At 36.3% G+C, this 230686-nt stretch carries 241 protein-coding genes, 2 tRNA genes, 1 other RNA gene, 5 pseudogenes, 1 riboswitch and 4 other annotated features (2 of these 254 cut by a window edge); of the genes and pseudogenes, 203 read left to right on the top strand and 46 right to left on the bottom strand.

The features are described 5' to 3' along the window. From ACZ5R4_RS04920 to ACZ5R4_RS04900, 5 genes are all read left to right on the top strand, one after another. Positions 1-445: the 3' portion of an XTP/dITP diphosphatase gene (locus ACZ5R4_RS04920; protein ID WP_109983977.1), read on the top strand. It extends 146 nt beyond the left edge of the window; only the last 445 of its 591 coding nucleotides appear in the window; its start codon lies beyond the left edge, outside the window; its stop codon occupies positions 443-445. A 31-nt stretch (positions 446-476) separates the two neighbouring features. Further along, positions 477-998, top strand: a complete 522-nt coding sequence (locus ACZ5R4_RS04915) for a metallophosphoesterase family protein (protein ID WP_054787852.1) — start codon at positions 477-479, stop codon at positions 996-998. A 325-nt stretch (positions 999-1323) separates the two neighbouring features. After that, a tRNA-Gly gene (locus tag ACZ5R4_RS04910) sits at positions 1324-1397 on the top strand. A 1-nt stretch (position 1398) separates the two neighbouring features. Continuing rightward, positions 1399-1472 (top strand) — tRNA-Arg (locus ACZ5R4_RS04905). A gap of 202 nt (positions 1473-1674) precedes the next feature. Next, the gene (locus ACZ5R4_RS04900; RefSeq protein ID WP_054787851.1) at positions 1675-2112 is read left to right on the top strand and encodes a GNAT family N-acetyltransferase; all 438 of its coding nucleotides are present in this window, start codon (positions 1675-1677) and stop codon (positions 2110-2112) included. Between the two features lie 313 nt (positions 2113-2425). Here ACZ5R4_RS04900 and ACZ5R4_RS04895 read toward each other — a convergent pair whose 3' ends face one another. Beyond that, complete coding sequence (locus ACZ5R4_RS04895) at positions 2426-2584, bottom strand: SRPBCC family protein (RefSeq protein WP_342767730.1); 159 nt, start codon at positions 2582-2584, stop codon at positions 2426-2428. 613 nt (positions 2585-3197) lie between these two features. On the opposite strand from ACZ5R4_RS04895, the gene ACZ5R4_RS04890 reads away from it, so the two are divergent. Both ACZ5R4_RS04890 and ACZ5R4_RS04885 read left to right on the top strand, forming a co-directional pair. Then, complete coding sequence (locus ACZ5R4_RS04890) at positions 3198-3926, top strand: sulfite exporter TauE/SafE family protein (protein ID WP_054859084.1); 729 nt, start codon at positions 3198-3200, stop codon at positions 3924-3926. Between the two features lie 196 nt (positions 3927-4122). Beyond that, positions 4123-5103: a hypothetical protein gene (locus ACZ5R4_RS04885; protein WP_277678285.1), complete on the top strand. Its 981-nt coding sequence runs from the start codon at positions 4123-4125 to the stop codon at positions 5101-5103. A gap of 43 nt (positions 5104-5146) precedes the next feature. Here the strand turns inward: ACZ5R4_RS04885 and ACZ5R4_RS04880 are convergent, their stop codons facing one another. Then, a complete protein-coding gene (locus tag ACZ5R4_RS04880; RefSeq protein ID WP_054859086.1) occupies positions 5147-5593 on the bottom strand; it encodes a hypothetical protein in 447 nt (148 codons plus the stop codon). 81 nt (positions 5594-5674) lie between these two features. Between ACZ5R4_RS04880 and ACZ5R4_RS04875 the strand changes: the two genes are divergently transcribed. The 7 genes from ACZ5R4_RS04875 to yihA all read left to right on the top strand — a co-directional run bounded on the left by ACZ5R4_RS04875 (position 5675) and on the right by yihA (position 14245). Beyond that, a complete protein-coding gene (locus ACZ5R4_RS04875; RefSeq protein ID WP_464368142.1) occupies positions 5675-6313 on the top strand; it encodes a chloramphenicol phosphotransferase CPT family protein in 639 nt (212 codons plus the stop codon). Then, positions 6300-7013, top strand: coding sequence for a class I SAM-dependent methyltransferase (locus tag ACZ5R4_RS04870; protein ID WP_109983980.1), 714 nt, complete (start codon positions 6300-6302; stop codon positions 7011-7013). The genes ACZ5R4_RS04875 and ACZ5R4_RS04870 overlap by 14 nt, the downstream gene beginning before the upstream one ends. Position 7014: 1 nt before the next feature. After that, entirely contained in the window at positions 7015-7596 is a 582-nt protein-coding gene (locus ACZ5R4_RS04865) for a histidine phosphatase family protein (RefSeq protein ID WP_109983981.1), read from the top strand. A 319-nt stretch (positions 7597-7915) separates the two neighbouring features. Beyond that, positions 7916-9202, top strand: coding sequence for a trigger factor (gene tig, locus ACZ5R4_RS04860; protein ID WP_054859088.1), 1287 nt, complete (start codon positions 7916-7918; stop codon positions 9200-9202). A gap of 451 nt (positions 9203-9653) precedes the next feature. Then, positions 9654-10928: an ATP-dependent protease ATP-binding subunit ClpX gene (gene clpX / locus ACZ5R4_RS04855; RefSeq protein WP_109983983.1), complete on the top strand. Its 1275-nt coding sequence runs from the start codon at positions 9654-9656 to the stop codon at positions 10926-10928. 415 nt (positions 10929-11343) lie between these two features. Continuing rightward, positions 11344-13677: an endopeptidase La gene (lon, locus tag ACZ5R4_RS04850; protein ID WP_109983984.1), complete on the top strand. Its 2334-nt coding sequence runs from the start codon at positions 11344-11346 to the stop codon at positions 13675-13677. Next, entirely contained in the window at positions 13664-14245 is a 582-nt protein-coding gene (yihA, locus tag ACZ5R4_RS04845; RefSeq protein ID WP_109983985.1) for a ribosome biogenesis GTP-binding protein YihA/YsxC, read from the top strand. Before lon ends, yihA begins: the two co-directional genes overlap by 14 nt. A 142-nt stretch (positions 14246-14387) precedes the next feature. Here yihA and ACZ5R4_RS04840 read toward each other — a convergent pair whose 3' ends face one another. Then, the gene (locus ACZ5R4_RS04840) at positions 14388-14867 is read right to left on the bottom strand and encodes a LiaI-LiaF-like domain-containing protein (protein WP_109983986.1); all 480 of its coding nucleotides are present in this window, start codon (positions 14865-14867) and stop codon (positions 14388-14390) included. A gap of 233 nt (positions 14868-15100) precedes the next feature. Here ACZ5R4_RS04840 and hemA point away from each other — a divergent pair, with 233 nt between their 5' ends. From hemA to ACZ5R4_RS04800, 8 genes are all read left to right on the top strand, one after another. Next, positions 15101-16462, top strand: coding sequence for a glutamyl-tRNA reductase (gene hemA, locus ACZ5R4_RS04835; RefSeq protein WP_109983987.1), 1362 nt, complete (start codon positions 15101-15103; stop codon positions 16460-16462). Between the two features lie 17 nt (positions 16463-16479). After that, a complete protein-coding gene (locus ACZ5R4_RS04830) occupies positions 16480-17298 on the top strand; it encodes a cytochrome C assembly family protein (protein WP_109983988.1) in 819 nt (272 codons plus the stop codon). A 24-nt stretch (positions 17299-17322) separates the two neighbouring features. After that, on the top strand, positions 17323-18258 hold the full coding sequence (hemC, locus tag ACZ5R4_RS04825; RefSeq protein WP_054787844.1) for a hydroxymethylbilane synthase: 936 nt from the start codon (positions 17323-17325) through the stop codon (positions 18256-18258). Next, complete coding sequence (locus ACZ5R4_RS04820; protein ID WP_054859091.1) at positions 18255-19037, top strand: uroporphyrinogen-III synthase; 783 nt, start codon at positions 18255-18257, stop codon at positions 19035-19037. Before hemC ends, ACZ5R4_RS04820 begins: the two co-directional genes overlap by 4 nt. Next, complete coding sequence (hemB, locus tag ACZ5R4_RS04815; protein WP_054859092.1) at positions 19034-20017, top strand: porphobilinogen synthase; 984 nt, start codon at positions 19034-19036, stop codon at positions 20015-20017. Before ACZ5R4_RS04820 ends, hemB begins: the two co-directional genes overlap by 4 nt. 24 nt (positions 20018-20041) lie before the next feature. Then, positions 20042-21325: a glutamate-1-semialdehyde 2,1-aminomutase gene (gene hemL / locus ACZ5R4_RS04810; protein ID WP_054859093.1), complete on the top strand. Its 1284-nt coding sequence runs from the start codon at positions 20042-20044 to the stop codon at positions 21323-21325. 217 nt (positions 21326-21542) lie between these two features. Further along, the gene (locus tag ACZ5R4_RS04805) at positions 21543-22541 is read left to right on the top strand and encodes a LysM peptidoglycan-binding domain-containing protein (protein ID WP_054859094.1); all 999 of its coding nucleotides are present in this window, start codon (positions 21543-21545) and stop codon (positions 22539-22541) included. A gap of 155 nt (positions 22542-22696) precedes the next feature. Further along, positions 22697-23704 (top strand): phosphotransferase, encoded by a 1008-nt coding sequence (locus ACZ5R4_RS04800; RefSeq protein WP_054859095.1) that lies wholly within the window; start codon positions 22697-22699, stop codon positions 23702-23704. On the opposite strand, the gene ACZ5R4_RS04795 is transcribed toward ACZ5R4_RS04800, so the two are convergent. Then, positions 23701-23889, bottom strand: a complete 189-nt coding sequence (locus ACZ5R4_RS04795) for a hypothetical protein (protein WP_109983993.1) — start codon at positions 23887-23889, stop codon at positions 23701-23703. The genes ACZ5R4_RS04800 and ACZ5R4_RS04795 overlap by 4 nt on opposite strands. Before the next feature lie 627 nt (positions 23890-24516). Next, positions 24517-24604: riboswitch (cyclic di-GMP riboswitch) on the top strand. A gap of 32 nt (positions 24605-24636) precedes the next feature. Between ACZ5R4_RS04795 and ACZ5R4_RS04790 the strand changes: the two genes are divergently transcribed. The 5 genes from ACZ5R4_RS04790 to ACZ5R4_RS04770 all read left to right on the top strand — a co-directional run bounded on the left by ACZ5R4_RS04790 (position 24637) and on the right by ACZ5R4_RS04770 (position 31025). Next, positions 24637-24771, top strand: a complete 135-nt coding sequence (locus tag ACZ5R4_RS04790; RefSeq protein ID WP_277678278.1) for a hypothetical protein — start codon at positions 24637-24639, stop codon at positions 24769-24771. A gap of 361 nt (positions 24772-25132) precedes the next feature. Next, positions 25133-26347 carry an NAD(P)/FAD-dependent oxidoreductase gene (locus tag ACZ5R4_RS04785; RefSeq protein WP_109983994.1) on the top strand — a complete coding sequence of 405 codons (1215 nt, stop codon included), beginning with the start codon at positions 25133-25135 and terminating at the stop codon, positions 26345-26347. 213 nt (positions 26348-26560) lie between these two features. Beyond that, on the top strand, positions 26561-27199 hold the full coding sequence (locus ACZ5R4_RS04780) for an ABC transporter ATP-binding protein (RefSeq protein ID WP_109983995.1): 639 nt from the start codon (positions 26561-26563) through the stop codon (positions 27197-27199). After that, the gene (locus ACZ5R4_RS04775; protein WP_464368141.1) at positions 27196-27975 is read left to right on the top strand and encodes an ABC transporter permease; all 780 of its coding nucleotides are present in this window, start codon (positions 27196-27198) and stop codon (positions 27973-27975) included. Before ACZ5R4_RS04780 ends, ACZ5R4_RS04775 begins: the two co-directional genes overlap by 4 nt. A 105-nt stretch (positions 27976-28080) precedes the next feature. Next, positions 28081-28310: a binding site (T-box leader), on the top strand. 66 nt (positions 28311-28376) lie between these two features. Beyond that, complete coding sequence (locus ACZ5R4_RS04770) at positions 28377-31025, top strand: valine--tRNA ligase (protein ID WP_464368140.1); 2649 nt, start codon at positions 28377-28379, stop codon at positions 31023-31025. 106 nt (positions 31026-31131) lie between these two features. On the opposite strand, the gene ACZ5R4_RS04765 is transcribed toward ACZ5R4_RS04770, so the two are convergent. Next, a complete protein-coding gene (locus ACZ5R4_RS04765) occupies positions 31132-32019 on the bottom strand; it encodes an ATP-grasp domain-containing protein (protein ID WP_464368139.1) in 888 nt (295 codons plus the stop codon). 104 nt (positions 32020-32123) lie between these two features. Between ACZ5R4_RS04765 and ACZ5R4_RS04760 the strand changes: the two genes are divergently transcribed. The 5 genes and pseudogenes from ACZ5R4_RS04760 to radC form a co-directional block, all read left to right on the top strand. Beyond that, positions 32124-33368 carry a bifunctional folylpolyglutamate synthase/dihydrofolate synthase gene (locus ACZ5R4_RS04760; RefSeq protein WP_464368138.1) on the top strand — a complete coding sequence of 415 codons (1245 nt, stop codon included), beginning with the start codon at positions 32124-32126 and terminating at the stop codon, positions 33366-33368. 132 nt (positions 33369-33500) lie between these two features. Next, positions 33501-33899, top strand: a complete 399-nt coding sequence (locus ACZ5R4_RS04755; RefSeq protein WP_054787832.1) for a hypothetical protein — start codon at positions 33501-33503, stop codon at positions 33897-33899. Further along, complete coding sequence (locus ACZ5R4_RS04750) at positions 33900-34652, top strand: prepilin peptidase (RefSeq protein ID WP_277678272.1); 753 nt, start codon at positions 33900-33902, stop codon at positions 34650-34652. It begins immediately after the preceding gene. A gap of 217 nt (positions 34653-34869) precedes the next feature. Next, positions 34870-35718, top strand: coding sequence for a hypothetical protein (locus tag ACZ5R4_RS04745; RefSeq protein WP_464368137.1), 849 nt, complete (start codon positions 34870-34872; stop codon positions 35716-35718). A 142-nt stretch (positions 35719-35860) separates the two neighbouring features. Next, positions 35861-36337: pseudogene (radC, locus tag ACZ5R4_RS04740) on the top strand (RadC family protein); the annotation flags it as partial. Between the two features lie 73 nt (positions 36338-36410). Here the strand turns inward: radC and ACZ5R4_RS04735 are convergent. Further along, positions 36411-37553: a tyrosine-type recombinase/integrase gene (locus ACZ5R4_RS04735; RefSeq protein ID WP_464368136.1), complete on the bottom strand. Its 1143-nt coding sequence runs from the start codon at positions 37551-37553 to the stop codon at positions 36411-36413. Between the two features lie 72 nt (positions 37554-37625). Next, a complete protein-coding gene (locus ACZ5R4_RS04730) occupies positions 37626-38234 on the bottom strand; it encodes a LexA family protein (protein ID WP_464368135.1) in 609 nt (202 codons plus the stop codon). A gap of 158 nt (positions 38235-38392) precedes the next feature. Here ACZ5R4_RS04730 and ACZ5R4_RS04725 point away from each other — a divergent pair, with 158 nt between their 5' ends. The 18 genes from ACZ5R4_RS04725 to ACZ5R4_RS04640 all read left to right on the top strand — a co-directional run bounded on the left by ACZ5R4_RS04725 (position 38393) and on the right by ACZ5R4_RS04640 (position 48072). Beyond that, complete coding sequence (locus ACZ5R4_RS04725) at positions 38393-38626, top strand: helix-turn-helix domain-containing protein (protein WP_464368134.1); 234 nt, start codon at positions 38393-38395, stop codon at positions 38624-38626. 14 nt (positions 38627-38640) lie between these two features. After that, the gene (locus ACZ5R4_RS04720) at positions 38641-38820 is read left to right on the top strand and encodes a helix-turn-helix transcriptional regulator (RefSeq protein WP_109984007.1); all 180 of its coding nucleotides are present in this window, start codon (positions 38641-38643) and stop codon (positions 38818-38820) included. 12 nt (positions 38821-38832) lie between these two features. Further along, positions 38833-39057, top strand: a complete 225-nt coding sequence (locus tag ACZ5R4_RS04715; protein ID WP_464368133.1) for a hypothetical protein — start codon at positions 38833-38835, stop codon at positions 39055-39057. A gap of 126 nt (positions 39058-39183) precedes the next feature. Continuing rightward, positions 39184-39438 (top strand): hypothetical protein, encoded by a 255-nt coding sequence (locus ACZ5R4_RS04710; RefSeq protein WP_054859111.1) that lies wholly within the window; start codon positions 39184-39186, stop codon positions 39436-39438. Next, positions 39438-39707 carry a hypothetical protein gene (locus tag ACZ5R4_RS04705; RefSeq protein WP_054859112.1) on the top strand — a complete coding sequence of 90 codons (270 nt, stop codon included), beginning with the start codon at positions 39438-39440 and terminating at the stop codon, positions 39705-39707. Before ACZ5R4_RS04710 ends, ACZ5R4_RS04705 begins: the two co-directional genes overlap by 1 nt. A 264-nt stretch (positions 39708-39971) precedes the next feature. Next, positions 39972-40364: a replication terminator protein gene (locus tag ACZ5R4_RS04700; RefSeq protein WP_464368132.1), complete on the top strand. Its 393-nt coding sequence runs from the start codon at positions 39972-39974 to the stop codon at positions 40362-40364. After that, positions 40364-41080, top strand: coding sequence for a hypothetical protein (locus ACZ5R4_RS04695; RefSeq protein WP_054859113.1), 717 nt, complete (start codon positions 40364-40366; stop codon positions 41078-41080). Before ACZ5R4_RS04700 ends, ACZ5R4_RS04695 begins: the two co-directional genes overlap by 1 nt. A 46-nt stretch (positions 41081-41126) precedes the next feature. Continuing rightward, positions 41127-41897: a phage antirepressor KilAC domain-containing protein gene (locus ACZ5R4_RS04690; protein WP_054859114.1), complete on the top strand. Its 771-nt coding sequence runs from the start codon at positions 41127-41129 to the stop codon at positions 41895-41897. A 78-nt stretch (positions 41898-41975) separates the two neighbouring features. After that, the gene (locus tag ACZ5R4_RS04685; RefSeq protein ID WP_464368131.1) at positions 41976-43037 is read left to right on the top strand and encodes a DnaD domain protein; all 1062 of its coding nucleotides are present in this window, start codon (positions 41976-41978) and stop codon (positions 43035-43037) included. Positions 43038-43049: 12 nt separating this feature from the next. Continuing rightward, positions 43050-43376, top strand: a complete 327-nt coding sequence (locus tag ACZ5R4_RS04680; RefSeq protein ID WP_054859117.1) for an HNH endonuclease — start codon at positions 43050-43052, stop codon at positions 43374-43376. Between the two features lie 11 nt (positions 43377-43387). After that, the gene (locus ACZ5R4_RS04675) at positions 43388-44179 is read left to right on the top strand and encodes a DNA adenine methylase (RefSeq protein WP_464368130.1); all 792 of its coding nucleotides are present in this window, start codon (positions 43388-43390) and stop codon (positions 44177-44179) included. A 15-nt stretch (positions 44180-44194) separates the two neighbouring features. Further along, entirely contained in the window at positions 44195-44809 is a 615-nt protein-coding gene (locus ACZ5R4_RS04670) for a hypothetical protein (RefSeq protein WP_054859118.1), read from the top strand. Continuing rightward, a complete protein-coding gene (ssb, locus tag ACZ5R4_RS04665) occupies positions 44799-45272 on the top strand; it encodes a single-stranded DNA-binding protein (RefSeq protein WP_054859119.1) in 474 nt (157 codons plus the stop codon). The genes ACZ5R4_RS04670 and ssb overlap by 11 nt, the downstream gene beginning before the upstream one ends. Before the next feature lie 26 nt (positions 45273-45298). Continuing rightward, positions 45299-45994 (top strand): sigma-70 family RNA polymerase sigma factor, encoded by a 696-nt coding sequence (locus tag ACZ5R4_RS04660; protein ID WP_054859120.1) that lies wholly within the window; start codon positions 45299-45301, stop codon positions 45992-45994. Between the two features lie 237 nt (positions 45995-46231). Further along, positions 46232-47017 (top strand): DNA-methyltransferase, encoded by a 786-nt coding sequence (locus tag ACZ5R4_RS04655; RefSeq protein ID WP_464368129.1) that lies wholly within the window; start codon positions 46232-46234, stop codon positions 47015-47017. Further along, on the top strand, positions 47010-47156 hold the full coding sequence (locus ACZ5R4_RS04650) for a hypothetical protein (protein ID WP_347833970.1): 147 nt from the start codon (positions 47010-47012) through the stop codon (positions 47154-47156). Before ACZ5R4_RS04655 ends, ACZ5R4_RS04650 begins: the two co-directional genes overlap by 8 nt. Beyond that, entirely contained in the window at positions 47128-47532 is a 405-nt protein-coding gene (locus ACZ5R4_RS04645; RefSeq protein WP_347833972.1) for a hypothetical protein, read from the top strand. The genes ACZ5R4_RS04650 and ACZ5R4_RS04645 overlap by 29 nt, the downstream gene beginning before the upstream one ends. A 15-nt stretch (positions 47533-47547) precedes the next feature. After that, positions 47548-48072, top strand: a complete 525-nt coding sequence (locus ACZ5R4_RS04640; protein WP_464368128.1) for a hypothetical protein — start codon at positions 47548-47550, stop codon at positions 48070-48072. 122 nt (positions 48073-48194) lie between these two features. On the opposite strand, the gene ACZ5R4_RS04635 is transcribed toward ACZ5R4_RS04640, so the two are convergent. Beyond that, positions 48195-48383: a hypothetical protein gene (locus ACZ5R4_RS04635; RefSeq protein ID WP_054859123.1), complete on the bottom strand. Its 189-nt coding sequence runs from the start codon at positions 48381-48383 to the stop codon at positions 48195-48197. A gap of 450 nt (positions 48384-48833) precedes the next feature. Here ACZ5R4_RS04635 and ACZ5R4_RS04630 point away from each other — a divergent pair, with 450 nt between their 5' ends. Then, a complete protein-coding gene (locus tag ACZ5R4_RS04630; protein ID WP_464368127.1) occupies positions 48834-49652 on the top strand; it encodes a DUF6414 family protein in 819 nt (272 codons plus the stop codon). Positions 49653-49678: 26 nt separating this feature from the next. Next, positions 49679-50074, top strand: coding sequence for a hypothetical protein (locus ACZ5R4_RS04625; protein ID WP_054859125.1), 396 nt, complete (start codon positions 49679-49681; stop codon positions 50072-50074). Between the two features lie 197 nt (positions 50075-50271). Here ACZ5R4_RS04625 and ACZ5R4_RS04620 read toward each other — a convergent pair whose 3' ends face one another. Continuing rightward, a complete protein-coding gene (locus ACZ5R4_RS04620) occupies positions 50272-51513 on the bottom strand; it encodes an IS110 family RNA-guided transposase (RefSeq protein WP_464368469.1) in 1242 nt (413 codons plus the stop codon). A gap of 376 nt (positions 51514-51889) precedes the next feature. Between ACZ5R4_RS04620 and ACZ5R4_RS04615 the strand changes: the two genes are divergently transcribed. The 30 genes and pseudogenes from ACZ5R4_RS04615 to ACZ5R4_RS04470 all read left to right on the top strand — a co-directional run bounded on the left by ACZ5R4_RS04615 (position 51890) and on the right by ACZ5R4_RS04470 (position 77167). Next, entirely contained in the window at positions 51890-52435 is a 546-nt protein-coding gene (locus ACZ5R4_RS04615) for a hypothetical protein (protein WP_054859127.1), read from the top strand. Further along, complete coding sequence (locus ACZ5R4_RS04610) at positions 52422-52772, top strand: HNH endonuclease (RefSeq protein ID WP_054859128.1); 351 nt, start codon at positions 52422-52424, stop codon at positions 52770-52772. Before ACZ5R4_RS04615 ends, ACZ5R4_RS04610 begins: the two co-directional genes overlap by 14 nt. A gap of 6 nt (positions 52773-52778) precedes the next feature. Then, positions 52779-52961, top strand: coding sequence for a hypothetical protein (locus ACZ5R4_RS04605; RefSeq protein WP_054859129.1), 183 nt, complete (start codon positions 52779-52781; stop codon positions 52959-52961). Between the two features lie 161 nt (positions 52962-53122). After that, positions 53123-53281 (top strand): annotated as a pseudogene (locus tag ACZ5R4_RS04600) (helix-turn-helix domain-containing protein); the annotation flags it as partial. A 27-nt stretch (positions 53282-53308) separates the two neighbouring features. Next, positions 53309-53635, top strand: a complete 327-nt coding sequence (locus ACZ5R4_RS04595; protein ID WP_054859678.1) for a hypothetical protein — start codon at positions 53309-53311, stop codon at positions 53633-53635. 3 nt (positions 53636-53638) lie between these two features. Further along, a complete protein-coding gene (locus ACZ5R4_RS04590) occupies positions 53639-55324 on the top strand; it encodes a terminase large subunit domain-containing protein (protein ID WP_464368126.1) in 1686 nt (561 codons plus the stop codon). An 18-nt stretch (positions 55325-55342) separates the two neighbouring features. Beyond that, positions 55343-56473: a phage portal protein gene (locus ACZ5R4_RS04585; RefSeq protein ID WP_464368125.1), complete on the top strand. Its 1131-nt coding sequence runs from the start codon at positions 55343-55345 to the stop codon at positions 56471-56473. A gap of 5 nt (positions 56474-56478) precedes the next feature. Beyond that, on the top strand, positions 56479-57231 hold the full coding sequence (locus ACZ5R4_RS04580; protein ID WP_464368124.1) for a head maturation protease, ClpP-related: 753 nt from the start codon (positions 56479-56481) through the stop codon (positions 57229-57231). Between the two features lie 26 nt (positions 57232-57257). Beyond that, positions 57258-58451: a phage major capsid protein gene (locus ACZ5R4_RS04575; RefSeq protein WP_464368123.1), complete on the top strand. Its 1194-nt coding sequence runs from the start codon at positions 57258-57260 to the stop codon at positions 58449-58451. A gap of 13 nt (positions 58452-58464) precedes the next feature. Beyond that, positions 58465-58794 carry a hypothetical protein gene (locus ACZ5R4_RS04570; protein WP_054859131.1) on the top strand — a complete coding sequence of 110 codons (330 nt, stop codon included), beginning with the start codon at positions 58465-58467 and terminating at the stop codon, positions 58792-58794. Between the two features lie 2 nt (positions 58795-58796). Then, positions 58797-59165: a head-tail adaptor protein gene (locus tag ACZ5R4_RS04565; RefSeq protein ID WP_464368122.1), complete on the top strand. Its 369-nt coding sequence runs from the start codon at positions 58797-58799 to the stop codon at positions 59163-59165. Further along, a complete protein-coding gene (locus ACZ5R4_RS04560) occupies positions 59162-59554 on the top strand; it encodes a hypothetical protein (RefSeq protein WP_054859132.1) in 393 nt (130 codons plus the stop codon). The genes ACZ5R4_RS04565 and ACZ5R4_RS04560 overlap by 4 nt, the downstream gene beginning before the upstream one ends. Then, complete coding sequence (locus ACZ5R4_RS04555; protein ID WP_464368121.1) at positions 59554-59937, top strand: hypothetical protein; 384 nt, start codon at positions 59554-59556, stop codon at positions 59935-59937. The genes ACZ5R4_RS04560 and ACZ5R4_RS04555 overlap by 1 nt, the downstream gene beginning before the upstream one ends. 11 nt (positions 59938-59948) lie before the next feature. Then, positions 59949-60572: a major tail protein gene (locus ACZ5R4_RS04550; RefSeq protein WP_464368120.1), complete on the top strand. Its 624-nt coding sequence runs from the start codon at positions 59949-59951 to the stop codon at positions 60570-60572. A 75-nt stretch (positions 60573-60647) separates the two neighbouring features. Then, on the top strand, positions 60648-61613 hold the full coding sequence (locus tag ACZ5R4_RS04545) for a hypothetical protein (protein WP_464368119.1): 966 nt from the start codon (positions 60648-60650) through the stop codon (positions 61611-61613). 76 nt (positions 61614-61689) lie between these two features. Continuing rightward, entirely contained in the window at positions 61690-62004 is a 315-nt protein-coding gene (locus tag ACZ5R4_RS04540; protein ID WP_464368118.1) for a hypothetical protein, read from the top strand. A gap of 62 nt (positions 62005-62066) precedes the next feature. After that, positions 62067-62429 carry a phage tail assembly chaperone G gene (gpG, locus tag ACZ5R4_RS04535; protein WP_054859136.1) on the top strand — a complete coding sequence of 121 codons (363 nt, stop codon included), beginning with the start codon at positions 62067-62069 and terminating at the stop codon, positions 62427-62429. A 17-nt stretch (positions 62430-62446) separates the two neighbouring features. Further along, complete coding sequence (gene gpGT / locus ACZ5R4_RS04530) at positions 62447-62614, top strand: phage tail assembly chaperone GT (protein ID WP_464368468.1); 168 nt, start codon at positions 62447-62449, stop codon at positions 62612-62614. A gap of 18 nt (positions 62615-62632) precedes the next feature. Next, the gene (locus ACZ5R4_RS04525) at positions 62633-66190 is read left to right on the top strand and encodes a phage tail tape measure protein (protein ID WP_464368117.1); all 3558 of its coding nucleotides are present in this window, start codon (positions 62633-62635) and stop codon (positions 66188-66190) included. After that, positions 66180-67610 (top strand): distal tail protein Dit, encoded by a 1431-nt coding sequence (locus ACZ5R4_RS04520; RefSeq protein WP_464368116.1) that lies wholly within the window; start codon positions 66180-66182, stop codon positions 67608-67610. Before ACZ5R4_RS04525 ends, ACZ5R4_RS04520 begins: the two co-directional genes overlap by 11 nt. Positions 67611-67640: 30 nt before the next feature. Then, entirely contained in the window at positions 67641-71435 is a 3795-nt protein-coding gene (locus ACZ5R4_RS04515) for a phage tail spike protein (RefSeq protein ID WP_464368115.1), read from the top strand. 5 nt (positions 71436-71440) lie between these two features. Continuing rightward, entirely contained in the window at positions 71441-71749 is a 309-nt protein-coding gene (locus ACZ5R4_RS04510) for a hypothetical protein (protein ID WP_464368114.1), read from the top strand. Further along, complete coding sequence (locus tag ACZ5R4_RS04505; RefSeq protein ID WP_464368113.1) at positions 71750-71887, top strand: CD1375 family protein; 138 nt, start codon at positions 71750-71752, stop codon at positions 71885-71887. A gap of 299 nt (positions 71888-72186) precedes the next feature. Next, positions 72187-72315, top strand: coding sequence for a hypothetical protein (locus tag ACZ5R4_RS04500; RefSeq protein ID WP_347833990.1), 129 nt, complete (start codon positions 72187-72189; stop codon positions 72313-72315). A gap of 137 nt (positions 72316-72452) precedes the next feature. Beyond that, entirely contained in the window at positions 72453-73376 is a 924-nt protein-coding gene (locus tag ACZ5R4_RS04495) for a Kiwa anti-phage protein KwaB-like domain-containing protein (RefSeq protein ID WP_464368112.1), read from the top strand. Positions 73377-73400: 24 nt separating this feature from the next. Further along, positions 73401-73973, top strand: coding sequence for a hypothetical protein (locus ACZ5R4_RS04490; RefSeq protein ID WP_054859149.1), 573 nt, complete (start codon positions 73401-73403; stop codon positions 73971-73973). 217 nt (positions 73974-74190) lie between these two features. Continuing rightward, positions 74191-74613 (top strand): phage holin family protein, encoded by a 423-nt coding sequence (locus tag ACZ5R4_RS04485; protein WP_054859150.1) that lies wholly within the window; start codon positions 74191-74193, stop codon positions 74611-74613. After that, a complete protein-coding gene (locus ACZ5R4_RS04480) occupies positions 74613-74741 on the top strand; it encodes a hypothetical protein (protein ID WP_347833992.1) in 129 nt (42 codons plus the stop codon). Before ACZ5R4_RS04485 ends, ACZ5R4_RS04480 begins: the two co-directional genes overlap by 1 nt. Beyond that, positions 74734-75516 carry an N-acetylmuramoyl-L-alanine amidase family protein gene (locus ACZ5R4_RS04475; RefSeq protein WP_464368111.1) on the top strand — a complete coding sequence of 261 codons (783 nt, stop codon included), beginning with the start codon at positions 74734-74736 and terminating at the stop codon, positions 75514-75516. The genes ACZ5R4_RS04480 and ACZ5R4_RS04475 overlap by 8 nt, the downstream gene beginning before the upstream one ends. A gap of 142 nt (positions 75517-75658) precedes the next feature. Next, positions 75659-77167, top strand: coding sequence for a peptidoglycan DD-metalloendopeptidase family protein (locus ACZ5R4_RS04470; protein WP_464368110.1), 1509 nt, complete (start codon positions 75659-75661; stop codon positions 77165-77167). 112 nt (positions 77168-77279) lie between these two features. Here ACZ5R4_RS04470 and ACZ5R4_RS04465 read toward each other — a convergent pair whose 3' ends face one another. Together ACZ5R4_RS04465 and ACZ5R4_RS04460 are read right to left on the bottom strand one after the other, a co-directional pair. Then, positions 77280-78410, bottom strand: coding sequence for a Swt1 family HEPN domain-containing protein (locus ACZ5R4_RS04465; RefSeq protein WP_464368109.1), 1131 nt, complete (start codon positions 78408-78410; stop codon positions 77280-77282). A 106-nt stretch (positions 78411-78516) separates the two neighbouring features. Then, a complete protein-coding gene (locus ACZ5R4_RS04460; RefSeq protein ID WP_347833996.1) occupies positions 78517-78687 on the bottom strand; it encodes a DNA-binding protein in 171 nt (56 codons plus the stop codon). 215 nt (positions 78688-78902) lie between these two features. Here ACZ5R4_RS04460 and ACZ5R4_RS04455 point away from each other — a divergent pair, with 215 nt between their 5' ends. Further along, on the top strand, positions 78903-79820 hold the full coding sequence (locus ACZ5R4_RS04455; RefSeq protein WP_464368108.1) for a peptidoglycan DD-metalloendopeptidase family protein: 918 nt from the start codon (positions 78903-78905) through the stop codon (positions 79818-79820). Between the two features lie 51 nt (positions 79821-79871). On the opposite strand, the gene ACZ5R4_RS04450 is transcribed toward ACZ5R4_RS04455, so the two are convergent. Further along, complete coding sequence (locus ACZ5R4_RS04450; protein ID WP_464368107.1) at positions 79872-80267, bottom strand: hypothetical protein; 396 nt, start codon at positions 80265-80267, stop codon at positions 79872-79874. Between the two features lie 24 nt (positions 80268-80291). Then, a complete protein-coding gene (locus ACZ5R4_RS04445) occupies positions 80292-80597 on the bottom strand; it encodes a hypothetical protein (protein WP_464368106.1) in 306 nt (101 codons plus the stop codon). Between the two features lie 335 nt (positions 80598-80932). On the opposite strand from ACZ5R4_RS04445, the gene ACZ5R4_RS04440 reads away from it, so the two are divergent. The 20 genes and pseudogenes from ACZ5R4_RS04440 (at position 80933) to ACZ5R4_RS04345 (ending at position 96288) form a co-directional block, all read left to right on the top strand. Next, complete coding sequence (locus tag ACZ5R4_RS04440; protein ID WP_054859158.1) at positions 80933-81259, top strand: hypothetical protein; 327 nt, start codon at positions 80933-80935, stop codon at positions 81257-81259. A 154-nt stretch (positions 81260-81413) separates the two neighbouring features. Next, positions 81414-81533 (top strand): annotated as a pseudogene (locus ACZ5R4_RS04435) (JAB domain-containing protein); the annotation flags it as partial. Positions 81534-82057: 524 nt separating this feature from the next. After that, positions 82058-83374, top strand: a complete 1317-nt coding sequence (locus ACZ5R4_RS04430) for a group II intron reverse transcriptase/maturase (protein ID WP_464368105.1) — start codon at positions 82058-82060, stop codon at positions 83372-83374. A 168-nt stretch (positions 83375-83542) separates the two neighbouring features. Beyond that, positions 83543-83683, top strand: a pseudogene (locus tag ACZ5R4_RS04425) (JAB domain-containing protein); the annotation flags it as partial. A 200-nt stretch (positions 83684-83883) separates the two neighbouring features. After that, complete coding sequence (locus ACZ5R4_RS04420) at positions 83884-84924, top strand: rod shape-determining protein (RefSeq protein ID WP_109984051.1); 1041 nt, start codon at positions 83884-83886, stop codon at positions 84922-84924. 12 nt (positions 84925-84936) lie between these two features. After that, positions 84937-85809, top strand: a complete 873-nt coding sequence (mreC, locus tag ACZ5R4_RS04415) for a rod shape-determining protein MreC (protein ID WP_109984052.1) — start codon at positions 84937-84939, stop codon at positions 85807-85809. Further along, the gene (gene mreD / locus ACZ5R4_RS04410; RefSeq protein ID WP_109984053.1) at positions 85806-86351 is read left to right on the top strand and encodes a rod shape-determining protein MreD; all 546 of its coding nucleotides are present in this window, start codon (positions 85806-85808) and stop codon (positions 86349-86351) included. Before mreC ends, mreD begins: the two co-directional genes overlap by 4 nt. 38 nt (positions 86352-86389) lie before the next feature. After that, positions 86390-87073 carry a septum site-determining protein MinC gene (gene minC, locus ACZ5R4_RS04405; protein ID WP_109984054.1) on the top strand — a complete coding sequence of 228 codons (684 nt, stop codon included), beginning with the start codon at positions 86390-86392 and terminating at the stop codon, positions 87071-87073. Then, on the top strand, positions 87066-87860 hold the full coding sequence (gene minD, locus ACZ5R4_RS04400; RefSeq protein ID WP_109984055.1) for a septum site-determining protein MinD: 795 nt from the start codon (positions 87066-87068) through the stop codon (positions 87858-87860). The genes minC and minD overlap by 8 nt, the downstream gene beginning before the upstream one ends. 148 nt (positions 87861-88008) lie before the next feature. Next, positions 88009-88782 carry a M23 family metallopeptidase gene (locus ACZ5R4_RS04395; protein ID WP_054859164.1) on the top strand — a complete coding sequence of 258 codons (774 nt, stop codon included), beginning with the start codon at positions 88009-88011 and terminating at the stop codon, positions 88780-88782. Beyond that, positions 88772-89623 carry a site-2 protease family protein gene (locus ACZ5R4_RS04390; RefSeq protein ID WP_277678942.1) on the top strand — a complete coding sequence of 284 codons (852 nt, stop codon included), beginning with the start codon at positions 88772-88774 and terminating at the stop codon, positions 89621-89623. The genes ACZ5R4_RS04395 and ACZ5R4_RS04390 overlap by 11 nt, the downstream gene beginning before the upstream one ends. Before the next feature lie 14 nt (positions 89624-89637). Beyond that, entirely contained in the window at positions 89638-91071 is a 1434-nt protein-coding gene (locus tag ACZ5R4_RS04385; RefSeq protein ID WP_464368104.1) for a ribonuclease E/G, read from the top strand. 35 nt (positions 91072-91106) lie between these two features. After that, positions 91107-91181 (top strand) — a sequence feature (ribosomal protein L21 leader region). Between the two features lie 14 nt (positions 91182-91195). Continuing rightward, positions 91196-91504 (top strand): 50S ribosomal protein L21, encoded by a 309-nt coding sequence (gene rplU, locus ACZ5R4_RS04380; RefSeq protein ID WP_054787817.1) that lies wholly within the window; start codon positions 91196-91198, stop codon positions 91502-91504. Between the two features lie 12 nt (positions 91505-91516). Then, positions 91517-91840, top strand: a complete 324-nt coding sequence (locus ACZ5R4_RS04375) for a ribosomal-processing cysteine protease Prp (protein WP_054787816.1) — start codon at positions 91517-91519, stop codon at positions 91838-91840. 15 nt (positions 91841-91855) lie between these two features. After that, positions 91856-92134 carry a 50S ribosomal protein L27 gene (rpmA, locus tag ACZ5R4_RS04370; protein ID WP_054859168.1) on the top strand — a complete coding sequence of 93 codons (279 nt, stop codon included), beginning with the start codon at positions 91856-91858 and terminating at the stop codon, positions 92132-92134. A 282-nt stretch (positions 92135-92416) separates the two neighbouring features. After that, the gene (locus ACZ5R4_RS04365) at positions 92417-92932 is read left to right on the top strand and encodes a Spo0B domain-containing protein (protein ID WP_054859169.1); all 516 of its coding nucleotides are present in this window, start codon (positions 92417-92419) and stop codon (positions 92930-92932) included. Positions 92933-92952: 20 nt separating this feature from the next. After that, positions 92953-94233: a GTPase ObgE gene (obgE, locus tag ACZ5R4_RS04360; RefSeq protein WP_109984059.1), complete on the top strand. Its 1281-nt coding sequence runs from the start codon at positions 92953-92955 to the stop codon at positions 94231-94233. A 47-nt stretch (positions 94234-94280) separates the two neighbouring features. Further along, positions 94281-94733: an ACT domain-containing protein gene (locus ACZ5R4_RS04355; protein WP_054859171.1), complete on the top strand. Its 453-nt coding sequence runs from the start codon at positions 94281-94283 to the stop codon at positions 94731-94733. A gap of 19 nt (positions 94734-94752) precedes the next feature. Further along, positions 94753-95634: a prephenate dehydratase gene (gene pheA / locus ACZ5R4_RS04350; RefSeq protein ID WP_054787813.1), complete on the top strand. Its 882-nt coding sequence runs from the start codon at positions 94753-94755 to the stop codon at positions 95632-95634. Positions 95635-95715: 81 nt separating this feature from the next. Beyond that, positions 95716-96288, top strand: a complete 573-nt coding sequence (locus ACZ5R4_RS04345; RefSeq protein WP_277678943.1) for a DUF6241 domain-containing protein — start codon at positions 95716-95718, stop codon at positions 96286-96288. 67 nt (positions 96289-96355) lie between these two features. On the opposite strand, the gene ACZ5R4_RS04340 is transcribed toward ACZ5R4_RS04345, so the two are convergent. Next, on the bottom strand, positions 96356-96886 hold the full coding sequence (locus ACZ5R4_RS04340) for a transcription repressor NadR (RefSeq protein WP_109984061.1): 531 nt from the start codon (positions 96884-96886) through the stop codon (positions 96356-96358). Positions 96887-96891: 5 nt separating this feature from the next. Next, positions 96892-98037 carry an IscS subfamily cysteine desulfurase gene (locus ACZ5R4_RS04335; RefSeq protein WP_464368103.1) on the bottom strand — a complete coding sequence of 382 codons (1146 nt, stop codon included), beginning with the start codon at positions 98035-98037 and terminating at the stop codon, positions 96892-96894. A gap of 104 nt (positions 98038-98141) precedes the next feature. Between ACZ5R4_RS04335 and nadB the strand changes: the two genes are divergently transcribed. The 12 genes from nadB to yajC all read left to right on the top strand — a co-directional run bounded on the left by nadB (position 98142) and on the right by yajC (position 108975). After that, on the top strand, positions 98142-99719 hold the full coding sequence (nadB, locus tag ACZ5R4_RS04330) for an L-aspartate oxidase (RefSeq protein ID WP_464368102.1): 1578 nt from the start codon (positions 98142-98144) through the stop codon (positions 99717-99719). Between the two features lie 8 nt (positions 99720-99727). Then, positions 99728-100564 carry a carboxylating nicotinate-nucleotide diphosphorylase gene (gene nadC / locus ACZ5R4_RS04325; protein ID WP_464368101.1) on the top strand — a complete coding sequence of 279 codons (837 nt, stop codon included), beginning with the start codon at positions 99728-99730 and terminating at the stop codon, positions 100562-100564. A gap of 2 nt (positions 100565-100566) precedes the next feature. Further along, positions 100567-101664 (top strand): quinolinate synthase NadA, encoded by a 1098-nt coding sequence (gene nadA, locus ACZ5R4_RS04320; protein ID WP_109984065.1) that lies wholly within the window; start codon positions 100567-100569, stop codon positions 101662-101664. Between the two features lie 155 nt (positions 101665-101819). Continuing rightward, positions 101820-102815 (top strand): SafA/ExsA family spore coat assembly protein, encoded by a 996-nt coding sequence (gene safA, locus ACZ5R4_RS04315; protein WP_464368100.1) that lies wholly within the window; start codon positions 101820-101822, stop codon positions 102813-102815. Between the two features lie 244 nt (positions 102816-103059). Continuing rightward, the gene (locus ACZ5R4_RS04310) at positions 103060-103809 is read left to right on the top strand and encodes a YebC/PmpR family DNA-binding transcriptional regulator (protein WP_054859180.1); all 750 of its coding nucleotides are present in this window, start codon (positions 103060-103062) and stop codon (positions 103807-103809) included. A 147-nt stretch (positions 103810-103956) separates the two neighbouring features. Further along, entirely contained in the window at positions 103957-104490 is a 534-nt protein-coding gene (locus ACZ5R4_RS04305) for a BofC C-terminal domain-containing protein (RefSeq protein WP_054787805.1), read from the top strand. A 171-nt stretch (positions 104491-104661) separates the two neighbouring features. After that, positions 104662-105261: a Holliday junction branch migration protein RuvA gene (gene ruvA / locus ACZ5R4_RS04300; protein WP_109984068.1), complete on the top strand. Its 600-nt coding sequence runs from the start codon at positions 104662-104664 to the stop codon at positions 105259-105261. Between the two features lie 15 nt (positions 105262-105276). Further along, positions 105277-106278: a Holliday junction branch migration DNA helicase RuvB gene (gene ruvB / locus ACZ5R4_RS04295; RefSeq protein ID WP_109984069.1), complete on the top strand. Its 1002-nt coding sequence runs from the start codon at positions 105277-105279 to the stop codon at positions 106276-106278. Beyond that, positions 106275-106475 (top strand): DUF2905 domain-containing protein, encoded by a 201-nt coding sequence (locus tag ACZ5R4_RS04290; protein ID WP_054787803.1) that lies wholly within the window; start codon positions 106275-106277, stop codon positions 106473-106475. The genes ruvB and ACZ5R4_RS04290 overlap by 4 nt, the downstream gene beginning before the upstream one ends. A gap of 30 nt (positions 106476-106505) precedes the next feature. Beyond that, entirely contained in the window at positions 106506-107534 is a 1029-nt protein-coding gene (gene queA / locus ACZ5R4_RS04285; protein WP_109984070.1) for a tRNA preQ1(34) S-adenosylmethionine ribosyltransferase-isomerase QueA, read from the top strand. Between the two features lie 17 nt (positions 107535-107551). Beyond that, on the top strand, positions 107552-108691 hold the full coding sequence (gene tgt, locus ACZ5R4_RS04280; RefSeq protein WP_109984071.1) for a tRNA guanosine(34) transglycosylase Tgt: 1140 nt from the start codon (positions 107552-107554) through the stop codon (positions 108689-108691). 23 nt (positions 108692-108714) lie between these two features. Continuing rightward, complete coding sequence (gene yajC / locus ACZ5R4_RS04275; protein ID WP_054787802.1) at positions 108715-108975, top strand: preprotein translocase subunit YajC; 261 nt, start codon at positions 108715-108717, stop codon at positions 108973-108975. An 85-nt stretch (positions 108976-109060) separates the two neighbouring features. On the opposite strand, the gene ACZ5R4_RS04270 is transcribed toward yajC, so the two are convergent. Further along, positions 109061-109444, bottom strand: a complete 384-nt coding sequence (locus ACZ5R4_RS04270) for a TIGR04086 family membrane protein (protein ID WP_109984072.1) — start codon at positions 109442-109444, stop codon at positions 109061-109063. A 130-nt stretch (positions 109445-109574) separates the two neighbouring features. On the opposite strand from ACZ5R4_RS04270, the gene ACZ5R4_RS04265 reads away from it, so the two are divergent. Both ACZ5R4_RS04265 and ACZ5R4_RS04260 read left to right on the top strand, forming a co-directional pair. After that, positions 109575-110876: an ArsB/NhaD family transporter gene (locus tag ACZ5R4_RS04265; protein ID WP_109984073.1), complete on the top strand. Its 1302-nt coding sequence runs from the start codon at positions 109575-109577 to the stop codon at positions 110874-110876. Positions 110877-110935: 59 nt separating this feature from the next. Continuing rightward, positions 110936-111610, top strand: a complete 675-nt coding sequence (locus tag ACZ5R4_RS04260) for a DUF421 domain-containing protein (protein ID WP_425454572.1) — start codon at positions 110936-110938, stop codon at positions 111608-111610. Between the two features lie 16 nt (positions 111611-111626). Here the strand turns inward: ACZ5R4_RS04260 and spoVB are convergent, their stop codons facing one another. Next, complete coding sequence (spoVB, locus tag ACZ5R4_RS04255; RefSeq protein ID WP_109984074.1) at positions 111627-113165, bottom strand: stage V sporulation protein B; 1539 nt, start codon at positions 113163-113165, stop codon at positions 111627-111629. A gap of 144 nt (positions 113166-113309) precedes the next feature. Here spoVB and ACZ5R4_RS04250 point away from each other — a divergent pair, with 144 nt between their 5' ends. The 7 genes from ACZ5R4_RS04250 (at position 113310) to dtd (ending at position 122205) form a co-directional block, all read left to right on the top strand. After that, the gene (locus ACZ5R4_RS04250) at positions 113310-113594 is read left to right on the top strand and encodes a post-transcriptional regulator (protein WP_054859183.1); all 285 of its coding nucleotides are present in this window, start codon (positions 113310-113312) and stop codon (positions 113592-113594) included. 33 nt (positions 113595-113627) lie between these two features. After that, a complete protein-coding gene (gene secDF, locus ACZ5R4_RS04245; RefSeq protein ID WP_109984075.1) occupies positions 113628-115886 on the top strand; it encodes a protein translocase subunit SecDF in 2259 nt (752 codons plus the stop codon). A 154-nt stretch (positions 115887-116040) separates the two neighbouring features. Continuing rightward, positions 116041-116352 carry a lipopolysaccharide assembly protein LapA domain-containing protein gene (locus ACZ5R4_RS04240; RefSeq protein WP_054787800.1) on the top strand — a complete coding sequence of 104 codons (312 nt, stop codon included), beginning with the start codon at positions 116041-116043 and terminating at the stop codon, positions 116350-116352. A 118-nt stretch (positions 116353-116470) separates the two neighbouring features. Continuing rightward, positions 116471-118804: a single-stranded-DNA-specific exonuclease RecJ gene (gene recJ, locus ACZ5R4_RS04235; protein ID WP_464368099.1), complete on the top strand. Its 2334-nt coding sequence runs from the start codon at positions 116471-116473 to the stop codon at positions 118802-118804. Then, positions 118794-119306 carry an adenine phosphoribosyltransferase gene (locus ACZ5R4_RS04230; RefSeq protein ID WP_054787799.1) on the top strand — a complete coding sequence of 171 codons (513 nt, stop codon included), beginning with the start codon at positions 118794-118796 and terminating at the stop codon, positions 119304-119306. The genes recJ and ACZ5R4_RS04230 overlap by 11 nt, the downstream gene beginning before the upstream one ends. Before the next feature lie 233 nt (positions 119307-119539). Continuing rightward, positions 119540-121741 carry a RelA/SpoT family protein gene (locus ACZ5R4_RS04225; RefSeq protein WP_464368098.1) on the top strand — a complete coding sequence of 734 codons (2202 nt, stop codon included), beginning with the start codon at positions 119540-119542 and terminating at the stop codon, positions 121739-121741. Positions 121742-121755: 14 nt separating this feature from the next. Next, entirely contained in the window at positions 121756-122205 is a 450-nt protein-coding gene (gene dtd / locus ACZ5R4_RS04220; RefSeq protein WP_277679751.1) for a D-aminoacyl-tRNA deacylase, read from the top strand. 70 nt (positions 122206-122275) lie between these two features. Here the strand turns inward: dtd and ACZ5R4_RS04215 are convergent, their stop codons facing one another. After that, on the bottom strand, positions 122276-123178 hold the full coding sequence (locus tag ACZ5R4_RS04215) for an N-acetylmuramoyl-L-alanine amidase (RefSeq protein WP_464368097.1): 903 nt from the start codon (positions 123176-123178) through the stop codon (positions 122276-122278). Between the two features lie 83 nt (positions 123179-123261). On the opposite strand from ACZ5R4_RS04215, the gene ACZ5R4_RS04210 reads away from it, so the two are divergent. The 4 genes from ACZ5R4_RS04210 to ssrS all read left to right on the top strand — a co-directional run bounded on the left by ACZ5R4_RS04210 (position 123262) and on the right by ssrS (position 127095). Further along, a complete protein-coding gene (locus ACZ5R4_RS04210; protein ID WP_347834012.1) occupies positions 123262-123435 on the top strand; it encodes a hypothetical protein in 174 nt (57 codons plus the stop codon). Positions 123436-123486: 51 nt separating this feature from the next. Further along, positions 123487-123710 (top strand) — a binding site (T-box leader). Positions 123711-123787: 77 nt separating this feature from the next. Then, on the top strand, positions 123788-125050 hold the full coding sequence (gene hisS / locus ACZ5R4_RS04205; RefSeq protein ID WP_109984081.1) for a histidine--tRNA ligase: 1263 nt from the start codon (positions 123788-123790) through the stop codon (positions 125048-125050). A gap of 12 nt (positions 125051-125062) precedes the next feature. Then, positions 125063-126820 (top strand): aspartate--tRNA ligase, encoded by a 1758-nt coding sequence (gene aspS / locus ACZ5R4_RS04200; RefSeq protein WP_464368096.1) that lies wholly within the window; start codon positions 125063-125065, stop codon positions 126818-126820. 79 nt (positions 126821-126899) lie between these two features. Beyond that, positions 126900-127095: non-coding RNA, 6S RNA (ssrS, locus tag ACZ5R4_RS04195), on the top strand. A gap of 126 nt (positions 127096-127221) precedes the next feature. Here the strand turns inward: ssrS and ACZ5R4_RS04190 are convergent. Continuing rightward, on the bottom strand, positions 127222-127926 hold the full coding sequence (locus ACZ5R4_RS04190) for an RsfA family transcriptional regulator (RefSeq protein WP_277679314.1): 705 nt from the start codon (positions 127924-127926) through the stop codon (positions 127222-127224). A 125-nt stretch (positions 127927-128051) separates the two neighbouring features. After that, positions 128052-129317, bottom strand: a complete 1266-nt coding sequence (locus ACZ5R4_RS04185; RefSeq protein WP_464368095.1) for a replication-associated recombination protein A — start codon at positions 129315-129317, stop codon at positions 128052-128054. Between the two features lie 266 nt (positions 129318-129583). Between ACZ5R4_RS04185 and cymR the strand changes: the two genes are divergently transcribed. The 15 genes from cymR to greA all read left to right on the top strand — a co-directional run bounded on the left by cymR (position 129584) and on the right by greA (position 144889). Further along, a complete protein-coding gene (gene cymR, locus ACZ5R4_RS04180) occupies positions 129584-130003 on the top strand; it encodes a cysteine metabolism transcriptional regulator CymR (protein ID WP_109984085.1) in 420 nt (139 codons plus the stop codon). A gap of 20 nt (positions 130004-130023) precedes the next feature. Beyond that, positions 130024-131166: a cysteine desulfurase family protein gene (locus ACZ5R4_RS04175; RefSeq protein WP_464368094.1), complete on the top strand. Its 1143-nt coding sequence runs from the start codon at positions 130024-130026 to the stop codon at positions 131164-131166. A 16-nt stretch (positions 131167-131182) separates the two neighbouring features. Beyond that, positions 131183-132292: a tRNA 2-thiouridine(34) synthase MnmA gene (mnmA, locus tag ACZ5R4_RS04170; RefSeq protein ID WP_277679316.1), complete on the top strand. Its 1110-nt coding sequence runs from the start codon at positions 131183-131185 to the stop codon at positions 132290-132292. Between the two features lie 185 nt (positions 132293-132477). Beyond that, positions 132478-133146, top strand: a complete 669-nt coding sequence (locus tag ACZ5R4_RS04165) for a tetratricopeptide repeat protein (protein WP_347403262.1) — start codon at positions 132478-132480, stop codon at positions 133144-133146. A 17-nt stretch (positions 133147-133163) separates the two neighbouring features. After that, complete coding sequence (gene recD2, locus ACZ5R4_RS04160; protein ID WP_464368093.1) at positions 133164-135554, top strand: SF1B family DNA helicase RecD2; 2391 nt, start codon at positions 133164-133166, stop codon at positions 135552-135554. Positions 135555-135999: 445 nt separating this feature from the next. Beyond that, positions 136000-136224, top strand: a complete 225-nt coding sequence (locus ACZ5R4_RS04155; RefSeq protein WP_245902316.1) for a hypothetical protein — start codon at positions 136000-136002, stop codon at positions 136222-136224. A gap of 5 nt (positions 136225-136229) precedes the next feature. Then, the gene (locus ACZ5R4_RS04150; protein ID WP_109984587.1) at positions 136230-137303 is read left to right on the top strand and encodes an AI-2E family transporter; all 1074 of its coding nucleotides are present in this window, start codon (positions 136230-136232) and stop codon (positions 137301-137303) included. Positions 137304-137342: 39 nt separating this feature from the next. Further along, positions 137343-137550, top strand: a binding site (T-box leader). A 51-nt stretch (positions 137551-137601) separates the two neighbouring features. Continuing rightward, positions 137602-140235 (top strand): alanine--tRNA ligase, encoded by a 2634-nt coding sequence (gene alaS / locus ACZ5R4_RS04145; RefSeq protein ID WP_109984088.1) that lies wholly within the window; start codon positions 137602-137604, stop codon positions 140233-140235. 75 nt (positions 140236-140310) lie between these two features. Continuing rightward, on the top strand, positions 140311-140580 hold the full coding sequence (locus ACZ5R4_RS04140; RefSeq protein ID WP_054787786.1) for an IreB family regulatory phosphoprotein: 270 nt from the start codon (positions 140311-140313) through the stop codon (positions 140578-140580). Then, positions 140573-140989 carry a Holliday junction resolvase RuvX gene (gene ruvX / locus ACZ5R4_RS04135; protein ID WP_054787785.1) on the top strand — a complete coding sequence of 139 codons (417 nt, stop codon included), beginning with the start codon at positions 140573-140575 and terminating at the stop codon, positions 140987-140989. The genes ACZ5R4_RS04140 and ruvX overlap by 8 nt, the downstream gene beginning before the upstream one ends. Positions 140990-141006: 17 nt before the next feature. Then, positions 141007-141294 carry a DUF1292 domain-containing protein gene (locus tag ACZ5R4_RS04130; RefSeq protein ID WP_054859195.1) on the top strand — a complete coding sequence of 96 codons (288 nt, stop codon included), beginning with the start codon at positions 141007-141009 and terminating at the stop codon, positions 141292-141294. A 271-nt stretch (positions 141295-141565) separates the two neighbouring features. After that, a complete protein-coding gene (gene mltG / locus ACZ5R4_RS04125; RefSeq protein WP_109984089.1) occupies positions 141566-142720 on the top strand; it encodes an endolytic transglycosylase MltG in 1155 nt (384 codons plus the stop codon). A gap of 86 nt (positions 142721-142806) precedes the next feature. Further along, positions 142807-143460, top strand: coding sequence for an O-methyltransferase (locus ACZ5R4_RS04120; protein ID WP_054859196.1), 654 nt, complete (start codon positions 142807-142809; stop codon positions 143458-143460). A 5-nt stretch (positions 143461-143465) separates the two neighbouring features. Beyond that, the gene (gene udk, locus ACZ5R4_RS04115) at positions 143466-144095 is read left to right on the top strand and encodes a uridine kinase (RefSeq protein WP_054859197.1); all 630 of its coding nucleotides are present in this window, start codon (positions 143466-143468) and stop codon (positions 144093-144095) included. Positions 144096-144412: 317 nt separating this feature from the next. Continuing rightward, complete coding sequence (greA, locus tag ACZ5R4_RS04110; protein WP_054859198.1) at positions 144413-144889, top strand: transcription elongation factor GreA; 477 nt, start codon at positions 144413-144415, stop codon at positions 144887-144889. Between the two features lie 54 nt (positions 144890-144943). On the opposite strand, the gene ACZ5R4_RS04105 is transcribed toward greA, so the two are convergent. Then, entirely contained in the window at positions 144944-145198 is a 255-nt protein-coding gene (locus ACZ5R4_RS04105; protein WP_245902300.1) for a hypothetical protein, read from the bottom strand. Positions 145199-145441: 243 nt separating this feature from the next. Beyond that, the gene (locus ACZ5R4_RS04100) at positions 145442-145597 is read right to left on the bottom strand and encodes a hypothetical protein (protein ID WP_181397473.1); all 156 of its coding nucleotides are present in this window, start codon (positions 145595-145597) and stop codon (positions 145442-145444) included. 496 nt (positions 145598-146093) lie between these two features. Here ACZ5R4_RS04100 and ACZ5R4_RS04095 point away from each other — a divergent pair, with 496 nt between their 5' ends. The 8 genes from ACZ5R4_RS04095 (at position 146094) to mtnN (ending at position 154993) form a co-directional block, all read left to right on the top strand. Continuing rightward, entirely contained in the window at positions 146094-147239 is a 1146-nt protein-coding gene (locus ACZ5R4_RS04095) for a VanZ family protein (protein ID WP_109984091.1), read from the top strand. A gap of 578 nt (positions 147240-147817) precedes the next feature. Beyond that, positions 147818-148573, top strand: a complete 756-nt coding sequence (locus ACZ5R4_RS04090) for an ABC transporter ATP-binding protein (protein ID WP_054859199.1) — start codon at positions 147818-147820, stop codon at positions 148571-148573. Continuing rightward, the gene (locus tag ACZ5R4_RS04085; RefSeq protein WP_109984092.1) at positions 148574-150487 is read left to right on the top strand and encodes an FtsX-like permease family protein; all 1914 of its coding nucleotides are present in this window, start codon (positions 148574-148576) and stop codon (positions 150485-150487) included. Between the two features lie 19 nt (positions 150488-150506). Beyond that, complete coding sequence (locus ACZ5R4_RS04080) at positions 150507-150866, top strand: YxeA family protein (RefSeq protein WP_109984093.1); 360 nt, start codon at positions 150507-150509, stop codon at positions 150864-150866. Positions 150867-151127: 261 nt separating this feature from the next. After that, the gene (locus tag ACZ5R4_RS04075; protein ID WP_464368092.1) at positions 151128-151841 is read left to right on the top strand and encodes a response regulator transcription factor; all 714 of its coding nucleotides are present in this window, start codon (positions 151128-151130) and stop codon (positions 151839-151841) included. After that, positions 151842-153248 (top strand): sensor histidine kinase, encoded by a 1407-nt coding sequence (locus ACZ5R4_RS04070; RefSeq protein ID WP_464368091.1) that lies wholly within the window; start codon positions 151842-151844, stop codon positions 153246-153248. Between the two features lie 366 nt (positions 153249-153614). After that, the gene (locus tag ACZ5R4_RS04065; RefSeq protein ID WP_464368090.1) at positions 153615-154271 is read left to right on the top strand and encodes a YrrS family protein; all 657 of its coding nucleotides are present in this window, start codon (positions 153615-153617) and stop codon (positions 154269-154271) included. A 29-nt stretch (positions 154272-154300) separates the two neighbouring features. Continuing rightward, entirely contained in the window at positions 154301-154993 is a 693-nt protein-coding gene (gene mtnN, locus ACZ5R4_RS04060; RefSeq protein WP_109984589.1) for a 5'-methylthioadenosine/S-adenosylhomocysteine nucleosidase, read from the top strand. A gap of 49 nt (positions 154994-155042) precedes the next feature. Here mtnN and sigK read toward each other — a convergent pair whose 3' ends face one another. Further along, on the bottom strand, positions 155043-155744 hold the full coding sequence (gene sigK / locus ACZ5R4_RS04055; RefSeq protein WP_054859204.1) for an RNA polymerase sporulation sigma factor SigK: 702 nt from the start codon (positions 155742-155744) through the stop codon (positions 155043-155045). A gap of 231 nt (positions 155745-155975) precedes the next feature. Here sigK and ACZ5R4_RS04050 point away from each other — a divergent pair, with 231 nt between their 5' ends. The 9 genes from ACZ5R4_RS04050 to nagZ all read left to right on the top strand — a co-directional run bounded on the left by ACZ5R4_RS04050 (position 155976) and on the right by nagZ (position 162312). Continuing rightward, positions 155976-156671 (top strand): response regulator transcription factor, encoded by a 696-nt coding sequence (locus ACZ5R4_RS04050; protein ID WP_109984590.1) that lies wholly within the window; start codon positions 155976-155978, stop codon positions 156669-156671. 3 nt (positions 156672-156674) lie between these two features. Beyond that, entirely contained in the window at positions 156675-157610 is a 936-nt protein-coding gene (locus ACZ5R4_RS04045; RefSeq protein WP_464368089.1) for a sensor histidine kinase, read from the top strand. 149 nt (positions 157611-157759) lie between these two features. Beyond that, positions 157760-158683 carry an ATP-binding cassette domain-containing protein gene (locus ACZ5R4_RS04040; protein WP_054859205.1) on the top strand — a complete coding sequence of 308 codons (924 nt, stop codon included), beginning with the start codon at positions 157760-157762 and terminating at the stop codon, positions 158681-158683. Continuing rightward, the gene (locus ACZ5R4_RS04035) at positions 158676-159350 is read left to right on the top strand and encodes an ABC transporter permease (RefSeq protein WP_464368088.1); all 675 of its coding nucleotides are present in this window, start codon (positions 158676-158678) and stop codon (positions 159348-159350) included. Before ACZ5R4_RS04040 ends, ACZ5R4_RS04035 begins: the two co-directional genes overlap by 8 nt. 21 nt (positions 159351-159371) lie before the next feature. After that, a complete protein-coding gene (locus tag ACZ5R4_RS04030) occupies positions 159372-159722 on the top strand; it encodes a DoxX family protein (protein ID WP_054787779.1) in 351 nt (116 codons plus the stop codon). Positions 159723-159779: 57 nt separating this feature from the next. Next, positions 159780-160076 carry an antibiotic biosynthesis monooxygenase gene (locus ACZ5R4_RS04025; protein ID WP_054787778.1) on the top strand — a complete coding sequence of 99 codons (297 nt, stop codon included), beginning with the start codon at positions 159780-159782 and terminating at the stop codon, positions 160074-160076. 66 nt (positions 160077-160142) lie between these two features. After that, a complete protein-coding gene (locus ACZ5R4_RS04020) occupies positions 160143-160646 on the top strand; it encodes a DinB family protein (RefSeq protein ID WP_054859206.1) in 504 nt (167 codons plus the stop codon). Between the two features lie 151 nt (positions 160647-160797). Next, entirely contained in the window at positions 160798-161007 is a 210-nt protein-coding gene (locus ACZ5R4_RS04015; protein ID WP_054787777.1) for a hypothetical protein, read from the top strand. A gap of 72 nt (positions 161008-161079) precedes the next feature. Next, complete coding sequence (gene nagZ, locus ACZ5R4_RS04010) at positions 161080-162312, top strand: beta-N-acetylhexosaminidase (protein WP_464368087.1); 1233 nt, start codon at positions 161080-161082, stop codon at positions 162310-162312. A gap of 35 nt (positions 162313-162347) precedes the next feature. On the opposite strand, the gene mnhG is transcribed toward nagZ, so the two are convergent. From mnhG to sda, 7 genes are all read right to left on the bottom strand, one after another. Further along, the gene (mnhG, locus tag ACZ5R4_RS04005; protein WP_054859209.1) at positions 162348-162722 is read right to left on the bottom strand and encodes a monovalent cation/H(+) antiporter subunit G; all 375 of its coding nucleotides are present in this window, start codon (positions 162720-162722) and stop codon (positions 162348-162350) included. Next, a complete protein-coding gene (locus ACZ5R4_RS04000; RefSeq protein ID WP_054787773.1) occupies positions 162703-163017 on the bottom strand; it encodes a Na(+)/H(+) antiporter subunit F1 in 315 nt (104 codons plus the stop codon). The genes mnhG and ACZ5R4_RS04000 overlap by 20 nt, the downstream gene beginning before the upstream one ends. Then, entirely contained in the window at positions 163014-163490 is a 477-nt protein-coding gene (locus tag ACZ5R4_RS03995; protein WP_109984101.1) for a Na+/H+ antiporter subunit E, read from the bottom strand. Before ACZ5R4_RS03995 ends, ACZ5R4_RS04000 begins: the two co-directional genes overlap by 4 nt. A 6-nt stretch (positions 163491-163496) precedes the next feature. After that, positions 163497-164978, bottom strand: coding sequence for a Na+/H+ antiporter subunit D (locus ACZ5R4_RS03990; RefSeq protein ID WP_109984591.1), 1482 nt, complete (start codon positions 164976-164978; stop codon positions 163497-163499). Continuing rightward, positions 164971-165312, bottom strand: a complete 342-nt coding sequence (locus ACZ5R4_RS03985) for a Na(+)/H(+) antiporter subunit C (RefSeq protein ID WP_054787772.1) — start codon at positions 165310-165312, stop codon at positions 164971-164973. The genes ACZ5R4_RS03990 and ACZ5R4_RS03985 overlap by 8 nt, the downstream gene beginning before the upstream one ends. Continuing rightward, entirely contained in the window at positions 165313-167646 is a 2334-nt protein-coding gene (locus tag ACZ5R4_RS03980; protein ID WP_109984102.1) for a Na+/H+ antiporter subunit A, read from the bottom strand. A gap of 330 nt (positions 167647-167976) precedes the next feature. Continuing rightward, complete coding sequence (gene sda, locus ACZ5R4_RS03975) at positions 167977-168114, bottom strand: sporulation histidine kinase inhibitor Sda (protein WP_109984103.1); 138 nt, start codon at positions 168112-168114, stop codon at positions 167977-167979. Between the two features lie 526 nt (positions 168115-168640). Here sda and ACZ5R4_RS03970 point away from each other — a divergent pair. From ACZ5R4_RS03970 to ACZ5R4_RS03920, 11 genes are all read left to right on the top strand, one after another. Continuing rightward, positions 168641-169156 carry a YqeG family HAD IIIA-type phosphatase gene (locus tag ACZ5R4_RS03970; protein ID WP_109984104.1) on the top strand — a complete coding sequence of 172 codons (516 nt, stop codon included), beginning with the start codon at positions 168641-168643 and terminating at the stop codon, positions 169154-169156. 2 nt (positions 169157-169158) lie between these two features. Continuing rightward, positions 169159-170259, top strand: a complete 1101-nt coding sequence (gene yqeH, locus ACZ5R4_RS03965) for a ribosome biogenesis GTPase YqeH (protein ID WP_109984105.1) — start codon at positions 169159-169161, stop codon at positions 170257-170259. Positions 170260-170280: 21 nt separating this feature from the next. Beyond that, positions 170281-171120 (top strand): shikimate dehydrogenase, encoded by an 840-nt coding sequence (gene aroE / locus ACZ5R4_RS03960; RefSeq protein WP_109984106.1) that lies wholly within the window; start codon positions 170281-170283, stop codon positions 171118-171120. A gap of 1 nt (position 171121) precedes the next feature. Then, complete coding sequence (gene yhbY / locus ACZ5R4_RS03955; RefSeq protein ID WP_054787771.1) at positions 171122-171415, top strand: ribosome assembly RNA-binding protein YhbY; 294 nt, start codon at positions 171122-171124, stop codon at positions 171413-171415. 15 nt (positions 171416-171430) lie between these two features. After that, a complete protein-coding gene (locus ACZ5R4_RS03950) occupies positions 171431-171997 on the top strand; it encodes a nicotinate-nucleotide adenylyltransferase (protein ID WP_109984107.1) in 567 nt (188 codons plus the stop codon). A 51-nt stretch (positions 171998-172048) separates the two neighbouring features. Next, on the top strand, positions 172049-172627 hold the full coding sequence (gene yqeK / locus ACZ5R4_RS03945; protein WP_054859215.1) for a bis(5'-nucleosyl)-tetraphosphatase (symmetrical) YqeK: 579 nt from the start codon (positions 172049-172051) through the stop codon (positions 172625-172627). Continuing rightward, positions 172620-172964, top strand: coding sequence for a ribosome silencing factor (gene rsfS / locus ACZ5R4_RS03940; protein ID WP_054787768.1), 345 nt, complete (start codon positions 172620-172622; stop codon positions 172962-172964). Before yqeK ends, rsfS begins: the two co-directional genes overlap by 8 nt. Position 172965: 1 nt before the next feature. Next, positions 172966-173715 carry a class I SAM-dependent DNA methyltransferase gene (locus tag ACZ5R4_RS03935; protein WP_054859217.1) on the top strand — a complete coding sequence of 250 codons (750 nt, stop codon included), beginning with the start codon at positions 172966-172968 and terminating at the stop codon, positions 173713-173715. 235 nt (positions 173716-173950) lie between these two features. Beyond that, the gene (locus tag ACZ5R4_RS03930) at positions 173951-174445 is read left to right on the top strand and encodes a helix-turn-helix transcriptional regulator (protein ID WP_109984108.1); all 495 of its coding nucleotides are present in this window, start codon (positions 173951-173953) and stop codon (positions 174443-174445) included. Further along, entirely contained in the window at positions 174373-174897 is a 525-nt protein-coding gene (locus tag ACZ5R4_RS03925; protein WP_464368467.1) for a helix-turn-helix transcriptional regulator, read from the top strand. Before ACZ5R4_RS03930 ends, ACZ5R4_RS03925 begins: the two co-directional genes overlap by 73 nt. A gap of 71 nt (positions 174898-174968) precedes the next feature. Next, positions 174969-175964: an LLM class flavin-dependent oxidoreductase gene (locus ACZ5R4_RS03920; RefSeq protein WP_109984110.1), complete on the top strand. Its 996-nt coding sequence runs from the start codon at positions 174969-174971 to the stop codon at positions 175962-175964. Between the two features lie 13 nt (positions 175965-175977). On the opposite strand, the gene ACZ5R4_RS03915 is transcribed toward ACZ5R4_RS03920, so the two are convergent. Next, positions 175978-176517 (bottom strand): TetR/AcrR family transcriptional regulator, encoded by a 540-nt coding sequence (locus tag ACZ5R4_RS03915; protein WP_464368086.1) that lies wholly within the window; start codon positions 176515-176517, stop codon positions 175978-175980. Positions 176518-176753: 236 nt separating this feature from the next. On the opposite strand from ACZ5R4_RS03915, the gene ACZ5R4_RS03910 reads away from it, so the two are divergent. From ACZ5R4_RS03910 to ACZ5R4_RS03895, 4 genes are all read left to right on the top strand, one after another. Further along, positions 176754-178760, top strand: coding sequence for an efflux RND transporter permease subunit (locus ACZ5R4_RS03910; RefSeq protein ID WP_277678442.1), 2007 nt, complete (start codon positions 176754-176756; stop codon positions 178758-178760). Between the two features lie 26 nt (positions 178761-178786). After that, complete coding sequence (locus ACZ5R4_RS03905; RefSeq protein ID WP_464368085.1) at positions 178787-180541, top strand: YhgE/Pip domain-containing protein; 1755 nt, start codon at positions 178787-178789, stop codon at positions 180539-180541. Positions 180542-180725: 184 nt separating this feature from the next. Then, a complete protein-coding gene (locus ACZ5R4_RS03900; protein WP_054859220.1) occupies positions 180726-181145 on the top strand; it encodes a hypothetical protein in 420 nt (139 codons plus the stop codon). A gap of 87 nt (positions 181146-181232) precedes the next feature. Continuing rightward, a complete protein-coding gene (locus ACZ5R4_RS03895) occupies positions 181233-182033 on the top strand; it encodes an SDR family NAD(P)-dependent oxidoreductase (protein WP_277678431.1) in 801 nt (266 codons plus the stop codon). Positions 182034-182045: 12 nt separating this feature from the next. Here ACZ5R4_RS03895 and ACZ5R4_RS03890 read toward each other — a convergent pair whose 3' ends face one another. After that, positions 182046-182693, bottom strand: a complete 648-nt coding sequence (locus ACZ5R4_RS03890; protein ID WP_054859221.1) for a PD-(D/E)XK nuclease family transposase — start codon at positions 182691-182693, stop codon at positions 182046-182048. Positions 182694-182930: 237 nt separating this feature from the next. Between ACZ5R4_RS03890 and ACZ5R4_RS03885 the strand changes: the two genes are divergently transcribed. Further along, on the top strand, positions 182931-183383 hold the full coding sequence (locus ACZ5R4_RS03885) for a nucleoside deaminase (RefSeq protein WP_054859222.1): 453 nt from the start codon (positions 182931-182933) through the stop codon (positions 183381-183383). A gap of 98 nt (positions 183384-183481) precedes the next feature. Continuing rightward, positions 183482-184348, top strand: coding sequence for a patatin-like phospholipase family protein (locus tag ACZ5R4_RS03880; RefSeq protein ID WP_109984116.1), 867 nt, complete (start codon positions 183482-183484; stop codon positions 184346-184348). A 119-nt stretch (positions 184349-184467) separates the two neighbouring features. Here the strand turns inward: ACZ5R4_RS03880 and ACZ5R4_RS03875 are convergent, their stop codons facing one another. Next, positions 184468-185622, bottom strand: a complete 1155-nt coding sequence (locus tag ACZ5R4_RS03875; protein ID WP_109984117.1) for an MFS transporter — start codon at positions 185620-185622, stop codon at positions 184468-184470. Positions 185623-185801: 179 nt separating this feature from the next. Between ACZ5R4_RS03875 and ACZ5R4_RS03870 the strand changes: the two genes are divergently transcribed. The 3 genes from ACZ5R4_RS03870 to ACZ5R4_RS03860 are packed head-to-tail and all read left to right on the top strand — an operon-like array spanning position 185802 to position 187839. Further along, positions 185802-186653, top strand: a complete 852-nt coding sequence (locus ACZ5R4_RS03870) for a patatin-like phospholipase family protein (protein ID WP_109984118.1) — start codon at positions 185802-185804, stop codon at positions 186651-186653. 10 nt (positions 186654-186663) lie between these two features. Beyond that, complete coding sequence (locus ACZ5R4_RS03865; RefSeq protein ID WP_109984119.1) at positions 186664-187383, top strand: HAD family hydrolase; 720 nt, start codon at positions 186664-186666, stop codon at positions 187381-187383. A gap of 39 nt (positions 187384-187422) precedes the next feature. Beyond that, a complete protein-coding gene (locus ACZ5R4_RS03860; protein WP_054859226.1) occupies positions 187423-187839 on the top strand; it encodes a hypothetical protein in 417 nt (138 codons plus the stop codon). 14 nt (positions 187840-187853) lie between these two features. Here ACZ5R4_RS03860 and ACZ5R4_RS03855 read toward each other — a convergent pair whose 3' ends face one another. Continuing rightward, the gene (locus ACZ5R4_RS03855) at positions 187854-188909 is read right to left on the bottom strand and encodes a DUF2515 family protein (protein ID WP_054859227.1); all 1056 of its coding nucleotides are present in this window, start codon (positions 188907-188909) and stop codon (positions 187854-187856) included. A 150-nt stretch (positions 188910-189059) separates the two neighbouring features. Between ACZ5R4_RS03855 and ACZ5R4_RS03850 the strand changes: the two genes are divergently transcribed. Then, positions 189060-191726 (top strand): DEAD/DEAH box helicase family protein, encoded by a 2667-nt coding sequence (locus tag ACZ5R4_RS03850; RefSeq protein ID WP_464368084.1) that lies wholly within the window; start codon positions 189060-189062, stop codon positions 191724-191726. A 61-nt stretch (positions 191727-191787) separates the two neighbouring features. On the opposite strand, the gene ACZ5R4_RS03845 is transcribed toward ACZ5R4_RS03850, so the two are convergent. Continuing rightward, on the bottom strand, positions 191788-193434 hold the full coding sequence (locus tag ACZ5R4_RS03845) for a methyl-accepting chemotaxis protein (protein ID WP_054859232.1): 1647 nt from the start codon (positions 193432-193434) through the stop codon (positions 191788-191790). Between the two features lie 17 nt (positions 193435-193451). Then, the gene (locus ACZ5R4_RS03840) at positions 193452-194429 is read right to left on the bottom strand and encodes a BMP family lipoprotein (protein WP_109984123.1); all 978 of its coding nucleotides are present in this window, start codon (positions 194427-194429) and stop codon (positions 193452-193454) included. 413 nt (positions 194430-194842) lie between these two features. Between ACZ5R4_RS03840 and ACZ5R4_RS03835 the strand changes: the two genes are divergently transcribed. The 4 genes from ACZ5R4_RS03835 to ACZ5R4_RS03820 all read left to right on the top strand — a co-directional run bounded on the left by ACZ5R4_RS03835 (position 194843) and on the right by ACZ5R4_RS03820 (position 198788). After that, positions 194843-195526 (top strand): RluA family pseudouridine synthase, encoded by a 684-nt coding sequence (locus tag ACZ5R4_RS03835; RefSeq protein ID WP_109984124.1) that lies wholly within the window; start codon positions 194843-194845, stop codon positions 195524-195526. A gap of 195 nt (positions 195527-195721) precedes the next feature. After that, a complete protein-coding gene (locus ACZ5R4_RS03830; RefSeq protein WP_219987224.1) occupies positions 195722-195817 on the top strand; it encodes a putative holin-like toxin in 96 nt (31 codons plus the stop codon). A gap of 481 nt (positions 195818-196298) precedes the next feature. Next, entirely contained in the window at positions 196299-197462 is a 1164-nt protein-coding gene (locus ACZ5R4_RS03825) for an HD-GYP domain-containing protein (RefSeq protein ID WP_109984126.1), read from the top strand. Positions 197463-197612: 150 nt separating this feature from the next. Then, the gene (locus tag ACZ5R4_RS03820) at positions 197613-198788 is read left to right on the top strand and encodes a hypothetical protein (RefSeq protein WP_054859235.1); all 1176 of its coding nucleotides are present in this window, start codon (positions 197613-197615) and stop codon (positions 198786-198788) included. Positions 198789-198833: 45 nt separating this feature from the next. On the opposite strand, the gene ACZ5R4_RS03815 is transcribed toward ACZ5R4_RS03820, so the two are convergent. From ACZ5R4_RS03815 to ACZ5R4_RS03795, 5 genes are all read right to left on the bottom strand, one after another. Continuing rightward, positions 198834-199166, bottom strand: a complete 333-nt coding sequence (locus ACZ5R4_RS03815; protein WP_054859236.1) for a thioredoxin domain-containing protein — start codon at positions 199164-199166, stop codon at positions 198834-198836. Positions 199167-199259: 93 nt separating this feature from the next. After that, positions 199260-200117, bottom strand: a complete 858-nt coding sequence (locus tag ACZ5R4_RS03810) for a LiaF transmembrane domain-containing protein (RefSeq protein ID WP_109984129.1) — start codon at positions 200115-200117, stop codon at positions 199260-199262. After that, complete coding sequence (locus tag ACZ5R4_RS03805; protein ID WP_464368083.1) at positions 200117-201202, bottom strand: hypothetical protein; 1086 nt, start codon at positions 201200-201202, stop codon at positions 200117-200119. Before ACZ5R4_RS03805 ends, ACZ5R4_RS03810 begins: the two co-directional genes overlap by 1 nt. Beyond that, entirely contained in the window at positions 201202-201630 is a 429-nt protein-coding gene (locus ACZ5R4_RS03800) for a hypothetical protein (protein WP_464368082.1), read from the bottom strand. The genes ACZ5R4_RS03805 and ACZ5R4_RS03800 overlap by 1 nt, the downstream gene beginning before the upstream one ends. Beyond that, positions 201630-202151, bottom strand: a complete 522-nt coding sequence (locus ACZ5R4_RS03795) for an RNA polymerase sigma factor (protein ID WP_277678441.1) — start codon at positions 202149-202151, stop codon at positions 201630-201632. Before ACZ5R4_RS03795 ends, ACZ5R4_RS03800 begins: the two co-directional genes overlap by 1 nt. Positions 202152-202321: 170 nt before the next feature. Here ACZ5R4_RS03795 and ACZ5R4_RS03790 point away from each other — a divergent pair, with 170 nt between their 5' ends. Beyond that, a complete protein-coding gene (locus tag ACZ5R4_RS03790; RefSeq protein ID WP_464368081.1) occupies positions 202322-203125 on the top strand; it encodes a metallophosphoesterase in 804 nt (267 codons plus the stop codon). 142 nt (positions 203126-203267) lie between these two features. Beyond that, positions 203268-209165: a lamin tail domain-containing protein gene (locus tag ACZ5R4_RS03785; RefSeq protein ID WP_464368080.1), complete on the top strand. Its 5898-nt coding sequence runs from the start codon at positions 203268-203270 to the stop codon at positions 209163-209165. Positions 209166-209231: 66 nt separating this feature from the next. Here ACZ5R4_RS03785 and ACZ5R4_RS03780 read toward each other — a convergent pair whose 3' ends face one another. Both ACZ5R4_RS03780 and ligD read right to left on the bottom strand, forming a co-directional pair. Further along, positions 209232-209600 (bottom strand): hypothetical protein, encoded by a 369-nt coding sequence (locus ACZ5R4_RS03780; RefSeq protein WP_464368079.1) that lies wholly within the window; start codon positions 209598-209600, stop codon positions 209232-209234. Positions 209601-209760: 160 nt separating this feature from the next. Continuing rightward, complete coding sequence (gene ligD, locus ACZ5R4_RS03775; RefSeq protein WP_464368466.1) at positions 209761-211518, bottom strand: DNA ligase D; 1758 nt, start codon at positions 211516-211518, stop codon at positions 209761-209763. A 92-nt stretch (positions 211519-211610) separates the two neighbouring features. On the opposite strand from ligD, the gene ku reads away from it, so the two are divergent. After that, the gene (ku, locus tag ACZ5R4_RS03770) at positions 211611-212453 is read left to right on the top strand and encodes a non-homologous end joining protein Ku (protein ID WP_109984137.1); all 843 of its coding nucleotides are present in this window, start codon (positions 211611-211613) and stop codon (positions 212451-212453) included. An 18-nt stretch (positions 212454-212471) separates the two neighbouring features. Then, entirely contained in the window at positions 212472-212651 is a 180-nt protein-coding gene (locus ACZ5R4_RS03765; RefSeq protein WP_054859251.1) for an H-type small acid-soluble spore protein, read from the top strand. A 93-nt stretch (positions 212652-212744) separates the two neighbouring features. On the opposite strand, the gene comER is transcribed toward ACZ5R4_RS03765, so the two are convergent. Next, positions 212745-213569, bottom strand: a complete 825-nt coding sequence (gene comER / locus ACZ5R4_RS03760) for a late competence protein ComER (RefSeq protein WP_109984138.1) — start codon at positions 213567-213569, stop codon at positions 212745-212747. Positions 213570-213674: 105 nt separating this feature from the next. Here comER and ACZ5R4_RS03755 point away from each other — a divergent pair, with 105 nt between their 5' ends. From ACZ5R4_RS03755 to ACZ5R4_RS03745, 3 genes and pseudogenes are all read left to right on the top strand, one after another. Then, positions 213675-214265, top strand: coding sequence for a helix-hairpin-helix domain-containing protein (locus tag ACZ5R4_RS03755; RefSeq protein WP_277678420.1), 591 nt, complete (start codon positions 213675-213677; stop codon positions 214263-214265). Between the two features lie 73 nt (positions 214266-214338). Further along, positions 214339-214782, top strand: a pseudogene (locus tag ACZ5R4_RS03750) (ComE operon protein 2); the annotation flags it as partial. Between the two features lie 39 nt (positions 214783-214821). Then, positions 214822-217113, top strand: a complete 2292-nt coding sequence (locus tag ACZ5R4_RS03745) for a DNA internalization-related competence protein ComEC/Rec2 (protein ID WP_464368078.1) — start codon at positions 214822-214824, stop codon at positions 217111-217113. Between the two features lie 154 nt (positions 217114-217267). Here ACZ5R4_RS03745 and ACZ5R4_RS03740 read toward each other — a convergent pair whose 3' ends face one another. Continuing rightward, positions 217268-217402 (bottom strand): YqzM family protein, encoded by a 135-nt coding sequence (locus ACZ5R4_RS03740; RefSeq protein ID WP_109984142.1) that lies wholly within the window; start codon positions 217400-217402, stop codon positions 217268-217270. Between the two features lie 429 nt (positions 217403-217831). Between ACZ5R4_RS03740 and holA the strand changes: the two genes are divergently transcribed. Next, positions 217832-218872: a DNA polymerase III subunit delta gene (holA, locus tag ACZ5R4_RS03735; RefSeq protein ID WP_109984143.1), complete on the top strand. Its 1041-nt coding sequence runs from the start codon at positions 217832-217834 to the stop codon at positions 218870-218872. Between the two features lie 58 nt (positions 218873-218930). Here the strand turns inward: holA and rpsT are convergent, their stop codons facing one another. Further along, a complete protein-coding gene (rpsT, locus tag ACZ5R4_RS03730; RefSeq protein WP_109984144.1) occupies positions 218931-219197 on the bottom strand; it encodes a 30S ribosomal protein S20 in 267 nt (88 codons plus the stop codon). A gap of 172 nt (positions 219198-219369) precedes the next feature. On the opposite strand from rpsT, the gene gpr reads away from it, so the two are divergent. The 10 genes from gpr to prmA all read left to right on the top strand — a co-directional run. Next, the gene (gene gpr / locus ACZ5R4_RS03725) at positions 219370-220461 is read left to right on the top strand and encodes a GPR endopeptidase (protein ID WP_109984145.1); all 1092 of its coding nucleotides are present in this window, start codon (positions 219370-219372) and stop codon (positions 220459-220461) included. 122 nt (positions 220462-220583) lie between these two features. Next, positions 220584-221765 (top strand): stage II sporulation protein P, encoded by a 1182-nt coding sequence (spoIIP, locus tag ACZ5R4_RS03720; protein ID WP_109984146.1) that lies wholly within the window; start codon positions 220584-220586, stop codon positions 221763-221765. Positions 221766-221839: 74 nt separating this feature from the next. After that, positions 221840-222085 (top strand): hypothetical protein, encoded by a 246-nt coding sequence (locus ACZ5R4_RS03715; RefSeq protein ID WP_277678972.1) that lies wholly within the window; start codon positions 221840-221842, stop codon positions 222083-222085. A 92-nt stretch (positions 222086-222177) separates the two neighbouring features. After that, positions 222178-223992 carry a translation elongation factor 4 gene (gene lepA / locus ACZ5R4_RS03710; protein ID WP_464368077.1) on the top strand — a complete coding sequence of 605 codons (1815 nt, stop codon included), beginning with the start codon at positions 222178-222180 and terminating at the stop codon, positions 223990-223992. A gap of 60 nt (positions 223993-224052) precedes the next feature. Beyond that, a complete protein-coding gene (gene hemW, locus ACZ5R4_RS03705) occupies positions 224053-225210 on the top strand; it encodes a radical SAM family heme chaperone HemW (RefSeq protein WP_109984148.1) in 1158 nt (385 codons plus the stop codon). A gap of 77 nt (positions 225211-225287) precedes the next feature. After that, the gene (gene hrcA / locus ACZ5R4_RS03700) at positions 225288-226310 is read left to right on the top strand and encodes a heat-inducible transcriptional repressor HrcA (protein WP_109984149.1); all 1023 of its coding nucleotides are present in this window, start codon (positions 225288-225290) and stop codon (positions 226308-226310) included. A 129-nt stretch (positions 226311-226439) separates the two neighbouring features. Next, a complete protein-coding gene (gene grpE / locus ACZ5R4_RS03695) occupies positions 226440-227021 on the top strand; it encodes a nucleotide exchange factor GrpE (protein WP_054859258.1) in 582 nt (193 codons plus the stop codon). Positions 227022-227050: 29 nt separating this feature from the next. Continuing rightward, a complete protein-coding gene (gene dnaK / locus ACZ5R4_RS03690; RefSeq protein WP_109984150.1) occupies positions 227051-228883 on the top strand; it encodes a molecular chaperone DnaK in 1833 nt (610 codons plus the stop codon). Between the two features lie 230 nt (positions 228884-229113). Next, positions 229114-230235 carry a molecular chaperone DnaJ gene (dnaJ, locus tag ACZ5R4_RS03685; RefSeq protein ID WP_054787731.1) on the top strand — a complete coding sequence of 374 codons (1122 nt, stop codon included), beginning with the start codon at positions 229114-229116 and terminating at the stop codon, positions 230233-230235. A 47-nt stretch (positions 230236-230282) separates the two neighbouring features. Next, positions 230283-230686: the 5' end (the start) of a 50S ribosomal protein L11 methyltransferase gene (gene prmA, locus ACZ5R4_RS03680; protein WP_277678974.1), read on the top strand. The gene runs 547 nt beyond the window's last position; the window shows 404 of its 951 coding nt (coding positions 1-404); its start codon is at positions 230283-230285; its stop codon lies off the right edge, out of view.

Genomic DNA, 230686 nt, shown 5'->3' with positions numbered 1-230686 from the left:
AAACGCAGCGATTAAGGCAGAAGCTATCTCGAATAAGTTCGGTGTTACTGTCATTGCAGATGATTCTGGACTAGTTGTGGATGCATTAAATGGTGCACCAGGAGTATATTCTGCTAGGTATGCAGGTGAGGATAAAGATGATCAAGCAAATATAGAGAAAGTACTGTCCGAATTACAAGGTACTTCAGAAGAAAACCGAACCGCACGATTTGTTTGTGTTTTAGCCGTGTCACAGCCAGCCAAAGAGACCTTCTTTACACGTGGAGAATGTGAGGGGACCATCGGTTATCAAGTAAAGGGTGAGCACGGTTTTGGATATGATCCTATTTTTTATCCCCTAAATAGTAGGAGAACGATGGCTGAGATGAGACCAGAAGAAAAAAATCAAATAAGTCACCGAAAAAAAGCGTTAGACCAGTTAAAGAAGTGGGTAGAACAATTATAGATACTGATATGTGTTGCAAGGGGATGAAATTATGTTAAAGGTACTAATAATAAGTGATAGTCATGGCTGGGAAGAGGAAGTAATGGAAATAAAACAGCGTCACCAGCACGAGGTTGATGCCATGATTCATTGTGGTGATTCAGAACTATCACATGATAGTAGGGAACTGGAAGGGATACATACAGTGCAAGGAAACATGGACTTTGATAGTAAGCTACCTGAAGAGCTCTCTTTTGAGGTTGGTAAATTTCATTTTTTCGTAGCACATGGCCATTTACACCAAATAAAGACAACATTAATGCCCATTTCCTATCGTGCCGATGAGGAAGGTGCCAATATTGTTTGTTTTGGTCATTCTCACATTCCTGGAGTAGAGAAGGTCGAGAATAAGCTTTTTATAAATCCTGGTAGCATTAGATTACCACGAACTTCACACCCAGGTTCCTATGTGCTTTTATCTGCAGATGAGGCTCTAAAGGAGATATCAGTGAATTTTTATACAAAAGATGGAGATGAAATTTCAGCTTTAGCTTATCAGACATCCTTGGCATAGTCAGATCAACAGGGTAACTCCCTGTTGATCAAAAAATAAGAAAGAATCCAAAGAAAGTGTTGACTTTTATCGGCAATGTTTATATAATATTACTTGTCCGCTAAAAAGTCGGATACTTACATAACTTTTCAAATGAATCAGATCTTACTTAAAACAGAAGAATAAATGCGGGTGTAGTTTAGTGGTAAAACCTCAGCCACGAGCAATGCATCCACCGAGTAACCGGCGAGTTGCTCCGAAGCATCCATCATCATTGGTTAAGCTAGAAGATGCAGGAGCATGATGGGCGTCATATACAATTTTATAATACTATTAATAATAATGCGCGGGTGTAGTTTAGTGGTAAAACCTCAGCCTTCCAAGCTGATGTCGAGGGTTCGATTCCCTTCACCCGCTCCATGTCCCAGTAGCTCAGCAGGATAGAGCAACAGCCTTCTAAGCTGTGGGTCGGGAGTTCGAATCTCTCCTGGGACGTTACCACGTAAGAATAAGTAAGAAAATAAAAATGCGAAAACCGCTGTAAATGTTGTTATATCAATGTTTATAGCGGTTTTTTCTTAAAATAAAAAGTACCAAAAGAACATAATAATTTGGGGCTCTATACTGAATGTGGTGCTGAAAAAAGGTTATTAACGGGCAATGGGCTTATAGATATTGGGAGAGGAGAACTCCATTTATGGAAATTAGAAAACCTAATGATTCGGAATATAAAAAGATTTTATCACTTGCACCACAAGCATTATTCGATGGTACATTAGGCGAGGCAAATCCGTCAGATGAAAAAGTCAAACAACTTGTTGAACCATTATTGAAGAAAGGAAGCTATTATTTGATAGCAACTGAAGGCAATAATCTAATGGGTTGGATTCTTATAGGAACAAGTAAAGACCAATTTACTGAAAAGATATGTGGATTTATTTATGAATTATATGTGTTAGATGAATTTAGGGGAAATGGAATTTCAAAACAATTGATGGAAACTGGTATCGACCATTTTAAACAAGATGGATATTCAGAGGTTCGTTTAAGTGTATATGCAGGAAATCAAGCGAATAAACTTTATGAAAAATTAGGATTCAAAAATAGAACCATTACAATGAGTATGACCATTTAAAACAAACAACTTTATGAATAACTAATAGAGTGGTTTATTGAGGATTGGAGAACACAAGATGGTTTTCGACCATTTTATCGAAAAAATCAATATTAAAAAAAGTCACAGCGATAAATACTGAATTAGGATTATAAAATAACTATATTATGAATTGCAGTAAACAGCTTGTTAATCTAAAAAAGGAGGCACTGTATGGGTGCTCCAGAAGAAAATAATGAGACAGATTATAAGTTTCGTATTTAGTAAAAAAGAATATTACCGTGCAAGACTTCTAACAGTTAGTTAGAATAATCAATATATTTTCTGAAATTGTCTACAATTGCTTGCCATCCTTTTTTGGCATTGCGATTTCATTAGTGTCCTCTGCTTCAAAAGCTTCCGTAATCCTAGTCTCGTTTTCATGGTCAATAAAAGTTACAGTATCTTTTCGTCCATCATCAAGAGTAAATCCGATAATTTCATTTTTTCTCAATTCAGCTTAAACCCCACTAATATCAAAACCCAAACTCCCGTCTTTGGCTTCCATTCTGGTAACGCATTTTCCTCCAACCCTTAAATCATTTTCGGCGTTTGGTGCATGCTAATCATCAGTAGCAAAATACCACTTTGTTATGTGCTCTGGCTTCGTTCAATACTCCTACACTTTCCAATAGGAGCATGAACTGTCGTTTCAACTGTCATCGTTACTGGTTTATTTGTTCCCATTCCAAGACCTCCTATTATTAATTCAAACTTACTGTGCTTATCGTAGCAAATAATTGGTTGTAGATTTCTTCTAGATTGCTTTGATTTTAGATTTAATTTTTTGCACATATGGCTGAAAAGAAAGCTTCAAGATATGCTATTAAACAACATTATCCTTCATTATTTGGTAAAAAGTTTACGTTCTTATTATAGTGAATAGCTGCATCCGTATTAATATAGTTGAAACAAGGTTAAGTAGATGTTTTCTTTATGCTATAGTAGAATAATCTAATGCTTTAAATAATTATAAAATTTCTTCAAAGTGATTTGACGGGAGCTCGAATCTTTTCTAGGTTTATTAAAAAGATTTACTTACAACATTACTGCTAGGAGGAGACTCTTTGGATGCTTTGTTTATTTTTATGGTAATTATTTTGGTAGCATCGATTCTACAAACGAGCACTGGTTTTGGTTTTTCCATTATGGCAACCCCTTTTTTATTGTACTTATTTCGGCCACAAGAAGCGATCCAAATCAATATTATTTTATCTTTAATTATCTCTTTAGCTTTAATGTGGAAAATTAGAAGTGAAGTCGATTTCCAACTTTTTAAAAGATTTACACTAGGAAGTTTGTTTGGTATTCCACTTGGAATCGTGATTTTTTTAATCATGAACCTGAGCATTTTTAAATTAAGTGTAAGTTGCCTACTTTTGTTCTTAACCTTATTATTAATAGTAAAATTTAAAATCAAAGCAACACCATTTAGAGATTATATTATTGGGGGGTTATCAGGAGTTTTAACCACAAGTATTGGAATGCCAGGACCACCATTATTACTTTATTTTACAGGGACAGCTACAAAAAAAGAAAAATTAAGAGCTACAACACTTGCTTTTTACTTATTCATATATTTCGTTAGTCTTCTAACTCAAATTACTTTTGCTGGGACTAGCAAATTAATATGGGAATCAAGCTTATTTGTGATACCTGTCGTTATACTTGGACTGCTTTTAGGTAATTATTTATTCACTCTATTTACAGAGAAGATATTTCGAATAACTACATATATTCTACTTTGTAGTTCAGGGCTATACCTTCTTTTGGATAGTATAATTGACTTGTTTTGAAATAATTTTTATTGGGAATATATAGCTAAACATTTATATGAGAGCTTCTATTATGGCAAACTGTTAGCCATCAAATTTTTTCTATACCGATAGTGTAAAAAATGTGAGCTTGTTCAAACTAATATCAAAGCTAACAAAACTTGTTACTTAACCCGATACACCATATAATAGAAGTAACCGAAAGGTAGGTGAAAGGATGAAAGAGGAAAATCTTATAATATTTCCAAAGTGGAAGGACGATCTTGAAGGCAAAGCAAAATCAGCCATGCAAGAAAATGATTACAAAAAAGCTTATGATTACTTTCACCAGTTAACAGAAAACGGCGTTCACTCACATGAAGTACTCACAGGAAAACTGATTTGTATGATGGAATTGAATATGGATGAAGAAGTTGAGTCGTTGTGTGAACAATTAATTGCTGAGAAGGACGACTATTACGCATCTTATGTACATATTTACGCAACCTTATTATTTCAAGCAAGTAAATATAAAGAAGTAATGTACTTAATTGAAAATGCCCTCGATGAAGGGATCATAACCGAAGCAATGGAAGAACAATTAAAGCAAATGTATCAATTAAGTAAAGAACTACAGCAACAAGAGGACAAGAAATCCTATCAAGAAGTGCTAAAAGTATTAAATGAGGCCATTGACGCAAAAAACGATAGGCAACAATGGTATATGATTAAAAGGCTAGTGTCATTGAATATTCGTGAAGATATTCCACTTCTTAGGGAAATGTTAGTAACAAGTGATATCCATCCCGTAGTCAAAACAGCAATTTTAGAATTTTATCGAAAAGCCGATATAACCGATCATATCGAAATAGAAAAATTTCAGGTCAAAGATACCATTCCAATACATAACGCAACCATTTTTAATTTACAAAAATTCTATGATGGAGTGTACCAGTACTTAGAAGAGATCGAACAGAATGAACCAACAAATTTTCAAATGATCCAATTTATTCTTGAACGTTTTACTTATGTATATGTCCCTTTTTTACCACAAGAAGAAAATTATCAGTTGCTTGCGGAAGCATTAGAATACTATGTGGATAGAAGCTTAGAAGTTTTTGATGCTCAGTCTGTGCTACAGGGGGAACGAATGAAGGAAGAATACATAAAAATGATTGATTTATCTGAAGCGCTATATGGTTCCATCTTAGATGTATAAAAATGATTGATGCTTGTCAAAACAGTTCGACAAGCATCAATCGTTATATAGTTAATCCTTTCTTTTTTGCGTCCTCATCCAACAGACTTCCAATCGCTAGTCCTAGTCCTACACCAATTGGAATACCTAAAGCAAGATTATCGAATAAAAGTAACCCAAATACTACACCTAAACTTGTTCCAAGAGGCATATAAAGAGACAAATAATATCCTTTTTTCACTATTTTATGCTTTTTTGTTAAATGAGAAGTAATTTTCTTAACGAGGGAATGATAAGCGTTTATTGCTTCAGTTTGTTTTTCGCCTTCCTCGTCGCTTATTTTATCCAATGTTTTCTCGAATGCTATTAAATAATTTTGACAATGGTCACAAGTTTCAGAAAGTTGGTCCATTTTCTCCAGAATTTTTATATCTTTATCTGTCTGAAAGGTTTTTGCTTGCGTTAATTCTTCTAGTTGTTTAAGTGATGCTTTAGCAAAGGGATTTTTCATGAAATCTACCTCCAAATGTCTATATATAGTATACGATTTATAAATGGGTTAGGTTTCAAAAAAATGAAGAGGAGGAAGTGTATGACTAGTGAGCATGAATTAGGTAAGATAGTAATCCTTAATGGTCCGCCTCGATCTGGTAAGTCTACGATGGCTACTAAAATCCAGGAGCAATTGGGCGGTATTTGGATGAATTTCGGAGTCGACCAAATGATGAATATGACTCCAAAGCAATATCAGCCGGGAATTGGATTAAGGCCTGGTGGAGAGAGACCTGATTTAGAGCCAATTGTAGAAAAAATGTATCTATCTTTGTACCATTCTATTGCTAGCTTTAGTCGAACTGGCTTGAATGTTGTGGTTGATGTAGGTCATCATAATTTTTATCGGAAGCCACTAAACCTACTTCCTAGATGTATGAAAATCCTAGAAAATCATCCTGTTGCTTTCGTAGGAGTTTTTTGTCAAATGGATGAGCTTATGAATAGAAGAATCAAAACATGGGGTAAGGGATATGATGAAAACGGCGAAGTACCTGAGCCAGTAGAGAAGTGGCAAAAGTTTGTTCACGAGCCTGGGATATATGATTTAGAAATTAATACATCTATTTTGAATCCAGATGAAAGTGTTGCCAAAATTCAAAATATGCTAAGTCGTCAAACATTCGGTGTAGCAAAACAAGAGATTATTAACGGAGGGAGTAAGCTTGGACAATATTAAGGTTATCCGTGAACAGGAGAGGAAATATCATGATGAATGTTATGAAAGCTATCAATTATTTGAACAAGGGTCCTGGTTACATAAGCCTGTAAAATCTTTAATGGATCTAATACCGCTTTTGGAAGACAAGGAGAACTTGAAAATTTTAGATTTAGGTGCAGGTGTAGGGAGAAACAGTATACCAATCGCAAAAGCTCTAAAGAAAAATGGAGTGAAAGTGGTTTGTGTCGATTTACTAGATTCTGCTATCAATCACTTGAGAAATAATAGTAAACAACATGATGTTGAACAGGAAATTATTCCGGTAAAAGCCGACATCGATAATTATAAAATCTTTCAAGATACTTATGATCTTATCCTAGCTGTTTCTAGTTTAGAGCACATAAGTAATGAACCCATGCTAGACCAAGTTCTTGATCATGTGGCGGAGGGAACGAAAATCGGTGGAATAAATGGGATCATTATAAATTCAGAAGTAAAAGAAATTGATCGTGAGACTGGCAAAAAGCTTGAAGCATTTATTGAACTGAATCTTTCTACCAAAGAAATAATCGAAAAGCTTAAAAAGCATTTTCATGATTGGAAATGGCTCAAACAAATAGTGAGACCACAGGAATATCTCATCAAAAGAGAAGAAAGAGAGGTTATATTAAAAACAAAGGCAATTACATTTATCGCAAGGAAAGAAAGGGGTAATTGAGATGACTTCCGTTTGTTTAGTAAGACATGGGGAAACAGATTGGAATGCACAGGGGAAATTACAGGGAAAAACAGATATACCACTAAATCAGAATGGAATCAAGCAAGCAGAAGAATGCCGAAGTTATTTACAAGAATTTGATTGGGATCTTATTATTTCAAGTCCATTAAAACGGGCTAAGTCAACAGCGGAGATTATTAATCAAGGTTTGAATATCGAACATATTGTGATGGCAGAGTTCTCGGAACGATCGTTTGGAGACGCAGAAGGAATGACGTTCGAAGAGAGGAATAATCGTTATCCTGACAGTAAGTATCCAAACATAGAATCCCGTAATGCTTTAAATAAACGAGTTATGGTAGGAATTGATCATATAATTGAACGATATGCTGGAAAAAAGATATTGTTAGTGGCACATGGTGGAGTGATTAATACTATTTTATCCATGTTCTCAGAAGGTGAGATCGGAGCAGGTAAAACAAGGCTTCTAAATGCTTGCATAAGTAATATTGAATACATTCAAGAAAAATGGCAAATCCATGATTATAATCAAGTGAATCATTTGACGCCAAATAATAATTAAAGAAACATTAATATAGTCGAACTGGGTAGTCGAAAAAGCGGATTACTTCTTCAACTACACGTGAAACTCCTAATTACTTGTCTATAGTCATCACTTTCGGAACGGTAACTGTATGTTCTAATAATATGGAAATTGTCCCCCTAGGGACAGGGAGAATAGCAGTGGCCATTTCATTGCAAAAATCATGCGCATTATTATTATTGAAAGAAAATGCAATTATGTTATAATAAGATGGTTGCGATTTGCGTTCGGTCTATTATATGATGGTATATTGAATGAACGTCAAATATACAGATTTATTTGTTGGAGGGAAATTTACATGACAGCTAAATGGGAGAAACAAGAAGGTAATGTCGGTGTATTAACTGTCGAAGTTGATGCAGATAAATTTGATAGTGCCTTAGATCAAGCTTTTAAAAAGGTTGTAAAACAAGTACAAGTCCCTGGTTTCCGTAAAGGGAAAATGCCTAGAGGTTTATTTGAGAAACGCTTTGGTGTCGAATCTCTTTATCAAGATGCAGTAGATATTATCTTACCTGGTGAATATACAAATGCGATCGAAGAAACTGGAATCGAGCCTGTGGATCAACCAGAAGTAGATATCGAGCAGATTGAAAAAGGGAAAAACCTTATTTTTACAGCTAAAGTAACAGTAAAGCCAGAAGTTGAACTAGGAGATTATAAAGGCCTAGAAGTAGAGGAAGAAAGTACAGAAATTACAGATGAAGATGTCGAAAATGATTTAAAACAGCAACAAGAACAGCAAGCAGAACTAGTTGTTAAAGAAGAAGGTACAGTCGAAGACGGTGACACAGCTGTTATTGACTTTGAAGGTTTTGTTGATGGTGAAGCATTTGAGGGTGGTAAAGGCGAAAATCATTCTCTTGAAATCGGATCTGGTTCTTTCATACCAGGTTTTGAAGAGCAACTAGTTGGTAAAAAAGCAGGTGAGGATGTAGAAGTACAGGTTACTTTCCCAGAAGAATATCATGCAGAAGACCTTGCTGGAAAAGAAGCAACTTTCAAAGTGAAAATTCATGAAATTAAGGCTAAAGAATTACCTGAGCTTGATGATGAATTTGCTAAAGATGTAGATGACGAAGTGGAATCTCTTGATGAGTTAAAAGAGAAGACTAAGAAACGTCTACAGGAGCAAAAAGAAAATGAAGTGGAAAACAATAAAAGGGAAGCATTAATTCAACAAGCTTCTGATAATGCAGAAGTTGAAATTCCAGAAGCTATGGTCAACTCTGAATTAGATCGTATGCTTCAAGAATTTGAACAAAGATTACAAATGCAAGGCATGACACTAGATATGTACTTCCAATTCTCTGGTCAAGACGAAGATGCGTTAAAAGAGCAAATGAAAGAAGATGCTGAAAAACGTGTGAAAACGAACTTAACCCTTGAAGCTATAGCGAATGCAGAGAATGTAGAAGTAACGGAAGAAGATATTGAAAAAGAGTTAGAATCTATGGCTTCTATGTACAATATGGAATTAGACCAAATCAAACAAGCACTTGGTGGAAATACACAAGGACTAAAAGACGATTTGAAATTCAAAAAAGCGATTGATGTACTTGTGGAAAATAGTAAGACAAAATAATATAACATAGAAAAACTCGGCATTCGCCTCGTTTAATAGCGAGTTCCAAGTTTTTCTTATACTATTCACAAATAAAAATCTTATAATTTCTGATAGTATAGATAAAAACAGAAAACAAGGTGCGAAGTCGCGCCTTGTTTTCTCTCCATTATAAGGAATTTACTTTTTGTGATATACATAACGACTTTTTTACATATACTATAGACAATACTTCATCACCATACATAAGAACTTACGGTTTGTAATCAGTAAGAATAACTGGTACGATTGAACGGCATATAAATATGGTATGTATATTAGAAGGTCTCCGCTCCCATATTAATGGGCAAGGGATCAGCTAGAAAGTGTTTTACTTTTTAATTTGCTTACAATTTGATATGATTGGCTAAAGTAATTAAAAACTTTGCATTTCAGGAAAGAAATGATATTTTTTGGATAAGGGGTGAAGGGCATGTATAAGTTTAATGAAGAAAAAGGTCAATTAAAGTGCTCATTCTGTGGGAAAAGTCAAGACCAGGTTCGTAAGCTTGTCGCAGGACCAGGTGTTTATATATGTGATGAATGTATCGAATTATGTACGGAAATTGTAGAGGAAGAATTAGGGGTAGATGAAGAAGTTGAATATAAGGACATTCCGAAGCCTCAAGAGATTTGTGATATTTTAGATGATTATGTAATCGGGCAGGAGAAAGCAAAAAAGAATTTATCCGTAGCTGTCTATAATCATTATAAACGTATTAATTCTCCGAAATCGAAAGATGATGTGGAATTAGCTAAAAGTAATATTGCGATGATTGGACCAACAGGTAGTGGTAAAACATTACTTGCTCAAACATTGGCCCGTATTTTAAATGTTCCGTTTGCTATTGCTGACGCTACTTCTCTTACGGAGGCAGGCTATGTTGGGGAAGATGTAGAGAATATTTTACTAAAACTGATTCAAGCTGCAGATTACGATGTGGAAAAGGCAGAAAAAGGCATTATTTACATTGATGAGATTGATAAAGTGGCGCGTAAGTCAGAAAATCCATCCATTACTCGAGATGTGTCTGGAGAAGGTGTACAGCAGGCATTACTTAAGATTTTGGAAGGTACGGTGGCTAGTGTCCCACCTCAAGGTGGTAGAAAGCATCCACATCAAGAATTTATTCAGATTGATACGACCAATATTTTATTCATATGTGGTGGCGCATTTGATGGGATTGAACAAATTATCAAACGTCGTCTAGGCAAGAAAGTTATCGGCTTCGGAGCAGATGCTGATAATCAAGAATTAGATAAAGCTACACTTCTATCGAAGGTTCTTCCAGAGGATTTATTACGTTTTGGATTAATTCCAGAATTTATAGGACGTCTTCCGGTTATTGGAAGCTTAGAACCATTAGATGAAGCTGCATTAGTAGAAATCCTGACCAAACCAAAAAATGCATTAGTAAAACAATATAATAAGCTGTTTGAAATCGACGGTGTAGAATTAGAGTTTGAAGAAGGTGCCTTAGAAGAAGTAGCGAAGAAAGCTATTGAACGTAAGACGGGGGCACGTGGATTACGCTCTATATTAGAAGGGATCATGCTAGAAGTGATGTTTGATCTCCCTTCACGTGATGATATTAAGAAATGCGTCATCACAAAGGAGACAGTAGCTAATGAAGGTAATCCGAAGCTCATTCACGAAGACGGTTCTGTAATTGATCAAGATAAGCAATCACCAAAGGAAAGTGCATAGTAGGAAACAAAAATCCCTTGTCTCAGTGAACAAGGGATTTTTGTTTGAGCATAAGTTCCTGGAAGATAGGAAAAACTATCTCAGACAAGATAATTTTATTTTATAAGTTAGAGAAAATTTCTACACAGCAGAAGTTCGACGTAACTGAAATTTTAAGCTACCAACTATAAGCAAAACTAGGCATTCTCTAAAGGTGAGTGAATGCAAGTTTTTCTAATAGAAAATAAGAACGATTATTTTTATGGAGGATATACATAAAGATTTACAAAAACCCTTATTTTCTTTAAACTAAGTACAATAGAGAGGTTGAACTAGGGAAAGATAACGATAGAGGGACAAGCTATTGCTAACAATATTGGCATACAAGCTAACATTACTCTTAATCGACATCTAGTAATTTTGACGGAGGTGCCAAATGACAGAGAAGAACTTTTTACATATACCTTTATTACCACTAAGGGGATTAATTGTATTTCCTAGCATGGTTATTCATTTGGATGTTGGCCGAGAGAAATCGATTCAATCATTAGAAAAGGCAATGATGAATGATCAGAAAATTCTTTTAGCCGCCCAAAAGGAAAGTGCCATAGACGAACCTAAGAAAGATGATATATATACTATTGGTACAGTAGCAAAAGTAAATCAAATGTTAAAGTTACCTAATGGAACCATGCGTGTCCTAGTAGAAGGACTTTATCGTGCTAAAATTGAATCTTTTATTCAAGAGGAAAAACAATTCTTTGTTGAAATTGTAAAACTTGAGGACGTCCATGTTGATCCAGTAGAAGAGGATGCATTCATGCGTACACTACTCGAACAATTTGAACATTACACCCGAATTTCGAAAAAAATTAGTAAAGAAACGTTGGCAACAGTACTCGATATTGAAGAGCCAGCGCAATTTTCAGATATGGTTGCATCCCATATAACCCTAAAAATGTCTGATAAACAGCTCCTTTTAGAAACTGTTGGTGTAAAAGAACGTTTAAAAAAATTATTAGATATTATCTCTAATGAGAAGGAAGTATTGGAATTAGAGCGAAAAATCGGGCAACGTGTCAAAAAATCTATGGAAGATACGCAAAAGGAATATTATTTACGAGAACAAATGAAAGCTATTCAGAAGGAGCTCGGCGACAAGGATGGGAAAACTGGTGAAATTGCTAATTTAAAAAAGCAGCTCGAGGAAAAGGAGTTACCAGATAGAGTGGAAAAGGTAGCACTTAAAGAGTTAGATCGTTATGAACGAATTCCTCAAAGCTCAGCAGAAAGTTCGGTTATCCGTACGTATATTGAATGGATTCTCGCACTTCCCTGGAACGAAGAAACGGAAGACAATTTAGAAATTAATAATGCTGAAAAAATATTAGATGAGGATCATTATGGTTTAGAAAAGGTAAAGGAAAGAGTGCTCGAGTATTTAGCTGTTCAACAGCTGACGAATTCATTAAAAGGTCCCATTTTATGTCTTGTAGGCCCACCAGGAGTAGGAAAAACCTCTTTAGCTCGTTCCATTGCGCGAGCGATTGATCGTCATTTTGTTCGAATTTCTTTAGGTGGTGTGCGTGACGAGGCTGAAATTCGTGGGCATAGAAGAACATATGTCGGTGCAATGCCAGGTAGAATTATTCAAGGAATGAAAAAAGCCAATACGATTAATCCGGTCTTTTTATTAGACGAAATTGATAAAATGTCTAATGATTTTCGAGGCGACCCTTCTGCTGCGATGCTAGAAGTATTAGATCCAGAACAAAATCATACGTTTAGTGATCATTACCTAGAAGAAACCTACGATCTGTCTAAGGTTATGTTTATTGCAACAGCAAATAACCTATCGACAATACCACGACCATTATTAGATCGAATGGAGATTATCTCCATAGCTGGATATACGGAGCTAGAGAAAATGTATATAGCAAAAGAACATTTATTGCCAAAACAAATCAAAGAGAATGGTCTGAAAAAAGGCAATATCCAACTAAGAGATGATGCTTTGCTTAAGTTGATTCGCTTATATACGAGAGAAGCAGGAGTCCGTGGATTAGAACGGCAATTGGCATCAGTTTGCCGCAAAGCTGCTAAGATTATTGTGTCAAAGAAAAAACAGCGGGTTATTGTGACAGGAAAGCAGCTTGAGGGTATTTTGGGAAAACCGAAATTCCGATATGGATTAATGGAAGTAGAGGATCAAGTAGGTGCTGCAACAGGTCTTGCCTATACTTCTGCTGGTGGCGATATTTTGTCAATAGAGGTTAGCCTTTCAGAAGGAAAAGGAAAACTAACGTTAACTGGTAAGCTTGGTGACGTTATGAAGGAATCTGCACAAGCGGCATTTAGCTATATTCGTTCAAAGGCAGATGAGTTAAATATTGATCCGAAATTCCATGAGAAAAAAGATATTCATATCCATGTTCCAGAGGGGGCAACTCCAAAGGATGGACCTTCAGCAGGTATTACGATGGCGACTGCGTTAGTTTCTGCATTGACTGGAAGAGCGGTGCGTAAAGAGGTAGGAATGACAGGAGAAATCACGTTAAGAGGTAGAGTATTACCAATTGGTGGTCTCAAGGAAAAATCTTTAAGTGCTCATCGTGCAGGTATCAAAACGATTATTATTCCGAAGGATAATGAGAAGGATTTAGAGGACATACCAGAAAGTGTTCGTCAGGAACTTACTTTTATTCCAGTAGACCATCTTGATACAGTGCTTGAATATGCACTACTGGAGGGGAACAATGAAGGTAAATAAAGCAGAAATAGTCATCAGTGCCGTTTCACCAAAACAATATCCACAGGATCGACTGTCTGAAATTGCATTGGCAGGGAGGTCAAATGTTGGAAAATCATCCTTTATTAATCGCTTAATTCATCGTAAAAATTTAGCTAGAACTTCTTCCAAGCCAGGGAAAACTCAAACATTAAACTTTTATCGGATTAACGAGAAGTTTTATTTCGTAGATGTACCAGGCTATGGTTATGCAAAGGTTTCGAAAAAAGAACGTGAAAAATGGGGCAAAATGATGGAGGAATATTTTGCCCTTAGAGATACATTGAAGTTAGCTACTTTAATTATAGATATCAGACATAAGCCTACTGATGATGATGTAATGATGTATGAATTTTTAAAACATTACCAGCTTCCAGTTCTAGTGGTTGCTACAAAGTTAGATAAGATTCCAAAAAACAAAAAAAGTGCTCACCTCGAGCAGGTGATTCAAACACTAGACTTAGATCCAGAAGACACGGTGATCCCTTTTTCTTCAGAAACGGGTGAAGGTAAAGAAGATGTCTGGCATTACCTTGAACAATATCTATAACTATAGATAGATAAGGAGTTTCTTCATTGATAAAGTTTCAAATAACGCTAAATAATGCGTGTGGGACATAATTATAATAGCGTACATAAAAAAGACGAACGTTATCAAATCGTTCGTCTTTTTCTTTTGATTATACGGCGATTTATTTTTTCCTCCATAGCATATAAATACCGATAGTAATTAATAATAATGGCCAAAATCTTTCGATAAACACCATACCTTCATGAATCCAGCTAAACCAACTCGGCTTATTGTCCACATACACGGCAAATACCGCAATGGCTAATAGAATTAAACCAGGTAAAAGCCCTGTTTTTGTTTTAAAATATCGGATAAGAAACGCGATCGAAATAATAAAAGGATAAACGCCCCAGTGGTCAATCCAAAACGGATAGTGATTCAAACCATGGAAGTGAATTCCAAGGCCTAATAATATGACACCTGGTACCACACTACTAAAATCCTTTGCTCGAAAGGAATAAATTAGGAAAGCAGCTCCAAGTAATATGAGTAAGGTTGGCCAAGAATAAAAATCAGTAAGGATAGGTAATTTTAGTTCTCTTAATAAAAAGAAAATACCTATTCCAATAAACAAATATGCAACTAAGCCATTCTTTTTCAACTAAATCGCTCCTAGATTAAAATAATTATTAATTTAGATTAATTTCTTGCTTATATGTCTTGGTTATGTTAAAGTACTATTGACAAAAGAGATGAATGGAACAAACAAAGTATATTTTAACATACTTTATTCTAACACTGTTCATAATTTCATCACGATTTAATAAAAAATTCATGTTATACTAACAATATGTGTATAGGTGTTTGTTTTTCTTTTTTTGGGGGTAGATGAATGTGCATATTTTAACAGCAGGGATAAATTATAAAACAGCTCCTGTTGAAGTGCGCGAAATGCTAGCTTTTCGTGAAGAGCAACTTGTAGAAGCAATGACAGAATTAAAGGGACGTAAAAGCATTTTGGAAAATGTAATTATTTCTACATGTAATCGGACGGAAATCTATGCAGTCGTTGATCAACTTCATACAGGGCGACATTTCATTAAACAATTTCTAGCAGATTGGTTCGATTTGGATAAGGAGTCTTTTACTCCACACTTGGTTTTTTATGAAAATGAAGCAGCAGTGGAACATTTATTTCGACTTAGCTGTGGCTTAGAATCGATGATTATGGGAGAGACACAGATTCTTGGCCAAGTGAAACAGATGTTTCTAAAAGCTCAAGAAGTTGAAATGACTGGTACCATTCTAAACGAAGTATTTAAACAAGCTATTACCATTGGAAAGCGAAGTCAAAGGGAAACCAATATTAATGATAATGCTGTTTCTGTTAGCTATGCTGCGGTAGAGTTGGCGAAGAAAATATTCTCCGATCTTACAGATAAACGTGTGGTTATCATAGGTGCAGGTAAAATGGGAGAGCTAGCAGCCAAAAATATTTATGGATCAGGTGTTAAGCAAGTAACGGTTGTGAACCGGACGATTGAAAAGGCAACTCAGCTTGCAGAGCAGTTTGATGGCGTTGCAAAGCCGACTAGTCAATTAAATGACATTCTATTAGATGCTGATATTGTGATTAGTTCAACAGGATCCAATGATTTTATCATTTCAAAAGAGGCGTACCAACAAATTGAAAAGAGAAGAAAGGGACGTCCGTTATTCTTAGTGGATATTGCCGTTCCTCGTGATTTAGATCCAGATCTTGCTCAATTAGATAATGTCTTTTTATATGATATCGATGATTTACAAAATGTTGTAGATGCTAATCTCGAAGCGAGAAAAGAAGCTGCTGAGGAGATTGAAATATGGATTGAAGAAGAGATAATCGCTTTCCGTACATGGCTACAAACGCTTGGAGTTGTTCCTATTATTACAGCATTGCGAGAGCAAGCACTTACTATTCAGAAGGATACAATGCAAAGCATTGAGCGAAAAATGCCAAATTTAACTGATAGAGAGAGAAAAGTGTTAAATAAACATACAAAAAGTATTGTGAATCAAATGTTAAAACAGCCAATACTTCAAGCGAAAGAATTAGCAGGACAGAAAAACTCAGAAGAAGCACTTGCCTTATTTACGAAAATATTTAATCTAGAAGAGAAAGTGATTCCTAAGACAGAACAAGAAGAAAAGGTAATTTCATTTGATAAAAATAATGAAAAGTCATACCAAAAATTACAAAATGTTTCTACACATTAAAAGGATGGTATTCCTTTATGTTTCCAGAAAGATTTATTCAAGAGGGCATGTTGCTCGCTTATGGAATTAGTGTCATTTTTTATTTTATAGATTTTTTGTATCACAACCAGAAAGCGAATCGGATTGCTTTCTGGTTCCTTGCGATGGTTTGGGTTATTCAAACCATCTTTTTGTTACAGGAAGTGATTCGCACATCATCGCTCCCTATTGGGACATTCAATGATGGATTATATACCTATGTGTGGATTATTGTTACTTTCTCATTAGTTGTACACCGATATTTTCATCTTGATTTATTTATGTTTTTTATAAGTGTCTTCGGCTTTTTGGTTATGGTTATTCATACAATAAGATCATTGCAAATCGTCGATTCATCTCAAATTCCAAGCATGTTAAACGAATTGCTTTATGCCCATATCGTTTTAGCGTTAATAGCCTATGGACTATTTACGGTATCGTTTATCATTGCCCTACTCTATTTTACTCAATACCGTTTACTAAAATGGAAAAAAGGTTATAAATGGTTAAAGAGATTAAGTGACCTAGAAGGACTTGAAAAAAAGTCGTTTCAATTAATTGTACTTTCTGAACCATTACTATTGTTGTCGATCATTTTAGGGGTCGTTTGGGCTTACAAGACCGGAACGGAATTCTATTGGGGGGATAGCAAGACCATTGGTTCCATTTTAGTTTTTTTGATCTATGCGCTATATTTATATATGCGTACAAAAGGAAACTATCGAGGGAAAAATATATTATTCGTCAACATAGTTTCTTTTTTACTACTATTAGTAAACTTTTTCTTGTTTACTACTTTATCTAACTTTCATATTTAATGACAGAAAAGAGGTTGTAATAAAATGCGAAAAATAGTCGTAGGATCTAGACGTAGTAATCTTGCTTTGACTCAATCTGAATGGGTCATTGATCAATTGAAAAAATATACTGGGGATCAATTTTCATTTGAAATAAAGAAAATTGTAACAAAAGGGGACCAAATTTTAAACGTGACTTTATCCAAGGTCGGTGGAAAAGGCCTTTTCGTAAAAGAGATTGAAAAAGCAATGTATGATCATGAAATTGATTTCGCTGTTCATAGTATGAAGGATATGCCAGCAGTTATGCCAGAGGGGCTTATTATAGGATCCATTCCTATGCGAGAAGATCATCGAGATGCGTTTATATCAAATGACCATATTCGATTAGAAGATCTCCCAGCTGGTTCTATAGTGGGAACAAGTAGTCTTCGAAGAGGATCACAAATATTAGCAGAACGTCCTGATCTAGAAATTAAATGGATAAGAGGAAATATTGAGACAAGATTGAGAAAATTAAAGGAAGAGAATTTTGATGCTATCATCCTAGCAGCGGCAGGCTTAAAGAGAATGGGGTGGGGAGAAGAGATGGTTACCCAATTCTTGGAGCCAGAAGTATGTGTGCCCGCAGTAGGACAAGGTGCTCTTGCCATTGAATGTCGGGAGGATGATCAGGAACTTATTGAATTATTGAAAAAAATAAATCATTCCTATACAGAAAAAACGGTAACAGCAGAAAGAACTTTTCTTCATTTACTGAATGGTGGATGTCAAGTCCCTATTGGTGGATATGCTTATCTAGACAACGATGAGGTTAATCTAACCGCTTTAGTAGCAAGTAGTGATGGCAAAACAGTTCTAAAAGAAGTGGTAACAGGAATTGATCCAGTTGAAGTAGGTAAAGAAGCTGCAGAGAGATTAAAGGCAAAGGGTGCTCAACAACTAGTAGATGAAGCGATAGAAAAGAATGAAAAGGAATGAGCAAACCACTTAAAGGTAAAAAGCTTTTAATTACAAGAGAGGAGAAACAAGCTCAGCCATTAGTTGAGCTTGTTCAACACGCTGGTGCAGAACCATTTCTAGCACCTTTACTTCAGTTTCAGCCGATATACTCTAAAAACAATGAACAAGCTCTTAAAAAGATACAAGAACAGGTTGACTGGCTATTTTTTACAAGTGCTAATACCGTTTATTTTTTTGAAGCTTACCGAAAACAATTAGGTTTAACCTTTAGTCAGAAAATAGCTGCCGTCGGGGTGAAAACTAGTCACGCTCTTATGGAATATGGATATACTGTTCATTTTCAACCATCCATTTATAGTGGTGCGGTGATGGTCCCAGAATTTATTAATAAATTCGGAAAAGAACAAAAGATAGCATTGATCGGTGGAGAAAGTGCGAGAGATGAAATCCCGGATTTACTACAAAAAAATCACGTTTCCTTTCAACAGGTGGCTATTTATCGTACAATGAAAAATGATGCGGGAAGAAAAAAGTTAAGGTATGCTTTAAAGCAGGAAATGGATGCATGTTTATTTACGAGTCCCTCAACTGTAAAGACTTTTATCGAATTTGCTGATGCTTATTACTTAGAAAAGACGAAAAAGGAAACACTTGCTGTTGCCATTGGACTTACAACAGCAACAGAGCTAAAGAAACAAGGATTCCAACATGTTATTTATCCACAGAAATATACGATTGAGGCGATGGTAGAGCAATTAGTTGCTTACCTCCAAAACGAAAGGACGAAAAAAGAATGACTATGAACGAATTTGACCGCCATAGAAGATTACGTAAATCTGCTACGTTAAGATCATTAGTAAGAGAAACGAAGTTAAATACATCTGATCTAGTATATCCCTTGTTTATCGTAGAAGGTGAAACAATAAAGAGTGAAGTAAGCTCGATGCCTGGTGTATTTCAAATTTCGTTAGATTATTTAGATGAAGAAATAGATGAACTTCTTACGCTTGGCATACCAGCTGTTCTCTTATTTGGAATTCCAAAGGAGAAGGATGAAGTTGGCTCTGGAGCTTATGATCCACATGGTATCGTGCAGAAAGCCATTCGCCAAATTAAACAAAAAACAGATAAATTATTAGTGATAGCAGACACCTGTTTATGTGAATATACTTCTCACGGTCATTGTGGTGTCATTCATGATCATGATGTAGATAACGATAAGTCATTGCCGTTACATGTAAAAACAGCCGTAACTCAGGCAGAAGCAGGAGCGGACATTATTGCACCATCTAACATGATGGACGGTTTTGTAACAGAGATACGAAAAGGCTTAGATGAGGCAGGTTTCTGTGAGATACCTATTATGTCGTATGCTGTGAAATATGCCTCCGCATTCTATGGCCCATTTCGTGATGCAGCAGATAGTACTCCACAATTTGGCGACCGAAAAACCTATCAGATGGATCCTGCCAATCGTCTTGAGGCGATGCGTGAAGCACAATCAGATATAGAAGAAGGAGCGGATTTTATTATCGTAAAACCGGCTTTGTCCTATATGGATATTATTCGGGAAATGAGAAATGCCCATCCCGTTCCTGTCGTGGCTTATAATGTTAGTGGAGAGTATTCTATGATTAAGGCTGCTAGTTTAAATGGCTGGATAGATGAAAAAGCGGTTGTCATAGAAAAATTAACAAGTATGAAAAGAGCAGGGGCAGATATTATCATTACGTATTTTGCAAAAGATGTTGCAGAATGGTTACAAGAAAAATCCTAATAGAGATGAAAGGGGATCCTCATTATGCTACAAAATCAAAAATCAGTAGATGCTTACAAAGAAGCAGTAGATTTAATGCCTGGTGGTGTAAATTCTCCTGTTAGAGCTTTTAAATCAGTGGGAATGAATCCGATTTTTATGGATCACGGTAAAGGTTCCAAAATTTATGACATTGATGGAAATGAATATATTGATTATGTTCTAAGCTGGGGTCCATTAATACTAGGACATGCTCATGAAGGTGTTGTTCAAAAATTAAAGGAGGTAGCAGAGAAAGGAACTAGCTTTGGTGCTCCAACACTGTTAGAAAATGAATTAGCTCAGTTAGTAATTGATCGCGTTCCATCTATCGAGATGGTTCGAATGGTTAATTCTGGAACAGAAGCTACCATGAGTGCATTACGATTAGCACGAGGCTATACAGGGCGTAATATTATTTTGAAATTTGAAGGTAATTACCATGGCCATGGAGATTCTTTATTAATAAAAGCAGGTTCTGGTGTGGCAACCTTAGGCTTACCAGATAGTCCAGGAGTGCCTGAAAGTGTTGCCAAACATACCATTACAGTCCCTTATAATGATATAGAAAGTCTGAAATATGCCTTCAATGAATTTGGAAAGGACATAGCGGCAGTGATTGTAGAGCCAGTGTCGGGTAATATGGGAGTCGTTCCACCGAAAGGCGATTTCCTTCAAGAATTGAGAAAAATAACAACAGAAAATGGCAGTCTATTAATTTTTGATGAGGTCATGACAGGATTTCGTGTCGGATTTCATTGTGCACAGGGATACTTTGGTGTGACACCTGATTTAACCTGTTTAGGAAAGGTTATTGGTGGAGGGCTACCGGTAGGTGCATATGGTGGAAAGCGTGACATAATGGAGTCCGTTGCACCTGTTGGAGATATTTATCAGGCAGGTACTCTTTCAGGGAACCCACTTGCTATGACAGCTGGCCTCGAAACATTAAAGGCAATGGATAAGGATGCCTATAAAGCAATTAATCAGAAGGTCGACCGGCTTGTGACAGGTTACAAGGAAGCTGCGGAGAAATATAAGCTTAATCTTCAAATTAATCGAGCTGGCTCTATGGTAGGCGTGTTTTTTGCTGATCAACAAGTTGTTGATTATGCTACTTCTTCTCGTTCAGATCTCGATCAATTTGCAAGCTATTATCGTACAATGGCAGAAGAGGGAATCTTCCTACCACCTTCCCAATTCGAAGGTTTGTTCCTTTCCACTGCACATACCGATGAAGACATAGAAAAAACTATTCAAGCTGCTGAAAAAGCATTTTCTAAATTATAACGATTATATGAAGAGTTGTTTTAAAAAAGGTGCCTTATCGAGGGAGGGCCACTTACTTTAGAACAACTCTTTTTCATGGTTATCTTTACTTGGATGGACGTTTAGGGAAATTCAAGATATAAAAGATCAATCAACTTCTTCATAATCTCGATTCCTTCTTCATATATTTTAAGAGAGATAGCTAGTTCGCTAATCGTATATGGAAGGGGGAACCGAGTTGGGTGAGGTATTTACATTCAATATTAATGAGAAAATCTCATTTCAAGATCAACCTTTAATGAAGGAAATGTTAGGTATTGGGCTAGAGCCTGTTATCTCTATTCAGGAATTAGGGGAAAGCTTGTCTGTTCGTGGAGTGATGGAACTAAAAGGTGAATACATTCAGACAGATCAACAAGAGGTTAGAGCGGAGGAACTAGAATATCAAGGTAACAAGGTAGAACGGGTGGAGCCAATTTCAGATGAGACTTGCGAATTTTTTCACAAATTTATAATGGATATAACGATTCCGATGGAAAGAATTGCTTCCATGGAGGATGTTGCAGTGGAGGTAGACCATTTTGATTATGTGTTGAATTCACCAGGGTCGATAAATGTGGAAGCTGTTCTGGCGATTCATGGTTTAACAGAAGAAGCTGTGATTGTTGAAAGGGACCCAGAGGAAGAGTTAGTTAGATATGACGCTGAAGCGGAGTCGGACCATTCATTACGTGAAGAGGAGCAATTTCAGTTCACCGTTAATCAAGAAGCAAACCTTCAACAGGAAGAAGACAATGTCATTCCATTGACAGAGAGTAGTGAAACAACTTCTGAGAGTGAGGAACCTGTGATGGAACGTGAAGAAGTTCATGAGGAAAATGTTTGGGAAGAAAGTCATCGTGAAGAAGTGGAGCAAGAAGAGGTAGTTGATGAATATGAAGTGGAAGATGAACAATCATTAGAGGACGACGAAAGAGAAGAAGAGAAGATACATGTTCAAGGTAGATCAGAAGGCGTGGATGATACTTCTTATCTGTTAAATATTTTCTCGGAAGAAGAGGAAGCTACTAGCTATTCAAAATTGAAATTATATATTGTACAGCCAGAGGACCAAATGCATACTATTGCCGAGCGATATGATGTCTCTCCACGACAGATCATGCGAACGAATCATTTAGAAGATGAAGATGTTACCTCCGGACAACTCATTTATATTCCAATTACTTCAGATGAATAACGATAAAAATCCCTTGGTCATTTTGAAGCAAGGGATTTTTTTACTATAAGAATAATATTTTATTAAAGATATTTGTAAAACTTCGGCTCCCACTATGGGACGAGGCAGATACTTTCGTTTTCCTAACATTTATTAATGATGAGGAGTGTATGTAAGTGATAGATCTTCAACCCGTTCTTGATGCATATCAAATAATACCAACTAAAGTGGAAAAAGTGACAGATCGTGTTTTTAAAATTCATACAAATTATCGGATTTACGCATTAAAACATACTTCTTTATCTGATCAACAGCTTGGTCACTGGCAGGCGGTACATCATTTTCTCGATCAACGAAAGGTGCTTGGGTTTCTTCCTGTTTTTTTCACTGTAGCAGGAGATCCTTTTGTTACAAATCAACAATCCATTTTTTATCTGATGCCTTGGGTAGAATCATTTCCACATGAGCGACCAACAGATGAGTGGACATCCTTTTTTCATGCATTGGGAAAATTACATGCTAGTACATTGCAGTTGATTGAATTAGATCAGCAAAAACAAAATCAAGCAGAGTACCAAGCATATTTCCATAGTGAAATGAAACGAAATAGTGATGAGCTACTACAATATATTCGTTTATTTGAAGCAAAACGTTTTATGTCACCAGTTGAATTACAAGCTTGCATGTATTATCGGGATATGGAATGGGTATTAGAAGAAACGGAGAAATGGCAGCAAGTATATCTTGATGCTCTAGAAAAATCGGATAAGACCAGTATTGTGTTATGTCATGGGAACCTAGACCCTACCCACTATATCATGACAAACAATCAAACATATTTCTTGAACTGGGAGCATGCTCAGATGGCTTCACCTGTACATGATCTTATCAGTTTTTTATTATTTAACTTTCAATACCATGATTGTCAGATAAACAAATTAAAGGAAGGACTTCGCATTTATTTTCAATATATTCCATTTGGCGATCTGGAAAAAAGTCAACTAGCATTACAATTATTATCTATGGAAAAATATATGCATTGCTTAAAAGCTCACAACACCCCGAATAAACAAACAGTTATATATGAATCGATTCGATTTGAGAAGGAATATCGTAAGCTCTTGTTCTCGATTCAGCTTTCAGAAGACCTATTTTCGACGATCCAGCAGGTGGAGATGGATTAGATCCATTCCAAATGGAAGGCAATTAAAATACAAAGTAAAATACCTAGAAGGAGTACATCGAATGTCGTGGGGATAAATATTGTACGAATACCTTGGAAAATTACAATCGGAACAATGCAACGCTGACAAACAATGATACATTCTCGTGCCCATGGAGGTAACTTATATCGATAATATCGTCCCATATTCTCACCTCACTAGATTAGTCTTATCATTATATGCACGGATTCCAATAAAAGTGAGGGAATTAGCAACTTTTATCACGATTCTTTGTGCTATTCTAATTAGTCGAAGCTGATTTGGCTAGCAACGAACGTAAAATAGCAAATAAATTCTTTCAAAAAACAGTTTTTTTTGCAGGATTTTGCCAATTTTTATAGAATATATATAAGATAGTTCCTCTACTTAGGCAAAAGAGATTGTTGAATAGCTAGGGGTGTACAATTTTAATATTGGTAATGAATATAAATAGAAAACCAATATTGGAGACATCATCGTGTCCGTTATCATGATTATGTTACACATGAGAAGCAAATAGTATATAGGTCAATAAAGTGAGAGTTCCATTCGTGTTTTTTCAACCTTCACTGATGGGTTAGTACTGGTATAAAGAGAGTGGAGAACAAAGTATCCAATTGTTCCGAATGTCCTTAGTCTACTTTAGATACTATTATCTTTAAGCTGAGACATAAAGAAAATCGAGGAGAGACTTTTGGTTAAATCAGGCCTACTCGATAGTTTGGATGCTAGTGAATTCTCACTTTATTAGAAATTATCATTTTGTAGTAGAAGTACTATTTACTATTAATTATCTCAGAAAAAGGCAAACCTATCGTAAGGTAGGGACGCAAAGTTACAGATCCTAAAGCACAACTGCAAACGGATGGCTGTGCTGCCTGGAATACAGATTTGTATTTTAGGAGGAATTAGAATTGAATAGCAAGGGATTAAACATGGATTACGAGTGGGTTTACTTATTGTTAAAAGCAAAAGAGCAAGGATATACGATAACCGAAATAAAGGCATTTATTGATAGAGAAAAAAAGAAAAATGTGCATGATTCATGATGGTGATATGATTTAATTGATCAGAAATACGGACACTTTACTCATAGACTATTCTGGGCTACGGCTCAAATAGTCTCTTTTTTACATTTGGAAATTATAAAATTTTTGCAGGAAGAAATGCGACAAAGCGAGAATTTTGAAGACTAAAGTATAAGAAAAGTTTAACGCATCCGCTAAAGGGACATGCGAATGCGAGTTTTTCTAATATCGATCAAGTAATGAAACCTTGGACATAATTAGACGTTATTTTTTCCATTTGTTATACTAAGTTTAGATAATTGGTAAATGATACATATAAATTGAATTAGTAACACAATCTATATTTGTTATCATTTAATTTATTGGAGAAGGGATGAATTTTATGTCGACAACGACACCACATATTGTGGTATTAGGTGCAGGCTATGCAGGTATGATGACAACGAAAAGATTGATCCAACAACTAGCTCCACATGAGGCACAGATCACTCTTGTAAACAAGCACAACTATCATTATCAAACAACCTGGTTACATGAAGTGGCAGCAGGAACAATAGATGTCAATCGTTCACGTATTATGATTTCTGATGTGATTAACACAAAACGAGTTCATCTTGTCCAAGATACGGTTGAACGGATAAAAGCGGATGAAAAAAAGGTTCTATTGCAAAATGGCGAACTTGATTATGATTACTTAGTGATTGGATTAGGATTTGAAAAAGCGACATTTGGCATTCCTGGAATGGATGAGCATGCTTTTTCTATACAGTCTGTGGATACAAGCCGTATGATCCGTGATCATATTGAATATCAATTTTCTAGATATAAAACAGAAGATAACCCTAGTGATGATATATTAACGATCATCGTTGGCGGAGCCGGCTTTACTGGAATAGAATTTGTCGGGGAATTAGCCGAACGTATTCCGGTACTATGCAAGAAATATGATATTCCCCGTAAAAAAGTGAAAATCATTAATATTGAAGCAACTCCTACTATATTGCCAAATTTTGATGAAGAATTGTTAGAATATGCACAACGCTCCCTTAAAGCTAGAGGAGTCCAATTTAGGCTAGGAACCATGATTAAGGAAGTAAAAAAAGATGCGGTCATTGTTGGAGACGATATGGAAGAAATCAAAGCCGGAACCTTTGTATGGACTGGTGGAGTACAGGCAAATCGCATTGTCGGGGAATCAGGCTTTGAGTTAACAAAAGGAAAAGTCAATGTGGATACGATGTTAAGAGCACCGGGACATGATGATGTCTTTATTCTTGGAGATTGCGCATGGGTGATGAACAAGGATACCGGTCGTCCGTATCCACCAACTGCTCAAATTGCGATTCAAGAAGCAGATGTTTGTGCTCATAATATTAAAACAATGATTCAAGGTGGTACATTACGAGAATTCACCTTTGATGATAAGGGAACGGTTGCTTCACTTGGTGGATCAGAAGCGATGGGTACAGTATTCGATGGTCATAAACTTTATGGATTACAAGCGAAAGTAATGAAGCATGTGATAGATGACCGCTATTTATTTTTACTTGGAGGTCCTGGATTAGTATTGAAAAAAGGAAAGTTCCGACCATTTTAGTAAGGAGGTAGAAGTGATGAAAAACACTTTATTCTATACATTGCTAACTATTATTGCAACGATTTTTTATGTTCTTGTTTCCAGAAAATTAGAGGATAAAAGAGATTTTCGTTAGTATAAATTTGCGGGAGTAGGTGTTGCACGTAGACATCTACTCCCTTACATTTTTTTGCACCATTGCAGCATACTAAATGTTTAAAGGAGGTGTGTCCATTGTTTATGCTTAATAACGTAGTATTCCGAGATATTTTACATATTGATAAGCTAGAAATTCCTGATCGTAAAGTAATCTGTCTATTTGGGGAGAGTGGTAGTGGAAAGTCTACTTTATTAAAAATGTTAAATGGATTATTGACCCATGATCATGGGGAGATCTTGTTTCAGAACCAATCGATACTAGAATATAACCCAATAGAGCTTAGAAGAAAAGTGGTGATGTTGGGACAAGATCCTATTATGTTTGAGGGGACGGTTCGAGATAATTTATTGATTGGACTGGATTTTTCTGAGCGTGAAAGGGTAGAGGATGCGAAGCTGCTCAATTTGTTAAAAGAGCTGGAATTAAGTAAATCATTGGATGATGAAGCAGATAAATTATCAGGTGGTGAGAAGCAAAGAGTTGCGTTTGCGAGAATCTTATTAATGGATGCTGTCATCTACCTTTTGGATGAGCCAACCTCAGCACTCGATGAAGGGACCGAACACAAAGTAATGGATTTTATGATACATCGTGTACAACAAGATCAATTAACCGCTATATTCGTTACCCATTCAAAAGAGGTAGCAGAACAATATGCAGATCAAATCATCTACATGGAGGATATAAATAAGAAGGAGGTGATTTCATCATGAATAAGATGATGGATATCAATCTTTGGCAATTGATTTCTGCTTATATTTTCATGGTTCTATTACTTGTTATTGTTCGTTGGCGTAGGATTCCTCGAGAAAAGGAAATTGTTATTGCGACATTTAGAATGACAATCCAGCTCGTGCTTGTGGGCTATGTTCTCGTTTTTATATTCGAAAATGAGAACTGGATCTATTCTATTCTGGTTCTAATGTTAATGGAGATTTTTGCAGTTTATAATATTTATAAGCGTACTAAAATGCCTCTTACAAAAAATCTGAAGAAGATTATTGCGATTGCTATGATTGTTGGTACACTCTTCTCGTTTTTATATTTTGATTTTATTGTTGTACAATTTTCACCATGGTATGATCCCCGTTATTTCATTCCAATTGCTGGAATGTTAATAGGTAATTCAATGACGGGTATTACATTAGGCGTAAGTGCTCTTTTAGAAGGCTTTCGTTCACGAAAAAAAGAAATTGAGGCAGCTTTAATGCTTGGAGCAACACCAAGTAAAGCTTCCAAAAGAATGGTGAACAATGCCTTTGATTCAGCAATCTTGCCGACAATAAACAATATGGTTGGGATGGGTATTGTTTTTTTACCTGGAATGATGACAGGGGTCATTTTATCTGGGGCAAGCCCGTTAGATGCGATCAAATACCAGATTGCGATAATGCTCGGTATTACAGGTAGCGTTTCTTTGTCAGTAATTATCTTCCTATATTTCGGATTTAAAACCTTTTTTAACAAAAGGGCACAGCTTGAATTATAAAATATTTTTACTCCCTCACCTATGTACTGTGATAATTATCCTTGACGAAATGACGCTTTTTTGGATAAAATAACATATAATATATGACACCATTATTTGATGGAGTTAAATGTGATGATGAGGAAGAGTATTTCATGCTTATCGTACAAGAGAGGAAAGTCCATTGGCTGAAAGATTTTCTCGATAAAAGGTGAAAGAAGGTAGCCTCTGATGCAGCTCTACTGAACGAGTAGTAGGTAAAGCCGGGTGAACCGTTATCTCTTTAAGAAGTTGTATAGGCTTATTGCTTATAAACAAAGGTGGTACCGCGGAAATCAAACCTTTTCGTCCTTTTTACTAGGATGAAAAGGTTTTTTTGATTCCTATATCATAGAAACTGGAAATAACAAGGAGGAAATTATATGGCTGATCAACAGGAAGTGAATTTACCACCAAAGTATGATCCCACTACAGTAGAAAAAGGTCGTTATCAATATTGGGTGGATGGTAAATTCTTTGAGGCTGAAAGAAATCCAAAGAAAGACCCATTTACGATTGTCATCCCACCACCAAACGTTACAGGAAAACTACACATTGGTCATGCTTGGGATACCACATTACAGGATATTATTACAAGGATAAAGCGTATGCAAGGATATGATGTTCTATATTTACCTGGAATGGACCATGCTGGAATTGCTACACAAGCAAAGGTAGAGGAGAAGCTTCGTGAAGAAGGAGTTAGTCGCTATGATCTAGGGCGTGAGAAGTTCTTAGAAAAGGCATGGGATTGGAAGGAAGAATATGCAAGCTTTATCCGAGAGCAGTGGTCGAAACTGGGATTAGGACTTGATTATTCCCGTGAACGATTTACTCTTGATCAAGGCTTATCAGATGCAGTAAAAGAAGTGTTTGTTAAGTTGTATGAGAAGGATTTAATTTATCGTGGAGAGTATATCATTAACTGGGACCCACAGACAAAGACCGCTCTTTCAGATATTGAAGTTATCTATAAAGATGTCCAAGGCTATTTCTATCATATGAGATATCCACTAGCTGATGGTTCAGGACATATTGAAATTGCCACAACTCGTCCTGAGACAATGCTTGGAGATACAGCTGTAGCCGTTCATCCAGAAGATGAGCGATACAAGCATTTAATTGGTAAAAAAGTTAAGCTTCCGATCGTTGGACGCGAAATAGAAATCGTTGCAGATGATTATGTGGATAGGGAATTTGGTTCCGGTGCTGTAAAAATCACGCCCGCCCATGATCCGAATGATTTTGAGATCGGAAATCGTCATAATCTTGCACGTATTTTGGTTATGAATGAAGATGGGACGATGAACGAAAATGCTGGTAAATATCAAGGAATGGATCGCTTTGAATGCCGGAAGCAGATTGTTAATGACCTTCAGGAGCAGGGGGTATTATTTGAAATAGAAGAACATATGCATTCAGTTGGGCATTCTGAACGAAGTGGTGCCGTTGTGGAACCTTACCTTTCAACACAATGGTTTGTGAATATGCAGCCATTAGCAGATGCAGCACTAGAATTACAAAAGAACAGTGATGAAAAAGTCCACTTTGTCCCAGCTCGTTTTGAAAAAACCTATTTAAGATGGATGGAAAATATTCGTGATTGGTGTATTTCTCGACAATTATGGTGGGGCCACCGGATTCCTGCTTGGTATCATAAGGAGACTGGAGAGGTCTACGTAGGGAAAAAAGCACCTGAAGATATCGAGAATTGGGAACAAGACACAGATGTGTTAGATACTTGGTTCTCATCTGCATTATGGCCTTTCTCTACATTAAATTGGCCAGATACAGAGGATGAGGATTTCAAGCATTTCTTTCCAACTAATGCTCTAGTAACAGGGTATGATATCATATTTTTCTGGGTAGCTCGTATGATTTTTCAATCGAAGGAATTTACCAATGAACGTCCTTTTAAGGATGTACTCATTCACGGTCTTGTAAGGGATGCGGAAGGAAGAAAAATGAGTAAGTCATTAGGAAATGGAGTCGATCCAATGGAAGTGATCGAGAAGTATGGTGCTGATTCACTTCGATATTTCCTTTCCACTGGCTCAAGTCCTGGGCAGGATTTGCGCTTCCAATGGGAAAAGGTAGAATCTACTTGGAACTTTGTCAATAAAATTTGGAACGCATCACGGTTTGCTTTAATGAATATGAATGGATTAAAATTTGAGGAAATTGACTTAACAGGGAAAAAGTCTGTTGCGGATCAATGGATTCTCACACGCCTAAATGAAACGATAGAGCAAGTTACTCGTCATGTTGACAAATATGACTTTGGAGAAGCAGGTCGTTACTTATATAATTTCATTTGGGATGACTTCTGTGATTGGTATATTGAAATGGCTAAACTACCATTATACGGGGATGATGAAGCGGCAAAATTAACGACGCGATCTATTTTGGCCCATGTTTTAGACCAAACCATGAGAATGCTTCATCCATTTATGCCATTTGTCACAGAAGAAATTTGGCAACAATTACCTCACGAAGGAGAGTCTATTGTTCGTGCATCATGGCCAGTAGCTCAACAGGAGCTTTCTAACCATGAGGCATCTGACATCATGCAACAGCTTGTAGCGATAATTCGATCTGTACGTAATATTCGTGCAGAGGTTGATACACCTTTATCCAAAGAGATTCCGATTTATATTCAAGCAAATGATCCAGAAGGAAAAGCAAATATGGAAGAGAATCGTGTGTATCTTGATCGTTTCTGTAACCCTAGTGAGCTTGTGATTGACACTACGGTGGAAGTGCCTGAAAAAGGAATGTCTGCTGTCGTAACAGGTGCGGAGATTTTCTTACCATTAGAAGGGCTGATCGATATTGATAAGGAATTAGCTCGCTTGCAAGCAGAGTTGGAAAAGCTTGATAAGGAAGTAGAGCGTGTCGATAAGAAGCTTTCCAACGAAGGATTTGTCAAAAAGGCACCAGAACAAGTTGTAGAAGCAGAAAAGGCAAAGCAACAAGATTATATGGAGAAAAGAGAAAAAGTCAAATCACGAATGAATGAATTAAAAGGCTAAGGTATTAGAGAAGCATGGAGTTTGGAACTCCATGCTTTTTGTCTCTAACAATGAAATTCGTCACATTAAAAGTAGTCTTCTTTGATTTAAAGCAAGTTTTCTGACTTTATAGTGCTGGTAAAATAACCTTTTGTAAAATTTTTTCTGCGACATTGATACCTGTATAGGTTAAAATATTAGCAACATGTGCATTCGTATTGACCTCACAGACAATTGGACGGTCCCCTTTACCAAATAATAAATCAACACCCGCAAAATCGGCCCCAACAGCGTGAACGGCATTGATGGCTAACTGGATTTCTTCTTCTGATGGGCTATATGCCTCGATTCGGCTTCCCTGGTATACATTTGCACGGAAATCCTCCTGAGAGGTTCGCTTTAATGCAGCAACAAACCTTCCGCCAACGATAAATACTCGGATATCCTTCCCGTAACTTGATTTGATATATTCCTGCATTACAAAAGGCTTGTCATATATTTTTTTTACAATATCCATATACTCTTTTTCATGGTGAACAAGATAGACTTGCTCACCAAAAGAACCAAACCCTTCTTTTACAACAAAGGGATAGTTCAGCGATGAAGCAATTTGTAAATAATGCTCGAAGTGGAGTAGCTTTGCACCAGTGAATACTTTTGGGGCGATTAACGTTTTTGGTATCGTAACATGATGTTCTGCGAGCTTTTGGTACATAATAACTTTGTTATCACATCTTTCGATACAGTTGGCGTTATTATATACAGGTATTCCAGCATACTCTAATTGACGTGCTAGCGCAATATCTTTATCATGGAAAATAACAAAGCTTGGCTTTGATAAACCATTCAATGCGTGAATGTCATGCCCATTTGCATCGACAGAATTAACCACTGCATCATTTGCTACTAGTTCAATTGATATATCGTATTGGGCTGCAGCTTGTTGAATGGCCTTTGGAAATTGTAAAAAAGCATGACTCGCCATGTGCCCATTATAAATGACCCATCCTTCCATCTTTCATCACTCCCCGCTATATCTTCTAATAGTTATAATACAAGGTATACTAAAAAAATGAAACAAGGAAAGTGTGAAATACAATGTTATTATCTTTTCATGAAGTGAACGAATACTTAGAATCTCGTAGGACACTTGGTATTAAACCAGGGCTGGAAAGACTGGATTATTTATTAGCAAAAACCGATCATCCTGAGAGAAAAATAAAGACTATACATCTAGCAGGTACAAATGGAAAAGGTTCTACCTTAACCTTTATTCAAGAAGTATTAATAGCGAATGGTTATCGTGTGGGCTCATTCGTATCACCAGGTTTTCCAACCGTAAGAGATCATATATTGTGGAACCACAAGCCAATAAGTGAGAAAGTTTTTCTTGAGCTTCTTAATCAATTAGTCCCTACGATAGAAGAAATGGATCAAAAAGATATGGCTCCAACAGAATACGAGATTTTAATGGTAATCTGCTTATTGTTTTTCATTAATAGGGTGGACATCGCCCTAATAGAGACAGGTATGGGTGGGAAAGAGGATATTACAAATCGGGTTATTCCCATCCTTACAATCATTACTTCGATCTCTTTTGATCATACCGCTTTTTTGGGGAATACTCTAGCTTCCATTGCTTCTCACAAGGCTGGCATCATTAAGAAGAATACACCAGTTATCTTAGGCAGATTACCAGAAGAGGCACATCAGGTTGTGATAGATAAAGCAAAACAAGAGAGAGCGCCAATGTATATTCTTGGGGCAGATTTTAATATCCATGATAGTCACTCAGATTGGGAACATCAGTCTTTTTTGTTTCAATATAAACAAATAAAATGGTTGATAGAAATCACTATGCAGGGCATTCATCAGATGGAGAATGCAGCAAATGCCATGATGGCAATAGAGTGTTTAAAAGAGCAAGGCTGGACTATCAATGAAGAGTCCGTTCGAAACGGGATGAAGCATGCAAGGATTTCAAATCGAATGGAAGTTGTTGCGAAAAACCCAATAACTATTGTAGATGGAGCACATAATATGGCTAGTATAAAGGCATTAAGAAGAACAATAGAAGTGCTTTATCCCAATAAAAAGGTTTATCTCTTATTTAGTGCTTTCAGGGATAAGGAGGTAAATGAAATGCTTAAATATTTAGACGAAATGGCGACAAGGCTTGTTGTTACTTCCTTTGAGCATTCACGTGCCTTAAAAAGCAAGGATCTATACGCGGAATGGGATTACATACCTAATGCAAAGAAAGCGTATGAAGTGGTCAAAAACACTATACAAAAAGGGGACCTGCTATTGATAACAGGCTCATTGCATTTTGTGGAACAGATGAAACGAATTATTAAACAATAATGTTCCCTTTTCGGCAACGTTTGACAAGTAATGATTATTTAGTAAAATAAGATTATAAAACCGGACTTTTTATCATATTTTATTAGGTATTTAATACTAACGGCAACTCGGAAAAGGGAGCGATTTTAGCTAATGAAATTATTACCAAGGCAACTCAGATTTGGGCTGATGGAATGGTTAGCCATTCTAACAATCATCAGTATGCTTACCTTCCTTTCCTTTCCTATTCTGAGTAATGTAATGCATCAAGAGCAAGAAAAGGATGCTAATGTAAAATTAATGGAAAATGCAGCAAGGCTTGCTTATATTTATGCAAAAGCTGACCCAGAAGAGTCAAAAGAGGCTGTTTGGGTGTTTGACGGTGAAAAGAATGCTACCGAGGTAACCCCAAAGGAATTAATCCATTATCACTATTTGTCTTTAGACAAAGTCCCTCCAGGAAGTCTAATCTTCGATAATGGGAGATTCTATTATGATCCGAACGGAACACCTGGTGTAGAAACGATAATTGAAGAAGGGGGGTCTTCCTAGTTGGAGCACAATGTCGTATTTTTCTTTTTTATCACTGGTTTAGTATTTGGTTCTTTTTATAATGTTGTTGGCTTGCGAGTCCCTCATGGAAAAATGTTTTCCTCTTCAAGATCTGCATGCCCTTCCTGTCATCATATTCTTTCCTGGAAGGAACTCGTGCCTCTGTTATCTTTTTTCTATCAAAAGGGAAAATGTAAGCATTGTGGCAAAGCTATTTCTCCTTTATATCCCATCATAGAATTATTTACCGCTGTAGGATTTGCCTTCTGTTGTCTTTTTATTAACTCTCCATTAGAAATAGGTATAGGTCTTTTGCTTGTTAGTATGCTAGCAATTGTTTTCGTTTCTGATCATACCTATATGATTATTCCAAACCAAGTTCTTCTCTTTTTTCTCCCACTATTTATCATTTACCGAATCATTGTTCCAACTAATCCATGGTGGCTCTCTGTATTAGGAGGAATTGCTGGATTTGGATTGATTGCTATCATTATTCTGCTTAGTAAAGGTGGAATGGGGGCAGGAGATATGAAATTATTTTCCGTAATAGGATACTTAGTTGGTTTCCCTCACGTGTTTTTAACACTTTTTGTGGCCACCATATATGGGCTTGTCTTTTTTTTACTTCAGAAGTTGCTACACAAAGGGGAATCACCCCTAATCCCATTTGGTCCTTCGATTATTCTAGCAGGAGGGACAGTCTTTTTTTATGGAAGTACTTTATTGGATTGGTATTTCTCTCTATACTATTAAAAATCTACTTCCATATTATGAACTGTTTCAGCATCTGCTGACATCGTAATTTGTTGGTTGGACGCGATAGCATGGATTGGATCGAAGGAAGGGCGAAGAAATTCTGTCATTCTGTCTTTTTTTCGGGAAAGTTTTATTTTTCTTCTGACAAAACTCGTCTTACATCTTACTAATATTATGGTAGGGTGATAGAAAAGCACGGAAACGAGGGATTTGAATGAGAGAAAATAAAGGCATATCTATTCAAATAAACCAGCCTAAGAAAAAAATAGAACGTAAGCTGGAGGCGGAGAGTAAGCTCTTAGACGAAGACAAGCCATACTATAATGAACATGTAAGTAGTCCTCCACATTATTCAAGCATGAAGAAAAGACAAAACGGATTCTGGAAAAAATATCGTTCATTTATATATTCTTCGTTAACAGCTGTTCTAATTGGTACATTTCTTGGCTTTATCATGCTCAAAATATTTGTAGATATTGATCCAGAAGAAATGGCTTCTGATCAAACAGAGCAAGCCGTAAGTACGACAAAGGAGCAAACGAAAAATGCCACTGAAGCCAATACGACTACTAGTACATTCGAAGGTGTTCCAATTACTGGCTATGTTGTTCAAGCAGGAGTATTCAGCTCTGAAACTACGGCAAAGGAATTATTGGATCAATTGAACAACGCTAGCATCCCCTCCATGATTTGGCAGAGAGATGATAACTACCATGTATTTGTCGGGGTTCATGCAACAACAGATGGTTCTAAGCAATTTGCTGAAGAGGATCATTTAGAGAATTGGGAAGTTTATGCTGGTAAGGAGTGGACAACAGAGCCTGTTCAATTATCAGTGGATACAGCTGAAGCGGAATGGATGAAAGAATTTGACACCATTTTAAAAGAGTTAATAACTAATCCTACTAATGTAACACAATTAGAGCAATGGTTAGCGAAAAGCCCAGAGGAATTATCCCAAGCATTAGCTCCATTAATTGATAAAGTAAAGGCATACACAGCGAAGGCGGAAATGGTTGATTTATTAAAAATTTGGTATCAGTATGTGAACCTATCCAAATAATATGAAATGTAAGGGGAAATAATCATTTGTTGTTGGTATTCCTTTTTAGAAAAGTAGATTTGAGCAGTTTGTATTAGCCTCCATAGATCGGTAAAATACAAAGACAAACAGCAATTATTGGCTGTTTGAGAGGGGGGCTATGATGGAAAGTGGAATTGTTAAAATGAAAGAAGTGCCAAAGCAAGATCGTCCAAGAGAACGGTTAATCGAATATGGCCCAGGAAACTTGTCTAATCAAGAACTAATGGCGATCTTATTTGGTACTGGCACTAGAAAGGAGAATGTCTATCAGTTAGCAGAACGAGTACTTAAACATTTTGAGGGGATTGGAATGCTAAGAGAAGTCACCATAGAGGAATTAATAAAGGTAAAAGGTATTGGTCAAGCAAAGGGGGTTGTTTTACTAGCTGCAGTGGAGTTAGGAAAACGAATCCAACATTTTCAAGAAAAAGATCGTTATGTTATCAGAAGCCCCGAGGATGGGGCGAATTTTCTGATGGAGGAAATGTGTGCACTTAAACAAGAGCATTTTGTCGCCATTTTCCTTAACACAAAAAACCAAGTCATCCACCGACAAACTATCTTCATTGGAAGCCTCAATGCCTCGATTGTTCACCCTTACTTCATGCGTATTGACAGATCAATGTTTTTGAGGGGTTAAAGAGTGAAAGTGACGAAAAAGTGACCAACGTCTAAAATAATTGTTCGAACACATTAGCACTTTCTTTATGCTGATCTTCTTCTAGATGGGAATAGAGATCAAGCGTAATTCCTATATTCGCATGTCCTAAGCGTTCTTGAATGACTTTAAAGTTAATACCCTTCTTAACCATCAAAGACGCACAGGAATGCCTTAATTGATGAAATGAGATATGTTTCAAGTCATATCGTTTTTTTATTTTATCCCACTCATTCCTCATTGTGTTTAAGTGTGTTGGATACCCGTCTTCTCTAACAAGTAATAAGTTAATCATATCGCCTTTCTCATCATATATTCCTTTCCATAGATTACCCATTTGCATCCGTCTTGCTTTAAATTGAAGATGGTATTTGTCCAATTCATCCATAAAGTCTTTTGGGAAATAAACTGTACGGGGTTTTTTATTTTTAACCGGTGCAAGGTAAAATTGTTTTTTGTTTTTATCATATCTTAACTGTTTATCAATATAGATCGAATTGTTTTCGTAATCGATCGATTCTTCTCTTATACCTAATATTTCTCCTCTTCTCAATCCACCAATAGCAGCTAACTTTATCATGATACGATGTTTTGGATAACAATCCTCAAGTACTTTAAATAAATTATTTAATTCATCTTCATTGTAATAATCTACTTTCCTTTTTTCTCGTTTCGGTTCTTTTATTCCGGATGTGGGATTTATATTGATAACATCCCATTCAAAAGCTCTAGCGAAAATACTCTTAATTAAGAGATACTTATTAGGAATAAGTGGCTTGTTTTCAGCTTGTTCTTCTGCTAAATATTCTACAATATGATATTTCTTGATATCTTTCAATTTCATCTCTCCAAAGTATTCTAATACGCCACAATGATTTAATAAATACTCATATGCTTCTTTACTGGTCAATGTCAAATTTGGCTCTACATGATTTTTCATCCATCTATCAACAAAACTAGAAAACTTGATCTTATCGATAGGTTCGTCCTTTTCGTTAAAACATTTGATTTCAAAGTCACGAATCTTCTTATTAAGATCCCGTTCACTAGTTGCGGTTATCGTTTTTGTTCTTCTTTTCCGTTTACCACGTTCATCATAGCCAAGTTCAACATAGATTTTAAACTTTCCAAAACCTAAATCTTCATAACTTGCCATCTTATCACCTCTCAATTTAAAAAAAGAGGCAGGGGATCAGCCTGCCTATTAAATTAGTTAGCGCTAAGTAATTTAAAATTGTGTAATAGCTTTTTTAAGTTTTCCTATGATACGAATGTTCTTATCCGTGCTAGGATTAAAATGAATTGGTTTATAATTAGGGTTCTCACTTACTAAAGTGAAGGACCCATTTTCTCTATATACTCTTTTTAATACACATTCATTTTCCACAACTACTGCAGCGATTTCACCGTTTTCAACTTCTTCTGTTCTTTGAATAAGCAAAAGGTCACCTTCATGTATTTTTGCTCCAATCATACTATCTCCTTGTGCAGTTAGATAAAAATACAATCCTTTATCTACCCAATCTTTAGGAGAAGTAACATACCCCTCCTTTTCTTCAAAAATTACAGCCCCATCACCGCAAGAAATACTACCGTATAGTGGAACATCCACAACATCATTTGAAATTTCTTCTCCATATAATAATGAAACATCTACGTCCAACGCTTTTGCTATTTGTTCTAATCTATCATGGGAAACTTTTATCATTCCCTTTTCATACTTTCTAATTGTGGATTTGCCAACGCCAATTTTTTTGCCAAGTTGCTCTAATGTTTCACCAGAAGCCTTTCTATAATAATTAATTCTCTTACCTAGTTCCTTATAAAAATTATCCATATTAAGCATTCACCTCCTGACTGCTAATTCATTATATATCTTTTAAGACACTTTTTCAACAGTATTAATAATAAAAGTATCTTTATAGTATTGACTTATCCCAATAAGGGGTGTATATTATAAGTGTCCTATAAAGACACGAAGTGAGGTGAAACGACATGGACATTAAAATAACTCCAAAAGGGCTAAGAGTATCAAACTGTTTAAATCAAGAAGAAGTAGCCGAACACTTAGGAATTTCAATAACTCAATACAGAAGAAAAGAAAATGGAAAGGTTCGTTTTTATGCTGATGAAATCTATAAGTTATCACAGTTGTATGATGTCCCTGTGAATATTTTTTTTACTGAAAAAGTGTCCTTTGGGGACACTGGCGATAAGACTATTATTTAAAAGGCGGGAATGGGATGAGAAACGTAAGAGGGGCAAAAGCCCTGTCTGAATATCTTGAATCTATTGGAACACCTATAAGCGAATCAACGATTTTTTCTTTACTTAGACAAGGTAAAATTCCTCACCTAAGACCATCTCCAAGGATATTGATTTTTAATTTAGATGCGATAGATGAATGGTTAGGCATTAAATAAAGGAGTGGAAAAATGGCAAACAAATTAGAAGTAGCATCTCATCTAACTGATGATGAACACAGCATTTTATTGAATGTATATCACAAGCACATGAAAGCAATGGGGGAGGAAGAAAGAAAACAATATGCTTTAGGCAATATCAAGAAAGTAAAGGGAAATGTCCAGGAGCAATGTTTGGAAGTCTATTTTAAAAACGGTGAATGGTTTAAATACTTTGCTAATGGGACTTGGGGGTGACAAGCATGATGTGGATTATAGTTAGTTTTGTAACTGTAGCAATAGCAACCATTATTTTTAGCGTTTGGTGTGGAATGAAGGCTTCACAAATTGCAGAAATGCATAAACAGGATTGGGGTGCTTAAGTTGCCTTTCACCGATCATTTTAAAAAAGAGGACAAGTCTACAGCCTTAACATTTCGAGCTGAAATTCGTAAATATTTTTATTTGTCAATGGAGTGCCTAGATAAGGGTGAGTTGGAGAAATCAGAAAATTATTTTAATCATGCTATGAATTTATTAGGCGAACTTAGATGGATGTCTCTCCAGAAAGTAACCATTGATAGGGCTAATCAAGAATTAACTGATCATGCATTACAAATGAGAAAGGATTGGTATTAATGACTAAAGAGGTACTCCACCTTAGTAACTTAATGCAAAAATTGCAAAATGCAACGCAATCAGATGTTGAAGTATTCGAGGATGAATATGTAGACAGTTTGAATCAGCGTATAGCATTTGTGAAGGATGCAGTGTTTGATTTGGAAAACGAACTTAAGAAACGAGGTTTGTATAAATGTTTTCATCCAGTAAGTGAAAACGAAGCGGTTGAAGTTGGTGCAACAGATGAAGTGATTACCATTTGCCATGAATGTGGAGCAGAGGTATAGCATGTGGCTCAAATTGTGGTATGGAGGATGGTTTATAGTAGCAGTATTATTCTTATACTTTTGCATCGTTTATGCACTTTAAAAAAGACCCGCGCAACATAACGCGAGTCGTATCCCACAAAAATTATAACATGGACAGGCTCTGAATGGTAGTCCTGTCTTAGTGGTCGCAAGTAATAGCATTCCCCCTTTTCTATCTATCGTTCCGCTTGTGGCCACTAAGATGCGACTAGCATCCATTACATATTGAATCGAGGTGAAAACATGTCTCAATCTATGGTTGATTTAAATGACTTTGCGAATGGTGCATTAGCGGAGCGGTTTAATTATGAGCTGCAAAAGATTTTAGAAAACATAGCTGACCCAAATACAGACCACAAAGTAAAAAGAAAGATGAACATTAATCTTACTTTAGAAACCAATGAAGATAGAGAGTTGTCAAATGTAAGCATTCAGGTTAAATCTACACCAGCTCCACGTAAAAATATCGGATCCGCCATTATCATCGATCGTGACGAAAGCGGAAAAATTGTAGGAGCTGAATTGAAATCAGGTATTAAAGGACAAACATTCTTTGATACAGAGGATAACCAAGTGAAAGACGATAAAGGCGGAGTAATTGATTTCCGCAAACAAAAAGAGGGAGGAACTAAATAATGATTAGAGAAGCAATTGAATACATTGTCCGTCTTGGAAATAGAGAAACATTTACGGAGAATGGCCAAACGTATGTTACTGGAGATGTTCGCCTGTTAAAAGAACCGCTACCTGCAGAAATTAAAGTAAGCACCCTTTCAGCACTTGTAAAGTACGCAAAATCTGTATTTGATGGAGAAGAAAAATTTCTCATTCACATTGTTAGTCCTACAAAAGTTCGCTTATTGTCTTCGTTAAATTTAGATGCTGAAAGATCTACATGGGTGGAATCAAATGCATTATTACCAGATATTCCATATGGAAGGTATCTAGATATGGAAGAATTCAATATCCTATTACAATCCGCTTTCTTAGATAACGATACAAGGAAAATTCTTTTGAAAGTAGTCGGTAATGTAAAAGATGAAGATGTGAAAAATTATGGAGATGACGGAGTCTCTCAAACGGTTACCGCAAAAACTGGTGTTGCACAGGTAGCGGATGTGGTCGTACCTAATCCAGTGGAACTTGCGCCATTTAGAACCTTTGTGGATCTCGATCAACCGGAGTCTGATTTTGTATTCAGAATGAGAAAAGGCCCTTCAGGACCAGCTGGAGCATTATTCGAAGTGGATGGTGGAATGTGGAGACTGGATGCAATAGCTTTAATTAGAAACTATTTATCTGAAAATCTAGCAGAAGAAATCGAAGCAGGTAATATTCATATTTTATCTTAATGGATAGCGGTTATTCCGTTATCCCTTTTGAAAGGAGCATCCAAGAATGAATGAACTAACAAAGGTTTTTGACGGATACGAATTAACGATAGTCGAAACAAATGGAGAACCATTCTTTTTACTTAAAGATGTGTGTGAAATTCTAGAACTTCATAATCCAAGACAAGTAAAGACAAGGCTTGAGGATGACGTCATTTCAAATTACCCCATCCAAGATTCACTTGGAAGAACGCAGCAAGCCACATTTGTAAATGAAGATGGATTATACGATGTCATCTTAGATAGTCGCAAGCCAGAAGCAAGAAAGTTTCGCAAGTGGATTACTAAGGATGTACTGCCATCCATTCGCAAAACAGGTACGTACGAAATGGGTAATGCATCTTATACTGTCGAGGATCCAATTAAACGAGCGGAACGTTGGATTGAGGAACAGAAAGAAAAATTGATGCTTGAGCAACGTGTGAAAGAATATGAGCCGAAAGTTAACTATGTAGATAAAATACTAGAATCCAAGGATGCAGTAAATATTACTCAAATAGCAAAGGATTATGGCATCAGTGGTCAAAAATTGAATCAAATCTTACATGAAGAAAGAGTACAGTACAAAATGAATGGTCAGTGGTTGCTTTATGGGAAGCATCAACAGGAAGGTTATACGAAGTCTAAAACGACAGAGTATAGGAGAAACGACGGATCCACTGGTACAAAGCTACACACCAGGTGGACCCAAAAAGGCAGATTATTCATTCATGAGATTCTTAAAAAGAGGGGTATTCATCCTCTTTTAGAAAGAAGTCAAATAAATAATGTAGGGTGATGTTGCAGCATCTCCCTACTCTAATCTATGTCCTTATTTTAACCATATGTCAGAAAATAAACAAGTGAGGGAAAAGAAATGGCTAAATTTCGTATGATACACACTGAATTTTGGAATGATCCACGAGTAGTAGAGGAATTCACTCCAGAGGATAAATTGTTTTATTTATATTTGTTAACCAACTCCAAGACAACGCAAATCGGAATCTATCAAATTACCAAAAAACAAATGGCTTTTGATATGGGATATTCGATAGAAACCGTTAATTCTCTAGTAGACCGATTTGAGAAACACCACGAGATAATTGTGTACAATCCGGACACAAGAGAGATAGCCATTAAAAATTGGGGCAAATACAACTTTAATCGAGGAGGAAAGCCGGTACTTGATTGTGTGACCTCTGAATTAAAAGAAGTGAAAGACAAAAATCTCATTCAATTAGTAGCAGAACGAATCGAGAAGAAGGAAATTAGAGCCATTTACGATTCGTATAACGACACGTCAGACGATACGTCAAGCGACACGTCTAACGATACGGATAACGAATCGCAAGGCAATAAAAAGCAAGAATCCCATGATAGCAATAGTTCTTACGATACGTCAGACGACTCGTCCACGATAAGGGGACAAGAAAAAGAAGAAGAAGAAGAAAAAGAAGAAGAAAAAGAAGAACAACAACAAAAAGAATTATATGGTGGTGGTCTTCGTGATGAAGAATTTGGTGAGGTGGTCCATTTTTATAAAAACAACCTACAAATTGGAGTATCCGAAACCAGTTTCAATATGGAATTAATTCAACAGTTTTTCAATGAATGGGGTAGTGAATTACTTTTAGCTGCCATGAAGTTAGCAGCACAGAAAGAAGCAAAAGGAACCGCTTATGTGGAAGCTGTATTAAAACGCTGGAAAGAATACGGTGTAAAAAATGTGGAGGATGCTCGAGCCTATCAACGACAATTAAGGAAAAAATCACCCTATTATCCAAATAATCCAAAGCAAGATATTAAACCAGATTGGTATGACAAGCATAAACAAGAGACGCAAGAAAGCAAGCAAGAGTTGTCTGATGCGGAAAAAGAAAAAGCAGCTGCCGAAGCGGATAAGATGCTACAAGAATACTTAGCAGAACAAACTTCATGAGGGTGATACGGCATGACCAAACTAGGTGAGTATCTACCGTACTCCAAAGAACAACAGCTAGGCAAAAAGCGAACGAAGAAAAGCAGAAATTTTAGTCCGAAAGTAAAGCGTGAAATATTTGAGCGGGACCAATGGAGATGTGTAAGGTGTGGGTCTCATTATCTTGAAAAAGTTCCTCACCATATCACCTTTAAGTCACAAGGCGGAACAGGTGAAAAACGAAATGGAGCAACAGTTTGCATTGATTGTCACAGATCTGCTCATAGACAAGATGAAGTAAGAAGATGGTTTGAAAAGTGGCGAGATAAGTATCTCGATCAGAATGGAGATTTGATCTAGGAGGTGGAATATTGAAAAGAATATTAAATTATCCGGGTAGTAAATGGAGCATGGCACAGTGGATTATTGATCATATGCCCAAGCATGAAGTATACCTGGAACCTTATTTTGGATCAGGGGCAGTGTTTTTTAATAAATCTCGAGTCAAGATAGAAACGATTAATGATATTGATAGTCGTATTGTGAATCTATTTAAAGTGATTAGAGATCATCCAGATGAATTAGCTAGATTAGTAACATTCACCCCATTATCTAGAGAAGAATATAAAGCAAGTTATGAAGTTAGTCCGGATCCTTTAGAAGATGCTAGAAGATTTCTAGTTAGGTGCTGGCAAGCAATAGGAGCGAAAACTTCTGACATAACTGGTTGGCGTTCATCGATATCTGTAAACAGTCCAAATAATACAAAACAGTGGGATGCGGTACCTTCAATCATTTCAGAAGTAGCAGTAAGGTTAAAAGATGCTCTCCAGTTAATCCAGCGATATAACAGACCTAACGTTTTAATCTATGCTGATCCACCTTATATCTTGTCAACGCGTTCGAATAGACATTATGCTCATGAAATGAATGATCAGGACCATATAGACTTACTCGAGGTATTAACTGATCACGAAGGACCTGTTTTGCTTTCGGGATATCAGAATGATTTATACAAGAACTTATTAAAAGGCTGGCATTTAGAAGTGAGAACGGTATTAGCAGAAGCTGGAGCTAAGAAGCAAGAAACACTATGGATGAATCCATTAGCAGCGGAACAAATGAGTCAGTTTAATTTATTTGATAATGCGGATTTAATTTAGAGAGGGGCGTTAGGAATGAAAGAAATCGAAGAAATGGAGCAAGAAATAAAAGACAAATGGTTTAATAACCACAAAGCAGAAATCACTAAGCGTGATGATATAACAATTCTTGATTGGAGAGAACCAGGAACGGTTATTTATTCAGTTCGTTATATATTTTGTGGTTCAAGATTGTATATTTCCGGCGATATTGGAGATGCGATTTTTAATCTAACTTGGATAGCAACTCCGGAAAGTTTTAAAGGCATCGAACTTAGCTACTTCCTAAGCAAACTATCTTGTCATTCGAGAGAACGATGGTATTTTGATGAACGTAAAGCCATGGATGATTTAAAAGAATGGTATGAAGAAGATAGTTTTGACGCAGGGGAAAAATCACGCAAAGAAATATTAGAAATATACAGCAATGTTAAGAAAATAATAAAATCTGTTAGTACGCCTAAAGAATTTGAAATGGAGCTAGTTAATTACTATATGGACAACTCTTTTTATTATTATGATAGCGAAGATTTCTCATTCATATCTGATTTCGGTAAGAAACTTCCGATGTGTTATGTTGCGTATCTTCTTGGGATTAAATTAGCAAATGAGCAATTAAATGCTCAGAAAGAGGTTTCAAATGCTAAATAGAGTAGTACTAGCAGGAAGATTAACTAAAGACCCAAATTTACGCTACACACCAAATGGAGTAGCGGTTGCTAATTTTACCATAGCGGTAAATAGACCTTTCACCAATCAAAATAATGAACGTGAAGCGGATTTTATTAATTGTGTGGTATGGAGAAGACCTGCTGAGAATCTAGCAAACTTTATGAGTAAAGGCAACTTAATTGGAGTAGATGGACGGATTCAAACAAGAAATTATGATAACCAAGAAGGTAATCGAGTTTTTATAACAGAGGTACTAGCAGAATCTGTTCAATTTCTCGAATCCAAAAGCGGAACCGCTAACCAATCTAGCAATCCATCTCCAAACAATAGTCAAAATCAATCTAACCAAAATCAACCGAATAAACCATCAAATAATAACAGCAACCCATTCGATGGTGAAGCAGAACCTATTGATATTTCGGATGACGATTTACCCTTTTGACCAGCAACGAGAAAGGAGCGAGTGAGGTGAAAACAAAATTAATAGATGGCGAATACGTAACCATTGAAGATATCATCCAAAAACATCAACGCTATGTCCATAAACAGGCAAACCGCTATAGCACGGAAGCATCTTTTTATGGCATGACAAAAGATGATCTCTATCAAGCAGGTTGTATTGGATTGATAAAAGCATTCGAAAAATATAAAGAGTCAAAAAAGAATAAATTTATCTCCTTTGCATCGCAATACATCACAGGTTATATCAAGCGAGAGATTTCAAAAAGTAATCACCTGATCCGCTTACCGCAAAATATATATGACCTTATATTCAAGATTAAAGCGGAAGGTTGGGAGGAGAAGCGAGCTGAATATATTGCGGAAAAAATGAATCTCACTATTACAAGAGTCCAAACTGCTCTAATCTACATGAATTATTTTATCGGATCGACAGAGAAAAAAATCAGCAAAGACGAAAACAAGGATATGACTGTATTAGATATTGTCACTACTGGTGAGGATTTTGTAGAAGATTTAGCAATAAGAGAGTTTATCAATCAATTAGATGATCGGGAAAGAACGGTACTAATGATGCTGTTATCAGGCTACCGTATAACAAAAATTGGCCCATTGTTAGGGAAAAGTAGAAGCTATGGATATATTGTAATGCAAGTAGTGAAGGAAAAATACCACCATTATTTTCAACCTACTGTTGCTTTATAAGGAGTGGAGATTTTGAAGCTATATGTACTTGAACGTTATGTGCAAAATTTAGATGGTGAATGGCTCCAGGAGATTGTAACTTACAAAAGCAAGCCAATAATATTTAGTTATATTGTATGGCTATGAGATAGTACAAGCATTAAAAATAGAGGCCCGATAAGCTCAGGCCTCTCATGATTAAGGAAAACATATGTTCCCCTTAAGATTTATTATATCACTTCGAGAGGGGAAAAGGAAATGAAAATAAAACAAAACACCATTTATCACATGGACTGCTTGGAAGGAATGAAACATATACCAGATAAAACGGTGGATATGATTTTATGCGATTTGCCTTATGGTACCACCGCGTGCAAATGGGATGAGATTATTCCTTTTGATTTGTTGTGGGAGCAATATAAAAGAGTTATTAAAGATAATGGGGCCATTGTTCTAACCGCTAGTCAACCATTTACGACAAAGTTAATAGCCAGCAATATGAGTTGGTTCCGATATGAGTGGATCTGGAAGAAAGGTAAACATACAACGGGTTTTCAAAATGCAAAGCGGATGCCATTAAAAAATCACGAAAACATTTGTGTCTTTTATAAAAAATCACCTACCTATCATCCACAAGGGTTGGTACCGCTTCTAAAAGTTAGAAAGTCTAAAAGAAAAAATGTAGGTGGTATATTCAAAGAAGGTGATAAAAGCCTAATGAAAGAATACACAACTACCCATACCAATTATCCTAAATCTATTTTAGATTTTTCAAGAGATAGTAAAACATTTCATCCAACCCAGAAGCCTTTAACATTATTTGAATATCTTATAAAAACATACACAAACAGAGGTGATGTAGTTTTGGATAATTGCATGGGAAGCTTTACAACCGCTTTAGCATGCGATAATACACAACGAAATTGGATTGGGTTTGAGCTTGAACAAGAATATTGTGCTTATGGGATCGATCGAATCAATAAAAATAGAGAAGTTTTGGGTATCGAAAAATTAAAGGGTATTAGGAGTTGTCAGGATGAGTGAAAACAAACGAGATTCAATCATTCAGCAATTGAGCCTGGTAAGCGGATATAGCGAAAAGTATTTTCATAATTTAACAGACCGTGAATTAAGAAAAGAAATGGAGCGGTACTATGGCAAAAACGATGGAAGAGAAGATTGATGAAAACCTGAAAGAATTTAAAAGGTACCAGCTGCAGTTAAAACAAATAGCGGATGAGGACATTGTCACAAGAATAAATGTACTTGCTAAGCAACTAGTGTTTATTGGTCGCTTAGCAAGCATCTTCTCCGAACATAGCAAACAATTATACGCCTATCGCAAACAAGTATATACGGAAGCGTATTTAGCTGCAAAAAAGCATAAATCGATTATGGCTGAAAAAGCGGTTATTGAGATTAGAAAACAAGAAACAGAAGCATATGGTAATGCAAAGAAATGGAATACAGCCTTTATCACAACAAAAGAAGAGATAAATGCTCTCAAGTATAAAATAAAAATCAATTTAGCGGATGGTAGCAACTACACTAATTATTAGATTGTGAGGGGTTTTATGTACATCACAGAAAAACAACTGAGATTAATCACTGAGGTGGCATCTCAAGAGGCAATTAAAGCTTTTAGGGAAGATGAATCGAAGCGTCAAAAAGAGAAACACGATCGTCGATTGCGAAATATCAGGCTATTGTTAAAAAACTACAGAGCGCTTGTGTTACATGCAGAGAAGCTAAAAAAGGAAATAGATGATTTTGAGGAAACATCTATCCATCGATTGGATGTCTATACAATCAGTTTGGAATCTATTGAATCTATTATGAAAAGCCAAAAAAAGACTATCGCCATTATAGAATTCATCAATGACAAAATTGAAGCATATAAAAGATCATGCAGTTCAGGAGAGTTAAAATATTTCCGTGTTTTAGAAATGAAATATATTTCACCTAAAAAATACACTAATCAAGAAATAGCAGATCGAGAAAATGTTGACAGAACTACGGTGGGTCGATATTTAGATAAAGCTGTTAATGATTTACTTGTTATCATTTTTGGGGTAGAGGCTTTGCATTTTGAAAATTAAATTGCACAAAAACAGCACACACATGCAACATTTTATATGTTAAGATGATATTGAGTAAAACTATACTAAAGGTAAAAAAGGCATCTCTGTAAAAGGTGAGTGCCTTTTTTGTTTTAGATGTTTTAGTGAATTGTATTACCCAATGCTGTTCTTGCTGATTCAATACCGATTTGTACATCATCTCCAATTTTAGAAAATTCGGTTGCAAGGCTATCTTTGACAAGTAAGCCGTCTAAAGGTTCTATTGAAATTGGCTTGACTGATGTGAGTCCGGATAATTCTTTAGTAATGTCTATATTTTGTAAGTTCAATTTTGTTACCGCACAGGTTTTTTACCCTGTGCTTCTTTATGTTTCCATAAAGTTCAGCATATATTATCATCCGAGAGGGATGCCGGACGCTCTTGGATGGTTTATTGTTTGTCCTACTCACCATCTATGCGTTGCACCTTCTGAATTACATTAAGGACTTCATTCAGCTTGGCTCATGGTTGCCATATCTATATAGACTTAGGGTTTCCGTGAATTCATCCGGTTTAACAACTATAAATTACTTTATAGAGGGGCAACATTATTTAAACTTAAAACATCTAATAATTACTAATTCTACACAAACAATCAAATTCCTTCTTTTTATTGCATAAAAATTCGTCTTTGCATAGTACATTCGACATACATTGTAAAAATACTGCAAAAATAAGCAGGAATATTTACCCTTTATGTCGAAGTTAGAAATTAATTAAAAAATAAAGGAGGATGACAATGTTCATACCTAATGTATACTGGTGCAATGAAGAGAAAACTAAACAATATTTAGAAATGATAGTCGACGATCTCTTGACCGAATTCGAAATCACCAAACAAGAAGGTAAAGGTAAATCTGTTGAATTAGGTGGGGAAGCAAATAAGGTGATTGCAAAATATAAACGAAATGAAGAAGGAAATCTTACAATTCAAGGGCAAGTGAAGAGATCTAATGTTGCCCTTTTTAAAGATCTATATACAATTTTAAATGAAAGAAACATGGTTCAAAGGCTAATTGGATTCGATGAGGATATATGGAATCAATTGTCACATGGTGAATTTGTAGAAATTGATGGTGAATTTGCTCAGTCTCCAGCTGAATTAATACTGTCCTCAGTTCTGGATATGTTTGAAGAGTATAAGGGATATTTTGAATTAGGAAGCAGTGAAAAAGAAATTGAGAAAAATGAGATGGTTGCTTCATTCATTAAGTTAAATAAAGTAACTGTAATTATTAATCCATTTATTGATGAAAAAGAGTTGAAGTTCTTTTCTTCATTAGAGACGAAACATTTTATAGAAGATCGATATGATTTAGAAGGAGACTTCTCTTTGTTCGGTAAAGTTAAGAAGATTTACAAACCGCATCAAAAGATCGACCTTATAAAACTACTACCTGGAAGAATGAAAATGAATAAAAATCAGCTTCTATCATTTTTGCCTCAATTGAATAGCAATGATGACATTAGTTTTGACGTGGGTGAAATTAATGAAGATTCATTTGAATTAAATGGCCCTTGTATTGAAATTGCACCAATAGCTATTTACCAAAGATAATTTAATAGAAGGAGGAAAATGATTGTATGGAACATGAAATGAAGTTAGCTTTAGGAAGAATCATTGGTAATCTTTATAAAATTCAAAGAGAACAAGGTGTGAATGTTTCTGAAGCAAAAGTGTTTGGATTGTTAAATGGTTTTCAAGAAGAAATTGACAATGAATTAGACAATCTAGAATTCTATAGTAATGAAAAAATTAACTTAGTATGTGATGAATTAGATCCTTATTATAAGCATAAAAAAAAGTTAGATGAAATGCCAGACTATTTGCAATTCAGAATGGCAATAGAGAATAAATATGGTATAAAACAATACGATCTTAATTTAATCCTAAAATATTTAAGATCAAAAGATCGATATAATAGAGAGATAGACCGATTAGGAAATTTCAAACTTACTTCATATGACATTGAACAGTAATAAATAGTACCAAGTAGACATCTCATAGCGAGGTGTCTTTTTATTATGCAAAAAAGACCTGCGGTAATATGTCAAGATACAAAATAAAAAAGATTTAGATATCAAGGTGCAATTTTGTTAAAAAAGGCAATAGGAAACTAGACCATTAATCAAATGTAAATTAATGGTAATTACACAAGGGTTGTAGAAGCTACTTTCTAAGCTTCATGTTTCACGCTCCCTTGTGGCGTGTAGATTTGATGGTTGCGTAGTAGCGCATCCACCAAACGCACTAATTTTCTAGCGGTTAAGACGAGTGCTCTTTTATGTTGGTGTTTCGGTACTTCACGGTATTTCTTCTCGTAATAAGCTTGGTATTCAGGTACATGCCTTCTCACCGAGTTGGCGGCTTCAACAAGGTAATAACGCAAATACTGATTCCCGTTACGAGATAAGGAAGTATCATCTGCCGTAAACCTGCCTGATTGGTGTTTTCGCCAGTATAGTCCTGCATATTTGGCTATTTTGGCCTCTGCTTCAAATCGTTCAATCTGACCGATTTCTGCGATGATACCAGCAGCGAATACAGGTCCAATTCCGGGTGTGGATTGCAGGGTATTGGGTAAGCCAGCCATGATTTTAGTGATCGCTTTATCGATTTGCTTGATTTGTGCCTTCATGGTGCGAATCAGCTCAATAATAGTGCCCAAGATGAGATCAATCGAGTCTTCCACTACCTTATCCAAACGATAGGAAGAACGTACTGCTTTTTGAATGGACTTGGCCACTTTTTCAGGGTCGTGAAAACCATTTTTACCTTTGGTTTGGAGGTAATCAGCTAGGTCTTCGATCGACATCTGAGCGAGTTCTTCCAGGCTATATTTTTCAAAGAATAAGTCCATCATAGCTTGTCCAAACACGGAAGATTCGACGTTTTCTTGAAACGTATTACACTTATAACTCAAGTGTTGAAGAAAATGTTGCTTTTCTTTGGTCATCTGATGTACGAGTTGGTAGCGAGAGCGTGTCAACTGTTGTAGGGCAACGTATTGACTCTCTTTGACCACCGACATCGATAAACGACCAAATCGTAAATAATCGGCAATCACAAATGCATCAATCTCGTCGGTCTTGTCCATGTCTGGATAACTCTTTTTGAAGTTGGCAATCTGTTTTGGATTCATCACAAATACTTGTGCACCAAGCTTACGGAGCTCTTCATCCTGATGAAAAAACATCGCTGGATGAAAACTGTACACGGAAGTGGATTCTAAGCCAATCTTTAATACTTCCACAGATTGTCCATCCATGGTACGAAAAATAGCTTCACGTAAAGCAGTAGCACCAGGTAAATCATTCGACACGGTGAAGGAAGATAACTTTACACCTTCACTATCTAACAAACAAACCTTGATATCAAAAGAACTAACATCTAATCCGACAAATAATGCATGGGGAATTCCCCTCCTTTCTAAATTAGAATCATTGGAACTTAGCTTGGACGCCTCGGGATATCCCTAGTGTGAACGCCGATCAACAACCTCGTGTATCAGTACTATCTCTGTATCGAAAGCCGCCTTGGAGCTACTACCATCCAAGTTCGAGGGACAGAGTGCACAGCCTGCGAGTAGGAAGGTCTGCACGTACACTGGGAAACAGTCTTTAAATGTGGTTAGCCACAGGAGATGACAGAATTGTCCCAAATGATCCTTAAGACCATTATCTAGGAACATCACAAGACGTCCAAGTGTTTTTTGAAATTTATTGCAGGTCAAATGAGGAAAATAGTGAGTCCAACAGATGGGCTTAAATATAATATACGAGGAGATGGATAGAATGAAGAACGGATTTTTCTCTAAAGAAGCTATAAAGTATTTACAATCAAAGTATCCTCAAGTAACGGAATCAATGTTTAATGGATTGCTAAATATGTTTGGATTAGAAACTATTAACAAATTATCTGATAGTACTACCTGTATGCAGGTTGCTGAAACAAGACATCTTCTTAAAATCCCAGAGCAAATTTCTAATGCGTTAGGTATAGCAAGTGAAATTAATTTTCTAGATACAATAAGTGCAATATGTTATGTGCCTGAAAAGAGTATCGATGCAGTAGACGCTCTAACCTATGCTTATGAACACATGACTGATCATAAGAACAAACCATTACTCACTATTGAACTGCAGGACGAAACTTCTGTTCCAAAGGTGTTTTATAAAGGGAAAGAAGTTACCCACAAACAAAACGTGTTTCTTGAATGGAATACAGATACAGAGATTATGGGAGGATTAACTTATTCCATTGAACATGCTGACTTAGATAAAGGTTATCCAGTCACCAATCGTATTGAACGCAAGGTGAAAGGTCATGCCTGTAACTGAATACAAAACAAGAGAACAAAAGCGTAAGTTCTACGACAGTAAATCTTGGAAGATATTACGTGAGAAAATAAAACAGCGTGATAATTATGAATGCCAGGAATGTAAACGACAAGGACGAGTAACCATAGATACAAATGAGTACAGTGATTCCGCTAAGCGTAAGAAGATTATGCTGGTGGTCGATCATATCAAAGAGATTGAAGACTATCCAGAGCTTGCGTTGGACGAGGATAACTTAGAAACACTGTGTGTTAACTGCCATAACAAGAAGCATGGAAGGTATGTTGATTACTCGAAGTGGAGAAAGAAACCTAAATGGGATGATGAATGGTGGTGATTATACTTGCTTCAACAACGAATTAGATTCTCAACAGAATGTAAACATTGTGGAGTTAAAACAGATGAATTTTGGCTATGGGAACATGAGGTGAAAGATAAATATATTTGTGGGAATTGCCAGTTTCAAGAAGTTGTTTTAACTGGCGTAAAAGAAACACATGGAATTGATCCTTTAAAACCTAATTAAATAGACCCCCCGCCTAAAAAGTTTTGCGATTTTTACGATCGGGGGCACCGGTGAAGGGGGCTCGATTCTGCAATTGCAACACATTCTTGTACCCCCTCCCCCCTGTAGGTGTGTGTAGAAAGAAGGTGATTAATTTGGATAAACAAAAAGTTGGTTCTCGAATGCGGGAAAAACGAAAAGAAAAAAATTTAACACAAGTGGATATAGCAAAGCTGGCGGGTATTTCCACCAATTATTATGCTAGTCTGGAACAAGGTAGAAATTCACCAAGCTTGGAAGTTTTAACAAAGATTGCTAAGGCACTAGATGTATCTTTACTTTATCTATTAAACGATAGAATTGATGATATGGAAAGTCGAGTGGCTTCGGAAGTGAACAGATTACAAGACCTGTTTAAAAACATCCCGAAAGACCAGCTGAATGTCGTTGAAGGATTAATCACTCAAGCTGCACGACTCCGAATTTTATTAGATGACAACTGGAAAGATATTTTAGAAAATGGAGAGTATGAGAAATTCAAGCAAAGTGAAAATCAAATGCCATATGATCGCAAGCGTCCTATCGTTGAAAATTACGATAATCGAGATAAAACCTATCAGTCCATTATTAAACAATTAACAGAACTGTTGCCACAACCCAAGCAAGATAGGAAATCAAAGTTGCTAGGACGATAGCCTATGCTCCACAATAAATATGTTGAAAATTATATTAAAAAATGGAAGTGTGGCAAACTCCTATTAAATATAAAAAGAATACAGTTAATCGGATTGATTGAAAAACATATTTTACCTAGGGATGATCTTTACTATTTTGATGAAGAGCAAATTGAAAACTATATTGAATTTAGTGAAACATGGTATTTCGAGTTAGATGAATGGGAAAAATTCATAGCCCCATTCATTTTTTTATTTCGAAAAGAAGATGATGAAGTTGTCTTTGATGAGTTTGTTATCAACATGGGACGAGGTGGAGGGAAGAATGGTTTCATCTCCACATTAGCTAATTACTTTATAAGCGAACTTCACGGAATCGATTATTATGACGTGTCTATTGTGGCAAACTCAGAGAAACAAGCAAAGAGAAGTTTTCAGGAATGTTTTCGCACCATCAAGAAAAAAGGCAATGAAGTCTTAGAAGAAGAATTCGAAGCTTATAAAAGTAGCATTACAGGCTTAACTACACAGTCTGTTTTTGAATATAAAACGAGTAACGCTAGTTCCCAAGACGGCGGTCGTGAAGGTGCTGTCATTTATGATGAGTACCATGAGATGGAAGACACAGAGATAGTTGACGTGTTTTCTGGAGGTCTCGGTAAAGTAGATTGTGGGAGACAATTTTTTATTGGAACGAAAGGTTTTGTCCGAGAAGGCTATTTCGATATTAAATATCGGGAATGTGAAGATATTCTAAACAGCTTAATCGAGTTTAAAGGCATTTTTCCATACATTTGTGAGTTAGATGAATTGGATGAAATGGACGACCCTTCAAAATGGGCGAAAGCAAATCCAGCATTACAAGAGCCTTTGAATAAACGAGGAAAACGGCTGTTCAATACAGTAATGAAAGAATATACCAGACTAGCTCGTAATCCTTCAGGGCGTGCAGCCTTTGTTACAAAACGTATGAATTTTATAGAAGACAACATGGAAAACTCTGTCGCTTCTCGTGAAGAAATCATGGCCACGAATCGACCGTTTTTCGAGCTGGACACAAAGCCTGTGGGGTCATTGGATTTTGGGAGTGTGAGAGATTTTGCGACTTGTGGACTGCTGTTTAAAAAAGGGGACGAATATGCTTTTAAATCCTTTACATTTGCCATTAAACATTTTTGTGATGTTCACTATGGCTATTCCAATACAGCGAATGATTTTGGAACAGAGAAAAAAGCGCCTATAAAAAAATGGGAAAAAGACGGTCTGATGAAAGTCATCGACGAGCCGTCTTTAAATCCAATGCATATAGTTAATTGGTTTGTTGATATGAGAGAAAAATATGGTGTCGAAAAGATCATTGCCGATAATTACAAGTTAGATATATTACGTCCCTTGCTAGAAGCGGAAGGTTTTGAAGTTGACCCTATACGACGACCTTCTAGTATCCATCCTTTGCTTGCCCCACGTGTAGAAGATGGGTTCGCAAACCATAAGTTTATTTTCGGAGACAACCCATTGATGCGTTGGTTCACTAACAATGTTTATGTTAAGGAAACTTCAGATGGAAAGAAATTCTTGAAGAAAGAAGAAGTGAAACGTAAAACAGATGGGTTCCAGGCATTCATTCATGCATTGTATAGAGCAGGTGATTTAGAGGATGAAGTCGATTTAAACAATTCTTTGGATGCACTTGAAGCGCTAAACTTCTAAAGGAGGTGAGGAGAAAAGGTGGGATGGCTAGATAAAGTATTGAGACGAAATAGCGAGCTTGAATCAATGTTTGATCTGGATTTAATCGACGAAACAAATCACCGAGCATACTTAAAACAATTAGCTTTGGAAACTAATATTAATTTTATCGGTCGGACTATAAGCCAGTCTGATTTTAGAATAATGAAAGATGGGAAACGTCAAATGGACGACTGGCATTACTTATTAAACGTTAGACCGAATACGGATCAAACAGCTGCAGACTTTTGGCAGGATTTTATCTATAAGCTAATTGACGAAAATGAAGTTCTGGTAATTTTGACAGACAACAATGATCTATTGATTGCAGACGACTTTGACAGAGTGGAATATGCAGTTTATCCGGATGTTTTTCAGAACGTTACCGTAAAAGATTATACTTTCATACGAACATTTCAGATGGATGAAGTTATTCACCTCACGTATAACAATGAAAAATTAACTAAATTCATGAATGGTATGTTCCAAGATTTTGGTGACTTGTTTAGTCGAATGATAGAAATTAGTATGAGAAATCATCAAATTCGAGGGACAGTTGATGTAGAAACTAGTCAGAAGTTAGATAAGGAAAGTCAAAACAAATTGCAAGAATTCATCGATAAATTATTTGCTTCTTTCAGAAAAAACACGGTTGCGCTTGTACCCAAACTAAAAGGTTTTGGATATAACGAAGTATCTAAAGGCGACAGCAAAGGGCAGTCAATTGAGGAAATAACGAAGCTCAAGAGGACGTTGGTCGATAATGTTGCGAATATACTTGGTATTCCTACTGCCTTGGTGCATGGGGATTTATCAGAATATGAAACAAGTTTAAAAGCTTATATAAAGTTTTGCATCGGTCCATTGATCAAAAAAATATCAGATGAATTAAATGCAAAGCTGGTTGAAAAAGCGGATTACTTAAAAGGTGACAGAATCGAGGTGAGGGGAGTGATCGAGAAAAGTGTTATTGAAAATGCAGAAGCAGTAGACAAGCTTGTTGCCAGTGGTGCTTATACACGTAATGAAGTACGTGAGAAGTTTGGTGATGAACGTTCAGATGATCCAGAACTTGATAAATTTGTCATCACTAAAAACTATGAATCTATTGAAGAAGGTGAGAACTCGTGAGTTTAATGACCAAAGAAACGTTCTTTCAATCATTTAAAAATCAGAAATATGTTGAGCAGCTTAAAAAGATTCCACAGAATTTCAAAGTAAAGCATGATGAAGAAAAAAGTCTTACGGAAATCACCATTTATGGGATCATTGGTGACTCTTGGTTTTCCGATTCGTTTTCAGCAAGCGATATCGATCGCGCTTTGAATGCTGCAGGGGACAAGGATATTATCATTAATTTAAATAGTCCTGGTGGCGATGCATTTGATGGAATTTCCATTTATAATCGTTTAAAACGCCATAATGGAAAAGTCACTATAAATGTTGACGGATGGGCTTGTTCTGCTGCATCCGTTATTGCCATGGCAGCGGATGATTTGTACATGGGGTTAGGTTCTATGATGATGATCCATGAGGCAAGTAGTATTGTCTGGGGAAGCAAAACAGATATGAGAAAAGAAGCTGAAGTATTAGACGAACTAGAAGAAGGCATCATCGATATTTACATGACAAAATCAAGAGAAAGTCGAGAGGAAATACGAGAAAAGGTGGATGCTGAGACTTGGTTTAGTGCTAAAAAAGCGGTGGAAATTGGTTTTGCTGATGAAGCGGATGATCATGATGAGTCAAGTGAAGAAGAAACTCCAACTAATACCGTGCTAAACAGTGAACAAAAACAGGAAATAATCACTGAACTAAAGAGTATTTTAAATCTAAATAACCAACAAACGAAAGCGCCGGTAAATAACAAACCGAAGCGCTTTTTATAATGAAAAAAATTAGGGAGGAATAAAGCATGACAATTAAATTAAAAGGTAAAATGGAAAACTTTGAAGCGAAGAAAAAAGCGTATATGGAAGTGGTGAAAAACGAGGAATCCACACCTGAGCAACATGAGACTGCTTTTAATGAAATGTTTACAGCTTTACAAAATGACTTAACTGAGAAAATTTCTGCTGAAGCTCGAAATGAAGTGCATGATGCCCAGATATTAGCTGCTCGTGGTCAAAACGTTCTGACTTCAAAAGAACGCAAATTTTTTAATGAGGTTGTGGAGTTTGGTGGGTTTGATGAAGATTCTATCTTACCAATAACTACACAAGAAAGAGTATTTGAGGACTTACTTAAAGCTCATCCATTGTTGGAAGCAATTGGATTACAAGACTTAGGAGCAGTCACTCGCTTCATTAAATCAGATCCTACAAAAGCATATGCTTGGGGAGCATTGTTTGGTGAAATTAAAGGACAGGTTGGTGCAGCATTCCGAGAAGAACAAATTGGACAATTGAAACTAACAGCATTTGCGGTCATTCCTAAAGACATGTTGGAGCTGGGACCAGAGTATGTAGAACGCTATGTTCGTACTCTATTAGTTGAGTCTTACTCCGTAGGGCTAGAATATGGTTTAGTAAACGGTCGTGGGCCATCTCAAAACGAACCGATTGGTCTAATGAAAAACGTTTCTGAAAATGGAGCAGTTACCACAAAAACTTCATCTGGTACATTAACTTTCGCTCCTTCTGAAAAAGGGGAAGTTGTAGCAGGTGAATTGCACGATGTAATCCAAGCCTTGTCTACGGATGCAAAAGGGAAGGCACGCAAGGTGCTTAATAAAATTGTGATGGTTGTTAATCCAACGGATGCTATTAGTGTACAAGCTAGAAATACCATCCAAACTGCTAATGGTCAATGGGTAACATCACTTCCTTACAACATTAAAACAGTTGAATCAGAAGAAATACCTTCTAAGAAAGCACTTTTCTTTGTACAAGGGAAATATCTTGCTGCAGTAGCTGGTGGTTACAAAACAAATAAATTTGACCAAACATTGGCGATTGAAGATGCCATGCTTTACACTATCAAGCAGTTTGCAAATGGGAAGCCAGAAGATAATAAAACGGCTTTACTTTACGATTTAAACATTTCTTTCAACGGTGGCGGTACCACCACCACAACTAGCTCTACAACAAGTACAACCACTAGCGCATAATGAGGTGATGTGATTGCAAGAAATCACACAGGAAATTGTAGAAGAATATAAAGAACGAAATCACATAACTCACAATGAGGACGACAATTTAAAAAGATTGTTGTCCTTTTCTGTTTCTGCTATAAGGAGTAGTTGCGGTGAGTTTGATATCTACGGAACTACGGATATCGATAATAGTGCAAAGGAATTGGTGTTCGAGCGTACTCGATATGCGTACAATGATGCGGCCGAGTTTTTTGAAGATAATTTCCTTAGTGAAATAACGGGATTAGCATTAGACATTGAAATGAAGCGTATGGAAAATGCGACTACCACCACAACGACAACAACAGGAGGTGGTTAAAGGTGCAACCATTTAAATACAAACCACCTCGTGTACATTCGGGTGAATTACGTACGCCTATATCCTTTTACAAGTATGTACCTAAAAAGGGACCCGAGCCAGGGGAAGTAGAAGAAAAACTCCTTTATAATGCTTGGGCAAAAATCGATGAAGTGTGGATGAAAGATTTGGAACTTGCCAAGTCGAATGGCACATTGTCAGACATCACCATCACCATACGAGATCCATTACAGGAATATATACCGACTGATAAGCACTATATCTCAATCGATCATCCTCAGTATAAAGGCAATCGATATAACGTGAAGCATGTTCAACCAGATCCGCAGAACAATCGATTTATTAACGTAATAGCGAGGTTGGTTACATGAGCGTGAAAGTAAAAGGATTACCAAAACTATTGGCCCAACTTGAACAAAAACTTGGTCAGCAGGCTTTGCAACGAATCAGCGACAAAGCTTTAATAGAGGCTGCCAATGAATTTGTGAAAGTTTTAAAACAAGAGTTCGAGAAATTTAAAGATACAGGAGCTAGTATTGAGGAGATTACCATTACAGGACCTTATTGGGAAAATGGTGTCCGAACGATTAAAGTGCATTGGCGTGGACCAGATGGTCGGTATCGGATCATACACCTTAATGAGTGGGGAACCATTAACAATCCTAATCCAGCTGGTAAAGGTGCTATCGCAAGAGCTTTGAAAATTAGTGAGAAGGCATATGGTGATGCTGTGAAAAAAGCATTGAAGGGTGGTCTGTAATGGATATTTTAGATGAAATTTATAAAGCTTTAATTGCTGATGCTTATATTAAAGAGCAAACCTTTGGTCGCATCAAGTTTTATGAATATCCGGAAACAGGGGATGTTGATAACCCCTATATCGTGATTGACCCTATCGATACACCGACACCTAGCCAGTACGCAGATGACCAATGGATAAAGCTAGATTTCTTACTGCAGATTGATAGTTGGAGTCATGATAGGAAATTAACCGAATCAATTGCTGATAAGGTTCGTGATGTTATGTGGGATACATTCGGTTTTGCTCAACGTGCAGGACCAAAAGAATATGATCAAGGTGTTTTCCGTGATGCCAGGAGGTATCGCGGTTCTTTGTATAGAGAAGATTTTAAAAAATTATAGGAGTGATAAGAATGGCAGAAGAAAAAAATTATCGTGCTTCCACTGGTGTGGATGAGTTTTTCTATGGGGTTGTTGGAAACGGGATAGCAGCTGATGCTTTAGAACGTGTGAAGTTTTTACAGACAATCACTGTCGAAATGCCTCAAGAAATTGTTAGAGCTTATGGGGACAATAAAACAGCAGAATTAGCAGTATCGAGTGGAAATGTTGCCGTTACATCTGCATTCCACAAAATACCGATTGAGGATAAACAAAAATTACTAGGGTGGGAAGTGGTAGAAGGCTTAACTGCAACAGGAAGCCAAGATAACCCACCATATGTTGCTGTGGTATTTGCCAAGACATATGAAGATGGTTCTAAAGAATATGTTGGTTTACCAAAAGGGATGTTTACTCGTCCATCAGTGACTGGCAATACAAAAGGGGAGAGTACCGAGTTTTCTAGTGAAGAAATTGCTGCACAATTTATGGATCGTGAAGTAGTTGGGTTTGAGGAAGAAAAATCTGTAATCTTTGCCTATGATCCGAAAGGAGAGACGACTAACAGGGATGCATTATTTCAAAAGGTATTCGGCCAAGCTTACCCAACAACGACCACTACTAGCACGACGACATCAACCACAGTCGGAGCTTAATAGAGGATGAAATATCTACTTTGTCAGCCTGCTATATTACGTTTCAAGTGGGAACTAGAAGTGTGCATTACTAGGTTGCAAAAATTAGGGATACAAGACATTATCCTCTTGTTTACGCAAGGGGATGATGGTATTCCTGAATATTTCAAGGATATGTGTTGTGAAGTGCATGTTTATCAAGATAATCGAACAGATAAGTCCTATATTCCGTCCGTCAAACCCTATTTATGGATGAAATATCTAGAAGAAGATTCATCTAGAGAAAACGGATCTTATTTTTATTTAGACAGCGACGTGTTGTTGAGAGAAATTCCAAAAGTGAGACCGACCAAAAAAATGTGGTATGCATCGGATTGCACAGGTTACATTGGTAATCAATATATCGATAGCAAAGGAGAACGTTTGCTAGAAGATATGTGTAGGGCGATTGGAATAGATCATCTATTCATTAGAAAAAAAGATCCAGTTGGTGGCGCACAATGGGCGATTAAAAATCCAACTTATGATTACTGGAAAAAGGTTTATGATGATTCTAATACGCTTTATCGACTACTTAGTAATTCCAATACCGATATTCAAAAATGGACTGCGGAGATGTGGGCGCAATTATGGAATGTGTATCATTTTGGCGTAGATGTTAAAGTGCCTGAGGAAATGAACTTTTCTTGGCCAACAGATCCAGTGGAAAGATATTATGAAACAAAAATTTTCCATAATGCTGGTGTAGTGGATGATCATCAATCTTTATTTTTTAAAGGGAAATATGTGAATCATACACCGTTTGAAGATGACCTATCATATGTTAACCAGGAGAAAGCATCGATAAAATACGTTGAAGCGATTGAGGAGGTAATACAATTGGCTAAAGCTAAATATGAAGTGATTGAAGGTTTTCATGATTTAGAAGAGGACAAAGATTATTTTGTTGGCGATCGATTTCCGAAACCGGCTAATAAAAAAACCAAACAAGAAAGACTGGATGCATTAGCTTCCTCTAACAATAAAGCAGGCAGACCATTAATTAAAAAGATTGAAGAGTAGGGTATTACATCCTGCTCTTTATTTTATTGCAGGAATAGGAATTGAAGTGATTTGAATTGATGTGGAGTGATGTGAAATGTTAATACAGCAAGATGGTTCGGGGATGTGGGCAAAAACAAAATATAGTGACATCGACCCGTTGCATAAAGGACCAACAAAACGAAGCGATTGGGCATTAGCTTGGATTTTAAGTAATGGTTATGCCGTTATGGAAAGTTATGCTATTAACGAAGTAATGAATGTGATTAGGGCATTAAGAGAGTTAGGGGTGGAATACACCATGAAAACTATTGATGGCCAACAATTACAAGTTGCTAACGACAAAAAGTGGCGTAGCATGTATTACGAGTTTACAACTGTCTTATTTGAAGATGATCGTAAGTTTGATTAAATAACACTTACTTTCCATTCCTGCACTAAAATAATGAGAACTAATTTAGGAGGATATAGAACATGGCAAATTTGAAACGAAACATGCTAGAACTTGTGAAAAATCCGGAAGGAGTATTAAAAGGTGACGAACCGGAAATTGAAAAAGTCTGGACACCAGCTTTCATCCCTTTACGTGTAGCGAGAAACGCGATCGAAGTGTGGCATGAAGTGGAAACAGATAAGACCATGTCGGAAGCAGATAAGTTTGATAAAATCGCAGACTTTGTGGCCAATGAAGTATTTGCCGGAAAAATCACAACCGATGACATCTACAATCGTCTCCATGCTCCAGGTGGGCAAGACGTATTAAAACAACAACTTATCTTCGTGGCACAGGGACAACAAAGCGATGATACAAAAAACTACTTGGCGAAGAAAAATTAACGGATGAGGATTTTTCTATCGCCAAGCAAGCGGAGTATTTAGATAAACTCGTCCTTAGATTAACCCAGCAAGGGAAGGATATCAACGAAGTATTAGATATGCCCATTCATTACGTTGTTCAGCTGATGAAAGATAAAAATAAACCACGAGAAGAAAAGTCGCTTATTGCTGCTTTTGGTGGTTAAGAAGGGAGGAAAATAAACATGGCTGAAAGAATCGAAGGTCTCTCCATTGAACTAGATTTAGAGACGATGAAGGTCAACTCCGGTCTAAAGGATTTAAAATCCCAATTGACCGTTGTGAACTCCGAAATGAAAGCCAATATGTCTGCTTTTGATCGAAGTGATAAGTCTATTGAAAAATACGAAACTAGACTCCAAGGTTTGAATAAGAAGCTCGAACTCCAAAAATCTATTGTAGAGAGTGCTCGAAAAACCTATGACAAAATGGTCAAGGAACATGGGGAAGGATCCAAAGAAGCGCAAAAGGCAGCCAAAGAATATAACAATCAATCGGCATCCTTGCAAAACTTACAGCGTTATATCGGGCGAGTAGAAGATGATCTCGCACAGCTGAGAGAAGAACAGCGGATCGCTAACTCTAATTGGACAAAGATGGGGAATCAATTAGACAAAGCCGGCAACAAAATGAAAGCCTTTGGTGACAAAGTGTCCAGTGTGGGTAATGCTATGTCAACCACTGTCACCCCAGCTGTCTTAGGGATGGGTACAGCTGCAGGATTAGCTGCATCAAGCTACGAGGATTCCGCAGTAAGAATCCAAAATTCCTTGGGTCTAACTGCAGAAGAAGCTAAGGAATTAACAGATATTTCTCGCAATATCTATAAAAATGGATTTGGCGAAAGTGCTGACCAAATTGATCATGCTTTATTACAAGTCAAACAAAACATAAGAGACCTGAATAAGGAAGATTTAGAGAGCATTACAGAAAAAGCTTTCCTCTTAGCGGAAACCTTTGAATCCGATGTGAACGAGGTCACCAGAGCCGGCAATAATCTCATGAAAGGTTTTGGTATTGAAGCAGAGGAAGCTTTCGATCTGATGGCTAGAGGGGCACAAAATGGACTTAATTTTAGTAATGAAATGTTTGACAACCTAAGTGAGTACTCCACTCTATTTGGAAGTATGGGCTTCAGTGCAGAAGAGTATTTTGAATTGTTATCGAACGGTATGGAAGCTGGGGCATACAACCTAGATTACATTAACGATGTAATGAAAGAATTCCAAATCCGTGTAAAAGACGGTTCTGATACCACAAAAGATGCCATGGGGCGACTTTCCAAAGATACGCAAAAGGTTTGGAAGGAGTTTTTGAAAGGCAATAAAACCGTCAAAGATGTATCAAATGCCATCCTAAAAGAACTCGAAGGCATGGACGACCAAGTCAAAGCGAATGAAATTGGAGTGGAACTCTACGGTACGAAATGGGAAGACCTCGAAGCCGAGGCTATGTACTCGCTTGGAGGTATCGGTGACGGTTTAGGAGATGTCGAGGGTGCCATGGATGACATGACCAAGAATGCGGAAAAGTCCATTTCTCGGCAATGGAAATCTACTTGGCGGGAAGCAAAGTCCGTATTACTTCCCGTTGGCGAAACGCTTCTTGATTTTACAAAAGAAGTACTTCCTGATGTCCAAGAAGGCGTAGAAGATGTAACTGAATGGTTTTCCGAACTTGACGAAGAAGGTAGAAAAAACATTGTCATGCTGGGTGGTATTGCTGCAGCTGCAGGACCTGTTTTATCCATAGTTGGTGGTCTTAGCACAGGTATTGGCGGATTGATGAAGATAACTGGTGGATTATCCAAAGTTATAGGTGTTGCAGGCGGAAAAGGATTGCTTGGGCGTATAGGTCTCATGGGTATTACTGGTGGACCTGTTGGTTTGGCTATTGCTGGTGTTACAACTTTAGGTGGTGTAGTCTATACCCTTCATAAAATTTCGCAAAAGTCTAATGAAGAAATTTTAAATTCTATTCAAGCAAGAAAAGAAGAGATTGAATCATTAGACGGATTGATTAATCAGTATGAAACATTAAAAGAAAAGAATAAGCTATCCACCGATGAAATGTTGCGATATATGGATATCGCTACCGAACTAAAGGATGCCAAAACAGAAGAAACAATTAGAAAATTAAAAGATGAACAAGCAGAATTACTTAAAAAGTCCACTCTAACTAACAAGGAAATGAAAGACTTCCTAAAATTAAACGATGGAATAGTCGACAAGACTCCTACCACAGTGCAAGCTATTTCAGAGCAAGGGAATGCTTATGTAGGTGTTCTAGATAAGGTGAAAGAATTAAATCAAGCTGAGAGAGAACGATTAACAGCTGATACTTATCAAGCTTTAACAAGCGGACTAGAAGAACAAAAGAAAAATTTAGAAGAACAACGAGAAATCCAAAGTGAAATCAAAAACCTAGAAGGTGAAAGATCTTTAGTTTTACAAGACTTTTTAGGAATTAGTGACCAAACAAGGGAAAAGGATCAAGAGATTGCTAATATTAAAAGTCAAATCAAATTAGCTGATGAAGAAGAGGCAATAAGATTAAGTGAAAAATTAGTCAAATTGGAAGATGAAAAGGCTGGTCTAGATGCTATACGGGAGAAACATGATCAAGAAATTGGCAAATTAGACGTTAAGCTAGAAAAGAAGCAAGAATCACTAAACAAAAATAAAAAGGAAATTGAGGATTTTGAAAGAATCGCTGGGGAATATGAGGCCTTAATTCTAAGTCAAGTAGGACTTAATAGTGAAAGAGGAAAAGGTCTTGAGGTCTTAGATCAAGAAATTGGAAAACATATAAAAATTAGAAATGGCTTAAAAGATCAAAAAGATGCAGGAGAGTTGACAACCCAAGAATACAACAAGCGAGTACGAGAGGCGCAAAATGAGATCGATAAATTGCGAGGTGCAAAAGGAGCCTTAGAAGATGTCAATAAGGTAGCGGGCTTAGATGTATATAGTAAGAGAATAACTGGTGCACATAAAGAAGGATTAAAAATAGATGAAGTAAAAAGAAAAGCTAATATCACCAATAATATTCTAGGTGAAGATATTGATAAAGATGTTAATGTTGATGACCATGGTACTGCTGACAAGGTGCATGATGAGGCTACCAAAAAAGGAAAGAAGAACGTTGATGTGAGTCTAACAAGACAAAATAGCATTTGGGATATAGTCCCTAATGTTATTGATGTTGGCGTTAATTTTATTAGTAAAACACTAGGATTTGCTGATGGTACTGATTCACACCCGGGCGGTGTATCTTGGTTAGGGGAAGAAGGTCCAGAGTTAGTAAAACACGGAAACAAATGGGCGATGGCTGACTTTGGTTTATATAACGTACCAAAAGGTGCCCAAGTATTTACCAATGATGAAACCAATAAAATGGTCACATCCTTATTTGAAGTGCCGAAGTATGCTGTAGGTATAAGCCCAATCGGTGAAGCAGACAGAATCGTAAATACTTTAAGAAATAATCCGTTTAATAAGCTATTAGCTTTACTAGGGAAGCAAAGTGAAGCCTCTAGTCAAACTACTAGATCCACTACTGCTGTGGATTATACAAGAAATTTGTTAAATGCAACCTTAGAACAAAACAGGTTACTTGCTGAAATATTGGCAAAGGACACCAATCCTATCATAGATGCTCGATCACTAGGAAAAGGACTAGAGCCTGTTATATCAGAAGTACAAAATAGAAAACAGAAGGTGAGGGAGAAATTTGGCGTATGAATCGATAACATTTAACGGAATTAGAAAAGACTGGCTATATATTGAGCGTGGCCGAAAAAACCCTCCCTTTGCTGCTAGAAGAAGAAATTTATTAACCGTTCCTGGTTATCCAGGAGGCTATTTAAGATCTACGGAAATTCAGCCATTACCGATAGAACAACCAGTAGGCTTTCGAATTAAGGACGATGCGGATGCGTTGGCAAAAAAGGATGAATTAGCGGAATGGCTTTTGACAGAAAAACCAGTACCGTTAGAATTTGATGATGAACCTGGTCGTATTTATTATGCCGTGGTGCAGAATACCCTAGATGACTTTGAAAAGATGGCTGTATTACGGAGTGGTACGATTCAATTTTTATGCCCGGATCCATATGCTTATGGTCCGGAAATACAATTTACCGCACCATCTGATTACTTTAGCATTACGAATAACGGCACTGCAGAAGCAGAACCAATCTTTGAGTTTGAGGTAAAAGAGCCAGTAACATTTGCTTTGATTCAGAATCAATTTAATGAATACAACATGATTGGAAGACCTATCAACGAAGGAGATATACCTGTTAAACCATACGATAGAATTGCAAACCTAACTCTTGGAACTAAAAATGGTTGGTCAGATTTAACAGCTGGACAGGTACTATCTGGTGGTATTGTTGGTGGCCAAATGACAACGACTGGCGCTTCCTTTGAAGCAGAAACTTTCGGAACTAACCCTAACGGATGGGTTGGTCCAGCTGTTAAAAGATCGTTTAGTGAAACGTTGCAGAACTTTGCGATAGACATTGCTGTTACAAGCCGTAACACGCAAGGAATCACTGGTAAGTTACAAGCCTTATTATTAGATGCTGCAGATAATGAAATAGCTACAATGACATTGATTGATGGAACCATAGGGGTGCCGAGGAATAGTGCAGTATTTACCGTTGGTAACGAAACGATTATGAACGAGGCGGGAGAAAACGATCGTTCTTATAATAACGAGACTGTGCATTTAAATTTGAGTAGGAATGGCCGATCCATCGTAGCTTACGCATACAAAGAAAGTGGCGGAATTAGAACTGGGAGGGTTAGAAGAACTTTCCGTGACGAACGACTGGAACATCAAGCACCTATTGCATCCATTATCTTGTATATTGCCAAATATAAAAATAATGATCCGTATCCAATGTCATTTAATCGATTAATTGCGGATAAAAATTATTTACCATCAGAACTGGAAATACCATATATTGCACAACCAGGTGACATTATTACCTTTGATCATACCAATAACGGTCAAATTTATATCAATGGGGAACCGTATGAAGATACCATCTTAGGTGCAGATTATTTCAATCTTAAAAAAGGGATTAATGAATTAATGGTTATGCCTACGGAAGCATTGATTACTAGTGGTAAATATCGTGAGCGAAACGGTTAATCGGTTATAGCTAAGAATCGAGGTGGAAAAATGAGTAAAATGTTTATTGCAAATGGTCAAAATGACGAAAGTCTAGGGCATATAAGATACAGAAATGTTCTATCCAATAGCCATAAAAAATCGCTAGAAGATGGTAGTGAGACGTTTGATTTTGTCACTCATGCCGATAAGCCATACTCCCAATATATCGAAGGGAATAATCGAATCATCATCCCAGGAGAGGATGGTGATTTTTTAGAATTTACCATCTATGAAGTACAAGAAAGTCGTATTGATAGGCAATTAGAAGTTTATACGATTGCAAGTTATGCAGGATTGACAACTGCTAAGGTCATCGATCCTCATACAACAGATGCATTATCAGCTGCAGCTCATGCACAATTAGCGTTAGCAGGTACGGAAGTACAAGTTGGCACTGTTGATTTTAAAGGTACTAGAACATTGAAGTTTGATAAGCATACCTATCCATACGCTTATCTGAGGAAAATAGCTTCTGAATTTGACTTAGAATTAAACTTCCGTATCGAACATGATAATGGAAAAATAATCGCTCGCTATGCAGATTTAATCGATAAAATTGGACAGTGGCGAGGGAGAAGAGTCGAATTTGGTAAAGACTTAATGGGCTTACGTCGTATCGAAAATACTGAGAATATAGTGACTGCACTTAAAGTTATTGGACCTGTTCAAGAAGATGGTACCCGATTAGAAGTACTGGTTGAAGACCAAGATGCATTGAAAAGATGGGGAAGAGAGGATCCTGATACTGGACAGTTACACCCTATCATTAAAGAGTATGAGCCACAAATGGCATTAGAGGCTAACGTAAATGAATCTAGGTTGAAAGAACTTGGTGAAGCCGAACTAGCTAAACGAGTGAATGCTATCGTTTCTTATGAAGGCACCATTGCTGATCTTGAAAAAGTGCCAGGACTAGAAAATAAGAAAATCCGTTTTGGTGATACGATACAAATTAAAGATACCAGTTATGAACCTGCGTTGTACTTAGAAGCACGTGTTTACTTCCAAGATAGAGATATCAAAGATCGAGCACAAAAGCAGGTACGACTGGGTGATTTTATTGAGTATACAGAAGAAGAAGTGAATGCCATTTGGAAAAGCTTGCAAGATCAGATAAAAAAGATCGCAAATAGTACAGAACCTAGAAAAGTAATAGCAACCCAACCGCCGGAAAACAAAGAAGCCATTTGGGTAGATACTAGTAATCCGGATAATGTTATATGGAAAATATGGAGTGAATCTGAACAGAAGTGGAAAGCAGGACCAAGTGGACCACAAGGGCCGAGAGGATTACAGGGGATCCAAGGTCCAGAAGGGGAACAGGGTATACCGGGAGAGCCTGGGGAAGATGGACAATCATCTTATACCCATATTGCTTATGCCGATGACGAACAAGGGAGTGGCTTTTCGCAACAACCAGAAGGGAAAGCGTATATTGGCATGTATACCGATCACACTTCTGCAGATAGCACGAATCCAAGTGACTATAAATGGTCATTGATTAAAGGAGCTGACGGAGCACAAGGTGTCCCGGGTCCAAAAGGTGATGACGGACGTACGCCATACTTTCATACTGCTTGGGCAAACAATGCTACAGGTACAAGTGGATTTTCCACTACGGATTCAACGGACAAGCTATACATTGGAACGTACACGGATTTTAATGCTGCAGATAGCACAGATCCTAGCCAATATAACTGGACAAAAATCAAAGGGGAAAAAGGTGATAAGGGAGATCAAGGCCCTCAAGGTGTACAGGGACCAGCCGGTGAAGATGGGGAACCTACGTATATTTGGATTCGATATGCGGATGATGATCAAGGGAATGGTATGTCACAGTACCCAGATGGTAAACGTTATTTAGGTTTAGCCCCTAATAAATCCACACCTAACGAGAGTGACAATCCCAATGATTACGTGTGGAGTCCTCTTTACGATAATGTGCAGATTGATGTGAAAAATCTACTTATTGGTACGAAGGATAAAGTAGATGGTTTCGCAAATAAAGTCACACACAACGGTCTAACATACGGTTTATTTGGTTATGGTTGGTCGTTTTCATTTACAGTTGATTTGAAGGCAGGAGAAACTTATACAGTAAGTGTTCCGGTTTTCAATCCAAGTGAAACAGATACTTCGCAGGCAAGAATAGTTAGAGGACAGGAATTAGGGAATTATCTTGAACTAGTACAGCCACGAAAAGCTACAACCATAACCAACACCTTTACACCAACACAGGATGAAGAAGGAGCAACTATTAGGTTTTTAGTGAACGGTAGTCAATATCCAGCCTTAGGATGGTACTATCCTATGCTTCAAAAAGGCAATATTGACACCGGTTGGACACCAGCGCTAGAAGATGTACAAACAGAAATTGATTCAGCAAAGGAAACAGCAAGTACTGCTAAGACAACTGCAGATGGAAAGAACACGGTTATCTACTCTGCTTCTCAACCGTCAACTGCCGGACGTAAAGTAAATGATGTTTGGTTTGATACGAATGACGGTTATAAAATGTATCGGTTCGATGGTTCGAAATGGGTTGCAGCACAATTTGGAGAAAATGCGATTGTCGCCCATTCTATTACAGCCAATCATATTAAGTCATTACTAGGGCTGAATGTCAATGATCAATTTATCGTTGATGCAAATGGTAATGTTAAATTCGCTGGTAACTTGGAAGGCGCATCGGGTACATTCGGACAAGTTTCCGTTAAAAATGGTGATTTTTTATTAGAAGACGATGTATCGAATGATAAAACAACGGTACGAGAAAATTCCAACATGATTAGTGATCACAGTTTTGAATATGTAATGCCTGATGCGGTAGTGACACCTATAGGGAACTTAGCTAATGTCTATTCTGTCAGAACAGATTGGTTAGGTGGACAGGCTTATAATTGGTGGAATAATACAAAACCTGAGCATGCTAGAGTGATGGTTTCCATGAATATGGGTACCAATACTCTTCATGGTCAAAGATCAACAGTATTACGCCCCTTAGATTATGGGATTTGGGAACAAATCGTAGACATACCAAGGCAATTATCTAATACCCAAGCATTAAGTTTGTCCGCGTATGTTGCTCCTTATGAAGAGACCACCTTCAGTGTCACCGTTTCTATGAGATTGCAGTTATTAAATAGTAATGGTGTTTGGTTGGAAGACTTAGCGAATGAATCTTTTGTCCTTGATCATACCAATAAATATGATTGGCAACGAATTAGTGTCACGTATAAAGGGAATATCAGTAATCCAGATTACAAAATCAGAATCAGGTTATTTTTACTTGGTTCCTCCCAAACAGCATTTTGCTTGTGCGACGGCGTGCAGTTGGTGCCTTTTGAGTATCCTGCCTTTTATTATCCGGAAACAGCTTTATACCGTTTCACAAATGGGTACGACACAGCAACTGAGCTTACAACTGAAATGCTATCCGTTGGTAACTATGCATCCATCGTCAATATGTACGCCGGTAGAATAGAGCCGCTTTACCATAACTTTGTCTCGCTATTCAACGGTTGGAGTAATTATGGGAATAGTACTCAACCCGCACGTGCAACCAAAACATCTGATTGGATGGTTTATCTTAGTGGGGTGATTCAGGATGGCTTAGTCGGAAATTACACAGCATTTGTCTTACCAGAAGGGCTTAGACCTATTAACATTGAATTTTTCAAAACAAGCACCGCAAATGGTGGCAGTGCGGATATATGGATTTATCCAAACGGGGATGTCCGTGTTCGATACGCTGATAGCAATAGTTGGGTATCGTTGTCAGGTATTAGTTTCTTTGCGGGGTGATATGGATGAGAAAAGAAGTATTTGAAGTAGACGGACAAGGCTTCATCATAGAAAACTATCCGTATTCGGAAAAAGAAATCCAGAATGCCATAGACAATGGTAAATCAATTATAACTAAAGGTTGGCAAGATCTGCGCTTATTTAAGCCCAAATGGGATTTTGAAACGGAACAATGGATAGAAGGTTTAACGTCTGAAGAAATAGCCGAGAGAGAAGCTTTAATAGCAGAACAACAATCAGTCTTACCTGATCAAGATTTAAATGCTATTGCTTTGATGGAATTAGCTTCAACCGTATATGAAGGGGGTGAGTGAATGTTGGCCATGCTATTTGCTACTTATATCATCAAAGGCTTATGGACTTATGAGAAAGTACCAGCCGAATTACAACCTGATGTCAAAGCTATCTTAATAGCAGAAGGAAGGGACAATTTAATCTTAGGAAGAAAGTAAAGGATAAATTTCGCGCCGAATGAGGCGTATTTTTTATTCTAAATAACAACTCCTATAAAGCCGATATAGCCAATGAGAGGGATTTAGTGGAAGCATTACAGTTACAGTTAACGATTTAGCTATACAACTTGTTTATCTCAGTATATGGATATTGGTGTTTATGGGAATAATGGCGATTATATTAAGGTTGTTTCAGAGAATAATAAAAATCCATCGTGAGATAAGAAGTTTTTTACTTACTCTTTCTGGATTAGGAGCATTTTATGTTTGGATTCAAATAACGTTTATGTAGGTTTTTTATGCAGGATTTCCCTCCTTACTGTCGAATTATGACGTATGAAGTCAATCAATCTATTGATCCAGTTGGCATAAAGAAGAAAACAATCGAAGAAATAAGTACAAAAAGAGCGATTTTAATCAGTAAATAATAATAAGTTATAAAAAGTGAGAAGGGATCTTTTTAATATCATTTTGGACATTTCATGAAAATTTTTAGGTTTTTATGAGTAGATATATTGAACTATTAGTTCCCTTCCTTTAAAATTTTATACAAGGAGGGATAAAAATGGATGTAAATGATATAATTGACAAAATCACAGAAAGAGATCCAGAAAACTCACATGTTAGACTATATTTTACTAATAAGAGGCAATCAGGGCGGTACATATCTTATTCTCCGAATGTAGCACCAGAGTTACAAGAGAAATTAATAGATATGATTTTAGATACATTACTTGATCACGAAGATACGCCACAAATGCCTTTTAGCCCTATTGGTAGTAGAGAAGGATATATCGAAACTTATTCAACATCAAATGTGAATGCGTTTAACGATATTTTGCAAAGTATTGATGAAGAGCGTGTTGAGAGGAGAAGTCCTGAGGGTAGGGAAATTAGTGGTCTCAATTTTTATTGTTTGAGAATAGACGTAGACGAGGAAAATGGGGATATTTATGTGTTTAGAAGAGTTAACAAATTTAATAAGTTAACTAAAAAAGGTTTTTTTGGAAGCTTTACAGCTGGAGATTTTAATCAGATCGATTCAGAAATAGTAGGGATAGATAACAATATAGATCTAATCGTCTATAATGGAGAAATTCTTATATTGAACCATATTGGTCTAGAAAGAGTTTTTTCAATTAGTTCACAATATCAAGAAAAAGCAACAGAAACATTAAATATGGTTGAACGATCTGAACGAATAGAGAACTTCGAGAGATTTAGGGAAGATGCCTTAAATGATAAAAGAATAACTCGTATTTTAACAAAGATTTTGATGGAGGAAGAAAGAATAGAATTAGTGTTTGAGAATTTTGATAACGTAATTCGTTGTATTGAGATCTTTGAGCTTCCAATTGAAATTATTGAAGAAAATACTAAACTTGTATACGAAGAAAAGAGTCAATTACTTGATTTTACTAGAGTTATAAGGGACTCTTTTTATAGAAGTATAATCGGAGAACGTGAAGGTGTTGACGATAGCCTTTAAGTTTTTGTATCAGGAGGGTATGTTATGGTTACAGTATATTATAGGATTGGATTATATGTATCATCTTTTTTCCCTCTTTATGTGCTATTAATATTAGATAACATAAAATACTTAATTGAATTAGATAAATTTAAAAGATTAATTACATTTAAATCTTTATTACCATCACTATTCTTTACATGTTTAATAATACTTTCATTGATATCAATTTTTTCTGTGATAGTTTTGAAGAAAATATCCCATAATGAGAGATATTCTTTTAATGATGTAAAAAGAACCCAAGATAACCTCCTAAGTTACGTTGTAACATATCTTGTACCAATCTTATCAATAAAAATAGCTGATTTAAGCAGTCTTCTGGTTAATCTAGGGTTATTCTCGTTATTAGGTTTTATTTATGTGAAAAATAGTTTAGTTTATCTTAATCCATTATTCTTGTTTTTTAGATATAACATTTTTATTTCTGGCGAAGATAAGATTATTATTTCTAATTACAATATAAATCAGTTAAAAATTTTGGAAAACGAGAAACTGAATGTAAGAAAGCTTAATTATAATATTTTTCTAATAAGAAAAAATGAGAATGATAAAATCTGAACCTTACTTTAGAAGAATACCATCCTTTCTAAACCATAGCGAAATAGAGACAATCCGGAAAATTGATAAGGTAACTATATATAGATGATACTTTTAGCATCCTTTTTAGGATGCTATTTTTATGTCGGAAAACCAGGAGGCGTAAACAAGAAAAAGAATTTTTAAAATTCATAAAGGGGGTCTTACTTAATATGAAATTTAAGGAGATGAAAAGAAGATGGGAGATGTTAATTTGAGTTATTTAGAAGCAGCGCATTTTTATTTGTTTGGTGGGGTTAAGTTTTTGCATTTGTTATTACTATTAATGGCATTGGATATTGTAACTGGCATCTTTAAGGCATGGAAAAATGATAATCTTTGGAGTAGAAAGTCATTATTTGGTTATGCTCGGAAGCTGCTTGTACTTGTAGTTATAATAGTAGCCAATGTCATAGATCAAATACTCGGGTTAAATGGTGCAGTCACTTATGCGACTGTGCTTTTTTATATTGCCAATGAAGGATTGAGTATAATGGAAAACCTTGCAGAAGTAGATGTATTGGTACCACCTAGTTTAGCTGAGAAATTAAAAAATATTGAATCAGGTAATTCGGTAGCAAAAGAAATCAAAGAAGAATTTAGCGATAAGGAGGAAAAATGATGGATAAGCAAACAACTGAATGTGTTTATTGTGGGAAAGAAATAGAATGGAAATCCGAATTATTTTCAGATGGAAGCCATGGCGAGCCTGTTTGTGATGAGTGCAAGGAGGTAGAAACTAATGGTTAAAATCTACATTGATCCAGGTCACGGTGGAATGGATCCTGGTGCAGTTGCCAATGGATTGCGAGAAAAAGACCTGACATTGAAAATATCGCTTAAAATCAGAAACCTCCTAAATCAATACAAGGGGGTTTCTGTTCGTCTATCACGTACAACAGATAAAACATTATCTCTTAGACAACGTACCAATGATGCAAATAAATGGTGTGCAGATTATCTTTTGTCTGTTCATATCAACGCGGGTAGCGGAACTGGCTACGAGGATTTTATTTATAGTGAATTGTCTAGTAACTCCGACACTGCTAAAAAGCGAGACTTTATGCATGAAGAGATCAACAAACAAATCAATATGCCTAACCGAGGTAAGAAAAAAGCTAATTTCCATATGGTGCGAGAATCCAATATGCCAGCCATCCTAACTGAAAATGGTTTTATCGATGCAGCTAATGATGCAGCAAGATTAAAAACGGATGCTTTTTTAAATGATATCGCACAAGGCCATGTAGATGGATTGGTTAGAATATTTAATCTTAGAAAGAAGGAGAGCACACCTATGTCAACTTCTAGTACTAGCGATTCAGTTTTAATTGAAACAGGTGGGTTATCGGTAGACATGGCATCAGAAGTATTGGGATATTGCATAAGCAAGAATTGGTCTTGTACCATCCATTATGATGGCGATAATAACCCAAGAGCTACGGTAGGGAAACTTAATACGAAATGGAGACGAGAATTCGAAAACTGGCTTAAAGACCAAGGTTGGTATTACAAACTAATTTAAGGGGTATATACTAGGGCACCGAATAGGTGTCCTATATTCAATTAATACCATGACTTTTTTGCTAGATTTTAAAAAATTTCTGTAAAAAAGGAAGGAGATAGAGGAAATTATGTAGAATTATCTATTTTAAAGGAGGATTTACATGAAAAGAATATTTTATTTTTTATTATTAGTATTGGTATTAAGTTTTGTTATACCAAAAGGCTTAAGTGCAGCTGAAGAAGAACTCTATATTCCTCATTCATTTACTGCTTATGAAAAACCATCGTTTACATCCAAAGAGGTGGCACAATATTCTTCTACAAGTGTTAGAATCATAGATAAACAAGGAAGTTATTGGTATAAAGTTTACACAAGTAAGGGCGAAAAATGGGTCTATTATAATCCAAACTTGAAAAACAAAACAATTGATTATCGGTTTAATGCCTTTAAAGGTCCGTCGTTTAATTCTACTAGAGTCTCCAGCTTCTCACCTACTACAGTAACTGTTATTGGGAAACATGAAGACTGGTATCAAATACAAACGGGAAGTTTTGGTAATGTGTGGGTGTATGACGGTAGACTGAAAATCCCACATAGATTTGCTGCATATGATACGTATTCATTTACTTCTACTAAAGTTGCAGAATACAGTTCTACAACACTTAGAGTTTTGGATAAGGAAGGAAGCTATTGGTATCAGGTTATTACAAGCAAAGGCAACAAATGGGTATATTACAATCCAAATCTAGAAAAAACTATGTCATTTGATTATAAATTTTACACCTATGAACAACCTTCCTTTGGATCAAAGAAAGTTAAAAGTTTTGATCAGGATTATGTAAATGTTGTTGCTCAGGATAATAATTGGTACCAAATTGCAACTGGAAATTATGGATTGGTATGGGTATACACTGGTAAATTAAAAGTCCCTCACTCATTTAATACCTATGAAGAAGCTTCGTTTACGTCTGAAAAAGTTGCTGAGTATAGTGCTACTACAGTACGAATTATAGACAAAAAAGGTAGTTATTGGTACTTAATTTATACAAGTAAAGGAAGCAGATGGGTGTATTACAATCCAAACTTAAAAAACTTAACTATTGATTATCGGTTTGATACATATGAAGGACCATCTTTTTCATCTAAGAGAGTATCAAGCTTTTCCCCTAACACAGTTAATGTAATTGGAAAACATGGGGACTGGTACTTAATTACAACAGGTAATTTTGGAAACGTATGGGTATTCTATGATGGAACAGGTCCAGGTTCAGATCCAACGGAGTTAAAAGTTCCGTTAGAAGGTAGCTATACAATTACCAGTAGATATGGTATAAGAGTGAGTGGTTTCCATTTTGGTATTGATCTTGTTCAGGATGGTACCGCCAAAATATTAGCGTCTGCAGCAGGAACTATTAAACGAGCTAACTATTCTAGTAGTTATGGATATGTCGTCTATGTTTATCACTCTAGTTTAGACCTTACAACAGTTTATGCTCATATGCGTAGTAATCTACAAGTCTCGCTAGGTCAAACAGTAAGACAAGGGCAACTACTAGGATACATGGGTAACACAGGTGATAGCTATGGACAACATCTACATTTTGAGGTTCATGATGGTGATTGGACCTATCATGGAGGTTTAAATCCAGAAAATTATATAGATTTTTAGATTTAAACAAAAAGGAGCACCGTAGAAAAGTGCTCCTTCATTCATCATATTATTTGCTTATAATAAAGTATACTTCAATAGTCTGTTCTTTCTCAAAAGGATATATGTTTATTTAATCATTCTCATCATCAGTCTCTTCATTAATCGATTCGTCAATCTCCCCATGTTCATTTTTCAGAATTCCTTTAAGTAAATTCTGGATGCGTTCTGCAGGATTTATAATATTTTTTTGGAGTTGCTTCATACTATTATTCATCTTATTAATTGTCTCTATATGCGGTAGTTGTAAGCTAGAGGCCAATTCACTAATGTGTTTAATTGTTTGAATAATAGTTTCTCGGTCATGACTTTTTAGTATTTTCATTTCAGCTTCATTAATCTTAGGAATTATGTAATTAAGTTCCTCTTTCAAGTTCCTATAATTTCTATCAGTGAAAGTTTTATTGTGAGCTATTTTATTTCTGAGATCTCTTATTTTTTGCATTCTTTTTTCAGCATTTTCAATTGTCGCATATTTTGATATTTGCTTATCCCACAATGAAATGGGTTTATTTTCTAAAATTATTGAAATTAGTTCTTCTTTCGTTAGAAATTCAATTTTTTGTAACTCAAATACCATGTAATAATTCTCAACATTAATATTTAATCTTTGATCAAATAAAATACTCTCAAAATCCGAAAGATCGAGTTCCTCTAATGCTAACTCTAAACGTTCCCTTTTATTCCCTTTTATATCTTTATCTAATGAATCTTTTAACTTTTCAGTCCAGGTATCTTTGTATGCAGGAATGAATATTGCTGTAATCAATGCTCGAATGCTCCGTTCATACAAAGCTAATTTACTATATAACCTCTTAGTATAATAAATTGACAATGAATCTTTAATTAATATCATATTAAATTTATCTTCCTTGGCCCTTTTTATATCATTAATTAATTTGGAAAAAGCATATGCTGCTCGTTCTTTATTGTTAGTATATTTAAGAGTCATAGTGACTCTATATACAGTTTCATCAAATTTTACTTTATGACAAGAATATAAAAACTCATAATCTATTTTATTATAGTTATAAATAAAACCTTTCTGTCGGCTATCAACATTTATAATAATTTTCTGAAAGACTTTAGGATCAGTTTCAGTTTTGGGGGTTTCTGTATTTTTCATAAAGACATCCTTAATAAACTGGTCAGGATCTAATTTTTCACTTCCGAAAAAATAATAAATATTCTCAAATTGTTTCATTTTTGCACCTCTTCATAAAAAGGATATAAAATATTTGTAAATAAATTCTACATTACCCGACAAAATTCCTGCAAAAATAAAAAATAAGAGCACTTTACGGTGCTCCTTATTCATCATATGGTCTGTATTTTTCTTTTAACGCAGCAGATTCTTCTTTTCTTTTAAGAATGTCCTCTTTTAAAAAGAGTTTATCACGTTTAACGACCTTAACAGGCGTGATTTTTCCTCTTTTGTCTAGTGAATTTAAATTCTGCTTGGTCACTTCTAATAATTCCAATGCTTCTGAGGTTGTAAGAATATCAATTTGAACTAATTGAACGAAATCTTCCCTAGACTTGCTATCATAATTTATTTACTCACCACGTTCCAATTCCTCTTTCCCTTTGCAAATAAACTAATAAATGTAGAATTAATTAAATTTTCATATACAAATAGCAGGAAATAAAGGATATTTGTAGAAATATATACAATAACAAAAGGGGGGAAAGATTAATGAAGAAAATTGCTAAATTATTGCTAGGAATTGTTGTTCTGTTTAGTATGTTTACATGGTTACCAACTAACAACACTATAGTTGCAAGCAATTTTGTATGGCCACTTGATGGTAGTTATATAATCAGTAGGGGTATATCATCTTCACATAACGGACTAGATATTGTAAAAAGTGGGACTGTACCAATTAAAGCAAGTGCATCTGGTAAAGTTATTTATTCTAAATATCATAGTAGTTCAACTGCTGGGGACTACGGAAACCTTGTTGCCATTCAACACTCAATAAACGGTACCACATTTATAACGAAGTATGCACATATGAGAAATGGATTGAAAGTTTCTGTTGGGCAGAATGTGAGCCAAGGAACAGTTTTAGGTTACATGGGTAGTACAGGAGATTCAACTGGACAGCATCTACACTTTGAAATTTTAAAAGGGACAACTAATATGTGGGCTGCGAGCAGCCATAGAGTTGATCCACTTGATTATTTAGGAAAGAGTAATAACTCAACTCCAAAGCCGAATTTAGATGACTGGTCTAAGTTCCCAACCATTGGATATAAAAATTACTCTGGTAGAGAGGTTTATGTCGAGCTTTTACAAGGAATGTTACATGGTTCAGGTTATAGTAGTATAGTTGGGTCAATTACTGGTAAATATAATTCAAATACTAAAAAGGCTGTTATACAATTCCAAAAAGACCATGGTTTGACAGCTGATGGTATTGTAGGTAAAAGAACTTGGCAGAAATTTGATAACTATATAGATAGAAGAAGTAGTTACAGAGTTAATTGGAATCATCCAGCGAGACCTTATGAAATTGTTTTTTTTAGTACATCAGATAAAATCAAATGGAAATTCTGGTATACAGACACAGAAAAATGGGGAAATGAGGAATTCACATTTTGGATAGACTAATAAATGAAAACATTATCGAAGAATCCACTCATTCAATGAGTGGATTTCTTATTAGCAATGATAGGAAGGGCTATACTTTCCTTTCCCCTTTTCCCCACCGCCAATCAACTCATTTAAAATATCCCTTACCTTCGTTTTAATAGCGGGATTAAAATATCTCCGTATCTCTTCTTTATCTTTACAAAAAAATGTATATTCTGTAAAGGTACCGTCTTTATCCGTTTGAATAACTTTTAAGCCTTCTTTATACATATGTTGCTTCAATGATCGTCTTTCTGCAGTAGCCTTCACTTCTAATCGATGGAGTAGTTCCAGGTATGGCTCATTAATTTTAAAGGGGGAATGTTTCTCTAATCGCTTGATATCTGATTGTATAACCTGTATGGCCATAGAAAGAAATAAGAATCTGGATCCTATTTTTAATTCATGCTCGCCGATGTATCTCATAAATATCACCTCTATTTATCAAGATCAATGCGCGAAACGCAGAATACTTTCCGATTTCTCTCTAATTATCACTACTTCTCTAGGAGTAATAGTGATTTCGACATCTGTAATATCCAATTTTAAAAATTTTTCTGTTGCATAAAACCAATCTGCTTCTGATACTGGTCTTCCTAAGTTTGAAATACTTACCACGTTGTAATCTTCTCGAAAGGTATGGATATAGCGAACTGGTCCTTTCTCGTAAATCTTAACTTCGCATCCTTCAGGCATAGCTTGTTTAACTAAAGAAACATCGTTTTTACATAAATCAGTAACATCTAGTAATTTCATAAGTCATCCTCCTATAATAAGAACATTTGTTCTCATTATAAACTAACGTGATTAATTTATGCAATAATAAAAATTTATCATTTATATTAAAGGTATAAAAAGTCCTGCCGAATATAATATATATGGGCTTAGGAGGTATTGTGTGTGAATGAACATCGACAGCAAGATGAGATTACCAAAGAAGATGTTGATAAATTGATAAATGAATTAGACCTATTAATCTCAGATGATGAAAATAAGTCGAAACGAGATTGATCTCGGAGTGCTTAACATAAAGCAGGTGTTTTTTCTTATATCTTATTGTAGAATATTGTAAGAGAGGGGGAATATAGTTAATGAATAAGATAGCTATTGTTATAAAGGTGATTGGCGTATTAGCGCTGATTGGTGGTATTATAGTAGGGTTCAACTTATATGAAACACCCTTGGAAGGCTATGATTATTTGACTGAGAAAGATTATAGTGTATTATTTACTTGGATTGCGTATGGCATAATTATTTGTTTTATATTTCTAGGATTTGGTGAAATAATTACTCTGTTACAAAAGTCATTAAATGAACAAGAGCGTCAAACTAAACAATTGTATGATATGCATAATGCAATGGATGATGATGATTCTTTATTAGGTAAGGATTATTTTAATAAAGCACCTACTGAATAGGTGCTTTTTAAGTGACTAAAAAAGTGACCAACCCATTAATTTATGGTCACTTTTAATAATTTTAAACAAACTAAGTTATAGCTTGAATTGCGCAAAACGTTGGTAAATCAACTTTTTTAAATCAAGATAAATCAAACTGTAGTTCGGATAATGAAATGCCTCGATTGTTCACCCCCGTGAAATCTACCGCGAAGCTATTAAAAGATCTGCAGCATCCGTAATTTGTGCACATAATCACCCTTCTGGTGTGCGCCTGCAAGGTGTTTCATTTTAGTGATTATGAAAAATAATCTAGAACTCTCTACAATGTTCTATGGTCAGCATCTAACCTCGAGGGGAAACCCAAAATAGGAAAAAAAGCCTGATGTGAAAAGGAGAAAAGACGATAAAGCTATCTAAATCGAGTGAGTTCTTCAGACCAAGTGATATATGGTAAAAGCTAAACTGCTTGAATCCTAGACGAATGAGCGTAGGGTGCGCCATTGTTAATGATAGCTAACAGACAATGTGGAGAGAATATAGACATATTGCCAGAGTGCCTATCATAGTAGAGTCTGTCCTTCAATCCTTGGTACAAGGAAACCGTCAAAAGGGATACCTAACTATCACGTTCTAGATGAAAACATAATGCAGGGATTGCCTAAGTGCAAGTGCCACTGTGGCTATTCAACTCATCGGTTGACGAATATTGCATAGGGTAACGGAGTCTTCATACTACTCTACGTTTGCTTGTAATGAGTTTAGCATGGGGAAGGAAGACAGGTTGATTTTAACGTCTGTAAGGAAGGAGTCATGAATATGGCAAAAGATCCATTTCATCAATTGGACGTTATACGGAAAGCTTCTCAAAAAGGAAGAGTCATTACAGATTGTTACAGGCTAATGTATAGAAGGGAACTATGGATCAAAGCTTATTTTAGATTATTTCCAGAGATGAAGCAACCAAGTCAGGAAGGAAATCTAACTAAAAGGCTTGAGGGAATAATAACATTACTTCGAACAGGAAATTATCGATTCAAAAACTTGTGCAACACTCATACGAAAAAAATAAAGAAGGATTATACTAACGATTATTTAGTACAAGAAGTTATCTGCATAATTTTGGACAAAGTATTTGCACCAATGGGGAGAGCTTATGGATATAGTAAACATCACTCCGAACATAAAGTATTAACCCATATTCAGCACTCATGGAAGGGATTGACTTGGTGTGTGCATGGTAATGTTGGCAATGTTAGGTGTCATCTTAATCAAACGTCATTGATTAACTATATTTCTAAGAGAATAAGGGATCAACGTTTCGTGAATCTTATTCAGCAAGCTTTAATAGCTGTTACAAGGCAAGATTCTAGGGATATTCATGGTAAAAGACAACAGACCTCCCTGCCATTATTACTTGAAGATATCTATCTTGATAGGTTTGATTACCTTATGGAGAAGCAATGGAAGTATGTCATTAAGGAATTTGACCAACCAGGTGATGGGTTTACCCCTCAATTACAGTATATCCGTTATCAGAATAGCTTTTTAATTGGTGTTAGAGCTTCAAAGAAATGTGTCAGAATGATAAAACAAGGGGTAATAAATCTTCTAGAGCATGAGTTCTATTTGGAATGGAAGAAAGTCGATATTACACATATGACACGCCCAATTCCCTTTCTTGACTATGAATTTTGTAAGGTTAAACAGAAATATTTCCATCAAACTAAGGGAAATGATTTACCAATCCAAGAGAGTACAAAATCTTATGTGATACAATTATATATTTCGAAAAAAATGGTAAATCAGATGGCTTTCCAATATGGATATGGCGATATAACTAGCTTTCAAGCAACTCCTCGAAAGAAGCTTCTACATTATACAGAAGCTAAAATCCTCCATATTTATAATACGGAATTAATTCGCATAACCAACTATTATAAACTTGCAATGAATGGACACTATCTTAGGCCATTATATTATTTGGCAAAAGCTAGTTTTATTAAAACGATTGCGATGAAACGAAAGACTTCGTACAGGAAAGAAGTAAAAAGAATGAGCAGACGTAAGCAGGGGGGATTGGGTTTAATCACCAGTCATACAAAGGATCAAAAAAACATTTCATCACTTTTTTAGATAAAAGATTCCATAAATCCCATTTGAGTAGACTTGTTGTAACAAAGAAGAAGCTAATTCCTTATCAACTGGCGAGCCGTATACGCTGAAAGGTGTACGTACGGTTCTGAGGGGGAGAATTGGAAACCTACTTTGGAAACATGGCAAGGCGCCTGTTCTCTACCCTACGATCCAGCACCATCTCAGGAAGATATTCATGTAACGAAACGATTAGTAGAAAGCGGAAAGATGATCGGTATTGAAATGCTTGACCATTTAATAATTGGTGATCGTAGGTTTATTTCCTTAAAAGAAAAAGGGTACTTGTAACACTATCTATTTTTAAAAAAATTGAGTATAATAGAATAACAAGCTATAATTAACGCCTTGTACAAGATATTGCTTGTATTAAGGCGTTTATTATTGCATTATATGGAATAGAGCATATTTTAAAATCTTGATTACATAGCAATTAATGCTTAAAATATGAACAATAAGCTTGAATATTTTGGTTGAGAGGAAGAAATAACTTGGGATTTTTTAATTTTTCACAGGATTTAGGAATAGATTTAGGAACAGCCAATACATTAGTTTTTATTAAGGGAAAAGGTGTTGTAGTACGTGAGCCATCGGTTGTAGCAGTGAATAAAACGACTGGTGATATCGAGGCAGTTGGTAGTGAAGCTAAAAATATGCTTGGAAGAACCCCTGGTAACATTTCCGTTGTTCGAACAATGAAGGATGGAGTTATTGCTGATTATGATACAACTGCTACGATGATGAAGCATTATATTAATTTAGCACAAAAAAACCGTTCTGCGTTTGCTAGAAAGCCTAATGTTATGGTCTGTGTCCCTTCAGGTATTACGATGGTGGAAGAAAGAGCCGTGATAGATGCTACGAAGCAAGCAGGTGCTAAAGATGCATTGCCAATAGCAGAACCTTTTGCTGCGGCAATTGGAGCGGGACTACCTGTCTGGGAGCCAACAGGAAGTATGATTGTCGATATTGGAGGAGGAACAACAGAGGTTGCCGTTATCTCATTAGGAGGCATTGTTACAAGCAAATCAATCCGTGTCGCAGGAGATGATATGGATGAAGCGATCATTCAGTATATTAAACGTACGTATAATTTAATGATAGGGGAGCGTTCTGCGGAATCAATCAAAATGGACATTGGGTCAGCGAAGCCTTCTGATCAAGAGGATGAGATGGATATTCGAGGCAGAGACCTTCTAACAGGTCTGCCAAAAACTATCACCATTACAGCCTCTGAGATTTCAACAGCGCTAAAAGACACAGTTGATGCCATAGTGGAATCAGTGAAGAATACGCTAGAATTAACTCCTCCAGAATTGTCAGCAGATGTAATGGACCGAGGAATCGTACTCTCTGGAGGAGGAGCATTATTACGTGGGATCGATGAGGTCATAAGTGATGAAACAAAAATGCCGACATTTGTTGCAGAAGAACCTCTCGATAGTGTGGCGATTGGTACAGGTAAAGCATTAGAATATATTGACCAATTCCGTACGCAGCCGAAAATCTCTTCTCAACGGTCATTTGATTAAGAAGGTGTTACCATGTTCTTTTTTAAAAAAAAGCAAATGTTTATCCTTCTAATCTCATTGATTCTTATTGTAGGTATTATTGGTTTCTCACTGAGAGACCGTAGTAATCTAACCATGGTTGAGGACTTTATCCATGATAGTGTTGGTTGGCTGCAGCGAGTGGTTAATGCACCGGTGGATTTCACTACATCCGTTGTAGCGAATATGAAGGATATACGAAATGTATACAAAGAAAATACGATTCTTAAATCTCGACTAGAGGAACTGAGACAATTAGAGTATGAAAATCAGGAATTAACCAAAGAAATTGGAGAACTAGAAAAAATACTTGGGAAGAAAGAATCTGATTTCCTGCAGAATTTTACTACAATCCAAGCATCCATTATTTCTCGTAGTAAGGATAATTGGTTTAAGCAGGTGACAATTAATAAAGGCACCGAGGATGGGGTAGAACCCAATATGGCTGTCATTACAGGGGAAGGAATGATAGGAAAGGTTCATGCCAGCTCCCCTTTTACTTCAACTGTATTATTACTAACAGGCTTTGACAGATCAAATCGAATTTCTGTAAATGTGAACCAAGAGGAAAAGACAGAGGATCTATCAGGTTTTATCGTAGGATATGATGACGAAAAGAACCTACTATTGTTAGAAATGAATGAAGATGACCAAGGCTTAAAAAAAGGACAAACGGTCTTTTCATCCGGTGAAGGCGGCGTATTCCCGAAAGGATTAGAAATAGGAGAACTAGTAGAGGTTAATGATGATCGATATGGTCTAACAAAAATTGGCTATGTTAAGCCATCAGCCAATTTAAATGAAGTAAACCATGTTATGGTGATTGACCGTGCTATGGCAACAAGTGATGAGGAGGGTGAATCATGATTCGCCTTATTCCTTTTCTACTTGCCTTTCTATCTTTATTTCTCGTTATGATAGAAGGGTCGATTTCCCAAATGATGGCGAGAATTCCGTTCCTACCGAATGATTGGTTTATTGTTTCACATTTTCTCCTCCTTTTCTTGATCTATGTAACGATATTTTTTGAACAAAAAAATACATACTATGCTTTTTCCTTTGCGATAGTGCTCGGCGCAACAGTTGATATATTATATACCTCTCTCATTGGGGTTTATCTGTTCGTTTATGCAACAGCTATTTATCTGGTTCGAAATATGATGAAATGGCTTCATGCTAATTTTTTTGTCGCCATGCTAATGGTTATCCTTGGTGTACTTATTGCTGATATATTCGCTTATTTCCTGTACAGTATCATCCAAATTCATGATATGAGTTGGAGTGTCTATTTGTCTTATCGCTTATTACCAACATTAGTCTGGAATTTTATATTTGGAATTCTATTCTATCTTCTATTTAAGAAAATGCTTGAAAAGTGGGCATATATTAAGTTTGAACGAAAAGAGTAGTAGAATGGGAACAGGCTAGATTAAGGGGTTGAAATATTGTGGCAGCAAATCGTTATATTACGATAAAAGGAACGAGAGATGGTCTCACGCTTTTCATGAATGATCAGTGTGCCTTTGATGACCTACTTCAAGAGCTTGAAAATATTATCTCAACAAAACATTTAGTAGAAGATGAACAATCCATCCGAATTAAAATAAAGTTAGGTAACCGCTATTTAGATGATCAGCAGGAAGAAAAGCTTCGTGAGCTGATTGATAAGCAGAATACGTTTATTATTGAACAAATTGAGTCCGATGTTATCTTAAAAGAGACTGCTTTACAATGGAAAGAAGAGACGGAAATAGAATTACACAATAAAATAGTAAGATCTGGCCAAATCCTAAAGGTTACTGGTGATTTATTATTAGTTGGTGATGTGAATCCTGGAGGAAAAGTAATGGCATCTGGAAATATTTTTATTGTGGGGCATCTAAGAGGTATTGCTCATGCAGGAGTTCACGGAAATGATAAAGCAGTCATCGCTGCTTCCTATATGGCTCCAAGTCAATTAAGAATTGCTGATATCATTAGCCGACCTCCGGATCAAGAGAAGGATGGTGTTCACATGGAGTGTGGCTTTATTGATTCTACAGGAAAGCAAATTATCATGGATCGAATTAATGTTCTAGCAAAAAATCGTTTTGATCTTAATGCTTTTGAAAGGAGAATAATAAATGGGTGAAGCTATCGTTATCACATCTGGAAAAGGTGGAGTTGGAAAGACAACCACAACCGCAAACCTAGGGACCTCTCTAGCACTATTGGATAAGAAAGTATGTTTAATTGACACAGATATTGGACTCAGGAATTTAGATGTTGTGATTGGTTTAGAGAATCGTATTATCTATGATATTATTGATGTCGTAGAAAAACGCTGTAAAATATCACAAGCATTAATTAAGGACAAGCGATTTGATTGCTTATATTTATTACCAGCAGCACAAACTAGCGATAAGACAGCCTTAACCCCGGAGGCTATGAAATCTATCATTGATGATTTAAAGCCAGATTATGATTACATTTTGATTGATTGTCCTGCAGGAATCGAACAAGGATATAAAAATGCAGTTTCGGGAGCAGATAAAGCTTTAGTGGTAACTACACCAGAGAAATCAAGTGTTCGTGATGCGGATAGGATTATCGGCCTCTTGGAACAAGAGGATATTGAACCACCTAATTTAGTGATTAACCGTATTAGAACCCATATGGTGAAAAATGGGGATATGCTAGATGTTGATGAAATTATGCAAATTTTGTCTATTGATTTAATTGGAATTGTGGCAGACGATGATGATGTAATCAAAGCATCGAATCATGGTGAACCAATCGCGTTCCAGCCTAATACAAAAGCATCCATTGCTTATCGAAACATTGCTAGACGAATTTTAGGTGAATCGATTCCACTTCAATCACTAGATGAAAAATTAACCTTTATCGAAAAAATTAAAAAAGTTTTTGGAAAGAATTAAGTATTGCCTAACCGTATGATTCAATGATTAAAATCATGGATTCGTGCGGTTTTTCTATAGTTTTCAAAAAAGTTTGAATTACGATATTCATAATCCGATAGCTTGTCACATATATTGAGAAACAAATGGGATAAAGGATTGTGAGGATATGAAAAAAAACAACAATTTAGCCAAGATCAGAAATAATATTAATCAAAGGAAGCTACAACGAAAAAAAGGAACAGTCGTGACAAGGGATAAAACTAATCCTTTGGCCATAAGAAAGATGGAGGTGGAGGATGAAGAACGACATGGCTTTTATCCAACAACATCCAGCTACTCGAATGATTCTAACAATACACCTTTCTTTCGATTTTTTTTACTTAGAAGTGTCATAGCAGCAACTATCTTCTTTTTAACTGCTTTATCCATGACAGCAGATGTGAAATGGTTAGAAAAACCAAAGCAATGGACAAGCTATGCATTATCGGAGGAGTTTCCTTTTGCCTCTGTTAATGCTTGGTATCAAGCAAAATTTGGGGCACCACTTGCTTTAGAGAATAATCTGGAGGAAGATAGCGAGGAGTTAGCTGTCTTACCGGTTTACGGTCAAGTCAATCAATCTTTTCGTGAGAACGGAAAAGGTATTAGAATCACTGCAGACAATGAAACAGAGGTAGTTGCAGTAAAGGGAGGTACAGTACTGTTTGCTGGTAATGATCGTGAAACAGGAAAAACGGTTATTATTCAACATCCAGACCGTACGGAAACGATATATGGATCTTTGACGAGTATTGACGTCCATTCTTACCAATCTGTGAAAGGAAATCAAAAAATTGGCACCTACGAACCGTCGGAGGAAAATGAATCAATGTATTTTGCAGTGAAGAAAAATCAACAATTTCTTGATCCTGTTCAGGTGATACAAGTTGATGAACAGTAGAAGATGGATACCTCCTATCCATGTTCACCCAATTGTTTTCTTTTTCTTAGCTGTTTCCATTTTGACTGGGATGCTGACAGAACTTCTTATTATCTTTTTAATTGTTCTATTTCATGAAATGGGTCATTATCTTTGTGCTAGGATGTTTAACTGGCGTATTCGTCGTATTTATTTATGGTTTTTTGGTGGGGTGATGGAGACAGAAGAGTACGGGACAAGACCGATATGGGAAGAGTGGTTAGTCACGATAGCTGGCCCCTTTCAACACCTCCTTATCTTTTTGATTATACATTTTATCCATTTTTTACCTTTGATCCCAGAAAGTACACTCACACTCGCTTATCAATATAATCTATTCATCTTGTTAGGAAACCTATTACCTATATTGCCTTTAGATGGTGGAAGAATGGTGCAGTTAATGGGAGATCATTTATTGCCATATCAAGCTTCTCATATGTTTTCGATTGTGGTATCGGTTGTTACTATAGGATTGGGACTTATTATTACTTATTCCACTGGTATACTATCTCTTAGCCTTTTGTTGCTTTTTATTTTTTTATTATTGGAAAATCGATTAGAATGGAAGAATAGGTATTACAGATGGTTACGTTTTTTATTATATCGTCATAGTAGTCCCATTTCTTTTACAAAAAATGTTTATTTAGCCGTAGATGAGAGAAAGAGGCTGATGGATGTATTCCCACATTTTTATCGAAATCGATATCATTTTATTGGGTTAAAGGGCCATCATGAGAGAGTATTTATTTCTGAGTCGGAATGTCTCTCCCTCTATTTTGAACAAAAAGCTCATCAGCTAACAATTGGTGACATAGTACGTTAAGGAAGAGGTTACATATGAATAAGCTCTATTTTCATACAAGATTATCAGAAAAAATCGGCATCCTCATGCAGGATGATAAAATAAAGGATATAACAATAGATCGCCCGACAGATGCTTGTCGGGTCGGTTCCATTTTTCTAGGGAAAATTCGTAATGTAGACCATTCAATCGAGGCGGCATTTGTTGATATTGGAGCAGATCAGGTCGGCTTTTTACCAAAAAGCGAGTATCCTTTCGATCAATCGATAGTAGAAGGATCTGCTATCATTGTACAGATCGTAAAGGAACCATATCAAAACAAAGGAGCAAAGCTGACGGCTAATATTACGATTGGTGGCTCCAATATAGTTTTTCTCCCTTATGGAGATTATTTGGCTTTCTCCAAAAAGCTTGATGGAGATACTCGAAAACGAATGGAAAATGTATTGAAACCACAATTACGTAAAAAAGAGGGTCTAATCATTCGTACGAATAGTGCCAAAAAGACGGATAGCGAATTAATTCATGAATTGGAACAATTAAGGGCATCCTTTCAGGAGCTTCTTCATTCGACCAAAAATAAAAAGGCACCTATTGTTTTGTATCGTGATCAATTGATACCAAGTCACATGTTAAATCAATATCAGAGTTATCCAATTGATAGGATATATTTCGATGAGCTCATAAAGATGAAGGAAATGATGACTCGCTATCCTCATGATAAAGATAAAATGGAGTATTTACCTTCCCTTCCGTTGCTAGAAGGAGCGACCATTGATCAAATACTGAAGCAACTAACATCACCAGTCGTTCAAATGAAGGAGGGTATTGTACTCACCATTGAACAGACAGAGGGATTGACAGTGATAGATATTGATAGCAGTCAATACCGTAGCAGACAAAATAAACAGGCCACTTTATTTCAAATAAATCAAAAAGCTGTACCAGCCATTGCAGCAGAAATTAATAAACGGAACATATCTGGAATTATTTTGATAGACTTTTTGAAAATGAAAAGAAAAGACGAGCAAGAAAAAATCCATCAGTCATTAAAAAGGGCATTCGCTCAATATCCTGTTCGGACGGAAGTGATGGGATTTACCAAGCTTGGACTACTAGAAATGACAAGAAAAAGAGAAAATGTTAGTCTATTACAACAATTAACGAATAAGTCATCAATAGTAGCTTGGGAGTACAATCTTGAATCCATTTGTTACCAGTTGGAACGAGAATTATATCAATTGAATCGCACCAACGCAGAAGTGGTCTTGTTAAAAGGAAACCCATCATTACTCGACCTTTTTCAAAAATATTCAAGTGCTATATTAGAGAAGCAGATTCAGCTAAATATATTTATAATAAAGGATTCAACCATAAAAGGCTATGATATTCTTCGCTCTGGAAGCAACCAGCTAATGGATGAATATATAGTGCAGCATCCCGATTTAACCATTGACAAAATTCTATAGAATATGGTATGATCGTTTCGTTGTCTTTGTAGCACCTGTTGCTACAACCGCGCAGAACAGGTTTAGTAAGCTCCATTTAGAGCACCTGTATGGCGAGTCTTAGTTATATGAGGAGGTGCATATTGTGTACGCAATTATTGAAACTGGTGGTAAACAAGTTAAAGTAGAAGAAGGTCAAGTAATTTACGTAGAGAAGTTAGCTGCTGAAGCTGGTGAAACGGTAACTTTTGACAAGGTACTTGCCGTAGGTGGAGATGAAGCTAAATTCGGCACTCCATTTGTGGACGGTGCTTCTGTAACTGCGAAAGTGGAGAAGCAAGGTCGTCAAAAGAAAATTACTGTGATCAAGTTCAAACCAAAGAAAAACTATTCACGCAAGCAAGGTCACCGTCAACCATACACAAAATTGACGATTGAAAAAATCAATGCATAAGGATCTTTCCTAATGATTGAAGTGACAATTAAGCGTAAAGCAGGTCATATAAAGTCTTTTATGATAAAAGGGCATGCTGGAAGTGGACCTTATGGGCATGATTTAGTTTGTGCCGCTGTATCGGCCATTTCCATTGGTGCTGTTAATGCGGTTTTATCACTATGTGAAATGGATCTATTAATTGACCAAGCCGGCGATGAAGGCGGATTTCTTGAGGTAACCATACCTGATAATCAAGAGGACGAGAATGCTTCTCTGTTATTCGAAGGAATGCTTGTATCTCTCGAAACCGTGGAGCAGGATTATGGACAATTTATATCCATCTCTGAAAAATAAGGAGGTGCAACCGATATGTTACGTCTAGATCTACAATTTTTCGCATCTAAAAAAGGTGTAGGTAGTACAAAAAACGGTCGTGATTCTGAATCTAAACGTTTAGGTGCTAAACGTGCGGACGGTCAGTTTGTTTCAGGTGGTTCTATTCTATATCGCCAACGTGGAACAAAAATTTACCCAGGTGTAAATGTTGGACGTGGTGGAGATGATACACTATATGCAAAAACAGATGGTGTAGTTAAATTCGAACGCTACGGCCGTGATCGTAAAAAAGTAAGTGTATACCCTGCATAATAAAAGGAAGGCTCTGATCTTAGGATTAGAGCCTTTTTTGTACGTTAGGAAAGTATAAAATCTTTACACAGCAGAAGTTCGACGTAGTGGAGATTTTAAGGTACCAAGTATAAGAAAAACTAGGCATTCTCCAAAAGACGAGCGAATGCGTAGTTTTTCTAATATTTGAACGACCAGACGATGATATTTTTAGGCTGAGTCCTTAACCAGCTTCCTATCCTTGCTTTCGCTTTTCTTTTATAACTATGCTATAATTTGCTTATTGTATATGGGGTGAGCGCGATGAAAGATTCGGAAGTGGTTGAGCTTTTGCGACATTATCGTCATGATAGCTTAAATGATTTACAATTAGTTAATGGATATTTACAATTGGGTAAACTAGATAAGGTAGAAGCCAAAATGAAGGAAATGGTGGAAAAAGCAGCAGAAGAACGTAAATTAGACCATCTCAACCTTCCAAAGTCTATGTTATGGATTTTACAAAAAAATTGGTTCACGAATAATTTAAATCTAACTTATAAAATCCATGTAGAGTACAATGTAGAAGCATCTGATACCCTCCTATGTGATGAGTTAGAAACTCTTTTTGTATTACTTGAAGATTCACAGAAAGAATATCAGGAGTATCATGCAACAATCAATTTTTACGATATAAAATCTAACTCTTTACAAGTAATCATTCAAGTGTCTGGTGATTGGCATCATGTAGCTAGTTTACCGAGTAAAATCAAACAGTTACCATTTATTATGTCTGTAGAGATCGTGAAGAACGAGATAATCATCAAGTGGATAGTATAAATTAAAGTAGGTGTTGCAATATGTTTGTTGATCAGGTCAAGGTCTATGTAAAAGCAGGTGACGGTGGAAATGGAATTGTAGCCTTTCGTCGGGAAATATATGTTCCAATGGGTGGACCAGCTGGTGGAGATGGTGGAGATGGTGGTGACATCATTTTTGAGGTGGACGAAGGCTTGAATACCCTGATGGATTTTCGTTATCAAAAGCATTTTAAGGCGAGACGTGGCGAAAATGGAATGGGTAAAGGGATGCATGGTAAAAATGCAGAACCATTAGTGTTAAGTGTGCCACCAGGAACGACAGTAAGAGATGTAAGAACAGGTGTTGTGATAGCAGATTTAATAGAACATAAGCAAAGAGCTGTAATAGCAAAGGGTGGACGCGGTGGACGTGGAAATATTCGCTTTGCAACTGCAAAAAACCCAGCACCAGAAATTGCTGAAAATGGCGAGCCCGGTGTGGAGCGCGATATCCAAATTGAATTAAAGTTAATAGCAGACGTTGGCTTAGTTGGTTTTCCAAGTGTAGGTAAATCAACATTGCTTTCTGTAGTGAGTGCGGCAAAACCTAAAATTGCTGATTATCATTTTACTACATTATCCCCTAATCTAGGTGTTGTCGATACAGCGGATCAGAGGAGCTTTGTTTTAGCGGATTTACCGGGCTTAATTGAAGGAGCTCATGAAGGTGTCGGTCTTGGTCATCAATTTCTTCGTCATGTAGAAAGAACGAGAGTCATTTTACATGTAATTGATATGGCTGGTACTGAAGGTAGAGACCCATATCAAGATTACAAGACAATCAATCAAGAGCTTGAACAATATGATCCTACATTACTTGAACGCCCACAGATTATTGCAGCAAATAAAATGGATCTACCTGAAGCAGAAGATCAACTAGCCCTATTTAAGGAACAATTAGAAGAGGATTATCCAGTTTTCCCAATCTCGACTGTGACAAAGGAAGGAATCCGTGAACTCCTTTTTGCAGTAGCCAATAAATTGGATGAAATCCCAAAAAATTATCAGCCCATTGAAGAAAAAGAGGATCGAGTTATTTATCGATTTGAAAAAGAGGACAAAGGGTTTCAAATTACAAGAGACCCTGATGGAGCATATGTTTTGTTAGGTGAAAAGATTGAAAAATTGTTTAAGATGACGGATATGACACGTGAAGAATCGATTCAACGTTTCTCGAGACAACTCAGAGGCATGGGGGTTGATGAAGCATTGCGTCAACGAGGCGCAGAAGACGGTGATACAGTTCGTTTACTTGATTATGAATTTGAGTTTATGGAATAATAGACAAGATATATGCTGTACGGTCTAGTACAAAGGGGAATGAACGGATGGCTTCGAAAAAAGAAAAATTTTATTTAGTTCGCGAAGATTTTTTGCCAGAAGGAATGAAAAAGACCTTAGAGGCAAAGAAGCTGTTAGAAGTCAAGAAAGTGGATTCCATCCATGAAGCAACTAAAAGTGTAGGACTATCTAGAAGCGTTTTTTATAAATATCGGGATGCAGTTTTTCCTTTTCAGCATATGGTGAAGGAGCAGATGATTACGTTATTTTTTCATTTAGAAGACCAAACTGGTGCATTATCCCATCTGTTATCGATCGTTGCAGGTGCAGGCTGTAACATTTTAACGATTCATCAAACCATACCGATTCAAGGAAAGGCAAATGTAACATTATCCTTGAACACGAATGGAATGATAAGAGAGCTTGATGAGCTTATCCATGACTTAAAACAACAGGAATTTGTAAATCAGGTAGAAATATTAAGTTCAGGTGTTTCATAATATAGGAGGAGCAGTTTTCATGGCAACAACTATCGGGTATTTAGGACCTAAGGGAACTTTTTCTAAAATCGCAGTAGACTCCATGTTTAATGGAGAAATCAAAAAAGGATACAAGACAATTCCAGCATGTATTGATGCAATAGAGAAAAACGAAGTCTCATATGCAGTTGTCCCTTTAGAAAATACGATTGAAGGGACAGTCAACCTCACGTTAGATAATATTATACAAACAGAAAATATTAAAATCGTTAGTGAAGTCATTGTTCCGATAAGGCAGCATATCATGGTACATCCTAGCAATGTGGCTAAATGGAAAGAAGTAACGGCAATTTATTCTCATCCACATGCAATTGCGCAATGTCACAGGTTCTTGCGTAATCAATTCTCTCATCTAGAGGCACAGTCCATGACTTCTACAGGTGCCGCTGCGGAGTATGTTAGTAATCATCCAAAGGAAATTAGTGCAGCGATTGCTAATCATTTAGCAGCAAAGGAATATGGGCTTTCCATCGTAGAAAAGGATATCCATGATTTTGAAAATAACCATACACGTTTTATTGTTCTTCATAAGCAAGAAACAGCTCTTACTTCCAATAAGCTTGAAGAAAAAGGTTATAAAACAACGATAACAGTTGCATTACCTTCTGACAGGCCAGGTGCGTTACATCAAGTTTTATCTGCATTTGCTTGGAGAAATTTAAATCTCTCCAAAATAGAATCAAGACCGATGAAAACAGGATTAGGTAATTATTATTTCTTAATTGATATAGAACAAAAGATGGATAACGTACTCATACCAAATGCCATTGCTGAAATAGAGTCGTTAGGATGTACAGTAAATGTATTAGGTAGTTACCCATACTATTTGCATAGCGGAAACGGAGTAACACTTGCTGTTTAATAAGCAAGTGTTTTTCTATGTGAAATATTCTTCTAAAGGATCGAGTATATTGTTATAATAGGACCAAGGAGGTATGTTAAATTGTGGAATTCTATCTTTAAATGGACACTGGGAATCCTACTTACCGGCTTAGTTGTTATTATCGTATTTTTTACAGTATTAATTTATATGGATTTTAGTGATTCTAAAGAAGTAGTAAAATCGGATGAAACAAAGGATGATAACACTTCAGAACAACAAGAAGAGAAAGAAATTGTAGAATTATCTGATGAGAAATTTAAAAATAAGGAAGATACAGACAAGTTGAATCCGTTTGGAGATCCATATGAACTGGACCAATTAACAGATGCTTATGTACAAGATTATATTCATCAAATGGCTCATCAGAAAGTCATTGCAAATGAAAAATGGGGTTTCTATCGAATAACAGATGAACGAATCAGCTGGTTATTAGAAGGAGTTCAATCCAGTGATTTAAACCATAAGCAAACATATTTGAATATTTTAAATCAATGGCAACAAGGTAATTTTGCTGAAGCGGATGTCCATCATAATACTATTTGGGAGCTTCAGGGAGGTACGATTGGAAAAGCTACAGGTGTATATTCTCAAGAAGAAGAACAAGCCTTTTTGGAAAGCTACGAGAATCAGTAATTATATAGCTACGTAGTAAAAAAAGCTCCATTTCCCCAGGGGAAGGAGCTTATTAATTTTTGTCAACTTAATGGACGATATAACCTTTTTCTTTTAATGCTTGATAGGCCCCTTCTAACTTCCATTCCTGATCGGCGGTTATCGTGTGGTTGTGTACACCATCTGTTAGCTCTAGGAGATAGGGAGCTTTCTTTTCTGCTATTTTTTCAATAAATTGATCCACTTCCGCTCTGTTACTTATCATAAGTGATGCTTCTAAATCTCCGTAGATTGGATGTTCAATCACTACATTTTTAACCATTGCTCCATGGTCCACAATGGTATATAACTCATCTCTGGTTTGGTCAGGGCGATGATTACATGCTATCACTTTTTCAGTTCTGTTGCGATTATCTTGAGCTTGTACATACAAATAGCCATTACTTGTTGCCATGATCGGGTGATTCTGTGCCTTCAGTAAGGTGATGTCTTGGACAATCACTTGTCGACTTACATTCGCCCGATCTGCTAATGCTGAGCCAGTAGTTGGCCTATCTGCTTGGCGAAGCCATTGGAGAATCTGTTTTCGACGATCTTCTCCGATTAATTTTTTACTCATAGTACTTATACCTCCACGAATTTTTCCCCTATTTGTTTTGATACACGGATAATCATCTCAAGGTCTTCCTCTGTTGTTAGATGGCTAAAGGAAAATCGAATAAAACGTCTTCCTTCTTCCTCATCCTGAATAAACGGTTGAATCGATCTTGGTATACCAGATTGACCTAACCCACACGCACTACCTGTAGAGATGGCAATTTCGAAACGATTGTATTCTAACATTAAATAATCACCTTGTGTATGATCTGATATACAGCCTACAATACTTGGACAATGCATCGATTCTCCTACGAAAATGGGTGTTAATCCTGTTTTGTTATGGCGAATCTGGTCGATAAAGGTGTGTTGAATATTTTTTAAGTAATAAAAATGTTGATCTAGATGATGATTCATTTCTTCAACTGCCGTGACGAAAGCCGCAATGCTAGCAACATCTACTGTTCCAGGACGAATGCCTTTCTCATGGTTTGTAGAAATTGGATGTGGCTTGAGAAAAATGTTTGGATGAAAATAAACAGCTCCCACCCCTTTTGGGCCGTAAATCTTATGACTGGATATCGAGATAGCATCAACAGGTAATTGCCTAAGATCTATCTTTATTTTACCAAAAGATTGAACAAAATCACTATGAAAAGCGATATTCCTTGTTCTTAACAGTTTCCCGATTTCTTCAATAGGTTGTTGAATCCCTGTCTCACTATTGACGTGTTGTATGGAAACAAGGCAAGTATTAGATTGAATTGATCGAGCTAACTCATTCATATCAATGCTTCCATTGTTTGGACAGGCTAGAAACGTAACATCAATCATCTCGCTTCTATCCATTTGCTTTAAATAATAATAAATAGAACTATGCTCGACCGTCGAAGTAATGATATGCTTTTTCTCGTGTGGAGGAGCAGATCGAAGAATCGTATCAATAGCCAAAATATTACTCTCGGTTCCACCACTTGTAAAAAATAGTCTACTAGCATCTACTCCTAGACTTCGTGCTAAAATATTTCGTGCTTGCTCTAAAATGTCCTGTGCTTTTGAACCAATGTCATGTAAGCTGCTAGCATTTCCATAATATTTTCTAGCAACTGTTTGATACATAGTTAATGCTTGTTCCGACATCGGTGTTGTTGCTGCATAATCACAATAAATCAAGTTTTAATCTCCCCTATAGAAAAATTTAATCCAAAAAAGTCTTGCCTTCTATCACATTATATGTAAATATATCTGTAAAGACAACTGTAAAGCAAGGTGGAATTATGACAAAACAAAGAGTGATAATAGTTGGAGCAGGGTTAGCGGCATTTGTACTAGCAGACAGACTTTATAAAGAAAAAGAGGTTGTCATTATTACAAAAGAGTCAATCCAACAGAATAATTCACTTAAAGCACAAGGTGGAGTTGCGGCGGCAATCGATACCAATGATTCAGCAGAAATTCATCGTCAAGATACAATGAAGGCAGGTGTTCAGTATAATGATCCCTCAGCAGTTGAGGTACTAACAAAAGAGGGGACAGAACGGATAAAGGAGTGGATTCATGCAGGTTTCCCATTTGACAAAGACCAATATGGAAAAATACTTTTAGGAAGAGAAGGAGCTCATCAAAAACGCCGAATACTTCATGTGGGTGGTGACCAGTCAGGAAAATACTTAGTAAGCTATCTACAGGAAAAGCTGAGAAAAAATATCATGATCATTGAAAATGAAATGGCTGTCGAATGTATCATGTGGGAGGGGAGATGTAAGGGAATAAACACGATAGACAATCGTGATCACTACCACTCCTATTATTGCGACCATCTCATTTTAGCAACAGGTGGTTGTGGTGCATTGTTTGAAACAACCTCCAATGATCGGACAGTTACAGGAGATGGTATAGCTATTGCTTATAAGGCGGGGGCTAGGATTGAAGATATCGAGTTCATTCAATTTCATCCAACTATGTTAAAGCAAAATTCGAAGGGTCATCACTTTCTAATCTCAGAAGCAGTACGTGGGGAAGGGGCGATTCTAGTTGACCAAAACGATATTCCTTTCATGGCGAAATATCACAAAGATTTAGATCTTGCGCCTAGAGATGTCGTTACAAGAGCAATGGTTACAGAAGAGGGACTAGGAAATCAGGTTTATTTAAAAATTGATATGATTGAACATTTTAGTGAACGCTTTCCACAAATTAGCTCATTATGTGAAGAGATGAACATAAACTGGAAAAGTGGTTATATTCCTGTCATACCAGGTGCGCACTTTTTAATGGGAGGTATTCAAACAAACTTAAAGGGGGAAACCACTGTCCCTGGGCTGTATGCCGTTGGAGAGACTGCATCTACTCGTGTGCATGGGGCAAACAGACTTGCGAGTAACTCACTATTAGAGTGTATAGTGTTTGCCAATCGGCTAGCAGATTGGTTAATAAAGAAAGAAGAAACCACGTCAATCATTCAAGCATCCCGTTCCTATAATCCGAGTACAAGAGAATGTATTGATTTACCGACAATCGCAGAGATACAGGCTAAAATGATGAAATATGTAGGGATAGAGCGTGAAGAAAAAGGGCTCAAGAAAATATTAGAATGGCTCCGTTCTTACCAAGTTCACCATATCTCTTCTATCACAGATAAATTTTATTCTAAAAAACAAATAGAACAGCTTCATATGACGACGGTTGCTTGGTTGATCGCATCATCAGCCATCGAACGAAAGGAAAGCAGAGGAGCACATTATCGATCAGACTATCCTAGTAAAAATGATGGGCAATGGGGAAATCGTAGAATTATCCGTACATTTCAACAAAAAGCAAATATAAATGTGTCAAATCAAGCTATTGAAAGGTGATTATGCTAATGAATAAATGGAGTTTAAGGAAGAAATTAGAGGATTTTCTGGAGGAGGATATCGGTAGTGGCGATCCATCAACAGCGTTTTTATTTGACAATGGTCAAATAAAACGAGGGGCTTTTATAGCAAAGGAAGGAGGCATTTTCGCAGGATCCGATATATTATTGGAGGCCTATCATCTTCTAGATTCTGAAATTAAGGTTGAATGTTGGAAGGAAGATGGCGAGCCGTTAGATCGTGGGGACACCATTGCGACCATCACAGGTAATCCGATTGCTTTATTGTCTGGGGAGAGAGTCATCCTTAATCTTATTCAACGAATGTGTGGCATTGCGACTATTACGAATAAAGTTGTACATGAATTGAATAATCCAGCTATTCAAGTATGTGATACTCGAAAAACTACACCAGGATTAAGAATGCTGGAAAAATATGCCGTTACCTGTGGTGGTGGGGTGAATCATCGCTTTGGTCTTTATGATGGCGTGATGATCAAGGATAATCATATTGTTGCAGCTGGTTCGATTAAAAAAGCAATTAAACAAGTTAGAGAGAAGCTTGGACATATGATGAAAATTGAAGTAGAAGTGGAAACAGAACGCCAGCTTGAAGAGGCAATTTTAGCTAAGCCCGATATTATTATGCTCGATAATATGGAACCAGCTTTGATTAAAACGCTTATTGGTAAAATACCAAAGTCTATCCTTACCGAAGCCTCTGGAAATATAACGATTGATAATATACGTTCCTATTACGATACAGGCGTTGATTATATTTCGTTAGGATTTATAACGCAATCTGCAAAGGCATTAGATATTAGTTTCCAAATGGAGGAGGAATAAGCTTGAGTATAGCAACACTGTTTACGGAGAACCAATTACCAGAAGAATATAAACAATTATCATCAGAGGAAATGGAAGAAAGAATTAAACAAATAAAAAAAAGACTTGGAAACGATTTATTTATTCCAGGGCATCACTATCAAAAGGATGAAGTGATTCAGTTTGCTGATGCGACTGGTGATTCTTTGCAACTAGCTCAAATTTCAGCCAAACAAGCTGCAACGAATATCGTGTTTTGTGGAGTTCATTTTATGGCAGAGACAGCAGACATCCTAACAGAGGAGAATCAACAGGTACTGTTACCAGATATGCGAGCTGGCTGCTCGATGGCAGATATGGCAGATGATGTCCAAACAAAGGAAGCGTGGGAGACATTGCAGGGAATTTTTGGTGATACGATTTTACCTTTAACATATGTCAACTCTACTGCTGCAATCAAAGCTTTTGTGGGAAAGCATGATGGTGCTACTGTTACTTCATCAAATGCGAGAAAAATGGTGAGATGGGCATTAACGCAAAAGGAAAGGTTATTGTTTTTACCAGATCAGCATTTAGGTAGGAATACGGCTTATGATCTGGGTATCCCACTTGATGAAATGGCAGTATGGGACCCCATTAATCGAAAGCTTGAATTCAGAGGAGAAGTAGGTAGAATTCGAGTTATTCTCTGGAAAGGACATTGCTCCGTCCATGAGAACTTTACCATAAAAAATATTGAAAATGTTCGAAAGAATCACCCCAATATGAACATAATTGTACATCCAGAATGTAAGCATGAGGTCGTTCAATTATCTGATCTAGCAGGTTCGACAAAATATATAATTGAAACAATCGAGATGGCAGAGGCTGGAACGGAATGGGCAATTGGAACAGAGATGAACCTCGTCAATCGAATTATTCAACAACATCCTGATAAAAAAATTATTTCCTTAAACCCATATATGTGTCCATGTCTTACGATGAATCGAATTGACTTACCACATTTGTTATGGTCATTAGAGCAGATAGAAAAAGAGAATTCTCAAAATCAAATTAAAGTAGATAAGCAAATTGCAAAAGAAGCAAAGAAAGCTCTTAATCGTATGCTTATCCTTTCATAAAATGATTATGAATATAGTAGATATCTTGTATTTTTTGCAAGATATCTTTTTCATTTCATTCAACATTTTAGGCTAATTGCATATGTTGTTAAAGAAGACCGAAAGCTCGAGATAAACGCCTATTTATACTTAATAATGGGAAAGGAGTATTAGCATTGAAAATTCACGTTGTGCAAGAAAATGAAACTCTTTGGAAGATTGCGCAAAAATACGGGGTGGATTTTGAAGAATTGATAGCAGCTAACCAGCAAATATCGAATCCTGATATGATCATGCCTGGAATGAAAATAAAAGTCCCTACAACTGGGGATAAAAAGCAGCAAACTGCCCCGTCAAAAAAGGATAAGCAAGAAGTAAAACCAGCTCCTCAGCCACAAAATCAAATTTTACCGGAGATTAAAGAGGATGAGGAACAGAAATGGGAGCCATTAAAAAAGGAGATGCCTTCATTGCCAATTCATTTTAATAAGCAACAACCTGCACCGAAGGAGAAACAACAGCCATTAATGCCAGTACAACCAACACCAGGTCCTGATGTGGACTTGAAATGGACACAATTTAATAAAGATGTGATGGAAACAAATATTAATCAATTTCTACCTGTCAAAGATCAATTGGCAGGAGCACAGGAAATGCCCAAACCAGAAATGCAGCAACCGATGATGCCACCACATCATCATCACATGCCAATGCCACATCATCCTTGTCATGCCCCATGTGTTTCTCAAGATGGAATTCCTTACGGTTTTGGTAACATGGGCCCAATGCAAAATCATCCGTTTCCTGATCATTTTGGCGGGCAAGTTATGGGACAACAGACACAAATGCCTGCCTCCAATCAGCAAACATGGCAACCAAACAATGGTATGAATCAAGGTCAATGGGGACAATGGGAACAACAAATGCCTCACTGGCAACCAATGCAACAACCTAATATGCAACAAGGACAAATGCCACAACAAGACCAGGTTATGTCAGAACAGCAAATGATGCCGATGTATGGCATGCCAAATAATCAGCAAATGTCCCCACAATATGGTATGCCCCAACCAATGATGCCACAATACGGTCAAAATACACCTCATTATCCGCAAGCTCAGCCTTACGGATATCATAAGAAGGATTGTGGCTGTGGGAACCGAGAGGGATAATTTTTCAAAGGTGATTCTAAAGGAATCACCTTTTTACTATTCCTTCCAACTATAATACGCATACTTTATGAAAAACTTTGATGGATGTCACCCTTTATCTAAAGCATTAGTGAATTTGTTTGACCTGTTCTTATCATAATAATGTATTATCTTAGGCAGCGAGTGTTTTCATATCTTGATTCGTATGATAAAGTAAAAAAGGAAAGTTTATTTGACTGCTGATAGATTACAAGGGGTGAAAGACATGGCAGGACATTCTAAATGGAAGAATATACAGCGCAGAAAAAATGCACAAGATGCGAAGCGCGGAAAGATCTTTATGAAGCATGCAAAGGATATCTACCTTGCTGCAAAACAGGGTGGTGGAGATCCAGACATGAACCCATCTTTAAGACTTGCTGTAGATAAGGCGAAGGCGGATAATATGCCGAATGATAATATTGATCGTGCGATTAAAAAAGCAACAGGTGCATTAGATGGTGCAAATTATGAAGAGCTAATCTATGAAGGTTATGGTCCTGGAGGTACTGCTGTCATGGTAGAGGTACTAACAGATAATCGTAATCGTACAGCCTCAGAGCTACGACATGCCTTTAGTCGAAATGGTGGTAATCTAGGCGAGAATGGCTGTGTCGCATTTATGTTTAATCGAAAGGGCTATATTGTAATAGAGCAAAGCACAACAGATGCTGATGAAGATACAATAATGCTTGAAGCAATAGAAGCTGGAGCGGAAGAAATGGAAGCAAGTGATGGCGCATTTGAAATATACACAGATCCAGAAGAATTTGGATCTGTAAAAAATTCCTTAGAGGAGAGTGGATTCACTCTCGAAACAGCTGAAGTTACGATGATTCCAGAAACTTTATCCGAGGTTGACGAAGCAGCAGCTGAGAAAATGGTGAAGCTTGTGAATATGTTGGAAGATATGGAGGATGTTCAGGAAGTCTATCATAACTTAGATGCTGATGAGGATATAATGGCACAACTCTAAAAATCAGGTACTTACCTGGTTTTTTATTATGGAGAAAAATATGGAAAGTGCATCGCCGAATGAATGAAGCTTTTTCTCGAGTATGTGGTTAAAATTACTAATAGTTGGACATTCTAATAGTAACCTAGTTTGAATGGAGGATGGAAAATGAGTAAACTATGGTTATCATTGAATGTTCTAGTATTAGTTATGATAGGGTGTTATTTTATCTTTGAAAGGAACGATCCAATGGAAGAAATGGAAACATCCCCAGTAGTAGCGAAAGAGCCACATACAATAGAGCTTAAATTAGAGAAAAAATATATAGATGGAAAAACGGAAGTCGAAGAAACAACAACCAAGATTTCATCGATGGAGGATTTTTGGTCACAGTACCAGCAATGGACATTGGTAGAACAAAAACAGGGATATATACATTTTAAGCAAGATGTAGATGATATTTCTCCCTATTTAAAGACATATGGTTATTTCGGAATTGATGATGGGGTGTTGACGATTTTCGAGGGCATTCCTGTTCATGAAGAAGTCATTCAATCCTTTTATCATATTGATACAAATGAGCTAGAAAGTCACTTGCTTGAGGATTTAGAGGACGGTATCAAGATCAAAACAAAAGAAGATTATCAACAAGTGATTGAAACCTTCCGTACCTATCAAATATCTGAACCTGTAAATAGTTGAGCGATCCTAGATCGTTCAACTATTTTGACTTTCCAGAGCCTTATGAGTCCTTTTGTACTAAATTCATCAATCATGTATGATAGATATAGAGAAGATTTCTTGCTTGTAACTAGGCAATGAGCTATGATATATACGAACATATGATTGACAAAAGATAAGGTGGCAGACAAAATGATTGCATATATTAGGGGAATTATCGACGAAATAACTGAACAAGCAGTACTAATAGAAACAAATGGTATCGGATATGAAGTAATATGTCCTAACCCATTGCAGTTTCAAGCAATGCTCGGGCAGAAGGAAAAGATTTATACTTATCACCACGTCAGGGAAGATGCCCAAACTTTGTATGGCTTTCAAGAGCCAGAGGAAAAGCAATTATTCGCAAAGATATTAAATGTTTCAGGTATTGGGCCAAAAGGGGCGCTGGCTGTTCTAGCCTCTACTTCTGTTATGGATTTCGTAATGGCTATTGAGCAGGAAAATGAGAAATTCCTTACGAGTTTCCCCGGTGTAGGGAAGAAAACGGCAAGACAAATGATTTTAGACTTAAAGGGTAAATTACCTTTTGAATATCATGTAGAGAAACAGGAATCAACAACGACACAAAAAGATATGGATCCTGCGTTAAATGAAGCAATCGAAGCATTGAAGGCACTAGGCTATTCAGATAAAGAAATTAATCAGATTAAACCACGATTAAAGGAAGAAAAACAGACTGAACCAGATGGCTACATCCGCAAGGGACTTGCCTTAATGATGAAGCAGTAGAAAGGGAGATAGCAAATGGACGATAGAATCATCTCCGGAGAAATACAGGAGCAAGAGGCATTGGAAGAGCTTAGTCTCCGGCCAAAGCTATTAAAACAATATATTGGTCAACATAAAGCAAAAGAAAATTTAGCGATTTTCATTGAAGCAGCGAAAATGCGTAACGAACCTTTAGACCATGTTTTACTATATGGACCACCTGGGCTCGGGAAAACAACGATGGCACAAATTATCGCAAATGAGATGGGTGTTCAATTTAAATCAACATCAGGTCCTGCAATAGAACGTTCCGGCGATTTGGCGGCAATCTTGTCATCCCTCGAAGTAGGCGATGTATTATTCATTGATGAAATTCATCGATTGCCTCGCGCAGTGGAAGAAATCTTATATCCAGCTATGGAGGATTTTTGTTTGGATATCGTCATTGGAACAGGTCCAAGCGCACGTTCTGTTCAATTAGATCTTCCACCATTTACTTTAATTGGTGCTACTACCAGAGCAGGGCTGCTCACTGCCCCACTAAGAGACCGATTTGGTGTCCTAAGCCGCCTAGAGTTTTACGAAATGGTGGATTTATGCGCAATTGTGGAAAGAACAGCTGATATTTTTGAGGTCAAAATTGATAAACAAGCGGCATTAGAGGTTGCGCGTCGATCTCGAGGAACTCCTAGAATTGCAAATAGACTATTAAAGAGAGTTCGCGATATTTCTCAGGTTACTGGAGAAACTTCGATTTCAAAAGAGACAACACAGCGGGCACTGAAAATGCTACAAGTTGATGATGCCGGATTAGACCAAATCGATCATAAGCTATTACTTGCTATGATTGAGAGCTTCCAAGGAGGACCAGTAGGACTAGACACGATTGCAGCAACAATTGGGGAAGAATCGCAAACTATTGAAGATGTTTATGAACCATTCTTGCTACAGCAAGGGTTTTTACAGCGTACACCTAGGGGGCGTTTGGTAACACCGAAGGCCTACCTTCACTTTAATATGGAGGTGCCTCATACTTGACGGATATTGGCAAAATCTTTATTGTAATAGGAGTTATTCTCATTATAGTAGGGTTATTGTGGGGATTTGTCGGGAAATTACCAGGTGATATTAGTTTTAAAAAGGGGAATATTTCCTTTCATTTTCCAATTATGACATCTATCGTTGTCAGCATTATCCTAAGTCTGATATTTTACTTAATAGGACGATTTAAATAAAAGGTTAGATTTACTAAGAGGAGTCACGAAATGAAGATTGATGATTTTGATTTTGAATTACCAGAAAAGTTGATTGCACAAACACCATTAAAAGACCGTTCAAGCTCACGATTAATGGTATTAAACAGAGAAATGCGCACCATTTCCCACCATCACTTTTATGATGTATTAGATTTTTTGGAAAAGGGCGATTGCCTTGTACTGAATGATACAAAGGTGTTACCAGCACGGTTATTTGGTACAAAAAAAGATACTGGAGCAAAAGTGGAAGTATTACTCCTTACCCAAATGGAACAGGATGACTGGGAGGTATTAGTCAAACCCGCTCGCAAAATCCAAATAGGTACAGAAATTAGTTTTGGTGATGGAAAGCTTCGAGCGATTTGTGTTGATACTAAAGAGCATGGTGGCCGCATTCTTCGGTTTCGTTATCAAGGAATTTTTTATGAAGTATTAGATGAGTTAGGGGAAATGCCGCTTCCACCTTATATTAAAGAACAGCTGGAGGAGAAAGATCGCTATCAGACGGTCTTTGCTAGGGAGCAAGGGTCTGCCGCGGCTCCAACAGCAGGCTTACACTTTACTGATGAATTATTGGAAGAAATAAAGCAAAAAGGTGTGGAGATTGCCTTTATTACATTGCATGTTGGCTTAGGAACTTTTCGACCTGTAAGTGTGGAGGATGTTACGACACATGAAATGCATGCAGAATTCTATCAAATGACAAGTGAAACAGCAGAGCAGCTTAATAAAGTAAAAAAACGCGGTGGTCGTATTATATCAGTAGGTACTACTTCAACGAGAACACTTGAAACGATCGCAAGAGATACGGGTGGAAATTTTGAGGAGCGAAATGGCTGGACAGATATCTTTATCTATCCACCATATCAATTTCAAGCAATAGATGGATTAATTACAAATTTCCATTTGCCAAAATCTACTTTAATCATGCTAGTAAGTGCCTTAGCTGATCGCGAATTTATATTGGAAGCTTACAACCAAGCAGTAAAAGAAAAGTACCGATTCTTTAGCTTTGGGGACGCAATGTTAATTATTTAAATGAAGGGATTATATACATGAGTGCAATTACATATGAACATATTAAAACATGTAAACAAACTGGTGCAAGGCTAGGTAGAGTTCATACTCCACACGGATCTTTTGATACTCCTGCATTTATGCCAGTTGGGACATTAGCAACCGTAAAAACGATGAGCCCAGAGGAATTAAAAGAGATGGGAGCAAATATAATTTTATCAAACACTTATCATTTATGGCTGAGACCTGGTCATGACATTGTTAAGGAAGCTGGCGGTCTCCATTCCTTTATGAATTGGAATGGTGCAATACTAACAGATTCTGGTGGCTTTCAAGTGTTTAGTTTAAGTGATTTGCGTAAAATCGAGGAGGAAGGAGTACATTTTCGTAATCATCTAAATGGAGAGAAGCTCTTCCTTTCTCCAGAGAAAGCGATGCAAATTCAAAATGCACTCGGTTCAGATATTATGATGGCATTTGATGAATGTCCACCATATCCTGCAGAGCATGATTATATGAAAAAATCGGTCGAAAGAACTAGTAGGTGGGCAGAACGTTGCTTAGAGGCTCATGAGAGAAAAGATGTACAAGGTTTATTCGGTATAGTACAAGGTGGAGAATATGAAGATTTAAGACGATTAAGTGCGCGTGATTTAACCTCCCTTGATTTTCCTGGCTATGCCATCGGTGGTTTATCTGTGGGAGAACCGAAAGATGTGATGAATAGGGTGCTAGAATTTACAACACCATTGCTACCATCTAGCAAACCGCGCTATTTGATGGGAGTTGGTTCTCCTGATTCGTTAATAGATGGAGCAATACGTGGGATCGATATGTTTGATTGTGTCCTGCCTACTAGAATTGCACGTAATGGTACATGTATGACATCAGAAGGTCGATTAGTTGTAAGAAATGCTAAGTATGCACGTGATTTCAATCCGATCGATCCGAATTGTGATTGTCATACCTGTCAAAATTACACACGTGCATACATTCGACATCTTGTGAAGGCAAATGAAACTTTCGGTTTCAGACTTACTACTTATCATAATCTATATTTTCTGTTAAAATTAATGGAACAAGTCCGTGAAGCGATCAAGCAAGACCGACTTGGAGATTTCAGAGAAGAATTCTTTGAACAATATGGTTTTAATAAACCGAACGCAAAAAACTTTTAAGTGGAAAGGGGGAATATTAGACAATGGAAGGATTATTGACATTTGCACCATTGATACTAATGATTGTGATTTTCTATTTTCTTTTGATTCGTCCACAACAAAAGAAACAGAAACAGGTACGCCAAATGCAGTCTGATTTGAAAAAGGGAGACAAAATTGTCACAATTGGTGGTTTCCATGGGACAGTACATGCATTAGATGAAGATACAGTGATCATAATTACGAATGAAGGTACGAAACTTACATATGATCGTTCAGCAATTCGTGATGTCGTATCAAGCTAAATAAGACAAGCACTCTCTTTTTGGGAGTGCTTGTTTTTAGCTTGTGAAAAAACGTAGAACTAAAGTCACTTTCAGGTGTATCTTCCTATGAATTTGTTTGCTCGTCTTCCCCCGAGAGATTTACTCCAACAATTGCTCCTATGATGGCTAATAATAAATAGGTCGTATGATGAACCATTTCCACAATAGTAAACACAGAATCTAGTCCTAAATACCGATAGCAAAAAACAAATAGTGTAAATAAAAGACTTGTAATTGCACCAACGAGAATTCCTTTATTCTTCGCTTTTAGCCCTGCAATAAATCCCCCGGTAAACAAGGCTAAAAAACTAATCAGCAGTGTAACTAGCTCCATCGTTGATTCGCCAAATGAAGTAAAGCGAAGTAATAATGCTAGTATGAGGCTTGCGACAAATAGAACAATAAAGATACCTATCCAACCAAACAAAACACTTACAAAAGTTTTCATTTATCTTCCCTCCTCGTAATTCCATTTAATCATTATTTATGCATGTCCAGTTGAATTTAGAATAGTTTAGGCTTGTACGAATATAAATGATTAATATAGGTTTGTAAGTAATAGTTGGAGGTGTCATTGGTTGGGAGTAACTTTTGCAATTGTTATTTTTATTGTTAGCTATATTTTTATTATGTCAGAAAAAATAAACCGAGCGGTCGTCGCACTAGCGGGGGGACTTTTATTACTTTTAACAGATGTCTATCATTGGGAGGATGCCATTACGCGATATATTGACTGGAACACAGTTGCATTATTATTTGCGATGATGGTACTTGTATCGATCACAAAAAAAACGGGAGTATTTTCTTTTGTAGCGATATGGCTAGCAAAGCTTGTTAAAGGAAAGCCAATCCCATTATTAATTGGAATTGCCATCTTAACAGCAGTAGGCTCCGCTTTTTTAGATAATGTTACAACCGTTTTATTGTTTGTTCCTGTTATTCTAACATTAACAGATCTATTGAAGCTTCCGTCCTTTCCATATCTTCTCACGATTATTATTACTGCTAATATTGGGGGAACTGCTACGTTAATCGGTGATCCGCCAAATATTATGATTGGCCAAGCGGTACCACAATTGAATTTTGTTTCTTTTTTACAGCACACAGGACCTATTGCGATTCTCTTATTTGTGATTGTTTTAATGATTTTATGTCTACTTTTTAGAAAATCATTACAAAAAGAAGAACTAACAAATCCCAAGCAATTAATGACTATGAACGAATCTGATTATTTGATCAAAGGTCCGTTGCTCTATCAATCATTGTTAATCCTGTTATTAACTATTATTGGCTTTATGCTCCATCCAGTCCTACAAGTCGATTTGACGATTATTGCCCTTACTGGTGCGATTATGCTGTTATTGCTTAGTGAAAAACAATTGGAGACAGAAAAGGTATTTGAACAGGTCGAGTGGGTAACCCTATTTTTCTTCATTGGTCTTTTTATGCTCGTTGGAGGATTAGAGGAAGTTGGAGTAATTGATGAGCTCGCACGCTCTATCATGTGGATGACAGAAGGGGATATGGCCAAAACATCTCTTCTTTTACTATGGACATCCGGATTATTCTCTGGAATTGTCGATAATATTCCATTTGTTGCTGCGATGATCCCAGTCATTCAAGAATTTGAATCCTATGGAATGGCTAACCTAGACCCGTTATGGTGGTCATTAGCATTAGGTGCATGCCTTGGAGGTAACGCAACCCTTATCGGTGCTTCCGCAAATGTAGTCGTAGCTGGACTTGCAGAAGCAAGTAACAATAAAATAGCCTTCGTGAAATTTATGCTCTATGGGATTCCGATAGTGATTTTATGTTTAATTATCACAACCATCTATGTCTATTTTCGTTATTTACTACCATTTCAACAGCCATTATAGAATAAAGACGTTTTTAATGGATACCCTAAGTTACATCATGAAGATGAGGATGTGACATAGTGTCCATAGAAGAGATCATGATGCTTATTGGTCGAACTTTATTTTATTATCTAGTAGTAGTTATTATTTTCCGTTTAATGGGAAAAAGAGAAATAGGGGAGCTAAGTTTATTAGATATTGTTGTCTACATTATGATTGCAGAAATTGCTGTACTTACAATCGATGATCTCAGCTTATTTTTTGGTTATGGTTTAATTCCAATGGCTATCCTATTAGGTATTCAGCGTTTAACCGCATGGATCTCACTGAAAAGTCCACTATTTCGTGCTTGGTTTGAAGGCAGGCCTGCTATAATAATTTCACAAGGAAAAATTGATGAATATGAAATGAAGAAAAATCGCTTTAATTTCGATGATTTACTGCAACAGTTACGTGAGAATGGGATTGAGAGCATTAATAAGGTCTCTTATGCTATTCTTGAGCCATCTGGTAAACTTTCGATCATTGAAAAAAAGCAGACAGATACATTGTTTAGTGAAAAAATAAATGGACTTGTACTTCCGTTAATTGTGGATGGAAAGATACAGAAGGATGCACTGAAACAAATTGGGAAGGATTCATCCTGGCTAGAAGATCAATTAAAAAAACGGGACTATCATGATCTAGATATGATTTCGTTTTGTTCCATCGATACGAATAAAGAATGGTATATAGATAAAAAAAATGAAAAATAGCACTCACTATGAAGTGCTATTTTTTTCGCAATTGTCGTATTTCCTCCAGACTGATAAACTTGAGGTTAAATAAAAGTAGAATATAAAAGCATAATAAGATGACCGCAATGACAAAGAATGTAACCATCTGGTGTAATTGGAATGAAAACAAATGGGAAAGTAACCAGCCTAGCCATGAGGTTAAACCAACCAAAACAATCATTTTAAATAGCATTACTAGCGGAATACGAAAACGAATGGTTCGGAACAGGGCAAATAAGTGAAGAATGGTTCCAATTACCACTCCAACACACATCGCAATAGCTGCACCATAGATACCAAACATTGGATTGGAAGTTAGGACGATTAAAACAATAAATTTAACCATCATAGCAATAATATTGTTCCACATTGCTTGCTTTGCTAGATCTAACGCTTGTAATGTGGCGTTTAAAGGAAATTGAATATACATAAATAAAAAGCATGGAGCCATAATTTTTAGAAAAAGGCTGGCATTATTGGTACCATACATATAGGTTAGGATCGCATCAGCAAATAAAGTTAAAATGACGGTAGCAATCGCCCCTGATGCAAAGGATAATCTAACCGCTTGATGGATGCGGTAATGTATTAATTTTTTGTGATTATGGGCATCTGCTTCACTAATATTCGGAACAAGGGCAACGGCTAACGAGTGGGTAATAAAAGTTGGTAAGTATAGTAATGGGATCGCATAACCGGTAAGTGCCCCATAAAGACTTGTCGCTACAGCTGTTTGGAACCCTGCAATGGCTAAGCTTTGCGATACGAGAATCGGCTCTAAAAAGTTTCCAATCGATCCGACCATTCGACTTGCCGTACTTGGCAATGCAATGGATAGTAGTCCGTTAAGTGTTTCTCTACCCGACTTAATATATTGCCAGAGATTCTGTCTTAGTTTAATTCGTTTTTTAAGCTTGAACATATGAAGCATTAGGAACAATGAAACAATCTCCCCTATAATTACGGCAAGCATAGCACCAGCAGCGGCAAATTCTAATCCATAAGGTGCAAGGAATTGAACAAGAATCATAATAAAAATGATCCTCACAATTTGTTCTAATACTTGAGCATAACTTTGTGGCTTCATATTTTGTCTACCTTGAAAATAACCACGAATGACAGCGGAGACTGCGCTAATTGGAATGATAGGGATAATCGCAAGCATTGGATAATACACTCTTGCATCGGTTAATAAATTCTCCGCAATATATGGAATAATGATATACATAAGTATAGAAGAAAAAATACTTAGAGTAATGGTAATACTTAGTGATATGACGAGAATTTGTTTAATTTTTTTAAAATCCTTGCGGGCGTCTGCTTCAGCGACTCGTTTGGAGATAGCAATAGGTAAACCAATCTGAGATATGGTGTACATGAGGAAAAGTGTGGGTAAGGCCATATTATATAACCCAATCCCTTCTTCCCCCATTATACGTGCCATTACAATTCGATTAATAAAACCGAGAAATCTGGTAATCATTCCTGCTATAATTAATATAATTGTTCCTTTTAAAAAATTTTGCTTGGTCACTTTGCTCGACCTACCTTCTCAAATGGAAAATTTTCATATACAATAATTTATATGCATGAGGAGAGGACAAGCATGACGATTTTCTTAAAAATGTATATAATGGAATAAGTATCTGTCAGATGGAAAGAGGATGGAGGGTTCCTAATGTGTGTGAGTAAACAGGTATCAGCTTGGAAACAGGATTTACAAGGAGTGTTAGAAAGTAAGGTCCACGAATTTCATATGCTTGAATATCACAAGACAACGAAGGATGATATATGGAATTGCCTAACGGAAAAAGTGTGGAAAGGAGATCCTGAAAAGAAATTATTTGAGGCTGTTCAAGATGTCCTTCATTTAAATGCGAATACATATATGAGTTATTTAACGATGCAATCATTTAAAGATACTAATTTACAGGAATCCATTAAAGCACTATTTGGAGAATAAGTTGTGTGTTGAATTTGTAGGGAGGCTTTACATATGATAAAAAAAGGAAGAATTGTTGCATTTTTTCTTATCGTCATTATTTTAGGTGCAACAATTGGTACGACATCTTCTAATGTTGCAAGCAAAATCAATCTAGGTCTTGATTTACAAGGAGGATTTGAGGTTCTATATGAAGTCAAGCCAATCGATAAAAGTCAGGAGGTTACACCAGAATTGCTAGAATCCACTGTTAGGATTCTTTCTGAACGTGTCAATGCACTAGGGGTAAGTGAACCTAGCTTTAATATTGAAGAACCAAATCGGATTCGCGTTCAATTAGCAGGTGTAAAGGACCAGGAGGAAGCTCGTGAACTTCTTGCAACACAAGCAGAATTATCATTCCGCGACGTGAATGATAAGGAATATCTTGATGGTTCTGACATTGTAGAAGGTAGTGCAAAACAAGATTTCGATCAAACAACAAATGAGCCAATCGTAACCGTCCAATTTAAAAATAAAGACCTATTTGGCGATGTCACCCAAGAAATTTATAACAACCCTGATTTAGAAAATCGAGTGGTTATTTGGATGGACTATGAAGATGGAGATTCCTATCAAACAGAAAAAACAAAGTCAGATCCAAAATTTATCTCTGCACCGGGCTTTAGTGAAGTATTAAGGACAACGGATATTCAAATTACAGGTAACTTTACGGTAGAATCTGCACAACGTCTTGCCGATGTATTGAATGCTGGATCTTTACCAGTAGATTTAGAAGAGGAATACTCTACTTCGGTGGGTGCACAATTTGGACAACAAGCATTAGATAAGACAATACTAGCAAGTCTCTTAGGTGTTTCACTTATCTTCATCTATATGATTGCTTATTACCGATTCCCTGGTATTATTGCGACGATTACATTGAGCATCTACATTTACTTAGTTTTACTAGTATTCCAATTAATGAATGGTGTTTTAACATTACCAGGTATTGCAGCACTTGTCTTAGGTGTTGGGATGGCAGTTGATGCGAATATCATTACGTATGAACGAATTAAAGAGGAACTTAAGCAAGGTAAAACAATCAAGACTGCTTTTAAGGCAGGAAATCAGCATTCTTTATCCACTATTTTTGATGCGAATATAACTACGATGATCGCAGCAGCCGTTTTGTTTATCTTTGGGACAAGCTCTGTAAAAGGGTTTGCTACATTACTATTAGTAAGTATTGTGCTTAGCTTTGTCACAGCGGTGTTTGGTTCACGATTGTTCCTAAGCTTTTGGGTAAATAGTAATTTCTTAAACAAACGTCCCGGCTGGTTTGGAGTGAAGAAGGATCAAATCCAAGATATTAACAGTAAAGAAGAAGTGCAAGCAAAGGTGTTTGGCCGTCAGTTTGATTTTGTTAAGCATCGCAAGAAATTTTTTACGGTTTCCCTAGCATTGGTCGTGATAGGAATTATATGCTTAGCTGTCTTCCGTTTGAATGTCGGAATTGATTTCACGTCAGGGTCTAGAATCGAAGTATTAGCCGATCAATCCTTAACTACAGAGGAAATGGAATCCCATTATGAAGCATTAGACCTTAATCCCGCAGGTCCTATCGTACTTTCTGGAGACAATCAAAACATCGCTGTAGCCAAATTTGATAAGGAGTTGTCCAAAGATAAAGTAGCAGAAATTCGTAGCTATTTTGAAGAGAAATACGGAAGCTCCCCAACGATTAATACCGTTTCTCCAGTTGTTGGGAAAGAGTTAGCGAAAAATGCTGTTTTAGCCGTATTGTATGCATCGGTTGGGATTATTATATACATTACCATCCGTTTTGAGTTTTACTCTGCGGTTACGGCTATTCTTGCTTTACTACATGATGCCTTTTTCATCTTGACATTCTTTAGTATAACCCGACTAGACTTTGACATCACCATCATTGCTGCAATTTTAACGATTGTTGGTTACTCCATTAATGATACGATCGTGACCTTTGACAGAATTCGAGAAAACTTAAAAAAGAAAAAGCGTGTGCGTTCATTCGGAGAACTTGCCCACATTGTGAATAAGAGTTTAATGGAAACCTTGACGAGAAGTATTAATACTGTTCTGACAGTCATTTTTGCTGCAGTCATGTTATTAATCTTTGGTGCGTCTTCGATAACTAATTTCTCGTTTGCATTGGTAATAGGTTTATTTGCAGGTACGTATTCCTCTTTATTCATTGCAGCACAGCTTTGGTTAGTGTGGAGAGGAAAATCGATCAAGGAAAAACCAATTGTATACAAGGAGAAGAAGTATAACGACAAGCCACAAGTTTAACATTGAGTAAATCTCTTATAATAATCTCTCCTATAATAGATAGCCTATTACAGGAGGGATTTTTAAATTCTAAAATCAAATGGCAAAAATCGACATAGGAAAGTTATTCCTTTATAATGAGGATAAGAAAATTCAACAATGAGGAGGCTTACAAATGAAAGGCCAAACCTATATCATCGTGACCGTGGTATTTGCACTCATTATCGCTATTTTTGCAGTGATCAATGTAGAACCAGTTGAAGTGAATTATTTATTCGGTACAGGTAGGGCGCCATTAATATTAATCATTCTTATTTCCGTATTGATGGGAGTGGTTGTAACAGCTACAGTTGGATTATTTCGATTAAGAAGGGCGAATAAGGAAATCAAAAGACTGAGATCAGAACTAAGTGGAGAGAACCTAGATCCCTCTACTGAATTCACTGCAACCAATTCGCTCGATTCTGGAGAAAAGGATAGACAATAAGAGGAGTTCATGTTTCTGGGCATATGGATAACTGAATAATGAAAATAAGACAGTTGGAATAATTCTGTTTGCTACCCTTGATACACTTTTGTATAATAAGTGAGTCAGGGGTGAATTTATGTTAGCAAGTCAATCAAATTGGATTTTTACATATAAAGACGACGAAAATGCCCGTTATAGTGATATAGAAAATCTACCATATTCCACTATCGTAAAGCAGTTACTATGGCAACGAGGACTAAAGTCTGAAAAGGAAATCCATGACTTTTTACAACCAAATCTTGAAAACCTTCATGATCCGAGCTTGTTCTCTACCATTGAGTCAGCAGTAAACCGAGTAGAGAAAGCGATAGAACTAGGGGAAAGCATATTAGTTTACGGTGATTATGATGCAGATGGTGTCACCTCTACTACTGTAATGGTGGAGGCATTAAGAGAAAAAGGTGCCATGTGTGATTACTATATACCGAATCGTTTTACAGAAGGCTATGGTCCAAATAAAGCGGCATTCCAAGAGATTCACAGACAAGGCTTTCAGCTTATTATAACAGTAGATAATGGTATTGCAGGAACAGAGGAAATCGCTTATGCGAATGAATTAGGTATGGATGTAATTATTACAGACCATCACGAGGTACAGGAAGAATTACCAGATGCGCTAGCTATTATCCACCCAAAATGTGCAGAAGACTATCCATTCAAGGAATTGGCAGGAGTTGGTGTTGCTTTTAAATTTGCTACACAGTTACTCGGATATTTTCCAAAGAAATTTCTTGATTTAGTCGCTATAGGCACTATCGCTGATTTAGTACCTTTAGTAGGAGAAAATCGAGTTCTTGTATCATATGGATTAAAGGAAATGGCCACAACAGAACGAATTGGGCTACAAGCTTTAAAAAAGCAATGTTCTATTGATGGACAGGTGACAGAAGAGGATATTGGATTTCGAATTGGTCCAAGACTAAATGCAGTGGGTCGTTTACAGGATGCAAATATTGCGGTGGATCTACTATTAGCAACAGATCAAGAAGAAGCAGAGGAGCTAGTCCAATATGTACAGGAGTTGAATAAAGAGCGCCAAAAGATTGTCGCAAATATCGCAGAAGAAGCCATTGAGTTATTAGAGCAATCGGGTAATACCGAAGAAATGGATGTATTAGTCGTAGCCAAGGAAGGATGGAATCAAGGCGTGCTTGGTATCGTTGCTTCTAGACTCGTACAAACCTATCATCGACCTGCAATAGTGTTAGCTATTGATCCAGAATTAGAAACCGCTAAAGGGTCTGCACGAAGTATTGAAGGCTTTGACTTATTTAAAAATGGGATGAAACATAAGGATTTATTTACCCATTTCGGTGGACACGCTCAGGCTGCAGGGATGACACTCCCTAGAAAAAATATCGAGCCATTAAGAAAAGCGCTCGATCAACAAGCTAAAACTATCCTAACAGAAGAAGATTTTAAACCACAGCTGAAAATTGATGCGACAATACCATTAAAGGATATTGATATTGCGGTAATCAAAGAACTGGAACAGCTCGCGCCATTTGGAATGAATAATCCTAAGCCGAATTTTCATATCGAAGCAACCCCAATTGAACTAAGGCAGATTGGGGCAACTAAAAATCATTTAAAGGTCAAATTGGAGCAAGCTGGTACAGTAATGGATGGGATCGGCTTTGGCTTAGGAGCTTTTTTTCATCAACTTTCTAAGGAGTCGAAGCTTGAGGCGGTTGTTGAACTTCAAATAAATGAATGGAATGGAATTCGCAAACCACAGGTATTTCTTAAGGATCTAGCAGTATCCGAGTGGCAGCTATTTGACTACCGTGGACAGCAATCATGGTTAAAGCATATTGACCCTACTTGTTCGGATCAATATTTTGTTTACTTTAAAGAAAATCTATATCAAGATGTTATCGATGCGGTAGAAGCTAGGCAAGTGATAGAAGAGAAAAAAACCGTAAATGCCTTGTACTTACTTGATTTACCAAATACATTAGAAGAATTAACCTTCCTTTTGCAAAAGGTGGAGTCTAGTAGAATTTACGCTTGTTTTCAGGCTAGAGAAAGCTCCTATTTTACTACTTTGCCAACGAGAGAGGAGTTTAAATGGCTGTATCAATTAATTTTACAGCGCCAATTTTTTGATTATAAAGTCGATGCTCCTAAGCTGGCAAGCTATAAAGGTTGGAAGCTAGAAAAAATAAAATTTATGTTCCAAGTTTTCCACGAGCTTAACTTTGTGACGAGAGAAGGTGGTCGTATTATACCGACACAAAGTCCAGAAAAAAAAGATTTAACGGCATCTTCTTTATATCAAAGTCTTCAAGAGCAAAGGAAAGTAGAAGAAACTTTATATTTATCATCCTATCCGCAACTGAAAGCCTGGATAGATCAACAATTAAACACTGGTGCAGTGCCAGAGGAGGAAATGGTTTATGGATTATAAAAAGTATATAACAGTAGTCGAGGATTGGCCGAAGGAGGGTGTTCGATTCAAGGATATTACAACACTTATGGACAACGGACCTGCCTTTAAGTCAGCAGTTAATGAAATCGTAGAATATGCGAAATCGAAACAAATTGATTTAGTAGTAGGCCCAGAGGCACGTGGATTCATTGTCGGTTGCCCGGTGTCCTATGCATTAGAAGTTGGATTTGCACCAGTTAGAAAAGAAGGAAAGCTTCCGCGTGAAGTAATAAAGGTCGATTATGGCTTAGAATATGGAAAGAATATACTTACGATTCATAAAGACGCTATAAAGCCAGGTCAAAGAGTGCTAATTACCGACGATTTACTCGCAACTGGTGGTACGATTGAAGCGACGATTAAGTTGGTAGAGGAACTCGGTGGTATAGTGGTCGGCTGTGCATTCTTAATTGAGTTAACTTATTTAGATGGACGTGACAAATTAGATGGCTATGATGTTTTAACTTTAATGGAATATTAATTAAAAAAGTGCTCTTCGGAGTGCTTTTTTGTACAATAAATGAATAATAATTCAACTAATTTTTTATCTCAGGAAGAAGCTTGTCGAGTTTTGTAAGAAAATTTAAGGAAAATTACTGTTTTTTTTGGTACACTATATAAAACAAACTTTTTAAAGAACATTGAACCATTTTCTCTTAGAAGCAACAACGCATACAATGTGGAAGTAGTAGTTTTAAGAATAAAGGTGATTACATGGCAAAGGACAAAATATTAACGCCTGATGAAATATTTGAACAAGCCGAAAGTTATTTAAACGACGAAGATATTCGGTTTATCAGAGAGGCTTATCAATATGCAGAAAAGGCACATGAAGGACAGTTTCGTAAGTCTGGTGAACCTTATATTATTCATCCAGTTCAGGTTGCAGGCATCTTAATTGATCTCAAATTAGACCCTGAAACAATAGCTGGTGGTTTTTTGCATGATGTGGTAGAAGACACATCGGTAACAGTTGAAGATCTAGAAAAAGATTTTAATGAAGAGGTTGCCATGCTTGTAGATGGGGTGACAAAGCTAGGAAAAATTAAATATATGTCCAAAGCTGCGCAACAAGCGGAAAATCATCGCAAAATGTTCATTGCGATGGCAAAGGATATACGCGTGATCTTGATTAAGCTTGCGGATAGATTGCATAATATGCGGACATTAAAGCATTTACCGACAGAAAAGCAGCGCCGTATTTCCAATGAAACTTTAGAAATCTTTGCGCCGCTTGCCCATCGTCTCGGTATTTCCACCATTAAATGGGAGCTTGAGGATACAGCATTACGTTACTTAAATCCTCAGCAATATTACCGAATTGTTCATTTAATGAAACAAAAGCGTGAAGAAAGAGAAAACTATATCCAAGAAGTGATGGATGAAGTAAAAAAACAACTAGATGAAGTGAATATCTATGCAGAATTTTCCGGTCGTCCGAAACATTTGTATAGCATTTATCGTAAAATGATGATACAAAAAAAACAATTTAATGAAATATACGATTTATTAGCGGTAAGAATCATTGTGAACAGCATCAAGGATTGTTATGCCGTCCTTGGTATCATTCATACATGTTGGAAGCCGATGCCAGGAAGGTTTAAGGATTATATTGCCATGCCGAAGCCTAATCTATATCAATCCTTACACACAACCGTAATTGGACCAAAGGGTGCACCTTTAGAAGTACAAATACGAACAAAAGAAATGCATGAAATCGCCGAGTTCGGGATTGCTGCACATTGGGCATACAAAGAAGGGAAAAGGTTAAAGCAAAATCAGCATTCCAATGAAGATAAGCTAGCATGGTTTAGGGAAATTTTAGAATGGCAAAACGATGCACATGATGCGGAAGAGTTTATGGAATCATTAAAGGTAGATTTATTCTCTGACATGGTATATGTATTCACTCCAAAGGGAGAAGTAATTGAATTACCGCGAGGATCTGTGCCAATTGATTTTGCTTATAAAATTCATACAGAGGTAGGAAATCATACGATCGGTGCTAAAATTAACGGTAAAATGGAGCCATTAGACTATCGGTTGAAAAATGGTGACATTGTAGAGATTATGACATCCAAGCACTCTTATGGACCATCACAGGATTGGCTAAAAGTGACGCAAACATCACAAGCTAAGAATAAAATTAAGCAATTTTTCAAGAAACAACGTCGTGATGAAAATGTGACGAAAGGGCGAGAGCTTGTAGAGCAAGAGATTAAGGCGGCTGGTTTTGAACCAAAAGATGTCATGACAGAAGAGAATATTACATTGGCAATGGAAAAGTTCAGCTTTACTTCTGAAGAGGATATGTTTGCAGCAGTTGGCTATCACGGAATTACAGCAGCACAAATTGTGACAAGAATGACAGAGAAGCTCCGAGAGCATGATGAAAACCAGAATATTGAAGAAACGATTGAAAAGGTAAACGCAAGTGGTGAAACAATTAAGAAGAAATCAAAACGAGATTCTGGGGTGAAAGTTGAAGGCGTGGAAAACATGCTAATAAGACTTTCCAAGTGCTGTAATCCCGTACCCGGAGATGAGATAATTGGCTATATAACCAAAGGTCGAGGTGTATCCGTCCACCGTAAAGATTGTCCTAATGTGAATACAGATGAGGCAAAGGATCGATTAATTTATGTAGAATGGGAAAATGAGGAGTCTGAATCAAAATCTTATCATGTAGATTTAGAAATCTCAGGTTATGACAGAAGAGGTTTGCTTAATGATGTCCTTCAGGTAATTAATGAATCAAAGACAAACATTATTGCCGTTAATGGACGATCTGACCGTAACAAGATTGCTGTCATTCATGTGACTATTTTGATACACAATATTGGTCATCTTCGTAGAATAGTGGATCGCTTAAAACAGATCGGGGATGTCTATACAGTGGAAAGAACGATTCAATAAGGTAGGTTAGCACGATGAAAGTAATATTGCAAAGAGCAAAAGATGCTGAAGTTACCGTAAAAAATGCTTCAGTTGGTAAAATAGAGAATGGTTTTGTTGCATTGGTGGGGATCACTCACGGGGACACAGAAGAGGACTTGGAGTATCTTGTCAACAAAACGATACATTTAAGAATCTTTGAGGATAATCAAGGGAAGATGAACCTCTCATTAAAGGATATTGGTGGCAGTATCTTATCGATTTCTCAATTCACCTTATACGCTGATTGCCGCAAAGGAAGAAGACCAAATTTTATGCAAGCAGCTAAGCCAGATCAAGCAGAAAAGCTATATGAACAATGGAACCGAAAACTACGCAATAATGGAATAACGGTCGAAACAGGTGCTTTTGGCGAAATGATGAACGTAAGTTTTACAAATGTAGGTCCTGTAACAATTATCCTCGATTCAGCAGAACGTAAATAAAAGATCAAAACCCTTCAATAGAAAACAAACTATTGGAGGGTTTGCTATTGTCTGAGAATGGTAATAACGATCATTTGTTGAAATAATCATACAAGCCCATTATAATTCCTCTACTCATGGATTCTAAGAAAACATTTGATCTAAGATGACTTTCTTCTTCTCGATTGGAGAGAAATCCCAATTCTAGAAGTAAGGATGGACGGTGATTCATTCGTAACACCTGCAAATCCTCTTGAACTACTCCACGATCATTCATCCCAGTTTGTGAAAGGATGCCTTTGTGTACATATTTAGCCAACGATTGATCCGTGTCACTATAATAGTAAGTCCCCACACCTTTAACGTCCGGTAGCTCAGGAGTACTATTATAATGAAGACTCAAAAAAACATCTGGAAACTTAGAACCTGAATAAGTGGTACGGCTTGTAAGAGAAACATAGTAGTTTTTGTTTCTGGTAAGATATACCTTTGCTCCATGAGCTTCCAGCATTTCTTTTAGGACAAACGATGTTTTTAACGTGTAGTTACTTTCATAGCCACAACTTGCTCCAATCGCTCCAACATCAATTCCTCCATGACCTGGGTCAATCACGATTATCTTACCATTTAAATCAGAAACTGAAGAATGAAAATCCTTTATTTCTGATGTTGTAGGGGAGGCTTGAGTAGTCGTTGTGCTTTTTTCATTCTCTTCGGATTCCTGCATTTCCTTTTCAACAATTTGAGCATAATCTTTATGTATCCAACCATTTTCAGTAGCAAGTTCAATTTTAATCCATTCGTCTACTTCTTCAATAATACGATAAGTATCAGGTGGATTAACCTGTGCAATGACTTCATATTCTGTTCCTGGCCCATTACGCACATTTAGATTTTCTCCCTCAATTTGCGCTTGTTTTGCATAAAGATAACATGACATGGAAAAAATAATGATCGAACTAATAAAAAGCATAAATAATAGCTTTTTCTTCACAAACGGTACGCTCCTTTGTCTTTTCTCGTTTATATTTTAACGAAAAATAGATGGAAATAAAAGTGAAAAAGGAAGAGGATTTCATGAGAACCAATTTTAAACAAAATCTTATACTGTCCTCAAGTAGTGTAAATACAAGGAAAATACATGGTTATACAGATTATGTTGCCAATGATAATAAGTTTAATATCGCTCAAGCGGCGAATATTACCATTCATTCAACACAAAAATGGAAGAAAAGCACTCATCAATCTTGACAAAAGTCTTTTCCAACGATTATGATAGAAACAATTCCATAATATGATACGATGAAAGCATGTGAAGGAAATAGTAGCTGATGTCAACGGTAGAAAAGAGAGAGAATTCCTATGGCTGAAAGAATTCTTACTAACCGTCTTTAGTGAATGACATTCTGGAGGCTTTATACTGAATGAAGTAGGTATAAACGTAGGCAGGCGTTAACTGTTTGAGTGGGAGTAATATGGATTACTTCAACTAGGGTGGCAACACGGGTATAACTCTCGTCCCTTTTTTGGGATGAGAGTTTTTCTAATTCTCCAGATTGAAAAGAAAAAGCTAATTACAGAATATTAAATAGGGGGAAATGCTATGAAAGCACCTAGAGGAACACAGGATTTATTACCTGGTGTTTCAGATAAGTGGCAATATGTCGAAGGTAAATTGAAGGAATTAAGTAATCTCTATCAATATAAAGAGATTCGAACTCCAATATTCGAGCATACCGAATTATTTGAGCGAGGTGTCGGTGATACAACCGATATTGTCCAAAAAGAGATGTATACCTTTACGGATAAGGGAGATCGCAGTATTACATTAAGACCTGAAGGAACTGCATCTGTAGTAAGAGCGTTTGTTCAGCACAAGCTATTTGGAAGTCCAAGCCAACCTACTAAGCTTTTTTATATCGGACCAATGTTTCGCTATGAACGTCCTCAGCAAGGAAGAATGCGACAATTTGTCCAATATGGAGTAGAGGCATTAGGTAGTGCGGATCCAGCAATTGATGCAGAGGTAATATCTCTTGCAATGAATGCCTATCAATCACTTGGTTTAAAGTCGTTGAAGCTTGTCATTAATAGCTTAGGAGATCAGGAAAGCAGAGAAAATCACCGTCAAGCATTGATCGATCATTTCACACCAGTGAAGGAAGAGCTTTGCTCGGATTGTCAAACAAGACTGGAGCAAAATCCGCTTCGAGTGCTTGATTGTAAGAAGGATCGTGATCATGAAGCAATGGCAACAGCTCCGTCTATCTTAGACTATTTAAATGAGGAGTCCAGTCAATATTTTGAAAAGGTTCAAGCATATTTGGATGCCATGAACATTTCCTATATTGTGGATAAAAATCTAGTTCGAGGTTTAGATTATTATAATCACACTGCCTTTGAAATAATGAGTGATGCACAAGGATTTGGTGCTATAACGACCTTATCTGGCGGGGGACGCTATAATGGATTAGTTCAAGAGCTTGGCGGACCGGAAACACCTGGAATAGGTTTTGCTATGAGTATTGAACGTCTACTTATGGCTTTAGAAGCAGAAGGTGTCGATTTACCGATCGATGAGCGATTAGATTGCTATGTTATCTCGATCGGAGATGAAGCTAATATAAAAGCAGCATCCATTGTGAATAAATTACGAGAATCAGGTATTCAAGTCGACAAGGATTATCAAGGTAAAAAAATGAAAGCACAATTTAAAGCAGCAGATCGTTTACAAGCAAAATTCGTCCTCGTTCTGGGTGAGGATGAGTTAGCAAATAATCAAATTGCGGTGAAAAATATGGATTCTGGTGAGCAAGATACCATCGAATTAGAGCAATTAAACGGATATTTACAAAGATTGTTGTAAGGGGGACTATAGATGAAAAATCGTACATTAGCTGGTACATTATCAAAAAAAGATGAAAAAAAAGAAGTTGTGTTAAAAGGTTGGGTACAAAAGCGAAGGGACTTAGGTGAAATTATTTTCATTGATCTTCGTGACCGCTCAGGTGTTGTTCAAACCGTTTTTAATGCGGAAATTTCAAAAGAGGCGTTGGTCATTGCAGATAGTGTGAGAAGTGAGTATGTCGTTGAAATAAAAGGGGAAGTAGTTGAAAGGGATGAAGATACAATCAATCCTAAAATTGCTACAGGAGAGATTGAAGTCCTTGTAAGTGAAATAAAAATACTAAACGCTTCATTGAACCCACCATTTTCCTTAACTGATGATATCGATGTTTCTGAGGATATTCGATTAAAATACCGTTATTTAGATTTGCGCCGTGAAGTAATGCAAGAAACCTTCAAACTACGTCATAAGGCAACACAGTCTATTCGTGCTTTTTTAAATGATGAGTCATTTTTAGAAATGGAAACACCTATGTTAACGAAAAGTACACCAGAAGGGGCACGTGATTATTTAGTACCGAGTCGTGTTCATGAAGGGTATTTTTATGCATTACCGCAATCTCCACAGATTTTTAAACAGCTTTTAATGGTGGCCGGATTTGAGAAATATTATCAATTTGCTCGATGCTTCCGTGATGAGGATTTAAGAGCGGATCGTCAACCAGAGTTTACGCAAATTGATATCGAAACATCGTTTATGTCGATGGATGATATCTTGGATATGACAGAAAGAATGATGAAGAAAGTCATGGAAGAAGTTAAGGGTATAGATGTGCAAACACCATTTTTGCGCATGCCGTATGATGAAGCAATGGAGCGATTTGGATCAGATAAACCAGATGTTCGTTTTGGTATGGAGTTAGTGAGTTTATCAGACGTTGTAAAAGAGTCTAGCTTTAAAGTTTTCCGCGAAGCAGTGGAAAACGGAGGTAAAGTTAGTGGTCTGAATCTGAAAGGAAAAGCTGACCAATATTCTCGTAAAGATTTAGACAATATGACAGACTTTGCTAAAATCTATGGAGCAAAGGGTCTAGCTTGGTTAAAAGTGGAGGAAGAGGGATTAGTAGGCCCCATTGCAAAGTTCTTCTCAGAAGAAGAACAAAACCAATTCCGCTCCTTGCTTGAAGCGGAAGCAGGAGACCTATTATTCTTTGTAGCAGATAAGAAGCAGGTTGTATTCGATACTTTAGGTGCTTTACGTCTGAAGCTTGCGAAGGAGCATCATCTGATTGACGAAAGCAAATATGAATTTTTATGGATTACAGATTGGCCGTTGCTAGAGTATGATGAAGAGGCGGGTCGCTACCATGCAGCTCATCATCCGTTTACCATGCCAATGGAATCTGATTTAGATAAGTTAGATACAGATCCAGGTGCGGTACGTGCACAGGCTTATGATTTAGTGTTAAATGGATATGAGCTTGGTGGAGGTTCTTTACGTATTTATCAAAGAGAGATGCAAAACCAAATGTTTGAAAAGCTAGGCTTTACCAAAGAAGAAGCGGAAGCACAGTTTGGATTCTTATTGGATGCATTAGAGTATGGAGCACCACCACATGGGGGAATTGCGTTTGGCTTCGATCGTTTTATCATGCTGCTTGCCGGTCGCACAAATCTACGAGATACGATTTTATTCCCAAAAACAGCATCAGCCCAGGATCCGATGACGGAAGCTCCAAGTCCAGTAGATATCAAGCAACTGAATGAATTGCATCTAAAATTAAACTAAATGGAGTCGACATTGTAAAGAAATTGTAAACTTGAAAATCAAGTGAAAATATGCTATGATTTATTTACAAAATGATAAACAAATCCTGATGTGTTCGTCGGATCAATGACGTTTTGACCGAACACCATTAACATCGGGAGCCCAGTGTTCCTACATGGTGTGCAAGCCACTTTACTTAGGAAGCGAATGTGGAAGTATGAAGTGTAGGACAGGGCACCCACCTGCCTTGAGCGGGATCAAAACTTCATCACTACGACGGCACAATTGGGATTTCGATACATACACGGAACACATCTGAGGAAGGTGTGTTTTTTTGTTCTATTTAGGTGAAATTTAAAAAAAGACTACTTTGATCTTTTTCTGGCTAAAAATAGCAAAAAACTGAGCAAAAGCTCAGTTTTTTATTTTGCGACCTGTTCAAGATTTCCGTTCTTATCCATGCGGAATTTAGGTACGGGTCGTGGTTGTTCTTCATCAAAGACTACCATTTTTCTGGCGCGTTCTACAATCTGCATAAAAGCCTGATAGTCTTCATGCATTGTTTGTAATTCTTGTTCTAATTCTTGTACTCTTTTTCGGTGAGTTTCTAGCTGTGTTTGAAGTTGTTCTTTTTCTTGAATTAATCTTTCCATATTAGACTGGGAATATTTCATTTGTTGCTGTTCTTTCTTAAGGAATTGCAAATAGCGTATGACTTGACTCAAATCTAAGGAAGATTGAGGGGCCACATCTTGCATAGCAGGCTTGGTTTCTTCTTTTTTCCAATTCCAAATAAAGGAATCCTCTTGTGAACTTTTATCAAATACCTCTTCTTCCTCTGGTAAATGAAGATTAGTAGTTGTTGTAGTAGTATTTTGCTCTTTGTTTGCGAGAGCCCTTTTTCGATCTTTTCGTTGTTTTTTTGCAATTTGAACCGCTTGTTCATAGCTTTGGCGAACTTCAGCATTCCATCTGAATCCACAAGCAGCTGATGTACGGTTTAACTTGTCCCCTACTTCATCGAATGCTTTTAATTGTGTGCTCCCTTCCCTAATATGACGTAGCACAGTCTCTGCTAGTAGCAAATCATCCTCATGAGACCATGCATCCTGACGTACTTTGGCCATTTCCTTCACTCCTTGTTTTTCTAATCAATAATTTTTGTGATAGATTATATAGATCTAAACTAGATTCATAATCGTACGTGTTTGAGCTTATTCCTTATTGTGACCAGAAAAACAAGATTTAAACATTACTTTTTTAAATTATCATAAATTTGCTTAATATTTTTTTCGAATTTACCAGTTTCTTTTGGATGATAATATTGCTTATGTTTGATTTTGTGAGGTAGATATTGTTGCTTCACCCACCCAGCATCATAAGCATGAGGATACTTATAATCAAGTCCTCTACCAAGTGCCTTTGCTCCTTGGTAATGTGCATCCTTTAAGTGTGCAGGTACCTCCCCAGTATCGCCTTTTCTAATATCAGATAAGGCGGCATCAATCGCCATGATCGCACTATTGGATTTAGGTGAAAGACATAGCTCTATAATTGCTGCAGATAGTGGAATTCTTGCTTCAGGAAATCCTACTCTCTCAGCAGATTCAATTGCAGAGAGTGTATGTGGGCCTGCCTGTGGATTTGCTAGTCCAATATCTTCATAGGCACATACGAGCATTCTCCTTGCAATACTATCCAAATCCCCGGCTTCGATAAGCCTTGCTAAATAATGGAGGGCTGCATCTACATCACTTCCACGAATAGATTTCTGAAAGGCTGATAAAACATCATAATGTGCATCCCCGCCTTTATCATGAGAGAAGCTTTTCTTTTGCATGGACGCCTCTGCATTAGCTAAGTTGATTACAATCTTACCTTCTTCATTTTTCGGTGTAGAGTAGGCAGCAAGTTCTAATCCGTTTAATGCTGCTCTTAAATCACCATTTGCTGCATTTGCAAAATGTTCTTTTGCATCTTGTAGGAGGGAAATAGGGAGGGCTCCTAGCCCGTTTGTTGTATCGTGAATAGCTCGCTCTAAAGCTTCTAAAATATCCTCTTGCTCTAAAGGATAGAGTTCAAAAATATGAGATCTACTTCTAATAGCAGGGTTAATCGAATGATACGGATTGCTTGTAGTACAACCAATTAACGTGATTAGATTAGACTCAACGTGTGGAAGCAAGAAGTCTTGTTTGGCTTTATCCAAGCGATGCACCTCATCAAGTATGACGACAAGTTGACCAGACATTTTCGCTTCTTCTACCGCAATTTGCATATCCTTTTTCTTATCAATCGCAGCGTTCAATAATTTATAGCGTAGGCTGAGGCTGTTTGCAATTCCAATTGCCATAGATGTTTTGCCTGTCCCTGGTGGACCGTATAATACCATAGAATGAAGTCTATTTGCCTCTACCATTCTTCTGATCATTTTACCCTCGCCAACAAGATGTTTTTGTCCGATTACATCATCAATATGTTGAGGACGCATGCGAAATGCTAAAGGTTTACCTGACATTAAGATCACTTCCTTATTAGAAATGGAGTTATTTAACACTATTTATGAGATAGAGTATTTGTATTATAAATATTACGCTTGACTTTTTTATCCTTTTTCTATATAATTATAGAATTTGCAAATAGATTATATTATTGGCATTCCCTTAAGCTTTTCCATAATCATTCTGCAATAAATCTATCATTCATGCTATAATAGCAACTAATGACAAACTTTTCTAGACATAAGATAAATTTGATGGAGATATTTTAAAATGAGGTGTATGTATGAAAATCTCGACAAAAGGTAGATATGGATTAACCATTATGATCGAATTAGCAAAACAAAATGGCAATGGACCCATTTCTCTAAAATCGATTGCCAAAGAAAATAATTTATCAGAGCATTATTTAGAGCAATTAGTAGCTCCATTAAGAAATGCCAGCCTTGTGAAAAGTGTTCGTGGAGCTTATGGAGGTTATGTGCTTGCAAAGGAACCAGATGATATTACTGCAGGGGATATTATACGTATATTAGAAGGTCCGATTACCCCTGTAGAGGGCATAGAAAATGAAGAGCCAGCAAAGCAAGAACTGTGGATTCGAATCCGTGATGCGGTCAAAGAAGTATTGGATACCACCACGTTACAGGATCTCTCCAACTATGGAGAGCAAGGAACACAGGACCCTTACATGTTCTATATTTAAGAGAGAAAGGCTGACAACGAATGAATGCAATTTATTTGGACCATGCAGCAACATCTCCTATGCACCCAAAGGTTATTGAGGAAATGACAAAATGCATGCATGATCAATATGGAAATCCTTCGAGTGTTCACTCCTTTGGTCGAAAATCGAGACAAATACTTGATCGAGCTCGACTCGTAGCAGCTCAATCTATTGGAGCTAATGAGAAGGATATTGTCTTTACAAGTGGTGGAACAGAAGCAGATAACCTTGCCATTCTAGGTGTGGCAAATGAATCGACAAAAGGGAAGCACATCATTACAACCAAAATAGAGCATCATGCGGTATTGCACACTACTGAATATCTAGAAAAACATGGATATCGCGTAACCTATTTGGATGTAGATGAAGATGGTTTAGTCAGTGTGGAAGAGTTAAAAAGAGCTTTAACAGATGATACGATTCTAGTCACAGTAATGATGGTAAATAATGAAACAGGTGTTATTCAGCCAATTAGAGAAATTGGTGAAATGCTGAGAGATCATCCTGCTGTATTCCATTCAGATGCTGTACAAGCATATGGAATGCTACCAATTAATGTACAAGAATTAGGGGTAGACCTTTTAACTGTCTCCTCCCATAAAATTAATGGACCAAAAGGGTTAGGATTCTTATATTCACATCCTAATGTTCGATTAAATCCACGACAATTCGGAGGAGAACAGGAACGGAAGCGGCGTCCAGGCACAGAAAATGTAGCAGGTATTGCAGGATTTACCGAAGCAATTAAGCTTGCACAAGCAGAAAGGGAACTAAGGTATGAAATGTACCTTCATTATAATCAGACATTCATCCATGTCTTAAAAGAAGAAGGCGTACATTTCGAAATAAATGGGAACGATAGTCCTAGAGTACCTACTATAACAAACATTAGCTTTCCAGGTACAAATGTGGAACAATTGCTAACCAATTTTGATCTAAGTGGAGTTGCTGCATCAAGTGGAAGTGCATGTACAGCAGGTTCAGTTGAGCCATCTCATGTATTAAGTGCAATGTTTACCGAAAATAGTGCCTGTACAACGAACTCCATACGCTTTAGTTTTGGGCTTGCCAATAATGAAGAAAATATTTTAGAAGCAGCAAGACGTGTTGCTCAAATTGTCAAAAGGTTAACAACAAACTAAAAATGAGGTGATACAGATGAAAAGACCTGAAGACACACGTGTAGTTGTAGGAATGAGTGGTGGGGTGGATTCTTCTGTTACAGCACTATTATTGAAACAACAAGGCTATGATGTTGTTGGAATATTTATGAAAAACTGGGATGATACCGACGAGACAGGCTTTTGTACCGCAACTGAAGACTTCGATGATGTCGTTCGTGTATGTAACCAATTAGACATTCCATATTATGCAGTCAATTTTGAAAAACAATATTGGGATAAAGTCTTCACTTACTTTTTGGATGAATATAAAGCTGGGAGAACGCCAAATCCGGATGTGATGTGTAATAAAGAAATTAAGTTTAAAGCCTTTTTAGAGCATGCATTATCACTAGGCGCTGATTATGTGGCAACTGGCCATTATGCACAAATACGCCGCATTGGTGACAGAGTAGAAATGCTTCGAGGAGTAGATGATAACAAAGATCAAACCTACTTCTTAAATCAATTGTCAGAAGAAGTATTAGAGAAAGTAATGTTCCCATTAGGACATCTACCAAAATCCGAAGTGCGTCGCATTGCCACTGAAAATGGCTTGGCAACAGCCACCAAAAAAGATAGTACCGGTATTTGTTTTATCGGTGAGCGCAATTTCAAGGAATTTTTAAGTGAATATTTACCAGCACAGCCAGGTAAAATCATGACTTTATCGGGAGAAGTAAAAGGTGAGCATGATGGCTTAATGTATTATACCATCGGTCAAAGACAAGGCCTTGGTATTGGGGGGCCAGGTGGCCCGTGGTTTGTTGTCGGTAAAAACCTTCAGGAAAATGTTCTATATGTTGGAGCAGACTACCATAATGATGCCCTCTATTCTGATGGGTTATTGGCTACAGATCTAAATTGGATTAATGAGGCACCTATAGAAGCCTTCCATTGTACGGCAAAATTCCGCTATCGCCAAAAGGATAGTGGAGTGACTGTCTACCCGAATACCGATGGAACAGTAAAAGTCGTTTTTGATGACAGTGAAAGAGCGATTACGCCAGGCCAAGCAGTTGTCTTCTATCAAAATGAAGTCTGTTTAGGTGGGGGAACCATTAACGAAATCATCAAAAATGATAAATTTTTGGATTATGTAGGATAGTTTTTCGAGAAAATGCTTTAGTAATAAGTACTATAAGAAAGTGCGTATATTGATACAAATTTTAAGTATCAGTATACGCCTTTTTGTTTGTATATATTAATAAGAATGATCAAATTATCAGTATGAACTCCCCTCTCTTTGTTTTTTCATTAAAATCAAGTAAAATAGGTGCATGGAGGTTTTAAATGATGAAAGAAATGGACCAAGGAATACAATATATGAAAGAAGGTAAGCTTGAAGAAGCGGCCAAGTACTTTACAGAAGCAATAGAACAAAACCCAAACGACCCAATACATTATATAAATTTTGGAAACTTACTTTTACATATGAAAGACTATGGGCGTGCCCAGAAGTTTTATCAAAAGGCGACTCAATTAGATGAAGAAGCAGCCACCGCTTTTTATGGCTTAGGCAACGTTTATTTTGAACAAGATGAATTTAATGACGCGAGAGTCAATTTTCAAAAGGCATTAACATTAGGACTTGATGAAGCGGATGTCTATTTTATGCTTGGATTGTCTTGTTTATATGATGAGAAATTCAAGCATGCGTTACCATACTTACAACGAGCCACCGAATTAAATGGAGAGGATGCAGATGTCTGGTTCCAATATGGTCTTGCCCTGGCCCAAACAGAACAATTAACCAATGCAAAAGAAGTTTTTATAAAAGTATTAGAGCTTGAAACAAATCATAGTGATGCCCACTATAATTTAGGGGTTATTAGCTTGTTTAATGAGAACATCCAAGAGGCGTTAGCACACTTTACTAGAGCGCTCGAAATTCAGCCTGAACATATTCTTGCGGCTAACGGGAAGAATCAAATCGAAAAAATGCTTGCAGATAATGAGTGAATAAAGGGGTATAGGCAATGTCAACAGATCCAATTGTTGAACAAAAAAATTTTATAAAAGGGGAAATGATCCATACCATATTCGAAAATAAACAAGAGCATTTTTCGATAGCAAAGATCAAAGTATTGGAAACAAATCAAGAGCTTTCTGAAAAAGAGATTGTTGTAAAAGGGTATTTTCGAAGATTAGATCCAGGAGAAACGTATGAATTTTATGGAAGAATGGTTGAGCATAAACGATTTGGACGACAATTTCAAGTGGATAGCTACCAACGATTTCTGCCTGAATCAAAGGAAGGTGTCATTGCTTATTTATCTAGTGATTTATTTCCCGGTATTGGTAAAAAAACAGCAGAAAGAATAGTAACGGTATTAGGAGAAGCGGCCTTATCCAAAATTTTAAATGACCAATCTGTATTGGAACAGGTCAATGGATTACCTAAAGACAAACAAGAGAAAATATATCAAATATTACATGAAAACCAGGGTTTTGAGCATATAGTAATAGAATTATCTAAATATGGTTTCGGATTAAAAATGGCACAAAAAATGTACAGCGCCTATCGTGAGAAGACATTGGAGTATCTCATCGAAAATCCTTATTTATTTGTGTTTGAAGTGGAAGGTTTCGGCTTTTTAAGAGCAGATCAAATTGCCCGTCAAAATGGGATTACAGTAGACCATCCAACAAGACTACAGGCAGCTTGTATCTTTGTATTACAAAATAGTATACAGGATGGAAATGTCTATTTGCCTATGGATGTTTTACTTGGTGAAATGGATCAACTTCTTCAAGGGGAAGAAAATAATATAGAAGCAGAGAAGTTGACTGCTGAAATTGTGGAACTAAATAAGAAAAAAGAAATTATTGTGACAGATAAAAAGGCATATTTGCCTTCACTTTATTATTCTGAAACAGGATTTTGTGCGCAAGTGAAGCGAATTGCGGACAAGAGCCAAGAAAAGGCTTTTACCGATGCAGAGCTTTTGAAAATAGTTGGAGATATTGAAGAAAAAGAAACCATAAGCTACGGAAAAGAACAATACGAGGCAATAGAAACAGCCTTGTCGGAAAAAATAATGATTTTAACAGGTGGTCCAGGGACAGGGAAAACAACAGTAATCAAGGGTATTATTAATGCTTATGCTCAGATACATGACTTTTCAATTGATAAGGCCGATTATGATGACAGTGAGGAATACCCTTTTATACTTACTGCACCGACTGGAAGAGCAGCAAAAAGACTTAAGGAATCCACTGGCATAGAGAGTATGACTATTCATCGATTACTAGGCTGGGATGGACATGAAACTTTCGATAAGGATGAAAACAATCGAATTACAGGGAAAATAATTGTCATCGATGAGTTTTCGATGGTAGACATATGGCTTGCTTATCAATTGTTCCGAGCTATACCTAGTGATATGCAAGTCTTGATTGTCGGTGATGAAGATCAATTACCATCTGTTGGACCTGGTCAAGTTTTGGCAGATTTATTGGCAAGTAAAGTAGTAAAGTCCATTCAGCTAACAGAAGTATATCGCCAAAAGGAAGGGTCAAAAATAATCCAGCTTGCTCACGAGATTAAAAATGGTCAGGTGGAGAAAGAAACGCTTGTGAAAGCTAATGATTTTAATTTTTTTAAATGTTCTGATTATCAGGTTGTCGATATTGTGAAGCAAATAGTGAAAAAGGCACACGATAAAGGTGTCGATCTACGACAAATTCAAGTGCTTGCACCAATGTATCGATCAAAGGCAGGAATCCATCGATTAAACGAAGAACTACAAAAAGTGTTAAATCCTTCCGTGCCTGGTAGAAGAGAAATGCGTTTTGGAGAGACGGTTTTCCGAAAAGGAGATAAAGTGATCCAGCTCGTTAATCAGCCCGAGGATGGAGTTTTCAATGGGGATATTGGAGAGGTAGTAGCCATTTTTGAAAAGGATGAAAATATGGAGCAAGAGGAACAAGTAGTGGTGGCCTTTGAAGACCGAGAGGTTCCTTATGCTAAAACAGATTTAATGAATTTAATGCATGCTTATTGTACGTCAATTCATAAATCTCAAGGGAGCGAGTTTGCTATTGTTATACTTCCAATTATTAGGGGGTATAACCGAATGCTTCGAAAAAACTTAATTTATACAGCTATCACTCGTGCTAAGCAATCGCTTGTCATTTGCGGAGATGAGGATGCATTTTTAAAAGGGGTGCTAACAGAGGATACCAATCAACGCTACTCTTCCTTAGTGGAGTTTTTACAAGAACTTTTTGGCATGGAGAAGAAGGAAGAGCTTAAGGAAATAGAAAGTGACGATGAAACAGCTACTGAAAAGACAGCAGATGAGTTGCTATTACAGGTGAAGGTTGGCCAAGAGGATTTTTCGCCTTATGATTTTATGGAAGATTAAATGAAGATTTATTGGACATTAGCTGTGCTACTTATTCTAATAGTTTCACTAATTAACAGGTTTCCGAGGTGGCGGTTGTTTTGAACAATATATCACAGTTGCATGCTGTACAAATCTTTATTAAGTACTGATTTGAGATGAGGACTAGCGAAAATGGTACTTATTACAGTTTTAAGTACCAATTTGAGATGAGGACTAGCGAAAATGGTACTTATTACAGTTTTAAGTACTAATTTGAGATGAGGACTAGCGAAAATGGCTCTTATGGCAGCCCCACTGTTAGAGCTTTTCCATACAGGCGTTTGGCATAACAAGTATCAATCATAAAACCTTCACTCACTCATTGAATACATTGTTTCCACAATAGAAAAAAAGTACGGCAAAAGATCATTTCTTTCATTTATCCATCCTTATGATGTGTATAAAAATCCTTATTATGGAAAGGATGTATGGTAAAAACGTAAGAAATGAGGGAACTTTGGTGATTTGCCCAAACTGCAGAAGCAAGGATATTGGAATTATTGGGACTAACCAGTATTATTGCTGGAATTGTTATATAGAGCTATCAATACAAAATGATCTCCTTCACCTTCACGAAGTAGAAATGGATGGTTCCTTAAGCTCTTTAGATGACCTTTTTTCCGATGAGGAAAGAAGAGTAGAGAGGTAATGATGATGAAGAATCAAGCAAAAAAGGTTCGCATTGCGCTTCAGTTAATCATCCTTTGCCTTGCCGTACTCTTTTTCTATCTATTAATCATTTTATTCCCATTTTATAAAAGCTTATTGCTCATGTTTTTTCAAATTATCCTACCTTTTCTCATAGCGGGTTTGATAGCATATTTATTGCACCCAGTTGTTGAGAAGATTCATCAATACAATATTCCACGAACAATCGCTATATTACTAATTTATTTATTCTTCTTTCTAATAGCTGGTCTAGGAATCTATTTCTATTTTCCGACGATCGTAAGACAATTAAATGAGTTCAGACTGAACATTCCACAATTAATCGAGTCCTATCAGACCTTTTTATATAGTATTTATGATCAAACATCATTTTTGCCAGAAGGCTTTCATGATAAATTAGATGAATTTTTTCTTAACATAGAGAATAGGCTTGGCAATATCTTCACAGCGATAATGGATAATATTCCAATGGTTTTTGATGTGTTTGTCATGATTGCCGTAATCCCCATTTTGTCTTTTTATTTTTTAAAGGATTACAGCCGTTTGGAAAAAGGGGTACTCAAGCTAATACCTACTAGATATCATGCCTTTACAAAAAGATTAGCAAATGAAATGGAAGAGAGTTTAGGTCAATATATTCGAGGGCAAATTTTAGTTTGCTTCTTAGTCGGCTTTATTGCCTACTTATTATTAAAATGGATTGGAATGGAATATTCCATCCTACTCGGGGTTATTATTGGTTTAACCAACTTCATTCCATATTTTGGTCCAATTATTGGTGCCATTCCTGCACTTTTAATCGCCTTTACGATTTCGACTAAAATGGTGTTATTCGTATTGCTTGTCATTTTAGCTGTTCAGCTTACAGAAGGGAATCTGCTTTCTCCTTTTATTGTTGGTAAAAGTATTCGCATCCATCCTGTTTATATCATTCTTGCATTATTTATTGCAGCAAAAGTGGGAGGAGTGATTGGAATGATCCTAGCCGTTCCTTTATTAGCAATCGGGAGAGTGGCGGTCCCGCTTATTTACCGACAGATGAAACAAATTGACAGATAGCCATTTTTTCAATATAATATCCTAGCGAAGTCATATAACGGAAAAACGATGAAAAACATGAGTAGGTAGCTAACATTTCTAGAGAGGAATTTCCTTGGCTGGAAGAAATTCTAATGCACTGGTTACTGAAGCTAGTTTGAAGTGCAGTTTAATCACTGCCGGTGGTATCCACGTTACGGATCGAAAGATGATAGCTTTGGAATAAAGCTATAATTAGGGTGGTACCGCGGAAACTCTCGTCCCTTTGCTTTATAGCAGGGATGGGAGTTTTTTTACTATAAAACGGAGGTATAATAAAATGAAACAATTATCATCTGCACAGGTTCGTAAAATGTTTTTGGATTTCTTTAAAGAAAAGGGTCATGAAATAGAACCAAGTGCCTCATTAGTACCAAAGGATGACCCAACACTACTATGGATTAACAGTGGTGTAGCTACATTGAAAAAATACTTTGATGGACGTGTTATCCCAGAAAATCCTAGAATTACAAATGCACAAAAATCAATTAGAACAAATGATATTACAAACGTCGGTTATACAGCGAGACATCACACCTTTTTTGAAATGCTTGGTAATTTTTCCATTGGTGATTATTTTAAAGAGGAAGCGATTGATTTTGCGTGGGAGTTCTTAACAGGAGACAAATGGATTGGATTTGATAGTGAAAAGCTATCGGTTACAGTCCACCCCGAGGATGAAGAAGCTTACAAGCTTTGGCGAGATAAGATCGGTTTACCAGAAGAACGAATTATACGAATTGAAGAGAACTTTTGGGATATTGGGGAAGGACCAAGTGGACCAAATACGGAGATTTTTTATGATCGTGGGGAGGAATATGGCAATGATCTGAGTGATCCTGAGCTATACCCTGGTGGAGAAAATGAGCGCTATCTAGAAATTTGGAACCTTGTTTTTTCTCAATTTAACCATAACCCAGATGATAGCTACACACCTCTTCCGAAGAAAAACATTGATACCGGTATGGGACTTGAACGTTTAGTAAGTGTTATTCAAGGAACAAGAACAAATTTTGAAACAGATTTATTCTTACCGATTATACAAGCTACTGAAAAAATGGCAAACACAAAATATCAGACAAAAGCTGAATCAGATGTTGCCTTTAAAGTGATTGCAGACCATATTAGAACAGTCACTTTTGCCGTGAGTGATGGTGCACTTCCTTCTAATGAAGGTAGAGGATATGTACTAAGACGGTTATTACGTCGTGCAGTACGGTATGCGAAACAAATTGGAATTGAAAAGCCTTTTATGTTCAAACTTGTACCAACTGTAGCAACAATAATGGAAGCATTCTATCCAGAGGTGAAGGCAAAGGAAGCCTTTATTCAAAATGTTGTTCAAACAGAGGAAGAAAGATTCCATGAAACCTTACAAGAAGGTTTACAGATTTTAAATACCATTGTTAAACGTGAAAAAGAAGAGAATAGTAGTATATTTCCAGGGGAAGAAGTTTTCCGATTATATGATACCTATGGCTTTCCAAAAGAATTAACAGAGGAATATGTCGCTGAAGCTGGGTTTACAATAGATGAAGAAGGTTTTGAAAAAGAGATGGAAAAACAACGCGACAGAGCTCGAAATGCTAGACAAAAGGTTGATTCAATGCAGATTCAAGATGGTGTCCTAGCTAGCATAGATGCGAATAGTACGTTCATTGGATATGACCAATTACGAATTGATACGACTGTTTCAGCGATCGTGGCAGAAAAAGAAACCGTTTCTTCTATTCAGGATGGTCAAGAAGCTTATTTAATCCTAGCAGAGACGCCATTTTATGCAGAAAGTGGTGGACAAATAGCAGATAAAGGTTTGATCTTTAGCAAAAATGGAGAGGCTGAAGTACTGGATGTCCAAAAAGCACCGAATGGACAAAATCTGCATCGGATTCTAGTGAAAAAAGGGACCGTTTCTACGAATGAACAAGTAACGGCTCGTGTAGATGAATCATCACGTCAGTTTATTATAAAGAACCATACGGCAACCCATTTATTGCACCAAGCATTAAAGGATGTATTAGGAACACATGTTAATCAAGCGGGCTCTCTAGTCACTAGTAATCGTCTTCGCTTTGACTTTTCCCACTTTGGCGCTATAACCGAAGAAGAAATTGTAGAAATTGAGCAGCTCGTCAATGAAAAAATATGGGCATCCATTCCAGTAATGATTAGCAATAAAAAATTAGCGGAAGCAAAAGAGATGGGTGCGATGGCATTATTTGGTGAAAAATATGGGGAGATCGTACGTGTTGTTCAAATTGGTGACTATAGTATCGAATTATGTGGTGGATGCCATGTACAAAATTCTGCTGAGATTGGCCTATTTAAAATTGTTTCAGAATCTGGTATAGGTGCTGGAACGAGAAGAATAGAAGCTGTAACTGCCAAAAGTGCCTACCAATTTGTTAATGGAAAGCACCAATTATTAAAAACAGTTGCTTCTAAATTGAAAACGAAGGAAGAGCAAGTTACTGAACGGATTGAACATCTATTTAAAGAAATGAAGGATCAAGCGAAGGAAATGGATTCACTCAGTAAGAAACTGTCTCAACTTGAAGCATCTTCCATTCTAGAAGATGTAAAAGAAATAAATGGAGTTAAAGTTTTAGCCAAACAAGTGGATGTCTCTGATATGAACCAGCTCCGTCAAATGGTTGATGATATGAAGCAAAAATTAAAATCTGCGATTATTTTATTAGCAACTGTTCAAAATAATAAGGTTCAATTAGCTGCAGGGGTGACCAAAGATTTAGTCCAACAATATCACGCTGGTAATCTAATCAAAGAAACGGCTAAAATATGTGGTGGCGGCGGTGGTGGCCGTCCAGATATGGCACAAGCTGGTGGAAAAGACCCAAGCAAGATTCAAGAAGCATTACAATATGTAGAAAAATATGCAGAAAAGAAAGGCTAAGTTTGGTAATTTTCTATTATAAAAGGTATAATAGGGACACAATAGAGTAAATTAGTATCGTTTGGGGGTGCTTCCATGGATGGAATGGATAAAACAATGAAATTTAATTTTGCTGAAGAACCCGTTGAGAAGGATGTTAGCGAAGTACTTTTATTAGTACATGAAGCATTAGAGGAAAAAGGTTATCATCCAATAAATCAAATTGTTGGTTATTTACTATCAGGTGATCCAGCATATATTCCCCGTCATAAGGATGCACGAAATTTGATTAGGAGAATTGAGCGTGATGAAATATTGGAAGAATTAGTCCAATATTATATTAGCTCGAATAAGCATAATGGGTAAAATTCTAGGGTTAGATGTGGGCTCGAAAACAGTAGGAGTCGCAATAAGCGATGGTTTGGGCTGGACAGCTCAAGGCTTAACGACCCTACAGTGGCAAGAACCTGTTTTCGAGTCTGTAAAAAGCGAATTAGCTACAATTATTCAAGATCATGAAGTAGAAAAGGTTGTCATTGGTTTACCCAAAAACATGAATGGCACAATTGGTCCTCGAGGTGAGGCATCACAAGAGTTCGCCAAATTTGTCGAAAACCATTTTTCACTGCCGGCTATATTATGGGACGAACGTCTTACAACCATGGCGGCGGAAAAAGTTCTACTTGAAGCAGATATTAGTCGGAAAAAGCGCAAGAAGGTCATCGACAAAATGGCTGCAGTAATGATATTACAAGGTTATTTAGATAGTAAGTAAAAAAGGAGGTCATTTGAGTGCCACTAGAAGAAAAGGAACGTATCATTATTCCTGACGAAAATGGTGAAGAACATTTATTCGAAGTGCTTTTTACATTTGATGTGGATGAAACCGCACAATCTTATGTAGCAGTAGTACCTGCTGAACAAAAAGAAGATGAAGAGGTAGAAGTATTTGCCTTTCGTTATGAAGAAAAACAAAATGACGATGACTTAGCACTTTATCACATTGAATCAGATGAAGAGTGGGATATGGTAGAAGAAGTGCTCAATACCATTGCAGAAAATGAAGATTTACAAGAATAGTGAAAGCTGGCTAGTGTCATCTAGCCAGCTTTTTTATACGTAAAGTATAAATTTTTTTTGCAGGAAGTAAAGCGATGAAGCAAAAATTTTGATGTCCAAAGTATCCGAATGGAATTTTTAGAGGAAATACCATTGAAGCTATTGTAAACCAGATACGTGTGTAAATGAGTAAAAGAATTAAAAATTTACTAATACTCCCAAATTTCGATAGGTTCAGTTTTCCTTTGCTGAATTTTGTAGTATAATATATCGGGTGAGAGGGGGATTCCTTATGGGGAAAGAGACCGATGAAACCAATCTAAAGAAAAATAACAAACCTACATATAAAGAAATTGCTCAACAGCGAGGGAAAGAAGCTAGTGTGGCGAGAAAGATATTCTTGATCATTTTTCTTGTACTATTATTCATCATTATTGTAGGTGGATTTCTAGGATATAAATATGTCAAAAATGGCCTGACACCTGTTGATCCTAGTAATAAGGAAACGATAAATGTTACGATTCCACTCGGGTCAAGCACCTCCAATATTGCTTCCATCTTAGAAGAGAATGGGATTATTGCTAATAGCTTAATCTACCGATTCTATGTCAAATTTAACAATGCCTCTGACTTTCAAGCTGGTGATTATGCATTATCACCTTCGATGACATTAGAGGAGGTTACAGAGGAGCTTCAAACAGGTTCTGTTACCCAGGCAGGAGCCGTACGTGTCACCATACCTGAAGGACGTAACATAGAGGAAATAGCGGAGACTTATGAAAAAACAGCAAAGATAGATAAAGACGCCTTTTTAGAAAAGATGTCAGATAAAGCTTATATACAAGAGCTAATAAAACAGTATCCTGATATTTTGACAGAAGATATTTTGCAAGAGGATATTCGTTACCCGCTAGAGGGATATTTGTTTCCGGCAACTTATCAGTTTGCCGAAGAGAAACCAAGTATTGAAAAAGTGGTTACAAGCATGCTGAATAAGACGAAAGAGGTATTTATGCCTTACCTAGAACAGATTAAAGGCATGGAGCAATTTAATATGCACGATATTTTCACTTTTGCATCATTAGTAGAGGAAGAGGCACCAAACAATGAGGATCGTCGACTCATTTCTGGAGTTTTTTATAATCGAATAGATGAAGGCATGCGACTCCAAACAGATCCAACGGTAATTTATGCACATGGTGAACATATTTCAAGATTAACGTATGATCACTACGAGATTGAATCACCCTATAATACGTATACAGTAACAGGCTTACCGATTGGTCCTATTGCTAATTTCGGTGTTAGCTCTCTACAAGCTGTCTTAGAGCCACAAGACTCCAATTATTTATATTTCTTGGCAGATCAAGAAGGAAATGTACATTATTCTACAACCTATGAGGAACATCAGACACTAGAAGAAAAATATATTCACTCACAAGATTAAACGTGGATGGAAGCAGGGGAGAACATTATCCCTGCTTTTCCATTGCAAACTCTACTATACAATATCGCTCGGGGAGGAGCCTATAAGTGATTCAACCAGTCATTACCGATTATTTAAAAGGCTTAAAAAAGGACAAGCCAGAATGGACAACAATATTGGAATTAGAAGCCCAAAATGACCATGTTCCTATAATGGACCAAATTAGCATGGATTTTCTAGTTCAACTACTTCGTATAAAAAATGCCAAAAAGATATTAGAGATTGGTACAGCGATTGGTTATTCTGCATTACAAATGAGTCAAGTCTCAAATGAAATACAGGTTGTTACGGTCGAAAGAGATGTAAACATGTTTGAGCGTGCATTGTCAAACATAGAAAAATTAAAGAAACAAAAGCAGATCCATCCGATTTTTGGGGATGCTTTAAAAGTACAACAAGAAGTGGAAGAAAGAGCGCCATATGATCTTCTTTTTATTGATGCCGCTAAAGGACAATATCAGAAGTTTTTTGAACTATATGAGCCAATGCTTAAAGAGGATGGTTTAATTGTTACCGATAATGTGCTATTTCGTGGACTTGTCGCAGATAGTACAGATGCCTCGAAAAGATTACAAAAGCTTTCGGAGAAAATTGATCAATATAATCAATGGCTAATCCATCATCCAGATTACGTAACCACGATCGTACCTATTGGAGATGGAGTGGCCTTAAGTGTACCAAAACGGAACATAGGAGTGTAAACAACATGGAAAGAAAGAAGCCCGTTATTATTGGTGTTGCAGGGGGCTCCGGCTCCGGAAAAACCTCTGTTACAAAATCCATTCAAAATCGTTTTATCGATCAATCTGTTCTTGTTATTGAGCAAGACTTTTACTATAAAGATCAGTCGCATATGGAATTGGAAGAGAGGTTACAAACAAATTATGACCATCCATTAGCATTTGATCATGACCTACTAATTGAACATATCCAAGCACTGGTGAATCATCAACCAATCGATAAACCAATTTACGATTATAAGCTTCACACAAGGTCTGACGAAACGGAAAAGGTTGAACCAAAGGATGTTATCATAATTGAAGGTATTTTAATATTAGATGATCCCAGATTAGTCGATTTGATGGATATTAAAGTATTTGTCGATACAGATGCGGATTTACGTATTATCCGTCGTCTATTACGCGATATTAATGAGAGAGGCCGCTCTATTGATTCCGTCATTCATCAATATTTAGAAACCGTAAGGCCTGCACACTTGCAGTTTATTGAGCCGACTAAACGCTATGCAGATATTATTATTCCTGAAGGCGGCCAGAACATGGTTGCGATTGACTTATTAGCTACAAAAGTAGAGACGATTTTAGCCAAAAAATAATTTTAGATCCGTCAATAATAGAAAACTATTGAAAAATAATCCGAAATCTGCCATAGTAGTGGTTAGTATAATATTTTATCACGATGAGCAACTCTCAGTTAGCTTCAAAAGATGCCACAAATATCTTTATTTGTGGTATAATCTTTATTTACATGATACTACCAGCTAAAAGGATGTCTCGAAGTATAGCACCATTTACATACCAAACGAATTTCTGAGCTGTAAAAAATGGTGATAAATAAATGAATTTTTCATACAAATAAAGAGATATTCTCACAATCAATCAGTTAGTAATTGGAATGAAGGAGTGTAGGAACATGCCAGAAGAAAAAAGCTATTATATGACAGACGAAGGAAAAGTAAAATTAGAACAAGAACTGGAATATTTAAAAACAGAAAGAAGACAAGAAGTTGTAGAAAGAATTAAAATTGCAAGAGGATTTGGAGATCTCTCAGAGAATTCGGAATATGATGCGGCTAAGGATGAACAAGCATTTGTTGAATCACGTATCGCACAAATTGAGAATATGATCCGTAATGCTGTAATTATTGAAAATGATACCGATAATCCTGATATAGTTTCCCTTGGAAAAACCGTTACCTTTCAAGAACTGCCAGATGGTGAAGAGGAGAGCTACACCATTGTCGGAAGTGCCGAGGCAGATCCTTTTGAAGGAAAGATATCCAATGATTCACCAATAGCCAAAAGTCTTTTAGGACATTCTATTGGAGAGGAATTGACCGTACCTACACCAGCTGGTGACATGCAAGTGAAAATCTTAAATGTAGAATAAATAAAATGGATACCCTTTAAGTGGGTATCCATTTCTATTATGTATATTCTGCATTTACATATTTAAATGAACGGATGATGGACATGTTACTTCATGAAAAGGGAAGGTGGTTTTCAGTCTTTCTTCAATGAACCCCTCTTTGTTTGTTTCTAAAATAAACTGAAAGATAATTTCTTCTGATATGGAGTGAAATTCTAGCGTAATACCATTGAAAAAATAGATACATAATAACTTTTTTTCTTTGTCATAGCTAATGGAGTCAAAGGAATTTAATTCCCATAATTGACGATTAAAAGTTGTAGTTTTCATCAAAATCACACTCCTAACCCTTTCTTAATATAATATATTCCATATTTATGGACAAAATCCTGCTCATATGACAAAAAAAGAAAAAATTCGTTACAAATAACCTCAGAGGAGCCATATTTAATTACAACCACCACGCTGAGTGTTAAATATACTATGAATAGTGTCTACCGATTTTTTACTTCTATTAATTACTACACCCTCTTTCATATCATTATTTCTATAACTAACTGTTTCTCCATATACTTATTTATCGTCTTTTTCATTGTACACATCATTGTTTTCTTCTGATAAAAATGTCAAATCCTCATGATTTAGTTTTAAAGGAAAGTCAAATTCAGAATAAGCCATTACTACTCTTTTTAAAGGTGCTACTTCACTTTTGACGAAAACGCCATTCATAGAAGAACCTCCTTGGATTGTATAATTCATATTTTAAATACTAAAGGGTAAAGTAACAATATAGTTAACCTAGATGCTTTAAATATAATTAATATATCTTTTTATTCATAATAAATAAGTTTCCCCTTATAGACAGTGGATATCCAAGTGTGTTTTGGCTGGATGTTTTAAAATGGGCATGTTAAAAGAATGTAAAAACCAGCTTTCAAGCTGGTGAGTTGCATCCCTACAGGGGATTGTTGATCTTTTTAAGAAAATGCAATGGAAAGACTTATACCAAGATAAATGTTTAATAATGAGATTTATGGGTATATGTTTATTGATATTTTCCAATATCTCTTTAAACGGAAGAGAATCAAGGGTTATGAACCTTCCTTGATTCTCTTTTGTTTGTCAATTAAGTTTAACAATGTTAGGGCGCCTTTTTAGAATTTCCTTATCCTTATTCAAAAAAGATCAAATAAGCTCAGTATTCATTTATCAAAGAGGTGTACACATGTCAACATATATCATACCAATACAAACAGCATTTCTTATATTTCTCTTGTTATCCATATTCCTTACTATCCCTTGGCTGATCTATGTTTATCGAAAATTTGGTTACTTAAGTATTTGGGCTTCAATTGTTGCCTTTTCGTTTGTTTTTTATATGTTATCTGCTTTGTTTTTGGTGCTCTTACCTTTACCAGATACCCGAGATACGTGTGCAATGCAAACCACTGATACAGTACATTATTCACTTATTCCGTTTTACTTTATAGCGGATATCATCATGAGTAGTGAAATTGTTTGGACGCAACCATCAACCTATGCTCACGTATTGAAGCAGAGCGCATTTTTGCAAGCAGCATTCAATGTCCTATTGTTACTGCCATTTGGAGTCTATCTAAGGTACTTTTTACAGAAGAAACAATACTGGAAGCGCGCATTAGGTTTAGGATTTATCTTGTCACTTTTTTATGAGATTACCCAAGTAACTGGAATTTACGGAATTTACAATTGTTCTTATCGCATATTTGATGTAGATGATCTTATCCTAAATAGTACTGGTGCATTATTAGGTTTCCTTATTGCTCCAGTTATACTTGCTTTATTTCCTTCACGAATGAGCCTTTTAGTTAAAGCGGATCAAAAACTCAATAGTCAAGTTGTACCGCCACTTTCGCAATTGTTAGCTGTATTCATAGATTATCTATTAATTCTACTCAGTTGGAATTTGACAATAGGGCTTTTTACATCCAATGAATTGATTGAATTGATTTATAAAACAGCAGGATTTATTATATTTTACTTTGGTTTACCTCTTTTATGGGGTGGAAAAACAGTAGGAACGAATATTATGCGATTTAAACTTACCGATTTAGATGGCAATGTACCTAAATGGCAGCTTATGTTTAATAGACTATTTTCACTTTATTTACCATGGGTGACATCAGCATTTATTAATGTATTAGATGGCATGGAAATTGATATGGACTCACATCTATATGCTTACCATATCTTGATCACTGTGGCTGTATTTGTATTCTTCAGTATATTGTGGGGAGTTTTATTTATTCATGCTATTTTCGTCATTTTCAAAAAAGGGAAACGAACCTTCTATTTCGATCACGCATCGAATATAATACCGAGGAAAAAATAAAGTTATGAAGTAAACTGAGAAAATGTCCTGACCAATGATTCACTGTTTGCCTCGAAGCGAACCGAGACCATTGTAGTAGATTATAAAGGGGTAGAAGTTGTATCACATAAACATTGATTGTTAAGATGATCAAGTAATTGAGTCAACAAAGGTAAACTTTGAAAAAACAGCCCCTGACCAAATTGTAGAATTAACAGGTGCTATAATAGAAGGAAGTACTAGCAATGGTGTCCATAGAAGGAGATGAATTGTATGAGAATAAACAGTTTTGTAATGAAATAAAGAGGTATATATTTGGTAATCGACATGCTACAGGAGAGATTCTAAGTTGTATTCACCTTAGGTTCTCTTTTTAAAGGAAAGCGAAACATAATACATGCAATTACTAATTGTTTTTTATATGCTCGGCAGAAAAACAAGGTGACCAATATGATGGTTACCTTGTTTTTGTCTTTTTATTGGTAGATTAAAGAAATTCGAGACGAATATTTAAGGTTAATGTAAGGTTGGGCTAAGTATGCTGTAAGGTTGGCTATGTATAATGAATAAAAGAAAGACAAATGGGAGGGACAGCTACAATGAAAACAATATTACATGCGAAAAATGTACAAAAAATTTATGGAAGTAAAGGGAATGAACATACAGCGTTAGAAGATGTTAATTTAGAGATAAAAGAAGGAGAGTTCATAGGGATTATGGGTCCCTCTGGTGCTGGTAAATCAACCTTATTAAATATTATAGCGACAATTGATACACCAACTTCAGGTGAGATTATCGTGGATCATCAAGATATTGTCAATATGAATGAAGCACAATTATCTAAATTTCGTCGTGATCGGTTAGGATTTATCTTTCAAGATTACAACTTACTAGATACTTTGACGGTTAAAGAAAATATTTTACTTCCATTAGCATTAGCGAAAAATTCGTCAAAAGAAATTGATCAGCGTGTTCAAAGCATTGCGGATACATTTGGTATTCGAGCTATTCTTGACAGTTATCCATATCAAATTTCTGGTGGACAGAAACAACGAACAGCAGCATCAAGAGCCATTGTGACGAATCCAAGTTTAATCTTAGCGGACGAACCAACTGGAGCTTTGGATTCAAAATCAGCAACAAGCCTTTTAGAAAGCTTAGCAAAGTTAAATGAGGAAAATGGCTCAACCATTATGATGGTGACGCATGATGCTTATGCAGCTAGCTTCTGTGAACAGATTTTGTTTATTAATGATGGTGGTATTGATGCAAAAATTACGAAAATGAGTCAATCACGAAAGAAATTTTATCAAAAAATATTAGATGTTCTTGCTTCATTTGGAGGCGATCAATAAATGACACTGTTTACAATTGCCGGAAAAAACATGCGAAAAAACTTCACTAATTACTTTTTGTATTTCTCATCGATGATCTTTAGTATGGTCATTTATTTTACGTTTGTTTCATTGAAATATGATAAAACGATCGATGCTGCATCAGAAACATCGGAGAAAATCAGCTCTGCTTTTAATGCAGCGTCGATTGTGTTAATTATTTTTGTTGCTATTTTCATTTGGTATTCTAATTCCTTCTTTACAAGGAAGCGTAAGAAAGAGGTCGCTCTTTATTCGTTATTAGGTGTACGAAAGAAACAAATCGGAAGAATGCTATTTTATGAAAACTTCTTGATGGGGATTATTGCACTTGCGATTGGTATTATATTGGGTTCTGTTGTTTCCAAATTATTTGTTGCTATCTTGATGAAGGTAATGGGGTATGATGCCCTTGTTCATTTTTCTATTTCAACAGATGCCATCATTAATACGGTGATTGTGTTTATGTTGATAATTGCTGTGACATCTTTTCACGGCTATCGACTCATTTATCGTTTTAAATTAATCGAGTTATTCCAGGCAGATCAGGAGAGTGAGAGAGAACCAAAAGCATCTATCATAACAGCTATTTTATCAGTGCTTCTTCTAGGCTTCGGTTATTGGTTAGCACTACAAGATATTTTGCATTCAAAAGTTTGGCAAATGATTGGAATTTTAGTTACGCCACTTTTGATTATAATCGCTGTTATTTTGGGAACCTATTTATTGTTTAGTACGCTAATCATTTTCTCTTTAAAAAGAGCGCGGAAAAACAAGAAAAAGTTTTGGAATGGTATTAATATCATTAGTATTTCTCAGCTGCTCTATCGTATGAAAGGAAATGCTTTTACGTTAACTATTATAGCTGTATTAAGTGCGACAACACTAGTAGCAGTTGGAACGTCATATGGTTTTTACTATAACAATAAAATAAATGCAGAATTAGCTAATCCCAATAGCATGATGTTCATCGATCAAGACGGAGGTTTAACAAGTCAAGTTAATCGATTAATTGAACAAGATCCAGATCATGATCTAGTCTATCATGAATCGATACCAACGATCTCGGCGAGAGTTGATACAACGGTTTTAAATAGTCGTATGGGTCCTGTTGAAGCAATTTATACAGTTATCTCCAATGAAACGTATAATCACTTATTAGAACTACAAGGCCATACAGATACGCTCACTCTATCAGGAGATCAAGCGATAGCGTTAGATATAAGCTACTTTGAAGGGTTATCACCGGAATATGTCGGATCTAATATTGATGTAAATGGAAATGATATTACCTTTACAGAAATGAAAGAATCCAATGTGTTGAATACAGGAACTTCAGGTACAACGATTGTAGTTAGTGATGAAATGTTTGATAAAGTGTCTGTAGATGCTGAACTTGGTACAATGGAGGCATACAAAGTAACAGGTGAAGCAAAAGCCAAAAACCTAAATGAATCGATTCAATCAATTATGCCTGAGGAAGCAAATTTTACAAGCTTTTATCAAGTTTATAGTCAAGGAATGGAATCAACAGGTCTATTTATTTTTATCGGATGTTTCTTAGGATTAGTGTTCCTTAGTGCAACAGGTAGTATTATATACTTTAAACAACTCACAGAAGCAACAGCCGACAGGGGACGTTACAATATTTTGCAAAAAATGGGTGTTGATAAAAAAGAAATTAAAAAATCTATTAACAAACAAGTATTCTTTATCTTCGCACTACCATTGGTAACAGGTATAGTACACAGTGTCGTAGCATTAATAGCGATCAATAGTATACTACAGTTAAATATATGGCTACCTATATTGATTAGTACGATCATTTATATATTGATTTATATTATTTATTATTTTATGACAGTAAGAAATTACTATAAAATTGTGACAAAATAAAACGATGAGGTGGATAAACATGAAAAAAATAGTTATTACTTTAGGGGTCATTGTTATTCTTTTACTAGGTGGTTTATTATTTTTACAAAATGTGAACACGAATAGATTAGGAGCAGATTCCTTTTACACGCAAATAATTGGAGACGGTGAACCGATTGAGAGTAAGGCGAGCAATGGTGAAATTTATACAAACTATCAATACAGTTTACTGGGCTATGATGAAGAGGGTAATGAAATAACCTTAGACTTCAACGCAGCCAAACAACTTCGTCAAGGAGCGTTTTTACAAGTCTTTATAAAAGATGATAAAGGGGTAACATCTTACCAAGAGGTAAAAAAAGACGAAATACCAGAACAAGCACTAGAACAATTGCAGTGAAATGAAAATCGCTTTTTTCCACTTTATTGAAGATGTTCGCATGCACATCACTACGGAAAACACAATGCTTTCCACAGGCATGGCGTCAACAAGACGATTGGCAGAGTGGATTTTCATTTGCAAACAATGAGTAGTAAATGAATGAAACATTTGATTATCCGAACAAGCTGATTCAGTGAAGTAATACTAGCAATCAACTCGTTCGGATTTTCTTTTTGTTTTATTTGTCTTGTATAATAGAAAGACAAGGAGGGTGTGAAGTTGAATTTACCAAATAAAACGGTGTTGATTATAGATGATGAAGAAGATTTATTGAAATTATTACAGACAGTATTACAAAAGGAAGGGATCCAACAAGTTGTTACGGCATCGAACGTGGAAGATGGAATGAGCTTATTTCATGAAACAAATCCAGACCTTGTTTTGTTAGATATAATGTTACCTGATGGCGAAGGATATGATGTGTGTAAACAAATTAGGCAAGTATCCAATGTGCCTATTCTATTTATTTCTGCCAAAATAGAGGAGGTAGACAGAATCCTTGGATTCGCAATTGGTGGAGATGACTACATCACGAAGCCATTTAGTGTAAAAGAAGTCGCTTACCGAGTAAAGGCGCAACTGAGAAGAGCTGATTATAGCATGCTGTCTCAAAGTGAAGAACCGATTATAAAGGTTGGTCCTTTTGAGTTAAATGAGGATAATGCAATCTTAACGAAAAATGATAAGGTAATCGAGCTAAAACCGAAAGAATTAGGGTTAATGAAATATTTTTTGCAACATGTTAATAAGGTTGTTAGTAAAGAAAGGCTATACGATACGGTTTGGGGAGAAGATTACTTCGGGTCTGACAATACGGTGATGGTGCACATTAGACGGCTTAGAGAAAAAATTGAAAAGGACCCATCTAACCCTCATTATTTAATTACGGTAAAAGGGTTAGGTTATAAATTCGTAATAGAGGATGAATCATAGATGAAATGGCGGTTAACAGGAGAATATTTAGTGTCTGCAGTAATAATTGTCATACTAGTTATTCTTATCAACATGTTTATGGTCCTTTCACTGTTAATCATTCAAGTAAGGTTTGATATACCTATTTTCCAGGATAATGAACCATCAGCTGAACAATTCACAAGGGAATTTCAATCTTACCTGACAGTGGAGAATCACGATGTGCAAATTGATCAGGATGGTAAAAAGGCGTTAACCGATCAAAATGCATGGATCCAAGTGTTAGATGAGAATGGACAAGTCATTACTGGTTATAGAGAACCAGAGACCTTACCACAACATTACACACCAGCAGATATCATTCAGCATTACAAATATCAAGAAGTCGATGCACAGACAACCGTTTTTGTCGGAGAAAAAGCCGGCTACAGCTATTTGATGGGGATGGAAAACCCCGATATTAATCGCTTTGTGTTAACATCTGATAACCGGAATATTTTTCAAGGTATCAAGGTGTTTCTCGGTATTTTAGTCATAGATATTATCGTTGCCTTATTGATTGGTTATATCTTTAGTACACGTCTAATGAAGCCAATTAATCGCGTGATCGATGGTATTAAACAATTAGCAAATAAAGATTATTCGGTAGACTACCGGCCAAATGGCGTGTATAAAAAAGTTTTTTATAATATGAATATTCTCTCCAGGCAGTTAAAGGCAAATGAACGCGCGCGCGAAAAAACAGAGCAAATGCGTGAAGAGTGGTTAGCAAATATATCTCATGATATTAAAACACCTTTATCTTCTATTAAAGGTTATGCAGAATTGATGAAAGATCCAGACTATAACATCTCATTAGAAGAGATGAATGAATATGCGGGGATAATTGAGCAAAAATCTGCCTATATCAAGGATGTTATGGATGATCTGCATTTAACGACGAAATTAAAGAACAATACACTAGTCTTAAATAAGCAAGAAACGAATATGGTCGCGTTGTTACGAAATTGTGTGATTGATATTTTAAATGATCCACAATATGTAAACGCCCATATTGCTTTTCATGTTAAACAAGATCATATTCCGATGAAAGTAGATCAAACGTTAATAAAGCGAGCGATTAACAATTTAATCTATAACGCACTTGTTCACAATACAGAAAAAGTCAATATTGATGTTAGTATAAAGGTAGACGAACATCATCTATCTATTCAAATAAATGATGATGGAAATGGAATTGACCAAACAGAATTAGATAGAATATTTGACCGTTATTACCGAGGTACTAATACTGGTGAACGACATAAAGGATCAGGTTTAGGAATGGCAATCGCCAAAGATGTGATAGAAGAGCATCAAGGTGAAATAACAGTAGTTAGTGAAGTAGGAAAGGGTACAGAAATTATGATTAATTTTAATTTGCAATGAAAGATCACCTTTGAAATGCACTCTAAATCCTCTATTCCCTGAAACTTCTAGGATTATTGGTTTTTACAACGTCATCGTGATATGAATCGTTTACACTTAATTGGACAAGTTAGTTAGTCAGATAGACTTGGTTCAAATAAAAGCCGAGAAGTTTTTATAGACCTGAAGAGTGAGAAGAAGCTTATCTAAATAATTTAAGGAATAAATAGTGCAACTGTATGCATCTGGTAACCCCCGTGCAAAAATTATTAAAGAATATGAACTTACGCCCTGATCCTCGATAAGTGGGTATTTTCTTTCATGATAATATTCATTTGCTGTATCAAATAAACTTCTAGTATAATAAGCAAATAGGAGGTTTTGTCTATGTCAGAGGAATGGGAAAGCCAAACTAGAAAAAATCGATACGTTAAAAAAAGAAAAAACACAAAATTAATCACAGGACTAAGTATTGTTGGTATTATATTGATCGCCATACTCATTTTCATGCTCATCTTTGGTGGGGATGATGAGAAAGATCAGAAAGAAGAGAACAATCAACCAACCGAACAACAAGAGCAACAAGATCAAGATCAACAGCAAGAACAAGAAGATAATAGTGGAACAGAAGATCAAAATAATGAAGAGATGGATGAGAGCCCTAACCAACAAGAAGATCAAGCTTCCGATAGTGAGGGTGAAGTAGAAACAAACCCCGTAGAATCAGAGGATGAAAATGTCTCCGAAGCATATGAGGGGAATTGGAATCCCGTTGGAACTGTTCAGGAGGGCCCACATACGACAAGTTATGATGATGGCTCAGTAGACCGTCAGGAAATGAGTAAAGCAGTCGAAGTAGCGACAGGCATCCCTGCGGAAGAACAAACGATTTGGTGGGTAGGAAGAGCTGGAGACCAATCGGTAGAATACACAGTAAGTAGAAAGGATGAAGAAACTACTTATCGTGTCCACCTTACTTGGATCGAAAATGAAGGATGGAAACCGACATTAGTAGAACAATTAATAGAGAATAAACATAAATAATAACAAAGAGATACTTTTTGGGAGGGATCATCATGATCGGCATTATTGGAGCAATGGATGAAGAAATAGAATTATTAAAAACAAAAATGGAAATCGATGAACATCTCGTAATAGCCAATAGTCACTTTTTTATTGGTAAGCTGGAGGGAAAAGAGGTTGTCCTATTAAAATCAGGCATTGGAAAAGTCAATGCCGCAATGACTACAACCATTCTTTTTGAAAGATTTCACCCAGAGTATGTGATAAATACTGGGTCAGCAGGAGGATTTCATCATGACTTAGAGGTCGGGGATATCGTCATTTCCACTGAGGTCGTTCACCACGATGTAGATGTTACAGCATTCGATTATGAATATGGACAATTACCAGGTATGCCAGAAAGATTTTTATCTGACCCAATTTTAATGGAAAAAGCCATGCTAGCAGCTAAGAATATTCAAGAAATCCAAGCAATGAAGGGTCTTATCTCTACGGGAGATACATTTATGCAGGATGAGGACAAGGTGTCTTTTGTTAGAGAGAAATTTCCTAATCTGATTGCTGCCGAAATGGAAGCTGCAGCTGTTGCACAAGTATGTTACCAGTATGAAACACCTTTTGTGATTATTCGTGCATTATCTGATATTGCAGGGAAGGAATCTTCTGTTTCCTTTGATTCATTTTTAGTAAAGGCCGCTGAGAATGCAGCAAATCTAATTATGGATGTTATTAAAAGCTCATAACAAATAGGAAAAAGCAGTGGGAAAAGAAATCCTACTGCTTTTTCCTTTGCTATTTTTTTAATTCATTACGGTAATATTCATGAAATACTTTCATTAATGCTCTTTTTTCAATTCTAGAGACATAACTTCTGGAGATATTGAGCTTTTTCGCAATTTCACGTTGTGTTAGTTCGTCTTTATTTCCTAAGCCAAATCTGGCAATTATAACTTCTTTTTCCCTACTGTCTAATACACGTAAGTATTTTTGTACCTTTTCAAGCTCCATGTGCAATTGTATCGCTTCGGTAATGTCTTCATTTTCTGCTTCTAGGATATCCATTAAGCTAATCTCATTTCCTTCTTTATCCTGCCCAATAGGATCATGAAGAGATACATCTTTTTTGGTTTTCTTAATTGCACGCAAATGCATGAGGATTTCATTTTCGATACAACGAGCAGCATAAGTAGCTAGTTTCGTCCCTTTTCCGCTCGAGAAGCTTTCAATTCCTTTAATTAGCCCAATTGTACCGATTGAGATTAAATCCTCAGCGTCCTCACCGGTGTTTTCAAATTTTTTGACGATATGTGCAACAAGTCGAAGATTATGTTCAATTAATTTATTACGTGCCTCATCATCTCCTTGTTGCATTCGTTCAATCATTTCTGCCTCTTCCTGTGGTGGAAGTGGTTGTGGAAAGGTATTATTTTTAACATAGGCAACAAAGAACAATGCCTCTTTAATAAGTGCAATAATACCGAACAAGATTGACAATCTAACACCTCCTCACTAGGTATACGCCCATATTTCATTGTATGTCGACATGTTGTCCATTGTGCTAGTGGATTTATGGTGGACTGTAATCCTGTGTTATTGTTTCGGACGCTAAAAAGTAGAAAAGGGCAAATTATCACTAATTAGTTATAATAATCAAATTATTCCTTTGGTAAAAGCCTGTTAAAAAGTATAATAATGTTATTACCATATATGATTGGACGTGTGATTATGCAAAAAAAGATATTGCTAATAGAAGATGACCAAGAAATTAGTGAACTGATAACAAGTCACTTACAAGAAGAAAATTACTCGGTACTTTCTGTCTTCGATGGTGAAATAGCACTTCGAATTTTTGAAAAGGAAGCCATTGATTTAGTTTTACTAGATATCATGCTACCGAAGTTAAATGGGATGGATTTTTTAAAAAAAGTGAGAGAAATTAGCTTAGTTCCAGTGGTGATCATTTCAGCTAAAGGAAGTGACATCGATAAAACGTTAGGTCTAGGATTTGGTGCAGATGATTATTTGAGCAAGCCTTTTTCCATGCTTGAATTAACTGCAAGAGTGAATGCTGCCATTAGAAGAGCTACACAATATGTTTCCATTAGCAACGACACTACTTTCGGCTCCATACAATTTGGCAAACTTACACTCAATTTAGATACTTTTTCAGTAAATGTGAAAGGGAAACATATACAACTAACTTCAAAGGAATTTCAAATTTTAAAGCTATTTATGACGAACCAAACGAGAGTCTTTACAAAAGAACAAATTTACCAGTTTATTTGGGAAGATGATTTTTACGGTAATGAGAATGTCATTAATGTTCATATTCGTAGACTTCGTGAAAAAATTGAAGAAGATCCTTCTAAACCTCAATACATTCAAACCATTTGGGGAATTGGCTATAAATTAGGAGAGTAATAAATGAATATAATACCATATGTAATCATTCCAGTACTATTGATCGTGGTAGGTTGGCAGTATTTATCAAGGCAAAAGTTAAAAAGTGAACTCAACGAATTGCACAAAAATTTAGCTCGTATCATAGATAATGAAACAACTGAAAAAGTACTAGTGCAAACAAATTATTATACTGTTCGAAATCTACTTTTACAAGTAAATAGACTTCTAAGTTATAATCAAAGAGTAATTGCTGATTTTAAGAGAACAAAAGAAAGCTTGAGAAAAATGCTATCTAATATGTCACATGATTTAAAAACTCCCATGACAGTTATTTTAGGTTATGTTGAGAAAATAAAGAAAAGCGACAAAATTTCTAAAGAGGAACACAATGAAACAATACATCGCCTTCATGATAAAACGTTAAGTGTTATTAATTTGATGAATCAATTTTTTGATCTTGTCAAAATAGAGTCAGGGGATATGGATCTTCCAATGAGCCGTTTATCCATAAATGAAATTTGCAGGAAAAATATTTTAGAGTATTACCATTTATTGCATTCAAAAGGGCTTCGTGTAGAGGTAGATATTCCAAATATAAATCATTATATTCTCGGAAATGAAGGTGCATTAAACCGAATATTCAGTAATCTTATTTCGAATGCTATTCGTTATGGAAGTGATGGGGGTGTGATAGGTCTAACGATAAGAGAAGAACTTGAGACTGTTGCAATTGATATCTGGGATAAAGGTAAGGGTATTGAAGAAGTGCACCTGAATCGAGTGTTTGAGAGACTTTACACGCTAGATGATGCAAGGAATCCTGAATTTCAAGGGAGTGGCCTTGGACTAAGTATTACGAAACGTTTAGTAGAAACAATGAATGGTGAGATCCATTTATATAGTAAGCCTTTTGAAAAAACAATCTTCACTTGCATTTTTAAAAAAATTACATATTAAACATGGTCGTCCTCCCGAATTACAGTCTCTTTACTTACTTAAAAAAGTATTAAGATAGCACCATTTATCACTTAAGAAATTTGTAAGGAATATGAAAGAAAAAAAACAAGATTGTTTATTATGATAGAAGTATCGAAGGAGGTTCATTCATGGATTATATTGTTCAAACGAATAACTTAACAAAAAAAATAAAAGGGAAGGACCTTGTGTCAAATATTAATATTCACATAAAAAAAGGTGAGATTTACGGTTTTCTAGGCAAGAACGGAGCAGGTAAAACGACAATTATGAAAATGCTTACAGGAATGACTTCACCAACAACTGGAGAGGTTTTGCTGTTCAATGAACGACTTACAGAGAAATCAAAATTATCCCTAGCAAGAGTCGGCAGTATCATTGAATATCCAGTTTTTTTCGAGCATTTAACAGCATTCCAGAATTTAAAATTGCATTGTGAGTATCTAGGTTTTTATGATGAAAATGACATAAAACAAGCATTGCATTTAGTGAATTTACAAGGAATAGATAATCAAATCATAAAAGAGTTTTCACTGGGAATGAAGCAGCGACTTGGAATTGCAAGAGCGATTATCACAAAGCCTGAATTAATCATTTTAGATGAGCCAACTAACGGCTTAGATCCTATAGGTATAAAAGACATACGTCATTTAATTCGAATGCTAAATAAAGAATATGGAATGACATTTCTTCTTTCTAGCCACATTTTAGGAGAGTTAGAGCATGTTGTGGATCGGGTAGGTGTCATTCATGATGGTAAATTATTGAATGAGATAACGTTAGCTGATATTCGAAATGGGAGATCTGATTATATAGAGCTTGTGCCAACTAATGTTCAGCGGGCTGTTTTTTTATTAGAAAATGAACTTCATATTTCAAACATGAAAATTATAGAAGACCACAAAATTCGCATATATGATATGTCCTATAAACAAAGTGAAATATCAAGAACACTGATTATGCATGATGTAAGTATTGAAGAAATGAAAAAACACTCAAGCTCATTAGAAGACTATTTTTACCAGCAAATCTATGGAGGTGGTAATATTGACTAATTTGATGCGTTTGGAGTGGAAAAAATTAAAGCAAAAATCTATCGTGGGGGAAGTGGTTATTTATCCACTAATTTTAATGTTTTTACCTGTGTATTTTATTGAAGCCGTTAGTCCTGATTTTGGTAAGGACTATGCGACAGTTATTGAATTGAATATGTTCATTCAAATGGGCTTTATCTTATTTGGAGGCTCTTTGATCAATCAAGTTTTTATTGATGAATATAAAAACAAAACAATTTCACTAGCTTTCAGATATCCAATCAGTCGGAAGAAGCTATTTACAGCGAAGATTTTATTTATTGGACTCTTTGTGTTTCTGCTTACCATGATTTCCTATATGTTAACAGGTATTGCCACGTATATAGTTGACCAGGTACATCCAATTATTCAAGGTGATCTGACTAGTTTTGATTTGCTCACATTCTTTTCCCAAATGGTATTTCGTTCATTGATCATCACCTTGATGAGTTTTGTTCCACTATTTTATTTTGGTATTTGCAAAAGGGCAACTATTCCAACTGTTATCTGTGCAATTGTCGTCATGCAATCACATTTTGTAAGTATGATCAATCTAAATTTTGATCTTATTCTTGCTGTACTTACTATTTTGGGAGTAGTAAGCATTGTTCTTTCTATTACTACAGCGGAAAAATTTGGAGAGATATAATTTTTCTTAGGAGGTAGAACATTGGTTATTTCTATTGTTTTAAAGAGCATTTTAATTTGTTTGTTTTTAGTACTTGGAGTTCAGAAAATATTCGGTCATCCAATGCAAGTTGAGATTTTTAAGAATCTTCAGCTCCCACAATGGTTTAGGTTGGTTACTGGGTGGGTGCAGTTGGTAGGAGTGATATTCTTAATTATAGGTTTTTGGGAAGAATGGATGACTATAATTGGAGGAATTTGGTTAGGTGTAACGATGTTCTTTGCCTTTTTAGCACACAGCAGAGTAAAAGATACATTTGGAAAATCTGTTCCAGCTTTAGTATTCCTAATTATTGCTATTGTGCTCGTAATATCAACCTATGCTAAAATGTGATTAATTACTTATGAACATGTCATCTAGAAAAGATTAGATAAAAGGGAGAAGTTTAAAATGATTTTAGAAGCAGTAATGCTACAGGTGAAAGAAGGTTTAGAGAATGATTATGAACTCGCATTTCTTGAAGCCTCCAAAATTATCTCATCAATGAAAGGGTATCGATCACATCAATTACATCGATGCATGGAAAAGAAAGGGAAATATCTGTTAGTCGTGGAATGGGATACACTTGAGGACCATACGGTGGGATTTAGACAATCACCAGATTATCAGAAATGGAAAGAAAGACTTCATCATTTTTATGATCCATTTCCAGTCGTCGAACATTTTGAAAAGGTTGTCCAACAATGATTAACTAGCATAGTTGATGTCATAGTGAGTATATTTAATACGATAAGGATGAAGGGAGATTTACTTATGGAAACAAGCAGAGTTAGGAAGATGTACGATTACCATGTGTGGGCAAACCATCAAGTTATTGAGCACTTAAAGCAATTGCCTGATTCTATTTTTCATCAACCTATTACTAGCGTTTTTTCGACTATTTCAGAGGTTATGGTTCATCTATATGTTACAGATATTATTTATTTATTAACATTAAAAGGTGTCCACTATGATGATGTCCTAAAGATAATAGATGAGCAGAAGTCACAGCTTGAAGGAGCAGATATCGCTGCGGTAGAAAAAGCATATCACAAGCTTTCTGAAGATTATTATCAGTTTTTGAATCTACATCAAAATTTAGAGGGAACAATCAAAGCTGAACATCCTCGTTATGGCAAAACAGAATTCGTCATGGCAGACATTCTTCATCATGTGATTAATCACGGGACCTATCATCGAGGTAATATTACGGCAATGCTTCATCAGCAGGGCGAGAAAGGTGTACCTACTGATTATATTTATCATATTTTTTCATGAAAAGTGGGGGAAGTTATTCTTTCCCCATTTTTCTTATGATCAAACTCTGTGATAAAATGACTGTTTAGATAGAAGCATAAATCTCCTTCGATGGTTTACAAAAAAATAACAAGCTTGATAAAATTGGTCGTAAAGCAAATAAAGGAGGACAATGAATGGTGGTAGACATAACCCACGACTAACCTCTGAAGTTGCTAGCTTGTTGACTCAATATAATTTAGAAAACAGTTTAATCGGGAAGCGAAAACCGATAAACACAATGGAAATATGTCAAATGTTAAATGTTCTTCTTATCATTTCGAATAATACAATGAATAATAGAAACATTAAACAAAAGCACTTCGGGTATATGAAAATATAGCTCGACAGTGCTTTTTTGTTAAAGGTGGAAAGTAATTTGGAGACCATTAAATGTAAAAGGAAGGGATATCTAATGCACTCAAGAATATATTTTGTCATCATGTTATTGGTGCTCTTGACTATTGCTATAATATATTTTATCAATGATGATCGAACGGAACACAATAATGAGTCGGATGATTCGAAGGGATTAGGCCACAACCATGATATAACTGATGAGGCAATAATAAATCAAATGAGTTTAGATGAAAAAATCGGTCAAATGATTTTTGCTGGAATTTCTGGTACTTCAGCTAATCAAAAAACGAAGGAATTAATTCATAAGTATAAAATCGGAGGAATTATTCTTTATGCTGAAAATATAGAAACATCTAAGCAAACCCTCCAATTATTGAATCAACTAAAAATGGAGAATGAGGATAACCCTCAGCCACTTCTGTTAGGAATTGATCAAGAAGGAGGAGATGTTTCAAGATTACCAAAGGAGATAATACATATTCCTACAAATCAAGAAATTGGAGCACGTAATAATTCGCAGTTCTCCTATGAAATTGGCACCCTTTTAGGAAAGGAGTTAAATGCATTTGGATTTAATCTTAATTTTGCTCCTGTTTTAGATGTAAACAGTAATCCAAATAACCCTGTTATTGGGGATAGATCATTTAGCAATGATACAGATGTTGTAAGCAAGCTAGGAATAAAAACAATGAAAGGTATTCAATCTCAAAATGTCATTTCCGTGATTAAGCATTTCCCAGGTCATGGGGATACTTCTGTTGATTCTCATTTGAATCTACCAGTAGTGGATAAGTCACTTGAGCAGCTAGATGAATTGGAGCTACTCCCCTTTAAAGAAGCGATAGATAATGGTGCTGATGCTGTGATGATCGCTCATCTGTTATTACCAAAAATAGACGGCAAATTTCCTTCTTCCATGTCGAAAAAGGTTATAACAGATATTTTAAGGGAACAGCTTGCATTCGATGGAGTGGTAATTAGTGATGACATGACGATGAATGCTATAACAAACAATTATGATATGAAAGAAGCAGCGGTTGAATCCGTATTGGCGGGAAGTGATATTATATTAGTTGCACATGATTATAATAAAATAATTGCCACTGTAGATGCCTTGAAGCAGGCAGTAATCAAAGGGGAAATATCAGAGGATAGAATAAATGAGAGTGTCAGAAGAATCATTGGGCTAAAAAACAAATATACCATTAGAGATAAAAAGGTGAAATCCATTGATATAGAGACACTCAATCAATTCATTCGAAACATATTGAACCAATATTTCGAATGAAAGTAAAAAAGGAGAAAGCCGAAGCTATTCTCCACTTACTTTTTCTCCACTCGTTTGGCTTCTTCATATTCATCGCGAACGATGCCGTCTCTTGACCATGGCTTCACTTCCGACATATGTGCTGCACGACCGATCATATGAGCAGAAACAGGTGCCGTCAACAAGGTAAAAATAATACCAAGTATTAGCTTACCACTTACGATATCGTGTCGTGCATATAAAAAGATAAAAGCACCGATTAAAATCCCTGCAATACCAAGGGTAGAAGCTTTAGTAGCAGCATGTAGTCTTGTGAAAATATCAGGAAAGCGAATGACACCAATCGTTGCAGAAAAAATAAAAAATGTACCGAATATAAGTAACAAAATAACTAGACAAGCTAGTATGACCTCAATTATGCTTTCTGTCAATGATAACACCCTTTTCTAGAAATTTTGCTAAAGCGATCGTTCCAATAAAGAGAAGGATACCTATGAGTAAAATAACATCATTCAATTTAGTGGTATAAGTAAGAACGGCAACAAGACCGACCATTGCCATTAGGTTGATTCCAATTGCATCAAGTGCTACAGCACGATCTGGATTGGTAGGTCCTTTAATTACTCGATACAATAATAAGGCAATGGATATGCTAATAATAACTAAACAAATTATCGTAACAATAGGAATAACCTCATCTTCTAAAATTAACGAAAGCTCCTTCATCTTGTCACCTCCATTATCGCTTTCTCAAATGTATGTTTAATAGCGTCAATTGCTTCCTCTTTATCATTGATGTCCATCGCATGAATATAAATGACATCATGACTTTCGGAAACATCTACAGATAGCGTTCCTGGAGTTAGGCTAATAAGAGATGTTAGCATAGTAATTTCCCAATCTGTTCGTAATTCGGTTGGCATAGCGAAAATTCCTGGATTATATTTTCTACCGGGACGGTATACCCACTTCACAATCTCCAAATTAGCTAAAAGTAATTCTTTCAAAAATAGTAGTACTAGCTTGATGATTTTCCAAACACGATGTAAGTAAAATGCATCTGGTATAAATCTACCTAGAATAAATAAAAGCAATGCACCAAAGATAAAACCCGTTAAAAAAGAGGCGAAATGGTAGCTTTCATTTAAAAACATCCACATGACGGCAATGATCAAATTTAATAAAATTTGTAGTGGCATATTAGTTTACTCCTTTAGAACAGTATCCATATATATTTCTGGGTTCATCAGATATTCTCCAATTGACTCTATACTTGGATAGAACCATTCTGCCCCAACTCCTAGAAGAACATTGAAGAACAAAAGCAATGCAACAGGAAACACAAATCCACGTGCTACTCTTCGATTTGGTCGGATGTTTGGATCCTTTTCTCCCCAGAACCCTCTGATGAAAATACGCATAACAGATAATAGGATTAGCAAGCTAGAACCTAAGCCAATAATGGCAATTGCGATCTCTCCTTCTTCGAAAGCGCCTTTAAGTAATAGTAGCTTACCGATAAATCCACTAAATGGGGGAATACCAGCTAAAATGAAACATGCGATAAAAAACATCCAGCCTAATCCTGGGTAATAGTGGATAAATCCATGGATTTTACGAAGGTCGCTTGTTCCAGCTAAATAGGCCACGGCCCCAACTAATAAGAATAAGGCGGCCTTAATGATCATGTCATGTACTAAATAGAACACTGAGCCACTAAATCCTGTTTCATTGAACACGCCAATTCCGATTAATATAAAACCAATAGCTGGGATAATATTATAAGCAATAATAAGCTTTATATTATTCGTTGATAAGGCACCAATCACACCGAAAATAAGTGATAAACCGGCTATCCAGATAAAAAGATCGTGGGTAAAGGATGTCTCATATACGAAAATAAGTGTGAATACGCGAATAATCGAATAAATTCCAACCTTTGTTAATAATGCTCCAAATAGTGCGGAAACAACTGGATTTGGAACAATATATGATTTTGGTAACCAATAATAGAGTGGAAAAAGGGCCGCTTTCGTTGCAAATACAAAAAATAGAAGCATCCCAATTGTTGTTAGGATTCCTTTTTGTTCCACCTCTCCAACCCGTTCTGCAATTTGCGCCATATTTACTGTTCCTACAACAGAATATAGGAAAGCAACGGTAGTTACAAAAAGCATGGAGGAAAACAAATTAATCAATACATATTTGATAGATTCTCGCAGCTGAATTTTTTCTCCACCTAATACAATTAAACCATAAGATGCCATCAACAGAACCTCGAAGAAAACAAATAGGTTAAAGAGGTCTCCAGTTATAAAGGCACCAGAAACACCTGTGATTAACAAGAAGAAAAAAGTATAGAAATAAAATTCTTCTTGTTTTTGACTTAAGGATTTCGGAGCATAGAATGCACAAGCTACTCCAATAATATTCGTTGTTAAAACAAGACTAATGGATAACATATCTGCAACAAGCACGATACCAAATGGCGCCATCCAATCCCCAGCCTCTAAAACAACTGTTCCATTTTGCTGGACATACCATAGTGCCCCAGCTGTTACGAGTACATTGATTACCATCATTACTTGGGTAAAAATACGTACAACTCGCAACTTTTTTGGAAAAAAACTAGCGATAATAGCTGCTAGTAATGGTATGACAATTGGCAATACTGCTAAATTAGTAATCATTTTCGTTTCCCCTTAATTGATCCATATTATCTGTCCCATTTTCTTTAGAAGCTCTATAAGCTAACACAAGCAGGAGACTTGTTACACCAAAGCTAATAACGATCGAGGTTAAGATTAATGCTTGTGGTAAAGGATCTGTATAATTAGACAGACCTTCCTCTAAAATTGGAGGAGCACCTTGCTTCAGCTCTCCCATCGTTAGAATGAAAAGGTGAGCTCCATGTGAGATCAATGCAGTTCCGATAATAATCCGTAAAAGCTGTTTTTGTAGCAGGTTATAGATACCTGTGGTAAAAAGGACGCCTGCAAGGATAGATGTGATGATCTCCATTTATTCCGCCCCCTTTTTGTTTCGTAATTTAACTAGCCCATAGATAGCTAATGCTGCAATACCAAGCACAACTATTTCAAACATTGTATCAAGACCACGCATATCTACAAGAATGACATTGACAACATTATCTCCGCCCCCTAGGTCGTGGGAGGTCTCAATAAAGTATTCGGAAATAGTGTCAAATAGCTTCGTATTATGTGCTGAAATAGCAACAACAGTCATCAAAACTCCAAAACCAAGCGAGATCAATACATTCATTGATTTAACCGCCTTAGACTCAATGCGTTCGGTTAAATTAGGTAGATGATAGAAGCATAGTAGGAATAGTGCTACTGTTATGGTCTCCACTACAAGCTGCGTTAGCGCAAGGTCTGGTGCTTTATAGACAACGAATAACAACGAAAGTCCGTAACCTACCACACCTAAAATTAAGATTGCAGCGATTTTGTTATTAGTAAATATAGTTGCAATCGCAGCGGTAGCCATGGCAAGTGCGATTAAGATTTCAGGCACCGTAATAGGGGCAAGATTACTTGTATCCCAAGCAAAGCCGTTCGTTAGACCAAGTGCGGTAAAGCAACAGATAACAATCGTTAAAAGAATAAGCACCATATATCTTCTTAACGATCCATTCATGTACGTATTCGTAATTTTGGCTGAACTATTTTCTAGCTGTGCCAAAATGAAGTCATATGCCTTGTTTAGGCTTAGCTTTCCAGGTATGAAACGGTAAATCGATTGCCATCCTTTTCTTGAGATGGTTAAGACGATACCAAAGCCAACAACGGCTAAAGACATATAAAATGCTGGAATGAGTCCATGCCAGAATTGGATATGTGCTTTTACTGGTTCTCCGTAAATCGCTTCAGCTGCATGTGCTAGAATGGTTTCATTGAATAGAAATGGTGCTAGCCCGATAACCACAATTCCTAATACTAAAATAATAGGAGAGATTAGCATACCGAATGGTGCTTCATGAGGTTTTTTGGGAAGCTGATCAAACTGTTTCTTTCCTAGAAATGTTCCAAACACAAGATACATGGAGTAAACAAATGTAAATATACTTCCAAATACCGCTAAGTATGGAATGGCGTTACTTAATAGGTTCGCTAATTCCGATGTATATTCATTCAGGTGTAAGGATGAATCGAAGAATTTCTCCTTACTGTAAAAACCGTTCAAAAACGGTAATGGAACACCAGCCATTGAAAATGTACCAAAGAAGGCAAGAGTACCGGATATAGGCATTAAGGTGAAGAGACCACCAAGCTTGCGAATATCTCTTGTACCTGTTTCATGATCGACAATACCCGCAATCATGAACAAACTACCTTTAAATGTAGCATGATTTAAAATATGGAAAACAGCTGCAAAAATAGCAGCTTTTGTACCAAATCCCAACATTGTCATGATCATTCCAAGCTGACTAATCGTTGAAAATGCAAGAATACCTTTCAGATCGGTTTGTCGGACAGCCATGAAAGAGCCCCATACTAATGTAAGCACTCCAATACCGCTAACGAAGATAAAAAACCAATCACTCATGACGAAAATCGGACTAAAGCGGGCAACTAAAAAAATACCTGCCTTTACCATTGTTGCTGAGTGTAGATAAGCACTAACTGGTGTCGGTGCTTCCATCGCATCTGGTAACCAAATATGGAACGGAAATTGTGCTGATTTCGTAAACGCACCTAGTAAGACAAGTGCTAATATCCAACCGAAATAATCACTAGATAGGATAACATCTGCTTGTTCAATCATTGCTTGGATACTCGTTGTATTCGTAATAATAGATAGTAGGATGAAACCACCAAGCATACTTAATCCACCAAAAACGGTGATGAGCATGGATTTCAAAGCACCATACCTAGATCGTTCTTTATAATTCCAATAACCTATTAATAGGAATGAAGAGATAGAGGTTAACTCCCAGAAAGAGTAGAGAACAAACACATTATCAGACAGTACTACTCCTAGCATGGCTGTCATGAAGAGGAGTAAATAAACATAAAAATGTGATAATTTTTCTGAGGTATGCAAATAAAAAATGGAATAAAAAGTAACTAATGCTCCGATTCCACTAATTAGTAAAACAAACAAAAGACTTAATCCATCCAGATAGAAATCAATACCAATCTGAAGTGATGGAATCCAGCTATATTGTTCCATTACTGTGTCGAAATCTTTACCTATGAAGCGAACAAAGTAAATAAAGATAGCTAAAGGTGCTAATAATACAAAATAGCCAGTATGTATCTTTTCTTTCCATTTACTTAAAAAAGGTATGAAAATGGCCAATATCGCAGGTAAAAAGACTGCAAATAACATCTACTGATGATCCCCCTTGTAATTCTTTTTATAAAAAGAATGTCATGCATTATGTATCTATAGTATATTTTAATCTAAAATCGTGTAGTAATACAAGAGTTGTGTGCTCACTGTTAAGCTTGGTGAAAGGGAAATGACGAGATTCTTCCTATTTAAATTAAACGGAAAAAATATTTTTTAATCGAAGTATTTTCATGAATAGATGAACAATGAAATTTTTATGAGGCTCGTTTTTTATGAGGCGCTTATATAACATAAATTAGATCATATAAATCAATAAAAAAAGAAACACAGTTTGTGTTTCTTAACTTCGCTATAGGATGCTCAAGCTTAATTAGGGTATAAGTGATCCATCAGTGAACGCCGTTTCATTTCATTTTCCATCAGTTGGATGAATTCATAGCTAAGCTGTAGTTCGTTCGCTTTTTTATAAGACTCAATTAGTAATTCATCTGATAAATTTTCCAAACCGTGTCCCTCCATTTAATAGCATTCTAAGTCTGACACTTACATGCTTTTGTCCTTAACCACGATCTATTTCATTCTCTCTCTTTTATTTTTATTTATTATGGTTAATGTAGCATGAAATAGTTGAACGGACAAGTGTTAACTTATCTACAGATGACTGTTTATAACTTGTGGACAGCTTATCTACAAGATGTGCGTTTGTATTATTGATCTAGGTTTTGAGGTGTGGATTTTGTGAATAAAGTTATCCACAAAGGAATGTGTGTAGAAATTTGTCGAACGATTTATTAAAAAATGATGGAGGAACAGGTATAAATTAGTGCTTCATTTCATAAATAATGATATTTTGAAGATTTATGATAAATTTTTTGACGAATGAAAACATTTTGAAGTATAGTAGGGAAAATATTCCGGATGAGATTTTCTTGGAATGGACCTGATTCAAAATTGAACAAATCATTAAAATTGTATATCATAAGGAAAGATATAGGTTTTACGGAAATTATTTAATTGAGGTGGACAATCATTGCTAAAGAACTTTTTACCAAATGAACATGTAAAACGAGTATTAGATATTACTCCATCTAAGCTAAAAGAGATGGGGATTAAAGGAATTATTACCGATTTAGATAATACTCTTGTTGCATGGGATGTGAAAGATGCTACGCCAGAAATAATCAGCTGGTTTCAAGAAATGAAGGAACATGATATTAAAGTAACCATCATTTCAAATAATGACAGAGAAAGAGTCAGTGTATTTTCTGAGCCGTTAGAGGCTCCTTATGTATACAGTGCTAGAAAACCATTAATTCATGCCTTTAAACGAACTGCAAAGCAGATGAATCTATCCAAACAAGAGATTGTCGTAATTGGTGATCAACTAATGACAGATGTCCTTGGGGGAAATATGGCTGGATTTCATACGATACTGGTAGTACCAATTGTGGAAACAGATGGAAAGATTACAAGATTCAATCGGATGATGGAAAGACGGATATTGAATTGGATGCGCAAAAAAGGCATGATTACTTGGGAGGACTAAACATGAAAGCAATTTATTGTGAAGGCTGCGGAGTAGAGTTACAGTCAGAAAATAAGGAGAAAGCAGGCTACTTACCGAAAAGTGCATGGAACAATGAACATGTAATTTGTCAGCGCTGCTTTAGGCTTAAGCATTATAATGAAGTTCAAGATGTAGAATTTACTGATGATGATTATTTACGAATGATACATCAAATAAGTGACACAAATTGTCTCGTCGTTAAAATTGTTGATATATTCGATTTTAATGGAAGCTTTATATCAGGATTACAACGCTTAACTGGAAGTAATCCAATTATATTAATAGGTAATAAAGTAGATTTGCTACCAAAATCGACCAATCGAAATAAATTGATCCATTGGATGAAAAAAACAGCTAGCGATAATGGTCTGAAAGTTCAGGATGTTTTCTTAATTTCAGCTGCAAAAGGTCAAGGATTTCAGGAGGTAGAACAAGCAATTGAAGAAAAACGAAAAGGGCAAGATGTATATGTGGTCGGTTGTACAAATGTTGGTAAATCAACGTTTATTAATCAGTTAATCAATCGCTCGAGTGGAGTGGAAGATGCCATAACCACATCTTATTTTCCAGGAACAACCCTTGGTTTTATTCAAATACCATTGGATGATCATTCCTCTTTATTTGATACCCCAGGTGTAGTGAATCGATCTCAAATCGTCCATTACGTGACAGATAAAGACTTGAAATTAATTACACCTAAAAAGGAAATCAAGCCAAAGGTTTATCAGCTTCAAGATAAGCAGACACTCTTCTTTGGCGGATTTGCGCGACTCGATTTTGAAAGAGGAATGAAACAGTCCTTTATCGGTTATTTCTCCAATCAATTAATGATTCATCGTACGAAACTAGTGCAAGCAGATGAGTTTTATGAAAAGCATGTTGGAGAATTATTACAGCCACCAAGTGCTAAATCTTTAGAGCTTTTACCTCCACTGGTAAAGCAAACTGTCAAAATTCCACATGAAAGGACAGATATTGTCATTCCGGGGCTTGGTTGGGTAATGATTCCAGAAGGTGGTATTACGATTACTGTTCATGTACCGAAGGGTATCCATATATCGATAAGAAAGGCACTAATTTAATTAAGGGAGAGGGGAAATGATATGACCTTAAAGCTAGGTTTAATTGGTCATCCTATAAGCCATTCATTGTCTCCATGGATTCATGCAAAATTTATTGATTTAGCTGGTTTAAATGGGGAATATAAATTATATGAGGGTAATCCAAACCAATTACCTGATGTGTTAACACAATTAAAACAAAACAAAATAGATGGTTTTAATGTTACAATACCTTATAAACAAGTTGTTTTGGATTATTTGGATGAATTAGACTCGGATGCGGAAATATTAGGTGCCGTAAATACAGTAGTGAATCAACATGGTAAATGGAAGGGGTATAGCACGGATGGGGAAGGCTATGTACGTTCCATCATAGAGAGTTTTCCTAGTCTTTTAAACAAAGATACATCTGTGTTAATATTAGGAGCTGGGGGTGCAGCCAGAGGTATCTACCGAGCATTAGTACAGAAAAGGTTGAAGAGGGTGGATATTGCTAATCGCACACTTGACAAAGCGAAAGAACTATTACCATTAGGGAAAGATTTCACTCCTTCGGAAGTTTTAACCTTTCACACTGCTGAAAAAAATTTATCCCAATATGATTTAATTGTCCAAACAACCTCTGTTGGAATGAAACCAAAAGTTCAAGAGCAAATTATCCAACTAGATAATATAAGAAAAGATACTGTAGTTAGTGATATCGTGTACCAACCAATTATGACGAAAATTTTACAAGATGCAAAGGTTCATGGTGCGAGGATACATCACGGTCATGCCATGCTTTTATATCAGGGACAGCTAGCTTTTGAAAAATGGACAGGGAAAAAATTAGATGTCTCCCATCTTGTTGATGAATTGGAAGATAAGTTAAGAGGTGAATAATTTGAAATTAACAGGAAAGCAAAAACGCTTTTTACGTGCAGAAGCCCATCATTTGAATCCTATTTTTCAAGTAGGTAAGGATGGCGTCAATGATAATATGATCAAACAAATAGGGGAAGCACTCGAACGTCGAGAATTAATCAAAATTTCTATTTTGCAAAATTGTATGGAGGATAAAGATGAAGTTGCTGAATCATTAGCAGATGGTACAGATGCACATATCGTTCAAATTATCGGCAATATTATTGTCCTTTATAAAGAATCGGAAAATCATAAAGAAATCTTGTTGCCATAATAAGAGGTGAATTTAATGAGGAAAATTGGCCTGTTCGGTGGTACTTTTGATCCGCCACATTATGGACATCTAATTATGGCTGAACAAGTATATGAAGCATTACAGCTAGATGAAATCTGGTTCATTCCGACGAACCAACCACCACATAAGGAGAATGCAAAATCCAAAGGGATGCTCCGATATGAAATGATTCAAACAGCTATTTCAGATCATTCAGCATTTAAAGTGGATCCCATCGAATTAGAGCGAAATGGTAAATCCTATACGATTGATACGATTACCTTTCTGCAAAAAAAACATCCTGATGTATGTTTTTACTTTATTATAGGTGGAGACATGGTTGAATATTTGCCAAAATGGCATCGAATAGATGAATTAATCGAACTTGTGACGTTTGTTGGTGTGAAACGCCCTGGATACCAGTTAGATTCAAAATATCAAGTGTTGGAAGTGGATATGCCCTTAATTGACATTTCCTCCACGATGATTCGAGAGAGGGTAGCGAATAGTCAATCTATTCGGTACCTAACACCATCCTCTGTCAGAAAACTAATTGATGATACACGGTTATATCTGTCATAATTCTAATCATACAATGAAATAACTCGTCTTTGAAGATTGAAGGAGTAGTTTATGGAAAGAAAACAAGCTTTAGCATTAGTGAAAGAGCAGTTAAGACCAAAAAGGTATGAGCATACAGTAAGAGTAACAGATACAGCAATATCACTTGCTAGGCATTACAAGCTTGATGTAAAAAAAATAGAGATCGCCGCTATCTTTCATGATTATGCCAAATATCGTAATCCCAATGAGATGAAACGCTGGGTGCTCAGTGAAAAATTACCTCAAGATTTGTTAGAGTATGGGCCAGAGCTACTGCATGGTCCTGTCGGCTCTATTATGATCGAAAAGGAAGTTGGAATAAAGGATCCCGAGATACAAAGTGCTATTTATTATCATACGACAGGGAAGCGAAATATGTCTCTTTTCGATCAAATTATTTTTATAGCTGATTATATAGAGCCTGGCCGTTCTTTCCCAGGCGTAGAAGAAGTCCGTAGTGTGGTCTACCATGATATAAACAAGGCCTGCTGGCTGGCGGCAAGAAACACAATCGAATTTTTGATGGAGCACGAACAACCAATTTACCCCGATACTTTTCAGTTATATAATGAAGGTTTAGTAAAAACAGGGAGGAATGTTAATGGATAGTAAAGCATTAGTCGATTTAGTCGCAAAAGCATGTGACGATAAACGAGCGGAAAATATTGTAGTTCTAGATATGAAAGAGGTATCACTAATCGCCGATTATTTTTTAATCTGTGATGGATCAAATGAGCGTCAAGTTCAAGCTATTTCAAGAGAGCTTAAGGACGTAGCGGAGGAACAAGCTATTGAAGTAAAACGAATGGAAGGCTTTGATCAAGCAAGATGGGTATTAGTTGATTTAGGAAATGTGGTTTGTCACGTTTTTCATCGAGACGAACGTGTTTATTATAATTTAGAAAAGCTATGGGGAGATGCCCCACAATTAGAAGTGAAGCTGTAAGATGGCCTATTCTAAATTAGCTTATATCTATGATCTGTTAATGGAGGATGCTCCGTATGATGAATGGGAAGAGTTTATCCTTGATAACATAAAAAAACACCATCCTCATGCGAAGAAGGTCTTAGATCTTGGCTGTGGAACAGGTGAAATGAGTAATCGATTAGCAAGTAAGGGCTTCAGTGTTACAGGCATTGATTATTCAGAGGATATGTTGGCCTACGCACAGGCAGAAACAGAAGCACAGAACCTATCGGTAAGCTATCTTCATCAGGATATGCGTTCATTAGAAGGACTAGCACTTTTTGATGTTGTTATTAGCATTTGTGATGTTATGAATTATTTAACAGACGAAACAGATATAAAAAAAACACTCGAAAATATAGCTCATGTATTAAAAGATGATGGCATTTTCCTTTTTGATGTGCATAGCGTGAAGCATTTCAAGGAGAATATGGTGAATCAAACCTTCTCTGAGATCTATGATGATATATCCTATATCTGGTTTTGTGAAGAAGGGCAGTATGAAAATGAAGTGATTCATGACCTCACCTTTTTTATGGAAAAGGAAGGCGAAAATTTATATGAACGCTTCGATGAAATTCATTATCAGCGAACATTTCCTATAAAAACGTATCGAAGGCTTATATCAGAAGTAGGTCTAGAGATCATTGGTATTTTTACCGATTTTTCTAAAATAGAAAATAAGAATCCAGAAGCAGGCAATCGTATCTTTTTTGTCTGTAAAAAATAAGAACGTCCGTTAAGGACGTTTTTATTTTACGTTTGGAAAGCATAAAATTTTTGCAGAAGGTCGAGGCGGAGATTTTGAAGTTCAAAATTTAAACGCATCACTAAAAGACGAGCGAATGCGAAATTTTCTAATGGGGAAAATACCAATTGTACTTTTAATGTGTAATATGACTCATTTATTACCATATATTATGTTATAATTAGGATGATGTGATCATATAAAAAGGGAGATCCTTATGAGTAAATTGAGTAATTGTCTTCAGATGATTCAGCTTCTAATGGCTAGAAATAAAATGAAAATTGAAGAATTAGCAACAGAGCTTGAAGTGAAGCCTAGAATGATTCGTCAATATAAACAGGAGCTAGAGCTTGCTGGCATTTATATCGAAAGTGATCGAGGTGCGAATGGAGGGTATTATCTTGATAAAAAAACGATCCTACCAATTCGCAATTTTAGTTCTAAAGAGATTCAACATTTGCAAATTGCCGTGAAATCCTACCTATCTAGACAGCCAGAACATGAACATATGTTAAGTAATGCCCTTGATAAAATAAAAGCAGCCCAACGTGATGAAGCACTTAGTAGTAAGCATTTTTACTTTGCTAATGATTATTTGATTAATGACAAAATTGGGGGGATCAATCCGAACATTATCAACTGCTTTATCAATCCTTTAACCAGCGGAAAAAAGTTGAAATCACTTATACAGCAGCATCCACTAATAAAGTGACAAAACGAGTGATTCATCCATATGCATTTGTTCTCTATGATGAGAATTTATACTGTGTGGCTTTTTGTGAACGAAAGCAGGAATTAAGAACCTTCAAAATCATACGAATTCAAAACGTAGTAACGACAAATCATCTATTTTATCTTCCAGAGGAATTTGATATTCGTAAACAATTCCCACAGTTAGGATTTATAAAAGCTCCGATGAAGGTAGATCTGATTATTGAAACCCCTTTTTCCAACCAGGTAAAGGAGTCCATTTATAGTGATGATCAAATTATCGAAGAATTGCCAAATAACGCGATCCGCTTTCAAGCAACACTCAATGGCGACCAATCTATCAAGAAATGGATTCTAGGTATGGGCGCAAAAGCGAGAGTTATTGGGCCATCTTCACTCAAACAAGAAATAGAAAAAGAAGCCCATCTCCTTCTCGACCATTACCAAAACTAGTTCAATTATTTCCCTTTTATATTTTAAAAACTTACAATGAGAATAGACATATGTAAAAGGGTGGGTATAGCATGAAACTAAGTGTATTAGATCAAGCCCCCATTTCCAGAGGATCTGATCCAATCAAGACATTAGAAAATACAGTGGCTCTTGCCAAAAAAGCAGAGGAGTTAGGCTATTCTCGTTACTGGATGGCGGAGCATCACAATGCAAATGGATTGGCAAGCATCGCCCCGGAAATAATTATAGCTCGAATTGCTTCCACTACGAAGCGAATACGGGTTGGATCTGGTGGTGTACTACTCCCACAATATAGTCCGCTAAAGGTTGCAGAAACATTTTTGTCACTTGAAGCATTATTTCCAAACAGGATTGACCTTGGAATTGGTCGTTCACCAGGTGGTTCACAATTAACAAGGAGCGCCTTATTAGACGGGCTGCCAAGAGAAATGGGGGAATTTCCTAGACAGCTCTCAGATGTACAAGGTTTCTTACATAATACACTACCAAGAGAGCATTCATTTCGCCTGGTAAAAGCAGGTCCTAGAATAGATCAAGCTCCTAGGCTCTGGTTGTTAGGATTATCAGAGAGGGCGGCAATAAATGCGGGAAGATTAGGTATCGGCTTTGTATTTGGGCATTTTATTCGTCCAGACAATGGGGAAGGCATTCTTCGAACCTATGTGGAAAGTTTCCAAGCGTCTGAAACATTTGATCGACCAAATAAAATGATATGTATTTTTGTGGTTTGCTCGGAAACACAAGAAAAAGCTGAGGAGCTTGCACTAAGTCAAGATAAATGGCTACTCCAAGTTGGTCAGGGAAGAGACACCAAAGTCCCATCAGTGGAAGAGGTCAAAAAGAAACCATTCACTTCATCAGAATTAAAACAGATAGAAAAAAATCGAAAAAGATGCATTATTGGGACTCCAGAAAAAGTAAAAACAGAACTAACACGTTTAAGTAAGTTGTACAACACAGATGAATTCATGATTATTACGAATATTTATGATTTTAAGGAGAAGGTAAACTCCTACCGATTAATTGCTGAAGTATTTTCGCTTTAAGGGTAGTGTCCTACTATCTGTTTACAAATAGGTTAATTAGTTCCGCCATTTCTTTTGGGGATTGCTTCGTACCATTATTCAACCAGTCCTTAATTACATGAATGGCACCACTTATGATAAAAGTAATGAAATAATCAGTCCGATCAGACTTTTCCGTCACGGCGTGATCCATTAAAATTTGCTTTGCTATAATCATCACTCTCTTCTGAAAGCTTGTTCCCGTATTTTGGTTGAGCAAAGTTTGACATACATGCTTTTGTTCAATGATATATTCTAGAAGAGTTTCTGTAAGCTGAAGAGACTCTTCTTCCTTGGCAAAATTACATTCCGTTAAATGCTTATTCATTTCTTCTATAATTTCCTCTTCAATCTGATGCAATAAATCGAGCGGATCTTTATAGTGCGTGTAAAAAGTAGAACGATTAATATCCGCCTCCATACATATCTCTTTTACAGTTATTGCAGATAAAGGTTTCTGATTTAACAAATGCATTAAGCTATCCTTTAGCACCATCCGGGTATATTTTTTGCGTCGATCCAGCCTTACAGCCATTCTTAGAAGCCCTCCTTTTTTATTACAAAATAAATGTGAATTTTTTGTAACATTCCGACAAAAAATTAAAATATGTTGGAAATTAGACGTTATTTCTAAAACTGTTTGTTGATTAGGCAACACGGTGTCTATATAATGATATAGTGTAGTTTTAGATTTGGCAAGAGAGAGGATGATCCACGATTGATCTTTCAACAAAAATAATTAAAAACAAAAAAATTATCGTGGTTGTATTTATGGTAATTGCCTTGATTAGTTCGATCGCACAATTTGGCGTATCAGTTAATTATAATATGGTTGACTATTTACCAGAAGATGCACCGTCAATGACCGCAATGGACACAATGGAAGAAGAATTTGATGCAGCGGTTGCCAATACTCGAGTAATGATTAAAGATGTCACCGTCCAAGAAGCACTTGATTACAAAGAAAAGATAGCAGCAATTGATGGTGTAAGTGAAGTGATGTGGTTGGATGACGCTATTGATCTAAAGACACCATTAGAAATGGCAGATCAAGATACCGTGGAATCTTACTATAAACATAAGGATGCCTTGTTATCTTTTCATATTCAAGAAGGGGAAGAAGTAGAGGTAACAGATAAGGTATATAAACTTATTGGCGAAGAAAATGCTATGTCCGGAGAGGCGCTTAATACAGCAAATTCTCAAAAGATGGCTGGAACAGAATCTGCCTATGCTGCTCTCTTATTAGTCCCGATTATTATTCTTATACTTGTTATATCCACTAATTCCTGGATGGAGCCAGTCTTCTTTTTAACTGCGATTGGAGTATCTGTGCTTGTTAATATGGGTACAAATATTTTTCTAGGTGAAGTATCCTTTGTTACACAGTCAGTTGCACCAATTCTTCAACTTGCTGTATCGCTTGACTATGCCATATTTTTGCTTCATAGCTTCTCAGATTTTCGACAGGAAGGAAAAGAACCAGTAGAAGCGATGCGTATGGCAATAAAGCGATCCTTTCCTGCGATTACAGCAAGTGCTTCGACGACCTTCTTTGGTTTTATGGCACTCAGTTTTATGAATTTCGAGATTGGCTCTGATTTGGGGATAAACCTTGTAAAAGGAATCCTGTTAAGCTTTATCTGTGTAATGATTTTCTTACCTGCTTTAACATTAACCTTCTATAAATGGATAGATAAAACGAAGCACAAGCCCATTATTCCTGCATTTAAAAATATTGGAAAAAGTGTATTAAAACTAAAAATACCTGTGTTAATACTCGTTTTTTTAATGATTGTCCCAGCTTATTTAGGACAAAGCAATACCAACTTTATTTATGGTACGGGCGAACAGCCTGAAAATACAAGAATCGGGCAAGATGAACTCGCTATTGAACAAACCTTTGGAAAGAATACTCCAATGGTATTACTTGTACCAAAAGGTGACATTGCAAAAGAAGAAGAGCTTGTACAGGATTTAGAAAAATTAGAGGAAGTATCGAGCGTGTTAGCTTATGTCAATACAGTGGATCCTGTGATTCCTCCAGAATATTTAGAGGAGTCTGTGACAGAACAATTCTATTCTGATCAATTTGCGCGAATTATTTTGAATACAAATCAAGACGCTGAAGGGGAAGCTGCCTTTACTCTGATCGAAAAAGTAGAAGAAATGGCTTCAGGATATTATGGAGAAGATGTTTATTCACTTGGAGAAAGTATTACCTTATATGATATCAAAAACACGGTAGAGAAGGATAATCAACTAGTCAATCTTTTAACAATTATAACGATTGCAATCGTGTTATTGGTGACTTTCCGCTCGATCACTATACCTATTGTCTTATTGCTTACCATTCAATCATCGGTCTGGATTAATTTATCTGTTCCGTATTTCACCGATACACCACTTGTATATGTCGGATATTTAATAATAAGTACAGTACAATTGGCCGCAACAGTTGACTATGCGATATTGTTAACAGAAGCATACGAAAAAAACCGTAAAGAAATGCCTGCAGTTCAGGCTATTAAAAAGACGATCGATGAAAAAATCTTTTCCATTTTAATTTCAGCATCGATCTTATCAAGTGTTGGCTTTATATTAGCATGGACCTCCTCCAATCCGATTGTCTCATCGATTGGGTTATTACTCGGTAGAGGAACATTACTCGCATTTATTATGGTAGTCTTTTTCCTACCAGCTTTGTTAGTCATACTGGATAAGGTCATCGAAAAAACAACATGGAAACCAAACTTTTTTAAAGGGAAGGGATCATGATGAAATTTAGTAAATTCGTGATATTAATGATTATAGGTTTACTACTATTTTCCTTTTTACCAGTTTCTATTGCTGCTGAGCAAGGAAGCTATAAGACGAAAGATGAAGTAGTTTACACAACCTTAAATCCAAATGGATCACAGAAGGAAATGTATGTCGTTAATAGTTTTCAAATAAAGGAAAAAGGAGATCTCGAAGATTATGGCGATTATAAAAGTGTCAAAAATCTAACAGATTTATCTGAATTGTCATTAGCAAAAAATAAAGTTTCCTTTACTGCCTCAACTGATACCTTTTTTTATCAAGGAAATCTTGAGGAGAAGCCATTACCATGGAATTTTGATATCTCTTATCAGCTAGATGGTAAAGTTATACCGCCAGACCAGTTGTTAGGGGAGGATGGACACTTGAAAATAGAGATAGCTACCTCTAAAAATGAAAATGCAGGGGATATCTTTTATGAAAATTATTTATTGCAAATCGCCTTAACATTAGACACTTCGAAATATGAAAATATCATTGCAGAGGAAGCTACTGTAGCGAATGCAGGAAAAAATAAGCAGATAAGCTTCACGTTAATGCCAGAGCAAGAACAAACATTTGTCCTAGAAGCAGATGTAGTAGATCTAGAATTAAACGGGATCGAGATCTCAGCTGTTCCATCTTCTATGTCAATCGATTCACCAAACGTGGATGAAATGACAGAGGATTTCCAATCCTTATCTGATGCAACTGGAGAAATTAATGATGGTGTCGGTCAATTGCAGCAGGGTATCAGCGAATTAAATGATGGGGTGGCTAGCTTAGAAAATGGATCTAATCAATATCAGAATGGTATAAATGAGCTCGATAACGGTTCAGAGGAATTAATCAATGGCTCATCCGCAATAAATGAGGCATTAAGCAAAATGAAGGAATCACTAAATCAAGAGTTTGGAGCAGGAGACTTTACTGAGCTCATAAATGGGCTAAAGGAACTTGCAGATGGATTGGAGAGTACGGAGAAAGGCTTGTCTAGTTTACAAGAAAATTATGATAATGCGTATCAAGCTTTGGATCAAGCAATTACAGCAATTCCTGATTATGAAATTTCAAATGATGAGATTAATCAATTGAAACAAAGCACCGATGATGAAAAAGTGGTTGATAAACTAGTCGAAACTTATAAGCAAGCTCGTAAAACAAAAGCAACATATAAACAAGTTAAAGAAGCTTTTTCGGTGGTAAGTCCAACCCTAAAGGAAGTCAATGGTTCCCTTACGAAGATGGTGACTTCTTTAAGAACCATGTCAAAAGAAATCACGAATGCTACAGATCCAGCCAACATCGAACAATCGGTTACTAAACTTCAAGAAGGTGTGTCACAACTAGCTAGTAAATATCAGGAATTTCACAATGGGCTAAAGGAATATACGAATGGAGTTCATAAGCTTTCCAATACCTATACAGATCTGGATGATGGAATATCTGAATTAGGTGAGGGTACAGAGGAATTGGAAAACGGAGCGAAGGAGTTACACAACGGTACAACCGAATTAGCTGATTCTACAAGCGAGATTCCGGAACAAATGCAAAAAGAAGTAGACGAGATGATCAATGAATATGATAAATCTGATTTTAAGGCCATATCTTTTGTATCTGAGAAAAATGAAAAGGTAGGTACCGTTCAGTTTGTCATTAAAACAGAAGATATAAAGAAATCGGATGATAAAGAGGAAGAGAAAGAAGAAGAGCAAAAAGAGAAAAGTTTTTGGGACAAATTATGGGATTTATTCCGCTAAGTAATTGGAAAGTGGCACTATTATGTCACTTTCCATTTTTTATTTCACCTTTCTCTATCCCTTGTCATGACTAACGTTATGATATTTTTTATAAAAACAACTAACAATTTTCCATTATGACAAAAATAGTACCTAATTACCCCTTATACTGGAATCAAAATCAAGCTTAAGGGAGAAGGAATGGATGAAGGAAATTGTAACTACCTTACTCATATTGTTTGCATCACTTATTCTACTTGTAAGCTATAATGCTCGAAAATCGAACAGTTCTACTCAAACCAAGGCAAGAAAGATGGTACCAATAAAGGATTTTGCAAAAATGTACAGGAATCCGCAAGCCTATTATAATCATCAAATAATACTTACCGCAAAAGTGATCAAGGTTATTGAAAACAATAAAGGGATGACTTATCTACCTGTATATACAACCCTGAAAAAAGAACAAAATTTATTGATTTACATAAAACAAACAAAACTGAACGTAAAAGTTAATAATACTATCCGGGTAGTAGGGATTATTCGTAATCAATATGAAGGAAGAGGAAAAAAAGAATTGATGATAGCACCTTTAATAGAGGCTATTTCTATAGAAGTATTGGATTAAAGAAAGTAATGATAAGAGCAAGGTATGTTTAAAACTTTGAAATAGGTGAAAATACAATGGTGAGAACGTAGTATAGGAGGTAAGAAAATGTCAATTTTTTCAAAAGAAGCATTACTTGATCAACATATATTAATAACAGGTGCTACAGGTGGAATTGGCTCCGAGACAGCAAAAACAATTGCTAAAATGGGAGCAAAAGTAACCATTACAGGAAGAAATCAAAAAAGGCTAGTACAATTAAAAACAGAACTCGAAAATGTGACAACAAAGGATAAAATTCATGCAATAGAAGCAGATATCAATAATGAACAGGGAAGGTTAAACCTACTAACCAAATCAGAGGAAGCATTTGGCATAGTTTCAGGTCTAGTAAATTCAGCAGGAATAACGGGGGGAACAGTCGTTGAAAGTTTGAGTGAAGAGGAAGTCGAACATATTATGAGAGTCAATTATTTTTCTGCATTTAGTTTGACACAATCCATTTACCAAAAAATGATCAAAAGAAAACATGGTAATATAGTGAATATTGCTTCACTCTCTGGATTGAGAGGTACATATGGTAATAGTGCTTATGCAGCAAGTAAATTTGCTGTCATAGGATGGACTCAATCTATGGCTGTTGAAGCAATAAGGCATAACATTCGTGTTAATGCAGTCTGTCCTGGATTTGTTGATACGAATATGGCAAGAGGAATCATTGCTAAAAAAGCGGAGCGAAATCAAATCTCGTATAAGACTGCTATGAGAAATGCTAAGAATAGTATTCCATCAGGTGAGCTCACGACAACTCTAGAAGTCGCGAATACAATAGCTTTTCTTTTGACAGATGCTGCGAAGAACATAGTTGGTGAATCAGTGAAAATTTCAGGTGGAAGTGTTATGAGATAAATAATGTTGAAATTATGCCTTCATAATAGATTGGCTCACCTTCTTGGAGTTTTTATTCTTCCAACCAACCAAAGCTCTTTCCAAGGATTTGTCTATTTTCGCTATTTTCCATAATTGCTCGTAAATACTTTCATGATAAATCCTTTGCTGCTGATCAATCATTCCGAGAAAAAGAAGCCATCTTGCAAAATGATCCTGCAAGGGATTTATTATCTGATTTTGCCAAGCCTTTATTACCTTAGGCAGTTCAATGAAATGATATTCAAGCTGATTACTAAGAGAGTAATTATATACAGGTAAATATATGGAGTGAAATTTTGTTGTGTTTAAAAATAATGGGAATGTTAAAAACTTTATGATAATTATTTGCTGTTTGTGAGAATAATCTTCTTGTTTGTAATGAGGAGTATGAAAAAATTTGTGAATTATATTATCGAACAAGTGTAGAAAGTGTATTTCGATCAAGTAATCCTTATTTTTTTCCGTATTCGCATAATAGGTGATAGGTATTTTTTTTATTAATGTTAGTTTTTCTATCGGGTCTTTTTTAAATTTGGATAGGAGTAGTGCTTTAATAAAAGAAAAGAGTACTTCATCTTCTTGAATAATCTGAATAATGTCATCATTTAATGTAGAATATGTAAATCTTACGTGGCTCATCTCTGGTCCCTCCTTTAGCTATATTATTTTAGATACTGCTTTTTTAGTCAAATAGCCAAATATGGATTTGTTAAAATTACCATCTAGATTATTAGATATTTGATATGTAAGAACTCCTTTTAGACACCTGCATTTATCATAGATGAAAGCTTTTCATATTTTGGTTTGAAAAAGTTATGTTAAACTACATTTATATAATCTACTTATACTTCATATTGCCAGAAAGGAGAATCATTTATGAATTCATATATGAACCACGCCATTCGGCTTGCATTAGAAAATGTTCAAGAAGGAGGACAACCCTTTGGAGCCGTATTAGTCCGTAATGAGGAGGTTTTGGCGGAAGGTGTTAACGAATTACATCTTTATCATGACGTAAGCGGTCATGCTGAATTACTCGCTATCCGTCGAGCGCAAAAGAGGCTAAATACGAATGATTTATCGGGTTGTGTTATATATGCAAGTGGAGAGCCATGTGCCATGTGTTTGACCGCAATGTATTTTGCGGGGATCAATCAGGTTTACTTTTGTCAAAGTGTAGATGAGGCAACAGAGGTAGGATTAACGAAATCTAAGGAGATTTATCATGATCTTCAAAAACCAAAAAATCAACGATCCATCAAAATAGAACAATTATCCCTCGATAAAGGGCAGCTAGATCCAATGAAATTATGGAAAGAAAGTAATTAATTATTAGGCATAAAATGTTGTACATTCCTCATAAGGTTCTTTAACTACTAAATTATTAGGTAAAGACGGGAAGAGACAGGGTGGTGTGAAACGGTCTTATGAAAGGTGTAGGTTTAATATTAGAAGGTGGCGGTAGCAGAGGGGTTTTTACAGCAGGAGTGTTACAGTATTTAATGGAGCAAAATATATACATACCTTATGTGATGGGAGTTTCATCAGGTGCTTGTAATGGTTCCTCCTATATTTCCAGGCAGCTTGATCGTAATAGAAAGGTAAATATTGATTATGTGCAGCATCCAGATTATCTATCTTTAAAAAATTTGTTTACAAAAAAACAGCTTTTTGGGATGGATTTTTTATTCGAAACATTAATGAATGAATTAGAGCCATTTGATTATCCAACATTCCAAAAGGCGAAAGAAGAATTTGTTGTGGTAGCAACAGACTGTATTACTGGAACGCCAGTCTATTATTATAAATCGAAATATGCCCAAGAAATGATGACACTAATAAGAGCATCTAGTTCTCTGCCGCTGATTGCCCCAGCTGTTTCATTTGAGAATAGGGAGCTCTTAGACGGTGGGATAACCGATCCGATTCCAATTAAACAGTCGATGAAAGATGGAAATTCACGAAATATTGTTATATTAACTAAAAATCGAGGTTATTTTAAAAAAATGGAGGCATTTCATTGGCTCATAAAAAAGAAATATCAGGCATATCCCGCATTGTTAGCGGCTATCGAAAGGCGACATATTGTTTACAATGATGTACTAAATTATCTGTATGACCAAGAGAAAAAAGGAAATATTTTCCTTATTTGTCCAACCGAAAAACTCCGAGTGGGCAGAATGGAAAAAAACCAGAACAAATTAACGGATTTATATCAGCAAGGGTATGAAGAAATGAAAAAGCTTATACGGCCACTTAAAGAATTTTTAGAGGTGAAGCAAGAGGTTATTTAAGTTTCGAATAAGAGAATGGAAGCGTTTAGGAGTCGAAAGCTTTATCGATTTCCTAAACGCTTTAAGCACATTAATGAACCACTCAGAAAAAAAGGATAGGAATAAAAGACATCCACCATTTAACTTAGTCTAGCTATTTTCCTTCCGAATGTTATAAGAAATAGGAGCAAAAGTAGCCCACTTATTACATAAAAAAAGCTTGTGGTTGGAGCAAATTGAATAAATAATCCACCGATTGATGGACCAGTTAAGCTTCCTATGCTAAAAAATATACCACATAGAAGGTTACCTGTAGGCAAGAGGTTCCGCGGCATCAAATCAGTCATGTAGGTAATTCCTATTGAAAACATGGAACCAACAAACATCCCAGCGGTAAATAAGCAGACTAGTAGTACATAAAAATAATCCTCCATTAATCCAGCCACTGTAAAACAGAGAAAGCCAACCAGCAGGACAATAGTAACCAACCTTTCTCTACCAAGCTGATCCCCGATAATACCAAGTGGAAGCTGGAAGACAATCGCTCCTATAGAAAAAGCAAATAGTAATGCAGAAACGTGACTTACCTCTATTCCAATTCGTAAAGCATACACTGGAAAGTTCCCATTTAAAGAAGTTTCTAAAAATCCATAAGCAAATGGTGGTAAAAAAGCGATCCATGCATACCTCCAAGCTTGACCAAATCGCCTAAATGTATCTCGAAAAGAGCTCATCGTTAAGTCTTGTTCAGGTAGTTCATTTCGAAGGATAAATAATAAGAACCAACCTACTAGACTAAACCCAGCTGAGATAAGAAATGGCAAGCTTTCATGAATATTAACAAGTGGTACCATCAAAGGTCCAACAGCAAATCCTATTCCAAAAGATAATCCATACAGAGCAATATTTCGTCCCCTCTTTTGTTCAGGAGAGAATTCGGTAATCCAAGTTTGAGCAGTAAAATTAACGGCATTATCACCAATACCAATTATCATTCTTAAGAAAAACCAATACCAAAATGATTGCCATAGTGAAAATAGTACGAGCGAAATTAGTACAAGCAATCCTCCTATAACTAGAAGAGGCTTATACCCAAACTTTCTTAATAGAGGCTCCATGAATGGAGAAGTAAATAAAATACCAATATACAATGCCGTAGAATTGATTCCGTTTAAAAACGAAGAGAGCCCACTATTTTCAAATATAACTGCAATTAATGGAAGAAGCATGCCCTGACTAAAGCCTGCAACAGCTACAACAATAACTAAAATGGTTAATCGTAACTGATTATTCATGATTATCCCTTCACCTTTCTTAAGATATCGGTACTTATCATACAGGAAAAAGATGCTATCTTTCAATAGAATGGACTTTTCTACAAAATTTTAGTCAATTTAGAATACTAGCAATGTAAGACAGGCTGTTGTATGATAATGATACTGTCATTTAAAGGAAAAGTTAGGTGAGATATAATATGAAAAATACAGGATTAGTGTTAGAAGGTGGAGGAAGTAGAGGGGTTTATACAGGTGGTGTTTTACAATATTTAATGGAGGAAAATATCTATATTCCATATGTTATTGGAGTCTCGGCAGGTGCTTGTTGTGGATCCTCCTATATTGCACGACAGATAGACCGAAATAAGCGTGTAAATATTGATTATGTCAGTCACCCTGAATATCTATCTTTTCGAAATTGGATTACGAAACGTCAGTTATTTGGAATGGATTTTATTTTTGAAACATTGCCAAATGAGCTAGTCCCATTTGACTTCGAAACGTTTCATCATGCAAAGGAGGAGTTCGTAGTTGGTGTGACAGATTGTGTGACAGGTGATGCACTGTTTTACCGCAAATCAGATTATGCGCAGGATATGATTACTCTTCTTCGAGCATCTAGCTCGTTACCTTTAGTTGCACCGGCTGTCCATTTCGATAATCGTGTATTAATGGATGGAGGCATCACATCACCGATTCCGATTAAGCAGTCGATGAAAGAGGGAAACAATAAAAATGTGGTGATTTTAACACGAAATAGAGGTTATTATAAGAAACCGCAATCCTTTAATTGGTATATTCGAAAAAAATACCGTCAGTATCCCGGATTACTTGAGGCAATTCAGAAAAGACATTCCGAATATAATGACACGTTGAACTACCTTTACGAAGAAGAGAAAAAAGGTAATGTATTTATTATAAATCCGACAGAAAAATTGCAAGTAGGGCGAGTGGAAAAAAATAAAAATAAATTAATGGATTTATATCAAAAAGGCTATCATGATGTAAAAAAACTTGGAGAGCCTCTTAAAGAATTCTTGTCATCCTAAGGAGGTAGCGATGGATACGATTATTTTTGATGTAGATGACACTTTGTATGATCAGGCATTATCCTTTCATACAACATTTAGAAAGCTAATAGGGGATCATTTTTCATATAAAGACATCGATCAGATATACAGAGCTAGCCGTCATTATAGTGAAATGCTTTTCGATCAATCTGAGCGTGGAGAGATAACGGTATTCGATTGGCAGATCGGACGCATTATTCGTGCATGTGAGGACTTTGAAATACCGCTTGATCAAGAGAAGGCTACTACATTTCATCATTTCTATGCAAGAGAGCAAGCGAATATCAAGCTTTTTCCGGAGGTAATAGAGCTATTTGATTTATTGAAGCAAAGTAGCAAACAGTTAGCTATATTAACAAATGGAGAGACAGACCATCAAAGCATGAAGATCAAGCAATTACAGCTTAATCAATGGGTATTAAGCAAGCATATTTATATTTCTGGTTCCTATGGCTATGCTAAACCAAAAAAAGAGATTTTTAAGATAGTCGAAGAAGAATTAGCCTGTAATCCGAACGAAACGGTGTATGTTGGAGATTCTTATGAGAAAGATATTATTGGTGCAAAGCAAGCAGGGTGGAAGGCTGTATGGTTTAATCATCGAAACAGGGAAGTCCCGAAAAATAGTAGATGGTATGCTGATAAAGAAGTGCATAGTGCAAAGGAGCTTTTAGCATATTTTCAAAAGCTAGATAGCTTACAGTGTTAATAGTCCGAATTGATTTAGGAAGTGTTAGGAGTCTTAATGATGCATTATTTTATTAAGTTAAATATAATTAGCATGCTCTATGCTGTAGTGATTTGGTTCCCTCTCGAGCTTATATTAAACACATACAGAATAAGTAGATGGTTATCATCGGAAGTGAACGATGTCCAAAAATGGATGATTGGCATTATAATTGTCGAGTTAATAGTTGGTTCCATTCTGATTATCAATTTATCTAAAAGATGGCTAACGGAAAGGAAGGCTAATTTTTGGACACTTGTCCTTTGGATTCCTTATTTTATACTTCTTATTTATCATTGTGCGGTTTTATTTCCAGTAACAAATGAGGGAGATACACCGTCTCCTGTCACAGGTCTCTTCTTAATAGGTGGGTTCATAGTGTATCCAGTTTATATATTAATATTAAACGCTGCAAGTATCACAAAAGAGGCTGCCTAACAGCTTCGGTTGTATTATTTTAACCATCTATCCTTTAGGAGAGCGGCCTGTTCCAATGTATGCAAAGATTTAATATATAAATCGAGAATATCTGGATAATAATGCGCTTGATCCTTAAGAAAATAGTAAAGGACTTTCCAATCTTTATACCAATCTCCGGTCTCTGCAGGCTTGTGCTGAACATCCTCCCAAGCACTTTGTAACTTAGGGCTATATAAGGGAAATCCTTTTCCTAGCCTTTCACTCTGGAATAGATTAGGAAAGAAATCTTCTCGTGATCCTGTGTGCGGGTGTTGACAAGCCATTGTCAGGATTTTTTGAAAATAAGTAGGATCAAATAAAATTTCATATAAGCGTTTCCCTAATAATATTCGCTTATCTAATGCAGCGAAATGATTGACAGCTTGCCCGACTAACCTCGTCCTACTCCCATCTTGATATGGAAAGAGGATCATATTTAATTGTAATAATTCTTGGAATTTAATTTCGGCTAGTTCCAACAGATTTGCACGATAATTGGAGTTGTGAATCACTCGATTTTCAATATAATGTTGTTCATTTATAATGAGAGCTACAGACAGCAATTCTTTATCATGATAAGAATAAAAAGTATTCCAAATGGTCTGCATAAAAACAGATACACCGAAACAGGGTAAAAGATGGAATAAATTCCTCCCACTTTTCTTAGCTTCTTTATATAATAAAAGCTGTGGATAGGCATCCTGAAAGATTAACCAATTACTTCGCTCTAAATAGTTAAAAAAATATTCCTGTTGCTTATCGGTAAGTAGCTCGGATAAATAGCTCCCCTTTAAATCTGTCATGTTCCAACCACTATTCCTTGAGACCATATGTGCTAGAAACGCCCATTGTATTTCCGGAAATGCTTGAAAAAATTGAAAATAAGCATTTGTTCTTGTAATATTGTTTTGATTTTTTTCATTTACTTTTCTTTGAATGGCTTTGACTAATTCTTGCTCTTTAGCATTAGGATGAATGGGTATCTGTCTCGATTGTAATGCTCTTTTGAGACACTCTAATTTCAGTGGTAGTTTTCTGGAATGACCCAAAATGGCTCTTCCTCTCCATGCAAAACATGATCATTACTATTTAGGATATCCAGCCGTTTTAAGGTTCATACCAAAAATATGCTAAACTGAGAGCAGTGAAACTAACATCATTCCTAAATCGTACATAGATGAAGAGAGGAAGGTGAATTGATGAATAAATTTCCTGATGATATTAACTTTTGCTTTCCTTGGCGAAGCTATCAAGGAGAAGTGTTAAATAATTTAGACGAGCATTTGGCTAATCGACATCTTCATCTCGTAGCTCCACCTGGTTCAGGTAAAACGGTGTTAGGACTAGAAGTTATGCGAAGATTAAACAAAGCGACACTTATCATTGCTCCAACGATTGCCATACGGAACCAATGGGCAGACCGCTTTACAGAGCTATTTTTGCAAAAAAAAGAACGTCCTAATTGGATTTCAACAGATATAAAAAATCCATCATTTCTAACGATTACCACTTACCAAGGGATTTTTGCTTTATTTCATAAAATGGAGCAAGGGGCAGAAGAGCCTGAACTGGATGATCTTGAAGAAGAAGAGATCTACATAGAAGATCAATCAAAATACGAATCGATTAACAGACTTTTTCAACAAAACTTTCAAACATTGATCTTGGATGAATCTCATCATTTACGGACAAGTTGGTGGAAAACAACGATTCATTTACGAGATCAATTAGAAAATCCAGCCATTGTTGCTTTAACTGCCACCCCTCCTTATGATGTGGGAAAGACAGAATGGGAAAACTACATAGCACTCTGTGGTCCAATCGATGAGGAAATTGAAATTGCGGCATTAGTAAAAGAAGGAGATTTATGTCCACACCAAGATTATGTCTGGGTCTCCTCCTTAACAAAGAAAGAAAAGGAGCCGATTGATACTTTTCATCAACAGGTATCACAATTTCAAGAAAAGTTAATGCAAAATCAATCCCTCCAAGCATTAATGGAGCATCACCCGTGGATGAATTATGGAGAACACCTAGAAGAGAAGCTTGCTAATTATCCATATTTTATAAGCATGATTCTTTATTTGCGTGCAGTCGATAGTGCATATTGGGAAAAACCCTTTTTAGTAATGGAGGAAAAAGTAGAAAAGCTTCCTTCCTTTGATCGGCACTGGCTAGAGGAATTGTTAAGCAATCTACTATATAAAGATAAGTATGTGAATCCAAAGGAAGAGCCGTTAAAAAGTATCAAAAAACAATTATCTCATATTGGATCTATTGAACATAGAAAAATAAAACTTCGTGCAACAAGAGCAATGCAAAGAACTCTTTTACATAGTGCCTCCAAGCTTGATAGTATTGTCGAAATTGTCCAATTAGAGAAGCAATCCCAAAAGAAAAATCTACGAATGGTAATATTAGCAGATTATATTTATCAGGACGATTTGCCAAAGGCAAATGAGGAAGCGCAGCCACTTATCCGACTAGGAGTCATTCCAATATTTGAAAAGCTTCGTCGTCAACTGGACACTTCTTCCAAATTAGGAGTCCTAACAGGCTCTGTAGTTATAATTCCTAATGAGACGATACATTTATTAGAAGAAGCCTCATTAGATTTCTCTGTCAAACAATTGGACCATGATCCTCACTATGCTCTCATCAGTTGGAAGGGCTCATCTCGACAAAAAATGGTAAAAGTAATGACTGACATTTTCTCGAACGGGGATATTGATGTTTTAATTGGGACGACAGCATTACTTGGTGAAGGATGGAATGCACCGAGTGTAAATACATTAATTCTAGCTTCGTATGTAGGTAGTTTTATGCTGACCAATCAAATGAGGGGACGCGCTATTCGAACAGAGAATGGGAATGAAGAAAAAGTTGCGAATATTTGGCATCTTGTTTGTGTGGATCGAGGGATAAGTGATGGTGGATATGATTTTCAATCCTTGACTCGTCGGTTTGATTCACTAACAGGTGTTGATGCAGAAATAGCTGTCATTCAATCAGGAATCCAACGACTTAGAATGCTAGCACCACCTTTCCGACAACAAGATATACACGAAACAAATAAACTAATGAAGAATCGTGCAACAAATAGAAGCCGTTTATTTGCAAAATGGCGTGAAGCAGTAGCGAAAGGAGAAAAGAAACGAATTGAAATGGGAGTGAGCCAAAAAAATTTACCTCCACTATTTATGTTCCGAAACACATTGAAATCATTAATCATTATGTCTGTCGTAATCCTGGCAAGTGCTTTTGTCGAAATGGGGGAATATGGCTATTACACCTCATCTTTGGAAGAAATCATAGTAACTTTATGTATCGGATTTTTGTTAGGGCTGTTGTTCTCAGCACCTTATTGGTGGAAGGCATTAAGAATATATATTTTCAATTCCTCCTTAGAATCAAGAATGAAACAATTAGCTGAAACCATCTACTTGACATTATATGATATTGGGCTCCTTCATACTTCGTTGGATAGAAATAAAATTATCATTAATAAAGGAGACGATGGTAGTTTATCTTGTTATTTGGAACAAGGAACTACCTATGAACAAAAAGTATTCATTGATGCTTTACAGGAATTATTAGATCCCATTGATAATCCAAGATATCTTTTACATCGTCAATCGGGAAAACGTTTATGGGTTCGTCATGACTATCATGCCGTTCCTGAGGAGATTGGTAGAAAGAAAGAGTATGTAAAAAAATTACTAGCTAGATGGAATAAACAGATCGGTAGTGCAAAAATGATCTACACTAGAACACCAGAGGGAAGAAGGCTTTTGTTAAAGGCGAGACTTAAAGCGATGTCGAGTAAATTTGTCAAACGGTCAGAAAGAAAAAGTATTTGGAGTTAGTAGATTGAAAAACGAAGGCTATTGTCATAAGACATGTTTAAGCCTTCGTTTTTATGAGAGATTAGATTTTAAAACGACTCACATTTTCCTGTAGACCTTGTGCCATATTGGCTAAAGTTCTTGTAGCTGCGGAAACTTCTTGAATTGTTGCGGTTTGTTGTTCTGTTGCACTAGCAACCTCTTGAGAATGGACAGATGTATCCTCACTAATGTTCGTAACATGTTCCATAGAGTGTATTAATTTTTGACGAACAGAAATCAATTGCTCAAGCGAATTGGTCACTTGATGAACCCTTTTTTGAACACTTGCAACCGAATCGGTGATTTGATCAAAAGCATTATTGGTTTCCATTACTAATGAAGACCCTTTTTGCACAGCTTGATTACTGCTTGTCGTCGATTCGATTGCTTCTTGCATGGTCGACTGAATTAAATCAATTAAATGATTGATTTGTTGTGCAGATTGATTTGATTCTTCTGCTAATTTTCTTACCTCTTCAGCTACAACGGCAAAACCTCTCCCATGTTCTCCAGCACGTGCAGCTTCAATTCCTGCATTTAAAGCTAAAAGATTGGTCTGCTCTGCAATATTAGTTATCATATCTACTATTTTGTTGATTTGCGTGGCGTGGCTTTCAAGACTTTTCATAATCGATGTTGTTTTTTCGGAATTTTGATTGATGATCTCCATCTGTTCATTAACACTTCTCACGGAAGCTAATCCGTCTGAAGAAAATTGATGTGCTTTTTCTGAGGAGCTAATCACTCGCCCCATTCCCTCAGAGATTGCATCAATATCCTCTGAGATATTCGTAACATTTTCTGTTGCTTCTTTTACACTTACTAATTGTGTATGGGAATCATTTGATATTTCTTGAATTGTCTTAGCAATTTGTTCTGTCGTATAGGCTGTTTCGTCCGCATTGGCACTCAGTTGCTCACTTGATGCTGCAACACTTTGAGATGTGTCGATTAAGTTAGTAATCAATGTAAGGAGATCCTCCTTCATCTGAATAAAGCGATTTTGAAGTGTCCCAATTTCATCCTTTCGCTTTGTTTTCATAATAGAGGATGTCAAGTCTCCTTTGGCAATTTTATCAGCAACGTTCGTTAATTTCGTTATTGGAGTAACAATCCTTTTTGACATAATCAAGGCAAATATAATCGTTCCAGTAAGTAGAATAATGGTAGAAATAATCGCAAAAAGAATAATGGATTGGATAGTTGATTTTAATAGTATCTGTGCATGCTGATAATTCTCTTCGACCATTAATTGTAAAAGATGGATATCGTTTTGAATACCGTGTGTACGGATTGATTGACGTTTTGCTTCTGCACTATCCTTAACTTCTAATGCAAGCACAACATCCTCTGATAGTTGTTGAAATTTTTCATCTATTAATGTTAATTGATCTTTTTCAGATTTCGTGCTTCCTTGCTCTAATAGATTAAGATAAGATTTCGTACTTTCTAATTTGGACTGAATGGATTCTGCTGCAGCATCTGTTCGATTTAAGGAGAAGCTCATCAGCTCTTGTTCCACTGATAGAATAGAGCTATTAACCTTCTCGACATTGACTAATTGTTCTACTTTTTCTGAATTAGATGATTGAATATTCATCATTTGAACAATGATCAGTCCGATAATAATGGTAGAGCTGATAATAGGTAAAAATGCAATTAGTCCTAACTGATATTTTAATTTCATTGAATTTCAGCCTCTCTTTATTCTGATACGGTGATAGCATTAGTTTTTATTTTTTCTGTAAGCTTCTCTATTTGCTCGGTTTCTTCCTTAGTTAGAGAAATAACACGAATAGGAGCGATGCCAACACCATCGTCTGCTAAGCCAAGTGTAATATGTCCATCAGCTACTTGCCCATTTTCAACAAGTTCTTTGGCAAGCTTGTACATTGCTACATCAATATTTTTCAGCATGGAGGTGACTACTGTTTTCTCACCAAGATAATATTGATCTGAATCCACCCCAAATGAGTAAATTCCTTCCTGCTGTGCAATGTTTATAACACCTACACCGGTAAAACCTGCTGACGGATAAATAAAGTCAGCACCATCATTAATCAATTCCTTGGCTAATTCTTCTCCAAGTTTGTCATTATTAAAGTCTTCTGCAAAATGGTGGAGTACCACTGCCTCAGGATTGGTTGCAGCAACACCTTGGCTAAAGCCATTTAAAAATTTGCGAATAAGCGGAGTATCTGAGCCTCCAACAAATCCAACAATATCAGAATTGGTTCTCATACCAGCTATTGCTCCAATTAAAAAGCTACCTTCATGTTCTTTGAATGTCACACTTGTTACATTCGGTAAATCTACCACAGCATCAACAATGACAAATTGTTTATCAGGATATTTTTCTGCTACCTTCTTTAAATCTTCTTCAATCATGTAGCCTAAACCAACAATTAGATCATTTCCTTGATCGATTAACTCTTGCAATCCTGTTTCATAATCGCCAACTTCCTTTAATTCACGGTAGTCAAAGAGAATGCCTAATTCTTCTCTTGCTTTCTCTAAGCCATTAAAGGCTGAATCACTAAATGATTGGTCACCAAGACCTGCATCGGAAAGCATTACACCAATTCTTAGTTTGTTATCAAGATTGGATGATAGTTCATTTTCAGAACAACCCGCCAAAAGTAATAAGCATAACAATAGAAATAGTTCTATTACTCTTCTCATTAGAAAACCCCCACATGTTGTAATTAGGTAAAATATATTATTTAATTCACAAATTAATAAGTATTTATACCTAAATGAATTATACAGACCACATATAAAATGGTCAATATTGGAAGCCTTATCATTAAAAATATTTACAAAACTGACATTAAGTAATCGTTAACAATCTTATTATTGGGTAATTTATACTATAAAAATAATTTTGTTAGTTACCATTGTTATATTGTATTAAAAATGCCTACAATTCTAACTAATTTAAATCAGATTACGAAAGGTAGAAAATAATAAGATAAACCATTTTCATATAACTCGTGCTAATTCATATAGAGTAGTTGATAACAAGTGTGCACATTCAGTTTCGGGTTTAACTATGTTATGCTAAAGAAATAACATCGAAAAAGGAGTAGGGAAGTATGGAAGTTCCAATATTATATGAGGATAATCACTTGCTAGTAGTAGAAAAGCCAATAAATATCCCAGTACAAGCAGATAAGTCGAAGGATCCAGATCTATTAAATTTTCTTAAGCAAGATATAAAAAGAAGATATAATAAACCTGGAAATGTTTATCTTGGACTAGTTCATCGACTTGACCGTCCAGTAGGTGGAGTAATGGTTTTTGCTAAAACATCAAAAGCAGCATCCCGTTTATCTGATTCGATAAGAAAAAATGAAATCAAGAAAACCTATCTCGCTGTCGTACGAGGAATTCCCCATAAAGAAATTGGTACACTTGAAGATTATTTAATGAAAGATCGCAATGAAAATAAGACCCATATTGTGGCATCATCCGAGAAAAAGGCAAAAAAAGCCATTTTGGATTATACAGTTTTAGCAAGTGCCAAAGGTCTAAGTCTTGTGAAAATTCGTCTTCAAACGGGAAGACCACATCAAATTCGTGTTCAATTTGCATCTAGGGGCTATCCTTTGTATGGAGACCAGAAATATGGAGAAAAAATGAACAAGCCAGGCCAGCAAATCGCCTTATGGTCAAATGTGCTAGAATTGACGCATCCAGTTCAAAAAGAAGTAACCCTATGTCATTCTTTCCCACCCGATCAATATCCGTGGGATCTTTTCAGTGAAAGGATAAAATAACAAAGAATAAAACAGATAACTGACAAGCTTTGCGATAGTTTGATTCATCTCATTTATATGTATAAAAGAAAAGCATTTAGGAAAATATAAATACTGATAGAACATTTGTTCTCGTGTATAATCTATGGTATAATTTAGAAAGATAATGTTCTTATAAGGAGAGGTCGGCTAGCCCCAACGGAAGGGGGGATGCCAATGAGTATGTATGAGAGTTTCATGGTTCTTAGTGGTTTTGGGACATTCTTAATTGCATTACTCGCTTTGATTGTAACATTGATCAATAAAAAATAGACCTCCCTATTTACCCTAAAAGTGACTAGGTGAGGTCTATGCAATCCAATTGCAGCCGAACCCTCTGGGGGAACCGCTTATCGATAACCCACAGTGCCAGCTGTGGGTTACTATTATATGAGTTTCTTCTGTTTATTATAACATACGTCACGTAAGATGAAAAGTTGCACTACTTTGTCACTTGTTTTTGGATAATAAAACAAATTAATTCAGAAAAAGGTAGAAAAACCTTGTCATTTTCCATCAAATCATGTAAGATAAAGATGAAAAGGTTGTACACGGTTTTTAAACCATGAGTCAACTTTTCATTATGCAAAACTGTGCGTTATAACAGTTATTGCGCGATACTCTTTATTCCATTTTACCAATAACTATCTTATTTACAGATGTTTGTTATTCATCTATACTTAAGAAAATGACAATAATTATCTAAAAAAATGGAAATTTGACGGCATATGTTGGAATAGAGAGGAATTATCACATGAATAGCAGATATTCGTTTTTACTTAATCAAGAGAAGCGAACAACGATTTGGTTCTTATGGCTATTTTACTTCGTTTATTTTAGCTATGAACTTATCTATTACTTTGTTTTACCGAACATGCCTTGGAAAATAGCCCCAATTAATAATAAGAGTATAATAGATTTTATTATATATATTGTTCTAGTATGTCTTATACCTATTGCTTATCAACTAATTAAGGAGAATAATCCAGCCCCTGTTAAATATATTTATTTCCTTGTGTTCACCACAACGAACATAGTTGTTGATATACTTTCTTACATAGGTACAGATATCTCCTATGCAAATGGCAATATAGCAGAATTAGTTATTGTACTTTTTTCCCCAATTTTTGTAAATAAACATTTTTTCTATCTTGTTTCTATCGGCACAATATTAAAATTTATCATTATTGGTATCTTTTTAAAGGATATTGTGGTGTTAATTCCACTTATATTAGTATCCATTATCTCCATTGTTGCGTGGATATTATTACATAGATTTTTAGACTATGTATCTGCAACAGAAGCATCCTATGAGCGACAGTTAAATGGTATAGTAAAAGGAATAATTGCCACCCTTGAACTAAAGGATTTATATACAAAAGGGCATAGTGAAAGAGTAGCAAACTATGCTGCAATACTAGCAAAAGCAACAGGAAAATATAATAAGGATCAACTAAAAACTTTTTATTATGCTTGCTTATTACATGATATCGGAAAAGTTAACATACCTGATTCCATTTTAACAAAACCAGGTAAATTAACAGATGAGGAATTTAATATTATTAAGACTCATCCCATTGTTGGAGCTAATGCTATTCATAAAGTAGAGGGGATTTCAGAACATATCGAAGTCATCGAGCAGCATCATGAAAGATGGGATGGAAAAGGTTATCCATACGGTTTAAAAGGGGAGGAAATATCCCATCTGTCAAGAATTACAGCCATTGCTGATGCGTTTGATGCAATGACATCATCCAGATCATACCGAAAGGCACTACCACTAGAAGTAGCTTACGATCAAATTGTGCAAGGAAAAGGAAGTCAGTTTGATCCCAACCTAGTCGATTTATTTAAAGAAATTTATCAAGACTGGGTGGATTATTATAAACATTTTAATCACACACAAGAACACGAATGAAATGGAGGTGAGACGATGAAAATTCGTAAGCTTAAGCAAAATAAGGTAACTTGTTGGTGGTGCACATATTTTAATAACTGGTAGATTCTGTATGAAGAGAGTGGGATGTTGTCATGATAACATCCTACTTTCTATTTCGGTGGTGAAATAATGACGATATCGTTAAAATCAACCTTAACCCTATACCCATTAACGATTAAAGAAGATAAAAAGCACTATCTTGTCGAGGAAAGCATTTCTGGTGAATTTTTTGAAATGCCCAAGGTTTGTATTGATGCAATTAAAATGATGAACAATGGTTTCAATTTGGGACAGGTTCAAGCAAGCTTATTACAAACTTATCCTAAGGAAGAAGTAGACTTACTTGATTTTTCTCATCAGCTAGTAGAATTAGGTTTAGTCCAATCGATTGATGGCAAAATAATTGAAATGAAGAAAGAAAATCACAAAATTCGAGGTTTTGAGTGGATTCCTGCAAAGGTTGGGAAACTTTTATTTAATCGGGTAACATCTAAACTATACTTTCTAGTTTTTATGATGAATATATTGTTCCTTGTGTTAAATCCAAAATTATTACCCACCTATCAAGATATGTTTGTTTTTGATGTAATGATCTGGAATGTACTAATATATGCAGTTCTATCTTTAATACTCTTATTAATACATGAAATGGGACACGTTTTGGCAATCCGTTCTCACAATCTGCCTACAAATTGGAATATAGCTCATCGACTAATGCTAGTAGTTATGGAAACAGATCTTACTGCAGCTTGGAAACTTCCGAATCATCGTAGAAATATTCTCTATCTTGGCGGGATGTGTTTCGATCAAGTATTGCTGTTTACCGCGCTTTCATGGAAACTCACCCTTCCAAATGATGAACTAATCCTCCATGGAATATTGTCTATGATTGCTTTAGATATCTTTATTAAAACGATTTACCAGTGCTGTTTTTATATGAAAACAGATCTGTATTTTGTTTTTGAGAATATCTCTGGGTGCTATAATCTTATGGAAAATGCCAAACAACATTTACGAGAATGGTTGCCCTTTATCAAGGAGGATACTACAACTACAGTGTATCAAGAGGAAAAAAGAACCGTTCGGTTGTACAGCTATTTTTTCTTATGTGGAATTATTTTGACTTTTAGTTTATTTGCTTTTTATTTTCTTCCACAAGCCGTGTATGTCTATATGAATATTATCCCTCAGTTATTATTACCAATGAATAGTGTCTATTTTTGGGATGCAATCATCATCCTTGGTCAGTCGTTAATCATACTAGTGCTATTGTTTTATTCCATTACAAAGTCAAAACGCTTATGAGGAGCCTATATATAGGCTCCTCATTTAAGAATCACAAAGTTTTATTTAATAAAAATGGGAATATATTTTGTTCACTTTTTCTGAAAATGCTTGAATTGGTACAAAGCGAACATCCCGAAAGTATTCCTTTCCTTCGACAAAAAACAAAACAGCTGGGGCGGTAAATATCGAATATATCCCTGCAATACTTGGAAATTGATCTGCACGGATATAACCAAGTTTGACCATAGGATACTTCTGCATAACCTGTTTAATTTGTGGCAAAAGACTCTGACAAACACTACAATTTTTCTGCGAAACGAACAATAGACTAAGCGTATGATTTTGAATAAGATGGTCCAAATCCTCTTGATAATAAATGGAGCCGAATTCGTTCACTTTGTAACCTTCCTCTTAATTATTAGTAAAACAAGTGTATATTAAAAACACGCTGATTGGAAGCTGAATGCTTCTGAAACTTGCTATGCTATTTTAAGGTACGGCTTTAATACTGTTCACATGCTGAAAGTAAAGAGAATGCGTTCCATCTCCATACGTTTTCTTTTTCAAATCTTCACCTTCCGTTGACTTTGTCTCATCATAAGGTTGATCTGTTGTCACTTTTACATTAGCATCTTCTCCATCACTTAATAATGCAATATCAGCATTGGCGATATACCAATCTGCTTTTAATTTAGCCAAATCAAGGTTAACCTCGTGAAGATAAGTTCGAGCTTCTACCTTTCTGTTTCCCGGGATCGAAATAGTAGCATCATAGTTAACAAAATGATGGTTCATTCGATTTTTAGAAGGAGGGGAGAGTATTTCGATATATAGAGTATCTCCAACTTTATTAATGGAAATATAATCATCCTGTGAGAGCTTTGTTTCATAATTAGACCGAAAGCTTCCAAATATATTCACTTCGTCTGTTTCGTTTGCTTCCAATTCAATCCCATTATTATTCGCATCAATGACCACTTTTTTAATGTCCTTACTTAGCTTTTGATTTACTTCTGGCAACATTCCGTTCACTTCTTCTGTGTCTACATATTCTTTTACCGTTGTCACAAGTCCTGTCGAAGTAACAAAGTAAATACCAAGTGTCAGGACACCTATAAAAAGGATAAACAAGATAGAAAAAACGTCATATCTTACGATAGGTTGCTCTTGTTTTGATAACAGCAAATATATTAATATTTCAATGCCTAATATAATTAGGAGTATTGGAATCCAAGAAAGTATAAAGGTCGTTACCTCCCAGTTATATAGCTGGGATAAAAATAAGGTTACACCTAGTGCAATTAAGGAAAGTCCCATGGAAATAGAGCCAACACGCCATTTTCTCATTATTTCTTCACCTTCTCTTTCTTTTTAGAGCCGGATATCAATTTAATTCCGCCTAGGATTAATAGGAAGCATACAATACTGACTTGGAAGTATTGCTGATAATAGTACCATACATCAATATTAAATATTTCCCTTAGATTATCTGCGATAATAGGGAGGAAGGTACTATCAATCAGATAAAATACTCCTAACAATATAAGGCCAATCCCTAACCATTTTTGGTAATTGGCTAAATGTTTAAATACTGGAATATCCTCCAACTCTTGATCATGGGATCGATTAATTAGCTGTAAGGCATCAAAAAAACTAAAAAACCAGATAATAGGGATAACAAACAAAAATATACTTAAATGTAATACATCAAGAATATAGATGGAAAGTAGAAAAGAAGCCATTAACTGTAAACCGCGATTTTGCAAGCCTAAATACATATGTCCCGCACCCGGGAAGATTGCCAATAAGGTAGTTAGCATTCTGCTTTTTTTGCTATCATCACGAAACCTATCAAAATCATCAAAAATGGTCGTATCTAATAAATCAATACCTTGTTGTTTTTTGTTCAACAACTGGATTACATCAAACATGCTGTAGATCCAAATGATAGGAATCGCAAGGAGAAAGATTAAGAAAATACTACTCGTTAGTACACTCACAAAAAACACCATTGCAATAATACCAAAAAATGCTGCAAGTATGGTAAGTCCTCGATAGGTTAATCCTAAATAGAAGTGACCAATTCCAGGAATAAACGATAATAATATCGTAGAAAAGCGTTCCTTTTGTTTAGGGTCTTCTAGGGTAAATGCTTGATCATTGTTTGTTGTGCTCGCGAGTCCTCCTTGTTTTTTCATCACAAGTGTCATGACAATATCCATCATATTGATAAGCCAAACTATCGCTGCAATTAAGAAAAATCCAATAAACAAGGTATCGGAGTAGACAATGATTCCTGCAATAAATCCACAAAAAAGGGAACCTAAGAAGAATAAAGTATATAACACTCCTCTCCATCGATATCCTAAATAAATATGACCAAAGCCCGGAAACAAGGCAAGAAATAAAGCGAGTATGGGTGATTTTGTCATTAGTTATGATCTCCTTTCATTTCCTCTAATAATTGATCTGTTTTTTTCATGAGTTGTTCAGTTAACGATTGTTTTGGGCTTACTTCTGCTCTATCCGTGAGACTGATCATATTATCAAATACTCCAGAAAACATGAGAATCAAGGTCAAACCGGCAGCTAGAACATAGTGAATAATACTTTTAGAGAACAAGGAAGAAGCATTTGAGCTTTTGGATGATGGTTTTGAATCAAGCTGCATGCTTGCTATTGTTTTTTCTGTAAAGGAATCAGACACTGAGTCCTCAACTAGACTATTTTCCATAAGCTGGAGATAACTATCTAGACATGCTTCACAGCTATATAGATGATTCTCCATTGTCTTTCGATTCTCATCCGTTAATTGATCAAGAATATATAAGTTCATTTGCTCTTTAGGAATATGTTTCATCAGAAATCCTCCTTCTTCCAGTTTTCCTTCATCCAATTTCTTGCACGATATAACCGCATTTTTATTGTTGATTCTTTCATATTTAACTGATCCGATATTTCTTTATAAGATAAGCCCTCTAAATGATAAAGTTGCACCACTAGTCGCAATTTATCCGGCATTTCCATAATGGCAGCTCTGACCATCTCTCGTTCGTGTTTTGCTAAATATTGTTCCTCTGGATTATGGCCATCTGTTAATTGATAATCTTGATCAAAAAAAGTTAGGTCTTCTTTCTGACGCTGCTTCTTTCGGTTAAAATCAATAGCTTTATGTACGGCAATTCGACTGAGCCACGTCGTAAAACCTTGATTTTGATAGGAAGGGAGAGCATCGACCATCTTAATAAATGTTTCCTGTGCAAGGTCCTCAGCGTCCTTAGGGTTACGGACAACATGATAAATCACTTTAAATACATGGTGTTTATAACGTTCAATAAGTATCCGTAACGCTTGCTGATTTCCCTGCTGAACCTTCTTAATTAAAGCATCCTCTTGAATTGCTCTCCCCCCTCTCTGTAGTTCTCTGTAATATAGACGATGAAAAAATCAAAAATACTACATTCTTTTGAAAGTTTTTTTAAGAATAAAATGTACAATGCTATAATAACAATAACTGAAGTAGGAAGGAATTATAGAGGTTAGGTGATAAAATGAAGAAGATTTTGGCCGGATTAGTCATTGGGGGTCTCCTTATTAAAAGCTACTATGATACAAATGTTTGGAAAATAAATCGTCTTTCGATTGGTACAGATAGACTAAAAGACGAAACATTTCGTTTAGTTCAATTAACGGATATACATAACAAAATATTTTTTAATCAATATACGAGACTATTGCAAAAAATTATAAATTTTCATCCCGATCTGATCGTACTCACCGGTGACTTGATTGATCGAAAAACGAAAGATTTTTCGGGCATCCTTGCTTTTGTTGAACAACTAGTTAAAAGTCATCAACACGTCTATTTTGTGTCAGGTAACCATGAATGGGACCATCCTAGAGGGGAGGAATTTATAAACAGCTTAAGACAAAGAAATGTTAAACTTCTTGATAATAAAAGAGAAATTGTTAAGCTCAAGCGATGCCAAATCTGCTTAGTAGGGGTAGCAGATGCGGCAACGGGAAATGATCAGTTGACAGAAAGCTTATTTATAAAGGAGGGTTATCGTATATTGCTCTCACACTCACCAGAAATCATTAATAGGAAGGCTGCAAAGCTAGCTGACCTTATATTATGTGGTCATACACATGGCGGACAAATAAGACTCCCTTTCTTAGGTGCCATTATTTCTCCAGACCAAGGCTTATTCCCAAGTCTGGATAAAGGGATTTTCCAACATGAAAAGGGAAAGTACCTTTATATTGATAGTGGTCTAGGCACTACTAGGCTTCCAATAAGGTTTCTTAATCAGAGTCAATTATCTTTTTTGACCATTTACGGTACAAATCGATAATAGGGGGCCCCACTTTATTACAATTTGGTAGAAGAGATGACATAACAATGTCATCTTTTTTGCAATTTTTACAATTTTTTTAAACTTTCTTAATATCCTCCATTTATACTGTTAGTAGTATAGAAACAGGAGGTCTTAACAAATGAGGAAAAGAAATAAGAAAAAAGTGGCACGATTATTTTCCGTTTTTTTAATTACATGCATTTTATTTTCTCATGTATTTGTTCATTTTTCAGTCGTACAAGCTAGTCCAAATCAGAAAATCGAGGAAAATACAGATGAAGAACGCTCTGCTGAAACTTCGGGACAGCAATCAGTTGAAAGTAAAGACAAACAATTAACTCGGAAACCAAATCAGATACATAATGAGGAAGACAAATCATCTACAAAGGAAGTAGAAGGATCGAATGAAATAACCGAGTCTGCGACAAAACAAGAAAAAAACATACCTGAAATCGACGAAAAAAAAGAGAAAGTAGAGAAATCCTCGATAGAAAATGCAGAAGGTACCCCCTCTATCGATTTTCAAAAGGTTCCTTCGATCCTAATTACAGAGGTCATGCCTTTTAGTAAGGAAAATGACCAATTTGCCTATTTCGAAATCTACAATAATTCTAATCAAGCTATTCAATTAGATTATTACAATATTTCTTTCCATTCTACAGCTAGTTCTGGTGAAAAAATACTCGAATTACCACCAACTTCTCTTGAGCCAGGTGAAACAGTGGTTGCTTGGAACAATGGAGGGAATCTTTCCATTGATAACTTTAATCACCATTACGGAACTAAGCTCACGGAAGAACAAGTGATAAGCTATCAAGCTATTTCGTTTAGCAATACTAATAAGCAAACGATTAGTATTCGTGATAATCAACAAGAGATCGTTTCAGCAAGCTTCTCAGAAGAAGATATTCAGCTAGGAAAGACGCTTACTTACCTATATCCTCAAGAATCAACCGCAATGCAAACTTCCAAGCAGCAACAAAAACCCACACCTGGTAAACTCGATAAACAACAAATACCTGAGAAACCAGTAACTGTTTCAGCTAGTGATGCACCAATAATCAAATCCAAGCCTGTCTCTGAGGCCAATGTAAATTCAACCATTACTATCAATGCTATCATTGATGATGCAGATTCAAGTCTTCAAGCAAAATTATTCTATCGATATCAAGGAGAGGCATCCTATCGAAGTGTGGAAATGTCAAGACAGGAGTCAAATAACTATCATGCAGAGATACCTGCAGAAGAAGTAATAATCGGACAAATAGAGTATTATATAATGGCAACCAATGCACATCATCGAGCAGTTGACCCAACAAAAGATACGCCAAATGTGATCACTGTCAAAAAAATAGAAAAAGAAAAGAAGCAAGTAAATACAGTAGTAGAAGAACAAAAAATGATCAACGAGGATTTTAATCAGTACCCACAACTTTTAATTACAGAAATTTCACCTAATACAGCAGGTGGTGGTACCGATTATTTTGAATACTTTGAACTATATAATAATACTAATCAAACCTTACATCTAAGCGATTATCATTTCATTTATCATTACACGGACTCCAGTAAGAACATTATGTTTGAATTACCAGACGTAGATATAGCGTCAGAAGAAACATTAGTATTCTGGTATAACAATGGAAAGAACGAGCTAGAAGCTTTTAACGAACAATTTTCTACTAATCTAACAAAAGAAGAGGTCATCCCATTTAATAGCTCATCCTTTCCTGGATTTGCGAATGGAGGAAATCGTGCTTTAATTATTAAAGATCACAAAAATAACGAGGTTGTTTATGCTGATTATCTAGGTGAAGATAATAATAATGATGGAAAGGTTATTCAATATAAATATCCATTAGAAGAAGCTACAAAAATGAAGAAGCATCAAGTACTAGCAGACCCTACACCTGGCATGGTAGATGAGGTTCAAGTACCAAGTGAGTCTGTAGAAGTTCCAGAAGAAGAAATAGACCAAGAAGCACCAATGATTACACATAAACAAGTGAAGGAAGGACAGGCTTTTTCGCCGATTTCGATTCAAGCAGAGATAGTGGACAATCATACCATTCCATCAGCGAATCTTTACGTTAAGAAGAAAGACTCTGAATATATCAGTCTACCAATGTCGATAGATCCTGAAAATCCCTCACAATATACAGTAGAGATACCTGGTAATCATGTGGATGAAAACCTTACTTATTATATAGAAGCAACAGATGGTAGAAATAAGAGTAAAACAGAGGAATTTACGATTCAAATTGATCAGGAGAAAATTGATTCTCAAGCATTACCACCATTACTAGTAACAGAGGTTGTACCTGATACGACAAACACAGGGTCTGCTGACGGCTATGAATTTATTGAAATTTATAATAATACAGATCAACCGATTAATTTAAAGGATTACAAGATCCAATATCGTTATGGTACTGATCCAGAAAGTGATGTGATTTGGCCATCTATTCCAGATGATGTCGTAATTCCAGCAAAGGAAACACTTGTTTTCTGGATCATTAATGGTCACAATAATGATCAAACAGTAGCAGATTTCAATGCGAATTTTAGCTCCCAGTTAGTGGAGAATCAGGATATTGTCCGTATTGAATCAGCAGGGATGGCTAATGGTAGCACAAGAGGTTTAATTATTGCTTCCAATACAGGAATTGAATATTCCATCGCTTACTATAATGACACAGAAAATGTGGATGATGTTGTCGCAAATAAGGGAATTGTTTATAGATATCCAGTAGATAAGACGAATGTAATGGAAAAAATAAGTGCAGGTGAATTAGATGCAACACCTGGCACAGTAGAGGACTATCAAGTTCCGAACGAACCTGTTCAAAAACAACAAGATACAATAGCACCAGAAATCGATAATATAACGACCATTTCTCAGGTGAATCATACGGAAAACATTGATTTACAAGTAAGTGCCAATGATAATCAAGAGGTTAAAACGGTAGCTGTGTATTATCGAACCGAGGATGAAAAAGAATTTAAAGAGGCCTTACTGGAAGAGAGTGAAGAAAAAGGGGTTTATCAGTATCGCATTTATGCTCCCGAAATCATAGGAAAAGAATATGTAGAATATTATTTTCAAGCATCAGATGGTACGAACAGTGTAAAAAGCGGCATTGAAACGATCCGAGTGGCAAGTGACCTGGATCAAAGTCCTCTCAGATTGAATGTAGAGAATGAGCAAATTTTATCTGGTAAATCCATCATAAAGGGGACAGCTGAGAAGAGTAGCCCAGATGACTTAATAATGAAAATTGACGAACAAGTAATCAACGATACGTATAAAGCTGTGGAACATCAAGCGTATTTAGCATTTGAAGTTAGCGGAATTAACACTTATTTCCAAAATGGTGTCACAATAGGGGATGAGATTGTCCATATTTTCGATGATTGGATGGCCCAATGGGAAACGATTACGGTTCCCATTGATCCAACAAAACTGCAGTTAGGTGATAATACTATTACAATTCGTGCTGGTAATAAAGCTACTCCATGGGAGGGAGACCCTGGCGAGAATCGAGATGATTTTAATCTTCGTAATGTTCGGTTAGTGATGACAGATGGTACGGTTTTAACAGATCCGTCACATCCGGATCCGTCGGATGTGTTAGATATGGGGGATGATGGAACAGAGCGGATAGCGGAGCATTTCACATTTACCATTACGGATGGGTTAGCAAATTCTTTAGCTTATCAATGGGATACGACTACGGTGGAAGATGGTTCTCATCGCGTACAAATTCTTCAAAATACTAAATTAATCGAAAGAAAGGTATTTGTCGATAACACGGCACCAATCATCAGCCCCAATATGGAAGAAAATAGGTCCTATAAAGGTGAGTTTGAGATCAATGCAGAAATAACGGACGAAATAGCTGGAGTGGACAGTTATCAAGCATGGTTAGATAACGAAGAAATCACCCTTCCATATATGACATCGTCTGGCTCCTTAGCACCTGGAGAGCACGTGTTGAAAATCAAAGCGATTGATAAAGTTGGAAACGCAAAAATCGAAGAAATAATGTTCCATACAGTAGAGGAAAATCCAACAGAACCAAACAACCAAACGGATACTCAAATTGGTGATCCGAAACTACGAGTCAAAGTCAAGGACCCAATGGGAGATCAATTAGATGTTGGTTTTTATCAGGCATTTCAATATAAACCATCCGATAAAAGCTCCGTTATATCCTATCAAAGTACAGCTAAAACGGAGCCACCTGCAACCAAGAAGATCTCCGCTCAGGCTGAATTGTCGGATCAAGAATTGAAGCTTGCTTCCGAACAAGATGGGAAATACTTAGTAACAGATTCTACGACTGAATTTCCTTATCATCGCTTTGATGTCACTTTAGATGAATCGGTTAATAACGATGATCAAGTAGAATTAGTATGGAATGGTCATTCATTAGAAGGTAGGAAGGTCTCCATGTATGCATGGAACATCGAAAAAGCGCAATGGGATTTGATCGACTACCAAATTGCAGGCACTGATGACTTTACGTTAAGTGGTTATGTGGAAGTGAGTAAGTATGCAGACAACCATACCATTCATGTTATCATTCAGGATGAAATTCCTGCAAATCCAAATCAATATGATTATACCTTTGTTTGGATGTCTGATACACAATATTATTCGGAAAGCTATCCGCATATTTATGATAGACAAACTCAATGGATTGCCGAAAATCAAGAAAAAATGAACATCGAATATGTCTTTCATAGTGGTGATTTAGTCGATGAAGCAGACCAAGAATACCAGTGGTTACATGCGGATGAGTATATGAAGACATTGGACGATGCTAATATACCGTATGGGGTGCTTGCAGGAAATCATGATGTATTGCAAAAAGATAATGACTACACAGAATATTATAAATACTTTGGTGAGGATCGTTTTATGGAAAAACCGTACTATGGTGGTTCCTATCTCAATAACAGAGGACATTATGATTTAATTTCGGTTAATGGCAATGACTTTATTATGATGTATTTAGGCTGGGGTATTGATGAGGAGGGAATTGCGTGGATGAATGAGATACTAGCTCAATATCCCGATCGCATGGCGATATTAACCTTTCATGAATATTTACAAGCAACTGGAACACGCCATCCTTTAGGTGAAAAACTGTACAATGAAGTCGTTATTCCAAATGAAAATGTAATGGCAGTCTTGTCTGGTCATTATCATGAAGCTCAAACCTTGATAGATGAAATCGATGATGATGGAGACGGAACGCCCGACCGAACTGTTTATCAGATGTTAGCAGATTATCAAGCAGGACCTGAAGGTGGTCAAGGGTATATGCGTTTGTTACATTTTGATTCAACGAATAACCGAATTTTTGTTAATACGTATTCACCATATATGGACGATTACAATTACTATGATACAGATGAGTATCCGAACAAGGATGAATTTATGATTGATCTAGATCTAACACCAAAGGAAAAACGTGTAGCTACAGATTCCTTTGTGGTTAATGTGTACACCAATTCTGAGATAGGTACTGTTCAAAATGTTGCAAGTGGAGATACCGCAGAAATAACATGGTCTGGGTTAGAAGAGGGGAAGACCTACTACTGGTATACCCGAATTACAGATCAGTATTCTGGCTCTACAAGATCGTCTATTTGGTCTCTTATAAAAGGAAGGGATGATGTATCTGAAGGCGAGCATGATGAAAATAATCAAGATGAAGGTACAGGTACGGGGGATAATGATCAAGAGCAACCTCCAACCAAGCCAGAAGTTAATCCAATACAAGATGAAAAAGGGAATGAAATCGACAATCAGGATGAAATAGAGAAACATTCGGAATCAGATAAAATAATTCGAGTGAATAAAAATCAAGACAAAGAGCCTCTGACTAGTAAGCAGGGTATTTCGCTACCAGATACTGCGACAAACATATATAATCTTTTGTTAGGCAGTATGGTTCTACTCGTAATGGGAATAATCCTTTTCATATGGCAAAGACAGAAGCGGCAGAAGCAAAAGTATTCTAACTAAAATGGAGTAGAAATTTGTAAGAAAAAAGGAGCTTGCATTTCAAGTCAAGCTCCTTTTTACATTCAGCTAAAGGCCCCAATAAATGATAATGACGATTATTTCAAAAACTAGTGAAATAAATATTATCCAAATTATTTCTAACCTTAAAAAAGCATTCATTACGGTCCATTCTTTTATTTTTGCTAAGCGTCTAGCAACTTTCCAGTTGATAGGCACAAAAAACAATGAAAACAATAATCCAACGGAGAGTGAAATAGAAGAATGGATAACTCCTAAATTAGCAGTTAAATCAGCTACGGTATTGCCGATTATGTATATGGGAATACCTACCCATATAAAAAAGGTTAAGACCAATAATGGGATTACCATTATAACAATCATAAAATTCTTCTTCAGAACATCAAGATAAATTTTAGTATACATATATTCCCCCATAAGATTTATCCAGGTAACAACCACTCTTGCTATAAAACAGCCTGCTATCTAATCAGATGAAGTCCCACTAATATTTTAGCAAATTGTCGTAATAGGAGGAAATAATATTCAACTATTCATGAAATAGACTTTCCTCACAGTATTATCAGAAAATGGTGTATTAATCCATCTTACCTGGAGGTGACATAAGAAAAGGGCAGCCTTTTTTTACAAGACGCTCAAGAACTGTATTTACCGTATAATCTCTCGGATCTAACTTCTCATCTACTTCCTCCCAAAACAAAGGTGTTGCGACAGTAGCTTCCTTGGTGGCTCGAGTAGAATAGGGAGCAATTATTGTCTTTCCCTCAGCGTGTTGTACATAGTCAATATAAAGACGATTTTTGCGTTTCTTTTTTAATCGTTCTATCGTAAAACAATCTGGATATTGTTGAACAAGCACTTCTGCTACAGCTCGCATAAAATCTCTCGTCTCCTCAAATGTCATCATTTTCTCTCGCAATGGTAAATGAATTTGTAGACCTGTCCTACCTGATGTTTTTATTAATGGAGTAAAACCTTCTCCTTCCACCATATCCTTAATCAAATGGGCGGCCATTACAGCATACGAAAAATACTCTAGACTTGGTGGATCGAGATCAAATACCATTTCATCAGGGTAAGCAGAGTGAACCGTTTGAAAAGGAATATGAAATTCTAATCCTCCATGATTACCGAACCATAACAAACTTTCAAGTGTATTACACAATAAATCCTTTTCCCCATCCTCAGATAAAATATAATCGATAAACTCAGGAGCATAATCAGGTAAATGCTTTTGATAAAAGGAATGTTGATCGATTCCATCAGGATAGCGGATCATCGTTAAACGTTTGTTTTGTAATCTAGGTAGTAAGAAAGGGGCGACATTCCTCAAATAGACAAGATAATCAAGTTTCGTGATCCGGGGAAATAGTTCTTTATTGGGCTTAGTTAAGTCAATTTCTTTAGGTAGCTGGGCTAACCCTAACCGAACCATCTCCTCCGTACAATCCGTTGGAGATAGATCAAACCGAAAAGATCGAAAAACTGGTTCTCTTATCTCTCCGTCCTTCACATCTAAACAATTAATATCTATGCAAACACTAGGTGTTACGTACCAATGCGTGCCCTGTTTACGACCATTTGCTTGGATGAAATTAGTTAAGGTTTTTTTATCTTCTTGAGCAAAGCCATGTTTGATTTTTCCTAGTTCTTCATTCTTGTCTAATTTTACATCAAAATAATCATTTGTCAGATTCCATCCACTTATTACACCTTGTACAGTTCGATAATTTTTCCATTTTATCCATTGTCTCGTTCTTTTCCCTTCGATATAGGTTGAATGGATATTTTTTGCGACAATTCCCTCTGCTTGATGGAAGAAACTGATTTCTTTTATTTCATTGAGCTTCTTAAAGGAGTGAATGAGAAGTAGCTGCCTCTGCTCCACCGTGAATTGCTTAAATAATTGCTCTAATTGTTTTCTTCGGTCTAAAAGTGTTTGTGATTGAAGGGTTTGATCATTCAGCAGTAATAGGTCAAAACAGAGGAAGCTTACTGGTCGCTGTTTGCTTAATTGTTGTATTTTTACTTTAGAACGAGTTCTTCCTCTTGTCTGAATAGAAGAGAAGTTAGCTTGATATGGCGTTCTTAGGATAACAAGCTCTCCATCTAAAAAAATCGGAAGTTGCTTTTCAATATTCTTTTGGAGAATTAAACAAGTAGAGACGATTTCAGGAAATTGAAAGGTGAGATCCTTGCCATTACGGCTCCATAATGTGATCTTCTCTGCAGTCCACTCAATTCCGCAACGAAAGCCATCATATTTTATTTCATAGATCCAATCCTTCTGCTTATTTATTTCCTCAACAAGCGTCGGTAACATTGGTTTCCACATTGTCAACACCCTTTCTCCTTATATATTTGCTTATTTTTGAATTTTTATTAAGACATTGCAAATGCTAGGAATACAAGAGGAGTGATGAATGCATGCATACGATGTGGAAAGGTACGATAAGCTTCGGTTTAGTTAATATTCCGGTTAGTCTTCATTCCGCAACAGAGAACAAGGATATTTCTCTACGAAATCTTCATAAGGAATGTCATTCCCCATTAAAATATGAGAAAGTTTGTCCTGTTTGTGATAAGGAAGTAGGGAATGAAGATATTGTGAAGGGCTTTGAGTACACAACCAATAAATTTGTTATTTTAGAGGAAGAAGATTTAAAGGCTATTAAGGACGAAAAACAGGATAAAACTGTTGAAATCATGGATTTTATAAAATTAGAAGAAATTGATCCGATTTATTTTGATAGGAGTTATTATCTTTCACCAAATGAAGGTGGTACCAAAGCATATGCGTTATTACGAGAAGCTTTAAAAGATACGAAGAAAATCGGATTAGCTAAAATCACGATTCGTTCAAAGGAGCATTTAGCGATCATTCGTTTTTATCAAAACACACTTGTGATGGAAACCATTTATTTTCCTGATGAAGTGAGAGATTTTAAAGAGGTACCAAATGTTCCGGAAGAAACCGATGTAGCCGGAAAAGAACTTGATACGGCTAAAATGCTTATAGATCAATTAACAACAGAATTTGAACCGACCAAATATAAGGATGAATATCGTTCTGCATTACTTGAACTGATCGAGCGCAAGAAGAATGGTGAGGAGATCTCAACAGCGAAGGAACCGAAGAAAAAGGACAATGTAACAGATCTTATGGAAGCATTGGAGAAATCATTAAAGAAAACGAAAACTACTCAGAAGAAAGGTACAAAACGGAAGACAACAACCAAAAAGAAAAAATCGACGACAAAGACAGGATAATAAGAAGGAGGTTAGACGATGGATGCTAAAAGAGCACAAGAAATTGCGAATGCAAGCGAAATGTGTCAAGTTACTTATAATGGGACAAATGTCTATATTGAACATGTCGACCAAAATAGTGGAAAAGCGACTGTTCATCCATTAAATAATAAAACAAGCAAATGGAGTGTAACAGTAGACGAGCTATTAGAACAATAAAAAAGAAAACTCGGCATTACAAAAACTTAACAAAACTAATGCCGAGTTTTTTATATAGAAATACTATCCATATCTAGTAAACTGTAGTATAATTTAGGAGTAGTGAATGGAAGATTGTATATGTGCTTTTTCTGTGTGAAACTTTTCATGTGTTCCCTTAATTAAATGATGAAAAGGATTATCTGTATGAGCCTCTATCGCTGCTATACCAACCCCTGTAATACCACCCTTTACACAAACCTTTTCGATTAATTCCGGTAATGTAAATTGTTCTGTTGCTAGAAGCTTTCCAAAGCCAATAAACATTTTCTCCATTAGCAATGTGGCATCTTCTTTTGTGATTTCCGTTAATTCATTTGCATTCTCAATAAAACTTTGAGCTAAAAAGGCGAAAAATGCTGGTCCACAAGAAACAATATCAGAAGAAATCCTCACAATATCTTCCTTTATCTCCAGTGGTTCCGAAAAACTTCGACATCTCTTGATAAAAAGTTGCTTACGATCATGATCGATCTTTTCACTAAATGTTAGAAGTGAGACACCAGCAAGGGCTTGATTTGTAATGCTCGGAATCATTCTGGCTACCTGACAATCGACAAGGCTTTCAATCTCCTGAACAGATACCGGGCTTGTAATGGACACTAACAAATGATGTTGATTGAGTCGATGACTGATCTCTTTTAATAATGGAACCATATCCACTGGCTTTACACAGATAAATACAGTATCTACTGAGTCAATCAGTGTAAACGGATCATCTTTCACCTGGATATGAGGATATGTTTCCTTCAGCTCATATGCTCGCTCAACTGTTCGATTGGTTACAAATAAGTCTCTTTGATCCAATAACTTAGATTGTAGAAAGGCATGTATTAATACCTTTCCCATATTTCCCGTTCCGATGATTCCCCATTTCAATGTATTCGCCTCCCGCTTTTGTTTCAGTTTCCCACTTAGTGAAGGAAACAATCTTACCTTATTTTTATGATTAACTATACCATTCTATGATAAGGGGCTGATAATATGTATTGGTTAAAAAAATACTGGTATGTTGCTGTAATCATATTGGTTGTAGCTATTTGGATATACGTCAATCCTAGTGATACAAACCAATCAGAGAATTTTATAATGACAGAAAATACCGAAACAACTGTTGAAGAAATCGATCGTATAGAAAAGGAGAATGAAGAGCAAGTAGTCATGGTCGATGTGAAGGGTGAAATAGCAAAACCAGGCGTTTATCAAATGGAAGCAGTAGACAGAGTTCAGGATGTGATAAAGATCGCAGGAGGTTTAACTAAAAAAGGAGATCCGTCCGCAATAAACATGGCTGAACGTGTTTATGATGAGATGGTGATCATAATACCAAAGAAGGGAGAAGAGGGGAGTATTGGAGCTCAATCGGCAGTTCAATCAGACGGGAAAATTAAAATCAATACGGCTACAAAGGAAGAAATCATGCAAATACCAGGTATTGGGGAGGTAAAGGCAAATGCGATGATCGATTTCCGTGAGACGAATGGAAGGTTTGAAAAAATAGAGGACCTAACAAAGGTTAATGGTATTGGTGAAAAAACACTAGATAACATTCGCGATTTTGTTCAAATTCCTTAGCTCTTATTGACGCTTGTACAAGGAATCGGTACACTTTAAAAGATAGAAGTTTGAAAAACGAGGAGTGTAACCAATGGAAAGAATCTCATGGCATCAATACTTTATGGCGCAAAGCCATTTGCTAGCATTAAGAAGTACGTGTGAGCGTTTAATGGTAGGGGCAACAATCGTTAGAGATAAACGTATTATTGCTGGAGGATACAATGGTAGTGTGTCAGGTAGTGTCCATTGCATTGATGAAGGCTGTTATGTGATTGATGGACATTGTGTGAGAACGGTTCATGCAGAAATGAATGCCCTTCTTCAATGTGCTAAATTCGGAGCACCGACTGAAGGTGCTGAGATTTATGTGACACATTTTCCTTGTCTTAATTGTTGTAAAGCAATTATTCAAAGTGGCATCAAAACCGTTTACTATGCAGCCGATTATAAAAATCATCCTTATGCTATTGAACTTTTTGAAGAGGCAAATGTAAAGGTGGAAAAAGTAGAGCTTGATCATCATACTATTGAGCTTATTCCAACTGTAAAATAAAATCTGATAGGAGGAGAAGGTTTGCTTGCTTGGATTCATTGGTTTGTGATTATTTATGTAATAGCGGTTTTTGCTAGAATGGATCAGAGTCCTTGGATCGTCCTCCTTCTTATCCCTCCTTTGATCTATTTTGTACGAACCCACAGAATGCCTCTCTGGTTAGTCTTTTCCTTACTCCTATGCTTTATTTTCTTCTATAATCAAACTCCTTCAACGGATAGACAAAATCTGGATTCCTCCCATAAGTCAATGATTCAGGGTGATATTATTTCTGAAGTCAACAAAACAGATACATATGTTTCTTTTTTGCTTAAAGAATATAGAAGCACCAACAAAGTGAAGGTTCAACTATTTCATCAAAACGAAAGAGCAGAAGATTTATTTATCCAAAAATTAAATAGGGGAAGTAGATGTCAACTAGTCGGTACATTTCAGGAGATGATAACAGCTACAAATCCTGGTCAGTTTGATTATCAACACTATTTGCATAATCAAGGCATAAGTAGTCAATTTCTAATTAATGATAGTACGGCATCGAATTGTAGCGGATCATCCTTTTATCAAATGCTTTATAATGCTCGAAATCAACTTTTGGAGCATCTGGGGGGTTACGTCAATCCTTTCACTTTTTCTTGGATCAATGCACTTCTATTTGGCAACAAAGATTTGTTATCAGATGAAACGATTACGTTGTTTCAAGATTGGAATCTTTCTCACTTATTAGCAATCTCTGGATTGCATGTTGGATTACTGATGACCTGTCTCTACTTTTTTGGCTTGTATATCGTAAAACTATCCGTAGAACGTATGCAGCTTATCCTCTTCTTATTTCTACCAATATATCCTCTTCTATCTGGAGCTGCGCCTTCTGTATGGCGGGCAAGCCTTTTAGCATTGTTCCTGCTCGTGCTTCGAAAACTAAAGATAAAGCTCCCTACAACCAGTATACTAAGCATCGTCTTTTTTGTTATGGTGCTGACAAATCCTTATCATGTGTATTCTATTGCGTTTCAATTTAGTTTTATTGTTACGTATGCGATTTTGTTCTCTCGAAAGCTCCTATCAGGTGATATTGGATTTGTTTGGATTTCTCTACGGATTAGCTTTATCAGTCTCATGGTATTATTGCCTATTCAAATACAATTATTTTATCAATTCCAACCATTGTCTGTTTTAGTTAATTTAATAGTTGTCCCATATTTTACACTGTTTGTTTTACCTTTTTTATTGTTAATTTGTTTCAGTGCGATGATCCCTTCGTTCCTTCCGATATGGTCTCATGTATTTCAATTTATTCATTCCCATTTTCTAACATTGATGCGTTTGTTTGATGAAGCCATTTCGTGGTCTTGGACGATTGGCCAAATACCTAATCCATTGATAATTGGATACTATATTTGTTTGTTATTATTTTTACTTTATTTTGAGCAGGGAAAACAAATAAGAGCTTTTAGTTATGGTCTTGGGTTAGCGGTTTGCTTAGTATTAGCATCAATCCTTCCCTATCTTAATCCTTATGGATCAATCACCACACTTGATATTGGTCAAGGAGATGCTATTGTTATTGAATATCCCTATCGAAGAGGTGTCGTTATCATAGATGCGGGAGGTAAACTAAAGAAGCATTTTACTGAACCTTCTAGTGATGTCTATGATCAGATTATAGATGCATTTCTTCGGTATCGTGGTATAAGCGCGGTGGATGCCATGATCCTTTCCCATGCTGATCATGATCATATTGGAAGTGTTCCTTATATTCTTGACGATTATCAAGTGGATTACCTTATCACTTCCCCTTATTTTGATCCGAAATTGCTCAAACAATATCGTGAAAAGAATAAGCATTTTCAACATATAGAGGGGGAAGAGGGAAATAAATTACGTATTAAGGATCATATCTTTCATGTGCTGCATCCCTCTCTGGATAATGGTGATAAAAATGAAAATTCATTGGTTCTATTTAGTAAATTTGGTGAGTTTAATTGGTTATTTACAGGAGATATCGGAGAAAAAAGTGAGCAATATTTAGCCTCGAACTATCCGTCTCTTCCTGTTGATGTTCTAAAAGTAGCTCATCATGGAAGTCATACATCTAGTTCTATTCCTTTTATTGAACAAATACAGCCTGAGGTAGGCATCATTTCTGTAGGAAGAAACAATGGCTATGGTCATCCTCATCCTAAAGTATTAAGGACATTGAAAAGAAGAAAGGTTCGAGTTTTTCGGACAGATAGGATGGGGGCGATTACTTTCCAATATGATGGAACCATTTCAACCTTTCTTCCATATGATAATGTAAAGTCTAAACGATAGAATTTTTATTGATATTTCCTCTATTTTCTATACCTGTATAGTATAATTTCACCATGCTAGAAGGTGCTGAAAAGTACGTAAGCAAAAAAGAAGTAAGTTTAGCGAAATCATTGGTTTTGTCTAAATTAAAAAAACGAGACTTTTTGTCTCGCTTTTAAGAACCAATGGCATCAAATATAACCGCAATAAAGAAAATAATCATGAAAAATAGAAATGAAAAAATAAAACCAGCAGCTGCATCAAAAAGGTCATGACGCTTGGATTGAACTTCTTTTTCGAATTCGTTCATAATAGCATACCTCCTTATTTCAAAAAAATAGTTCCTTCATTCTACAGGATTCCCTTACTTAGCAAGAGTTAACACCAATATAATTCATCAATACGGTCAATCTATATAATAAGAAAAACATCGTAGCTTCGTTAGTTACCCGGGGCTAATGAAGTTGCGTTAATATAGATTGCGAAGGGAAGGTACTTTTCTTTCCCTTCTTTATTTTTGTCGATACAATTTAAGCACTTCCATTCAACCCAAAGTGCTGTTAAGCCCAATGTATATCTAATATAGTGGTTTTTTGGACTTCTGTTTCAAAAGTATGTAATCAATGAAGAAACCTTTTCTTAACATGAATCTTATTATACAATAAAACATATTTGTTTTTTTTTCAACACTTATTATACGTATATAATGGAATTTTTTATACATATTGGAGATGGAATCATGAGTTATTTAAATGTAATGGAACAAATAAAAAAGGGTCAATTTTCTCCTGTTTACTACATGCATGGAACAGAAACCTATATGATGGAAGCAGTTAAACAATCCCTTTTAAAGCATAGTATTGAGGAGGAAGACAGGGATACAAATGTGTCATTATATGACCTGGAGGAAATATCGATTCAAGATGTGATTAATGATACAAATACATTTCCCTTTTTAGGTGAAAAAAAATTAGTGATCGCCACTAATGCTAGCTTTTTGAAAGCAAAACCACCTAATCTTGATTTCACTCATCAAATAGAGACATTAATTAATTATATACAGAATCCAGCACCATATAGCATTCTTGTTTTAATAGCACCATATGAAAAAGTGGACGAAAGAAAGAAAGTAGTGAAACAATTAAAGAAGGAAGCAACTGTTATTTCTTGTGAACCGTTAAAAGAATGGAATATGAAAGAAGCCATTGAGAAGATTGCACAGGAGCATCAAGTAATTGTAAAGGAAGAGGTTGTGGAATATATACTGGAGGAAATAGGTACTAATCTGATGATAATAAGCTCCGAAATGGAAAAATTAGCGTTATATGTTGGTCCTGGCAATACGATTCGATTGGAAGAAGCAGAATTACTTCTTTCACATCAAGAAAATAGTACTGGCTTAAAATTAGTGGATGCCATTATTGAAAGTGATCTTGCAAAAGCAATTCATATCGCAAAAGATTTAGAAAAGATGAATGAAGACCCGATTGCACTTGTAGCTCTTGTTTCTTCTCAATTTCGAACATTGTTACATGTCAAATCATTGAAGCAAAAAGGATATAGTCAGCAGCAAATCGTAGGTCAACTTAAGATACATCCTTATGTTGCAAAGCTTTCTTTAAATAGGCAACAAAAATTTACCAAAGAAGAACTTCACCAAGCATTAACCATTCTTGCAGAAACTGATGCCCAAATTAAAACAGGAAAGGTTGATAAATCACTTGGCCTAGAACTTTTACTATACCAAATAATTCAGTTACGCCAAACGACAAGAGTATAAACAGAAAAAGAAACAAAGCAAAAACCTGCTTCCAATATGGGAAGCAGGCTTTTTTACTTTAGGCACTTAATTCATTAACTTTTTTCGCTAATCGTGACTTTTGACGATTCCCTTTGTTTTGATGAACTAAACCTTTTCTTACTGCTTTATCAATTTTTTTCACAGCTGTTTGAAGTGCTACCTTTGCATTTTCGACATCTTTACTTTCCACTAAAGCCTCAACTTTTTTAATATGTGAACGCATATCTGTTTTAATGGATTGATTGTGTAAACGGCGATCTTCGTTTGTACGTACACGTTTAATTGCAGATTTAATATTTGCCATTATCTTCACCTCCGTAAGCTTCGTACCATTTCATTTGTTAGGTCAAAAGACATTTTATCAAAGCTCGTCAAACTTTTCAATAAAAATTATTTCAAAAACTATATGCATCAATTCACAAGAGGCGGTAAAACTACTTTCAAGTTCAATCATATTTGAAGGAGGAGGACAAAAAATGGAAGAGGAAAAATTTGAAGTCCGTACCGATCTTGCAGTAGAAGCAAAAGATATGTATGTAGAGAAAGAAAATCAAACAGAAGATCGTATTAAAGGGGTGAAGATGAAAGAGGAAACCGATGGAAATATTCGGATTTCTTATGTCGAAATTAATGAAGAAGGCGCAAAGAAAATTGGGAAGAATCCAGGTTCCTATCGAACGGTTTACTCTGATGCGATCAAAAAGCAAGATACTGCACTACAAGAAGAGACCGCCAAAGTCATGGCAAAGCAACTTAGCGATTTAATGAAAAGAAATAAAATTGATAAGGAAGCTACCGGACTTGTTGTTGGGCTTGGCAACCGAAGTGTTACACCTGATGCCCTCGGCCCTCTTACGATTGAGAAAGTTTTAGTAACCAATCATTTATTTGAACATGAACCACAATATGTTGCAGATGGCTATCGAAGAGTTGCTTCAATTAATCCCGGAGTCATGGGTATTACAGGGATTGAAACGAGTGACATCATTAAAGGAGTAATTGATAAACTAAAGCCTGACTTTGTCATCGCAATTGATGCTTTAGCTTCTCGTTCCATGGAAAGAGTAAATACGACCATTCAATTATCAGACTCAGGCATCCATCCAGGATCTGGTGTTGGTAATAAACGAAAAGAATTGAGCAAGGACACATTAGGAATACCAGTTTTTGCAATTGGAGTTCCAACTGTAGTAGATGCTGTTACCATAACTAGTGATGCAATCGATTATGTATTTAAACATATAGGCAAAGAATTTCGAGAAAAAGATAACCCCTCTAAATCTTTAACTCCTGCTGGAATGAGCTTTGGAGATCGTTCTTTGTCAGAGGAAGATATGCCAAGTGTCGAAAAAAGAGAAAAAATTTTTGGGATGATTGGTTCACTCAATGATCATGAAAAAAGAGCATTAATGCGAGAGGTATTGACTCCACTTGGTCACAACCTTATGGTCACACCAAAGGAAGTGGATGGCTATATGAAGGACATGGCTCATTTATTGGCACAAGCAATTAATGCTAGTCTCCATGATAAAGTGACGATCCGAAATTTCGGTACGTACACTCGTTAGCAGAATAACCTTATCACAAGCTGCTGTAATAATAAAAAAATTCTCGGCAGAAAGGTTCTACTTTCTATTGATCGCTCATACATTCTAGTAAATGTAATAGAGCTAATAGAAAGGGGAACAACATGCGCCGAAAAATTAGCCGTAATAGACGTGTATTATTACTTTCTAAACATAAAGTGTTTGTTATTCTATCGTTCTTCATTGCAGGCTTTTTTGCCGTCTTCATTCTTGTAGGCATCATGACTAGCTTAGAGCCGAATTACCGTGTATCTTCATCCACTGTTAAGAAATGGACAACAAATGTTGATGAAATTCATTTTCTTTCATTGATGTTGTTAGAGAACCGACTATTTAAAGAGGCAATTCCTGAGGATAAAGCAGAATTCTCGCCATGGAAGTTCATATTTGAAGTAGGTACGAATATAAGACTGCATGATGTACGAAGCTTAGTTAGCCGAGAGCTTCCAGGCTTTGACCTCTATGATCGACAAATTCTGATCGCGGGGGAGGGAACCGATTATACGAATTTAACCGTGGAATCGACACCTCCTCTGGATATTGTCCTAGAAGAAAGAGAAGCAACCGTCCCAGAAGAAAAGAAAGAACAAGAAAAACCAGCAGAAAAAGAACCGAAACAACAAACGACTGGAGAGAAAGAGGTTGTATTTATTTATAATACACACAATCGAGAATCTTTCCTTCCATATTTACCGAAAACAGATAATCCAAATGATGCCTTTCATCCAGAAGTAAATATTACGAAAGTTAGTGATCAGCTAGCAAAGGATTTAGAGAGAAATGGAATTGGCTCAACTGTTGACCATACGGATATTGGTTCGATTTTAGTGGATAAAGGTTGGAACTACTCTACTCATTCCTACACTGCCTCTAAAGAAGTAGTAGAGACAGCGCTACAATCGAACAAGGATCTTAATTTTGTCTTTGATATTCACCGCGATAGTATGAGAGCAGATGTCACGACAAAGGAAATCAACGGAAAAGAATATGCCAAAATAATGTTTGTCATTGGTGGAGACAACCCTAATCACGAAAAGAATTCTGCTTTAGCTGCCGCTCTCCATGAAAAGCTAGAGAAAAAATATCCTGGCTTAAGCAGAGGGGTGGAGATGTATGCCGGGGCCGGACGCAATGGTGTATATAACCAAGATGTTTCTGAAAATGCGCTAACCATTGAAATGGGGGGCGTAGATAACACAATGGAGCAGCTTTATAACACGACTGAAGTTTTTGCAGAGGTTTTTAGCGAATACTACTGGAATGCGGAAAAAGTATCTACAGAATAGGGGAGATTAATGTGAAGTTTCTATCCTTTTTATTAGTAATATGCGTCATATTTTCATTTGGACTATATGTTGGTATGGACCGCACGGATTCTACAAAAGCAGTGAGTCATCAAGAAGAAGTGATCGATAAAGGTAAACAAGATGATGATGTAGTAGATCGTGAAGATATTATTGATGAAATTAATGGAGATGTACCAGAAGTGGGTACCCCAGGCAATTCTCCACTATTTGCGGTTGCAAATAGTGGAGAAGAAATAGTGAGTAAGGTATGTAATAAAATTGTTGGTGTTACACATGCGATCATAGATGAATTATTTTAAAGGCATCCTCATATTTTTGATTGAACATCGTTCCTTTCACTGCTATAATCTATCCTAGTATATTGTGCTTGTCACATAGGAGTTGAATGATATTGACTAACGTAAGAAATCAGAGTAAGGTACGAAATTTTTCTATTATTGCCCATATCGATCACGGTAAATCAACACTAGCTGATCGAATATTAGAAAAAACTCAAGCACTAACGGCGCGTGAAATGAAGGAACAGTTTCTAGATGCTATGGACCTAGAGCGTGAACGTGGTATCACGATAAAACTAAATGCTGTCCAGTTAAAATATCAGCGTGAGGATGGAGAAGAGTATTTGTTCCATCTCATTGATACTCCAGGGCATGTCGATTTTACATATGAAGTATCACGAAGTCTTGCTGCATGTGAAGGAGCTATCCTAGTAGTAGATGCCGCCCAAGGAATAGAAGCACAAACGCTAGCAAATGTCTACTTAGCGTTAGATAATGATCTGGAAATTATTCCGGTTATTAATAAGATTGATTTACCTAGTGCAGATCCTGATAGAGTAAAACAGGAAATAACAGATGTGATCGGGATCGATGGGGAAGAAGCTATTTTAGCAAGTGCTAAATCTGGAATCGGCATTGAAGAGATATTAGAAGAAATTGTAGAACGAATACCAGCTCCTGTTGGTGACCCAGAAGAGCCGCTTAAAGCATTAATCTTTGATTCATTATATGATCCCTATCGTGGTGTAGTTGCTTATGTTTGTATAAAAGAAGGATCTGTTAAAGTTGGCGACAAGATCAAAATGATGGCTACAGGAAAAGAATTTGAAGTCAATGAAGTAGGGGTATTTAATCCGAAGCCAATCAAACAGGATAAATTGACGGTTGGCGATGTCGGTTATTTAACAGCATCGATTAAAAATGTTGGTGATACAAGAGTTGGGGATACGATTACTCATGCAAATCGCCCAGCAGAAGAAGCTTTACCAGGTTATCGTAAGTTAAACCCGATGGTATTTTGTGGATTATACCCCGTTGATGCGGACAAATATAATGATTTGCGAGAAGCTTTAGAGAGATTAGAATTGAACGATTCTTCTTTACAATATGAAGCGGAAACCTCTCAAGCATTGGGATTTGGCTTCCGTTGTGGATTTTTAGGTCTATTACATATGGAGATTATCCAGGAACGAATTGAGAGGGAATTCGGTATTGATCTAATCACAACAGCACCAAGTGTTATTTACAAGGTGATTAAGACAGATGATGAAGAACTAACTATTGATAATCCATCCTTTATGCCAGATAACCAATCCATCAAAGAGGTGCAAGAGCCTTATGTAAAAGCAACGGTGATGGTACCAAATGACTTTGTTGGTCCAGTTATGGAGATTTGTCAGAAGAAGCGTGGGGATTTCATTAATATGGATTATTTAGACGAGAATCGTGTTAATGTTGTTTACGAAATCCCATTATCCGAAATCGTCTATGATTTCTTTGATCAGTTAAAATCACAGACAAAGGGCTATGCATCATTTGATTATGAATTGATTGGCTATAAGCCTTCTAACCTCGTGAAAATGGATATTTTATTAAATGGGGATACAATTGACGCACTTTCCTTTATTGTTCATCGAGATTTTGCATTTGAGCGTGGGAAGCAAATAGCTGACAAACTAAAAACATTGATTCCAAGGCAGCAATTTGAAGTGCCAATTCAAGCAGCCATCGGTAATAAAATTGTCGCAAGAACGAACATTAAGGCAATGCGTAAAAACGTATTAAGTAAGTGCTATGGTGGTGACATCTCTAGAAAACGGAAATTGCTCGAAAAGCAAAAGGAAGGTAAAAAACGCATGAAAATGGTGGGTTCTGTGGAAGTTCCGCAAGAAGCCTTCATGGCAGTATTGAAAATGGATGATGAATAGGAGAAAAACCCTTGTCATAAAGGCAAGGGTTTTACACTGTTAGAAAAGGGGGAAGGCATCATGATAACATCAGCGTATATTCATATACCTTTTTGTGAAAAAATATGTCATTATTGTGATTTCACTAAATTCTTCTATGAAGAAAAAATGGCAGACGAATATTTAGTTGCACTAGAAAACGAAATAGCAACAACGATAAATAAACCGAGGCAAAAAATGAAGACAATATTTGTGGGTGGTGGTACACCTACAGCATTAAATAATCGGCAATTATTGAAGCTTGTTCAAATGATTGAGCATTATTTTGATGTGGATCAAGTCAGTGAGTACACCTTTGAAGCAAATCCGGGTGATTTAACTAAAGAAAAGATTAAAATCTTAAAAAACCATGGCGTTACACGTATTTCCATGGGAGTGCAAGTCATGGATGATAAAATGTTGGAACAATTAGGAAGACTTCATCGTATCAAAGACGTTTACCAAAATGTTAATGACTTAATACAAATCGGTTTAACGAACATTAGCATTGATTTAATGTATAGCTTGCCAAATCAGAGCTTTGAAGGCTTCTCGAAAACACTAGAGGAAGCACTGCAATTTAACCTTCCTCATTATTCGGCTTACTCGCTCCAAATCGAGCCTAAAACTATCTTTTATCAGCGTTATAAAAAAGGTACCCTTACAAAGCCCCCAGAAGAAATAGAGGCAGACATGTATGAACATTTACGTAAGGAGATGAGAGACCACGGGGTATATCAGTATGAAATTAGCAATTTTGCTAAGCCCGGATATGAAAGTAAGCATAATCTAACTTACTGGAATAATGAATATTATTATGGCTTCGGAGCTGGTTCTCATGGATATTTACCAGGAAAGCGTGTGATCAATATTAGACCACATCCACAATATGTTCAAGCAGCAATCGATACAGGAAAGCCTGTATTACATGTCGAAGAGATCGGTTTAAAGGAACGGATAGAAGAGGAAATGTTTCTTGGCCTACGGAAAAGTGGAGGAGTTTCACTAGATCAATTTGAGCGTAAATATCAGTTGAAAATGGAAACACTATATAAGGAAGAACTGATTACTCTCCAACAAAGAGGATGGGTTATCATCGATGAAGGCTTTATTCGTTTAACAGAAGAAGGTAAACCTTTTGGAAATGAAGTGTTCCAAGCATTTTTAATGGACTCAAATAAATTAGAGTTTCTTCATTGACAATTAACGATCGATTTGATAATTTATTAATAGATTTAGCACTCGTGATATAAGAGTGCTAACAGAGGTGATCATCGATGCTAACAGATAGGCAGCTACAAGTTTTACAAGTCATTATTGATGAATTCATCCAAACAGCACAGCCGATTGGATCGAGAGCTATTGCGAAAAAGGAACAAGTTACTTTTAGCCCCGCAACGATCAGAAATGAAATGGCTGACCTAGAGGAGCTTGGATTCATCGAGAAAACTCATACTTCATCTGGTCGTGTGCCTTCTGAAAAGGGATATCGTTTTTATGTGGACCATTTGCTCTCACCATTTCAATTGTCTAATAAAGAGTTGTCACTGATTACAAATGCCTTTGAAAGAGAGTTGTTGGAATTTGAGAAGGTTGTACAGAAGTCAGCGCGAGTATTGTCTGATTTAACGAATTACACTTCGATTATTCTAGGACCTGAGGTATTTAAGACAACATTAAAGCAAATTCAAATTATTAGCCTTTCGGATAATACCGCTGTCGCGATTTTAGTCACAAATGCTGGTCATGTAGAGCATCGTCATTTTACAATACCACAGTCAATGCAAGCTACCGATATCGAGAAGCTTGTTAATATATTGAATTCGCGGTTAATCGGTGTGCCAATTATTAGACTACAAGAGAAATTATACGGTGAGGTTGCTGAACTTCTTCAACAATTTAGCAGTGATTTTGAAGCAACCTATGCCTATTTAAAAGAAGCATTATTAGAGAAAAAACCTGTTAAGCTGTACATGGATGGTAAGACAAATATACTATTACAGCCCGAATTTAATGATATCCACAAAATTCAATCTTTATATACTGTTATGGAAAAAGAAGACGAAATGGCCAACATATTAAGAAGCTCACATAAAGGCATTAAGGTATCGATTGGTCAAGAGAACAAATTAGATGAAATGCAGGATTGTAGTTTAATTACAGCAACCTATTCCTTAGGAGGAGAGCAATTAGGCACTATTGCTTTACTAGGGCCGACAAGAATGGAGTACTCTAGGGTAATCTCTCTGTTAAATGTACTTTCTAAACGATTGACTAAAACGTTTAATTCTTGGTACTAGTTTCCATATAATTATCCATCAATAGAGAAAGGAAGCGAATAGAAAACACCTTTCTCTGCTATGGTTTTTATTTGCTTTTTTTAGTAAGGTATGTTTTGCTATACAATGGTTCTTTAGGAGGTGACAGGAATGGAAGAAAAAGATCTACAAAATAATGAAGCAGAAAATAATGAACAATCAGAAAATATTGAGGAAGAAGTAGTTCAAGATGTAGAGCAAGAGATTGTAGAAGAAGAAAACATAGAACAAGCACAAGTCGAAATAGCTGACTACGAAAAGCTGCAGGAAGAGAAAGCACAACTAGAGGATCGTCTTCTACGAATACAGGCTGAATATGATAATTTTAGAAAAAGAACAAAAAAAGAAAAAGAAGCAGACTTAAAATATAAATCCCAAGCAATTGTAACGGAACTCTTGCCGGTGATCGATAATTTTGATCGAGCACTAGCCGTCGATATTGAAGACGAGCAGGCAAAAAGTGTCGTGGAAGGCTTGGAGATGGTGTACCGTCAATTGAAAACCGTTCTAGAAAATGAAGGTGTAAAAGAAATTGAAACTGAAAATCAAATGTTTGATCCACACCTTCACCAAGCGGTAATGCAAGTTTCAGAAGATGGTTTCGAATCTAATCAGATTGTGGAAACCTTACAAAAAGGTTATCAATTAAAGGATAAAGTAATTAGACCAGCAATGGTAAAGGTAAACCAATAACTACATAGCTATGTGAAGGAGTGTTTTTTATGGGTAAAATTATTGGAATTGACTTAGGTACAACAAACTCATGTGTTGCAGTAATGGAAGGTGGAGAAGCAAAGGTTATTCCTAACCCTGAAGGTAACCGTACTACTCCATCTGTCGTATCATTTAAAAATGGTGAACGTCAAATTGGGGAGGTTGCAAAACGTCAAGCAATTACAAACCCTAATACGATTCAATCAATTAAGCGTCACATGGGAACAGATTACAAAGTAGAAATTGAAGGAAAAGAGTATACTCCTCAAGAAATTTCTGCGATCATCTTACAGCACTTGAAGTCATATGCAGAAGATTATTTAGGGGATACTGTCGATAAAGCAGTTATTACAGTTCCTGCATATTTCAATGATGCTGAACGTCAAGCGACAAAAGATGCTGGTAAAATTGCTGGACTTGAAGTAGAGCGTATTATTAACGAGCCGACAGCTGCTGCGCTTGCATATGGAATAGACAAAGCAGACCAAGACCAAACCGTCCTTGTTTATGATCTTGGTGGTGGTACATTTGATGTTTCTATACTTGATATTGGTGAAGGTACTTTTGAAGTAGTTGCAACTGCTGGCGACAATCGTCTTGGTGGTGACGATTTTGATGAAGTATTAATCAATTATATGGTCGAAGAATTCAAGAAAGAGAATGGTATTGATTTATCTCAAGATAAAATGGCCCTACAACGCCTTAAAGATGCGGCAGAAAAGGCGAAGAAAGATCTTTCAGGTGTTACTCAAACACAAGTATCACTACCATTTATTACGGCAGGAGATGCAGGTCCATTACACTTAGAAATGAACATTACAAGAGCTAAATTTGATGAGCTTTCTTCTGATTTAGTCGAGCGTACAATGGAACCAACGCGTAAAGCATTACGTGATGCCGACCTTTCTGCTAGTGAAATTAATAAAGTTATTCTTGTTGGTGGTTCTACACGGATTCCAGCCGTCCAAGAAGCGATTGAAAAAGAAATTGGTAAAGAACCGTCTAAAGGGGTAAACCCAGATGAAGTAGTAGCAGCAGGTGCTGCAATTCAAGGTGGGGTCCTGCAGGGTGATGTCAAAGACGTTGTATTACTTGATGTTACACCACTTTCATTAGGTATTGAAACAATGGGTGGAGTGACAACAAAATTAATCGAGAGAAATACAACCATCCCAACAAGTCATTCTCAAGTGTTCTCAACAGCTGCAGATAACCAAACAGCAGTAGACATTCATGTATTACAAGGGGAACGCGAGATGGCTCAAGACAACAAGACATTAGGTCGTTTTCAATTAACTGATATCCCACCAGCTCCAAGAGGGGTTCCTCAAATCGAAGTTTCCTTCGATATTGATGCAAATGGTATTGTCAATGTACGTGCTAAAGATCTTGGTACAAACAAAGAACAATCTATTACGATTAAGTCTTCCTCTGGTCTTTCTGATGATGAAGTAGAAAAAATGGTCAAAGAAGCAGAAGAAAATGCAGAGGCAGATAAAAAACGTCGTGAGGAAATTGAATTACGTAATGAAGCAGATCAATTAGTGTTCCAAACAGAAAAAACATTAAAGGATCTCGGTGATAATGTAACCGATGAAGAAAAGCAAAAAGCAGAAGCAGCTAAGGACGAACTGAAAAAAGCGCTAGAGGACAATGATCAAGAACAGATTAAAGCGAAGAAAGAAGCTTTAGAGGAGCAAGTTCAAGCATTGACGGTTAAATTGTATGAACAAGCCCAACAACAAGCACAAGCGGATCAAAGTGGTGACCAAGCGCAAAATTCAGATGATGATGTTGTAGACGCGGATTACGAAGAAGTAGACGACGAGGATAAAAAGTAAGCAGTTATAGGAGAAAAGAAAGTCAAAGTCAAAATTAATGGCTTTGGCTTTTTCCTTGCCAGATCAAAAAAATATAGAATTACAAGTATAAAGGATGATCAGCCGAGAAGTAAACAGCTTATGGCACCTATACTGTTGAAGATAATCGGAAGCTTATTTTGTTTGCTTACAATGGATATTCAATGTTATGATTAGTTTTATGCAATAATGACCGGGAGCGTGATTTATCAGTGAGTAAAAGAGATTATTACGAAGTGCTTGGTGTTTCCAAGGATGCATCAAAAGATGAAATCAAAAAGGCTTATCGTAAGCTTGCGCGTAAATATCACCCAGATGTAAACAAAGAAGAAGGAACTGATCAAAAGTTTAAAGAAGTCAAAGAAGCGTATGAAGTTTTAAGCAATGAGCAAAAACGCCAGCAATATGACCAATTTGGGCATGCAGGTCCACAAGGTCAAGGATTCGGAGGCTTTGGTGGAGGCGAAGACTTTGGTGGTTTTGGAGATATCTTTGATATGTTCTTCGGCGGTGGCGGCAGAAGAGATCCTAATGCACCACGTCAGGGAAATGATTTACAATATACCATGACACTTGATTTTGAGGAAGCTATTTTCGGTAAAGAAACCGATATTCATATTCCGAAAGAAGAAACTTGCTCTACGTGTAATGGATCAGGAGCAAAGCCAGGAACAAGCCCTAAAACATGTTCACATTGTAATGGAAGTGGTCAGTTAAATGTAGAACAAAACACTCCATTTGGAAGAGTGGTAAATAGAAGGGTTTGTCATCACTGCCAAGGTTCAGGTAAGATCATTACAGATAAATGTTCTACGTGTGGTGGGAAAGGAAAAGTCAATCAACGTAAGAAAATACATGTTAAAATTCCAGCAGGTATAGATGATGGTCAACAAATTCGCGTTTCAGGCCAAGGAGAGCCAGGGAAAAACGGTGGCCCTGCAGGAGATTTATACGTAGTCTTTCAAATAAAGCCTCACGAATTTTATCAAAGAGAAGGAGATCATATTTATTGTGAAATGCCGATAACTTTTGCTCAGGCCGCTCTAGGTGATGAGATTGAAGTACCAACCCTTCATGGCAAGGTGAAATTAAAAGTACCAGCAGGAACTCAAACTGGTAAGACCTTCCGTTTAAAAGGTAAAGGTGCTCCAAATGTTCGCGGCTATGGTCAAGGTGATCAGCATATCCAAATTCGTGTCATTACTCCACAAAATTTAAATGAACGTCAAAAAGAACTCTTAAGAGAGTTTAATGAGATTAGTGGCAATCAACCAACAGATGAACACGAGGACTCCTTTTTCCAGAGAGTAAAGCGAGCTTTTAAAGGGGAGTAGGCGTATACCCAGTCGAATAAAATATTTTATAAAGTGAGTTGATCTGTTTGAAGTGGACAGAGCTTTCGATCTATACGACAAATGAGGCAATTGAACCGATCTCCAATATTCTGCATGAAGCGGGTGCAAGTGGTGTTGTGATTGAAGATCAACAGGATTTATTTACTGAAAGAGATGATGAATTCGGAGAAATCTATGAGCTCAATCCAGAGGACTACCCAGAAGAAGGCGTTCGATTAAAGGCCTATTTACCTGTTAATAGTTTTCTAGGAGAAACTGTTTCAGAAATTAAACAAGCAATTAACAATCTATTGCTATATAATATCGACATTGGATTGAACAAAATTACGTTAAGTGAAGTAAACGAAGAGGATTGGGCTACTGCATGGAAAAAATATTATAAACCAGTTAAAATCTCTGAAAGAATCACGATCACCCCAACATGGGAAGA

The organism is Gracilibacillus sp. JCM 18860 (assembly GCF_055395245.1).
Note: the sequence above shows the minus strand (reverse complement) of the source record. Positions and strands in the feature narration are given on the sequence as shown.

Coding starts and splice junctions, on each gene's coding strand:
- ACZ5R4_RS04915 (WP_054787852.1), top strand. CDS start 477: ATGTTAAAGGTACTAATAATAAGTGATAGTCATGGCTGGGAAGAGGAA.
- ACZ5R4_RS04900 (WP_054787851.1), top strand. CDS start 1,675: ATGGAAATTAGAAAACCTAATGATTCGGAATATAAAAAGATTTTATCA.
- ACZ5R4_RS04885 (WP_277678285.1), top strand. CDS start 4,123: ATGAAAGAGGAAAATCTTATAATATTTCCAAAGTGGAAGGACGATCTT.
- ACZ5R4_RS04880 (WP_054859086.1), bottom strand. CDS start 5,593: ATGAAAAATCCCTTTGCTAAAGCATCACTTAAACAACTAGAAGAATTA.
- ACZ5R4_RS04875 (WP_464368142.1), top strand. CDS start 5,675: ATGACTAGTGAGCATGAATTAGGTAAGATAGTAATCCTTAATGGTCCG.
- ACZ5R4_RS04865 (WP_109983981.1), top strand. CDS start 7,015: ATGACTTCCGTTTGTTTAGTAAGACATGGGGAAACAGATTGGAATGCA.
- tig (WP_054859088.1), top strand. CDS start 7,916: ATGACAGCTAAATGGGAGAAACAAGAAGGTAATGTCGGTGTATTAACT.
- clpX (WP_109983983.1), top strand. CDS start 9,654: ATGTATAAGTTTAATGAAGAAAAAGGTCAATTAAAGTGCTCATTCTGT.
- lon (WP_109983984.1), top strand. CDS start 11,344: ATGACAGAGAAGAACTTTTTACATATACCTTTATTACCACTAAGGGGA.
- yihA (WP_109983985.1), top strand. CDS start 13,664: ATGAAGGTAAATAAAGCAGAAATAGTCATCAGTGCCGTTTCACCAAAA.
- ACZ5R4_RS04830 (WP_109983988.1), top strand. CDS start 16,480: ATGTTTCCAGAAAGATTTATTCAAGAGGGCATGTTGCTCGCTTATGGA.
- hemC (WP_054787844.1), top strand. CDS start 17,323: ATGCGAAAAATAGTCGTAGGATCTAGACGTAGTAATCTTGCTTTGACT.
- ACZ5R4_RS04820 (WP_054859091.1), top strand. CDS start 18,255: ATGAGCAAACCACTTAAAGGTAAAAAGCTTTTAATTACAAGAGAGGAG.
- hemB (WP_054859092.1), top strand. CDS start 19,034: ATGACTATGAACGAATTTGACCGCCATAGAAGATTACGTAAATCTGCT.
- hemL (WP_054859093.1), top strand. CDS start 20,042: ATGCTACAAAATCAAAAATCAGTAGATGCTTACAAAGAAGCAGTAGAT.
- ACZ5R4_RS04795 (WP_109983993.1), bottom strand. CDS start 23,889: ATGGGACGATATTATCGATATAAGTTACCTCCATGGGCACGAGAATGT.
- ACZ5R4_RS04785 (WP_109983994.1), top strand. CDS start 25,133: ATGTCGACAACGACACCACATATTGTGGTATTAGGTGCAGGCTATGCA.
- ACZ5R4_RS04775 (WP_464368141.1), top strand. CDS start 27,196: ATGAATAAGATGATGGATATCAATCTTTGGCAATTGATTTCTGCTTAT.
- ACZ5R4_RS04770 (WP_464368140.1), top strand. CDS start 28,377: ATGGCTGATCAACAGGAAGTGAATTTACCACCAAAGTATGATCCCACT.
- ACZ5R4_RS04765 (WP_464368139.1), bottom strand. CDS start 32,019: ATGGAAGGATGGGTCATTTATAATGGGCACATGGCGAGTCATGCTTTT.
- ACZ5R4_RS04755 (WP_054787832.1), top strand. CDS start 33,501: ATGAAATTATTACCAAGGCAACTCAGATTTGGGCTGATGGAATGGTTA.
- ACZ5R4_RS04745 (WP_464368137.1), top strand. CDS start 34,870: ATGAGAGAAAATAAAGGCATATCTATTCAAATAAACCAGCCTAAGAAA.
- ACZ5R4_RS04735 (WP_464368136.1), bottom strand. CDS start 37,553: ATGGCAAGTTATGAAGATTTAGGTTTTGGAAAGTTTAAAATCTATGTT.
- ACZ5R4_RS04730 (WP_464368135.1), bottom strand. CDS start 38,234: ATGGATAATTTTTATAAGGAACTAGGTAAGAGAATTAATTATTATAGA.
- ACZ5R4_RS04725 (WP_464368134.1), top strand. CDS start 38,393: ATGGACATTAAAATAACTCCAAAAGGGCTAAGAGTATCAAACTGTTTA.
- ACZ5R4_RS04720 (WP_109984007.1), top strand. CDS start 38,641: ATGAGAAACGTAAGAGGGGCAAAAGCCCTGTCTGAATATCTTGAATCT.
- ACZ5R4_RS04715 (WP_464368133.1), top strand. CDS start 38,833: ATGGCAAACAAATTAGAAGTAGCATCTCATCTAACTGATGATGAACAC.
- ACZ5R4_RS04705 (WP_054859112.1), top strand. CDS start 39,438: ATGACTAAAGAGGTACTCCACCTTAGTAACTTAATGCAAAAATTGCAA.
- ACZ5R4_RS04700 (WP_464368132.1), top strand. CDS start 39,972: ATGTCTCAATCTATGGTTGATTTAAATGACTTTGCGAATGGTGCATTA.
- ACZ5R4_RS04695 (WP_054859113.1), top strand. CDS start 40,364: ATGATTAGAGAAGCAATTGAATACATTGTCCGTCTTGGAAATAGAGAA.
- ACZ5R4_RS04690 (WP_054859114.1), top strand. CDS start 41,127: ATGAATGAACTAACAAAGGTTTTTGACGGATACGAATTAACGATAGTC.
- ACZ5R4_RS04685 (WP_464368131.1), top strand. CDS start 41,976: ATGGCTAAATTTCGTATGATACACACTGAATTTTGGAATGATCCACGA.
- ACZ5R4_RS04680 (WP_054859117.1), top strand. CDS start 43,050: ATGACCAAACTAGGTGAGTATCTACCGTACTCCAAAGAACAACAGCTA.
- ACZ5R4_RS04670 (WP_054859118.1), top strand. CDS start 44,195: ATGAAAGAAATCGAAGAAATGGAGCAAGAAATAAAAGACAAATGGTTT.
- ssb (WP_054859119.1), top strand. CDS start 44,799: ATGCTAAATAGAGTAGTACTAGCAGGAAGATTAACTAAAGACCCAAAT.
- ACZ5R4_RS04655 (WP_464368129.1), top strand. CDS start 46,232: ATGAAAATAAAACAAAACACCATTTATCACATGGACTGCTTGGAAGGA.
- ACZ5R4_RS04650 (WP_347833970.1), top strand. CDS start 47,010: ATGAGTGAAAACAAACGAGATTCAATCATTCAGCAATTGAGCCTGGTA.
- ACZ5R4_RS04645 (WP_347833972.1), top strand. CDS start 47,128: ATGGCAAAAACGATGGAAGAGAAGATTGATGAAAACCTGAAAGAATTT.
- ACZ5R4_RS04640 (WP_464368128.1), top strand. CDS start 47,548: ATGTACATCACAGAAAAACAACTGAGATTAATCACTGAGGTGGCATCT.
- ACZ5R4_RS04630 (WP_464368127.1), top strand. CDS start 48,834: ATGTTCATACCTAATGTATACTGGTGCAATGAAGAGAAAACTAAACAA.
- ACZ5R4_RS04625 (WP_054859125.1), top strand. CDS start 49,679: ATGGAACATGAAATGAAGTTAGCTTTAGGAAGAATCATTGGTAATCTT.
- ACZ5R4_RS04615 (WP_054859127.1), top strand. CDS start 51,890: ATGAAGAACGGATTTTTCTCTAAAGAAGCTATAAAGTATTTACAATCA.
- ACZ5R4_RS04610 (WP_054859128.1), top strand. CDS start 52,422: ATGCCTGTAACTGAATACAAAACAAGAGAACAAAAGCGTAAGTTCTAC.
- ACZ5R4_RS04595 (WP_054859678.1), top strand. CDS start 53,309: ATGGAAAGTCGAGTGGCTTCGGAAGTGAACAGATTACAAGACCTGTTT.
- ACZ5R4_RS04590 (WP_464368126.1), top strand. CDS start 53,639: ATGCTCCACAATAAATATGTTGAAAATTATATTAAAAAATGGAAGTGT.
- ACZ5R4_RS04580 (WP_464368124.1), top strand. CDS start 56,479: ATGACCAAAGAAACGTTCTTTCAATCATTTAAAAATCAGAAATATGTT.
- ACZ5R4_RS04575 (WP_464368123.1), top strand. CDS start 57,258: ATGACAATTAAATTAAAAGGTAAAATGGAAAACTTTGAAGCGAAGAAA.
- ACZ5R4_RS04560 (WP_054859132.1), top strand. CDS start 59,162: ATGAGCGTGAAAGTAAAAGGATTACCAAAACTATTGGCCCAACTTGAA.
- ACZ5R4_RS04555 (WP_464368121.1), top strand. CDS start 59,554: ATGGATATTTTAGATGAAATTTATAAAGCTTTAATTGCTGATGCTTAT.
- ACZ5R4_RS04550 (WP_464368120.1), top strand. CDS start 59,949: ATGGCAGAAGAAAAAAATTATCGTGCTTCCACTGGTGTGGATGAGTTT.
- ACZ5R4_RS04540 (WP_464368118.1), top strand. CDS start 61,690: ATGTTAATACAGCAAGATGGTTCGGGGATGTGGGCAAAAACAAAATAT.
- gpG (WP_054859136.1), top strand. CDS start 62,067: ATGGCAAATTTGAAACGAAACATGCTAGAACTTGTGAAAAATCCGGAA.
- ACZ5R4_RS04525 (WP_464368117.1), top strand. CDS start 62,633: ATGGCTGAAAGAATCGAAGGTCTCTCCATTGAACTAGATTTAGAGACG.
- ACZ5R4_RS04515 (WP_464368115.1), top strand. CDS start 67,641: ATGAGTAAAATGTTTATTGCAAATGGTCAAAATGACGAAAGTCTAGGG.
- ACZ5R4_RS04510 (WP_464368114.1), top strand. CDS start 71,441: ATGAGAAAAGAAGTATTTGAAGTAGACGGACAAGGCTTCATCATAGAA.
- ACZ5R4_RS04505 (WP_464368113.1), top strand. CDS start 71,750: ATGTTGGCCATGCTATTTGCTACTTATATCATCAAAGGCTTATGGACT.
- ACZ5R4_RS04500 (WP_347833990.1), top strand. CDS start 72,187: ATGCAGGATTTCCCTCCTTACTGTCGAATTATGACGTATGAAGTCAAT.
- ACZ5R4_RS04495 (WP_464368112.1), top strand. CDS start 72,453: ATGGATGTAAATGATATAATTGACAAAATCACAGAAAGAGATCCAGAA.
- ACZ5R4_RS04490 (WP_054859149.1), top strand. CDS start 73,401: ATGGTTACAGTATATTATAGGATTGGATTATATGTATCATCTTTTTTC.
- ACZ5R4_RS04485 (WP_054859150.1), top strand. CDS start 74,191: ATGGGAGATGTTAATTTGAGTTATTTAGAAGCAGCGCATTTTTATTTG.
- ACZ5R4_RS04480 (WP_347833992.1), top strand. CDS start 74,613: ATGGATAAGCAAACAACTGAATGTGTTTATTGTGGGAAAGAAATAGAA.
- ACZ5R4_RS04475 (WP_464368111.1), top strand. CDS start 74,734: ATGGTTAAAATCTACATTGATCCAGGTCACGGTGGAATGGATCCTGGT.
- ACZ5R4_RS04470 (WP_464368110.1), top strand. CDS start 75,659: ATGAAAAGAATATTTTATTTTTTATTATTAGTATTGGTATTAAGTTTT.
- ACZ5R4_RS04465 (WP_464368109.1), bottom strand. CDS start 78,410: ATGAAACAATTTGAGAATATTTATTATTTTTTCGGAAGTGAAAAATTA.
- ACZ5R4_RS04455 (WP_464368108.1), top strand. CDS start 78,903: ATGAAGAAAATTGCTAAATTATTGCTAGGAATTGTTGTTCTGTTTAGT.
- ACZ5R4_RS04450 (WP_464368107.1), bottom strand. CDS start 80,267: ATGAGATACATCGGCGAGCATGAATTAAAAATAGGATCCAGATTCTTA.
- ACZ5R4_RS04445 (WP_464368106.1), bottom strand. CDS start 80,597: ATGAAATTACTAGATGTTACTGATTTATGTAAAAACGATGTTTCTTTA.
- ACZ5R4_RS04440 (WP_054859158.1), top strand. CDS start 80,933: ATGAATAAGATAGCTATTGTTATAAAGGTGATTGGCGTATTAGCGCTG.
- ACZ5R4_RS04430 (WP_464368105.1), top strand. CDS start 82,058: ATGGCAAAAGATCCATTTCATCAATTGGACGTTATACGGAAAGCTTCT.
- mreC (WP_109984052.1), top strand. CDS start 84,937: ATGTTCTTTTTTAAAAAAAAGCAAATGTTTATCCTTCTAATCTCATTG.
- mreD (WP_109984053.1), top strand. CDS start 85,806: ATGATTCGCCTTATTCCTTTTCTACTTGCCTTTCTATCTTTATTTCTC.
- minD (WP_109984055.1), top strand. CDS start 87,066: ATGGGTGAAGCTATCGTTATCACATCTGGAAAAGGTGGAGTTGGAAAG.
- ACZ5R4_RS04395 (WP_054859164.1), top strand. CDS start 88,009: ATGAAAAAAAACAACAATTTAGCCAAGATCAGAAATAATATTAATCAA.
- ACZ5R4_RS04390 (WP_277678942.1), top strand. CDS start 88,772: ATGAACAGTAGAAGATGGATACCTCCTATCCATGTTCACCCAATTGTT.
- ACZ5R4_RS04385 (WP_464368104.1), top strand. CDS start 89,638: ATGAATAAGCTCTATTTTCATACAAGATTATCAGAAAAAATCGGCATC.
- ACZ5R4_RS04375 (WP_054787816.1), top strand. CDS start 91,517: ATGATTGAAGTGACAATTAAGCGTAAAGCAGGTCATATAAAGTCTTTT.
- rpmA (WP_054859168.1), top strand. CDS start 91,856: ATGTTACGTCTAGATCTACAATTTTTCGCATCTAAAAAAGGTGTAGGT.
- ACZ5R4_RS04365 (WP_054859169.1), top strand. CDS start 92,417: ATGAAAGATTCGGAAGTGGTTGAGCTTTTGCGACATTATCGTCATGAT.
- obgE (WP_109984059.1), top strand. CDS start 92,953: ATGTTTGTTGATCAGGTCAAGGTCTATGTAAAAGCAGGTGACGGTGGA.
- ACZ5R4_RS04355 (WP_054859171.1), top strand. CDS start 94,281: ATGGCTTCGAAAAAAGAAAAATTTTATTTAGTTCGCGAAGATTTTTTG.
- pheA (WP_054787813.1), top strand. CDS start 94,753: ATGGCAACAACTATCGGGTATTTAGGACCTAAGGGAACTTTTTCTAAA.
- ACZ5R4_RS04340 (WP_109984061.1), bottom strand. CDS start 96,886: ATGAGTAAAAAATTAATCGGAGAAGATCGTCGAAAACAGATTCTCCAA.
- nadB (WP_464368102.1), top strand. CDS start 98,142: ATGACAAAACAAAGAGTGATAATAGTTGGAGCAGGGTTAGCGGCATTT.
- nadC (WP_464368101.1), top strand. CDS start 99,728: ATGAATAAATGGAGTTTAAGGAAGAAATTAGAGGATTTTCTGGAGGAG.
- ACZ5R4_RS04310 (WP_054859180.1), top strand. CDS start 103,060: ATGGCAGGACATTCTAAATGGAAGAATATACAGCGCAGAAAAAATGCA.
- ACZ5R4_RS04305 (WP_054787805.1), top strand. CDS start 103,957: ATGAGTAAACTATGGTTATCATTGAATGTTCTAGTATTAGTTATGATA.
- ruvA (WP_109984068.1), top strand. CDS start 104,662: ATGATTGCATATATTAGGGGAATTATCGACGAAATAACTGAACAAGCA.
- ruvB (WP_109984069.1), top strand. CDS start 105,277: ATGGACGATAGAATCATCTCCGGAGAAATACAGGAGCAAGAGGCATTG.
- queA (WP_109984070.1), top strand. CDS start 106,506: ATGAAGATTGATGATTTTGATTTTGAATTACCAGAAAAGTTGATTGCA.
- tgt (WP_109984071.1), top strand. CDS start 107,552: ATGAGTGCAATTACATATGAACATATTAAAACATGTAAACAAACTGGT.
- yajC (WP_054787802.1), top strand. CDS start 108,715: ATGGAAGGATTATTGACATTTGCACCATTGATACTAATGATTGTGATT.
- ACZ5R4_RS04270 (WP_109984072.1), bottom strand. CDS start 109,444: ATGAAAACTTTTGTAAGTGTTTTGTTTGGTTGGATAGGTATCTTTATT.
- ACZ5R4_RS04250 (WP_054859183.1), top strand. CDS start 113,310: ATGTGTGTGAGTAAACAGGTATCAGCTTGGAAACAGGATTTACAAGGA.
- secDF (WP_109984075.1), top strand. CDS start 113,628: ATGATAAAAAAAGGAAGAATTGTTGCATTTTTTCTTATCGTCATTATT.
- ACZ5R4_RS04240 (WP_054787800.1), top strand. CDS start 116,041: ATGAAAGGCCAAACCTATATCATCGTGACCGTGGTATTTGCACTCATT.
- recJ (WP_464368099.1), top strand. CDS start 116,471: ATGTTAGCAAGTCAATCAAATTGGATTTTTACATATAAAGACGACGAA.
- ACZ5R4_RS04230 (WP_054787799.1), top strand. CDS start 118,794: ATGGATTATAAAAAGTATATAACAGTAGTCGAGGATTGGCCGAAGGAG.
- ACZ5R4_RS04225 (WP_464368098.1), top strand. CDS start 119,540: ATGGCAAAGGACAAAATATTAACGCCTGATGAAATATTTGAACAAGCC.
- dtd (WP_277679751.1), top strand. CDS start 121,756: ATGAAAGTAATATTGCAAAGAGCAAAAGATGCTGAAGTTACCGTAAAA.
- ACZ5R4_RS04210 (WP_347834012.1), top strand. CDS start 123,262: ATGAGAACCAATTTTAAACAAAATCTTATACTGTCCTCAAGTAGTGTA.
- hisS (WP_109984081.1), top strand. CDS start 123,788: ATGAAAGCACCTAGAGGAACACAGGATTTATTACCTGGTGTTTCAGAT.
- aspS (WP_464368096.1), top strand. CDS start 125,063: ATGAAAAATCGTACATTAGCTGGTACATTATCAAAAAAAGATGAAAAA.
- ACZ5R4_RS04190 (WP_277679314.1), bottom strand. CDS start 127,926: ATGGCCAAAGTACGTCAGGATGCATGGTCTCATGAGGATGATTTGCTA.
- ACZ5R4_RS04185 (WP_464368095.1), bottom strand. CDS start 129,317: ATGTCAGGTAAACCTTTAGCATTTCGCATGCGTCCTCAACATATTGAT.
- cymR (WP_109984085.1), top strand. CDS start 129,584: ATGAAAATCTCGACAAAAGGTAGATATGGATTAACCATTATGATCGAA.
- ACZ5R4_RS04175 (WP_464368094.1), top strand. CDS start 130,024: ATGAATGCAATTTATTTGGACCATGCAGCAACATCTCCTATGCACCCA.
- mnmA (WP_277679316.1), top strand. CDS start 131,183: ATGAAAAGACCTGAAGACACACGTGTAGTTGTAGGAATGAGTGGTGGG.
- ACZ5R4_RS04165 (WP_347403262.1), top strand. CDS start 132,478: ATGATGAAAGAAATGGACCAAGGAATACAATATATGAAAGAAGGTAAG.
- recD2 (WP_464368093.1), top strand. CDS start 133,164: ATGTCAACAGATCCAATTGTTGAACAAAAAAATTTTATAAAAGGGGAA.
- ACZ5R4_RS04155 (WP_245902316.1), top strand. CDS start 136,000: ATGTATGGTAAAAACGTAAGAAATGAGGGAACTTTGGTGATTTGCCCA.
- ACZ5R4_RS04150 (WP_109984587.1), top strand. CDS start 136,230: ATGAAGAATCAAGCAAAAAAGGTTCGCATTGCGCTTCAGTTAATCATC.
- alaS (WP_109984088.1), top strand. CDS start 137,602: ATGAAACAATTATCATCTGCACAGGTTCGTAAAATGTTTTTGGATTTC.
- ACZ5R4_RS04140 (WP_054787786.1), top strand. CDS start 140,311: ATGGATGGAATGGATAAAACAATGAAATTTAATTTTGCTGAAGAACCC.
- ruvX (WP_054787785.1), top strand. CDS start 140,573: ATGGGTAAAATTCTAGGGTTAGATGTGGGCTCGAAAACAGTAGGAGTC.
- mltG (WP_109984089.1), top strand. CDS start 141,566: ATGGGGAAAGAGACCGATGAAACCAATCTAAAGAAAAATAACAAACCT.
- udk (WP_054859197.1), top strand. CDS start 143,466: ATGGAAAGAAAGAAGCCCGTTATTATTGGTGTTGCAGGGGGCTCCGGC.
- greA (WP_054859198.1), top strand. CDS start 144,413: ATGCCAGAAGAAAAAAGCTATTATATGACAGACGAAGGAAAAGTAAAA.
- ACZ5R4_RS04105 (WP_245902300.1), bottom strand. CDS start 145,198: ATGAAAACTACAACTTTTAATCGTCAATTATGGGAATTAAATTCCTTT.
- ACZ5R4_RS04100 (WP_181397473.1), bottom strand. CDS start 145,597: ATGAATGGCGTTTTCGTCAAAAGTGAAGTAGCACCTTTAAAAAGAGTA.
- ACZ5R4_RS04095 (WP_109984091.1), top strand. CDS start 146,094: ATGTCAACATATATCATACCAATACAAACAGCATTTCTTATATTTCTC.
- ACZ5R4_RS04090 (WP_054859199.1), top strand. CDS start 147,818: ATGAAAACAATATTACATGCGAAAAATGTACAAAAAATTTATGGAAGT.
- ACZ5R4_RS04085 (WP_109984092.1), top strand. CDS start 148,574: ATGACACTGTTTACAATTGCCGGAAAAAACATGCGAAAAAACTTCACT.
- ACZ5R4_RS04080 (WP_109984093.1), top strand. CDS start 150,507: ATGAAAAAAATAGTTATTACTTTAGGGGTCATTGTTATTCTTTTACTA.
- ACZ5R4_RS04070 (WP_464368091.1), top strand. CDS start 151,842: ATGAAATGGCGGTTAACAGGAGAATATTTAGTGTCTGCAGTAATAATT.
- ACZ5R4_RS04065 (WP_464368090.1), top strand. CDS start 153,615: ATGTCAGAGGAATGGGAAAGCCAAACTAGAAAAAATCGATACGTTAAA.
- ACZ5R4_RS04050 (WP_109984590.1), top strand. CDS start 155,976: ATGCAAAAAAAGATATTGCTAATAGAAGATGACCAAGAAATTAGTGAA.
- ACZ5R4_RS04045 (WP_464368089.1), top strand. CDS start 156,675: ATGAATATAATACCATATGTAATCATTCCAGTACTATTGATCGTGGTA.
- ACZ5R4_RS04040 (WP_054859205.1), top strand. CDS start 157,760: ATGGATTATATTGTTCAAACGAATAACTTAACAAAAAAAATAAAAGGG.
- ACZ5R4_RS04025 (WP_054787778.1), top strand. CDS start 159,780: ATGATTTTAGAAGCAGTAATGCTACAGGTGAAAGAAGGTTTAGAGAAT.
- ACZ5R4_RS04020 (WP_054859206.1), top strand. CDS start 160,143: ATGGAAACAAGCAGAGTTAGGAAGATGTACGATTACCATGTGTGGGCA.
- ACZ5R4_RS04015 (WP_054787777.1), top strand. CDS start 160,798: ATGAATGGTGGTAGACATAACCCACGACTAACCTCTGAAGTTGCTAGC.
- nagZ (WP_464368087.1), top strand. CDS start 161,080: ATGCACTCAAGAATATATTTTGTCATCATGTTATTGGTGCTCTTGACT.
- ACZ5R4_RS04000 (WP_054787773.1), bottom strand. CDS start 163,017: ATGAAGGAGCTTTCGTTAATTTTAGAAGATGAGGTTATTCCTATTGTT.
- ACZ5R4_RS03995 (WP_109984101.1), bottom strand. CDS start 163,490: ATGCCACTACAAATTTTATTAAATTTGATCATTGCCGTCATGTGGATG.
- ACZ5R4_RS03985 (WP_054787772.1), bottom strand. CDS start 165,312: ATGGAGATCATCACATCTATCCTTGCAGGCGTCCTTTTTACCACAGGT.
- ACZ5R4_RS03980 (WP_109984102.1), bottom strand. CDS start 167,646: ATGTTATTTGCAGTCTTTTTACCTGCGATATTGGCCATTTTCATACCT.
- yqeH (WP_109984105.1), top strand. CDS start 169,159: ATGAAAGCAATTTATTGTGAAGGCTGCGGAGTAGAGTTACAGTCAGAA.
- aroE (WP_109984106.1), top strand. CDS start 170,281: ATGACCTTAAAGCTAGGTTTAATTGGTCATCCTATAAGCCATTCATTG.
- ACZ5R4_RS03950 (WP_109984107.1), top strand. CDS start 171,431: ATGAGGAAAATTGGCCTGTTCGGTGGTACTTTTGATCCGCCACATTAT.
- yqeK (WP_054859215.1), top strand. CDS start 172,049: ATGGAAAGAAAACAAGCTTTAGCATTAGTGAAAGAGCAGTTAAGACCA.
- rsfS (WP_054787768.1), top strand. CDS start 172,620: ATGGATAGTAAAGCATTAGTCGATTTAGTCGCAAAAGCATGTGACGAT.
- ACZ5R4_RS03935 (WP_054859217.1), top strand. CDS start 172,966: ATGGCCTATTCTAAATTAGCTTATATCTATGATCTGTTAATGGAGGAT.
- ACZ5R4_RS03930 (WP_109984108.1), top strand. CDS start 173,951: ATGAGTAAATTGAGTAATTGTCTTCAGATGATTCAGCTTCTAATGGCT.
- ACZ5R4_RS03920 (WP_109984110.1), top strand. CDS start 174,969: ATGAAACTAAGTGTATTAGATCAAGCCCCCATTTCCAGAGGATCTGAT.
- ACZ5R4_RS03915 (WP_464368086.1), bottom strand. CDS start 176,517: ATGGCTGTAAGGCTGGATCGACGCAAAAAATATACCCGGATGGTGCTA.
- ACZ5R4_RS03910 (WP_277678442.1), top strand. CDS start 176,754: ATGGTAATTGCCTTGATTAGTTCGATCGCACAATTTGGCGTATCAGTT.
- ACZ5R4_RS03905 (WP_464368085.1), top strand. CDS start 178,787: ATGATTATAGGTTTACTACTATTTTCCTTTTTACCAGTTTCTATTGCT.
- ACZ5R4_RS03900 (WP_054859220.1), top strand. CDS start 180,726: ATGAAGGAAATTGTAACTACCTTACTCATATTGTTTGCATCACTTATT.
- ACZ5R4_RS03895 (WP_277678431.1), top strand. CDS start 181,233: ATGTCAATTTTTTCAAAAGAAGCATTACTTGATCAACATATATTAATA.
- ACZ5R4_RS03890 (WP_054859221.1), bottom strand. CDS start 182,693: ATGAGCCACGTAAGATTTACATATTCTACATTAAATGATGACATTATT.
- ACZ5R4_RS03885 (WP_054859222.1), top strand. CDS start 182,931: ATGAATTCATATATGAACCACGCCATTCGGCTTGCATTAGAAAATGTT.
- ACZ5R4_RS03880 (WP_109984116.1), top strand. CDS start 183,482: ATGAAAGGTGTAGGTTTAATATTAGAAGGTGGCGGTAGCAGAGGGGTT.
- ACZ5R4_RS03875 (WP_109984117.1), bottom strand. CDS start 185,622: ATGAATAATCAGTTACGATTAACCATTTTAGTTATTGTTGTAGCTGTT.
- ACZ5R4_RS03870 (WP_109984118.1), top strand. CDS start 185,802: ATGAAAAATACAGGATTAGTGTTAGAAGGTGGAGGAAGTAGAGGGGTT.
- ACZ5R4_RS03865 (WP_109984119.1), top strand. CDS start 186,664: ATGGATACGATTATTTTTGATGTAGATGACACTTTGTATGATCAGGCA.
- ACZ5R4_RS03860 (WP_054859226.1), top strand. CDS start 187,423: ATGCATTATTTTATTAAGTTAAATATAATTAGCATGCTCTATGCTGTA.
- ACZ5R4_RS03850 (WP_464368084.1), top strand. CDS start 189,060: ATGAATAAATTTCCTGATGATATTAACTTTTGCTTTCCTTGGCGAAGC.
- ACZ5R4_RS03845 (WP_054859232.1), bottom strand. CDS start 193,434: ATGAAATTAAAATATCAGTTAGGACTAATTGCATTTTTACCTATTATC.
- ACZ5R4_RS03840 (WP_109984123.1), bottom strand. CDS start 194,429: ATGAGAAGAGTAATAGAACTATTTCTATTGTTATGCTTATTACTTTTG.
- ACZ5R4_RS03835 (WP_109984124.1), top strand. CDS start 194,843: ATGGAAGTTCCAATATTATATGAGGATAATCACTTGCTAGTAGTAGAA.
- ACZ5R4_RS03830 (WP_219987224.1), top strand. CDS start 195,722: ATGAGTATGTATGAGAGTTTCATGGTTCTTAGTGGTTTTGGGACATTC.
- ACZ5R4_RS03825 (WP_109984126.1), top strand. CDS start 196,299: ATGAATAGCAGATATTCGTTTTTACTTAATCAAGAGAAGCGAACAACG.
- ACZ5R4_RS03820 (WP_054859235.1), top strand. CDS start 197,613: ATGACGATATCGTTAAAATCAACCTTAACCCTATACCCATTAACGATT.
- ACZ5R4_RS03810 (WP_109984129.1), bottom strand. CDS start 200,117: ATGAGAAAATGGCGTGTTGGCTCTATTTCCATGGGACTTTCCTTAATT.
- ACZ5R4_RS03805 (WP_464368083.1), bottom strand. CDS start 201,202: ATGACAAAATCACCCATACTCGCTTTATTTCTTGCCTTGTTTCCGGGC.
- ACZ5R4_RS03800 (WP_464368082.1), bottom strand. CDS start 201,630: ATGAAACATATTCCTAAAGAGCAAATGAACTTATATATTCTTGATCAA.
- ACZ5R4_RS03790 (WP_464368081.1), top strand. CDS start 202,322: ATGAAGAAGATTTTGGCCGGATTAGTCATTGGGGGTCTCCTTATTAAA.
- ACZ5R4_RS03785 (WP_464368080.1), top strand. CDS start 203,268: ATGAGGAAAAGAAATAAGAAAAAAGTGGCACGATTATTTTCCGTTTTT.
- ACZ5R4_RS03780 (WP_464368079.1), bottom strand. CDS start 209,600: ATGGGGGAATATATGTATACTAAAATTTATCTTGATGTTCTGAAGAAG.
- ligD (WP_464368466.1), bottom strand. CDS start 211,518: ATGTGGAAACCAATGTTACCGACGCTTGTTGAGGAAATAAATAAGCAG.
- ku (WP_109984137.1), top strand. CDS start 211,611: ATGCATACGATGTGGAAAGGTACGATAAGCTTCGGTTTAGTTAATATT.
- ACZ5R4_RS03765 (WP_054859251.1), top strand. CDS start 212,472: ATGGATGCTAAAAGAGCACAAGAAATTGCGAATGCAAGCGAAATGTGT.
- ACZ5R4_RS03755 (WP_277678420.1), top strand. CDS start 213,675: ATGTATTGGTTAAAAAAATACTGGTATGTTGCTGTAATCATATTGGTT.
- ACZ5R4_RS03740 (WP_109984142.1), bottom strand. CDS start 217,402: ATGAACGAATTCGAAAAAGAAGTTCAATCCAAGCGTCATGACCTTTTT.
- holA (WP_109984143.1), top strand. CDS start 217,832: ATGAGTTATTTAAATGTAATGGAACAAATAAAAAAGGGTCAATTTTCT.
- rpsT (WP_109984144.1), bottom strand. CDS start 219,197: ATGGCAAATATTAAATCTGCAATTAAACGTGTACGTACAAACGAAGAT.
- gpr (WP_109984145.1), top strand. CDS start 219,370: ATGGAAGAGGAAAAATTTGAAGTCCGTACCGATCTTGCAGTAGAAGCA.
- spoIIP (WP_109984146.1), top strand. CDS start 220,584: ATGCGCCGAAAAATTAGCCGTAATAGACGTGTATTATTACTTTCTAAA.
- ACZ5R4_RS03715 (WP_277678972.1), top strand. CDS start 221,840: ATGGACCGCACGGATTCTACAAAAGCAGTGAGTCATCAAGAAGAAGTG.
- hemW (WP_109984148.1), top strand. CDS start 224,053: ATGATAACATCAGCGTATATTCATATACCTTTTTGTGAAAAAATATGT.
- hrcA (WP_109984149.1), top strand. CDS start 225,288: ATGCTAACAGATAGGCAGCTACAAGTTTTACAAGTCATTATTGATGAA.
- grpE (WP_054859258.1), top strand. CDS start 226,440: ATGGAAGAAAAAGATCTACAAAATAATGAAGCAGAAAATAATGAACAA.
- dnaK (WP_109984150.1), top strand. CDS start 227,051: ATGGGTAAAATTATTGGAATTGACTTAGGTACAACAAACTCATGTGTT.